The following is a 229,058-nucleotide window of genomic DNA, read 5'->3' on the forward strand; positions in this document are numbered from 1 at the left end:
CCGGACCACCTCGTCGCCGCCATGCAGGCGGCGGCCGCGATGGCCGCCTCCGACCTCGACCTCGAGCTGATGGAGCTCGTCGAGCGCTCGACCGAGCTGGCCGGGGCCCGCGGCTCGACGTCGTACACGCTGCGCTTCGTGCACGGCGACACCGACCTGCTGCTGAGGATCGCCGTCGACAACGGCCGGTCCCGCGTCGACGGCTGGATCGTGCCGGCCGAACCCATGACGATCCGCGCGCTGCCCGGCGAGGAGCCTGTCACGCACGAGGCGGTCGTGAGCGACTCGGGACGGTTCGCGCTCACCGACCTGCCGGTCGGGCTGATGCGTCTGCGGCTGGAGCCGCACGACGGCTCACGCCCGGCCTTCGCCACCCCCACCTTCGAGATCTGAGGACCCGTGACCGACTCCCCCGAGAAGAAGCCCCGTCCCGAGCGTCCTGCGCGCAAGCCGCTCGACCGCGACCCCCGTCCGCCCCACCCCTCGGCCATCGCGCCGGCCCAGGGGCGCCTCCTCGACCCGGCCACCGCGCTCATGGTCGACGGCGTCGTCCCGCGACCGACGGTGTACGTCGGGGCCCGGCTGCTGGTGTCGAAGGCCGTCGACCTCGAGGCCGCGGTCACCGTGCTGCGCTACGTCGCCGAGCCCCTCGGCTGGAGCGTCGTGCCGGAGGAGGAGGACCCGCGCACGGTCAACCTGAAGTTCGGCTACATCCCGCTCAAGCTCGGCGTCGCCTCCAACCGCGCCACGATCGCGCCGGACGCCTGGACGCTGCTGCAGCAGACCCGGGCGCAGTTCGGGGTCCGGTCGGTGACCGGGGTCAGCCTCGACCACCTGGTCGTGCCGGCCATCGAGGCCAACCCGTTGCACGACGGCCACCCGCTGCACGACGGCCACCCCTTGCACGACGGCCACCCGCTGCACGACGGGCACCCGGCCGACGACGCCCGGGGGTCGAAGGCGATCGCGACCTACTTCCAGCCCGGGTACGGCGGGCGCCAGCCGGTCGCCTTCGTCGGCGCGGCCCCGGCCCGGCGCCACGCCGATGAGATCGAGGGTCGCCGCCCGGTGGTCGCGATCCTCGACACGGGGTGCGGCGACCACCCGTGGCTCGACGGCTTCGTGGACACCCAGGTCGCGCTCGACGGGGTCCCCGTGGGCTACTCCGACACGACCTCGATCTCGCCCGAGGACGACGGCGACCAGTCGGGTCCGCTGGACGGGTCGATCGACCCGATCTCGGGGCACGGCACGTTCATCGCCGGCCTGATCCGCCAGCGGTGCCCGGACGCCGACCTGGTGGCGTGGCGGGTGATGCCCTCCGACGGTCCGATCGTCGAGTCCGACCTCGTCGCGACGCTCGCCCAGATCGCGGAGCTCGCCCGTCGCCACCGCGCCGGCGAGCCCGGGGGCCACCCGATCGACGTGCTCAGCCTCTCGATGGGCTACTACCACGAGACGCCGGAGGACGTGCTCTTCGACCCGACGATGTACTCCATCCTCGAGGAGATGAGCCGCAACGGCGTCGTCATCGTGGCCTCGGCGGGCAACGACGCGACGAGCCGCCCGTCCTTCCCGGCGGCCTTCTGCCGCTGGTCCGACGACGGCGGGCCGATCCCGTTCGACCCCTCGATCGCACCCATCGTCTCGGTCGGCGCGCTCAACCCCAACCGCACGGACGCGCTCTTCAGCAACGCCGGACCCTGGGTGCGTGCGTACGTCCCCGGTGCGGCCGTCGTGAGCACGATGCCGGCGTTCCGCGGCGGCTACGAGCCGGTCGCCCGCAGCAGCGCCTTCGGCCGGGTCCGTGAGGCGATCGACCCCGACGACTTCCGCGGCGGGTTCGCCGTGTGGAGCGGTACGTCGTTCAGCGCACCGATCATGGCGGGCGACGTCGCCGCGGCGATGGTCGGCACGCTGGAGCCGCTCGCGGCCCCGGTCGACGGACCCACTGCGGTCACCACGGCCTGGAACGCAGTGTCCGCGTGCACGGGAATCACGTCATCATGAGGCGGTGACCTCTCCCCAGGACCTGCACGCGCGGGGGGTGCATGCCGCCTACCGCGGGCGTCACCGTGAGGCCCGGAGGCTGCTCGAGCGCGCTCGAGCCGAGCTCGGGACCGAGGATCGGCAGCGGACGGACCTCGACGCGCAGATCGCGACGAGCCTGGCGTACGTGCTGTCCGAGACCGGGGAGCACGATGCGGCGATGGTCCTGTGTCGCGCGGCCCTGGCCGACACGGCGATCGAGGACCGCACCCGCGGCAAGCTGCACTCCCAGCTCGGGCTCCTGCACATGCTGCGCGGCGAGTCCGCGATCGCGATGACGGAGTTCGACCAGGCGCTGGCGATGCTGGACGAGCCGGGCGTGACCGCGCGGGTGCACCTCAACCGCGGCAACGTCCACCTGCAACGTCGGCACCTGCCGGCGGCGACGTCCGACTTCCGGCACTCCTTCGCGGCCTACCGCGAGGCCGGTGACGAGTACGGCGCGGCGAAGGCGCTGCACAACCTGGGCTACACCCGGTTCCTCGCCGGTGACCTGGTGGCGGCGCTGCGCGACCTCGCCAGCGCCTACCCGACGGTCGCGGCCGAGGGTCCGGTGATGACGGCGATGGTCGAGCAGGACCGCGCGGAGGTGCTGATGGCCGCCGGCCTCCACGACGAGGGTGCGGCTGCGCTCGCCGCGGCTGCGCACGCCTACGGGCGCCGCCGGCTCTACCAGCGTCGCGGCGAGGCCGAGCTCGCCCTCGCTCGCAGCCTCGTGCTCCGGGACCCTGGACGGGCCGGTGCCGCGGCTCGCGACGCCGCACGACGCTTCCGGCGTACCGGCGCCGATGCCTGGCAGGTCCGCGCGGACGCCACGCTCCTCAGCGCCCAGGTGGAGTCGGGCGGGACCGGTCCGGCCCTGGCCCGTCGCGGAGCGGAGCTCGGTGACGAGCTCGCCGCCCAGGGCCTGCGCTGGGAGGCCGTGCTGGCGCGGATGGACGCCACCCGCGTGCGGATCCGACGCGGACAGCTCGACGATGCGGCCGCCGGGCTGCGCGCGATCGGCTCCGTGCGCACCGCGCCGATCGGCGTCCGCCTGCTCGACCGCGACCTCCGCGCCGAGCTCTCCGCCGCGTCGGGGCGCCGTGCCGACGCGCTCAAGCACCTGCGCGTGGGGCTGAGCGACCTGCACGCCTGGCAGAGCTCGTTCGGCTCGCTCGACCTGCAGACCGGCGTGGCCGGGCACGGCACCCGTCTCGGCGTCCGCGGGCTCGCGCTGGCCGTCGACTCGCGGCGACCGGAGGTGCTCCTCGAGTGGTCCGAGCGCGCCCGGATGCTCGCGAGCCGGGTGCAGCCGGTGCGCCCGCCCGAGGACGAGCAGATCGCGGGCGACCTCGCCGAGCTGCGCGAGATGGCCGCCGACCCGACGCGCAGCGACCCGGCCCGCGAGGCGGAGCTGCGCCAGCGGGTGCGCGAGCGCGCCTGGCAGCACCGGGGCTCGGGCGAGGTCGCCGACCCGGTCACGCTGGACGAGCTGCGGTCCGCGCTGGACCCGGGCACCGCCCTGGTGGCGTACGTCGTGACCGCGTCCGCCGTCGTCGCCCTGGTCGTCACGGCTGACGGCACGACGTGGGTCGACCTCGGTCACCGCGAGGAGCTCGACCGACTCATCGGCGGGCTGCTGCCCGACCTCGACATGGCGGCCACCGACCTCCCGGACGCGATGGGCGCGTTCGTCCGCACGGAGCTCGCCCAGCGGCTCGACACCCTGGCGTCGCTGCTGGTGGCCCCGGTCCTCGACGCGGTCGGCGACCGCCGGGTGGTGCTGACGCCCTCCGGCGTGCTGTCCGGGATCCCGTGGACGCTGCTGCACGGGTACGTCGGTCGCCCGCTGACCGTCGCCCAGTCCGCGACCGCCTGGCTCGCCCGTCGTACGACGCCGCTGCGCACCGCGAGCGCCGGGTTCGTCGCCGGACCGCGGGTGGCGCGCGCCGAGGACGAGGTCGTCGCCGCCGCGAAGGAGTGGCCGACGGCGCGGGTGCTCCGCGGCGACGAGGCCACGGCCGCCGCCGTCTCCGCGCTCGCCGACGCCGTCGACGTCCTCCACGTCGCCGCGCACGGCCGGCACAGTGCCGAGAACGCGATGTTCGCCGGTGTGCAGCTCGTCGACGGCCCGTGGTTCGGCTACGACATCGACCGGCTCGGCCAGGTGCCGGACGTCGTGCTGCTCTCCGCCTGCGAGGTCGGCCGGTCGACGGTGCGCTCCGGCGAGGAGCTGATCGGGATGACGACGGCCTGGCTGCACGCGGGCGCACGCTGTGTCATCGCCTCGCCTGCTGCGATCAACGACCAGGCGGCGTACGGCGTCCTCCTCGCCGTGCACGAGCGGCTGGCCGCCGGGCTGGACCCGGCCGCGGCGCTGGCCGAGGCCGTCGAGGCGGTCCCGGCCGGGAGCGCCCCGGTCCCGCTGGTCTGCTTCGGCTAGTCACCCGGACTGGCCCGAACGGGTATCTGGTCCCTGGGGTGCTGCTCCTCATCCGTGTCAGGGAGAGACCGCTCGAACTCCGAGGAGCACGGCATGTCCGTCATGACTTCACCGACCCGCACCACTCCCGTCCACGTGATCCAGGACCCGCAGCCGGGCCAGCACGTGGTCGTGCCGGCCGGCGCGCGGCTGGCGGTGCGCTTCCGCCGTCGCGGGCTCGGCCTCAGCCGCTGGCAGGTCGTCGACCGGCCCGGCAACCTCCTGCCGCTGGAGGAGGGGCCGCACGGCTTCCTCTTCCTGGTCTTCGACGCCGACGCGACCGAGGACCAGCCGCTGCGCCTGATCCGGCGCCGGGTCGACCGCTCGGGACCGGGCGAGGTGCGCGACCTGACCGTCCGGGTCAGCTGACCTCGGCCGCGGCCGGACGTGGCCCGGGGGCGTCCGGCCGGCGGGGCCGACGGGCGAAGACCCAGGCCCGCATGGCCACGAAGCGCAGGATCGTCACGACCAGGTTCGCCACCGTCAGGACCGCGACCTCCACGCCGCGGCTCGGGGAGCCGCTCGCGTGCAGCAGCCACAGCGAGCCGGACGTCACGCCCAGGCCGATCGCGAAGACGATCAGCCCGCGCAGCTGGTGGCCCCAGGCTCCCTCCCGGCCCCGGACCCCGAACGTCAGCCGCCGGTTCACCGCAGTGTTGGCCACGGCGGTCAGCAGCAGGGCCAGCAGGTTCGCCGTGAACGACGAGACCCGGGTGCTGAGCAGCAGGAAGAGGACCGCGTACGCGATCGTCGACGCGACGCCCACCAGCGCGAACATCGCCACCTGCAGCCCGAGCCGGCCGCCGCCCGCGTCGGCCGACGCACGGCCGAGCCGCTCGGCGACGTCGGAGACCGGCAGGCGACCGGAGACCAGGCCGCGGCCGACCCGGACGATGCCGCGGACGTCGGCCAGCGCCGTACGCACGATGTCGACGGAGCTGTCGGGGTCGTCGACCCAGTCGACGGGCACCTCGTGGATCCGGAGCCCGGCGCGCTCGGCGAGCACCAGGAGCTCGGTGTCGAAGAACCACGCGTTGTCCTCGACCAGGGGCAGCACCTCGCGCGCGACGTCGCCGCGGATCGCCTTGAACCCGCACTGGGCGTCGGAGAAGTGCGCGCGGAGGGTGCCGCGCAGGAGCAGGTTGTAGCCGCGCGAGATCAGCTCCCGCTTGGGTCCGCGCTCGACCCTCGAGCCGCGCCCCAGCCGGGTGCCGATCGCCAGGTCGGAGTGCCCGCTGATCAGTGGCGCCACCAGCGGGAGCAGGGCGTTGAGGTCGGTGGACAGGTCGACGTCCATGTAGACGAGGACGGCGGAGTCCGAGCCGCTCCACACCCGCTTGAGCGCTCGCCCGCGACCCTTCTCGGCGAGGTGCACGACGCGCACGTCGTCGTACGCGTGGGCGAGGCGTCGCGCGATGACGGCGGTGCCGTCGGTGCTGGCGTTGTCGGCGATCGTCACCCGGAAGGTCCACGGCAGGGTCGTGAGGTAGCGGCGGACCCGCAGCACCGAGGCCGCCAGGTCGCGCTCCTCGTTGAAGACCGGGATCACCACGTCGAGCGTCGTGGTCGCGGTGTCCGCTCCGGCCCCCGGCGCCTCCCACGGCTGCGCGGCCGTCACGACGCCGTCCCCGTGGTGAGGTCGTAGACGGTGACGCCGTCGACCGTGGTGGCCGTGAAGTTGTCGGCGACCCAGGCGGCGATCTCGCTGCTGCTGTTGCTGCCGCCCATCGACTGGCCGAAGCCGGTGCCGCTGCCGAGGAAGTAGTGGATCTCCCCGTCCGCGACGTACTGCTGGAACTGCGCCAGCGTCGGGCTCGGGTCCGAGCCGTTGAAGCCGCCGATGGCCATCACCGGCTCCTCGGTCGCGAGCTGGTAGCCGGAGGCGTTGTTGGAGCCGACCGCCGCCGCGACCCAGGTGTAGTCGGACGCGTTCGCCTCGAGCAGGGCCGTCAGCGCGGCCCCCGGCTCGCTGCCGTTGAGCAGGCCGCCGGCGCCGCCGCCGGTCTGCCCACCGGTCTGGCCTCCGGTCTGGCCACCGGGGCCGCCCTGCATCTGTCCCTGCGTCTGGCCCTGCTGCATCTGGGGCGGCGCCTGGCCGCCACCGGGGCGCCCGCCGCCGCCGGGTCCACCACCGGGGCCACCGAACCCGCTGCCCGACACGGTCGGCCCTGCGGTCGGGATCGAGCCGGTGTGCGCGGTGGCCGCGGTCTGCACGGCGTACGCCGTCGGTCCGGCCAGCGAGGCGATGATCGCGACCGACGCCGCGACGACGGCGAGCCGGCGGGGCAGCCAGCGGAGCCCGAAGAGTGCGGCGGTGGCGAGCACGCCGACCGCCAGCACCACCCAGCGCAGCCACGGCACGAAGTCGGCGCTGCGGCCGAGCAGGAAGAACGCGGTCACCGTGGTGATCGCGACCGCGACGGCCGCGACCGGCCCGGCCTCCCACGAGCGTCGGTGCTGCCAGAGCAGGTGGGCGCCGATGCCGACGAGCGCGGCGAGGGCCGGCGCGAGGGCGACCGTGTAGTACGCGTGGAAGATCCCGGCCATGAAGCTGAAGGTCAGCCCGGTCACCAGCAGCCAGCCGCCCCAGAGGATCAGCGCGGCGCGCACCCGGTCGGTGCGCGGCCGTCGTGCGGTGAACCAGAAGCCGGCCACCATCAGCACGAGTGCAGCCGGGATCAGCCAGGCGACCTGGCCGCCGATCTCACTGGTGAAGAGGCGGCCGATGCCGGTCTCGCCCCACATCGAGCCGCCCGTGCCGCCGGCGCCGCCGCCGACCGACCCGGTCTCGTCGCCGTTGAGCCGGCCGAGGCCGTTGTAGCCCAGCGTCAGCTCGAGGATCGAGTTGTCCTGCGAGCCGCCGATGTAGGGGCCGCTCGCGGCCGGCCAGAGCTCGACGATCGCGATCCACCAGCCGGCAGCGGCGATCATCGAGCCGAAGGCGACGAGCAGGTGCCCGATCCGCTTGAGCACCTTCGGCTGGCCGGCGACCAGGTAGACCAGGGCGAACGCCGGCAGCACCAGGAAGACCTGGAGCATCTTCGTCAGGAAGCCGAGCCCGACCAGCGCGCCGGCCAGCGCCATCCACCGCACCGGGTGGCGCACACCGTCCTCGACGGCGCGGAGCACGGCGTACGCCGCCGCGACCATGAGCAGCACGAGCATCGCGTCGGGGTTGTTGAACCGGAACATCAGCACCGCCACCGGCGTCAGCGCGAGGGCCGCGCCGGCCAGCAGGCCGGCCCACGCCGCTCCCGTCGTACGACGCACGGTCGCCGTCAGCAACCACACGGCGAGCACGCCCTCGATCGCCTGGGGCACCAGGATCGACCACGAGGACAGGCCGAAGACCTTCACCGACAGCGCCATCGGCCAGAGCGAGAGCGGCGTCTTGTCGACGGTGATCGAGTTCGACGCGTCGGAGGATCCGAAGAAGAACGCCTTCCACGACTCCGAGCCGGCCTGGACGGCCGCCGAGTAGAAGCTGTTCGCCCAGCCGGACGAGCTCAGCCCCCACAGGTAGAGCACGGCGGTGCCGAGCAGCAGCACGGCCAGGGCCGGTCGGTAGTGGTCGCGGCGCGGGCGCGGCGGCGGTGGGGCCGGCGGGGCGGCGGTGTCGGGCGGCGTGAGTGTGGCGGTCATGGCCTCCACGGTGGAGCGCCGCCTTGGCCGGACGCCGTGCCTTGTCTGTGAGCCCTCTGTGAGGCCGGGTGGGGCTAGAGGCCGCGCTCGCGCAGCCAGTCGGCGTCGGCCGTGTGCTCGCTGGCACCGCCCGGCGTCTCCAGCACCACCGGCGCACCCGCGTCGCGGACGACGGCGGCGAGCAGGTCGGGGTCGACCTTGCCCGCGCCGAGGTTGGCGTGCCGGTCGGCACCCGAGTCGAACTCGTCGCGGCTGTCGTTGCAGTGCACCAGGTCGATCCGGCCGGTGATCTTGAGGACGTCGTCGACCACGGTCTCCAGCGAGTTGCCGCCCGCGTGCGCGTGGCAGGTGTCGAGGCAGAAGCCGACCAGGTCGGCCTGCTCGGTGGGCGCGATCGCGTCCCAGACCCGGCCGATCCGCTCGAGGTAGCGCGTCATCGCGTTGTCGCCGCCGGCGGTGTTCTCGATCAGCAGCGGCAGCTTGAGGTCGGTCGCCTCGATCGCCTTGCGCCAGTTGTCGAACCCCTTCTCGGGGTCGTCGTCCTTGTTGACGTGGCCGCCGTGCACGATCAGCCCGCGCGCACCGATCGACGCCGCCGCGTCGACGTGCTGCTGGAGCAGCTTGCGGCTCGGGATCCGGATCCGGTTGTTGGTCGTGGCGACGTTGACGATGTACGGCGCGTGCACGTAGAGCCCGATCCCCGCAGCCTCGGCGTCGGCCTTGAGGCCCTCCGCGCCCCCTGCGTACTGGAACTCCGGGCCTTTGTAGTCCTGCGGGTCGCCGAGGAAGAACTGCACGTGCGGGGCGTTGCGGGCCTGCGCCTCGGCGATCGGGTCGGCCTGGTCGACGTGGGCTCCGATGGCGGTCGCGGTCATGGCACCCAGCCTAGGAGGCGGCGCCGACGGCGCAGCCGGGCACGTCCTCGAGGCGGTACCAGACCGGCAGCCCGCGCTCCTCGGCGATGCGCACGTCCTGGTCGGCGCCCGTCGACCCGCCCGGCAGGCGGAGCACGCCGTCGCAGTGCCGGAGCAGCCGCTCGGCGGTCGGGTACATCACCTGCTCGGCGAGCGGGTCGGTGACACCGGTGGCGCCGGCACTGCTGAGCACCGGGAGCGCGACCCACTCGCCGATCATCGGCAGGTGGCCGGCCCGGAAGAGCGGCCAGGCCGCGGTCTCGAGGGCGGTCAGGTTGGCGGCCATCAGGTCGGGGTCGTCGCCGGTCCCGGAGCGGTAGGGGCCGGCGATCAGGATCATCAGGGGCGTGGTCATGGCTCCGACAATAACGTGCAGAAACGTGCAAAAACAAGAACAGTCGTGCAAACCGGCTAGGGTGGACGCGTGCTCGCCGCCCAGCGCAAGGACCTGATCCTGACGACCCTCCGCGACCAGGGACGGGTCGTCGCGAAGGACCTCGCCGCCGAGCTCGACCTCTCCGAGGACACCATCCGGCGCGACCTGCGCGAGCTCGCCGCCGAGGGTCACCTGCACCGCGTGCACGGTGGCGCCCTCCCGGCCTCGCCGGCCGTCGCGGACTTCACCGCGCGCACGACGATCGGCACCGGCGCCAAGGCCGAGGTGGCGCGGACGGCGGCCGCGCTGGTCCGCCCCGGCCAGACGGTCGCGATCGACGGCGGCACGACGGCGCGCGAGCTGGCCCGGGCGCTGCCCGCCGACCTGCGTGCGACGGTCGTGACCCACAGCCCGACGGTCGCCGTCGAGCTCGCCGTCCACCCGACGGTCGAGGTGATCATCGTCGGCGGCCGGCTCTTCAAGCACTCGGTCGTGGCCGCGGGCGCGCTCGCCCACGAGGCGATCGGCCGGGTCAGCGTCGACGCGTTCTTCCTGGGGGTGACCGGCATCCACCCGGCGGCCGGCCTCACCACGGGCGACGCCGACGAGGCCGCGATCAAGCGGGCCTGGACCGAGCGCGCGGCAGAGACGTACGTCCTGGGCAGCGGCGAGAAGATCGGCGCCGCCTCCGCGTTCGAGGTCGTGCCGCTCGCGGCGGTCACCGCCGTCCTCACCGACGCCGCCGCGCCCGCCCGGGGGGTCGCGGAGCTGCGCGCGGCGGGCGTGCGGGTGCTCGGCGTCAGCTGAGCGGGGCTCAGCCGAGCATCAGCCAGCAGGCAACCCCGCAGGCCGCCAGGACGACGAGCGAGACCGCGATGACCGCCGTCGGCCACCGCGGACCGGCCACGGCCGGCGGCGGGCCGAGCCGGTCGGGGACCACGGGCCAGGGGCCGTCGGGAGGCAGGTCGAGGCGCCGCAGCCGCTCGAGTGCGGCGGCGGCGCTCGGCGGTCGCAGGAGGGGATCGTGGTCGACCAGCGCCTCGAGGAGCGGGCGGAGCGGGCCCTCGGGCACCATCGGCGCGCGTCCGGGTCGCGGCGGCCGCCCGGTGAGCAGCTGGGTGGCGACCACCCCCGCTGCGTACAGGTCCTGCCGTGGGTCCGGTGCCGCACCGGCCGCCTGCTCGGGGGCCATGTAGCCGTCGGTGCCGACCGCCGCCGGGCCCCGGGTGAGCCGGACGTCCGCGACCGGCACCGCGACGCCGAAGTCGCCCAGTCGCAGGAACGGCGCGCTGCCGTCCGCGTCGCTCGGCTCGAGCAGCAGGTTGGCCGGCTTCACGTCCCGGTGGACCACCTCGGCGGCATGGACCGCGGCGAGCGCCTGCAGGAGCTGGTCGAGCAGCACCCCGACGTAGACGCCGGCAGCGGCCCGGTCTCCTCCAGCAGGTCGTCGACGGAGCCGCCCCGGACCAGGTCCATGCCGAACACGACCCGGTGGTCGTCGGCCGCCCATCCCGACGGCGTCAGGACGTGCGGGTGGCGGATCCGGAGCGACTGCTCGCGCACGAACCGCAGCAGCGTCGCGCTGTCGTGGGCGCCGAGGACCTTGGCGGCGACGAGCTCGTCCGTCCGCAGGTCGCGAGCCCGCCAGACCGAGCCCATGCCACCGGTGCCGACCTGGTCGAGGAGGACGTAGCGGCCGGCGATCGGGGTGGTGGGAGGCGCGGACATCGCCCGGTTCCTACCCCGTCGTACGCCGTTTATGGGCGCACGTCCGAGCGCTGTTAGCCTAGGGCGTTCTCTGCGTCGACCATCCGGGTCGCGCCGGGACACCAACGCATTTCCCTCCTGCCACGGAGAGTCCGTGGCCGCCCTAGCCCATAGGAGGTGGAGAACGACATGCGTGCTTACGAGGTGATGGTCATTCTTGACCCGAGCATCGAGGAGCGGACCGTCGAAGGTTCGCTCGACAAGTACCTCAACGTGATCCGCAAGGACGGCGGCTCTGTCGAGTCCGTCGACGTGTGGGGACGCCGCCGGCTGGCCTACGAGGTCAAGAAGAACGCCGAGGGCATCTACGCCGTCATCACGCTGAACGCCGAGCCGGCCACGGTCAAGGAGTTCGACCGCCAGCTCACCCTCAACGAGTCGATCCTCCGCACGAAGGTCATGCGTCCCGACGCTCACTGAGCGCCGGACCCCCTTCCTGTGGACGACCACTTCCCAGCGTCGGTGCCAACGGCAACGATGGGCGGACGTGGTCGGACGACTCTGATCAGAACCAACGCTTAGGGAGCATCCATGGCAGGCGAGACCGTCATCACGGTGGTCGGCAACCTCGTCGACGACCCGGAGCTGCGCTTCACCCCCTCGGGTGCGGCCGTGGCGAACTTCCGGATCGCATCGACGCCGCGCACGTTCGACCGCCAGACCAACGAGTGGAAGGACGGCGACGCGCTGTTCCTCTCCTGCTCGGTGTGGCGGCAGGCGGCGGAGAACGTCGCCGAGTCCCTGCAGCGCGGCATGCGTGTCGTCGTGCAGGGTCGCCTGAAGCAGCGCAGCTACGAGACCCGTGAGGGCGAGAAGCGCACTGTCGTGGAGCTCGAGGTCGACGAGGTCGGCCCGTCGCTCGCCTTCGCCACCGCCAAGGTCACCCGCGCCTCCCGCTCCGGCGGCGGCGGGGGCTACTCCGGCGGCGGCCAGGGCGGCCAGGGTGGCGGCCAGTCCCGTCCCCAGCAGTCCGGCGGCAACGACCCGTGGGCCACCCCGGCTCCGCAGGGCGGCGGCGGGGGCGGTCAGTCCGCTCCGGCCGGTGACCCGTGGGGTGCGCCCGGCGCGGGCTCCGACGAGCCCCCGTTCTGAGCGCCCGTCGGCTCGCGAAGCGAGGCGACGACCCGGGCGCCAGGTTGAGGAGCCGCACGACTGAGCGAAGCGAAGTCGTGGCTGGCGTCTCGAAACCCGGTTCTGGTCCCAGCAAGATCAATCAATCCGTTCACCCTCAACCATTCCGGCTGAACCCACTCGTGGGGCCGGGCTTCTAGAAAGGGAGCACCACAATGGCCAAGGCAGTGATTCGCAAGCCCAAGAAGAAGGTTTGCCAGTTCTGCAAGGAGAAGGCGACCGGCGTCGACTACAAGGACGCCACGCTGCTCCGCAAGTTCATCTCCGACCGCGGCAAGATCCGCGCGCGTCGGGTCACCGGCAACTGCGTCCAGCACCAGCGGGACGTCGCGATCGCGGTCAAGAACGCCCGTGAGGTCGCACTGCTGCCCTACACGTCCACCGGTCGCTGAAGGGAGCTGACGACATGAAGCTCATCCTGACCCAGGAGGTCACCGGTCTCGGTGCCCCCGGCGACGTCGTCGAGGTGAAGGACGGCTACGGCCGCAACTACCTCGTCCCCCGCGGCCTGGCGCTGCGGTGGACCCGCGGCGGCGAGAAGCAGATCGAGTCGATCAAGGCTGCGCGCTCCTCGCGCGCCGTCCGCGACCTCGGCCACGCCGAGGAGATCAAGACCAAGCTCGAGGCCCAGTCCGTCAGCGTGAAGGTGCGCGCCGGTGCTGGTGGTCGTCTCTTCGGTGCCGTCACCGTGGGCGAGATCGCCGACGCTCTCTCCGAGACGTCCGGCGAGAAGGTCGACAAGCGCACGATCGTGGTCACCAACCCGATCAAGGCGCTGGGCAACCACGAGGTCGCCGTGAAGCTGCACGATGGCGTGTCCGCCACCGTCGCGCTGAACGTCATCCCCGCCTGACCCAGCTCAGTCGCTCAGCAGGGCCGTTCCTCCTTCGGGAGGGGCGGCCCTGCTGCATGTCCGGCCCGGGCCGTCAGGCCCCGGTCACCATCCACGCGTCACCCCGGGCACGGCGCACCAGCACGACGAGCCGGGCGCCCATGAAGACCGCCGAGAAGGCGATCCAGATCGCGACCAGCCCGGCGTCGTACGCCGCGAGGAGCAGCACCACCGGCGCGTAGGCGACCAGCGTGACCAGACCCGCGCGGGCAAGGTAGCGGCCGTCGCCGGCACCGATCAGCACCCCGTCGAGGACGAACACGACGCCCGCGACCGGCTGGCCGAGCGCGGCCACGAGCAGCACCGGGACCAGCAGGTCCTGCACGTCCTGGTCGCCGGTGAAGAGCCGCCCGACCACCGGGCTGACCAGGGCGAGCAGGACGCCGGTCGCGACGCCGCTCACCACGCCCCACGCCACCATCCGCCGGGTCAGCTCGCGGGTGCCGGCCACGTCGCCGGCCCCGAGCGCGCGGCCGGTGATCGCCTGCGCGGCGATCGCGATCGCGTCCAGCACGAAGGCCAGGAAGGTCCACAGCGTCATCGCCAGCTGGTGGGCCGCCAGGTCCACCTCCTGGTCGCGCGCGTTGACGGCGGCCAGCGTGACGGCGTACGTCGTCAGCAGCAGCGCCGCGCGCAGGGTCAGGGTGCGGATCACGAGCGGGACGCCGGCGCGACCGGCCGCGCGGATCCCCGGGAGGTCGGGTCGCAGCGACGCGCCGTGTCGTCGCGCGGCCCGGACGACGACCACGACGAACGCCGCCGCGCTCGCCGCCTGGGCCAGCACGGAGCCGAGTGCCGAGCCGGCGATGCCGAGGCCGACCGGGTAGACCAGCACGAGGTTGAGCACGATGTTGAGCGCGTTGCCCGCGACCGCGACGACCAGCGGGGTGCGGGTGTCCTGGAGACCGCGCAGCACTCCGGTCGCGGCCAGCATCAGCAGCAGTGGCACCGCGCCGAGGAAGGCGATCCGCAGGTAGGTCGCGGCCGTGTCCGCGACCTCCTCGGAGGCACCGAAGAGGTGCACGAGCGGGTCGGCGAGCACGACCCCGGCGACGGTGACGAGCGCACCGATGGCGACCGCCAGCCACAGCCCGTCGACGCCCTGGGTGAGGGCGCCCCTCAGGTCGCCGGCCCCGAGGCGGCGGGCCACGCTCCCCGTCGTGCCGTAGGCCAGGAAGACGCACACGCCGACGACCGTCTGGAGCACGGCGGCCGCGATGCCCAGGCCGGCGAGGGAGGCGGTGCCGAGGTGGCCGACGATGGCGGCGTCCGCGAGCAGGAAGAGCGGCTCGGAGACCAGCGCCAGGAAGGCCGGGAACGCCAGCCGCAGGATCTCGCGGTCCCGCGTCGCCCCGGCACCGATCGTCGACGGTCTAGTCACAGTAAGGGCCGTCCTCCGTCCATGGTCCGTACGAGACTAGTTCTCAACACCTGTGGATGAACTCGGGATAACCCGGTACCGGACGCTATGTCGACTTATGGGCAGGTAACACCCAGGTGACGTGTCCATGAACCAAGACGACCCGCGGACTATTTTCCATGCACAGCTGTGCATGAGCATCTTCGCAGGTCAGACAGCCTATCCAGGGTGCTCGCCGGCTTTCGTCCACAGGTCGCTCCCCAGGTTGGTGCACACCCCGCGGCGTGTCGTCCACGAGGTCACCCCGGTTATCCCCAGGCCCTGTGGATAGGCCACTGTCGCGGACCCGCCGCATGCCCGTAGCGTCGCGCGACGACGGGCCGCCTGGAGATGTCGGACGCCCCGTCTACCATCGAATGCATGTTCGATGTCGCAGGCGATCTAGGGGACTGAGCGTACAGATGAGCATCGCCGAGCAGGACTCCCGAGGGATGGCGGAGCCGCCGATGGACGACTGGGGCGACGGCCCGGCGTCGTACGCCCCGGGGGAGCGGCCCACCACCCCCGGCGACCGCACCCCGCCCCAGGACATGGCGGCCGAGCAGTCCGTGCTCGGCGCGATGCTGATCTCCAAGGACGCGATCGCCGACGTCACCGAGGTGATCCGCGGCGCCGACTTCTACCGGCCCTCCCACGAGGTCGTCCACGACGCGATCATCGACCTCTACGGCCGCGGCGAGCCGGTCGACATGGTCACCGTCGCCGCCGAGCTCCAGCGCCGCGGCGAGCTGCAGCGGATCGGCGGCGCGCCGTACCTCCACACGCTCTCGGCCAACGTCCCGATCGCGGCCAACGCCGGCTACTACGCCGAGATCGTCCGCGAGAAGGCGATGCTGCGCAAGCTCGTCGACGCGGGCACCAAGATCGTCCAGATCGGCTACGCCGGCGAGGGCCAGGTCGACGACATCGTCGACCAGGCGCAGGCCGAGGTCTACAAGATCACCGACAAGCGCGCGACCGAGGACTTCGCGCCGCTGAGCGACATCATGGACGGCGTCCTCGACGAGATCGAGGCGATCTCCAACCGCGAGGCGGGCCTGTACGGCGTACCCACCGGCTTCGCCGACCTCGACGACCTGACCAACGGTCTGCACTCCGGCCAGATGATCATCGTCGCGGCGCGACCGGCGATGGGTAAGTCGACGCTGGCGCTCGACCTGTGTCGCGCGGCGTCGATCCACAACAACCTCAGCAGCGTCTTCTTCAGCCTCGAGATGACGCGCTCCGAGATCACCATGCGGCTGCTGTCGGCCGAGGCGAAGGTGCCGCTCAACCACATCCGCAACGGCAACATGAACGACGACGACTGGGCCAAGCTGGCCCGCAAGATGGGCGAGGTGTCGTCGGCGCCGATGTTCATCGACGACTCGCCCAACATGACGATGATGGAGATCCGGGCCAAGGCCCGGCGGCTCAAGCAGCGCCACGACCTCAAGCTGATCGTGATCGACTACATGCAGCTGATGAGCTCGGGCAAGAAGGTCGAGTCCCGTCAGCTCGAGGTCTCGGAGTTCTCCCGGCAGATCAAGCTGCTCGCCAAGGAGCTCGAGCTCCCGATCATCGCGCTCTCCCAGCTCAACCGTGGTCCCGAGCAGCGCGGCGACAAGCGTCCGATGATGAGCGACCTGCGTGAGTCCGGCTCGCTGGAGCAGGACGCCGACATGGTGATCCTGCTGCACCGCGACGACGTCTACGAGAAGGAGTCGACCCGCCCCGGCGAGGCCGACCTCATCGTCGCCAAGCACCGCAACGGCCCCACCCGCGACATCACCGTGGCCTTCCAGGGCCACTACTCCCGCTTCGTCGACATGGCCCACTGACCTGTTGTCGACGCCGCCGTCGCCGCTGTGCGCAGGCAGTCACCTCACAGGTCGGAGAGCTCGTCGTCGGCCCAGTCGGCGTTGCGGTTGCGGGCGCGGCTCGCGTCCACCAGGCGGGCGATCACCTCGGCGATGAGGAAGAGGACCAGCATCGGGAAGGCCAGGAAGCACATGGAGAACGGGTCGGTGGATGGTGTGGCGACCGCGGCGAAGAGGAAGGTGCCGAAGACGATCCAGGCGCGGTAGCGGCCGAGGGCGCGCCCCGAGACGACCCCGATGAGGTTCAGCATGATGACGAAGAGGGGGATCTCGAAGGCCACCCCGAAGACGAGCAGCATCCGGGTCAGGAACGAGAAGTAGTCCCCGAACTCCACCAGGTTCTGCAGTCCGTCCGGGGTGAAGCCGATCAGCACCTCGAGGCCCTTGGGGAGCACGTAGTAGCCGGTCGTCACGCCGGCCATGAAGAGCGTGCCGGCAATGGCGCCGAAGACGCGGGACCAACGACGTTCCTGGGACTTCAGGCCCGGCACGATGAACGCCCAGACCTGGTGCAGCCAGTAGGGGCTCGACACCACGATCGCGGCCACGCCGCACAGCTTGAGCTGCAGCATCAGTGGGCCGGTGGCGCCGGCGACGTACGCCGTCGTCTGGGTGTCGGCGCCGAGCGTGACCCGGGCCTGGTTGTAGGGGCGCAGCACCAGGTCGAGGAGCTGGTCGTAGAAGAACAGCGTGCAGCCGAACGCCACGATCAGGCACAGGGCGGACCGGATCAACCGCGCGCGCAGCTCACTGAGGTGGTCGCCCAGGGCCATCCGCCCGTCCTCGCCGATGGGTCGGCGAGGACGGGTGCTGAGGAGGCCCAGCGTGCTCGTGACGGACACGACGCCGCCTCAGCGAACGTTGCGCGCGTGCAGGTCGACCACGTCGACCGGCTCCGCCGGGACCGGCGCGCCAGGCTGGGCGGTCGGCTGGGTGGCGGTCGGCTGGGGGGCGGTCGGGAGGGGGTCGGGCTCGTCGTCGTCCAGCAGGCCCTTGGTCTCTGCCTTGAAGATCCGCAGCGCGCGGCCGCTGCCGCGAGCGAGCTCGGGCAGCTTCGCAGCGCCGAAGAGCAGCAGGATCACGGCCAGCATGATCAGGAGCTCGGGGCCGCCGAGGCCGCCGATGGCGAACGGGTACATGGTTCCTCTTCTCTCGCGGGTCGGGCCCGCGGTGGGTGCAGCGATGGGTGAAGACGTCAGGTCGCCTCGTCGTACGTCGGATGCGTGGCCGACGCTGCTGAGCCGTCCGAGTCGTCCGAGTCGTCGTCGGCCCAGCTCTCCTTGACGTCGCGAACATCGTCGTGATCGTCCTCGAATGCGGCGGTGACGTGCTTGCGGACGATCGAGCGCGGGTCGAGGTCGCGCAGCTCGAGGTCGGAGTAGTCGGGGCCTAGCTGGGTGCGGAGCTCGTCTCGAGCGCCGTCGGCCAGGTCCTTCACGCGCCGCAGGAGGCCGGCGGACTGCCGGGCCAGGTCCGGCAGCTTGTCGGGACCGAAGAAGAGCACGCCGACGAACGCGAGCACTGCCAGCTCGGGCAGTCCGATTCCGAACATGATCGTGTCCTCTCACAGGTAGGTGGTGCGGTGGATCCGTTCCGCCCGGGACCGGCGGATCGCCGGCCCCGGACGGTCGGGCCTAGTGCGCGCGCTGGCGCACGGGTTGCCGGTGCAACGGGCGCACCAGCATGAACACGAGTCGGGCGTAGACCAGGACGAGCACCACGCCCCCGATGAATTGCTGCCAGGGCATGCCAGGCCTACTTCTGGCCGCCGCTGACGGAGATCGCGCCGTTGACGCCTCGCGGGTAGAACCCGCCGCGATCCACCTTCTTCGGGTTGAGGTAGACCACGTTCAGCACCTGGTCGGCGGAGCGACCGAAGGCGATGCTGTTCTTGTCGGTCGGCACGAGGTTCGCGCTCCCGCCCTTGCCGCGCGGGCCCTGGTCACGGTTGCTCTTCCCGTCGAGGGAGTCGCGTGCGTCGCTGATCTTGTTGGCAGCGCCCCGCAGCCCCATGTCGTAGAGCGAGTCCCGAACGATGCCGGCGTGGTAGGCCTCCACGGCGAGGATGCCGGCCGCAGCGCCCAGGTAGGTCTTGTTGTTGATCAACGGCGCGGCACCCTTGTACGCCGTCACGCCGACGTCCTCGAAGATGAACGCCGCGAGCAGGAAGTTCGCCGAGTTCTCGAACGGGTCGAAGCTCTGCCCCTTGCCGATCAGGCCCGCGGCCTGGGCCGCGGCGGTGAAGCTGTGCTTGAGATCGATCTGCGGACGAGCGACCTTGGCACCGCCGAGCGCCGAACGCAGGAACTTCACGTGGGCCACCTCGTCGTGTGCGATCTCGGTGGCGATGCGGCGGATCTTGCGGTTCTCGAAGTGGACCTTGCGGCCGCCGATGACGCCGCCGTGGCGCCCCTTGCCGGAGGTCAGGCTGCCGTCCAGTCCGTGGCCGAACGCGGCGTGGGAGTAGAACTCCGCCTCGAGGTACTCGAGGTTGAGGGCGAAGTTCAGGATCGCGCCGTCGCTGGGCGCGGCCGCCGAGGCCGGGCTGATGCCCAGACCGGTGAGCGCGGTGCCTCCGACGGCGCCGAGGCCGGCCACGCCGGCCGACTTCAGGAACAGGCGCCGGTCGGTCTCGTTCTCGGCGCTTCGGTTGATCATGTCTCGAACAACGGTCTTTCCGAACATGTCATCTCCATGATGTGGGTTCTGGGGACCGCGTCGCGGCTTCTCGAAACGCTGGAAGGTCCCATGACAATGTCGAGCGATTGAAAGTCGCGCACCTCCCGAATGTGCATTCCGAGGGAGCGGCAAGGTAAATTCGGCCACAATCCCCAACTGACGGCGGGCGGCTGGCAGGGCGTCAATCCCTGTCAACCACGGGCCTGAGCCGATATCGACGATACGCAGTTCGTGTCAAATGGAAAGAGTTTCGAACCTGAGAAAACATTTATCTGACAATCCGATCCGGCGGTCGCTCCGAATAACAATCGGCGTCTTCTCTTCCTTTTTGACGGCCCTTGCAATTGCAGGGCAATTCATTCATGGTGACAAAGTCGAATTGAATGGACGCCTTGATAAGGACCCGTCACGATGTACCAGGAACGCCGTCGTCTCGTCGCACGGGTCCGCTCGCCCAGCCCGCTCCCACTGCTCGGGCCGGCCTTCGTCACAGCCATCGCGTACGTCGATCCCGGGAACTTCGCGACCAACCTGGCGGCCGGCTCGACCTACGGCTACCTGCTCGTGTGGGTCGTGGTCGTCAGCAACCTGATGGCCATGCTGATCCAGTACCTGTCAGCGAAGACCGGGATCGCAACCGGGCTCAGCCTGCCGGCGCTGTGCCGTCAGCAGCTGCCCCGACGGGTGGTCCGGGGGCTGTGGGTCCAAGCGGAGCTGGTCGCGATCGCGACCGACCTGGCCGAGGTGGTCGGCGGAGCGATCGCCCTCCAGCTGCTGTTCGGGCTCCCGCTGGTGGTCGGCGGCACGATCACAGCGCTCGTGGCGTTCGCGCTGCTCGGGCTCAAGTCCCACGGACACCGGCCCTTCGAAGCAGCGATCACCGGGCTGCTCGGGGTGATCCTGGTCGGCTTCGTGTACGACCTGGTGCTCGGAAGTCCGGATGCCGCGGCAGTCGCCGGGGGACTGACTCCGAGATTCGACGGTGCGGAGTCGGTGCTGCTGGCCGCCGGGATGCTGGGCGCAACCGTGATGCCGCACGCGATCTACCTGCACAGCAGCCTGACGTCCGGACGCTACGTGACCCGCACCGAACGTCAGCGGCGGACGCTGCTCCGAGGTCAGCGCATCGACGTCGTGTCCGCCATGGCGATCGCGGGTCTGATGAACCTGGCACTGCTCCTGATCGCGGCCAGCGCGCTCCAGGGCACCGGCATCACCACGATCGAGGGCGCGTACGAGGCACTCGGCCTGAATCTCGGGGACGCGACGGCACTGATCTTCGCCATCGGCCTGCTGGCCTCCGGGTTCGCGGCCTCCAGCGTCGGCACCCTGTCCGGGCAGGTGGTGATGGAGGGGTTCCTGCGTCGCCGGATCCCGCTGACCCTGCGCCGGCTCGCATCTCTCGCCCCGGCCCTGGTGATCCTGGCCGTCGGCGTGGACCCCACGCAGGCGCTGGTGCTCTCCCAGGTGGTGCTGTCCTTCGGGATCCCGTTCGCCCTGGTCCCGCTGATCCTCTTCACCCGCCGCGCCGACCTGATGGGCGGCCTGGTCAACAGGCGGGCGACGACCGCCGCCGCGAGCGCTGTGGCCGGCGTCATCATCGCTCTCAACGGTGCCCTGATCGTCCTGACCTTCTGACCCACCCGCGGGCACCGCGAGCAGGACGGCCGACGTACGTCAGCGGACGGTCGAGACCGACGCCAACCGGTCACGGACGGCCTGCTCGGCCCGCTCGTAGACGTCCTTGCGCCCGAGGAGCGAGCGCAGGTTGGCGGAGTCGAGGTAGGCGTCGAGGTCGAAGGCGAGCTGGGTCGGGTCGACCTCCGCCCTGATGTCGCCCGCCTCCTGGGCGCCGGCGATGGACTCCGCGATCAGGCCGAGCCACTCCTCGTCGATGACGGCGAGCGCGTCCCGAACGGCACCGGGGCGGGCGGCGTACTCGTGGGAGGCGCGGGCGAAGAAGCAGCCGCCGGGGAACCGCCGGTCGCTGGAGTAGGTGAGCCAGGCGTCGAGCTGCGCACGCAGCCGACCCATGCCCGGAGGCGTCGCCAGGGTCGGCTCGATGACGGTGTGCACGAAGATCGCGCGGGCGGCCCGGATGGTGGCGAGCTGCAGCCCCTCCTTGGTGCCGAAGTGCGCGATCAGCCCGCTCTTGCTGATCTCGAGGTCGGCGGCCAGCCGCCCGATCGAGAGCCCGTCGAGCCCCTCCACCGAGGCGAGGTCGACGGCGCGCGCGAGCACGACGCGTCGGGTGCGGTCTCCCCGCCGGACGCGGCCGTCGGTGGCGGGCTCGTCGGTCAGCTGCTCGGTCATCGGCGCCAGCCTAGTTCCAGGAAAGGGATTGACGGGACGATCTAATAGTACGATCGTTCGTATTGTCAGGTTACCTCAACGGAGAGGTCCGTCATGGGCAGCACCCTCACCACCCGACCGGCGGGACCAGGCGACCGCCACCTCCTGACCGGCCTGCTGGGCGCGTTGTCGCACGACTCGGCGTACCTCCGCTTCCAGACCGGCATCGGCCCCGGTCCGTGGCCGGCCATGGTCGACGCGCTCCTCCCCGAAGGCCTGCGCGGCGGTGCCGTGCTCGGCTTCGTCGAGGGTGAGCTGGTCGCGCACGGGGTGTGGGTGCGGGTCGGTTACCGGTCCGCGGCGGAGATCGGCCTCGTGGTGGCGGACGCCCATCAGGGACGGGGGATCGGGACCCGGGTGGCGTCCGCCCTGATGGACGACCTGACCGCCCACGGCGTCGAGCAGGTGGAGGTGTTCGCGAGCGCCACCAACACCGCCGTGATCCGGATGGTCGCCCGGCAGGCGCCCGACGCCGTCCGCGAGCGCGACGGCGCCACCGTCACCTACACCTTCCCCGCCCGCCGGGCTCCGCACGAGGTCCGCACGGTCGCCTGAGCCCGATCTCTGCCACTCTGGTCCGGTGACCGAGATCGAGGTCCGTCCGTACGACGTCGCCGACCGCGACGAGCTCGTCGACGTGGTCTTCGAGGCAGCAGCCGAGGGGGCGCCCGGCTCGGAGGTCTGGGGACACTCGGCCTCGCTGGCCGAGATCTACCTGACGCCGTACCTCGACCTCGAGCCCGCGTCGACCTTCGTCGTGCTGGCGGACGGCCACCCGGCGGGCTACCTCGCCGGGTGCGTCGACGACGCGGCGTTCCCTAGCGAGGAGGAGCGGACCGCGGCGGCGATCAGGAAGTACGCGCTGTGGCGGCAGGCGGGTCCGCGGCGGTTCTTCCTGCGCGCGAAGTACGACGGCGTGGTGTGCCGAGCACGCCGGATCCCGGTCGCGGGCGGCTTCGACGATCCGCGCTGGCCCAGCCACCTGCACCTCGACCTGATGCCGGTCGCGCGGGGGACCGGCGCCGCGGCGCGCCTGATGGAGCTGTGGTTCGAGCGGCTCGAGGAGGTGGGCTCGCCGGGGTGCTACCTCCAGACGGCCTACGAGAACACCCGGGCGATCGCGTTCTTCGAGCGCGCCGGCTTCCGGCGGTACGGCGACCACCCGGTCGTGCCGGGGTCGCGCTTCGAGGGGCGGCGGATGCACGAGCAGGCGATGGTGCGCGATGTCTGAGCCGGCCCCGCGGTGGTGGTGGCCGGTCAGCGTGGCCGTGGCCGGCGTGCTCGGCTGTGCGGTCGGCGGGCTGGTCGTGGTGGCGTCGCAGGACGACCAGGTGGAGAGCTTCTGCCCGGCGACCGAGGTGGCGCGCGACGTGCTCCCCTCGGTGGTGACGATCGCGGTCACCGCGCCCGACGGCGGCGGCAACGGCACCGGAGCCCTCGTCCAGGCCGGCGGCTACATCCTCACCAACGAGCACGTCATCTCGGCCGCGGTCGACGGCGGCGCCCGGATGACGGTGCACTACAGCGACGGCACCACGTCGCCGGCCACGGTCGTCGGCGCGGACTTCACGACGGACCTTGCGGTGATCAAGGCTGACGACGGCGCCAGCGGTCGCCCGCTGCTGCCGGCCGGGGACTCCGACGCCGTACGGGTCGGGCAGCCGGTCGTCGCCCTCGGCGCCCCGCTCGGGCTCTCGAACACCGTGACCGCCGGCATCGTCAGCGCGCTGGGCCGCTACGTGCCGATCCCCGCCGACACCGGCCGGGTCGCCCACCTGCTCGACGCGATCCAGACCGACGCGTCGATCAACCCTGGCAACAGCGGCGGGCCGCTGGTCGACTGCACCGGCGCCCAGGTCGGGGTGAACTCGGCGATCTCGACCGTGCCCAACGCCCAGGGTGTCGGCGGTGGCGGCAGCGTCGGACTCGGCTTCGCGATCCCGATGAGCGTCGCCGGCCCGATCGCCGACCAGCTCATCGAGAACGGTCGGGTCGCCCATCCCGTGCTGGGCCTGGCCGCACGGTCACTGGGCGACGACCCGACGCAGCCGGCGACCGGGCTGGAGGTGACGGCGGTCGTGCCGGGCGGTCCGGCGGAGGCGGCCGGTCTCGCGGTGGGCGACGTGATCACCGAGCTCGACGGCCAGGCGGCCGACAACACCGAGCAGCTGGTGCTGCTCAGCCTGCGCCACGACGCCGGCGACACGGTGACGATCGGCTACCTGCGTGACGGCAGCGACCGGACCACGGACCTCACGCTGGCGGCGCCGCGCTGACCTGCCGCGCCCGCCACTCATCGGCGAGCAGTGCGTACGTCATCCCGTCGAGCCAGCCCCTGCTGCGGTGCAGCGAGTCCTGCACGGCGTACTCCTCGCGGCGCATGCCGAGCCGCTCCATCAGCCGCCAGGACGGCGCGTTGTCGGCGAAGCAGAGCGCCTTGACCCGGCGTACGCCGAGGTCCTCGAACGCGATCCGCAGCACCTCGCCCGCTGCTTCGGTCGCCAGCCCCTGGCCCTCCCGGGCGGGGTCGAGCACCCAGCCGATCTCGGCGACCGAGCCCTTGGCCTGCTCGGCCACGTCGCTCTGCGCCCAGGCGTCGACGACGTGGAGGTAGAGGTCGCCGATGACCTCGCCGTCGAGCTCCATGACGAGCGTCGTGGAGAGGCGGAGCGGCTCGGCCATCATCTCGGCGAACCGGTCGTGGTCGCTGAAGTCGTGGCCCAGCCACTCGAACACGGACGGGATCCGGCGCACCCGCCACAGCGCGTCGACGTCGTCCGTCGTCGCCGGTCGGATCGCGAGCCGCTCGGTGCGCACCGGCCAGCTGACGGCGCTGAGGTCCTGGGGGTCAGGGGAGTCCTGCGTCATGCGGTCAGTCTCGCGCCTCGGAGGCCACCCGCGTGACTCGATTACGGTGGGCAGATGCGGCTGCCGCGTCCCCGACCCCTCGTCGCCCTCGGCGTGGCGCTGGTCGTGGGTCTTGCGCTCGTGGCCGGCGTTGCCTGGGCGACGCACGACGGGAGCGACGGCTACGACCACGTCCTGCAGAGGTACGGCGAGGAGGGCGGCGAGGCCAACCGCTACGTCAACCTGCCCGACGGCGACGCCCAGCTGGCCTTCGGATCGCCCGACGGTCACCGGCTCGTCGTGCAGTGGCGCGACCCCGACGGCCACGGCTGGACCGCACCGGAGACGCTCTACGACAACCGTCGACTCACGGCGGTCGACAGCGTCATCCGGTACGCCGCCGGCACGGTCGCGATCGTCGAGACCTACACGCCCGACACCTCGGACGAGGACGACTCCCACGACGTCGACGTGGTGATGGTCTGCCGTGACCGCACCTGCACCCCCGGCCGGACCGCGAGTGGCTATGCCTTCAACGAGCCGCAGCTGAGCGCCGACGGCGGCGTCGTCTACCTCGGTCAGACCCGGCGGGCCGCCCTGGTCTGGACCCGCGACGACGGGTTCGACGCGTGGCCCTGGTCGGGCCTCCCGGACGCGGACCGCTCCGCGACGTCCGAGACGCTGCTCTCCCCGGACGGCTCGATCCGGGTGGTGACCGGGACCCCGTCGCGCGGCGCCTGCACCTATGCCCTGCGCGAGAGTGCGCCGGGCGACGCCGACCTCGTCGAGGTCGCCCGGACCACGGAGCCCGCGCCGGTCGACGACTGCGGCACCTACCTCGGCAGCTTCAGCGCCGACTGGGTGAGTGTCCACCCGGACGACCCGCGCGGCGCGGCCTTCTGGTTCGTCCGGGACGGCGACGACTGGTCGACCACGCGCACCGATCCCAGCGGCCTGGTCGCCCTCCACGTGCCTCGCGGCGGCTGCTGCGACCTCGGGATCGCCGGCTTCGTCCACTGGAACGACGTCGCCTTCGGCTCGCCCGACGGCCACCGGATCAGCGTGCAGACCCACTTCCAGCGCGAGGAGTCGTGGGAGCCGCAACAGCTCCTCGACGGCGCCCCGGCGGGCTACCGCTGCACCTGGATCGACGGCCACGAGGTCGACGGCGGCTACGCGCTGCTGCTCACCTGCCACTCCGGCCCGTACGACCGGCACGACATCTTCCGGGGCGACGCCTACGGGCTCGCCGTCACGACGGACCTCCGGCACTGGGAGTCGACGTTCGTCACCGACGTACGCCGGGACCCGGTGATCGACGAGGACGGGGTGACCATCGTCGGCTCGCCCCGGACGCACTGGTCGCCGGCGTCCGGGTTCAGCGCGCGACGTACACCTTCCGCAGCCTCTCGGTGACGGTCCAGGTGGTGCGCTCGCCGGCGCGCAGGCGTACGGCGACGCCGGGCGCGAGGTCGACCACCTCGCCGTCCTCGAACTCCACCGTCCCGCGCCCGGCGAGCACCACGAAGACCTCGTCGGCCTCGGTGTCGTGGTCGACGCCCGGCTCCATGCCCCACAGGCCGACCTCGGCGTCACCGAGCGTCGTGAGCGGGGCGAGGTCGTGCGCGAGCACGTCGGGGGACAGCAGCCGGTCGCTCATGAGTCGAATCCCAGTCCTACGGCGTCGAGGGTCTTCAGGAAGAGGTTGCGGCGTCCCTCCCGGTGGTCGGCGCGGTCCAGCGACCAGCGGGTCGCATTGATGCCGAGCGCCGCGAACGGCTCGGGCGGGAACGGCAGCGGCGTGCGGCGCACCATCTCCAGCCGGGTGCGCTCCGTCGTCAGCCCCGACAGCCGGTCCAGCATCACCTCGGCGGCGAACCGGGTCGCGCCCACGCCGAGCCCGGTGAAGCCCGCGGCGTACGACACCCGTCCGCGCGACGCCAGGCCGTGGAAGGCGACGAACTGCGTCGACGTGTCGATGGCGCCGGCCCAGCGGTGGCTGAAAGAAATGCCCTCCAGCTGCGGGAAGGCCGCGAGGAAGTGCGAGGCGAGCGACGTGAACGTCGCCGGGCGCTCCTCGTACGACGCGCGCACCCGCCGGCCCGCGTGGTAGACGGCGTCGTACCCGCCCCACAGGATCCGGTTGTCGGCGGTCAGTCGGGAGTAGTGGAACTGGTTGGCCAGGTCGCCGAGGCCCTGCCGGTGCGACCAGCCGATCGAGGCCAGCTGGGCGTCGGACAGCGGCTCGGTCATCAGGACGTAGTCGTAGACCGGCACGGTCATCAACCGTGCCCGTCGCAGCAGCGACGGGAAGACGTTGGTCGCGAGCGCCACCCGGTCGGCGGTCACGGAGCCGCTGGTCGTCGCGACTACGACGGGTCCGCGGGTCGGTGCATCGAGGCCGGTGACCCGGGTCTGCTCGTGGATCTCGACCCCCAGGTCGACTGCGACCCGGGCCAGCTCGCGGGCCAGCCGGGCCGGGTGCACCAGCGCGCAGGTGTCCCGCTCCCACTCCCCGGCGAGGAAGAGCGGGCTGTCGATCTCGGCGCGCACCGCCTCGCGGTCGAGCGCGTGCGGGCCGAGCCACTCGACCTGGTGGGGCTCGACGGCGACGGAGAGGGATCCGGTGCGCTCGTACTGGCAGTCGATGCCGAGGTCGCGCACGTCGGCCTCGAAGGCGTCCAGGTTGGCCGCGCCGAGCCGCTCCAGCTCGTCGTACTCGTCGGGCCAGCGGGACCGGCCGTTCTCCTCGCCGTGCGTCAGGCTCGCCTCGCAGAAGCCGCCGTTGCGCCCGGAGGCGGCCCAGCCGATCGTGCTCGCCTCGAGCAGCACGACGCGGGCGCCGGGGTTGCGGCGCTTCGCGAGCACCGCGGTCCACAGCCCGCAGTAGCCGCCGCCGACGACCACGAGGTCGGCGTCGGTCGCGCCGGCGAGGGCGTCGTACGTCGTGCCCGGCGCGTCCTCGAGCCAGAAGACGGAGTGCTGCGAGCCTGCGAGCGCCGCCTCGACGACGGCGCTCGCCGGCGCGTGCCTCTCGTAGGCGGTCTGCCTAGCCGGCATGCACGTCGCCGGCCTTGAGCGCCTCGTCGAGGATCGCCAGGCCTTCGCGCGCCTCGTCGTCGCTCATCGTGCACGGCGGCACCACGTGGATGCGGTTGGTGTTGGAGAAGGGCAGCAGCCCGGCGGACTTGCAGGCGGCGACCACGTCGTTGACGCCGGCCGGCGGGAGCATCGCCCGGCTGTCCTGGGCGGTGACCAGGTCGAGCGCCCAGAACGCACCCACGCCGCGCACCTCGCCGACGCACGCGTGCCGCTCGGCGATCTCGGCCAGGCCCGGGCCGAAGATCTCGCGGCCCAGGCGGTCGGCGTTCTCGACGATGCCCTCGTCGCGCATCGTGTGGATCGTGGCGACCGCGGCCGCGCAGGCGAGCGGGTGGCCGGAGTAGGTGAGCCCGCCGGGGTACGGCGTGTGGTCGAACGTCGCCGCGATCTCGTCGCTGATGATCACGCCACCGAGCGGGACGTAGCCCGAGTTCACGCCCTTCGCGAAGGTGATCAGGTCGGGGCGGACGTCGTACCGGTCCAGCGCGAGCCAGGTGCCGGCGCGACCGAAGCCGGCCATCACCTCGTCGAGGATGAGCTTGATGCCGTGCTCGTCGCAGAGCGCGCGCACGCCGGCGAGGTAGCCCGGCGGCGGCGCGAAGATCCCGGCGGTGCCGGGGATCGTCTCGAGCAGGATCGCGGCGATCGTCTGCGGTCCCTCGGCCTCGAGGGTGCGGCGCAGGTGGGCGAGCGCGCGCTCGCACTCCTCCTCCTCGGTCGTCGCGTGGAACTCCGAGCGGTAGAGGAACGGCCCGAAGAAGTGCACGGCCCCGGCGGTCGCCGTGTCGTTGGCGAAGCGGCGCGGGTCGCCGGTCAGGTTGATCGCGGTCTGGGTGCCGCCGTGGTAGCTGCGGTAGGCCGTCAGCACCTTGAACCGGCCGGTCTGCAGCCGCGCCATCCGGACGGCGTGCTCGTTGGCGTCGGCGCCGCCGTTGGTGAAGAACACCTTGGTGAAGCCGTCCGGCGCGATCTCGCTGATCAGCTCCGCGGCCTGGGCGCGCTGCTCGTTGGCGAACGCCGGCGCGATCGTGCACAGCCGGTCGGCCTGCTCCTTGATCGCGGCGACCACGCGCGGGTGCTGGTGGCCGATGTTGGTGAAGACCAGCTGGCTGGAGAAGTCGAGGTAGCGGCGGTCCTCGTCGTCCCAGACGTAGGACCCGCGGGCCGCGGTGATCACCATCGGGGTGATCTCGGCCTGCGCGGACCAGGAGTGGAAGACGTGCTTGCGGTCCAGCTCGTACGCGGTGCTCATCGTCGTACTCCCTTGCTCAGTGGTTCGCTCAGTGGTTCTTGGGGAAGGCCAGCTCGAGGCCGCCGGCGGTCGCGGGGTCGGGCCACCGCGTCGTGACCACCTTGCCCCGGGTGAAGAAGTGCACACCCTCGGTGCCGTGGGCGTGGGTGTCGCCGAAGAGCGAGGCCTTCCAGCCGCCGAAGGAGTAGTAGGCCATCGGCACCGGGATCGGCACGTTGACGCCGATCATGCCGACCTGGACGTCCTGCTCGAAGGCCCGCGCGGCGCCGCCGTTGCTGGTGAAGATCGCGGTGCCGTTGCCGTACCTGTTGGCGTTCACCAGGTCGAGCGCCTCCTGGTAGGTGTCCGCGCGGACGACCGACAGCACCGGGCCGAAGATCTCGTCGGTGTAGACGCTCATCGTCGGGGTGACGTGGTCGAAGAGGGTCGGGCCGAGCCAGAAGCCGTCGGCGGCACCCTGCGCCTCGACGTTCCGACCGTCGACGACCAGGGTCGCGCCCTCGGCCTCGCCGGCGTCGACGTACGACGCGACCTTGTCGCGGTGCACCTTCGTGACCAGCGGGCCCATGTCAGTGTCCTGGGCGCCGTCGCCGATCTGGAGCGTGTTCGTGCGCTCGACGATCTTCTGGACGAGGGTGTCGCCGGTGTCGCCGACGGCGACCACGACGCTGATCGCCATGCAGCGCTCGCCGGCCGAGCCGTAGCCCGCGCTGACCGCGGCGTCCGCGGCCAGGTCGAGGTCGGCGTCGGGCAGCACGACCATGTGGTTCTTGGCGCCGCCGAGGGCCTGGACCCGCTTGCCGGCGCGGCTGGCGCGCTCGTAGACGTACTCGGCGATGGGGGTCGAGCCGACGAAGCTGATGGAGGCGACGTCCGGGTGGTCCAGGAGGCCGTCGACGGCGACCTTGTCGCCCTGGAGGACGGTGAAGACGCCGTCGGGCAGGCCGGCCTCGCGCCAGAGCTCCGCCATCCAGATCGCGGCGGACGGGTCCTTCTCGCTGGGCTTCAGGACGACGGCGTTGCCGGCGGCGATCGCGATCGGGAAGAACCACATCGGGACCATCGCCGGGAAGTTGAAGGGGCTGATGATGCCCACGACGCCGAGCGGCTGGCGGATGCTCTTCACGTCGACGCCGGTCGAGACCTGCGGGGAGTTGCCGCCCTTGAGCAGGTGCGGGATGCCGCACGCGAACTCGACGACCTCCTGGCCCCGGGCGACCTCGCCGAGGGCGTCGGAGTGCACCTTGCCGTGCTCGGCGGTGATGATCGCGGCCAGCTCCTCCTTGCGGGAGTTGAGCAGCTCGCGGAACCGGAAGACGACCTGCGTGCGCGCGCTGACGGACGTCGCTGCCCAGTCGATCGACGCCTTCTTGGCGGAGGCGACCGCGGCCTCGATCTCCTCCGGGCCGGCGAAGGCGACCTGCGCGGTCACCTGCCCGGTGGCCGGGTTGGTCACGTCTCCGACCCGGCCCCCGTGATCGGGGTGGGTGCTGCCGGGGTGGGCCTTGCCGTCGATCCAGTGCGCGATGGTGGTCATGGTCCTCATCGTCGCGCCGGGCCCGCCGGACTGCGAGGGACATAGCGTCGCCACCTGGCGCGCCCGGGCGACAGACCGTCAGGCGTCACTCGCGCAGCAGGGTGCGCACCGCCTTGCGATCCGTCTTGCCGACCGACGTCAGCGGTACGGCGTCGACGACAACCACCTCGCGGGGGTACTTGTACTTCGCGAGGCGGGCGCGGGCGAACTCGACCAGCTCCTCGGGGGTCACGGCCGGGTCGGACACCGACACGACCGCGACGACCTCCTCGCCGCTCTTCTCGTCGGGCCGGCCGACGACCGCGGCGGCGGTGACCATCGGGTGGGCGAGCAGCACGTCCTCGACGTCGCGCGGGTAGACGTTGAAGCCGCCGCGGATGATGAGGTCCTTGACCCGGTCGACGACGTAGAGGAACCCGTCCTCGTCGAGGTGGCCGACGTCGCCGGTGTGCAGCCAGCCGTCCACGATGGTCGACGCGGTCTGCTCCGGGTCCTGCCAGTAGCCCATCATCACGCCCGGTCCGGCGATGCAGATCTCGCCGTCCTCGCCGGTGGCGACCGGCTCCCCGAGCGGGTCGAGGATGGCCAGCCGGACGTGCGGTGCCGGCCGGCCGACGCTCCCGGGCCGGTTGGCGTCGACCGTCGAGGCGGTCGCGATCGCGGTGCTCTCGGTGAGGCCGTAGCCCTCGAGGATCGTCACCCCGAAGGCCCGCTCGACCTTCTCGCGCAGGCTGGGGAGCAGGGGCGCGCCGCCCGAGCCGAAGGACACCAGCGAGCCCAGGTCGTAGTCGGCGTACGGGAGGTCGAGCAGCATCTGCATCATCGACGGCACGACGGGGCTGCTCTCCAGCCGGTGCTCCTGCACCAGCTGGAGCCAGCCCTGGGGGTCGAACCAGCGCTGCATCACCGACACGTGCTGCTGGTCGGCGTGCAGCCCGGCCACCAGCACGTTGAGGCCGAAGGCGTGCGAGAGCGGCAGCGGCAGCAGCGAGCGGGTGGTGCCCATCGTGCGGGCGACGTCGCTCATGCCGCGGCCCGCGTGCCACAGCCCGTGGTGGCTGAGCATCACGCCCTTGGCCCGGCCGGTGGTGCCGCCGGTGTAGAGCAGCGCCGCCAGGTCGTCGTCGTCGCGGGCCACGATCTCGCCCGGCTCGTGCTCCTCGAGCGAGGCGAACGTGATGGCGTCGACCCCCTCCGGCACGTCGCCGGCGACCACGAGCCGGAGGTCGAGTCCCTCGGCGGAGCCGACGACCATCGGCACCAGCTCGGGGCTGACGATCGCGACCTTCGCGCCGGAGTCCTCCAGGATGTGGCGCAGCTCGGGCGGCGTCTGCAGGAAGATCACCGGCGTCACGACCGCGCCCGCGCGCCAGATCGCGTGGTAGGCGACGAACACCTCGGAGGTGTTCATCGTCAGGACGATGACCCGGTCGCCGGGGTCGACTCCGAGCGACGCCAGCCCGGTGGCCATCCGACGGGCGCGGGAGAGGATCTCGCCGGAGGTGTGCCAGGTGCCCTCGAAGAGCAGCTGGTCGTAGTCGCCGAGTCGCTCGAGCGCCTGCTCCGCGAGCAGGGCCAGGTGGTGCTCGCCGTGCCCACTCATGCCGACACCTGCGCGACCGCGAGCCGGGCGACCTCGTCGTAGGCGTCGACGTCGTCGCCGAGCAGGAAGCGGTCCACCTTGGCCCGTCGCCAGAAGAGGTGGGCGTCGTGCTCCCAGGTGAAGCCGATCCCGCCGTGCACCTGCACCAGCGTCTCCGCGGCCTGCTCGAGCGTGGTCGCCGAGGCCGCCTTCGCCGCCGCCGCCGCGAGCGGCAGCTCGTCGGGCGCTTGGTCGGCCGCCCACGCGGCCCACCACACGAGCGAGCGCAGCTGCTCGACCTGCACGTAGACGTCGACCAGGGAGTGCTTCACCGCCTGGTAGGAGCCGATCGCGCGGCCGAAGGCCAGGCGCTGCTGGGCGTACTCGACCCCGATCTCGAGCGCGCGGCTCGCGGCGCCGAGACCCTCGGCGGCCAGCACGACGCGGCCCACCCGCTCGGCGTGCTGCCAGCGGGACCGGGCGTCCGCGGCGACGACCTGCAGGTCGTTGGTGTCGAGCTCGACGTTGCCGAGTCCGCGGGTCGGGTCGATCGCGTCGCGGACCGTGGCCCGACCCGCCGCGAGCACGACGTCGTCGCCGCGCAGGGCGAGGAACCGCTCGGCGCCGGCCGCGTCGAGCGTCGGGCCGCCGTCGACGACGGCGAGCGACAACGAGCCGTCCGCGAGGGCGGCGAGGCGGTCGCCGTCGCCCGCGAACAGCACGGCCGCCCGGGCGTAGGTCACCAGCGACGGCCCGGCGAGCACCCGTCCGGCCTGCTCGGCCACCACGGCGAGGTCGAGCACCGACCCGCCTCCGCCGCCGGCGTCCTCGGGCACGGTGATCGTCGCGAACCCGCTCTCGACGAGTGCCGCCCGCCCGGGGCGCACGGGTGCGCCGTCGTCCAGCGCCGCCCGGGCGTCGCCGGGTGCGGCGGCGCCGGAGAGGAAGTCGCGGGCCGCGGCCGCGAGGTCGCGCTGCTCGTCGTCGAGGTCGAAGTTCATGCCAGGCTCTCCTTGAACGTCACGCCCTTGTCGGCCCGCGGCTCGGCCGGGAGGCCGAGCACCCGCTCGCCGATGATGTTGCGGAGCACCTCGTTGGTGCCGCCCGCGATGGCCATGCCCGGCAGCACCGCCTGCAGCTCCTGCCAGCCGCTCGAGCCGTCGGCGGTGGCGGCGTACGCCGCGTCGTCGCCCAGCACGCGTACGGCGAGGTCCGCGAGGTCGCGGGCGACCTGGGTGCCGGAGAGCTTGCCGGCCGACGCCTCGGGCCCGGGCATCTCGCCCTTGCTGATCTGGGAGAGCAGCCGGTAGCCCGTGTAGCGGTTGGCGAGCGCGCCGACGTACGACCGGCCGAGCTGCTGGCGGGCCAGGGCCTGCCGCCCCTCGGGCAGGGCGTCCAGGTGCGCGGCGACGTGCTCGATCACGGAGGCGGCGCTGGCGCCGATCTCGGTGCCGCCGCCGCCGAGGGAGAGCCGCTCGCTCATCAGCGTGGTCAGCGCGACCCGCCAGCCGTCGCCGACGTCGCCGAGTCGCTCGCTGTCCGGCACCACGACGTCGTCGAAGAAGACCTCGTTGAAGTCGGCGCTGCCGCTCATCTGCCGCAGCGGTCGCACGGTCACGCCCGGCGCCTTCATGTCCACGACGAACATCGTGAGCCCGCGGTGCTTGGCGACGTCGGGGTCCGTGCGGGTGAGCAGGATGCCGTAGTCGGCGACGTGCGCCAGGGTCGTCCACACCTTCTGCCCGCTGATCCGCCAGCTGCCGTCCTCGGTGCGCACGGCCTTCGTGCGCAGCGCGGCGAGGTCGCTGCCCGAGGCCGGCTCGCTGAAGAGCTGGCACCACACGTCCTCGGCACGCAGCAGCCGCTGCAGGTAGCGGGCCCGCTGGTCCTCGCTGCCGTGGTGGATCACGGTCGGTCCGCACATGCCGATGCCGATCAGGTTGATCAGGCCCGGCACCCCGGCGCGCGCCATCTCCTGGTCGACGATCGCCTGCTGCATCGGGGTGCCGCCCCGGCCGCCCGCCTCGGTCGGCCAGGTGACGCCGACCAGGCCGCCGTCGTACAGCAGCGCCTGGCGCCTGCGGGCGACCTGGTCGTCGAGCTCGCGGCGCCCGGTGCGCTCGCCGAGCTCGCTGCGGTGCTCCTGGAGGAACGCCCGCACCTGGCTGCGCCAGGCGGCCTCGTCCGGGGTGTCGTCGAAGTCCATGGGTGCCTCTCGGGCTAGTCGCGGACGAGGTCGATCGGCTGCCCGTCCTTGGGGAAGGGGAGCGAGTGGTTGTCGAGCGGCGCGACGTACGCCGGGTCGACGGTCCAGTGGTAGCCCCGCAGGAGCCGGTGCATGATCGCCTTGATCTCGGCGCCGGCGAAGTAGAGGCCGATGCACTTGTGGACGCCGCCGCCGAACGGCGACCACGCGAACCGGTGCGACTTGTCCTCGCGGCGCTCGGGGGAGAAGCGGTCCGGGTCCCACTCGGTGGGGTTGGTCCAGTAGTCCTCGAGCAGGTGCGAGAGCTGGATGCCGACCACGACGTCCTTGTCGGCCGGGATCCGCACGCCCTGGACGACGGTCTCCTTCACCGTCTTGCGCACGACGACCGGCACGGGCGCGCGCAGCCGCAGCGCCTCCTTCATCACCAGGTCGATCGAGGGCAGCGCCTCGAGCTCGGCCAGGGTCGGCTCGGGGCCGATCGCGAGCGACTCCCGGCGGCAGCGCTCCTGCCACTCCGGGTGCTGGCCGAGGTACTGCAGGATCGTCGACGTCGTGATGGTCGAGGTGTCGTGCGCGGCCATCATCAGGAAGATCATGTGGTTGACGACGTCGTCGTCGGTGAACCGCTCGCCGTCGTCGGTCTCGATGTGGCAGAGCACCGAGAAGATGTCGTCGGTGCGGGTCGCCCGGCGCGCCGGCAGGTAGCCGCGCAGGAAGTCCTCGAGCACCCGGCGGCCGCGGTAGGCGCGACCCCAGCGCGTGTGCGGCACGTCGGCGCGGATGATGCCGGCGGCGGCCTGGACGCAGGCGATGAAGGCGCGGTTGACCTGCTCCATCTCCTCGCGGCTCGTGGACTCCGCGCCGCCCATGAAGATGTCGGCGGCGATGTCGAGCGTCAGCTGCTTCAGCCGCCAGTACGCCTGGAACTCCGGATCGGTGTCCCAGTCGGCCATCCCCGCCTCGATCGCGGGGTGCATGCGCGCGGCGTACGCCTCCAGCCGGTCGCGGGTGAAGGCCTCCTGCATGATCCGCCGGTGCACGTGGTGCTCGTCGAAGTCGATGAGCATCAGGCCGCCGCCGAAGAACGGGCCGACCAGGCGCGTCCACGCCGGCTGGTTGGCGAATGCCTTGTCCTTGTTGACGAGCGCGGCCTCGACGGCGTCCGGCCCGAGCAGCATCACCGCCTCGTTGTTGAGCGCCTTGAACGGCGCGACCGGGCCGTAGGTCTCGTACTGGTGGCGCATCATCGCGACCGGGTCGCGCGCGTACTCGAAGATCCGGCCGAGGAGGGGCAGACCCCGGTCCTCGCGGTGCTGTCGAGGGATCTCCAGCAGCGGAGTGGTCATGGTCACACCCTGAATCAGGCAGGATGCCCTGTCAACCTTCTGTGAGACGCTGCTGCCATGGCCGTCCAGTCAGGTGTCTACCGCGGTGTGAGCGCCGAGGAGCGCGCCGCCGAGCGGCGGACCCGGCTGCTGGAGGCGACGCTCGCGGTGTGGGCCGACCCCGAGGTGAGCACGACGATGACGAACGTCTGCGGCCGGGCCGGGCTGTCCGAGCGCTACTTCTACGAGAGCTTCGCGAACCTGGACGCCGCCCTGACCGCCGTGCTCGACGAGGTCGCGACCGAGATCGAGACGACCACCCACCAGGCCGCCGAGGACGCCGGGACGGAGCCGGCCGCCCGCGCGGTCGCCTCGGTCAGCGCGTTCGTGCAGCTGCTGGTCGACGACCCGCGCAAGGGCCGGGTCGCGATCGTCGAGGCGGCCGCGATGCCGGCGCTGCGGCCACGGCGTACCGAGCTGATGCGGCACTTCGCGCACCGTACGGCGGAGGCGGCGGGCGAGCTGGACCTCGCGCCGCGCAGCGGCGCCGAGGACGAGCTGGCCGGGCTGCTCTTCATCGGCGGGGTCGCCGAGCTGGTCACCGCCTGGCTCGACGGCGCGGTCGACGCGACGCCCGACGAGCTGGTCGCGATCGCCGCCCGGAGCTTCCTCGGCCTCTACCACTGACGCGACGCATCGTCGGCGTACGCCGTCAGCGGGCGACGCACCGTCGTACCCTCGTCGCATGGCCGTCACCGTCCGCGAGGCGCTCGCGCTGCCCGTGCTGGCGGCGGGCGACCCGGTGGTGCTCGGCGGCGAGGCGGGGCTCGACACGCAGCTGCGCTGGGTGCACGTCTCCGAGGTCAGGGACGTCGGGGCCGTGCTGTCCGGCCACGAGCTGGTGCTCACGACCGGCCTGGGCATGGCCGCCTCCGCCGAGGCGGCCGCCGACTTCGTCGCGCAGCTCGTCGAGGTCGGCGCCGCCGGCCTGGTGGTCGAGCTCAGCGCGGCGTACCCCTCCGTGCCGGAGTCCGCGCTGCGCCGCGCCCGCGCGGCCGGGCTGCCGGTGGTGGTGCTCAACCGCAAGGTCCGCTTCGTCGAGGTCACCGAGCAGGTGCACCGCGCGATCGTGGCCGAGCAGTTCGAGGAGGTGCGCTTCGCGGGCGAGGTGCACCAGACCTTCACCGAGCTCGGGCTGGCCCGGGCGCCGATGGAGCGCCTGGTCGAGGCGGCCGCCGACCTGGCCGGCGACTCGGTCGTGCTCGAGGACCTGTCCCGACGAGTGCTCGTGGCGGCTCCGCGGGGCGAGCCGGTGGACCGGCTGCTCACCGACTGGGAGCGGCGCTCGCGGCTCACGCCGTTCCCGCACGGGACCGAGGTCGGCGGGCCCGAGGGCTGGCTGACGACTCCCGTCGGGATCCAGGGCGGGGCCTGGGGCCGGCTGGTCCTGACGGTCCCGCACGACCGCGCCCGCGCCCGGCTGGTGACCGAGCGGGCCGCCCAGGCGCTCGAGCTCGGCCGGATGATCGAGCGCGACGAGACCTCGATCCAGCTGCGGGTGCACGGCGGCTTCCTGCTCGACCTGCTCGACGGCCGGCTCGGCACCGAGGCCGCCGCGGCGGCGCGCCTGCGCACGCTCGGCGTGCCCGAATCCGCGGCGTACGTCGGCGCAGTTGCGAGGCTGCGCTCCGAGGCGCCGGTCGAGCGGCTCGTCGCCGCCCTCACCGGGGTGCCGGGGCTCGTCGGCGTGCTCGACGCGGTCCACGTCGGGCTGCTGGTCCCCGCCGACACCGACCTGGACGCCGCGGCCCGCGCGCTGACCGGGATCGAGCCGGACGCCGTCCTGGCCGCCGGGCACCCGGTCGCCGGCGTGCTCGCGGCGGCGACGTCGCTGCGCTCGGCCCGGGTGGTGTCCGACGTCGCGAGCACGCTGCCGGCGTACGACGGCTGTGTGCGGCAGAGCGACATCCGGCTGCCCGGGCTGCTGATGTCGCTGCGCGAGGACGCGCGGCTCCAGGAGTTCGCGGAGGCCGAGCTCGGTCGGCTGCTCGAGCACGAGGCGCGGCACGGGTCCGGCCTGGTCGACCTGCTCCGGCAGTTCCTCGCGGTCGGGGGCAACAAGGCCGAGCTGGCGCGGGCCGCGCACCGCAACCGCACCTCGCTCTACCCGGCCCTGCGCCGGCTCGAGGAGCTGGTCGGCCACCCGCTCGACGACCCGGCGTCCCGGCTCTCGCTCGGGGTGGCGCTGCTCGCCTACGACCAGGGCCGACGGCTGTGACGCCCGCGACCTACTCGGACGCGACCGCCATGGTGGCGCCGAGGCCGATCATCATCACGCCGCCGGCGACGCCGAGCTTGTCGAGGCGCTGCGGGCGACGGGCGAACCAGTCGCGGGCCCGGCTCGCCGCGAGCGCCCACACCGAGTCGGAGGCCACGCACATCGCACCGAAGACCAGGCCGAGCAGGGCGAGCTGGGCGCCCGTGTGGCCGGCCGGCTCGTTGACGAACTGCGGCAGGAAGGCCACGAAGAAGACGATCGTCTTCGGGTTGGTCAGGCCGACGGTGAAGCCGATCCGCAGCGACCGGAGGGCGGAGATCCGCGCCAACTCCAGGTGGTCGACCGCGTCGAGCGCGGCGCGGGCGTCGGCGCGGTGCCGGATCGCCTGGATGCCCAGCCACACGACGTACGCCGCGCCGGCGATCTTCAGCACGACGTAGGCCTCGGCGCTCGCGGCGACCACGGCACCGAGCCCGACGGCCACGAGGAAGACCTGGGTGGTGATGCCGAGGGCGTTGCCGAGCACCGAGAGCAGGGCGTCGCGCCGGCCCACGGTGAGGGCACGGCCGATCGTGAAGAGCAGGCTCGGGCCCGGGACCTGGATGAAGAGGGCGCTGGCCACCACGAAGGCGAGCCACTGGCTGGTCGTCGGCACGGGTCCATTGTGCGGGGTCGTGACATCGCTGTGCACGGTGTTTGCAGACCGGGAAGAATGGCCCCATGGGCGCCGGACACTCGCACGGGTCGCACCGCGCGGGTCGAGACGTCGAGCTCGAGGTCCCGCGCGGACCACGGTTGCTTCTCCTCGGTGCCCTGGCGCTCGCCGGGATCGCAGCGATCGTCGGCCTCCTGGTGCTGTGGCCCGACGGGGACCGGGTCGACCAGCTGGCGGAGGACGCCTCGTTCGCCGCCCCCGGGGTCACCTTCCCGACCGCCACCGTGGAGTCGATCGCCGCCCCGTGCGCGGCGGACCAGATCGGCTCGGACAGCGCCTGCGGCACGATCGAGGTCGTCGTCGACCACGGTGCGGGGCGCGGCGACCGGGCGACCGTCCAGGTGTCGCCGCAGGTCGTCGACTCGGGCCTGTCGCCGGGTGACCAGGTGCGGCTCCAGCGCGTCCCGGGCGCCGCGGGCGCGGACGCGGCGTACTCCTACTTCGGCACCGAGCGCACCCGCCCGCTCCTGGTCCTGCTGGCGGTGTTCGTCGGCCTGGTGCTCCTGGTCGCCCGCTGGCGCGGGCTCTTCGCGCTGGTCGGGCTGGCGTTCACCGGCGTCGTCATCTGGCGCTTCGTGCTGCCGGCACTGCTCACCGGCGCCTCCGGCGTGGCCGTCGGGCTGACGGCCGCGGCGCTGATCATGTTCGTCGTCCTCTACACGACCCACGGGTTCTCGCTGCGCACGAGCGCGGCGCTGGCCGGCACCCTCGCCGGGATCCTCGTCACGGCCGGCGTCGGCGTCCTGGCCACGGGCGCCACCCGGCTGACGGGCATCGCGGACGAGCAGGCCGGCATCCTCTCCGCGCTGGTCGGGGACCTCAGCTTCCACGAGCTCTTCGCGTGCGCGGCCCTGATCGCCGGGCTCGGCGTGCTCAACGACGTCACCATCACGCAGTCCTCCGCGGTCTGGGAGATCCGGGCGGCGTCGCCTGCCATGAGCCGCGCCCGGCTCTTCGCCAGCGGCATGCGGATCGGCCGCGACCACATCGCCTCCACGATCTACACGATCGTCTTCGCGTACGCCGGCACCGCGCTCGCGGTGTTGCTCATCCTCCGGCTCTACGGCCTGCCGTGGGACGTGCTGCTCACGACCGAGGACATCACCGAGGAGATCGTCCGGACCCTCGCCGGCGCCATCGGCCTGGTGCTGGCGGTCCCGCTGACGACGGCGATCGCGACGCTGGTGGTCGCGACGGCCCATCCGAGTGAGGCCTTGTCGGACTAAGCATGGCTTATGCTGACAAGCATGAGCCTGACGGAGCGGGAACGGGAGATCGTCGCGCTGCTGCGCCGCGACCCCCTGATCGGGTCGGCCGCGCTGGCCCGTGAGCTCGGGACGACGCGGGCCGCCGTCAACGTGCACCTCTCCAACCTCGGCAAGAAGGGCGTCATCCTCGGCCGGGGCTACGTGCTCAGCGAGCAGCGGTCCGTCGTCGTGGTCGGTGGCGCCAACATGGACGTGAAGGCGCGCAGCCGCCGCGGCGTCGTACCCGCGACCAGCAACCCCGGCACGGCGGCGATGTCGGCCGGCGGCGTGGGACGCAACATCGCGGAGAACCTGGCCCGCCTCGGCACCCGAACCCACCTGGTCGCGGCGATCGGCGCCGACGGCCTGGGCGACCAGGTGCTCGCCGCCACCTCCGGCGCCGGGGTCCACGTCGAGCAGGTACGCCGCTCCGCGCGGGCGACCGGCACCTACACGGCCGTGCTCGACGCCGAAGGCGAGCTCGTCGTCGCCGTCGCCGACATGGCCGCGACCGACGAGCTGTCGCCCGAGCACGTCAACGCGGCGCGCGACCTGATCGCGTCCGCGGCGCTGGTCGTCCTCGACGGCAACCTGGCCACCGAGACGCTCGCCTTCGCGCTCGACCTGGCCGGCGCCGCGGGCGTGCGCGTGGTCCTCGAGCCGGTCAGCGTCCCGAAGGCGGCCGCCCTCGCGCACCTGGTCGACGCCGGCCGGCCGATCCACGCCGTCACCCCCAACCGAGACGAGCTGGCCGCCCTCACCGACCTGCCCACGCGCACCGCCCGCCAGGTCGAGAAGGCCGCCCGCGCGCTGCACGACCGGGGCGTCGAGCTGGTCTGGGTGCGCCTCGGCGCCGGCGGCTCGCTGCTCAGCTCGGCGTCCGGCACGCAGGCCCTGGACGCCGTACCCGCCGACGTCGTCGACGTCACCGGCGCGGGCGACGCGATGCTCGCCGCCTTCTGCCACGCCCTGCTCGACGGGGCCGAGCCCGCGGACGCCGCGGCGTACGGCCACGCCGCGGCCGCGCTCACGATCGCCAGCCCCCACACCGTCCGTCCCGACCTCACCGACCGTCTCGTCAGGAGCACCTCAGCATGAGCACCCCGCACCCCGCCCTCCACCTCGCGCCCGAGGTCGCCGAGGCACTCGCCGACGGCCGGCCGGTCGTCGCGCTGGAGAGCACGATCATCAGCCACGGCATGCCCTACCCGCAGAACGTCGCCATGGCGACCGAGGTCGAGGGCATCGTCCGCGAGCACGGCGCGGTGCCGGCCACCATCGCGATCCTCGACGGCCGCCTCTGCGTCGGCCTCTCGGCTGAGGAGCTCGAGCTCCTGGCCAGCGACGGCAACGTCACCAAGGTCAGCGTCCGCGACCTCCCGTACGTCGTCGCGCGCGGCCAGCACGGCGCGACGACCGTGGCCGCGACCATGCGCCTGGCCGCGATGGCCGGCATCCGGGTGTTCGTGACCGGCGGGCTCGGCGGCGTGCACCGCGGCGCCCAGCAGACCTTCGACGTCAGCGCCGACCTCACCGAGCTCGGCCAGACCTCGGTCGCGGTGGTCTCCGCGGGCGTGAAGTCGATCCTCGACATCGGCCTGACCCTCGAGACCCTGGAGACGCTGGGCGTCCCGGTGCTCGGGTTCGGCAGCGACGAGTTCCCGTCGTTCTACTCGCGCTCCAGCGGCCACGCCGCACCGATGCGCGTCGACACCGCCGCCGAGGTCGCCGCGGTGATGCGCGCCAAGTGGGACCTCGGCCTCGACGGCGGCATCGTGATCGCGAACCCGATCCCGGTCGAGGACGAGATCCCGGCCGAGGAGATCGGCGCGATCATCGAGCAGGCGCTCGCCGACATGGACGCCCTCGGCATCCACGGCAAGGACGCGACGCCGTACCTCCTCGGCCGCATCGTCGAGATCACCGGCGGCACCTCGCTGACCGCCAACATCGCCCTCGTGCGGCACAACGCCCGCCTCGGCGCGGCGATCGCGGGAGCGTACGCCGGCCAGTAGCCCGCCGTCGGGACTTCGCGCGACCCTTCCGGGGAGGTCACCGACCGTTCATCCGCCGCGGTCAGCGTGAAGGACATGCGAGTCGCGATCGTGACCGAGTCCTTCCTGCCTCAGGTGAACGGCGTCTCCAACACGGTGCGGCACGTCGTCGACGAGCTCGTCGACTCCCACCACGAGGTGCTGGTCGTCGCCCCCGGACCCGGGCCGGGCCACTACCAGGGGGTGCCGGTCGTGCGGGTCCGCTCGGTCGGCATGCCCGGCTACCGGTCCTTCCCGATCGGGCTGCCCGACGCCGCCGTGGGACACAGCCTCGACCGTTTCGGTCCCGACCTGGTGCACCTCGCGTCGCCGATCGCGCTCGGCGTGGTCGGGCTGCGCGCCGCGCGCCGGCTCGGGGTCCCGACGGTCGCGGTCTACCAGACCGACATCGCTGGCTTCGCACGCCAGTACGGGCTCCGCGCCGACCTGGTGGTCGACCGCTGGGTCGGTCGGTTGCACCGCCGCGTGGACCGCACCCTGGTGCCGTCGACCGCCTCGAAGGAGCAGCTCGCGGCCATGGGCGTCCGCGACCTGCACCTGTGGCGCCGCGGGATCAACCTGGACCTCTTCGACCCGAGCCGCCGCAGCCGGTCCCTGCACCAGCGGTGGACCGACGGCTCACGCCTCGCGGTCGGGTACGTCGGGCGTCTGGCCCACGAGAAGCAGATCCACCGGCTCGCGGTGGTCGCGAACCTCCCCGGCGTCCAGCTCGTCGTGATCGGCGACGGCCCAGCGCGCGAGGAGCTCCAGCGTCAGCTCCCGGGCGCCGTCTTCACGGGGATGCTGCGCGGTGACGACCTGGCGGCGGCGTACGCCTCGCTCGACGTCTTCGTGCACACCGGCGACCACGAGACCTTCTGCCAGACGGTCCAGGAGGCCCAGGCCAGCGGGGTCCCGGTCGTCGCACCGGCTGCCGGCGGGCCGATCGACCTGGTCGACCACGGCCGCACCGGCCTGCTCTTCGACCCGACCGACCTCGGCTCGCTGCGCAGCAGCATCGCGACCCTGCTGGCCTCACCGGGGATGCGCCACGACCTGGCCGACCGGGCCCGCGCGTCGGTGGCCGGCCGGACCTGGTCGGGCGTCGTCGGCGAGCTGGTCGACGAGCACTACCGCGCGGTGCTGGCCGGCACTGCGGCCGCGGCCTGAGCGACCGATGCGGATCGCCCAGCTCGCGAACTTCGTCGGTCCCACCTCCGGAGGCATGAAGCACGCCGTCGACGCCCTGGGTTCCGGGTACGTCGCGGCGGGTGCCGACCGGCTCCTGGTGATCCCCGGCTCGCGCGACGCCCGCGTCAGCACCGAGCTCGGCGACGTGGTCCAGCTGCGGGCCCCGCGCGTCGGCGGCGGCTACCGCCTGCTCGTGGAGCCGTGGCGGGTGATCGAGGCGCTCGAGGAGTTCGGCCCCACCTCGGTCGAGGTCTCGGACAAGACGACGCTGCTGCCGGTGGCCGGCTGGGCACGGCGCAACGGTGTGCGCTCGGTGCTCTTCTCGCACGAGCGCCTCGACGCCATGCTCGCGCTGCGCACCCGGCGTACGACGACCTCCGTCGTCTCGATCGGTGCGCTCAACCGCATCCTGGTGCGTCGCTTCGACGCGATCGTGGTGACGTCGCGCTACGCCTTGGGCGAGTTCGCGACCCCGGCCACCCGGGTCGGCACGCCGATCCACCGGGTGCCGCTGGGCGTGGACACCCGGACCTTCCACCCGGCCGGGCCGGCGCACGACCCGGACGTGCTGCGCCTCGTGCACCTCGGCCGGCTCTCGCGCGAGAAGAGCCCGCACCTCGCGGTCGCGACCGCGGTCGAGCTGCACCGGCGCGGCGTACCCCTCCGCATGGACGTGTACGGCGACGGCCCGCACCGCGGCGAGCTCGAGCAGCTCGCCGGGAGCGCTCCGGTCTTCTTCCACGGCCACGTCGCGAGCCGCGAGCACCTGGCGGCGCGCGTCGCCCGGGCCGACGTCGCCCTCTCGGTGTGCCCGGCCGAGACGTTCGGGCTCGCCGTGCTGGAGGCGCTGGCCTCCGGAACCCCGGTCGTCACGGCCGACGCCGGTGGCGCGCGCGAGCTGGTCGACGAGTCGAGCGGCGACTGGGCGGCGCCGAACGCGTCCGCCCTCGCCGACGCGGTGCTGCGGGTCGCGGACCGGCCGCGGGCGCTGACCCGCGCGGGCGCCCGGCTCCGGGCCGAGCGGTTCCCGTGGTCACGGACGGTCGAGGAGATGCTGGCGATTCACGCGGCCAGCGACGACCTCGACCGCCGGGCGTGCCCGGCCTGAGTCAACCGCAGCCGGATCGCGGTCATCACGACCAGGATCGCGACCACCAGGATCTCGGTGGGCGCACCGCGCAGGCTGGAGTCGAGCGGCGCCACGATCCCGAGCAGCAGGGCCGCGTCCCGGAGCGCCTCGTCGCCGGGTCGGCCCCAGCGGTACGACGCGAGGAACGGCAGCGCCCACAAGAGGTACCAGCCGTGCACGGCCGGGCTGAGCAGCACCACGGCGAGGGTGAGCAGCGCCATCGTGCGGACGACGTCGGACCGGTCGCCGGTGCGGCCGCGCAGGGCGATCCACACGGCGAAGCCCACGGCGACCAGGAGGCCGAGCGTCCGCACGACGCTCAGGGCGTGGTCCTCCACCGGACCGATCCCGGCGATCCGGCCGAACCGGCCGAGCTCGGCGCCGACCTGGGTGCTGATCGAGAGCGGGGTGCGGACGATGCCGGGGGTGTTGAGCGCATGGATCCACCCGATGCCGACGCCGATCAGCGCGCCCGTCCCCACCAGCACGCCGACCGCGACGGCGCCGACGGAGGTCAGCCGGCGCAGCCGCGGCATCGTCGCCGCCATCGCCGGGAGTGACACCAGGGCGACCCCGATGGCGACCACGCCGCCGGGCAGCTTCACGGCGGCCGCGGCGCCGGCGAGGGCGGCCCCGATCACCCACGGCCGGTCGAACGCGACGGCGACCGCCGCCGCCATCAGGCCGGCCATCACCAGGTCGTTGTGCACGCCGCCGATCCCGTGCACGACCGTGAGCGGGCAGGCCAGCACCAGGGCCGACGCACGCGCCACGTCCTGACCGGTGCGGGCCGCCAGCTTGGGCACCGCCCACGCGAGCAGCAGCAGCCCGAGCACGCCCAGCAGCCGGTAGCCGATCACCATCAGCCACGGGTTGTCGGAGACCCCGGCGACCATCGAGCCCCAGGCCAGCGGCACCGGTCCGTACGGCGTCGGCGTGTTCATCCAGAGCGGGTCGACGCCCTCGCGGATCTGGCCGTCGAAGATGCTCGGCGTCCAGATGTAGGGCGACAGCCCGATGTGCGTCAGCGCGCCCTGGGCGGCGTAGCTCCAGCCGTCCCGGCTGAACATCGGCGGCGCGAGCAGCAGCGGCACGCTCCAGGCGGCGGTCGCGCGGTGGACGAGGCGCAGGCGCAGCGGCGTCGGGACGCCGTGGTCCGGGTTGATCTCCGCGAGCAGGCGCAGCCACGCGGACCCGAGCATCGCCAGCCCGCCGACGACGACCACCAGGCCGATCATCCGGCCGGCCTGCGACTCGCGCAGCGTCTCGAGCAGCGGCGCGGTCGCGACCGGGCTCGACCACGGGAGCACCTGGGTGACCAGCCCGCCGAGCAGGACGAGAGTCGAGCCGAGGGCTCCCCGAAGGATCACGGAGCACACCGTAGGAAGGGCGCCGTCCCGGGACCTGACGTCCGGTTGAACGACTCGCCAAGACTGCGTGTCGACCTCCCCCGGGCGTACACCCGCTGCTCACCCGGCGTCCCACCGCGCGTGACCGCCCGGTCCGCTGACGCTGTTGCCGTAGGGGCATGGACCTCCGCTGGCGCCGTGTCCTCGGCTCGTTCGCGGCCGGAGTCGTCCTCGCCCTGGTCGGCGTCGTCGCCGCGGTGACGACGCTCAAGGCGCAGGCGAGGATCGCCCGCCGCGTGATCGGCAAGCCGCTCGGCGAGGAGGCGCTCGCCGCCGACCGCGTCTACAAGAAGAAGTACGGCGACCCGATCGACCTCGTGCTGCTCGGCGACTCCATCGCCGCAGGGCTCGGCGCCGACGACCCGCGCAACACCCTCGGTGGTGAGCTGGCCCGGCGGCTCACGAAGGCGACCCGGCGCGCGGTCCGCCTGCACACCGCCGCCGTCGTCGGTGCCGAGAGCTCCGACCTCGCCGACCAGCTCGCGTCCCTGCCGCCGGCGTACGTCCCGCACGTCGCGGTGATCGTGGTCGGCGGCAACGACATCACCCACCGGGTCCGCCTCGCCGAGTCGCGCCGGCACCTCGCCGACGCGGTCCGCACCCTGCGCGAGGAGGGCACCGGGGTCGTCGTCGGCACCTGCCCGGACCTCGGCGCGCTCCAGCCGCTGCCGCAGCCGCTGCGCTCCCTCGGGGCGCGGGCCTCGCGGCAGCTCGCCGCCGTCCAGCGCGACGCCACGACCGAGCTCGGCGGCCACGCCGTGTCGCTCGCGGACGTCGTCGGGCCCTTCTTCATCACCCAGCCCGACGAGATGTTCGCCCTGGACCGCTTCCACCCCTCCGGCGCGGGCTACCGCCGCACCGCCAAGGCGATGCTGCCCAGCGTGCTCGCCGCGCTCGGCTACTCGCGGGGGTACGCCGACGCCGTGCCCTTCGGGCACCACCCGCCGCTGGCGTCCCGAGAAGAGCCGGAGAAAAGCCGCAACCCGACGCAACCGACCTGCCGGCCCGGGCGTAGACCCCTCGCAACCGGATCCGTCGCGCGAAGCCTGAGGCACCTCAGTATTCGTCGAGCACGGCGTATCTGACCGCGATATCGGGACTCCTCCTGATGTCTGGGCAGCACCTCATCGGGGAGCGTGAACTGCCTCAGCACCCGTCAGCATCCACGAGAAGGCAGTCATGAACCCCCTCAGCGTCAACCCCGCGATCGTCCTCGACCACGCCCTGCGCACCGGCCCCGACGCCACCGTGCCGCGTCGCCGTCGTCCCCGGCGGACCGGCCGGGCCGTGCACGCAGCGCGGAGCGCCCGGGCGGCCCTGGAGCGCGCCGGACTCTGACGCGCTGGACAAATTCCAGGATTTGTCTCACGATGCGCCGGTGCACCGCGCGACGTACCGACCCGGCTCGGCCGCTACCTGGGCCAGCCCATGGCAGATGTACGCCGACCTGCGCGACCGCGACCCGGTCCACCACGTCGAGCGCTCCGACGGTCGTGACTACTACGTCCTGAGCCGGCACGCCGACGTGCTGGCCGCCGTGGTCGACACGACGACGTACTCCTCGGCCCAGGGCCTCACCGTCGAGTACGACGAGCTCGAGACCATCGGCCTCGCGGGCAACCCGCCCCTGGTGATGATGGACCCGCCCGACCACACGGCGTTCCGCAAGCTGGTCGCCCGCGGCTTCACGCCGCGTCAGGTCGCCACCCTCGAGCCGCAGGTGCGCGCGTTCGTCGTCGAGCGGGTCGAGCGGCTCCGCGCGGCCGGCGGGGGCGACGTCGTCGAGACGCTCTTCAAGCCGCTGCCGAGCATGGTGGTCGCGCACTACCTCGGGGTCCCCGAGGGTGAGCGGGACCGGTTCGACGCCTGGACGGACGCGATCGTCTCGGCGAGCTCGGTGGGGGCGATCGGGGCCGCCGCCGGCGCGGTCACCGAGATGATGGGCTACTTCGCCGAGCTCGTGGAGCGACGCCGCGCCGAGCCCGGTGACGACACCGTCTCCCACCTCGTGGCCGCCGGCGTGGCCGGCGATGGCACCCGTGACGACGCCGGGATCCTCTCGATCCTGAGCTACGTCTTCACCGTCGTGACCGGCGGCAACGACACGACCACCGGACTGCTCGGCGGCGCGGTCCAGCTCCTCGAGACCGACCGCGACCAGCGCCGGCTGCTGGTCGAGGACCCCGCGCTCGTGCCCGACGCGGTCGAGGAGCTGCTCCGGCTGACCTCGCCGGTCCAGTGCCTGGCCCGCACCGCCACCCGCGACGTCGAGGTCGGCAGCACCGTGATCCCGGCCGGGCGCCGGGTGCTGCTCCTGTACGGCGCCGCCAACCGCGACCCGCGCCGCTACGGTCCGGACGCCGACCTCCTCGACGTACGCCGGCGACCGGGCCAGCTGCTCACGTTCAGCCAGGGCAGCCACCACTGCCTCGGCGCCGCGGCCGCGCGGTTGCAGGCGCGGGTGGCGCTGGGCGAGCTGCTCGCGCGGTGCCCGGACTTCGAGGTGGACCTCGACGGCGTCGTGTGGGCGCCCGGCCCCTACGTACGCCGCCCGACGGAGGTCCCGCTCCGCGTCGTAGGGTGAACCGGACATGAAGATCGACCAGGCGGAGCGCATCCTCGACGCGGCCGCCGAGCTCTTCGCCGACCACGGCGTGAACGCGGTCGGCATGGGCGAGATCGCCCGCGCGGCAGGCTGCTCGCGGGCCACGGTCTACCGGTACTTCGAGGACCGGCACGCCCTCCACCTCGCCTTCGTCCGCCGCGAGGCGCGCCGGATCGGCATCCGGGTCTCGGTCGAGACCGCGCCGCTGCGCGACCCTGCCGACCGGCTGACCGCCGCCCTGCTCACGGCGGTGCGCCTGGTCCGGGAGGCACCGGCGCTGCTGGCCTGGTTCGGCTCGGCCGACGTCGGCACCACGGCGGCGCTCGCCCAGTCGGACGAGGTGATCGAGAGCCTCGGCTTCCGCGCGGTCGGCGACCACGACACCGCCCGCTGGATCGTGCGCGTGATCGTCTCGCTGCTCATCGTGCCGGGCCGAGACGACGACGAGGAGTGGGCGCTCGTGCAGCGCTTCGTCGTGCCCACCGTGCTCGGCAGGCGGTGATCCATCCGACGATCCCGCAGGGGATGCGGCAGGCTGCACCCATGCACTTCGTCGGAGTCGACCTCGCGTGGGGCGATCGCCAGCCCACCGGGCTCGCGGTCCTCGACGAGGATGCCCACCTGCTGCACGTCTCCGCCGTGCAGACCAACGCCGAGATCGAGGCGACGCTGGCGCCGTACGTCGAGGGGCCGTGCCTGGTCGCGATCGACGCCCCGCTGATCGTGGTCAACCCGACCGGGTCGCGACCGGCGGAGCAGCAGCTGAGCCGCGACTTCCGCCGGTTCGAGGCCGGCACGCACCCGTCCAACACGGGCAAGCCGGAGTTCAAGGACGGCACCCGCGGTGCCAGGGTCTGCAAGCTGCTGGGCCTCGACATGGACCCGCGGTCGGGTCGCAAGCGACGTGCGATCGAGGTCTACCCGCACCCTGCGACGGTGGTGCTGTTCGGGCTCGGCAAGACGCTGAAGTACAAGGCGAAGCCGGGCCGCAGCCTCGATCTCCTGCGCTCCGAGCTGCTCACCCTGATGGACCACGTCGAGCGGATCGTCGTCACCAACCGTGCCTGGTCCGACCTGCGTGCCCGGGTCGAGGCCGCGACCCGCAAGGTCGACCTGCGCCACGTCGAGGACCAGGTCGACGCCGTGGTCTGCGCGTACGTCGCGCTCTTCGCCGAGCGGTGGCCGGAGCGGACCACGACGTACGGCGACCTCGAACGCGGCTACATCGTCACGCCGACCCTGCCGGACGCGCACGCCACGGTGCGGGCCGCCGTCGACGAGTACGCCCGCCAGTACCCCGCCCGCGTCGAGGCCGCCCACGAGTACGTCGCGCTGGTGACCGAGATCCTCGACGAGGCCGGTATCAACTACCTGACCGTCACCGGCCGGGCGAAGTCCGTCGAGTCGTTCGCGGCCAAGGCCGGCCGCACCGACGACGGGCTGCCCGTCTACACCGACCCGCTCCGCGACATCACCGACCAGGTCGGCATCCGTGTCATCACCTACGTCCGCAGCGACGTCGCCGCCGTCGCCGAGGTGCTCGGGTCGCAGCTGACCGTGATCGACGACCGCGACCTCGGCCAGGAGACCGCCAGCGAGGGGCGGTTCGGCTACGCCAGCCGGCACCTCCAGGTGTCGCGCAACGGCGGGCCGACCGCGCAGGTGCAGGTGCGCACGGTGCTCCAGCACGCGTGGGCCGAGTTCGAGCACGACATCCGCTACAAGGGCACCGTGCCCGAGGAGCACGCCCGCGACTTCGACCGCCGCTTCACCCTCGCCGCCGGGCTCCTCGAGCTCGCCGACCAGGAGTTCACGACCATCCGCGACCGGCTGCGCGGCGGCTCGGTCGGCGAGCCCGAGATCGACGCCGAGGGGATCACGCCGCGCGAGCTGGCGGCGTACCTCGCCGGGCAGTACCCCGACGCCGAGTGGTCGCGCACCGACCACTACGCCTGGATCGCCGGCCTGCTGCCCGAGCTCGGGATCAGCACGCTGGCGGCGCTCGGCGAGGTGCTCGCCGACGTCGACGCGGAGCAGGTCACTGCCCGGATGGACTACCGGTACCCGCCCGGCGCCGTACGCCGTCTCGACGACGCCATCCTCGCCGCCTTCGGCGACACCTACGTCGACCTGCCGGGCAACGCCCACCGACAGCCCCTGCTCCGGGCGCGGCTGGAGCGGATGCGGGGATGAGCGAGCAGGCAGCACCCGGGGGCGGTCGGCTCCCCGTCTCCGCCTACGTGTTCGCGTGGCTCTGCCTCGCGGCGCAGCTCCCGGGCCTCGCCACGCGCGGGCTGAGCGACAGTGACGGGGTCTGGGTGGTGCTGTCGATGGTGCTGAGCGCGCTGATCGTCGGCTGGTTCGCCGCCGGCGTCCTGCGCGGTCGCACCGTCCGGCTCGTCCTCGTCTGGATACTCCTCGGCCTCGGCGCACTCTTCACCGCGATCGGGATCGTCGCCGACCTCGAGCACGTCGGCGGCTGGGACCTGCTCCTGCTGCTCGTCACGATCGGGCAGGTCGGCGCGCTGGTGGCGTTCTGCTCCACGGACTACTTCCGCTGGCAGCGGTCGCAACCGGCGGACGCCGGACCCGAGATAAGCACGCTCGTGGCCATCGCCGTGGTGGTCGGTCTCCTCGGCGGGATGACCGCGGCGGCCGACGGCACCGGCACGCCGACGCAGTTGCGCGTGGGGCTCTGACCTCAGGGCCGGTACGGCGGCGCGACGCCCCAGCCCCACCGCGGGACGGGGGCGTGCTCGACCACGTCGGCGCCGGGCTGCGAGTTCTCTTGGGCGAGCCGGGTGCCCCACTCCAGGTAGCCCACGAGGGCGGCCCGGAACTCCGGGTCGGCCGGCAGCCCGGCGTCGTCGGCTGCGAGGCTCATCGTCGAGGCGAACCGGTGCCGCTGCTCGGCGGTGATCCCGAGGTTGCGGTGGTGGGCCAGCATCCGCTCGTAGCCGCCCAGCTCGTCGGTGTACGTCGTCGGCCCGCCGAACACCTCGGACCACCACGCGGCCACGTGGGCGCGGTGCTCCTCGGAGACGCCGCCGGGGAAGAACGGGCTGAGCAGCGCGTCTGCCTCGACCCGGTCGTAGAAGCAGTCGATCAGCCGGCGCAGGGCCTCCCCGCCGCCGGCCCACTCGAAGAGGGTGGGGTCGTCGCTCACGCCTCGACGCTACCGTCGGAGGCATGACTCCAGCCGACCTCCTCATCGACTTCTTCGAGCGGATCCGCGAGAACGGCGTGGCCGCCGTCGACGGGCTCACCGACGAGCAGCTCGCCCACCGGGTTGCCCCCGACGCCAACTCGATCGCCTGGCTGATCTGGCACACGGCCCGGGTGCAGGACGCGCAGATCGCGCACGCCGCCGGCACCGAGGAGGTGTGGTTCACCCAGGGCTGGGTGGACCGGTTCGGGCTCGACATCGACCCCAGCGACCACGGCTACGGCCACAGCAGCGAGCAGGTCGGCAAGGTGCGGGCACCGGCCGACCTGCTGGCCGACTACCTGCAGGCCACGCACGAGGCGACGGTCGCCTACCTGCGCACCGTCACCGACGCCGACCTCGACGAGATCATCGACCGGCACTGGGACCCGCCCGTCACGCGGGGTGTCCGGCTGGTCAGCATCGCCGACGACGACGCCCAGCACGTCGGCCAGGCTGCGTACCTCCGCGGGCTGCTCTGACGCCTGTCCGCTGCGGGTCCGCACTCTCGGTGGTTGAGGAAGGTGCGCTAGCGAGCCGAGCAGGGCCGATGTGCGCGGCTTGCGGGTCCGCACGGGTTGGTCGCCGACAGGCTGGCTACGCCGGGTACGACGGGCTTCGGGTGACGGCTGCTTCCCGGCCGGCGGGTCCGCCCGAAAATAGTTCGAACCGAGCTTCGAGATTACTCGAACATATCTTCGAATCGTGGTAAGATCGAGCATGGCTCGACGCACCCTCACCCAGGACCCGCAGCTGCGGGATCTGTTGGCGCGTGCGTCCGAGCAGACGATGGTCGCGCGGATGGCCGAGGCCGCCCGGTTCGAGCTCGCTGCCGCGTGGGCCGAGGCGCACCCGGCGCCGGTCGAGGACGCGGTGGTCGACGAGCTCGGCGACCTGATCATGTTCGGTGACCAGCCGATCACCCTGGCCGGCGAGGGCGCACCCGGGATGTCGGAGTTCGCGGTCGCGGAGTTCGCCGCCGCAGTGGGCATGACTGCCTACCAGGGCCGCAACTTCCTCGGTGCCGCCCTCGAGGCCAAGTACCGGCTCCCGCAGATCTGGGCCAAGACCATGGCCGGGCAGGTCCCGGTGTGGAAGGTCCGCCGGGTCACCGACCGCACCCACCGCCTCAACCCGACCGCCGCCGCCCACGTGGACCGGCAGCTGGCCCCGGTGCTGGCGTCGTGCTCGTGGGCGAAGGTCGAGTCGGAGGTCGAGACCGCCGCCGCCGTGGCCGACCCCGAGCACGCCGAAGGCGAACGCCTCGACTGCTCCGCCCAGGCACACCTCGACATCGCGTTGACCGACGNAGGTCGAGACCGCCGCCGCCGTGGCCGACCCCGAGCACGCCGAAGGCGAACGCCTCGACTGCTCCGCCCAGGCACACCTCGACATCGCGTTGACCGACACCCGCCTCAACCGGGGCCTCGTGCCCGTCACCGGGCTGCTGGAGTACACCGACGCCCTCGCCCTCGAGGCACAGATCAAGGCCGGCGCCCACGCCCTCCTGACCGAGCACCCCGAGCTGGACCTCGACACCCGGCGTGCCATGGCCGCCGGACAGCTCGGCGGCGATACTGCTGCGCCGCGCGAGGTCGTCATCTACGCCCACCACCAGCCGACCGAGGCCCACGGCATCGTCGGCGTCGAGGGCGGCCACGTCCCGTACGCCACCATCGACCAACTGGTCGAGTGGTGCACCACCCGGGGCACCCGGGTGTCGATCCGGCCCGTCCTCGACCTGTCCGAAGAGATCACCACCGACGCCTACGCGCCCACGCAGCGGCAGCGGGAGCAGGCGATCCTGCTGACCCCGACCTGTGTGTTCCCGCACTGCAGCAAGGACGCCCGGGGCTGCGACCTCGACCACATCACCCCCTACGCGAGCGGCGGGAAGACCACGTCGTGGAACCTCGCCCCGTTGTGCCGCACCACCGCGTCAAGACCTTCAGCACCTGGACCTACCACCGCACCAGCCGCACCAGCTTCATCTGGACCAGCCCCAAGGGCCGGGTCCACCCCGTCGACCTCACCGACGTCACCACCGAACACCGACGACGAACCCACTGACCCCGCACCCCGCCGGCACCGTCGGCGGGGCCATTGCCATGCATGCCGATGAGCGGTCGGGCGCAGTCAGGCCGGAGCCCCGCCGGCGAACCAGTCCACGAGCTCACCGGCGAACGCTTCGGGTTGTGAGTAGTTGGCGTCCAGGCCGAAGTGACCCTCAAGTTCGGCGCGGAGGAACAACGCGATCTCCGCTGGGTCCGAGCCGCCCGCGAGTCGTTCGAGGAGAGGGGCGTAGAGACAGGAGTACTCGTCGTCCGGCCCGCCTAAGTCAGGGCGCACACCGATCGGGTCCCACTCGTTCAACATGCGCTGGAGCCCTCGCACGTCATGGGCGGCTGCCAGGTGATCCAAGATGCGCTGAACCGTTGGACCGTGAACGCTGTCGGTCGCCTCAAGGTCCATCGTCTGCGCCGCTGCCGACAAGCCTCGCCACACGTCACCGGGGGCGCGTTGTGCGTGGGCCACATCAACCAACGCATCGAGGGCGAGTCCGAGTTCGTTGTGATCGAGGAAGTCCTCGTAGAGACCGAGCTCATCGTCATCGCGGTTGGTGAGCTGGCCGCGAGCCGTTGCGAGTTGCTCTCGCACTACGGCCCAGGTCTCCGGAATCTGCTCCGCCACGGTGACATCTTCTACGAACCGAGCCGGTTCGGCCCTCGACACAGCGACCGCTCATGCCGGCGACGGTGCGCGGTGATGCCAATGAGCGCGCACGACCGCACGACCGCGCGACGGACCGTGCTCAGAGGCGAGGCGTCCGGATCTGCGCAAACAGGGCGCGGCAACCGATCCAGCCGGTTCTTCCCCGACCCGGGCCCCAACGGTCGACCCGAGCGGACCCGCAACCCGACCGGCTACTGGAAATCGCCTCCGCAGCCACCGACCACGGTGACCACGTTTCCCGGTAGTCGCGTCACAGCGGCGACCACGACGGACCGTGTCGCTGCGCTCACCCTCGCCGGTCGACCCCAGCCGACGCCGACGGCACGACGCAGCCCGCCGTCACGGGCGCGCCCTCACAGCACGGCCGGATGTAGCCGCACCGGTCGCACCGGGAGTGGGAGGTCTCCCACCGCATCGTCGCGCCGCAGCCGTCGCACTCCATCCCGTCCATGGACGGGATCCTGCCACCGGCGACCTACGCGGAGGCGGAGGCGCGCGTCGCCTGCTCGAGCAGCTCGCGCAGGCCGGCGGCGTCGACCTCGGGGCCGTACGCCGGCTGGTCGCGGTCGAAGCGCCAGCCCTCCGCGAGTGGGCCGGCGTCGACGACGTCGTACCCGATCTCGTCGGTCAGCGCGGCGACCGTCGCCTTCGCGCCCTCGTCGTCGCCGGCAAGGGGGAGTGCGCGGCGGCCGTCGGTGCCGGCCGGCTTGCCCTGGGTCAGGAGGTGCGTCGACTGGATGGCGTTGAAGAGCTTCACGACGTACGACGTCGGCAGGTGCGACTGGAGCACCTCGCTGGGCGTCGTGCGGCCCTCGTCGATGTCGACGGCGTGGCCGTCGCGCTCCCAGTAGTAGTTGTTGGTGTCGATGACGACCTTGCCCGCGAGCGGCTCGACCGGCACGGAGCCGACGGCCAGGAACGGGATCGAGACGACGACCAGCTCACCGGCCTCGGCGGCCTCCGCGGCGGTCGCGGCGCGCGCGGTGCCGCCGATCTCCTCGACCAGGTCGGCGAGCGTCTCCGGCCCGCGCGAGTTGCTGATGACGACGTCGTGACCCTGCGCCGCGAACAGCTTCGCGAGGGTGCCGCCGATGTTGCCGCTGCCGATGATGCCGATGGTGGTCATGCAGGGTTCAACCACAGCGGAGATCGCCGTGTTCCGCGACCTACCAGGGAGTGGGCTCGAAGTCCTTGAGGAAGTGTCCGTAGAGGTCCTCGCCGGCCTCGCCGCGGACGATCGGGTCGTAGACCCGCGCGGCGCCGTCGACCAGGTCGAGGGGTGCGTGCCAGCCCTCGCCGGCGATCCGCAGCTTCTCCTGGTGCGGCCGCTCGTCGGTGATCCAGCCGGTGTCGACGGCGTTCATCAGGATCTGGTCGGACTCGAACATCTCGCCGGCGCTGGTCCGCGTCAGCATGTTGAGCGACGCCTTGGCCATGTTGGTGTGCGGGTGCCCCGCGCCCTTGTAGCGCCGGCCGCCGAACTGACCCTCCATCGCCGACACGTTGACGACGTACGTACGCCGCGCCGTCGACGCGCGCAGCGACGCGCGCAGCCGTGAGATCAGCAGGAACGGCGCGGTCGCGTTGCAGAGCTGCACCTCCAGCAGCTCCAGCGGGTCGACCTCGTCGACGGTCTGCGTCCAGGAGTTCGTCGTCTGCAGGTCCGGCAGCAGGCCACCTGCGTCGACGGCGGTGCCGGCGAGATGGGCCTCGAGCGACGCGTTCCCGGCCTTCAGTGCGAGGGCCGTGATCGAGGCCGGGGTGTGCGCGGGCGTCTCGTGGTGGGCGACCGCGTGCTGCTGCAGCGTCCCGGCGATCGCGGCCGGGTGGGCGTCGCTGATCCGGTCGAAGCTGACGATCTCGGGCAGCGCTGCGCCGGTCGGCAGCGGCATCAGCTCGGCCTCGACGAGCGGTGCGTACGACCCCGGCGTCCGGCGCACCGTCTGGCAGGCGTTGTTGATCAGGATGTCGAGCGGACCGTCGGCGGCGACCTCGTCGGCGAGCGAGATCACCTGGGTCGGGTCGCGCAGGTCGATGCCCACGATCTTCAGCCGGTCGATCCAGTCGGCGCTGTCCTCGAGCGCCGAGAAGCGGCGTACGGCGTCGTGCGGGAAGCGCGTGGTGATGGTCGTGTGGGCGCCGTCGCGGAGCAGTCGCAGCGCGATGTACATGCCGATCTTGGCGCGGCCGCCGGTGAGCAGCGCGCGGCGCCCGGTGAGGTCGGTGCCCTGGCCGCGCTTGGCGTGCGACATGGCCGCGCAGCTGGGGCAGAGGTAGTGGTAGAACGCGTCGACGAGCGTGTAGTCGTTCTTGCAGATGTAGCAGCCGCGCGGGTTGATCAGCTCGCCCGCGAACGCGCCGGGCGCGGTCGAGACCAGCGGGATGCCGAGCGTCTCGTCGTCGATCCGCATGGGCGAGCCGGTCGCCGTCGCCTCGGTGACCGCGCGGTCGTGGGCCAGCTCGGCCTGCCGCTTGCGGGTGCGCCGCTCGGCCTTGAGCGCCTTGTACATGTGCGAGGCCGCGTGCTTGACGGTCCGGATGTCCGGGTGGTCCTCGGGGAGCCGGTGCAGCTCGTTGAGCACCTTCACCGCGATGGCGAGCTCGTCGGGGTCGATGCCCTGGAGGAGCGTGGGGTCTGCCGGCTCGTTCTGCTGCTGCACCGGAGGATTCTAGGTCCGCCGGGTCCGTCCGGCCGCTTCGGCGATCACCTGCCCGCCGCCATCACCCAGATGGGCGGTGACACAGGACAGGTCGTCTGCCGAGGGTGGGTACCTCACGCCACCAGGGAGGCACCCCCATGCGCAGGACCCGCACCGTCGCCGCGACCGCGGCGCTCGCACTCGCCGCCACCACGGCCGTACTCATCCCGGCCGCCGACGCGGCCGCGCCCAAGCCGAAGGTGCTCGCCAAGCACCTCGTCAGCCCGCTGACAGCGGCGATCGACGACGACGGCACGGCGTACGTCACCCAGAACTTCGCCGGGCAGCTCGTGAAGGTGCGGCCCGGGAAGAAGCCGAAGGTCGTCTACGCGGGCAAGAACGGCAACGAGGTCGGCGGCGTCTCGGTCTTCCACGGCAAGCTCGTCTTCACCGAGACCGCCAGCGACGACAACGGGCCGATCAAGTCCTGGGTCAAGTGGATCACGCCGAAGGGCAAGGTGCGCACGCTCGCCAACGTCCGCGCCTACGAGAACAAGAAGAACCCCGACAAGTCGGTCGCGTACGGCGTCCGCGGCATCTCCGACGAGTGCGCCGCCCAGTGGCCGACCGAGCAGTTCGGGCCGCCGACGTACACCGGGGTCCCCGACTCGCACCCCTACGCCACGCTGCAGACCGACGAGGGCACGGTGTTCGTGGCCGACGCCGGCATGAACGCCGTCCTCGCGATCTCGCCGCGCGGTCGGATCCGCACGCTGGCCGTGCTGCCGGCGGTGCCGGTCGAGATCACCGCCGAGCTCGCGGGCGGGATGGGGCTGCCGGACTGCGTCGTCGGCGAGACCTACTACGGCGAGCCCGTGCCGACCGACGTCGCGCTCGGCGGCGACGGCAGGCTCTACGTGACCACGGAGGGCGGTGGGCTCGGTGAGCAGATGCCGCTCGGCTCCGTCTACTCGGTCACGCTCCGCACCGGCAAGGTCGCCAAGGTCGCCGGCGGGCTGTTCGCACCGGTCGGGATCGCCATCGCCCCGAGCGGCACCATGTTCGTGTCCGAGCTCTTCGGCGGCAGGATCGTGAGGATCAAGCGGGGCTCCGCCAAGGTCCGCACGTTCGCGAAGGTGAACATGCCCGCCGCGGTGGAGTGGACCTCCCGTGGTCTCTACGCCACGACCGACGTGCTGGTGGGACCGTCCGAGGAGAGCCCGAGCACGCCGCCGGGCGGCAAGCTGGTCAGGTTCCGCTGACCAGGCCGGGGCGGGTGATCCGGTAGCGGACGAACGACGGCACCGCGACCGCCGCGAGGATCGTGCCGATCACGACCAGGACCCCGCCCCCGGCCGCGGCCGCCGCCGTACCGACCATCGCGGCGCTGGCGCCGTGCACGACGTCGGCGATCCGCGGACCGCCCGCGACCACGACGATGAAGATGCCCTGCAGTCGCCCGCGCACCGAGTCGTCGGCCGCGCTCTGGAGCATGCTGGTGCGGAACGCCGCCGACGCCATGTCGGCGGCGCCGCCGATGACCAGCATCAGCAGGGCGACGGTGAGCGCGGCGGTCTGCCAGTGCCCGGCGAGAGCGACCGCGAGCCCGAAGCCGACCATCGCGAAGCCCCAGACCAGGATGCAGATGATCACCGCCCGGCCCTGGGCGTCGACGCGCGAGACCCAGCCCGAGAAGACCCCGCCGATCACCGCGCCCGCCGGGATCGCGGCGAAGAGCAGCGCGAAGACCAGGCCGCCCTCGTCCGGGCCGCCGAACGAGACGTGCGCGATCTCCGGGAAGAGCGCGCGCGGCATGCCGAAGACCATCGCGATCAGGTCGACGACGAAGGACATCATCAGCACGGGGTGGCCGCGCAGGTAGGTGAAGCCCTCGATCACCGAGCGCAGCCCCGGGGTGCCCTTCGCGGCGTCCTCGACCGGCAGCCGCGGCAGTCGTACGACGGCGCTCAGCGTCGCGAAGAGCGTGATCGTGTCGATCAGGTAGAGCCACTGGAAGCCAAGCACCGGGATCAGCACGCCCGCCACCAGCGGGCCGCCGATCGCGCCCGCCTGGAAGATCGTCATGTTCAGCGAGTTGGCGGCCGGCAGCAGCTCGGGCGTCAGGAGCTTGGGCAGGATGGCGCTGCGGGTCGGCTGGTTGACCGCGAAGAACGCCTGCTGCACCGAGAAGAGGCAGAGCAGCAGCCACACGTTCGCGTTGCCGGCGACGGCCTGGAGCCAGAACAGCGCGCTGGTGCCGATCAGGCCGCTGGTCGTGATGATCAGCATCGTGCGCCGGTCGAAGACATCGGCCAGCGCGCCGCCCCACAGACCGAAGACCACGAGCGGCACCAGGCCGAACAGCCCCGTGAGGCCGACGTACGCCGAGGAGCCGGTGTCGGCGTAGATCTGGGCCGGCACCGCGACGACCGTCAGCTGGGCGCCGACGACCGTGATGATGTTGGCGAGCCAGAGCCGGCGGAAGTGCTCGTTGCTCAGCGGTCGGGTGTCGGCCACCAAGCCCCGGAGTCTGCGCACGATCCCCGAACCTAGCCCCGCTGCCGGATGTTCCCGGCAGCGGTAGCGTCGGGACATGACGAAGCCCACGGTCGAGTCGGTCTGGGACTACCCCCGGCCACCGCGGGTCGAGCCGAGCACCGAGCTGGTCGAGGTCGAGCTCGGCGGCCGCGTCGTCGCCAGCACGCGTACGTCGTGGCGGGTCCTCGAGACCAGCCACCCGCCGACGTACTACCTGCCGCGGGCGGCGTTCGCGCCGGGCGCGCTGCGGCCCGCCACCGGCCGGTCGTGGTGCGAGTGGAAGGGCCAGGCCGGCTACTTCGACCTGGTCGCGGACGACGTGGTGGCGTCGCGCGCGGCCTGGACCTACGAGCTCCCGTCACCCGGCTTCGAGGTGCTCGCCGGCGCCGTTGCGGTGATGCCGGGCCTGGTCGATCGGTGCACCGTCGACGGCGAGGTCGTCCAGCCGCAGGCCGGCGGCTTCTACGGTGGGTGGATCACGAGTCGCGTCGTCGGGCCGTTCAAGGGCGGCCCCGGCACCACCGGCTGGTGAGCGATGACTCTGGCAACGGCAGGAGGTCGGTACTGACATGACTGAGCAGAAGGTGCAGGGCCCGGCGTCGTACTTCCCGTCGATCGAGAAGAAGTACGGCCGTCCGATCGAGGAGTGGCAGGCGGTCGTGCGGTCCGCGCCGGGGTACGGCGCCGGCGCGAAGCACATGGACCTCGTGGCGGTGCTCAAGGACGAGCACGGCATGGGGCACGGCCACGCCAACGCCGTGGTCGCCTACACGCTGGCGCAGGACAAGACGTGAGGCTTCGGCTCGAGCTCGAGGCGACCGGTGGGAACACCGCGGGCTTCCGGATCCCCGACGAGGTCGTCGAGCAGCTCGGCGCCGGTCGGCGGCCCCCGGTCGTCGCCTCCGTCGGCGAGCACACGTGGCGCTCGTCGATCGCCCGGATGGGCGACGCCTTCTGGCTCGGGGTGAGCAAGGAGAACCGCGACCTGGCCGGCGTCGAGGCGGGGCAGGTGCTCGACCTCGAGGTCACCGTCGACGACGCCCCGCGCACCGTCGAGCCGCCGGCCGAGCTCGCCGCCGCCCTGGAGTCCGACCCGACCCTCGCCGCCGCCTGGGCGAGGCTCGCGCCCAGTCACCAGAAGGAGTGGGCGCGTTCCATCGAGGACGCCAAGAAGCCCGAGACCCGGGCGGCTCGTGTCGGGAAGGCGATCACCGCGCTGCGCGGCTGATCGACGTACCGAACCCGAGTGAGGAGTCCTGGCGCGAGGTGTGGCAGATTCCGGCTCGGGTATCTGGAATGCTGAGGAGCAGGACCGCCGAAGGAGTCGCATGAAGCGAGCCACCGCCGCAGACGTCGCGCGAGCGGCCGGCGTCTCGCGGACCACGGTGAGCTACGTCCTGAACGACACCCCTCATCAGCAGATCCCGGATGCCACCCGTCGCCGGGTGCTCGAGGCCGCGGAGCGGCTGAGCTACAACCCGTCGGCGGCGGCCCGCGCCCTGGTCCGCGGCCGCAGCGACGTCATCCTGTTCGTCTTCCCGGCGGAGGTGACGCTCGAGGACTGGGGACGCCGGGTGCTCAGCCAGCTGTCCCGACGCTTCGCGCAGGAGGGATTCACGCTCCTCGCCCACACCGGTCGCTTCGGCCGCGAGCGCATCGACGACGTCTGGCGCACGATCGTGCCCGCGGCGGTCCTGTGCATCTCGATCGAGCCGGAGCAGGTCCAGGCCATGCGCGCCGCCGGGGTTCCGCTCGTGCTGCCGCTGTACGGCGGCGGCGACGACCTCCAGGCACTGGCGATGGACAGCGAGCGGGCGGTCGTCGCCCTGCAGCTGCAGACCCTGCTGGACGCCGGTCACCAGCGCATCGCGTCCGCCTCCCTCGACTCCAGGCACCGGCTGGCCACGGCGGCGCGGCAGCTGCTGGTGCCCGAGGTAGCGGCCTCGCTCGGCATCGAGGAGCCGCCGCAGTACGTGTTCCCCGACGACCCGGGGGCCGCGGCGAGCCAGCTGCGCGACCTGGTGTCCTCCGGCTACACCGGCGTCTGCGCGGTCAACGACCACGTCGCCGGGATCGTGCTCGCCGGTGCGCGGGCGGCCGGGCTCGCGGTGCCCGACCAGGTCGCCGTCATCGGGTCCGGTGACCAGGAGCTGTCCGCGCTGACGCAGCCCGCCCTGACGACGGTCGTCAGCGACGCGGAACGGCTGGCGGAGGCACTGGTCGAGATCGTCACCCGGCGGATCAACCAGCTCCCGCCACCCGGGGAGCTGCCTGCCCCCGGGGTCTCGCTGATCCGGCGCGGCTCGGTCTGACCCGGGCCTCTACGACGCGACCGGGTCGAGCTCCTCGGCGTCCTCCGCGTCCTTCGCGACGTCCCCGGTCACCCGGTGCCGGCGGCGCCGGACCACCAGGACGGTCGCGATCAACGCGATCGCTGCGGCCAGCGCGATCAGCGAGAGCCAGGGGACCCGCCACACGCTCTTCTCCATCGTCACGGCCTCGGCGCCGTCGGCGGTGACGGTCACCTCGACGCGCACGCGACCGATCAGGCTGCCCCAGCGCAGGCCGTGGACGCTGTCCTCGACGGCGATCCGTGGACTGCCCGGCAACAGCTCGGCGAACTCGTGCTCGGGCAAGCCGATCGTCCTGGTGCGCGTGGTGACCTTGCCGCCGGACGTCGGGGAGAGTCGTACGTTCCCCGCGTTGCCGACCCGGTAGGTCACGATCGCCGTGCTGGACCCGAGGAACCGGGAGAGGAGACCGCCGCGCAGGTGGAGCTCGAGGTCGGTCAGCGACAGCTCGGGGCGACGTACACCGGCGACGTTCGCGTACAGCCGCACGCCCACTCCGGCGCGTACGCCGACGTCCACGCCGGAGACCTTCTGGCCGTGTCGCACCCGGGTCTCCCGCGCGACGACACCGCCGGCCGTGTCGCCGGGGGTCACTGTCGCGGGCACCCGCACGACGATCGGGATCGTGACCGCCCGTCCGGACGCCACGGTGACCTTCGTGATGGGCAACGTGATCCAGGTGCCGACGCCCCGGGTCCTCTGGTGGAACGCCGTGAACGCGAAGCCCCCGTCGGCGGCGATGTTGTAGGCGTCGGCGGCGTAGAGCTGCACGCTGACGGCCCGTCGGGACGAGTTCGTCAGGGTGACCGAGTCGCAGATCACCGTCCCGGCGGTGACGTTGTACTGGAGCCAGTCACGCTGCTGGGTGGTGCTGGGCCCCGGCTGGAGCAGCCAGCCGAACTGCGTCGTACCGCCCGTGGCACGGGTGGACGTGAGCTTCGGCCTGGGGCACGTCGGCGTCGGCGCGGTCGCCGTGGCCGCCGCGCTCGTCGGAGCGGTCTCCGCAGCGGTCGCGGACTCGGACGGTCCGCTGCGGGAGAGCGACGACATGCCCGAGATCAGCACCAGGCCGATCGCCAGCACCGCGACCCGTGTGGACGACCTTCTCGTGACCCCGACCATGTCCATCCCCCTCTGCGTGTCCTTAGGTCCGTCCCTGCACCGTCTTGAGCGGAGTGCCCGGCGGGACGGCATGATCGCCGTCCCGCCGGGTGGTGCTTGTCCTGCGCTCGTCCCGAGGTCAGCCCAGGACGAGGTCGAGCGTGGCGCTGTAGACGCCGTTGTTGACGTACGACGGCACGATCAGGCTGAGCGCGGCGTCTGCCTGCCAGGTGCCGCCACCACCGCCGAGGCCGGCGATGGCGAGCGTCCTTGCCGTCGACTTCGACAGCGCTGCCGGCGCTCCTGCGGCCACGTCACCGACCAGACCGTCGGTCGGGTCGGCCAGGGACACCCCGGGAGTCCACGACAGGTTGCTCGCCGGGATCCGGTTGTGCGAGTTGGGCTCGACGCCCGTCGCGTGGGTGTTGCCGTTCTCGTTGCCCGGGGTGGCGTTGATGAAGTCACCCGCGAGCTGACCGGTGAGGGTCCACCCGGGGTTGGTGCCACGGGTGTCGGTGACGGTGACCGTGTTCAGGTTGCCCGACCTGGTCTGCTGGTGGCCGTTCAGGACGGTGTTGCCCATGCTGACCGTCGAGGCGCTCTGAGCGTCACCCAGACCGCTGCCCGGCGACACCTGGGTGGTGATCGTCTGGTGCAGCGTCGGGATTGACGAGATGTTCAGCGCCGCGGTCGCCGTCAGGCCGGAGCCGGTCTGGGTGACGACCACGTCGTTCGAGCCGAGCGCGTCGGTCGCGGTGTGCACCGTGATCGAGCCGGTGAGGTGGCCGGCGGCGTTGACCGTGGCCGTGCCGGTGGACGTGCCGTTGGTCAGGGCGAGCGTGGCAGCGCCGCCCGGCGCCCAGTTGTCACCCACGATGCTGACCACGGTGCCGTCCTGCGCGGTGGCCGGGGTGGCGGTCGCGGTCGGCCCGGCGACGGTGAAGGTCGCGGTTGCCGCCAGGGCCTGGGTCCCACCGAGTGCTGCCGGTGCGTTGCCGTTGTAGGGCGTGCCGTTCGGCTGCACCAGCGTGAGCGTGTGCGGACCAGCCGCGAGGTTGTTTGGCAGGGTCACGGTGCCGCTGGGGACACCACCCGGCGCGAGAGCACCGGTGGTGGCGTTGAGGGTCGCCGGCGAGGTCGAGACAGCGCTCGAGTTGAGAGGCGTCGTTCCGTCGAGCAGGACGGTAGGAGCCGTGGAACCGGTGATCGGCATGCCCCAGAAGTGCGAGCCGCCGAGGGTCACCGTGCCGCCGGCCTGCGAGTTCGTCGCCGTCAGCGTGGGTGCCTGGCTCGGGCTCTGGTTGCCGAACTGGATCTGGACGACCGAGTACTGCTCCTGGGTGGCAGCGTTCGCCACTGCGGCGACGGCCGCCAGACCGGCGTCCGCGACGCTCTGGTTGATCTGGCCACCGGACACGCCGAAGCTGGCGAACGGCGCAGCGAGGGAGTAGTTCGCGAGGGTGAAGTTCGCACCTGCGCCGCCCGTGAACGAGCCGAGGACCGCGCCGGGGATGTTGGCGAAGGCCTGCGCTTGGGCAGGCGGCACCAGGCCGGCCGCGCCGCTCGCCTGGGCGATGGCCGAGAACGGGGTGGTGGTCGCCGGGGTGAAGGTGAGGACGTCGCCCACGGCGGCGTTCTTGATGAAGTACGTGCCCTGGCCGTCGATGGGGATGACGACGCTCGCGGGGTTGTTGCTCGCGACCGTCACGTTGATCCCTTGGAGTGCGTCCGCCGGCGACGTCGCGGCCACCATGACCGCCGGTGTCGTCAGGGATACGGCGGCGATGGCCGCCAGCGTCCTTCTCTGTGGAAGATGCATGGGAAGTGTTGCCTCTCTTGGAAGTTGATCGTGCTGGAGAGCGACCGCATGCGATGCGGGGGGTACACGCGGCCTCCTCGGTCCGGGGCCTCACCTCCTGGGAGCACGCCTTGCGTGGTTGCCGGGCCGCGCCCCGCCGTCCACGCACACGCATCACTGAGGCGTGTCAGTGACGCGCGTCACTCTGGCGTTGTGCCCGAAGCCCGGACAAACCCGAAATCGGGTATCCGTCCACGTCCACGGCCCGGCCATGGGCGGCGCTCCCGACGGCCGGAGGGCAGGCGAGAGGGCCCGTTCGTCGGGGGGTAGCGAACGGGCCCTCTCGGGTCTGCGGTGTCAGCGCTTCTTCGGCGCCGTCACCTTCTTGGTCGGGGCGGACGTCGCCGTCGCGGAGCGGTAGCCGGTCTTGCCGACCGAGACCCGACAGCTCAGCCGGTGCCGTGCATCGGCCTTCACGACCTTGTACCTCGCCTTGGCGGCCTTCTTGATCGCCTTGCCGTCCCTCAGCCACTGGAAGGTGGTCGTCGTGGGCGCCGGGGACCAGGACCCGGGCTTGCAGGTCAGTGTCTTCCCGACCTTCGCCGTCCCGACCACCTTCGGCTTCGCGGTGCTCGTGAGGACGAGTGGTGCCGAGGTGTCCAGCGTGGTAGATCCGAGCGACGGGAAGGGAGCGCCCACCGCCGCGCACGAGCCGCCCGTCGGCTGGATCGTGCCGGCGGGGCCCATGTCCGCGGTGCCCCAGCCGAGGGTGAGGTTGAGTGATCCCTGCACCGAGAGCGCCAGGCCGCTGGCCGCCTGGTTCGACGAGAGCGAGACGGCCACGGTGTCACCGCTCGCGCCCGCGACAGTGGCACCGCTGAAGGTCACGCCGGTGAAGGTGAAGCTGATCGGATCGGCGGTCTTGGTGCCCGCGTCGTAGTTCGTGATCGGCACGCTGGGCTTCGCGCCGAGGTTGGGGGTGGTCAACGTGCCGGTGGTGTGGGTCGCGTCCAGCGCGAACCTGCCGCCGGCGAACCCGACGGCGTTCGAGCCGGCCATGGCCACGAAGCCGCCGACCACCGTGCCCGGGACGGTGACCGTGAGATCACCGGTCACGGCGTAGGCCCCGCCCGAAGCCGGGGCTGTCGACGGGGGCGTCGCCACGACGCTCAGGTCGAACGGTGCGTCCGGGGTGCCGGCCGGCGTCCCCGGAGGGTTCGTGCAGGTGATCGACCCGCTGGAGGTGCCGGCCGAGGCCGGAGTGGCGGAGAGCGCGAGCAGCGCGGGGGTCGTGACGGACAGGGCGGCGAGCACCGCCGCCGTCCTCGTGAGTCGACGATGCATGGGGGTGGCCTCTCTGACGACGTCAGGTACGCGCGTCACTGAGTCGGATCAGTGACGCGTGTCACTGTGCTGGCCGCGCGTGCGGCCGGACAAACCCGAAGTTGGGTATGGCGGCGTCGCCCGCGGGGCGTCGCTCACGTCCGGCTCTACTCGATGCCGGCGGTCCGGTCGAGGTGCTGGAGCAGGTCGTGCGCGGCGAGCTCCACCTTCTTGTGCCGCCACTCGGCGGCTCGGTAGACGCACGCGATCAGCCCGGAGCGGTGCACGCGGCGCAGGTCACCGTAGACGAACGCGTGCCGGGCCTTGGTCTCGTCGTTCGCACCCTCGGTGAGGCCGAGGTGCCAGGCGGCGTACTCGTCCCACGAGTGCCGCTCGAGGTAGGCGTTCTGCGCCTCGGCGTCCGGCTGCACGTCGCCCCAGTCACTGTCGAGGACGTACTGCCTCTTGTCGATCAGCGCACGGCAGTGGGCGACGGCGTCGGGGTTGACCGCGTACGTCGCCATCGGCGTCAGCTCATCAACAGCCGGGCGTAGTCCGGCCACCAGGTGCCGGAGGGCGGGCCGCCGCTGCAGTTGGCCCCGTCGCCGTCCGACTCCCCGGGGTTCTTGACCCACAGGTTGCCGTCGAAGGCGCCCTTGAACACCAGTTGGGGCTTCGCGCCGAGCCTGGCCGCCTGGGGGTTGCACACGTCGCCGTTCGCCGGGCCGTTGCGACCGGCGCCGTTGCGGCCGGTGTCGATCACGTAGTGACTGCCCTTGACGCCGACCTTCCGCAACTGCCCGATCAGGCCCTTGGCGTAGACCTGCTCGTCGACCGTCGCTCGGGTGTTGGCGACGTTCGTGCTGAAGCCGCGGGTGTACCGGATGCCGGCCTTCTTCAGCAGCGGCGCCATGTGCTCGGGCGTCTGCCAGCCGGAGTGCCCGGCGTCGAGGTAGACCCAGGCGCCGGCCTTGGTCAGCTTCTTCGCCGCGAACGCGAGCAGACCGAGCCGGTTACCGACGCCGGTGCACGCCGGGTTGCCGATGAAGGGAATCGCATCCGGCTCGAGGATGACGATCGGCTTCGAGCTGCCGATGCCGGCCGCGAGCTTGGTGACCCAGCGCCGGTAGTAGCCGTCGGTGATCTGGTCGTCCTGCGACGAGTACATCCCGCAGTCGCGGTCGGGGATGTTGTAGACCGTGAGGAGCGGTGTCTTGTGCGCCTTGGCGGCCCGCTTGACGTAGCCGGCGGTCGCCCGCTTCGCGGCACCCGGTGAGTGGTAGTAGTCCGTGATCCACAACGGCTGCGCGCGCTTGCCGATCGGGCGGAACTCCGCACCGGCCTGCGCCGCCTTCATCAACGGGTCGACGAACAGCCCACGGGTCTTGCGGGGGTCCTTCTTCGCCGCCGGCTTGGCCTTCTCGACGACGTGCCGGCCGCCGGCGACCCGGACCTGTCCCTCGACGGGCGCGCCGAGCCCCACGACGGCGATGGCGAGGGCCAGCACCGGCACGAGGGCGCGCAGAGTCCGAGGGAGCACCACCTCAGGGTACGGGCTGATCGTCCTCACGGGGGCCGAAGATGCAGAGGTCGTCGAGCTGGTCGGCCGACAGCGGCAGGCCCCAGGACTGCATCTGGGTGCGGGAGCGGCGCGAGAAGAGCGCGCGGAACAGCTCGTAGTCGTCGAGGTCCTCCGGCACGCCCGCCGTACCGAACTTCATCGGGGCGACCGCCGCCAGCACCGGCGCCCACATCGGCTCCGGCAGCACGCCGAGCCCGAGCGCCTCGTGCAGGTCGGCGTGGTGCACGGCCACGTCCCACACGATCGCCGGTCGGGGGTTGTCGACGGTCGACGCGGCGACCGCGTCGAGGTTGGCCCGCATCTCCCCGGTGAGCTCGTCGACCGGCCGACCCCGTCGCGGCGCAACGTGGGCCTCCGTCCACGCGGGACCGGGCGCGCCGTCCATCCGCCCGGCGATCGCGTCGGCCGGGCCGCCGGCCAGGTGCGCGAGCACCTCGTGGACCGTCCAGTCGGGCGACGCCGGCACCGTGGTCGTGAGTGCTGCGTCGTCCAGGTCGCCCGCCAGCCGGGAGACGGCATCGACGTTCGCGCGGTAGAGGTCACCCCAGTCGGTCATGCCCGTCACCGTAGGCAGATCAGGAGAAGTTGAGGAAGGGTGTCGTACCGACGACTTCACGTTCGTAGTACTGGTGACGGGCCCGCTGGGGGCCCACCCCGGAGGAGAGACCCATGACGCAGTACCTGTTGTCCGTGAACGGCTCCGACACCGACATCGACATGTCCCCGGAGGAGATGCAGCCCATCTTCGACGCGGTCGACCGGTTCAACGAGAAGCTCCAGGCCGCCGGTGCCTGGGTGTTCGCCGGTGGCCTGGCCCCGATCGAGGCGACCACGACCGTCGACGGACGGTCCGACGAGCCGGTCGTCACCGACGGGCCGTTCGCCGAGTCCAAGGAGTGGATCGGCGGCTTCTGGATCATCGAGGCGGCCGACCTCGACGCGGCTCTCGCCTGGGCGGCCGAGGGGTCCAAGGCCTGCGCCGGACGCGTCGAGGTGCGCCCGTTCCAGGACGCTCCCGCCTGACCGTGGGCGGGCCTGACGGGACCGACGCGCTCGGCGCGGTCGAACGGATCTACCGCGACGAGTACGGCCGCGTCGTCGCGTCCCTGGTCCGGCGCTTCGGTGACATCGACATCGCCGAGGACGCCGCTGCCGAGGCGCTGCTCGTGGCGCTGGAGCGGTGGCCGGTCGACGGCGTACCGCCGAACCCGGGCGGCTGGCTGACGACGACCGCCGGCAACCGCGCCATCGACAAGATCCGACGGGAGTCGCACCGCGACGCCAAGCACCAGGCGGCACTCATGACGTACGACGACACCCCCCACGAGCCGACCGGGCTCGTGGAGGACGACCGGCTGCGGCTGATCTTCACCTGCTGCCACCCGGCCCTCGCCCCGGACGCCCGGGTCGCCCTGACGCTCCGGCTGCTGGGCGGTCTCACCGTGCCGGAGATCGCCCAGGCCTTCCTGGTGTCGGAGACCACGATGGCGCAACGGATCACGCGGGCGAAGCGGAAGATCAAGGACGCCCACATCCCCTTCCGCGTCCCGGCGGCTGCGGACCTGCCGGCCCGGCTCGGCGCGGTGCTCGCCGTCGTCTACCTGGTCTTCAACGAGGGCTACCTCTCGTCGTCGCCGGACGCCGACCCGGTGCGCGAGGACCTGACGACGGAGGCGATCCGGCTCGCCCGGATCCTGCGGGGGCTGCTGCCCGACGAGCCGGAGGTCGCGGGCCTGCTGGCGCTGATGCTGCTCACCGAGGCGCGCCGGTCGGTCCGGGTCGCCGGCGGCGAGCTGGTCCCGCTGCACGAGCAGGACCGCGGCGGCTGGGACCGGGCGCTGATCACCGAGGGCCACGGCCTGGTGCGCGAGTGTCTCGCTCGCAACCGACCAGGCCAGTACCAGCTGCTCGCCGCCATCAACGCCGTGCACACCGACGCCCCGATCGCCTCGGCCACCGACTGGTCGCAGATCGCGACGCTCTACGGCCAGCTGTACGCCGTCGCGCCGAGCCCGATCGTCGCCCTCAACCGCGCGGTGGCGACCGCCGAGCTCGACGGCCCCGAGCTCGCGCTCTCCGAGGTCGACCGGTTGCAGCTCACGACGTACCACGCCTGGCACGCGACGCGCGCCGACCTGCTGCGCCGCCTCGGTCGCAGCGCGGACGCGCGGGCGGCGTACGACGCGGCGATCGCAGCGACCGAGAACGCCGCCGAGCGGGCCTACCTCTCCCGTCGGCGTGGCAGTCTGGCGCCATGACGCTGTCGCCCCTCGCGCTGCCCGCCGCCGCCGACGCCCAGGACTGGGCGCAGACCCGAGCCCGCGACGGGCTGGCCGCCGCCCGTGGACTGGTCGACGACCTCCGGACGACGCCGCCGGAGACGACGCTCGACCTGCTGCGGCAGTGGGACGAGATCTCCCGGGAGCTGAGCAACGTGGCCGCGCTGGCCTCGCTGTTCGCCAACGTGCACCCGGCCGAGGAGGTGCGCACGACCTGCGAGCAGGGCGAGGTCGAGGTGGACCGGTTCGTCACCGAGCTGCGCCAGGACCGGGCGCTCTACGAGATCTTCGCGGCCGCCGACCCGACTGGCCTCGACGCCAGCGCCGCGCGGCTCCTCGAGAAGACGCTCGACGACTTCCGCCGGGCCGGCGTCGACCTCGACGACGCGACCCGCGCGCGCCTGGCGGAGATCAACGAGCGGCTGACCGAGGTCGGTCAGGAGTTCGGCCGCACCATCCGCGACGACGTCCGGACCGTGCGGGTCACCCCCGACCGCCTCGCCGGGCTGCCCCAGGACTGGCTCGACGAGCACCCCGTCGACGACGACGGCCTGGTGGCGGTCACGTCCGACTATCCGGACTCGCTCCCGGCGCGGATGTTCGTGCACGACGCCGACGTCCGTCGCCAGGTCACGGTCGCGTTCCTCGAGCGCGGCTGGCCGGCCAACGGGCCGCTGCTCGACGAGATGTTCGCGCTCCGCCAGGAGCTGGCGACGCTGGTCGGCTACGCCGACTGGGCGTCGTACGACGCCGACGTGAAGATGATCAAGAAGGGCCCGGCGATCCCCGAGTTCATCGACCGGATCGCGGAGGCCGCCGCGGAGCCGATGCGGCGCGACCTCGAGCTGCTGCTCGAGCGCTACCGGCGCGACGTGCCCGGCGCGGAGGCGATCGACACCGCCGACTCGATCTACTACGAGGAGCTCGTGCGCCAGGAGCGGCACGACGTCGACTCGCAGCGGGTGCGCACCTACTTCGACTTCACCAAGGTCCAGCAGGGCCTGCTCGACGTGACCGCTCGGCTCTTCGGCGTCACCTACGAGCCCGTGTCCGACGCGGTCCTCTGGCACGACGAGGTGGCGGCGTACGACGTCCGCTTCGACGGAGGGCGGATCGGGCGGATCTACCTCGACCTGCACCCGCGTGACGGGAAGTACAAGCACGCCGCGCAGTTCACCCTCGTCGACGGGCTCGCCGACCGACAGCTCGCCGAGGGCGTCCTGGTCTGCAACTTCTCCCGCGGCCTGATGGAGCACGACCACGTCGTGACCCTCTTCCACGAGTTCGGGCACCTGCTGCACCACGTGCTCGCCGGGTCGGGGGAGTGGACCCGCTTCGCCGGCGTCGCCACCGAGTGGGACTTCGTCGAGGCGCCGAGCCAGATGCTCGAGGAGTGGGCCTGGGACGCCGACGTGCTCCGGACCTTCGCCACCGACGCCTCCGGCGAGCCGATCCCGGCCGACCTGGTCGAGCGGATGCGTGCGGCCGACGACTTCGGCAAGGGCTACCAGGCCCGCACCCAGATGTTCTACGCCGCGATGTCGTACTGGTTCCACACCGACCGGCCCGCCGACCTCACCGCCGCGATGCGCGAGCTCCAGGCCCGCTACTCGCCCTTCGCCTACATCGACGGCACCCACATGTTCGCCAGCTTCGGTCACCTCGGCGGCTACTCCTCGGCGTACTACACCTACATGTGGTCCCTGGTCATCGCGAAGGACCTCTTCTCGGCCTTCGACCCCGACGACCTCTTCGCCCCCGACGTGGCCGCCCGCTACCGCGATCGCGTGCTCGCCCCCGGCGGCACCTCCGATGCCGCGGACCTGGTCGCCGACTTCCTCGGCCGGCCGTACACCTTCGACGCGTACGCCGCCTGGCTGGCCCGGTAGGTGTCTGAAACGAGTTGTGTCGCCACCACTGTCGGCGTACAGTCACGATATATCGCGTAACAGTTGCGATACTCAGACATTCGAAAGGAGTCCTGTCATGGGACACAAGGGATTCAACCGACAGTGGGCGCAGTACGCCGAGGGCGAGCGCCGTCAGCACGGAGGCCGCCGAGGCGGCGGCTGGGGCGGCGGCGGACCGTGGGGCGGGATGGGGCCGGGCAGCTTCGGTCGCCCCGGACACCCCGGCCCGCCGCCGTGGGTCGCCGGCCTCTTCGGCCTCGCCCAGGGCGAGCGTCAGCGCGGGCCGCGGGTCCGTCGCGGTGACGTCCGCTCCGCCATCCTCGACGTCGTGCGCACCGCGCAGTGGAACGAGGAGGAGATCAACGGCTACCAGGTGATCCAGCAGATCACCGAGAAGAGCAAGGGCGCCTGGCGCCCGAGCCCCGGGTCGGTCTACCCGACCATCTCGCAGCTCGAGGACGAGGGCCTCGTCGAGACCGACGACTCCCGCGGCCGGCGCAGCCTGCGGCTCACCGCCGCCGGGCAGGAGTACGTCACCGAGCACGCCGACGAGCTCGCCGCCGTGTGGGCGCCGTTCGAGCAGGACCCGGCGACCGAGGGTGACGCCTTCGCGGGCCTCAAGCCGGAGATCGGCCAGGTCATGGGCGCGGTCTGGCAGATCGTCACGACCGGCAGCGACCAGCAGCGGGCGGCCGCCGCAGAGATCCTCGCCGACACCCGGCGCCGCCTCTACGGCCTGCTCGCCGACGGCGACGTCGCGGAGGACGACACCGAGGACGACACCGAGGAGCAGCAGTCCGATGAGTGACGAGCAGCTGCGCATCGGCGACGCCGAGCGCGAGCTCGCGGCGACGGCCCTGGGCGAGCACTTCGCCCAGGGCCGGATCACCGCCGACGAGCACGCCGAGCGGCTGGAGCAGGTCTGGGCGGCTCGCACCCGCGCCGAGCTCCAACCGGTCTTCCGGGACCTCCCCGGCCCCGCGCGTACGCCGGAGCGCTCACCCCGAGCGTTCCGTCCCGGACGCTTCCCGCGTCCGCTCTTCGTGGTGCTGGCCGTGCTCGGGGTGCTCACCGTGCTCACGCACGTGCCGTTCCTGCTGCTCGGCGTGCTGGCCGTGGTCTTTGTCGTGTCGCGGCGGCGCCACCGCTTCGCCGGGCACGGCCGGGGCGGCTACTGGTCCAGCTGACGGGGGGTGTTCGGACGACACCGAGTGGGTAGGGGCTCTCGAGTGGTGACGAGCGTCACCACGACCTATCTCGGAGGTGTCCATGTCCGACGCGCCCGCACCCAGCGGCTCGTCCTCCTCGAGCCGTTGGGCTCTCGTCTACGTCCTGCTCGTCCCCGCGGTGGTCCTGCCGCTGTGGGTCGGGCTCTACGACCGCGAGGACCCGACCTTCCTCGGCTTCCCCTTCTACTACTGGTTCCAGTTCGCGCTGATCCTGCTGGCCGTCGCGCTCACCCTCCCGGCGTACCTGATCGCCAGGGAGGCCGACCGCCGCGACCGCGTGCGCCACGGACTGCCGCCCGAGCCCGACGGCACCGGCACCGACCGCAAGGCCGGTGACGAGCGGTGATCGACAACGTCAACGGCGTCGTCTTCGGCGTCTTCATCTTCCTGTTCCTGCTCGTCACCGTGCTCGGCTTCGCCGCGGCACGCTGGCGCCGCGCCGACCTCGACAGCCTCGACGAGTGGGGCCTCGGCGGTCGCGGCTTCGGCACCTTCATCGCCTGGTTCCTCATCGGCGGCGACATCTACACGGCGTACACCTTCATCGCCGTGCCGGCGACGCTGTACGCCGGCTCCGCGGTCGGCTTCTTCGCGGTGCCGTACACGATCGTGGTCTACCCGCTGATCTTCCTCTTCCTGCCCCGGCTCTGGTCGGTCAGCCACCGGCACGGCTACGTGACACCGGCCGACTTCGTGCAGGGTCGCTACGACAGTCGGGGTCTCGCCCTGGTGATCGCGCTGACCGGCATCCTCGCGACGATGCCCTACATCGCGCTCCAGCTCGTCGGCATGCAGGTCGTCCTCCAGGTCATGGGCATCGGGACCGACACCGGCAGCTGGTTCGTGAAGGACCTGCCGCTCTTCATCGCGTTCGTGGTCCTCGCGGCCTACACCTACTCCAGCGGGCTGCGGGCCCCGGCGCTGATCGCGTTCGTCAAGGACACGCTCATCTACATCGTGATCCTGGTGGCGGTCTTCTACATCCCGTCGCAGATCGGCGGCTGGGACCACATCTTCCAGACCGTGACGGACGGGTTCAACGAGTCGAACGCCACCAACGCCGACGCCATCGCGGCTGGCCAGGCGGCCCCGAAGGCGACCATGCCGCCGCAGCCGCTGCAGTGGGCCTACGCCTCGCTCGCGCTCGGGTCCGCGCTGGCGCTGTTCATGTACCCGCACTCGGTGACCGGTGTGCTATCGACCCGCAGCCGCTCGGTGATCCGCCGCAACGCGGCGCTGCTGCCGGCGTACTCCTTCCTGCTCGGGCTGCTCGCCCTCCTCGGCTTCGTCGCGATCGCGGCGGGTGTCAAGGTCGACAACCCGCAGCAGTCGGTGCCGCAGCTCTTCGAGGACCAGTTCAGCCCGTGGTTCGCTGGGGTCGCGTTCGCGGCCATCGTCATCGGCGCGCTGGTGCCGGCGGCGATCATGTCGATCGCGGCGGCGAACCTGTGGACGCGCAACGTCTACCGGGCCTTCATCAACCGCAGCGCAACGCCCAAGCAGGAGGCGACGCAGAGCAAGCTGGTGTCGCTGCTGGTGAAGTTCGGCGCGCTGGTCTTCGTGCTCGCGCTGTCGAAGGACTTCGCGATCAACCTCCAGCTGCTCGGCGGGGTCTGGATCCTGCAGACGCTGCCCGCGATCGTGATCGGGCTCTACACGCGGTGGATGCACCGGTGGGCGCTCTTCGCGGGCTGGGCGGCCGGCATGGCCTACGGCACCTGGCTCGCGTACGGCGTGAAGTCGCCCGTGCAGGACCACTTCGGTGGCCCGCTGGTGAACTTCCCCGGCACGGAGACGAAGGTCTACATCGCGGTCGTCGCCGTGCTCGTCAACCTGCTCGTCTCCGTCGTCCTCACCGTCGTGCTGCGTGCGATGAAGGTCGACGAGGGGGTCGACCAGACGCGTCCGCAGGACTTCCACGCCGACGCCGGCGACCCGGGTGTCGAGGACGAGCTCTCCCCCGAGACCCCGGTGCACGCCTAGTAGTGGGTAGCGGCGGGGTAGTCCCTGACGATTCGGCCCTCCCGGGGTCTCCGGAAGGGCGAGAACGTCAGGGACTACCCCAGCGGGTCAGGTCAGCAGCCGATCCACGAACGCGCTGCTGAACACCCGCGCCGGGTCGAGGATGTCGAGCATCGCCCGCGCCGAGTCCCAGTTGTCGTTGAGTGGGTAGCCGGTGCGGAAGGTGTTCGGGACCATGGTGTCGACGACCGGCCCCGAGGTCCAGGCGCCGGACGACGTGTAGCCCCAGCCCTTCGACCACTCGGGGCGTACGTCGGCGTACGACGCATAGTTGCTGTAGATCCACTGCTCCATCTCGGCGTAGAACACGTCGGAGTACGGCGTGCCCGGCAGCGTGAGGATGTCCAGCCAGACCGCGCAGTCCCACTCGGGGTGGTCGGGGCGCGGACGCAGCGCGGACATCTGCGGCGACCGGGTCGCGCCGACGTCGCCCGGCTTGTCGACGCCGGTGACCCGGATCTCGACCGGGCCGTTCATCGGGAACCGACCTTGGTTGCGGTAGTCGTCCAGCCGCGTCGAGTAGCGCGTCGTGAACTCCTGGATCACCCGCTGCACGTCCGCGCGCTTGCAGAGGATGGCGTAGCCGTTGGCGGTCACCCGCAGCGTCGAGGGCCGCACGTAGAGGAGCAGGTTCTTCGACCAGCCCCAGATGTCGTAGGTGAACGTCGTGACGAGTCCGGCGGCGACGATGTTGTAGTTGAGCGGGCCGAAGTCGGTGACCGCGCCCGGGTTGCCGCCGACGATCGCGGCCGACAGGTCGAAGATCGACTGCGGCAGGCTGTCGCTGAACGTGTAGTTGTAGGGGCTGGTCACCTGGCGCGACAGCAGCGGCTTGCTGGGAGCCACGCTCCACACCTTCAGCCACGGCTTCGGGGTGAACGGGAACCAGATGGCCTCGACCCGGCCCGCCGACCTGAGGTAGCTGTCGAACGTCTTGCCGCCCGATCCCGCCGGCGCGAACAGCTCCGTCGCCGGCACGTCGAACCAGCTCTGGCAGCGCAGCCGCTGGTTGGCGCCGGCCTGCAGCACCACCTCGGTGATGAACGACCGGCCGACGTGCGCCATCAGCGCGCCGGCCTCGACGTCGTTGCGGTCGTAGGTCTTCAGCACGTACGACGAGGTCGCGGCGTTCCACACCACCGCGGTGATCTGCTGGACCAGGTTGCTGATCGAGCCGTACGTGTGGCCGGCGGGCTTGACCTCGCCGGTCTTCGGGATCGCCGTGCCGTGGCCATCGATGGCGAGCACGCCGCCGACGGTCAGGTCGCCCGGTGCCGGGGAGGCGGTGATGCCCAGGCCGGCGTTCTCCAGCGCGGTCATCATCGCGAGCATCGTGGCGCCGGTCTGCACCCGGACCCGGGACGTGGCGGTGTCGACCGAGATCGCGGTCAGCTTCGTCTTGGTGTCGACGAGCACGACGTTGGCGGCGTCGCTGCCGTCGGCGGCCAGCGACAGCGGCGACCAGTTGTGGGAGCTGCCCTTCGCGCGCAGGCGCCAGCCCTTCGACCGCGCCCAGTTCGCCAGCGTGACGACGTCGGCCGGCGCGTTCGGCGTGCACGTCCAGACGCCGTCGACGGCGATCGCGCCCGACCAGTTCTTGTAGGCCTGCTGGAAGAGCGGGATGCCGGCGGGGAAGCCCGGCGGGGTCGGCAGCGCGGCCTGCGCGGCCGGGATCTGCTCGAAGGGGACCCAGGCGGCGACTCCGGCGGCCGCGGCTCCCTGCATCAGTCGGCGTCTCGTGATCATGCTGTCGTGCTCCCTCACCCTGGATCCCACATCCCGGTGTGACGTCCGTCACTGTAACGAGTTCTAGTTTTCGCCCGCACTGGTCATTTCGGGCCAGTCCGCGCCTGACCCGACCGGTAGCCTCTCCGCCGTGACCTCCCCGGACTCGACGCAGCCCTCGTTCGACCTCGGCCAGGACCACCTCGACCTCCGCGACTGGGTGCACCAGTTCGCCGCGGACGTCGTCCGCCCCGCCGCCTCGGAGTGGGACGAGAAGGAGGAGTTCCCCTGGCCCGTCCTCGAGGAGGCGGCCAAGGCGGGTCTCTACTCGGTCGACTTCATCGTCGCCCAGGCGGTCGACGAGACGGGCCTCGGCTTCCCCATCACGATGGAGGAGCTGTTCTGGGGCGACGCCGGCATCGGGCTCTCGATCGTGGGCACGTCGCTCGCGGCCGCCGGCGTACGCGCGAACGGCACCGACGAGCAGGTGGCCGAGTGGGTGCCGCAGATGTTCGGCACCCCGGGTGACCTCAAGCTCGGCGCCTTCTGCTCCTCCGAGCCCGACGCCGGCTCCGACGTCGGCGCGATGCGCACCCGCGCGACGTACGACGAGGCCACCGACGAGTGGGTGCTCACGGGCACCAAGACCTGGGCGACCAACGGCGGCATCGCCGACGTGCACGTCGTGACCGCGGTCGTCGACCCCGACCTGCGCACCCGCGGCCAGGCCAGCTTCGTGGTGCCGCCCGGCACGAAGGGGCTCAGCCAGGGGCAGAAGTTCCACAAGCACGGCATCCGCGCCTCGCACACGGCCGAGGTCGTCCTCGACGACGTGCGCGTCCCGGGCCGCTGCCTCCTGGGTGGCAAGGAGAAGCTCGACGCCCGCCTCGCCCGCGCCCGGGACGGCAGCGGTGCGCGCGGCAACGCGTCGATGGCGACCTTCGAGCGCACCCGGCCCGCCGTCGGCGCCCAGGCGATCGGCATCGCACGCGCGGCGTACGAGGTGGCGCTCGACTACGCGAAGACCCGCGAGCAGTTCGGCAAGCCGATCATCGAGAACCAGGCCATCGCCTTCAAGCTCGCCGACATGGCCACCTCGATCGAGGCGTCCCGGCTGCTGGTGTGGCGCGCGGCCTGGATGGCGCGACAGGGCAAGAAGTTCGAGAAGGCCGAGGGCTCGATGTCCAAGCTGTTCGCCGGCGAGACGGCGGTCAAGGTGACCACCGAGGCGATGCAGATCCTCGGCGGCAACGGCTTCACCCGCGAGTACCCCGTCGAGCGGTTCTCCCGCGACGCCAAGATCTACACGATCTTCGAGGGCACGTCCGAGATCCAGCGGCTCGTGATCGCCCGCTCGATCTCGGGGGCGCCCATCCGGTGAGCCGCTTCCGCGGCTCGATCGCCGGTGTCGGCACGACGAGCGGGGTCCGCGTCGTCGTCGGGCGGTGGGACACGTCGCCGTACGGCGCGTTCGCGGACGTCATGGTCGAGACCGCCGACGGTCACCGGGTGCTGCTCGCGCCGACCCAGGAGGTGGCCGACTTCGTCGCGTCGACGTACACCTTCGACGAGGTGCGCGTGGAGCCAATCACTGTCAACGGCTGGCTTCTGAGCTCGCCGTCGTTGTCGATCGAGCTCGAGGTCGGCGGCCGCACCGGGCTCGGGCGACTGTTGCGGCTGGTGCCGCAGCGCGTCGCCGAGAGCCCCGCCTGGTGCGCGGTCACCGACCCTGTCGCCCGCGTCGTGATGCCCGGGGTGCGCACCCGAGGGACGGCGGGCAACGGCAGGCGGGAGTGGTACGGCGCGACCGACGTGCACCAGGTCGTCGCGGTGCGAGGCGCCTTCGACGGCGCGAACCTCGGCGGGCTCACGGCGGTCGAGCCGCCACCGCAGTTCGGGTTCTCCTCGACCCCGCGACGGCCGTCGGTCACCGCGGTCGTGACGACCGTGACTGGCTGAGGCGGTTACGCGACGCCCGGCACGATGCGCAGGTCGCGGACGGCGCCACCGTCGAGCGCGGCCAGTGCCTCCTGGTACGCCGGGCTGTCGTGCGCGGCGCGGGCCTGGTCGACGGAGTCGAACTCGATGAGCACGGTCCGGCTCACCTCGCCCGCCTCGTAGGTCTGCTCCGGCAGTCCGCGTGCCACGAACGTGCCCCCGGCGCCGGTGAGGGCGGGGCCGGCCAGCTCGGCGTACGCCGCGAGCTTGGCCTCGTCGTGGATCTCCTTGTAGATGCTGATCCAGTAGGCGGTCATGGGGCCATCGTGCCGGACGGCTACCCGCGCACGGCCGGCAGGACCGTCTCGCAGACCGCGCGCAGGCTGGCCCACGACGGCTCGGCCGGCAGCCCGCCGCAGGCAGGGTGGCTGGTGACCAGCCGGACCTCGCCCACGCGGCAGCGGTCGACGAGGTCGTCGGCGGTGAAGACGGCGTACACGCCGGCCGACCGCATCTCCTCGACGCTGCGCGAGTGGTCGACGACGTAGGAGCTGGCCTCGCCGTGCCACTCCTGGTACGCCGTCGCGTCGGCGAGCAGGTGCCGGCCGTAGCGCTCCCAGAACTCGTCGGGTCGCTCCGCGACGAAGACGTTGGCCGGCCCGCCGTCAGGCGCCTGGAGCACGAAGCCGGGCTCCCGACCGGCCGCCCGGGCGGTCTCCTCGTAGATCGCCTTCAGCTCCGCGGATCCGTGCTGGGGCTGGAAGTTGAGCCCCAGGCGGGCGGCCCGACGCGCTGCTGCCGGGGAGCCGCCGCCGTAGAAGAGGAACGGGTGCGGCTGCGAGTACGGCGCGGGCGTGGTGGTGCCGTCGCGCCAGGCGTCCAGCACCGCCGTGATCCGCTCCTCCACCTCCGCGCCGCGCTCCGACCAGGTCCGCCCGTAGAGCTCGTACTCCACCGGGCGGTAGCCGAGGCCGAACGTGTAGGCCACCCGGCCCTTGCTCAGGTGGTCGAGCACGGCGATGTCCTCGGCCAGCCGGACCGGCTCGTAGAGGTTCACCAGCAGCGCCGAGACGGTGATCGGCACGCGCGAGGTGACCGCCGCGAACGCCGAGGCCACCAGCAGCGGGCTCGGCAGGTAGCCGTCGTCCGCGGCGTGGTGCTCGGAGACCATCAGGGCGTCCATGCCGTGGGCGTCGACGTACGCCGCCTGCTCGACCGCCCGGGCGAAGATCTCCTGGCGGGTGGCCGGGTCGGCGCCCGGGGCGCGGAAGTCGTAGCGGGTGGCGAACTGGGTGCGCGGCATGGCGCCAGCCTCCCAGACCGAGTGGAACTTGTTCTAGTTCCGGGACGACTCCTCAGGCGCGGTGGCGTGCCGCCGATCGAGGACCTGTCCGAGACGGATCTCGGGCCTCGACGCAGCACACCTCCTGGGGGACACGGATGTCCACGACCGGCTCTGCCCTGCTCGCTCGGCTCCGGCCGAAGGAGAAGCCGAAGCCGAAGAAGCACCGGCCGAAGAAGCACCGGCCCAAGAAGCACCGGCCGAAGAAGCACCCGAAGCCCAAACCCAAGCCCAAGCCGAAGCCGAAGCCGAAGCCGAAGCCGAAGCCGAAGCCGAAGCCCCCGACCCCGGCCGTCTCCTACGCCCCGGGCAGCTATCCCCGGACGCCGATCCTCGAGCCGCAGGCACGCCACCTCGCGAACCGCTTCAGCTACGGGATCACGCCGGCCCTCGCGCAGGAGGTGCGCGCGGCAGGCGGGCACCTGGCCTGGTTCGACACCCAGCTCGCGACGGCGTACGACGGCAGTGCCGACAACCTGTGCGACTGGTGGCCCGACCTGCACCGGGACGCCGCGGACCTCTACCAGCGCAGCGCGACCGGCGTCCGTGGCGGCTGGGAGGTGGGCAGCGACTACGGCCGCCGCGCCATGCTGCGGCGCATCACCTCGCCCCGCCAGGTCCTGGAGGTGATGACGGAGTTCTGGGAGAACCACTTCCACGTGCCGGCCGCCGCCGACAACAACTACGCCTTCCGCGCGCCGTACGGCGAGGTGATCCGCGCCGGCGCTCTCGGCCGCTTCGACGACCTGCTCCGGGCGGCGGTCCTGCACCCGGCGATGCTGTTCTTCCTGGGCGCGGGCTCGTCGACGAAGACCAAGCCCAACGAGAACCTCGGGCGCGAGCTCCTCGAGCTGCACACCGTCGGCATCGGCAATTACGGCGAGGACGACGTGAAGGCGTCCGCCCGGATCCTCACCGGCTACAAGGTCGACTCCTACAAGACCTGGGCGGTGACCTACGAGACCTCGTGGCACTGGACCGGCCCCGTGCAGGTGATGGGCTTCTCGGACCCGAACGCCGGCGCCGACGGGCGGGCGACGACCCAGCGCTACCTCACCTACCTCGCCCACCACCCGGCTACCGCGAACCGGATCGCGACCAAGCTCGCCCGTGCCTTCGTGAGCGACACGCCGCCACCGGCGCTGGTCGCAGCCCTGGCCCAGGTCTACCTGGACAACGACACCGCGATCGCCCCGGTGCTGCGGGCGCTGGTGCGCTCTGCCGAGTTCGCCGCGGCCGTCGACGCGAAGCTGCGGGACCCCGACGAGGACGTCGCGGCGACGTACCGCCTGCTCGGCGTCCGGGTCGCGCCGCCGACGACGTCGGAGTCCGCCGGCAACGCGATCTACTGGCAGGTCGGCGCGCTCGGACTCTCGCCGTTCGCGTGGCCGCGACCGGACGGCCAGCCCGTCGACAACGCGTCGTGGGCCTCGCCGACGCGGGTGATCGCGTCGATGTCGCTGCACTGGTCGATGGCCGGTGGCTGGTGGCCCAAGAAGGACGTCACCTTCCGGGCGCCGGCGTCGTGGCGCCCGCAGGCGGAGGCGCTGGCGTTCCGGGACCTGGTGGACCACCTGTCGCGCCTCCTGCAGCACCGTCCGTCGACGGCGCGGCTGCTGCAGGCGTGCTGCGAGGCGGCCGAGCTGAGCCCGACGGCGATGGTCGGCGCGTCCAGCGACCTCTACGACTGGCGGTGGCCGCGGCTGGCCGCGGTCTTCCTCGACAGCCCCGACTTCTACACGCGATGACCGGCCAGGAGAACGCTCCGATGACGACCTCACCCCTCCCGTCCGCCGACTGCGGCTGCCCCGAGTCGCCGCGGCTCGCCGCCTCCCGCCGGGGCGTGCTCCGTGGTGCCGCCCTCGCCGGCGCCACGATGGCCTTCGGCTCGACGATGGTCACGCTCGACGCCCGCCGCGACCCCGCAGGAGCCGCGGCGCCGGCGCGCTCGGTGATCGTGCTGCTGTCGTTGCGCGGCGCCGCCGACGGGCTCTCGCTCGTCGTGCCGCACCGCGAGACCGCCTACTACGCGGCCCGCCCGGGCATCGCCGTACCGGCCGCCTCGCTGCTCGCGGCCGACGCGACCTTCGGGCTGCACCCGTCGCTCGCACCGCTGCTGCCGCTGTGGAACGCCGGCAGGCTGGCGGCGATCCACGCCACCGGCCTCCCGGTCGCCAACCGGTCGCACTTCTCCGCGATGGAGGAGATCGAGGACGCCGACCCGGGCTCCGCGGCCCGCATCGGCTGGTTGAACCGGCTGGTGGGCGCGGCGACGTCCGACTCCAGCCTCGAGGCGCTCGCGGTCGGCAACGGCCTGCCGGCCTCGATGCTCGGCCCGGAGCCCGTCATGTCGTTCCGCTCGCTCGAGACCGCCGCCATCGGCGGGGACGATCAGTGGGACCCCAAGAAGACGCGATCGCGCTCGCTGCACACCCTGTGGGGCTCGTCGGACTCGGCCCTGGGCGTCGCGGCGCGTACGGCGCTGAACGCCGTCGTCAGCCTCGACCCGGCCAAGGCGCAGGCCGACCACGTGTCGTCGTACCCCGACAGCGACCTGGGGCGTGCGCTGTCCGCGATCGCCCGCACGCTGCGCGCCGACCTCGGCGTGTCCGCGGTGACGGTCGACAGCGGCAACTGGGACATGCACGTCGGCCTCGGCAAGCCGACGTCGGGCTGGCTGCAGCGCAACGGCTCCGACCTCGCGTCCGGGATCGCGGCGTTCTTCGCCGACCTCGGCGCGATGGGCGACCGCGTCACGCTGGTGACCCTCAGCGAGTTCGGCCGGCGGGTGCAGGAGAACGGCACCGGCGGTCTCGACCACGGCTGGGGCAACGTGATGTTCGCAGCGGGGGCGGGCGTGAAGGGCGGTCGCTACTACGGCCGGTGGCCGGGCCTGCAGAACACCCTCGACGCCGACGTGTCGGTGACGACCGACTTCCGCAGCGTGCTCGCGGAGGTCGTGCGGACCCGGACCCCGGCGAGCGTGGCCACGGTGTTCCCCGGGTTCGCGCCCGAGACGCTGGGGTTCATGACGGGTCTCTGACCGAAATGGGGTAGCGCGCCTCGGTGCCGCCCACTCCCGGCCGCACCCTGTCGATCCTGGCGTCAGGGTGAGGGAACGGGGGGTTCCGATGCCGTCAGAGCGCGATCGCGCGATTGACCCAGGTCTGCGTCACGTGCATGCCGACCTTCTCGTAGAGACCGAGCGCGCCGGTGCGGGAGTCGGTGTTGAGGCCCGACGTCGTGGCGCCGTGCTCCCGGGCCACCGCGAAGGCGTCGACCAGCATCGCCTGGGCGATGCCCTGGCCGCGCTGGTCCTTGCGGGTGGCGAGCCGGTCGATGTAGCCCTCGGTGCCGTAGGGGTAGACGGTGGTCGCGCCGACGGCCTCGCCGTCGGCGTCGACGACCAGGCGGAGGTTCCACGACTCGAAGCCCGGGCGCTGCACGGTGCGCGCGAGGAAGTCGTCGAAGGGCTCGCGCTCGCGGACCGACCACTCGAGGAAGGCGTCCTCGAGCACGGTCCAGCACGCCGCGTAGTCGTCGGGGGTCGCCTCGCGGATCGAGTAGCCGGGCGGCAGCGCGCGCTCGGGCACGGTGGTGCCCTCGGGCAGCTGGAGCACCCAGCTCTCCCAGCGCACCCGGTAGCCCAGCGCCTCGAGCAGGCGGTCGCCCGCGGAGCCGCGGGGCACGGGCATGCCGACCTCGCTCGCCCCGGCAGCGCGGGCGCGATCCTGCATCCAGGCCGCGAGTGCCGTCCCGATGCCTCGGCCCCGGTGGTCGGGATGCACGGCGGCGTCGCCGCGGTCGGCACCCATGTGCTCGGCGTACGCGACCAGGCGGTCGCCGTCGAAGACACCGAGCGTGCCGGCGCTCACGTCGTACGACGGCCGCTGCCAGTCGCTGATGATGTCGGCCTCCTCGATGGCGACCTCACCGGTGTCGTGGAGCTCCTGGGCCGCCATCACCTCGACGACGGCGGCGGAGTCGGACATCACGAGTGGACGGCCGCTCAGGCCGTCCGGCAGGGCGATCTCGTCAGACATGCAGGCCAGTGTCGCGGAACCCGTCCAGTCACGTCCGCCGAATTACGGCGACTCCTCAGACGCCTGTCGCTCCCGCCGATCGGAGAGGTGTTCGACACGGATATCGATCACAAAGGACACGGACGTCCGAGATGACTACTGAGCAGATTGCCGACGCGCCCACGCGCCGCCGCGCCCTCCGCATCGCGGGTGGTGCCGCCGCCGCGGGCACCCTCGTCGCGACCGGCACGGCGCTGCCCGCCGAGGCCGCGAAGAAGGTCTCCTACCGCCCGGGCCGCTACCCCCGCACGCCCGTGCTGCGCGAGCCGGCCCGCCACCTCGTCAACCGCTTCAGCTACGGCATCACGCCGCAGCTCGCCGCCGAGGTCCGTGCGGCCGGTGGCCACCTCGCCTGGTTCGACCAGCAGCTGGCCACGGCGTACGACGGCAGCGCGGACGACCTCTGCGAGTGGTGGCCCGACCTCCACCGGGAGTCGCTCGACCTCTGGAACCGCACCAGCGGCGGCGTCCGCGGCGGCTGGGAGGTGATGTGGGACTACGGCAACCGCGTGATGATGCGACGGATGGTCTCGCCGCGCCAGGTGCTCGAGGTGATGACCGAGTTCTGGGAGAACCACTTCCACGTGGCGACGAACGCCGACAACATCTTCGTCTACCGCATCTCGTACGGCGACGTGATCCGCCAGCACGCGCTCGGGAGGTTCGAGGACCTGCTCAAGGGCGCCTCGACCCACCCCGCGATGCTGATGTTCCTCGGCAACGCCGGCTCCACGAAGGCGCACCCGAACGAGAACCAGGGCCGCGAGCTCCTGGAGCTGCACACGGTCGGCCTCGGCAACTACACCGAGGAGGACGTCAAGAACTCCGCCCGGATCCTGACCGGCCACCGCGCCGACCTCTACCGGACCTGGGACGCCTACTACTCGGCCAAGGACCACTGGACCGGCCCGGTGCAGGTGATGGGGTTCTCCCACCCGAACGCCGACGAGGACGGCCGGGCCGTCACCGACGCCTACCTCTCCTACCTGGCCCACCACCCCGCGACCGCGCGCCGGATCGCGACCAAGCTGGTGAAGGCCTTCGTCAGTGACACCGTGCCCGCCTCCCTCGTGGACCGGCTGGCCGCCGTCTACCTGGCCCACGACACCGCGGTCGCGCCGGTCCTCCAGGCCCTGGTCCGCTCGCCGGAGTTCAAGTCCGCCGTGGACAAGAAGGTGCGCGACGGCGACGAGGACGTGCTCGCGACGTACCGGCTGCTGGGCGTCGGGGTGCGCAAGCCGAAGAGCGACGCCTCGGCCGCCAACCAGGTCTACTGGCAGACGGCGTCGCTGGGGCTGGCGCCGCTCACCTGGCCACGCCCGGACGGGCAGCCCGTCGACAACGCCTCGTGGTCCTCACCGACCCGGGCGCTCGCCTCGATGACGTTCCACTGGGACATGATCAACGGCTGGTGGCCGGGTGATGCGGTCTCGTTCCCGCGTCCGCGGTCGTGGCTTCCCGACAGCCGGCGCAGCGCGCGGCCGATGCTCTTCCGCGACCTGGTCGACCACCTCTCGCGGCGGCTGCTCCAGCGGCCCTCGACGGCGGCCCTGCTGAAGGCCTGCTGCCAGGCGGCCGGCGTCCGACCGGACGCGCCGATCCGTCGCAGTGCCGAGCTCTTCGAGGACGCCTGGCCGCGGGTCGTCGCGACCGTCCTCGACAGCCCGACCTTCTACCAGCGCTGACCCCAGAACCGGATCAGGAGACCCATCATGAGCGCCCTGCCCACTGAGCCCCTCTGCGACTGCCGGCCCGCGACCAGCGACCTGACCGGCCCCGTCCTCACCCCGTCCCGCCGCTCGCTGCTGCGCGGTGCGGCACTCGCCGGCGCGACGACGATGTTCGGCTCCGCTGCCGTCACCATCGGACCGACGCTGGCCGCCGCCGCGACCCGGCGTACGCCGACCAACGCCGTCGTGGTCGTCTCGCTGCGGGGCGCCGCGGACGGGCTGTCCCTGGTGGTGCCGCACGGCGACCCCGTCTACTACCAGGCGCGGCCGGGCATCGGCATCAAGCGCGAGGCCCTGGTCGCCCAGGACGACTTCTTCGGCATGCACCCGGCGATGGCGCCGCTGCTGCCGCTGTGGAGCGCGGGCAAGCTTGCCGCGATCCACGCGACCGGGCTGCCCGCGCCGAACCGCTCCCACTTCGCCGCGATGGAGGAGCTCGAGGACGCCGACCCGGGCTCGACCAGCCGCGTCGGCTGGCTCAACCGCCTCGTCGGCAGCGACGACGTCAGCTCGACCTTGCAGGGTCTCGTCGTCGGCCCGAGCATCCCGACCTCGATGGTGGGACCCGAGCCGGTCATGTCGTTCGCATCGCTCGACACCGCCCGCGTCGCCGGCAGCGACCGGGGCAGCGACCCGAACGGACGGCGGATGAGGGCGCTGCGGACCCAGTGGTCGCGCAGTCGCAGCCCGATGGGCAACGGCTTCCGCGAGGCCCTCGACGCGGTCGTCGACCTCGACCCCGCCCGCGCCGAGCGGGCCCGGCCGAAGCTCTACCCGGAGGGCGACCTCGGCGAGGCGCTGTCGGCGGTCGCGCGGACGCTGCGGGCGAACGTGGGCGTCTCGGCGGTCACGGTCGACAGCGGCAGCTGGGACATGCACGTCGGCCTCGGTGCCGCCGGCGGCGGCTGGATGCAGCGCAACGCCGGCGACCTGGCCGCCGCGATCGCCGCGTTCTTCGCCGACCTCGGCTCGGTCGGTGACCGGGTCACCCTGGTGACGATCAGCGAGTTCGGCCGGCGGGTGCAGGAGAACGCCAACGGCGGGCTCGACCACGGCTGGGGCAACGTGATGCTGGCCGCCGGCGCCGGCGTGAAGGGCGGTCGTTACTACGGGACCTGGCCGGGGCTCACCAACGCCCTGGACTCCGACGTCTCGGTCACGACCGACTACCGCAGCGTCCTCGCCGAGGTCGTCGCCGCCCAGACCACGGCCTCGACGGCGGACGTCTTCCCCGGCTTCCAGCGCGAGCGCGTGGGGTTCATGGTCGGCCAGTAGGACCCGCGGACACGACGAAGGCCCGCCCCCTCGAGAGGGGAGCGGGCCTGCGTCGTACGCCGGGACGATGCCCGGAGGAGGCTCAGGCCTCCTGCGAGTTCTGGATCGCGGAGATGTCGAACTCGAGCTTGATCTTCTCGGAGACGAGGACGCCGCCGGTCTCGAGCGCGGCGTTCCAGGTCAGGCCCCAGTCCTTGCGGTTGATGCTGGTGCCACCCTCGAAGCCGATGCGCAGGTTGCCGAACGGGTCGCGCGCCGAGCCGGTGGGCTCGAAGGTGATCGTGACCGACTTGGACTCGCCCTTGATGACGAGGTCGCCGGTGATGACCCAGTCGTCGCCGTCGCGCTCGACCTTGGTCGAGGAGAAGGTGATCTCCTTGTTGTTGTCGGCGTCGAAGAAGTCGGCCGACTTGAGGTGGCCGTCGCGGTCGGCGACACCGGTGTCGACGCTCGCGGTCTGGATGGTCAGGTTGACCTTCGAGTTGCCCGGGGTGGCGGCGTCGACGTGCGCGGTGCCGGAGAACTCGGTGAAGTGACCGCGGACGGTGGTCACCATCGCGTGGCGGGTGCTGAAGCCGAGGCGCGTGTGCGTCGGGTCGATCGTGTAGTCGCCGGACATGTCCTCGACGGCGGTGGTGGGGGCGTCGAACTGCTCGGCGGCCTGGCGGTTGAAGAACGACATCGTGACTCCTGAAGAACGGTGGGTTTGGTTGAACCTTTGATCACCCTAACCGGACCGTGGTCCGATTCATTCCCTGTTCCCGAACTTTCTCCGGACATGCATCGACCCCGCCCGGAGGAGCTCCGGACGGGGTCGAGCGAGTGTGGGGTCAGGCGGCGTGCGTCGCGTGGGTCGGCGCTGTCGCAGCATCGATCCAGTGCGCCTCGACGCGGGTGCGGCCCTGGTTGTCAGTCACCGGCACCCAGACCTGCACGAGGCCGTTGGCCATCTTGTTGTGGTTCATGGGACACCTTTCGTTCACCTTCTGTTCACCAAAGGTACCGCACCCCCACCCACGGTGTCACTTCTTCCCGAAATTCGCTCGCGTTCCCCCACTGGGACGCCCGTGGAGGGCGTCAACCGGGGGTGAGCGCTCCATCGGTGCCTGGAGTGCCGGGTGTGACTGGACGCGTTCCTGGATCAATCGCGTCTCGCCTACCTCAATTGGGTGGTTCTTGCCCGCCAGCGGGCAGAAAGTTGCGTTTGGGGCCCGCGGCACGCACGATCGACCCATGTCCACGCTGCACCGCCCGACGGCCGACCCGGAGCTGGTCGCTCGCATCGCCACCAGCACGGGGCTGTCGCCCGCCGAGGCGGCGCGGGTCGTGGAGGACGTCGTCGCCTTCCACACCGAGCCCGTCGAGGACTACGTACGCCGCCGGCACGCCCAGCTGAAGACCTACGGCGCGAAGAACCCCGAGATCTTCGCCCGCATCGCCGAGGAGCTGGCCGCCCGCGTGGTGGCCGCTCCCGAGCTCACCGAGCGCCAGCTCCGGCGCCTGGTCTACGGATAGAAGGAATCACCATGTGCGGAATCGTCGGCTACGTCGGCACCCAGCAGGCATCCCCGTTGCTCCTCGAGGGACTGACCCGGCTCGAGCACCGCGGCTACGACTCGGCGGGCCTCGCCCTCCTCGGCAGCACCGGGATCAAGGTGGAGAAGCGCGCCGGCCGGGTGCGCGACCTCGCTGACGGCCTGCCCAAGCGGTTCGCCGGCAAGGTCGGCATCGGGCACACGCGATGGGCCACCCACGGCCCGGCCAACGACGTGAACGCCCACCCGCACACGGACGCCAAGGGCCTGGTCGCCGTCGTGCACAACGGCATCATCGACAACGCCGCCGCGCTGCGGCACCGGCTGGCCGACGAGGGCGTCGACCTGGTCAGCGACACCGACACCGAGGTGCTGGCCCACCTGGTCGCTCTCTCGGAGGCGCCGACGCTCGAGGGTAAGGTCGTCGAGGCCCTCGCCCAGGTCGAGGGCACCTACGGCCTCGCCGTCGTGCACGCCGACTTCGCCGACCGCCTGGTCGTCGCCCGCAACGGCAGCCCGCTCCTGATCGGCGTCGGCGAGAAGGAGATGTACGTCGCCTCCGACCTCGCCGCGATCGTGCGCCACACGACGACCGTCGCCCACCTGGCCGACGGCGAGATCGCCACGGTGACCGCCGGCGGGTTCACGACGTACGGCGGGGACCTGCGCCCGATCGCTCGCACCGCGGAGACCGTGGACGTGGACCCGGCCGCCTACGAGGCCGGCGACCACGAGTCCTTCATGCACAAGGAGATGCTCGAGCAGCCCGCAGCAGCGGAGCGGGTGCTGGGCGGCCGGCTCGACGAGCGCTTCGGCACTGCCCACCTCGGTGGGCTGAACATGGACGCCCGGGAGACCCGCGCGATCCGCCGGGTCAAGATCCTCGGCTGCGGCTCGGCCTACTACGTCGGCCAGATGGGTGCCGCGCTGGTCGAGGAGCTCGCCCGGATCCCCGCCGACGCCGAGGCGGCGAGCGAGTTCCGCTACCGCGACCCGGTGATCGAGCCGGACACGCTGTACGTCGCGGTCAGCCAGTCCGGGGAGACGATCGACACGCTGCTCGCCGTCCAGGAGATCCGGCGCAAGGGCGGCCGGGTGATCGGGCTGGTCAACGTCGTGGGCAGCGCGATCGCCCGCGAGTGCGAGGGCGGCATCTACCTGCACGCCGGGCCGGAGGTCGCCGTCGCGTCGACCAAGGCGCTGACCAACATGTTCCTGGGCTTCGCGCTGCTGGCCCTGCAGCTCGGCCGGGTGCGTGACCTCTCCATCGCCGATGGCCGGCGGCTGATCAACGGCCTGTACCGGATCCCCCAGCAGATCCAGGAGATCCTCGACCGAGAGGACGACATCGCAGCCGTCGCCGGCCAGCTCGCCGCCGCCGAGAGCCTCTTCTTCGTGGGCCGGGTGCGCGGCTTCCCGGTGGCGCGCGAAGGGGCTCAGAAGTTCAAGGAGATCTCCTACCGGCACGCCGAGGCCTACCAGACCTCCGAGCTCAAGCACGGTCCGCTCGCGCTGGTCTCCGAGCAGGTGCCGACCGTCGCGATCGTGCCCGACGACGAGCTGACGGACCGCAACGTCGGCGCGCTGCACGAGATCGCGGCCCGTCGAGGACCGCTGGTCGTCGTCACCCACGAGGGCGTCGACCTCGGTGACGTCGACGCCAGCCCGAATTTCTGGGGTCGCATCGACGTGCCCCGCAACGAGCGCGAGCTCGACCCGGTGCTGCTCGTCGTACCCCTGCAGCTGCTGGCCTTCCACGCCGCCCTGCAGCTCGGCCACGACATCGACAAGCCCCGCAACCTGGCGAAGTCCGTGACCGTGGAGTAGCCCGGCGAGGACGGGGTGACCCAGCCCACCGCGACGACGAAGGTGGCGTGCGTGAGCGAAAGCACTACCGTTGACGGGTGAGCAACGACGAGAGCGACAACACTTCGACACCTGAGGTGACGTTCGCCGACCTCGGGCTCAGCGACAAGGTCCTGAAGGCGCTGGCCGACGTCGGCTACGAGAAGCCGTCGGCGATCCAGGCCGCGACCATCCCGCCGCTGCTCGCCGGGCGCGACGTCGTCGGCCTCGCGCAGACCGGCACGGGCAAGACCGCGGCGTTCGCGCTGCCGATCCTGTCGCGCCTCGACCTGTCGCAGAAGACGCCGCAGGCGCTCGTGCTCGCCCCGACCCGTGAGCTCGCGCTCCAGGTCTGCGAGGCGTTCGAGAAGTACGCCGCGCACAGCAAGGGCGTCCACGTCCTGCCGGTCTACGGCGGCCAGGCGTACGGCGTCCAGCTCAGCGCGCTGCGGCGTGGCGTGCACGTCGTCGTCGGCACCCCGGGCCGGATCATGGACCACCTGGAGAAGGGCACGCTCGACCTGAGCGAGCTGCGCTTCCTGGTGCTCGACGAGGCCGACGAGATGCTCAACATGGGCTTCGCCGAGGACGTCGAGACGATCCTCGCCGACACCCCCGACGACAAGAACGTCGCGCTCTTCTCCGCGACGATGCCGGCGCAGATCCGTCGGATCTCCAAGCAGTACCTGAACGACCCGGTAGAGATCACGGTCAAGAACAAGACCGCGACGGCGCCGAACATCACCCAGCGCTACCTGATTGTCTCCTACCCCCAGAAGATCGACGCCCTCACGCGCATCCTCGAGGTCGAGAACTTCGAGGGCATGATCGTCTTCGTCCGCACCAAGAGCGAGACCGAGCTGCTGGCCGAGAAGCTGCGCGCCCGTGGCTTCTCCGCAGCCGCGATCAACGGTGACGTCGCCCAGGCCCAGCGCGAGCGCACGGTCAACCAGCTGAAGTCGGGCAAGCTCGACATCCTGGTCGCCACCGACGTCGCCGCCCGCGGCCTGGACGTCGAGCGGATCAGCCACGTCGTCAACTACGACATCCCCACCGACACCGAGTCGTACGTCCACCGCATCGGTCGCACCGGCCGGGCCGGCCGCAGCGGCGACGCGATCTCGTTCGTGACGCCGCGGGAGCGCTACCTGCTCAAGCACATCGAGAAGGCCACCCGCCAGCCGCTCGCCCAGATGCAGCTGCCGACCGCCGACGACGTCAACGCCACCCGGCTGTCGCGCTTCGACGACCAGATCACCGCGGCACTGGAGCAGACGACCCGCATCGACCGGTTCCGCGACATCATCCAGCACTACGTGCGCGAGCACGACGTGCCGGAGGCCGACGTCGCCGCCGCGCTCGCCGTCGTCGCGCAGGGTGACACCCCGCTCCTGATCGACCCCGCCGCCGACGCCCGCCAGCAGCAGCGCGACGAGCGGCCCGCGCGCACCGACCGCCCCGACCGGGGCGGCCGCCCCGAGCGCGGCGAGCGCCGGCCGCGTGGCCGCAGCGACGTCCCGATGGCGACGTACCGCATCGCCGTCGGCAAGCGCCACAAGGTCGAGCCGCGCCAGATCGTCGGCGCGATCGCCAACGAGGGTGGGCTGTCGCGCCAGGACTTCGGGCACATCGACATCCGCGGCGACCACTCGCTGGTCGAGCTGCCGGCCGACCTGCCCGGCGGCGCCTGGGACAAGCTCAAGGGCACCCGGATCTCCGGGAAGCTCATCGAGCTGACCCCGGACAGCAGCGGCCCGTCGTCCAACGCGGGTCCGCGCAAGCCGCGCCACAAGAACTGACCTCTCGGGGGGCAGACGCGGGCGACGGCCCGGGTCTACTGTGACCGCGGTCACACCGACTGGCGGGTGACTCGGTCTCTCGGAGGTCCCATGTCGGTCCGCAGTCGCCTGACCCGTGCGTTCGTCGCCCTCGCGGCGGTTCTGTCCGTCCCCACCGTCCTCGCGGCGCCGGCCCACGCCGCCGCGCCGGCGTACGTCGCGCTCGGCGACTCGTACTCGTCCGGCGTCGGCACCCGCAGCTACATCGACGACGGCACGTCCTGCCAGCGCAGCAACCTGGCCTACCCGAAGCTGGTCGCCAACCAGAAGGGCTACGCCCTGAACTTCAAGGCGTGCTCCGGGGCGAAGATCCCGGACGTCAACGGCCAGCTCAGCGCGCTGTCGACGGGCACGGCGTACGTCACCGTGTCGGTGGGCGGCAACGACGCCGGCTTCTCGGGCGTGCTGACCGAGTGCGCGAAGCCCGGGTGGGCGAGCAACTGCGACGGCCGGATCAACACGGCGCAGACCTACATCAACAACACGCTGCCCGGCGCGCTGGCGACGTTGTACGCCTCGATCCGGAGCAAGGCCCCGAACGCGAAGGTGGTCGTGGTCGGCTACCCGCGCGTCTTCAACGGCGAGGACTGCAACGCGGCGACGTTCTTCTCCCCGGCGGAGGAGACCCGGCTGAACCAGACGGCGGACCTGCTCAACGGCAAGCTCGCGGCGGCCGCGTCGGCGAAGGGCTTCGCCTTCGCCAACCCGACGAGCCGCTTCGTCGGGCACGCGGTCTGCGACAGCCCCGAGTGGCTGAACGGGCTGTCGAACCCGATCAGCGACAGCTACCACCCCAACAAGACCGGGCACGCGTCCGGCTACCTGCCGCTGGTCGCGGGGCTGCTCGTCTGAGCCTGCGCACCCAGGGTCGGGTCGGTGCGGGCTGGTAGAACCGACGCGTGCGCCCTCTCGTCTCGATCGCCGCCCTCGTCCTCTTCGCCGGAGCCCTCGCGGGCTGCGACGCCAAGGACAAGGTCACCGGGCCTGACCCCGACAAGGCGGCCGACGCCCTCGCCGCGGCACTCGCGACCGGTGACTTCGCGGACGTCGCGTTCACCGACGACCAGACCCCGACGGCGGTCGGCGCCGACTACGCGGAGGTCGTCGACGGTCTGGGCGACCTCACGCCGACGGTCACGGCGGGCGGCGTGGAGGAGGACGGCGACTCCGCGACCGCCACGCTCGCCTGGGTGTGGCCGGTGGGCGGCGACGAGTGGAGCTACACGACCGACGTCACGATGACCAAGTTCGACGACGAGTGGCAGGTGCCTTGGTCGCGCGCGCTGGTCGAGCCCAGCCTGCGCAAGGCCACGGTCCTCGACGCCACCCCGATCGCGGGTCGTCGCGGCGACATCGTCGGCAACCGCGGCACCGCCCTGGTCACCGACCGCGACGTCGTCCGCTTCGGCATCGACCGCGGCAAGGTGTCGGCCGCCCGCGCGGGTGCGTCGGCGCGAGCGTTCGCTCAGCTGGTCGGCATCGACCCCACGGCGTACGCGAAGCGCGTGGAGGCGTCCGGCCCGAAGGCGTTCGTCGAGGCGATCACGCTGCGCAAGGACGACGTCCCGCTCGACGTCGCGCAGCGCTACTTCCGCATCAAGGGCGGCGTCGGGATCCCGGGGCAGCTGCCGCTCGCACCGAGCCGCGACTTCGCCCTGCCGATCCTCGGCACGGTCGGTGACGTGACCGCCGAGATGATCAAGGACCACCCCGACCGCTACGAGGTCGGCGACCTGGCCGGGCTGTCCGGGCTCCAGGCGCGGTACGACGAGCAGCTGCAGGGCGTCGACGGCGAGGTCGTCCACGCGGTCGGCTCCGACGGGATGGAGCGCGAGCTCTACCGGGTGGACCCGCAGCAGGGGCGGCCTCTCCAGATCACCCTCGACCTCCAGCGCCAGACCGCCGCCGAGGCGGCGCTCGCCGGGGTCGGCCCGGCCGCGGCGCTGGTCGCCGTACGACCGTCCGACGGCGCGATCCTGGCCGCTGCCAACGGCGCGGGCACCGACGGCTACAACGTCGCGACCTACGGGCAGGCGGCGCCGGGCTCCACCTTCAAGACGGTCAGCAGCCTGGCGCTGCTGCGCGCCGGCCTGAAGCCGGGCACCGTCGTGCCCTGCACGAGCCGGATCGTGGTGGACGGCAAGCCGTTCGAGAACTACGACGACTACCCGAGCAGCGCGCTCGGCAACATCCCGCTCAGCACCGCCGTCGCCAACTCGTGCAACACGGCCTTCATCTCGCAGGCGGGCAAGGTGTCCGACGGCTCGCTGGCCGGCGCGGCGGCGTCGCTGGGGCTGGGCGTCGACCACGACCTGGGGTTCCCGGCGTACTTCGGCCAGGTGCCGGCGCCGAAGTCGGAGACCGAGGCCGCCGCCGACCTGATCGGCCAGGGTGGCGTGCTCGCCTCACCCATGGCGATGGCGACGGTGATGGCCTCGATCGAGTCCGGGAAGACCGTGGTGCCCCGCCTCGTGAAGTCGGTCGACGTGTCCGTCCCGGACGACGTCGAGCCGCTCACCGCCGGGGAGGCCACGGCGCTGCAGCAGATGCTGCGCGGGGTGGTGACGTCCGGCAGCGGGCGCGGCCTGCTCGACGTGCCCGGCCCGCCGGTGATCGCGAAGACCGGCACGGCGGAGTTCGAGCGCAACGGCAAGACCCTCACGCACGCGTGGATGGTGGCCGCCCAGGGCGACCTCGCCGTCGCGGTCTACGTCGACGAGGGCTCGTCCGGCTCCGGCACCGCCGGCCCGATCCTGGAGCAGTTTCTGCGGGCGGGGCGGTAGGCGGCGAGGTGGCGGCATGCGGGTTTTGGCGGTCAGCCGGTGAAACCTGCAGACACGCCGTACCGCTCCGTCGATCCGGTGACCTGTCAGCCGAGACCCGTACGACGCGCCGTGCCTCGCCCGCGTGTCGTGCGGGTTCTGGCTGACGGGTGTGCGGCTTTTGGCGGTCAGCCGGTGAAACCCGCAGACACGCTCACCCCCGCGCCGGGACGCCGCGGGCCACGTCCTCCGGCATCGGCTCGTAGTGCGCGAAGGTGCGGGTGAAGACGCCGGCGCCGTGGGTGGAGGCGCGCAGGTCGACGGCGTAGCGGACCAGCTCGGTCTGCGGCACCTCGGCCAGCACCTGGGTGCGGTCGCCGACCTTGTCGGTGCCGAGGAGGCGGCCGCGCCGCGAGGACAGGTCGCTCATCACGGCGCCGACGAGCTCGTCGGGGACCAGCACGGTGACGGTGTCGAAGGGCTCCAGCATGGTCACGGTGGTCGCCGCCGCGGCCTCGCGCAGGGCGAGGGCCCCGGCGGTCTGGAAGGCCATGTCGGAGGAGTCGACGCTGTGCGCCTTGCCCTCGGTGAGGGTGACGCGTACGTCGACCACCGGGTGCCCGAGCCGGACCCCGCGCTCCATCTGGGCGCGGACGCCCTTCTCGACGCTGGGGATGAACTGCCGCGGCACCGAGCCGCCGACGACCTTGTCGACGAACTCGAAGCCGGCACCCTCGGCCAGCGGCTCGACCTCGAGGTGGCACACGGCGTACTGCCCGTGCCCGCCGGACTGCTTGACGTGGCGGCCCAGCCCGGCGGCCCGGCCGGAGAAGGTCTCGCGCAGCGACACCACGAACGGCACCTCGTCGACGTGGACGCCGTACCGCTCGGTGAGCCTCTCGAGGGTGACCTCCGCGTGCGACTCGCCCATGCACCACAGCACCAGCTGGTGGGTCTCGGCGTTGTTGTCGATGCGCAGCGACGGGTCCTCGGCGGCGAGCCGGCCCAGCGCCTGGGAGAGCTTGTCCTCGTCGGCCTTGCTGTGCGCGACGATCGCCACCGGCAGCAGCGGCTCGGGTATCGACCACGGGCGGAGCACGCGCGGCTCCTCCACGTCGGAGAGCGTGTCGCCGGTCTCGGCCCGGGTCAGCCGGCCGATCGCGCAGATGTCGCCGGCGACGACCCGCTCGGTCGGCGCCTGCTGCCGTCCGAAGACGTGGGCGAGCGCGCCGATCTTCTCGTCCTCGTCGTGGTCGGGGTGGCCGGCCGCGTCCCCGAAGAACGCCGCGAAGTGACCGGAGACGTGGACCGACTGGTCCGCGACCAGGGTGCCCGAGAAGACCCGCACCAGGCTGAGCCGGCCGACGTACGGGTCGCTCGTCGTCTTGACCACCTCGGCCACCAGCGGCCCCTCGGGGTCGCCGGAGATCGCGGCCGCGTCGGCCCCGGAGGGCAGGAACACGTCGGGGGAGGGGTGCTCGGCGGGCGACGGGAACCCACGGACGGCGAGGTCGAGCAGCTCGGTGCAGCCGACCCCGGTCAGCGAGCACACGGGTACGACGGGGAAGAACGTCGCCCGGGCCACGGCCCGCTCGAGGTCCTCGAGCAGCACCTTCTCGTCGATCTCCTCGCCGCCGACGTAGCGATCCATCAGGGTCTCGTCCTCGGACTCCTCGATCACCGCCTCGATGAGCTCGCCGCGCAGGTCGTCGTGCGCGCCGGAGGAAGCGGGTGCCAGCAGCCCCGTCAGCCCGACCACGGCGTCCCCGTCGCGGACGGGGACGAAGAGCGGCATCACCCGGTCGCCGAAGGCCGCGCGAGCCTGGGCGAGCACGCCGTCGTAGTCGGCGCGGGCCTGGTCGAGCTTGGTGACCACCACCGCCCGAGGCATGCCGACGCTCGCGCACTCGCGCCACAGCGCCCGGGTGCCGTCGTCGATCCCCTCGTTGGCGGCGACCACGAAGAGCGCGCAGTCGGCGGCCCGGAGCCCGGCGCGCAGCTCGCCGACGAAGTCGGCGTACCCGGGGGTGTCGATCAGGTTGACCTTGGTGCCCTCGCGGACGAGCGGGGCGACGGCGAGCGAGATCGTGCGACCGTGGGCGTGCTCGGCCTCCTCGTAGTCGCACACGGTGGTGCCGTCGCGTACCGAGCCGGCGCGGGAGGTGGCACCCGAGGCGGCGAGCAGGGTCTCGGCCAGCGTGGTCTTCCCGGACCCGGCGGGGCCCACCAGCACCACGTTCCTGATCCGGTCCGGGCTGCTCGCCCCCAGATCTTGGCCGGACGCTCTCCGGTTCCTGTCGGCCATCGCCGTACCTCCCGCCGTGCCCTGTGCAGGGTCGTCCTCGACCCCCTGGTCCGAGAGAACTCCTCCGCCCGCGCGGGCGCAAGGGGCTGTCGGGCACGGATTCGGTCGATTAGCCTGGAGGTTCCATGTCTCGGGTTATGGGCCGTCTCGGCCTGCTCTCGGAGGTGCAGGACCTCCTGGCGCAGGGGCAGTCCGTCGCGCTCCACGGACCCACCGGCATCGGCAAGAGCGCCCTGCTCGACGCGCTCGAGGAGCAGCGCCGCGAGCGGCCGGACGCCCTGGTGCTGCGGGCCAACGGCGCCGTCGCCGAGCACGGACTGCCGTACGCCGCGCTGCAGGACCTCGTCGACCAGCTGCCGGTCGAGCTCGGCGGGTCGCTGCCGGGACTGGTCGCCATTCATGACACAGCGGTCGAGGAGGACCGGCTGCGGACGGTGCTCTGCACCTCGTTCCGGTCCCTGCTGGAGCAGGCGTCCCGCACCCGGACCGTGCTGATCCTGCTCGACGACGTGCAGTGGCTGGACCCCCAGTCGGCGTGCGTCATCGGCTACGGGCGCCGCCGGCTGACCGAGCGGGTGAGCGTGGTCGCCACGATCGGCCCCGCGCGCGATCCACGCGCCGACGGCGACGTCGACCTCTCGGACCTGCACCACCTCGACGTCCCGCCGCTCGACGCGGCCGCGATGATCGAGCTGCTCGGCGCCCACGGCGTGCCGCCGCACGTCGCGCAGCGGCTGCACGTCGAGTCGGGCGGCCTGCCGTCGCTGGCGCTCGCGCTCGGGGGCGCGGCCCGTGAGCAGCCGGTGCTGCTCGGGCGACCGACGCCGATGCCGGCGAGCCTGGAGCGGGTGCTGCGGGACCGCTTCCTCGCGCAGGACGCGGGCGTGCAGGAGACCGTCGCCCTGGCCGCGCTGCTGCACCGCCCGACCGTGCGCCAGCTCGAGCGCGCCGGCCGGGTCGAGGTCGACCAGCACCTGCGCGCCGCGGCCGAGGCGGGTCTGCTGACCCGGTCGGGCGACGCCGTGCGCTTCACCCCCTCCGAGCTGGGTCGCGTCGTGACCGAGACGATCCCCGCCGTACGCCGCACGGAGTGGCACCGGGCCCTCGCCGACGTCGCCCCCAGCCCGGCCGAGCGGATCCGGCACCGCGCGCTGGCCGACCCGCGACCCGACGCCGCGACGGCTCGCGAGCTGGCCCTGGTCGCCCGCGAGTCGGCGAGCGCCGGCAACCGCTCGATCGCCACCGAGCTCTACCTGCTCGCGGCCGACCGCGCACCCGCCGAGCTCGGCACCGAGCGCGTCGAGTGGCTCGCGACCGCGGTCGAGACGGGCGCGCCGGGCAACCACGTCGAGCTCGTGCACCGCGCGCTGGACGACTTCCTCGAGCTGCCGGCCGAGCCCGCGCAGACCGTGCGCGTGCGCCTGGCGCTGCCGGAGCTCGCCGGGTCCGGCCTGGCCGCGATGGACGAGGTGCTGGCCGCCGCCCTGACCGACGCCGGCGAGGACGACCGCCTGGTCGCGCTGGTCCTGCTGCAGCGTTCCCGGGTCGCGCTGATGGAGTCGCGGCCCGACGAGGCGGGGCGGCTCGCCGAGCGGGCCGCCGGCCTGTTCCACCGCGCCGGTGACCCGATCGCGGAGGCGTCCGCCCGGACCACGCTCGCGGTGGCGACCCGCTGGACGGGCTCGGGCCTGCACGACCACCACCTCGCCGACGCGCTGGCGCTGGTGCCCGCGAGCGAGCCCGCGCAGCCCGGGCTGACCCACACCTCGCCCGCCTACATCGCGGCCAGGTTCGCGCTCTACGACGATCGGCTCGACGAGGCCTGGGCGGCCAACCTCTCGATGCTCGCCCAGGTCGAGCGCGGCGCCGGGATGGACCAGGTGCACGTGCTGCGCTGCCTGGTCGAGGTCGGCGTCCGGCTCGGGCGCTGCCGCGAGGCGATGGCGTACGCCGCGCGTGCCACCCAGGTCGCCGAGGAGTTCGGTCTCGACCCGCACACGGGGTGGTTCATCGGCGCGCTCGCCGAGCTCGCCGGCGGGGACCTCGAGACCGGACGCACCCTGGCCGAGCAGGGCGCGGTCGCGGCGCAGGAGCGCGGCGACACCCGCTACCTGCAGCGCCACCTGCTGCTCCTCGGGCAGGCCCAGCTCCGCGCCGGCGATGCCGGGTCCGCGCGGGCCACGCTGCTGCGGATCCGGGACATCGAGGAGGCGCACGGCATCAGCGACCCGACCGTCAACCGGTGGCAGCCCGAGCTCGTCTCCGCGCTGGTCGCGCTCGGCGCGGTCGACCAGGCGGCCGGCGTGCTGGCCTCGGCACGCCACGCCATCGACGGCCGGACCGGCACCGACGGTGTCGGCGCGCAGCTGGACCGGGCGGAGGCCGAGGTGCTCTGTGCGACAGGCGACCTGGACGGCGCGGTGCACCTGCTCGACCGGGCCGCCAAGGTCTGTGCCGACGTCGGCATGCAGATCGAGCTCGGTCGCACCCTGCTGGCCCGCGCCCACGTCGAGCGCCGGGCCCGCCGGGCGGCCGCGGCGCGGAGCACCCTGGAGGAGGCCGAGGCGGTCTTCGACGCGCTGCACGCCCAGCCCTGGCTGGCCCAGGTCCGCGCCGAGCTCGCGCCGTGCCCGGTCGAGGGGGCGAGCGACCCGATGCTCGGACGGCTCACCGACACCGAGGCGCGGATCGCGCAGCTGGTGAGCCAGGGAGCCAGCAACCGCCAGATCGCCGAGCGTCAGCACCTCTCGGTCAAGACGGTCGAGGCGGCGCTGACCCGCATCTACCGCAAGCTCGACGTGCGCTCCCGCACCCAGCTCGCGACGCTGCTCGTCCCGGCACCCACCGAGTAACGCCGGCTCGACGAGGGTTTTCCCGCTACCGGTACCCCGGTGGGGTTCCTAGCGTTCGATCTCGACGTCCTCGGACACCCCGGCGACGCCGAACTCCCCACCCCCACACCCTTCGAGGGAGATCCATCGATGAGTACCAGAACGCTGCTCGGAGCGGCTCTGGCGGTCACGGTCTCGGGCGCACTCGCCCTGGGCCTGCAGGCACCGTCGTCCTCCGACCCCGGCACCCACTCCCACCAGCCCGCCACCAAGGGCCACACCGCGGTGCCGGACCGCGTGGCGCGCAGCGCCGCCCGGTCGTACGTCGGCGACCACCGGTCCGCCTTCAAGACCAGCCCCCACGACACCTTCCGGCAGGCCGGCACCACGAAGGGCACGGCCGGGACGCAGTACGTCGCGTACGACCGCACCTACCGCGGGCTCCCCGTCATCGGCGGTGACTTCGTGCTCGCGGTCGACCCGTCCGGCAAGGTCACCGGCCGCAGCGCGACCCAGCCGCAGGTGATCCGGCTGCGCTCGACCCGCCCGACGGTCCCGGCCGCCACCGCCCGTCGTACGGCGATGCGCCAGGTCGGCCACGTCCAGCGCGCGTCGAAGCCGCAGCTCGTGGTCCTCGCCAAGGGCCGCCCGACGCTGGCCTGGCAGACGCTGGTCGTCGGCACCACGAAGCACCGGCCGACCCGGCTGACCGTCCTCACCAACGCCCGCAACAACAAGGTGCTGAGCAGCTGGGACCGCGTCGTCGACGGCAGCGGCGCCGGCTACTACTACCCCGGCGTCACGATCGGCACGTCGCTGAGCGGCTCGACCTACCGGATGTCCGACTCGACCCGCTCCGGCGTCTCGTGCGCCAACCAGGCGGGCACGATCTACACCGGCCCGGACGACGCCTGGGGCAACGGCTCCGGCACCAACCTCGAGACCGGCTGCGTCGACGTGCTCTACAGCGTCGACAAGGAGGTCGACATGCTGTCGGCCTGGCTCGGTCGCAGCGGCGTCAAGGGCAACGGCACGAGCTACCCGGCCCGGGTCGGCCTCAACGACGTCAACGCCTACTTCGACGGCACGAAGACCAACTTCGGTCACAGCCAGGACGGCGCCCGCCAGCTCACCGCGATCGACATCGTCGCGCACGAGAACGGGCACGGCGTCTTCGAGACCACGCCCGGCGGCTCGACCGGTGACAACGAGACCGGTGGCATGAACGAGGCGACCGGCGACATCTTCGGTGCGCTCACCGAGGCGTACGCCAACAACCCGAACGACCCGGCTGACTTCACGGTCGGCGAGGAGGCGGACCTGGTCGGCGACGGCCCGATCCGCTACATGTACAACCCGAGCATCGTGGGCGACCCGAACTGCTGGTCGTCGAGCATCAAGAACGCCGAGGTGCACGCGGCCGCGGGCCCGCTCAACCACTGGTTCTACCTGCTCTCCCAGGGCTCGGCCGCCTCGCCGGCCTCGCCGACCTGCAACGGGTCGAGCGTGACGGGCGTCGGCATCCAGACCGCCGGCAAGATCTACTACAACGCGATGCTGCTGAAGACGACGTACTGGACGCACGGCAAGGCCCGCGTCGCGACGCTGACCGCGGCGAAGAACCTGTACGGCAGCACCGACTGCACGACGTTCAACCGGGTGAAGGCCGCCTGGGACGCCGTCTCGGTGCCGGCCCAGTCCGGCGAGCCGACCTGCGGGACGAGCGGCGGCGGTGGCACCTGCACCAAGGTCACGGCCACGGGTACGGCGTCGTCGGGCACGTCGACGTACAAGCCGTCCTCGACGGGCGTCACCGTGACGACCGCCGGCACCATCAACGGCTGCCTCACCGGCCCGAGCGGGGTCGACCTCGACCTGTACCTGCAGAAGAAGAGCGGGTCGTCGTGGGTCGACGTGGCAGCCAGTGAGGGCTCGACCGCGACCGAGAGCATCACCTACGCGGCCGCGGCGGGCACCTACCGCTGGGACGTCTACGCCTACTCGGGCTCCGGCGCGTTCACGCTGAAGTACGACACCCCGTAACACCCTCGGGAACGAAGCCGGGGCCCCAGCGCACGCGCTGGGGCCCCGGTCCTTCGTGGCTCACCGGTCTGACGCGAGGGGGTGCGTCAGATCGGGCCCTCCAAAGGCGAGCCCCTCGCTGCATGGGGTCAGCAAGGGGCTCTTGCCGACATCAAGGTGCTCCCTCCGAGTCGACATCCCCATGGTGTCACGGGACCGGTGAGGGTGTCAGCGGTTTGCCAGAAGGACCTGGGGCACGGCTCCCAAGACGTCGGCCTGCTGCGCGCCGCCCAGATCGCACGCTGGCTGCGTTGCCGGCGCTCGGAAGGCGCCCAGCCTGCCTTCGCTTCGGCGCCTTGCCATCGCACGACCTGGACGGCGCTCGCGACGGCCACGCTTGGGAGACGTGCCCCTGGGGTGCGAGGCTGGCCACATGAACGGACTCGACCTTCTCGGCCCCGACCAGCGGGGCCTCTACATCGGCGGCACCTGGCGCGAGGCGGAGGGCGGCGAGCGGCTCGACGTGATCGACCCCGCGGACGGCTCGGTGCTCACCGACGTCGCGAACGGCTCGGTCAACGACGCCGTGGACGCCCTCGACGCAGCGGTGGCCGCCCAGCGCACCTGGGCCACCACCCCGCCCCGCGAGCGCGGGGAGATCCTGCGCACCGCCTTCGGGCTGATCACCGACCGTGCCGACGAGTTCGCGCACCTGATGAGCCTCGAGATGGGCAAGACGGTCGCCGAGGCCCGGGGTGAGGTCGGATACGGCGCCGAGTTCTTCCGGTGGTACGCCGAGGAGGCGGTCCGCATCCACGGCCGCTGGATGCAGGCGCCCGCCGGTGGCAGCCGGCTGCTCACCATCAAGAAGCCGGTCGGCCCCTGCCTCTTCATCACCCCCTGGAACTTCCCGCTCGCGATGGGCACCCGCAAGATCGGCCCGGCGATCGCCGCCGGCTGCACGATGGTGGTCAAGCCGGCCAGCCAGACGCCGCTGACCATGCTGGCGCTGGCCGGGGTGCTCGCCGAGGCGGGCCTGCCCGACGGTGTCCTCAACGTCGTGACGACCAGCCGGCACAGCGAGTTCAGCGAGGCGCTCCAGTCCGACGACCGGCTGCGCAAGGTCAGCTTCACCGGCTCGACTGGGGTCGGGAAGATCCTGGTCCGGCAGTCGGCCGACCAGCTGCAGCGGCTGAGCATGGAGCTCGGGGGCAACGCGCCGTTCATCGTCTTCGAGGACGCCGACGTCGACGCCGCCGTGGACGGCGCGATGATCGCCAAGATGCGCAACATGGGCGAGGCGTGCACCGCCGCGAACGGGTTCCTGGTGCACCGCTCGGTGGCGCAGGAGTTCGCGGAGAAGCTCGGCGAGCGGATGGGCGGGCTCACGGTCGGTCGCGGGCAGGACGCCGGTGTCGACGTCGGTCCGCTGATCGACGAGAAGGCCGTCGAGAGCGTCACCCAGCTCGTCACCGACGCGATCCACGACGGCGCCACGGTCGTGACTGGCGGCCAGACGCCCGAGGGCCCCGGCTACTTCTACCCGCCGACCGTGCTGCTCGACGTGCCCGTCGACTCCGAGATCAACGTGCAGGAGATCTTCGGGCCGGTCGCGCCGATCAGCATCTTCGAGTCCGAGGACGAGGCGATCCGCCAGGCCAACGACACGGAGTACGGGCTCGCGTCGTACGTCTACACGCGCGACCTGGCCCGCACCATCCGGGTGGCCGAGTCCCTGGACTTCGGCATGATCGGCATCAACTCCGGCCTCATCTCCAACCCGGCGGCGCCGTTCGGCGGGGTCAAGGCGAGCGGGTTCGGCCGGGAGGGCGGGTTCGAGGGCATCGAGGAGTACCTGGAGACGACGTACGTCGCGCTGCCGGCCGGCTGAGCCGAGGACGGGCTTGACTTGAAGTTCGCTTGAACTTGTCGGATGGGCGCATGCATGCGATCCGACAGCACGAGACAGGCCCGCCCGACGTCCTCGTCCTCGAGGAGCTCCCCGACCTGGAGCCAGCGACCGGACAGGTCCGGATCGCCGTGGAGGCGAGCGGGGTGCACCTGCTGGACACCTCGCTCCGGCGCGGCGAGCCCGGTCCGTTCCCCCTGCCAGACCTGCCGACGATCCCGGGCCGCGAGGTCGCCGGTGTGGTCGACCGGGTCGGACCGGAGGTCGACGCGACCTGGCTCGGCGCGCGCGTGGTCGCCCACCTCGGGCCGGTCCCGGGCGGGTACGCCGAGCAGGCCGCCACCGGCGTCGAGCAGCTGTTCCGGGTCCCGGCCGGGGTCGGGTTCCCGGACGCGGTCGCCGCGGTCGGCACCGGGCGCACCGCGCTCGGCGTCGTCGAGCTCGAGCCGGCGACGCCCGATGACGTCGTCCTGGTGCTATCGGCCGCGGGTGGGCTGGGCTGGCTGCTGGTCCAGGACGCCCTCGCGCGCGGCGCCACGGTGGTCGCCGCGGCCGGCAGTCCCGCACGCGCGGCCCGGCTCGCGGCCCTCGCCCCGCACCAGGTCGTCGACTACGGGGAGGACGGCTGGGCGGACCGGGTCGACGGCGTGACGCTCGTCTACGACGGGGTCGGAGGAGCAGTGGGTCGGGCGTCACTCGAGCTGCTGCGTCCCGGCGGGCGGCTGGTGATGTTCGGCTTCTCCGCGGGGGAGCCGACCCGGCTCGACACCGGCGACCTGCTCCGCCGCTCGATCACCGCCGGGTGGAGCCTCGGCCCCCGGATGGCCGCGCTGCCGGGCGGGATCCCGGGCCTGGCGGGCCGGGCGCTCGACCGGGTCGCCGCCGGCGGGTGGCGGCCGCTGGTCACGACGTACCCCCTGGCCGACGCGGCGCGGGCGCACGGCGACCTCGAGGGCCGCCGGGCGCTGGGCAAGGTCGTCCTCACCTCCGCGCGATGAAATCGGTGGGCGGTGTCGGTCCCAGCAGACAGACTGAGGAGCAGGAGGGCCGATGACCGACACCGACGTCGACCGCGCAGGCACCCGGCTGCCGCGGGCGCTGACGCCGTTCCGGCACCCGGCCTACCGGCGGCTCGCCGTCGCGCTGGTGCTCGCGACCTTCGCCGGCGGCGTGTGGGTGGTCGGCCTGGTGTGGGAGGTCATCCGGCTCGACGGCGGACCCGCCCAGCTCTCGCTGGTCTCGACAGCCGGTGCGGTCGGCGTGCTGCTGCCGGCGCTGCTCGGCGGGGTGGTCGCCGACCGGGTGCCGCAGAAGGTGATCCTGCTCGGCGTCGCGACCACCGAGTTCGCCTGCATGGGCGTGGTCGCGACCCTGTCCCTGACCGACCTCGCGCAGCTCTGGCAGCTGGCCGTCGTGGGGTTCGTGATCGGCGCCGCGATGGCGTTCTACTACCCGGCGTACTCCGCCTGGCTCCCGGCGCTGGTGCCGGAGGAGGACCTGCTCGCGGTCAACGGCTTCGAGGGCATGATCCGTCCGACCATCGGCCAGGCGATCGGCCCGGCCGTCGCCGGCGTCGTGGTCGGCGCGGCGTCGCCCGGTGCGGCCCTCACGGTCGCGGCCCTGTGCTCCCTCGCCGGCCTGGCCGCGCTCACGATGGTGCCGCTGACCCCGGTGCGCCGCGAGGCCGGGAGCGACCCGACCTCGGTGCTCAGTGACCTGCGGGAGGGGTTCGCCTACATGGTGCGGACGCCGTGGCTGCTGGCCACGCTGCTCTTCGCCTCCCTCCTGGTCTTCCTGATCATGGGTCCGCTCGAGGTGCTGCTGCCGTTCCTGATCAAGGACAAGCTCGGGGGCGGTCCGGGTGACCACGCGCTGGTGCTCGCGGCCTTCGGCATCGGCGGCGCCGTCGGCTCGCTGACCGTCGCCTCGCTGCGGATGCCACGTCGCTACCTCACCTGGATGAACCTGATGTGGGGCCTGGGCTGCCTGCCCTTCGTGGTGATGGGCGTGGCGACGGCGATCTGGCAGCTGGTGGTCGCCGCGTTCGTGCTCGGGGCGTTCTTCTCGGCGCCGATGGTGATCTGGGGAACGCTGCTCCAGCGCCGGGTCCCCTCGCACCTGCTGGGCCGGGTCTCATCCCTCGACTTCTTCGTGTCGGTGAGCCTGATGCCGGTCTCGATGGCCGTCGCCGGCCCGGTGTCCGAGGCGATCGGGCTGCGCACGACCTTCCTGATCGCCGGCACGCTGCCCGCGGTCGCCGCCGCCGTCGCGATCGTGGCCGCCAAGCTGCCGCAGGACGAGGTAGCCCATCCGCTCTAAGTTTTGAACACGTTCAAATCAGGGCTACAGTCGGCGTCATGCGCATCGTCATCCCTGGAGGCACGGGTCAGGTCGGCGGCATCCTGCGACGGCGGTACGCCGCGGCCGGGCACGACGTCGTCGTCCTCAGCCGTCATCCGGAGACGCTCGAGCCCGGCGTCCGGCACCGGTCCTGGGACGGGCGCACGGTCGGCGACTGGGCCGAGGAGCTGGACGGTGCCGACCTCGTCGTCAACCTCGCGGGCCGCACGGTGAGCTGCCGCTACACCGACGAGCACTTGCGCCAGATGATGGACTCGCGCGTCGACTCGACCCGTGCGGTGGGGCAAGCCCTCGAGCTGGCCGCTCGCCCGCCGGCGGTCTGGCTGCAGATGAGCACGGCGACGATCTACGCCGACCGGCGCGATGCGCCCCACGACGAGGCCACCGGCATCATCGGGGGACACGAGCCGCACGTCCCGGCGTACTGGGAGTTCAGCGTGCGGATCGCCCGGGAGTGGGAGGCGGCGCAGCAGGAGGCCACCCTGCCGCACACCCGCCGGGTGGCCCTGCGTGCCGCGATGGTGATGAGCCCGGATCGTGGCGGCGTCTTCGACTACCTGTCCTGGATGGCGCGGCTCGGGCTCGGGGGACCGGTCGCGGGCGGCGGGCAGTATGTGTCGTGGATCCACGGCGACGACTTCTGCCGTGCCGTCGACCTGCTGGCCGAGCGCAGCGACCTCGAGGGCCCGGTGAACCTCGCTGCGCCCGATCCGCTGCCGCAGCGCGAGCTGATGCGCGAGCTGCGCGGGGCCTGGGGCGGGCGCCCAGGACTGCCCGCCACGCGCGCCATGGCCGAGATCGGTGCCTGGGTGCTGCGCACCGACACCGAGCTGCTGCTCAAGAGCCGCCGGGTGGTGCCCGGCAGGCTGCTGGACGCCGGGTTCGCGTTCGAGCACCCGACCTGGGCGGGTGCGGCCGCCGACCTGGTCGCAGGCGTCCGGGAGCGACGCCGCCCCTAGGAGAGCCCGGCCAGCACCTCTTCGTTGTGCCGGTGCCCGACGGTCTCGTAGCCGACCACCGTCACCCACGGCGTCAGCGCGACGACCAGCAGCGACCAGGTCAGCGACGCACCCGACGCCACCAGCACGACCCCGGCCGCCAGCACGACCGTCGAGATGAGGAACAGCACGACGTGGAAGGGGTCGAAGGTGCGGGTGAGCAGGGCGTAGAGCACGAGGAGCAGGCCGACGTAGACCGCGAGCGGCACCGCGAACGCCAGCACGGTCTCGGTGTCGTCGAGCTTGGAGTGCTCCTGGAGCCGGTACGCCGCGGCGTGCAGCCCGGCGCCGACGGCGACGAGCGCGCCGAAGACCGCGATGTGCCCGTAGCCCCAGGCGAAGGACCGCTCCCGGTGGGCGTGCAGGAGGTCGCCGCTCGGCAGCACGAAGTAGGTCCACCACATCCCGAACGTGACGCCGACGCCGGCGATCCCGAGGACCGCGACGTCGACCGTCCAGCCCTTCTCGTCGATGATCGCGGACAGCGTGGCGACGGTGCCGATCAGCCCCTCGCCGAGGGCGATGATGACCAGCAGGCCGTACCGCTCGGCGATGTGGTGGGGGTGCCACGGCGTGCCGACCAGCACCTTCTCCGCGACCAGCGGCCCGATGGCCTCGATGAGGATCAGCAGCACGATCAGGGCGAAGGTCACCGGGATCGACGTCGGTGCGATCGCGAGCGCGATCCAGCCCGCCTGGCTGATGAGCAGCGTGATGATGAAGGTCCGGCAGACCGTCGTCCGCTCCGGGTCCTGCCGCGAGGCGCGCCACCACTGGAAGACCATCGGCACTCGCATCACGACGTACCCGAGCACCATGACGCTGTTGTCCACGTGGTCGCCCTCGTGCAGCGAGTCGAACATCTGGGGCAGGCCGAGCGCCAGGACCAGCACGCCGACCATCTGCACCATGGTGGTCAGCCGGTAGATCCAGTCGTCCGTGTCGTACGCCGAGGCGAACCAGGAGAAGTTGATCCAGGCCCAGCTCACGGCGAAGATCGCGAACGCGAAGCCGAGGACCCCCTCGGCGACGTACCCCTCGGCGAGGAAGTGCGCGAGCTCGCTCGCCGCGGCGCCGAAGGCGATCACGAACGTGAGGTCGAAGAGCAGCTCGAGGGGAGTCGCGGCGCGACCCGTCTCGTGGGGGTCTCGACCCGCCATCCGTACGACGGTGTGGGTCATCCGCTCCGGCATGCGGGCAGCCTAGAAGACGCTGTCAGGTGGCGTCAGGTGCCGTCAGACGCCGGGACCGAGCGCGGAGGAGAGTGCGCCGCGGGAGTGGATGCCGAGCTTGCGGTAGACGTGCGACAGGTGCCACTCGACCGCCTTGACGGTGACGACGAGCTGGTCGGCGATCTCGCGGTTGGTCAGCCCGGTGGCGGCCAGGCGGGCGACGCGCTGCTCGGCCGCGGTCAGCGACGCCAGCGTCTCGCCGAGCACCGGCTGCGGGTCCTCGCCCATCCGGCCGAGGAGTCGTCGGACCCGGCCGAGGAGCGGCCAGAGGTTCTCGTTGCCGGCGTACGTCTCCGCGCCGCGGAGCAGCGCCAGCCCCTCGGCGGCGTCGCCCGGACCGCCACCGAGCAGGAGGAGGCCCGCGAGGTCGGTCTCGATCTGGGCCTTCAGCCGCGCGGCCTCCACGCCGTCGAGCTCGTCGAGGGCCTGGCGCAGCAGCGAGCCCCGGTCGGTGTGCGCGTCGACGGTCGCGAGGGTGCGCAGGCCGAGCGCGATCGGGTACGGCGCGCCGGTCTTGCCGGCCAGGGTGAGGTGGTCGCGGGCGAGCGCGGTCCCCTCGACGCGATGGCCGAGCCGTACGGCGGCGAGGGCCGCCGCCGTGCGCCACGGGATCAGGTCCGGGATGTCCGTGGTGGCGTCGAGCAGGCGCGGGATCCGCGTGAAGTGTGCCGCCGCGAGGTCGATCTCGTTGACGGCCGCACACAGCTCGCCGCGACCGTAGTGGGCGGTCGCCCCGGCGAGGCCGGGGCGTTCGAGGTAGAGGCCGAGCCGCTCGCCGACGGCGCGGGCCTCGGCCAGCTCGCCCCGCGCGAGCCGGCAGTCGAGGGTGGTCGAGAGCAGCGCAGCGCGCTGCGTGTCGTCGAGCTCGCCCTCGGCGGCCTCACCCGCTTGGGTGAGGTACTGGAGCGCAGCGCCGATGGCGCCCGCCCGCGAGTTGAGGAGCCCGCGGTCCAGCAACTCGCGGGCATCGACGATCGCACCACGCTTGGCGACGTCAGAGCCGGAGCTGACCTGGGGGGACGGCATGGTGCTGAGCGTAGGAACAGGCGCTCATCGGCGAGGGGAAACGCAGGAAACTTTGCGCAGGACCAGTCAGGCCCGACCCAGGAAGGCCAGCAGCCGGACGTCGGCGGGCGCCTCGTCGGGGACCATCAGGGCGGGTGCGAACCGGATCCCGCGGTCGGCCTCGGACACTGTCAGGTGGGCGACGGCGAGCAGGGCGAGGGCCAGGTCTGAGGGGATGGGCACGGGCTCGGTCGCCCGCCCCACGTCCCACCCGTGGACGGTGATCTCGAGGGCGGCGGTGGCCACCAGGACCGCGCTGGTGAGGTCCAGGCCGCCGACGAGCACGTCGCCGGGGGCCGGCCGGCTCCAGACCCCGAGCAGCGCACACGCCTTCTCCTCGATGGCCGCGATCCGGCCCTCGGTCGTGTGGGTCAGGTGGACCTCGACGCGGCCCCCGGCCGCCTCGGTGAACGCGTCGAGCGAGTCCTCCATGTGCACGAGCAGGTCGTCCAGCCGCCAGCCGGCGCACGGCGTCGCGCGGTCGAGCACACCGCCCCGGACGCCGCCGAGACGGGCCCGGGTGTAGTCGAGCGCCCGGCCGAGCAGCTCGACCGAGGCGGGGAGGGTCGTCGTCACGACGTGCCGGACACCGTGTAGTCGGCGGGCAGTCGGGCCGGCAGCCCGAAGGTGTCGAAGAGCGAGAGGTCGAAGAACGCCGTCACGTGCCGGACCTGGTCGCCGTCGAGGTCGAGGACCTGGAGCTGGAACGGCGTGAAGTCGCCCTGCGGCGTCCGCATGTAGAGGCCGTACGCCGGCTGGCCGTTGGCGGTCGTCGCGATCATCGGCATGTCGCGGGCGCCGCCGGGGCACTCGTTGCCGATCAGCCAGCCGATGTTGGCGCGGCCGCGGTACCAGCTCGTGAACGGCGGCATGTCCCACGTCGCCTCGGCGGTCAGCATCCCGACGATCGAGTCGACGTCCTTGCGCCAGAACGCGTCGACGTACCGCTCGAGCAGCTGCTGCTGCGCGGCGGTCAGGTCGGGCTCGACGGTGTCGGCGGTCAGGCCGCGCTCCGCGAGCTGGGCGTGCGCGCGCTGGAGGGCGGAGTTGACCGCGGCGGTCGAGGTGTCGAGCGCCTCGGCGACCTCCGCGGCCGACCAGCGCAGCACGTCGCGCAGGATCAGCACCGCCCGCTGCCGGGCCGGGAGGTGCTGGAGGGCGGCCACGAACGCGAGTCGGATGGTGTCGCGCTCGGCCACCTGCACCGCGGCGTCCGGCACCGGCTCGAGCCAGGTGACCTCGTGGTCGAGCTCGAGCGCGTCGCCGGCGATCGCGTCCGGGGTGCCCAGCCCGGCGGGCAGCGGTCGCCGCGGCCGGTTCTCGAGGTTGGTCAGGCAGACGTTGGTGGCGATCCGGTAGAGCCAGGTGCGCACCGAGGAGCGGCCCTCGAAGCTGGCGGAGGCCCGCCAGGCGCGCAGGAACGTCTCCTGCACGAGGTCCTCCGCCTCGTGCACGGACCCGGACATCCGGTAGCAGTGCGCGAGCAGCTCGCGCTGGTAGCGCTGCGTCAGCGTCGGGAAGTCGTCGAGCTCGGTGGTGGGTTCGAGTGTCGCCATGACCGGTCCAGTCTGCATGGCACTACCGACCGGCGTCGACCGCCAAACTCATCGCTCGCTCCGCGGCGGGTACGGCGAGCGCCCGGTCGGCGGGGATCAGGCCGACCCGGGTGCGCCGGTCGAGCAGGTCGTCGACGTCCGCCGCGCCCTCGTGGGTGACCCCGAAGATCAGCTCGGCCAGCGTCACCGGGACCCCCTCGGCGATCGGCGCCAGGAGCTCGTCGTCACCGAGCCCGCTGACGGCGCGGGCGTTGTCGAGGACCAGCCGGGCGTCGGTGCCGAAGCGGCGCACCAGACGGGCCGGCTCCTCGAGCTCGGCGAGCCGCGGTCGCGGCGCCGCCCCGAGCAGCGGGAGCTCCGCGGTGCGGCACGGCCCGGCCCGCAGGCCGGCGTGGGTGACCGCGGCGTCGACCGCGTCCTCGGCCATCCGCCGGTACGTCGTGAGCTTGCCGCCGACGATCGTGATCACGCCGGTGGCGCTGGTGAGCACGGCGTGCCGGCGCGACAGGTCGGACGTCGTGCCGGATCCGTCGCCGGACGACAGCAGCGGCCGGAGCCCGGCGTACGCCCCGATGACGTCGCTGCGGTGCAGCGGCCGCTCGAACGCCGCGGACGCAACGTCGAGCAGGAAGCCGATCTCGGGCTCGGACGGCTCGGGCACGTCGGGGATGTCGCCGTCGACGGGCTCGTCGGTGAGGCCGATGTAGATCGTGCCGTCCGGCTGGGGCAGCACGTTGATGAACCGGCCGGTCGTGCCCGGGATCGGTGCGAAGACCGAGGTCCGCAGGCCGGGGATGCTCGACCCGCGCAGGACCAGGTGGGTGCCGCGGCTGGGGCGCAGGGTGACCTCGGGGACCAGGTCGCCCGCCCACACGCCGGCGGCGTTGATGACCGTCCGCGCGGTCACGGTTCTGGTGGTCCCCGTCAGCTCGTCGCGGAGCTCGACCTGGGTGCCCGAGGCGCTGAGGACGCGGGCGCGGGTGCGCACGTGGGCGCCGTACGACGCAGCGGTGCGCGCGACGTTGGTGACCAGTCGTGCATCGTCCTCGAGCTGGCCGTCCCAGGTCACCATCGCGCCGCGGAGCCCGGCGGTCCGGAGCGGGGCGAGCTGCAGCGCCTCGACCGCGGAGATGCGTCGTGGCCGCGGGAGGGTCGAGGAGGAGGTGCCGGCCGCGCGTCGCAGCACGTCGCCCCCGAGCAGCCCGGCCCCGGTCAGCACCGCGATGCGCCGGGTCGTGACCGAGCCGAGCGGGATCACCATCGACAGGGCGTGGGTGAGGTGCGGCGCGGTGACGTCCATCAGGATGCCGCGCTCGACGGCGCTCTCGTGGGCCACGCCGAACTGGAGCTTCGCCAGGTAGCGCAGGCCGCCGTGGACCAGCTTGGAGGACCAGCGCGACGTACCGAACGCGAGGTCGTGGGCGTCCACCGCGAGCACGGACAGGCCGCGGGTGACGGCGTCGAGGGCGACGCCGACGCCGGTGATGCCGAGCCCGATGACCACGACGTCCACGTCGGTGGGGGCGCCCGCCAGGCCGGGGGTGATCCGGGTGGCGGTCATGGCAGCAGTCCTCGGGTCAGCGCTCGCCGGAGCTCGGAGTCGAGGTCGTCGAGCGAGACCACGTCGTCGACCATCGTGTGGGCGGACAGCACGAACCCGTGGGCGGCCAGCAGCATCGCGCGGGCCATCAGCTCGGGGTTGCCGTCACGCACGTCGCCGGCGGCCTGCGCGTCGCGCAGCGCGGCGACGGTGAGCTCGAGGATCGCCTCCTGCGAGCGGCCGCGCCGGGAGAAGAGGTAGGGGAGGATCAGCTCCGGGTCCAGGTCGACGATGCGGATGAAGAGCTCGTTCTCGCGCAGCCGCCGCACGGTGCCGACGATGTCGCCGACCAGCCGCTCGACGGTCGGGGTGTCCGGACCGTTCGTGGTCTGGGCGTCGGCGAGGGCGTCGGCCACGACCGTGCCCCACTCGCGGGTCATCAGGTCCGAGAGGAGCTGGGGCATGTCGGCCCAGGTCCGGTAGATCGTCATCCGGGAGACGCCGGCGCGACGCGCGACCTCGGTGAGCGTCGTACGCCGCCACCCGACGTCGAGGATGCAGTCGCGGGCGGCGTCGAGGTAGAGGCTCTCCCGATCGTCCGGCCCTGGTTCGGTGTTGTGACGAAGTGACGTCATGTGTCACAGTGTAACGCATGGCGTCCCACCCGAGCACCGAGATGCACCCGTCCCGCTGGGGAGACCCGGCCCGCGCCCAGGCGCTGCCGGCCGAGACCCGTGGCCTGGTCGAGATGGTCTTCGGCCTCGACGACCGACCGGCCGTGCGCGAGGCGCCCCTGGCCCCGCCGGCGATCGACCCCGTCGTGCTGGCCGCCCTCGTCGCCCTGCTGGGCGCGGAGCAGGTGCGCACCGACGACGACACCCGTCGGCTCCGCACCCGCGGCAAGTCGACGCCCGACCTGGTCAAGGCCCGGACCGGCGACCTCACTGACGCGCCGGACGCCGTCGTCCGGCCCGGCACCCACGACGAGGTCGCCGCCGTTCTCGCCCTCGCAGTCGAGCACCACCTCGCGGTGGTGCCCTTCGGCGGCGGTACGTCGGTCACCGGTGGCCTCGTCGCCGCCCGCGACGGGTTCACCGGCGTGCTGAGCCTCGACCTGGTGCGGATGAAGCGACTCGTCTCGGTGGACCACCTCTCCATGACCGCGACCCTCGAGCCCGGCCTGCGCGGCCCCGAGGCGGAGGCACTGCTCGCGGCCGAGGGCGTGACGCTCGGCCACTACCCGCAGTCGTGGGAGTACGCCTCCATCGGCGGCTTCGCCGCGACCCGCTCCAGCGGCCAGTCGAGTGCCGGCTACGGCCGCTTCGACGCGCTCGTCGTCGGGCTCACCGTCGCCACCCCGCGTGGCCGGGTCGACCTGGGCAGTGCGCCGGCCAACGCGGCCGGCCCCGACCTGCGCCAGCTGTTCCTCGGCTCCGAGGGCGCCTTCGGCGTGATCACCGCCGTCACCGTCCGGGTCCGTGCCCTGCCCGAGGTCAAGGTCTACGAGGGCTGGCGCTGGACGTCGTTCGCCGAGGGTGCCGCGGCCATGCGCACCCTCGCCCAGGCCGGCCTGCTGCCCACCGTGATCCGCCTCTCCGACGAGGCCGAGACCGCGATCAACCTGGCCGACCCGGGCGCGATCGGTGGCGAGGGCGCCGCCGGGTGCCTGATGATCACCGGCTTCGAGGGCACGCCCGACGCGGTCGCGGCCAAGCGTGCAGCCGTGACCACGGTGCTGGCCGGGCTCGGGGGCGACCCGGTCGGTGAGGCGGCCGGCGAGAAGTGGTCGCACGGACGCTTCGACGCGCCGTACCTCCGCGACTCGATGCTGGACGCCGGCGTGCTCGTCGAGACCCTGGAGACCGCGACGTTCTGGTCCAACGTGGACCGGCTGTACGCCGACGTGAAGGCCGCGCTGAGCGCCGCGCTGGGCGACCCGTCGATCGTGCTCTGCCACATCTCGCACGTGTACGAGACGGGGTGCTCGCTCTACTTCACCGTCGCCGCGAAGGAGGCCGAGGACCCGCTGCCCCAGTGGGCCCGGGCCAAGGTCGCCGCCAGCGACGCGATGATCGCCGCGGGGGCGACGATCACCCACCACCACGCGGTGGGCACCGACCACAAGCCGTGGCTGGCGCAGGAGATCGGGCCGCTGGGCGTCTCGGTGCTGCGCGCGGTCAAGGCGGACCTCGACCCCACCGGCATCCTCAACCCGGGGGTGCTGATCCCGTGAGCTCCTTGGAGAACGGCAGAGCCTTCAGCTTCCTGGTCAACCCGACCTCCGGCGGCGGGGCCGCCCCCGGTGCCGTCGTGCCGGTCGCCCGCGCGCTCCGCGAGGCCGGGGCGGTCGTCGACGTCACGTACTCACCCGGGCCCCAGGCCATGGCGCGCCTGGTCGACGAGGCCGTCGACCGCGGCGACGTCGTCGTGTCGGTCGGCGGCGACGGCATGCTCTCCTCCCTCGCCGGGCTGGTCGCCGGCCGCGGCGCGACCTTCGGGGTGGTCCCTGCCGGCCGGGGCAACGACTTCGCCCGCATGCTCGGGGTGCCCGAGGACCCTGAGGAGCAGGCCCGGATGCTGCTCGAGGCCGACGTACGCCGGATCGACCTGCTGTCCGTCACCGGCCTGGGCGAGCGGCGGATGGTCGCCGGGTCGGTCTACGCCGGCGTCGACGCCCGCGCCGCCGAGATCGTCGACCGGGCCACCTGGCTGCCGCGCTCGCTCCAGTACCCCTACGCCGCGCTGCGCGCCCTGGCGAGCTACCGTCCCGGCCACTACCGGGTCGTGGTCGACGGCGAGGCGCGGGAGTACGACGCCGCGACGGTCGTGGTCGCGAACTCGGCCTACTACGGCAAGGGCATGCAGATCGCCCCGCCCGCCTCCGTCGAGGACGGCGTCCTCGACGTGGTCGTGATCGAGGCCGCCTCGCGGCTGGCCCTGATGCGCTCGCTGCCGAAGGTGTACGACGGCGCGCACGTCGACCTCGACGAGGTGACGGTGCTGTCGGGCCGGCGCGTCGAGATCACCGGCAGTGCCCGGAAGCCGATCCCCGTCGGCGGAGACGGGGAGCCGCTCGGCCCCCTGCCCGCCCTGGGCTCCGCGCCCGCCGTGGTCGAGGTCAGCCCCGGAGCGCTGGGGATCATCTGCTGAAGGACCACACCAGCAGATCGGTCGGCACCGCGGCGGTGACCGCGTGCTCGCGCTCGTCGCGCATCCGGAAGGCGTCGCCCTCCGAGAGCGGCTCGGCCATCGAGGAGCGGACGAGAGCGCCGCTGGCGACGTAGACGTGCAGGAGCGGCTCGTCCGGCAGGGTGACCGTGTCGCCCGCTGCCAACCGCGCGACCCGGAAGGTCGCGTCGCCGATCCGGGCGACCTCGGTCAGCTCGCCGGGGACCGGGTCGACGGGCGTGACGGCGTACGCCGGCTCGACGCCGAGGACGTCGGGGGTCAGCCAGGCCTGGACGAACCGGGTCGGGCCGTCGGGTCCGGCGACCTCCGCGTGGGTGACGCCGGAGCCGGCGGAGAGCACCTGCACCTCGCCGGGCCGGACGACGCCCGTGTGCCCCTCCGAGTCGGAGTGCTGCAGCGCGCCGGTGAGCACCCAGGTCACGATGTCGACGTCGCGGTGCGGGTGGTCCTCGAAGCCGCGCCCGGGCCCGAGCAGGTGGTCGTCGTGGCAGACCAGCCGGCCGAAGCCGACGTTGTCGGGGTCGTAGTGCGGCCCGAACGAGAACGAGTGTCGGGTGATATGTCCCTCACCCCGGGTGAGGAAGCGAGCCGTTCCACGGCGGATCTCGACGCTCACAGGCATCATTGTGCCCGTGCCCGACCCACGCCCGACCTCGGGTCTTCCTCAGCTCCCACCCGGCTTCCGATTCGGGACCAGCACCGCGTCGTACCAGATCGAGGGCGCTGCGACCGAGGACGGCAAGGGCCCCAGCATCTGGGACACGTTCAGTGCTCAGCCGGGCCGGATCCTGGACGGTTCGACGGGCGCCGTCGCGTGCGACCACTTCCACCGGTACGCCGAGGACGTGGCCCTGATGAAGCGTCTCGGCGTCGGCGGCTACCGGCTGTCGGTGTCGTGGCCGCGCGTCCAGCCGACCGGCTCCGGGCCGGCGAACGCGAAGGGCCTGGCCTTCTACGACCGGCTGATCGACGAGCTGCTGGCCAACGACGTGCAGCCCATGGTGACGCTCTACCACTGGGACCTGCCGCAGGCGCTCGAGGACGACGGCGGCTGGCTCAACCGCGCGACGGTCGACCGGTTCGCCGAGTACGCCGCGATCCTCGGCGAGAGGTTCGCGGACCGGGTGGAGCACTGGATTCCGGTCAACGAGCCCAACGTCGTGATGATGATGGGCTACGCGACCGGCATGCACGCGCCGGGTCGTGAGCTGATGTTCGACTCGATGCCGGTGGCCCACCACCTGCTGCTCGGCCACGGTCGCGCGGCGATGGCGCTGCGCGCCGCCGGGGCGACGAGCATCGGGTGCGCCAACAACCACGCCCCCATGTGGCCGGCCAGCGACGACGCGGCCGACGTGGGCGCGACCAAGCTCTTCGACGCCCTGTGGAACGGCATGTTCAGCGAGCCGATGCTGCTCGGCCGCTACCCGGCCGACCTGGCCCCGCTCTTCGAGGACATCGTCCGCGAGGGCGACATGGCGACGATCCGGCAGCCCCTCGACTTCTACGGCGTCAACTACTACAACCCGTTCAAGATCGGCGCCGCCGGCGAGGACTCGGAGATGCCCTTCGAGTTCCGCGAGCTGCTCGGCTATCCGGTCACCGACTTCGGGTGGCCGATCGTGCCCGACGCGCTGCGCGAGTGGCTGATCCTGCTCCGGGCCCGCTTCCGGGCCGCGCTGCCCCCGATCTACATCACCGAGTCCGGCTGCGCCTACAACATGGGGCCCGACGAGGCCGGGGTCGTCGACGACCAGCAGCGCATCGACTACCTGGACGCCCACCTGCGCGCGGTCGCGACCGCGGTGCAGCGCGGCGTCGACGTACGCGGCTACTACACGTGGTCGCTGATGGACAACTTCGAGTGGTCCGAGGGATTCACCCAGCGCTTCGGCCTCGTGCACGTCGACTACGACACGTTGAAGCGCACGCCGAAGCGGTCGTTCGACTGGTTCGCCGAGATGATCGCGGCGCAGACGAAGTCGTTGGGCTGAGGCCCCACCGACCGGTCAGTCGAGCGGCTCGTCGACCGCGTCGAAGGCGCGGGAGAGGTAGGGCGCCATCAGCGTCGCGTACTCCTCGGAGATGTGCGCGAAGTCGCGGTAGACGATGACCCGGCCGATCACGGCGTAGCAGAGCGCGTCGTCGCAGAACTGGTCCGTCATCGTGATCAGGCGCACGCCGGGCCCGGCGGTGGCGACCGCGTCGGCCTGGACGTCGGGGACCAGCGCGTCGTCGCGGGGGCTCGCGCAGGCCTCCGGGTCGTCGAGGTGCGCGGCGACGCAGTTGGGCGAGTTCTTGCTGCCCTTGGTCTCGGGGACGTCGTGGATCACCACGACCTGCTTGCCCGCGTCGACGAGTCGCTGCCACACCGCGTGGAAGCCGTCGGTCGCCGGGTCGGCGAAGTCGGTGTCCGGCCCCTGGTCCCACTGGTAGGTCGAGGAGTCGGCGGACACGAAGACGGTGTCGATGTCGGGGTCGGCGAGGATCCGGCGCTCGACCTCGTCGTTGCCGTCGCGGCACAGCTCGTAGCGGTGCTCGGGCCAGTCCTTGCGGACGGCGGTGGCGTCGGTCAACGGGCAGCCGGACCGGGTGAAGGTGCGCACCCGCCAGCCGCGGTCGCGGCCGATCCGGTCGAACGTCGGGAACCAGTGCGTCGAGTGCGAGTCGCCCGCCACCGCGATGGTGCGCTTCGGGTCCTCGGTGGTGCCGAGGTCGCAGGTGTGCACGGGAACGACGGTCGGCATCGACATGCAGTCGGGGAACGCGAGCACGTCGTTCTGCTCGACCACGGCGGCGGGGTCCTGGACCGGGTCGCCCTCGCCGCCGACAGTCCCGCACGACGATCGGTTGCGCGGGTCGAGCGTCGAGGGCCCGATGCACGGGGCGTCGCCGGCCAGCGCCTGCTCGACGACCTGGTCGCTGGCCGCCTGCGCCGCCGCCACGTCCCGGTTGAGATCGACTTGGAGCAGCCCGGCCCCGGCGACCACCACGACCATCCCGGCCGCACCCAGCGCGTAGGCGCGCCACGGGACGTCCGAGAGCGCGCGGTGCGTGCGCACCGGGTCCTCGACCCAGCGGGTGCAGGCCCACGAGACGACCACCGTGGCCACGAAGATCCCGACCTTGTCGCGGGTGCGCAGGTCGACACCGGTGATGAAGGGCAGCACGACGATCAGCGGCCAGTGCCACAGGTACATGGCGTACGAGATGTCGCCGATGAAGGTCGCGGGTCGCCACGCCAGCGGGCGGGAGACGGCGGTCGGTGCGGTGCTGGTGCCGGCCACGATCACCGCCGCCGTGCCGAGCACGGGCACGGCCGCGATCCAGCCGGGGAAGGCCGTGGCGTCGGAGAGCGCGAAGCCGGCCCACACGACGGCCGCCAGGCCGGCCCAGCCCAGCAGCACCCGGAGCGGCTCCCGCTGCCGGAGCCACGGGTCGGCCGAGGCGCCGAGCAGGCCGACCAGCGCGCCGATGCCGAACTCCCAGGCGCGGGTCGGGGTCACGAAGTAGGCGCGCGCGGTGTCGTGGGAGGTGATGACGACGGAGTACGCGAAGGACGCCAGCACGACCGCGCCGAACCCGCCGGTGAGCACCGGCCGGAGCGCGCCGCCGCGACGGCGTACGAACAGGAGGGCGGCGACGACGAGGAGCGGCCAGACCAGGTAGAACTGCTCCTCCACCGAGAGCGACCAGTAGTGCTGCACGAGCGTCGGCTCGTTGCCGATCGCGGAGTAGTCGACGGCCTCGGCGGCCAGCGCCCAGTTCTCCACGTAGAGCGCGCTGGCGCCGATCTGGCGCAGGGTCTGGTCCCACATCGACTGGGGCACCCACACCCAGGTCAGCACCAGGCTGACGGCGAGCACCAGCAGCGAGGCGGGCAGCAGCCGCCGGATCCGGCGTCCCCAGAACCGCACCAGCGAGAGCTGCGAGGTGGAGTCGGCCTCGCGGAAGAGGTGGGAGGTGATCAGGAAGCCCGAGAGCACGAAGAAGACGTCGACCCCGACGTAGCCGCCCGGGACCCGGTTGGGGTAGAGGTGGTAGGCGATCACCAGCAGGACGGCGACCGCGCGCAGCCCCTGGATCTCCGGCCGGAACCCGCGCCGGACCGTGTTCTCGCTGTTCATCGCGCCGGGAACACTACCCGCGCGGCGTCCCCTGCCCGCCATCGTCGAGCGCCGCCCGCAGCCCCTCGACGACGCGCTCCAGACGCTCGGGACTGGTCGCGAGGTTGAGGCGCACGTGCCCGGTCAGCCCCGGCTGGTAGTCCTGCCCGGGCGCCAGCCGGACGCCGTGAGCGAGCGCGGCCTCGGCCGGGTCGTCGACGCCGTAGGCCCGCAGGTCGAGCCAGGCGAGGTACGTCGCCTCGAGCGGTCGCATCCGGGCCTTCGGCAGCCGGTCGGCGAGCAGCTCGGCGAGCAGGGTGCGCTGCTGGGTCAGGCGCTCGACCAGCGCCGCGAGCCAGTCGTCGCAGTCGCGCCAGGCGACGGTGCCCGCGACGATGCCCAGGCTGGACCAGGTGTTCTGGGCGGGGATCGGCGCGGCTGCCAGCCGGGCGCGGTCGGCCGGGTCGAGCACGACCAGCTGCGCGCCGTGGGTGGCCGGCATGTTGAACGCCTTCGACGGGCTGGTGACCAGGACCGCGCGGTCGTCGAGGCTGAGGTACGGCGTGAACGTCCGCTCCTCTGCACCGAGCGGGGCCAGCACCAGCGGCGCGTGGATCTCGTCGGTGATCACCCGGGCGTCGTACTCGCGGGCGAGCGCCGCCAGCCCGGCGAGCTCGGCCCGGGACGGCACGTGGCCGAGCGGGTTGTGCGGGTTGCAGAGCAGCAGCGTGCGGGCGCCCCGGGCGAACGCCCGGGAGACGGCGCACAGGTCGAGGCTCGCGTCGTCGGACTCGGGGTCGAGCTCGATCGGCACCACCTCGCGGCCGGTGACCTCGACCGCGTGCCGGAACGGCGGGTAGCAGGGCATCGGCACCACGACCGGCCCCGGCGGGCAGAGCACCTCGAGCGCCAGGCGAATGCCGCTGACCACGCCGCCGGTCGCGACCGAGGCCTCGGCCGGGACGTCCCAGCCCCAGTGCCGCGCGGCGAAGCCCGAGAACGCCGCGCCGAGGTCGTCGCCGTGCGGCGGGTAGCCCAGCGCGCCCCGTCGTACGGCGTCGACGAGCGCCTCGGTGATCGGCTCGGCCTGGGCGTAGTCCATCTCGGCGACCCACGCGGGCACCACGTCCGGCAGCTCCCACTTGAGCGGCAGCGCGGCCCGGGCCTCGGCGTCGGTGAGATCGCGGATCACCGTCGCAACCTACCGTTGAGCCATGCGGGCTCTGGCGGCGTGTGGGGTGGTGGCGGTGCTGCTGCTGTCGGGGTGCACCGATGACGAGCCGCCCCGCAGCCAGCCCGAGCCGAGCCCGCCGCCCTGGGTCACCGAGACGAGGCCCGCCGAGCGGCCACCGAGGACGACGCTCACGATCGTCGGCGACATCATGCTCGGGCGCGGCGTGACCGGGCGTACGGCGTTGGCGCCGATGGCCGAGCGGCTCGCCGCCGCCGACATCACGGTCGGCAATCTCGAGAGCACGCTCGCGCGGCTCGGACCGCCGCAGCAGGACCCGGTCACGGACTCGTTCTCCGCGCTGCCGTCCGTGCGCGCCGAGCTGCGGGCTGCCGGCTTCGACGCGCTCAGCCTCGCCAACAACCACACCGGCGACTTCGGTGACGCGTCGCTGGTCCGCACGGTCGACCTGCTCCGCGCCGGCGGGCTCGCGACGTTCGGTGCCGGCCGCGACCTGGCGCAGGCACGGCAGCCGGCGGTGGTGGAGCGGCACGGGATCCGCTTCGGGTTCCTGGGCTTCAACGCGATCGGGGAGACGCCCGAGGCGGGGCCGGGTCGACCGGGCGCGGTGTCGGTGAGCATGCCGCCGCGCACGGGCCCGCTGGACCGCGCCGAGCTCGACCGCGTGCTGGCCGACGTACGCCGCCTGCGCGCTGAGGTCGATGTCGTGGTGGTGATGCCGCACTGGGGCACGCAGTACACCCACCGTCCCGAGCCGGTCCAGCGCCAGGTCGCCCGCGAGCTCGTGACCGCGGGTGCCGACCTCGTCGTCGGCGGCCACCCGCACTGGGTGCAGGGCGCCGAGCGGATCGGGGACGCTCTGGTCGTCCACTCGCTGGGCAACTTCGTCTTCGACATGGACTTCATGCCGGAGACGATGGAAGGCCTCGTGCTCGAGGCGACCTTCCGCGGGGACCGGCTGGCGAAGGTCGAGTTCGTGCCCTACCGGATGGGCGCCGACTTCGCGCCGCGCGTCGTGGCGCGGGCCGACGCGGCGAGCATCCTGCGGCCGTTCCGCTCGTTCAGCTCCGCAGCGCTCCCCTGATCCAGGTGGTGAGGAGCCTGCCGACCCGGCCGAGCTGGGCGCGCTCCACGACGGCCGGGACGTCCTGCGCCGAGTGGTAGCCGGCGTACGGCGTGCTCCCGACCCGGGCTGCCAGGAAGCCCGCGTCGGCGAACGATTCGTGGTCGCTCGCGGAGTCGTGCTCGACGACGGTCGGGACGTCGATCTCGTCGGCGACGGCGGCGAGCCGGTCGCGCAGCGCGGCCGGGGTGCCCGCGACCGAGGAGAGCGGGACGATGCTGCCGACGCCGACCCGGTCCAGCGCGACCATGGCACGCAGGTTGATCCCCTCCTCGCCGAGGCGCGCGACGTACGCCTTCGACCCGAAGTGGTGCAGGTCGCCCGGCCCGCGCGGCTCCTCGCCGCCGAACGCGACCAGCACCGCCTGCGGATGGCCGTCGAGCACCCGCGCGAGCTCGAGCAGCACGGCGACGCCGGAGGCGTTGTCCTCGGCGCCCGGCGCGACGGCGACGGTGTCGAGGTGGGCGCCGACGACGACGTACGGCGCCGTCGGGTCGAAGCCCGGACCGGTGGCCACCAGGTTGGCCGATCGGCCGGCCCCGGCCGGGACCCCCCACGAGTCGCCTGCGGGGACCCGGAACGACTGACGGCGCACGGCGTAGCCCTGTGCGGTGAACCGTTCCTCGACGTACGCGGCCGCCTCGCGGAACGCCGGCCCGGTCGCGAGGCGGGGGCCGATCTCGCCGGCCAGGTGACGGACCGTGCGCATCGCCCGGTCCTGGTCGAACTCGGGCGGCGGTCGCGGAGCGGGCGTCGCCGTGGGGGTGGTCGTCGACGGCGCCGGGGTTGTCGTCTCGGGCGCGGGCGGGTCGGCGCTCGGCTCGTTGGTGCAGCCGGTCGTGAGGAGGACAGCCGCGAGCGCGGCCGCGACGATCCGCATACGCTCGATCGTATGGACAGCTCCTGGCGGATGGCGATCACCGCCACCCGGCACTGCCTGACCGGCTGCGCCATCGGCGAGGTGCTGGGCATGGTGCTGGCGACCTGGTGGGGATGGCACAACGCCGGCAGCATCGCCCTCTCGATCGTGCTGGCCTTCTTCTTCGGCTACCTGCTGACGTTCAACGGCCAGCGTCGCGCCGGCGTCGACGTGCGCAACGCCGTACGGCTCGCGCTCGCGGCCGACACCGTCTCGATCCTGGTGATGGAGATCGTGGACAACGGGTTCATGCTCGCCATCCCCGGAGCCCTCGACGCGACGCTGTCGGACGCGCTGTTCTGGGTGTCGCTCGCGGCCGGTCTGGCCGTCGCCTTCGTCGTCACGGTCCCCGTCAACCACTGGATGATCGGGCGTGGGCTGGGTCACGCGGTGGTCCACCAGATGCACGACGAGCACCACCACCCCTGAGCGCGGCTCTACGCTTCTCCCATGCGTGTACGACGTTCCCTGGCCGCCGTGGCCGTCCTGCCCCTCGTCCTCGTCGCCGCCGCGTGCGCCCCGGAGTCCGACGGTGAGTCCACCGCCAGCGATCCGGCCGCCTCGGACAGCGCCAGCGCGGACGCCTGCGCCACCGACGCGCTCGCCCTGAAGACGCCCGGCCAGCTGACGATCGGCACCGACTCCCCGGCGTACGAGCCCTGGTTCGTCGACAACGACCCGGCCAACGGCAAGGGCTACGAGTCGGCGGTCGCGTTCGCGGTGGCGGAGCAGCTGGGCTTCAGCAAGGACCAGGTGAAGTGGGTGACGGTCCCCTTCAACAAGTCCTACGCCCCGGGCCCGAAGGACTTCGACTTCGACATCAACCAGATCTCGATCACCCCGGAGCGGGCGAAGGTCGTCGACTTCTCCGACGGCTACTACTCGGCCGCGCAGGCGGTCATCGCCCTCGAGGGCACCAAGGGCGCGGAGGCCACCAGCCTCGACGACCTCAAGGACCTGCGCCTCGGCGCCCAGACCGGCACGACGTCGCTGACCGCGATCCGCGACGTGATCAAGCCCGACGCCGACCCGGCCGTCTTCGACGACACCAACGCCGCGAAGCAGGCGCTCCAGAACGACCAGGTCGACGCGATCCTCGCCGACCTGCCGACCGCCTTCTACATCTCGGCGGTGGAGATCCCGAAGAGCACGATCGTCGGCCAGTTCCAGCCGGAGACCGGGCAGCAGGAGGAGTTCGGCATGCTCTTCGAGAAGGGCAGCGAGCTCACCCCCTGCGTCAACCAGGCCCTGGCCGCGCTGCGTGAGGACGGCACGATCGACCAGCTCGAGCAGCAGTGGCTCTCCGACGTCGTGGACGTTCCCGTCCTCCAGTGAGCGAGTGGTCACCGAGCCCGCACGAGCTCGAGCGGAGGAGGGTCAGGCGCCGGCTGCGCAGCAGGTCGCAGCTCGTCGCGTCGGCGATGACGGTCGTCGTCATCGGCGGCCTGGTCCTCGGACTGGTCAGCTCGCCGGGCTGGCCGACCATGCAGCAGACGTTCTTCGACCCGCACCACGCGAAGGAGGTCTTCCCGGACCTCCTGGACGCGATCTGGCTCAACATCAAGATGTTCCTGATCGCCGAGGTGTGCATCCTCGTCGTGGCGATGCTGCTGGCGATGGCGCGGGTCAGCCGATCGCCCTGGCTGACTCCGCTGCGCCTGCTCGCCGTCCTCTACACCGACATCGTCCGCGGCATCCCGACCATCCTCCTCGTCGTGCTGCTGGCGTTCGGCGTCCCGAGCCTGCAGCTCCAGGGCGTCACCAACAGCCCCTTCGTGTGGGCGACGGTCGCGCTCGTCATCTCCTACAGCGCGTACGTCGCCGAGGTGTTCCGGTCGGGCATCGAGTCCGTGCACCCGTCGCAGTGGGCGAGCGCCCAGGCGCTCGGCCTCTCCCGCGGCCAGACGCTGCGGCACGTCGTCGTCCCGCAGGGAGTGCGCCGCGTCGTACCCCCGCTGCTCAACGACTTCGTCTCCCTGCAGAAGGACACCGCCCTCGCGTCGTCGGCCGGCGTCTTCGAGGCGGTCTTCGTGGCACGTGACTACACGAACTACAACTTCAACTACACGCCGTACGTCGTCGTCGCCTGCTTCTTCATCGTGATGACCGTGCCGCTCGCGCGGCTGTGCGACTGGCTGACCGCGCGGATGCGCCGGCGCGAGCTGGCGGGTGCGCTGTGAGCGCCCTGCTGTCGGTCGCCGGCCTGCGCAAGTCCTACGGCGACCGCGTCGTCCTGGACGACGTGTCGCTGTCGATCGAGAAGCACGACGTCATCTGCCTGATCGGCGCCTCGGGCTCCGGCAAGTCGACGCTGCTGCGCTGCCTCAACCTGCTCGAGGACATCGACGACGGCGTCATCACCTTCGAGGGCCGCGAGATCTCCGACCCGCGCGTCGACGCCCGTGCGGTGCGGTCGCGGCTCGGGATGGTCTTCCAGGCCTACAACCTCTTCCCGCACCTGTCCGTGCTCGACAACTGCACGCTCGCGCCGCGGAAGGTGCACGGCGTACGTCGCGCCGACGCCGAGGCGCGGGCGCGGGAGCTGCTCGAGAAGTTCGGCCTCGCCGACCACGCCGGCAAGCACCCCGACCGGCTCTCGGGCGGCCAGCAGCAGCGGGCCGCGCTGGTCCGCGCGCTCTGCACGAGCCCGACCCTGCTCCTGCTGGACGAGATCACCGCTGCCCTGGACCCCGAGCTGGTCGGCGAGGTCCTCGAGATCGTGCGCGCGGAGGCCGAGGCGGGCATGACGATGGTGATCGCCACCCACGAGATGGCCTTCGCCCGCGACGTCGCCACGTCCGTCTGCTTCCTCGATCGCGGCCGGATCCTCGAGCAGGGCCCGCCGTCCGAGATCTTCTCCGCGCCCCGCGAGGAACGGACCCGGGAGTTCCTGCGCCGGGTGCTGCCGGGCAGCGGTGAGTAGGCAACCTTTCTCGACCCGATCCCGAGGCGAAACGGTTGCTAGCCCACCGCTCCCCGGGGTGCCGAGCGGTGAATGCGATCCCGCCGCGGACCGACGGCCGTCGACACGGACCGGAAGAGGAATGGCCAGTCACGGTCGAACCGGGGCGGCGGACCGTCGTACCCGGCTGCGAGCAACGTGCGGAACACCTCGCCCACCAGCGTCTTCGGCCGGGCGATCCGCTCCTTGGTGACCTGGACGTAGCGGACGTCGGCAGCGCGCATCAGGGCGTAGCGGTCGAGGTCGGAGCTGTACTGGGAGCGGTCCACCTGGTGCTGGCTGCCCTCGTACTCCACCACGGTCCGCCACTCCCGGTAGACCAGGTCTCCGATCACCTCGACGTTCTCGCCCACGTCGATCGCGACGTTGACCTCAGGTGGGGCGAGTCCGGCGAAGGTGAGGAGCGGCCGGAGCTCGCTCTCCATCAGCGATCGCGACCGGCCGTCGAGGTGGTCGAGCATCCAGACAGCCTCGTCGGCGCCGTGCCGCCACAGGCCCGAGAGGGCCAGGGTGCGGATCTCGTCGATCGTCGTGTGGCCGTGCCGGAGCAGCCAGTCTCCGACCTTGATGGCGTCCAGGACGCGGCTGTGGGCGCAGTAGGAGAGGTACGCCGCGGCGACCGTCACGCCGACGGTGTCGGTCGGGGGCAGCTGCTTGGTGCGGTGCAGGAACACGCCGTCGAGGTCCAGGTGCAGGTCACCCTGGACGACGAACCGCAACGGGCGACGCGGCCCGAAGTCGAGGCCGAGCTGCTGGAGCCTGGTGATGCCGGTGAGGTGGGCGGAGGTCGGCAGCGCGAGGCGCGCGGCGGCGATCCAATCCTCCTCGCTCATCTCGTGGTCGGCGGTGCGCCACACGCCCTGGTGGAGTCGCACGAACCGTCGTCCCTGGAGCATCCGCGAGGTCACGCCGGCGTGGCGGGCGTCGGCTCGGGTGAAGGGACCGTCTCGGAGTCCGGAGGGGATCTGGTGCATGCATGGAGTGCAGGCGAATACCACGGTCCGCGCGCCGGGTGGCGGCGACGCTGTGGAGAAGCCGGCTGGGCGGGATCACTGTGGACGCCTGGTGGGCGCGGGCAGCGGTGAGCAGGCAACCGTTTCGGCGACGGACGCCGGACGAGAAGGTTGCTAGCTCACCGCCGCCCCGCGCCGCCCCGCGACGCCGACCAGCCCGTGACCGTGACACCACTTCTGTCATGATGCGGGACATGACGTACGAGCTGGGGCAGGGCACCGGGCCGCTCAAGGGCGTGAAGGTCGTGGAGATCGCGGGCATCGGGCCGGGGCCGCACGCGTGCATGATCCTGGCCGACCTCGGGGCCGACGTGATCCGCGTCGAGCGACCGGGCGGTCAGGCGCTGGCGGGCGGCGCGACGATGCTGCTCAACCGCGGCCGCCCGAGCGTCGCCCTCAACCTCAAGGACCCGGCAGCCGTGGCAACGGTGCTCGAGCTCGTGAAGGAGGCCGACGTCGTCATCGAGGGCATGCGGCCGGGCGTGACCGAGCGCCTCGGCCTCGGCCCCGACGACTGCCTGGCTGTCAACCCCCGGGTCGTCTACGGCCGGATGACCGGCTGGGGCCAGGACGGGCCGCTGGCGCAGGCCGCCGGCCACGACATGAACTACATCGCCATCACCGGCGCGCTGCACATGATGGGCCAGGACAAGAGCCGTCCGCACTTCCCGAGCAACCTGGTCGGCGACTTCGGCGGCGGCTCGACGTACCTCGTCATCGGCATCCTCGCCGCCCTCCTCGAGGCGAAGGTCAGTGGCCAGGGGCAGGTCATCGACGCCGCCATCGTCGACGGCACCGCCCACCTCAACGCGATGTCCGCGGCGTTCCTCGCCAGCGGCGGCTACCGCGAGGAGCGCGCCGCCAACCTGCTCGACGGCGGCGTCCCCTTCTACGACATCTACGAGACCTCGGACGGCAAGCACCTGAGCGTCGGGTCGCTCGAGCCGCAGTTCTTCGACACCCTCGTCACCCTCCTCGGCGTCAAGGACACCTGCCCGGGCCAGGGCGAGCCGCAGCGGTACGACGAGATGCGCGCGATCTTCACCGACACGTTCAAGAGCAGGACGCAGGCCGAGTGGGTCGAGCTGTTCGAGGGGACCGACGCGTGCGTCGCCGGCATCATCCCCTTCACCGAGGCGGTGCAGCACCCGCACCTCGTGGCCCGCGGCACGTTCGTCGAGAAGGACGGGATGACCCAGCCGGTGCCGGCACCCCGCTTCTCCCGGACCGAGCCGACCCTGACGCTGCCACCGAGCAAGGCGGCCGGCGAGCACACCCGTGAGGCGCTGACCGCCTGGGGGATCGCCGACGTCGACTCCCTGATCGAGAGCGGCGTCGCCGTCCAGACGTGAAGCCCTTCCTCTTCATCGGCACCCGCGCCGAGGACGCGGCGGCGGACAGCGAGTACGCCGCGGTGCTCCGCTGCTCGGGTCTCGACGAGCGCGACGTACGCCGGGTGCGCCTCGAGCGCGACGAGCTCGGCCCCGTCGACCTCGACGACTGGTCCGGCGTGATCCTCGGCGGTGGGCCCTACAACAAGAGCGACCCCGAGGAGACCAAGAGCCCGGCCCAGCGTCGCGCCGAGGCCGAGCTGCACGCGCTGGCGACACGGGCGGTCGCGGCGGACACGCCGTTCCTCGGCGCCTGCTACGGCATCGGGGTGCTCGGGACCCTCCGCGGCGGCGTCGTCGACCGCACGTACGGCGAGCCCATCTCCGCCCGCGAGATCACCCTGACCGACGCGGGGAGGGAGGACCCGCTGCTGGGCGCGATGCCGCCGACGTTCCAGGCCTTCCTCGGCCACAAGGAGGCCGTCACCGTGCTGCCCGAGGGCGCGGTGCTGCTGGCCTCCAGCGCCGAGTGCCCCGTGCACGCCTTCCGGATCGGGCGCAACGTCTACGCCACGCAGTTCCACCCCGAGCTCGACATCGACGGACTGGTCCTGCGCATCGACATCTACCGCCACCACGGGTACTTCGACCCGCCCGAGGAGGCCGAGGCCGTGATGGCGATGGCCCGGGCCAGCCACGTCGAGCACCCGACCCGGCTGCTGTCCCGGTTCGTCGAGCTCTATGCCTGTTGACAGATATTCAGTAGAGTCGCGGGCATGACCGAGCACCCCGTCGAGCATGTCGACGTCCTGATCATCGGCGCCGGGCTGTCCGGCATCGGAGCCGCGTGCCAGCTGCGCGAGCGCCAGCCCGGGCGGTCCGTCGCCGTGCTCGAGAGCCGCGAGGTCAGCGGCGGGACGTGGGACCTCTTCCGCTACCCCGGCATCCGCTCCGACTCCGACATGTACACGTTCGGCTACCGCTGGCGCCCGTGGCGCAACGAGCGCGCGCTCGCCGACGGCGACGCCATCCTCGACTACCTCCGCCAGGTCGCGAGCGAGTACGGCGTGGACCGGCTGATCCGCTACCGCCACCGGGTGGTCGGGGCGAGCTGGGACTCCGCCGCGGCGCTGTGGACCGTGCGCGCCGAGACGCCCGACGGCGAGGTCAACCTGACCGCGAGCTTCCTGTGGAACTGCGGCGGCTACTACGACTACGAGCAGGGCTACACGCCCGAGTTCCCGGGTGTCGAGGAGTTCGCGGGGCAGGTGATCCACCCCCAGCACTGGCCCGAGGACCTCGACTACGCGGGCAGGAAGGTCGTCGTGATCGGATCGGGTGCGACCGCCGTGACGCTGGTGCCGGCGATGGTCGCGGGCGGCGCGGGCCACGTGACGATGCTGCAGCGCTCGCCGACGTACATCGTGTCGATCCCCGGTCGCGACCCGCTGGCCGCCCGGTTGGCCCGGCTGCCCGAGAGGCTGCGCTACCCCGTGCTGCGGTGGAAGAACATCCTCGTCTCGGTCGGCCTCTACCAGCTCAGCCGCAAACGGCCGGACGCGCTGCGGGGCTTCGTCCGCAAGAACACGATCAAGCAGCTGCCGCCCGAGATCGACGTCGACGTGCACTTCAAGCCGACGTACGACCCGTGGGACCAGCGCCTGTGCCTGGTGCCCGACGGCGACCTCTTCCGGGCGTTCCGCAAGGGCCAGGCCACCGTCGTCACCGACACCATCGAGACGTTCACCGAGAAGGGCATCCGGCTCACCTCGGGGGAGGAGCTCGCGGCCGACATCATCGTGACCGCGACCGGGCTGAAGCTGCTCGCCCTCAACGCGCCGATGGAGGTGGACGGCCGACCCGTGAAGCTCCCGGAGACCATGGCCTACAAGGCGATGATGCTCAGTGGCATCCCGAACTTCGCGTTCACCATCGGCTACACCAACGCGTCGTGGACGCTCAAGGCCGACCTGGTGTCGGACTACGTCTGCCGGCTGCTCGACCACCTCGACCGCAACGGGCTGCGGGTGGCCACGCCGCGACCGGACCCGACCGTCGGCGAGCGGCCGCTGATGGACTTCTCGGCCGGCTACGTGCTGCGCGCGCTCGACGAGCTGCCCAAGCAGGGCGACCGGTCGCCGTGGCAGCTCAAGCAGAACTACCTCACCGACGTCCGCAGGATCCGGCGCGACGACATCGACGACGGCGTCCTGACGTTTGCCTGACCTCCCGAGCGGCTACCTGGCGGGTACCACTACCGAGGAGGCAGAGATGGGTCTGAAGGACAAGGCTGAGAACAAGGTCGAGGACCTCAAGGGCCAGGGCAAGGAGTCGGCGGGCAAGGCCACCGGCAACGAGCAGCTCGAGGCCGAGGGCAAGGCCGACCAGGGTTCGGCGAAGGTCAAGGACGCCGGCGAGAAGGTCAAGGACGCCGCCCACGACCTCAAGGACGGCCTGACGAAGTAAGCAACGGCACACAGTGCCGATGCAGGTCTGACGGGCTGCACCGTCTACGCTTGTGGAAGCAGCCCGTTCAGTCTTGCCTCGGGCTTCGGCCGGTCCCTTCGAGGACCGAGCCCCTCACCTCGTGAGGCAGCTTCTCCGCTCCCGCCCATCGGCGGGTTCAGCTTGGCGAGACACGCCAACAGTGAGTGATCTTCTCTTGTCTAACGCAGTGTCTGCTGCGGGCTTCACCGACCTCGGTGTCCCCGCCTCCCTTGCCACCGTCCTCGCGGACCTCGGCATCACCTCCCCGACTCCCATCCAGGCCGCCACGCTGCCCGACTCGCTCGCGGGTCGCGACGTGCTCGGCCGCGGCCGCACCGGCTCCGGCAAGACGTACGCGTTCCTGCTGCCGCTGGTCGCCCGCCTCTCGGCGTCCGGTCGTACGGCGCAGTCGCGCAAGCCGCGCGCGCTGATCATGGCCCCGACGCGCGAGCTCGTGAACCAGATCAACGAGGCCCTCAAGCCGCTGGCCCGGACCGCCGGCCTCAGCACCCAGACCGTCTTCGGCGGAGTGGGCCAGAACCCGCAGGTCCAGGGCCTGCGCAAGGGCATCGACATCGTCCTCGCCTGCCCCGGCCGGCTGGAGGACCTGATGGGCCAGGGTCACGTCGACCTGAGCCAGGTCGAGATCACGATCCTGGACGAGGCCGACCACATGGCCGACCTCGGCTTCCTGCCCGGCGTGCGCCGGATCATGGACCAGACGCCCCGCTCCGGGCAGCGCCTGCTCTTCTCGGCCACGCTCGACAAGGCGATCGACGTCCTGGTCAAGCGCTTCCTGCAGAACCCGGTCACCCACCAGGCCGACTCGGCGCAGTCGCCGGTCGCGACGATGGACCACCACGTCCTGCACCTGGCCCGCGAGCACCGCGTCTCCGTGCTCACCGACCTGGTCAGCGCTCCTGGCCGCACGGTCGTCTTCACCCGCACCAAGCACGGTGCGAAGGCCCTGACCCGCCAGCTCAACAGCAACGGCGTCCCCACGGTCGAGCTGCACGGCAACCTCAGCCAGAACGCCCGCACCCGCAACATGGAGGCCTTCCACTCCGGCAAGGCCACCACCCTGGTCGCGACCGACATCGCGGCGCGCGGCATCCACGTCGACGACGTCTCGCTGGTCGTGCACGCCGACCCGCCGGTCGAGCACAAGGCCTACCTGCACCGCTCGGGCCGTACGGCGCGCGCCGGTGCCAAGGGCACCGTCATCACGCTGATGACCGACGAGCAGGTGCGCGACGTCCGCGACCTGACGCGGGCGGCCGGCATCAAGCCGACCACCACCAAGATCAACGGCGCGGGCCACCCGCTGCTGGCCGAGCTCGCCCCGGGCGAGCGCTCGCGTCCCGGCGGCCTCGTCGTCGAGACGCCGGCCGACGGCGGCAACCGCTCCGGCGGCGGCGGTGGCGGCGGACGACGCGGCGGCGGTGGCGGCGGCGGTCGTCGCTCCGGCGGCGGCGGACGCTCGGGCGGCCAGAGCCGCTCCGGCGGCCAGCCCAAGGCCGGCGGCCAGCGCAAGGCCGGCGGTCAGTCGAAGTCGTCGGGCTCCGGCCGGTCCGGTGGCGGTGCGGGTCGCACCTACACCACCTCGACGCCGTCCGCCGGTGGCGGCCAGTCCCGCCACAGCGCCTCGTCGTTCAGCTCCGGCCGGCGCTGATCGTGGCCGTACGACGGGGGACAGCAGCGACGCTGCTGTTCCTCGTCGTCGGCACCGCGCTGCTGGGGATCTCGTTCCGCATCGAGCCCGGCAGCGACTGGTTCTACCCGGCCGCCCTCGCGCTCGCCGCGACCTGGGTGGTCGGCGCCTTCGCCAGCGGCCCGGTGCCGCTGGGGGAGCGGGCGGTCCTCCGCCCCCTGCTGGCGGGCGCCGCCCTCGCCGGGGTGTTCGTGCTCGGCGCCCTGGTCGTGCGCCACCTGCCGGTGCTCGACGACCAGGTCTCCGCGGTGACGGCGTACGCCGACCGCGGCTCCGGCCTGCTGATCGTCGCCGTCACGCTCGTGACCGGCGCGGGCGAGGAGCTGTTCTTCCGCGGCGCGATCTACGACGCGATGCCGCAGCGCCCGGTCGTCCTCAGCACCACTGTCTACGCCCTCGTGACCGTGGCGACCCTCAACGTCGCGCTGGTCTTCGCCGCCGCCCTGCTCGGCCTCGTCGTCGGCACGCTGCGGCAGTGGTCGGGTGGCGTGCTCGCACCTGCGATCACCCACGTCACCTGGTCGCTGGTGATGCTGCTCGCCCTACCGGCTCTCTTCTAGCGCGCGGCGCACGGCCTCGGCGTACGTCATCGGCATGCCGGGCACCACGTCGCGGATCCTGTCGTCGGTCACGACGACCTCGGTGCCCATCGAGTCGATCAGGTTGCGCCCGGTCGTGGTGTCGACGTCGGTGACGAAGGAGATCCAGTACGACGACAGCTTCGGCGTCAGCACCGGAACCGTCAGGACCGGCACGCGGCGGCCGTTGATGACCTCCGCGGCCTGCTGGAGCATCTCGACGTAGGTCAGCTGGTCGGGGCCGCCGATCTCGAAGACCCGGTCGTAGGCCTCCTCGACCCCGACGACGCCGGCGAGGTAGCGCACCACGTCGTGGAGCGCGATCGGCTGGGTGAGCGTGCTGGCCCACTTCGGCACCACCATCGCCGGCAGGTTCTTCACGAGCTGGCGCGTCATCTCCCACGAGATGCCGCCGGCGCCGACGACGATCGCGGCGCGCAGCACGGTGACGGGCACGCCGCTCTCGCCGAGCAGCCGCTCGACCTCGCGCCGCGAGCGCAGGTGCGGGGACAGGTCGTCCCCGTCCCTCCCGAGCCCGCCGAGGTAGACGATCTGGCTCACGCCGCAGGCGGACGCCGCGAGCCCGAAGGCGCGGGCGGCGGCCGCGTCCTTGCGCTCGAAGTCGTCGTCGTCGAGCGAGTGCACCAGGTAGACGGCGACGTCGACGCCCGACAGCGCGTCGGAGAGCCCGCCGGGGTCGGTGACGTCGCCCTCGACCGCCTCGCCCGGCCCGTCGTACGTCTCGGGGTGGCGGGTCATCGCGCGCACCTCGTGCCCGGCGTCGAGGAGGGCGGGCACCAGCTTGCTGCCGATGAACCCGGTCGCGCCGGTCACGAGGACGGTGGTGGTCACGTCGGACGCGTACCCAGCCGCGCGCCGGATGATGTGGTCACGTCAGCGCGCCCTGCGGGCGATGTCCTCGCGGCGGGTCTCGTCCATGGCGGCCTCGTAGGCCGAGACCAGGCTCGCGATCGACAGCGGCTTGAGGCGCTCCACGACGCCACGCAGCGTGTCGGCGGAGGCGCCGGCCTCGCGGTAGACCGGCCAGACCATGGTGCGGAAGAGCTCGTTGAGCTGCTTGGCGAGCTGGCGGCCGTGCTCGGCGTACACCTCGGCGGCGGCGAGTGCCGCCTCGACCGGGAAGCCCAGGTCGAGCAGGCCGACGCCGACCGACAGCTGGGAGACCGCGACCTCGTAGCGGCCGCGGCGCGTGGGGAAGACGATGCCGAGCGCCGAGAGCGTGGTCAGGTCGTCGTCGGTCAACGTGCGTCCGGCGCGGGTGTCGAGCTCCGCGCGGGACATCTCGACCGGGAGGTCGGCCTGCCACGGCGCGAGCATCGTGCGGTGCAGCGCGATGTCCTCCGGCGTCGCGTCGGCGGGGATGCGCGCGACGTACTTCTCGATGGCCGACAGCGTGAAGCCGTGGGCCTGGAGCTCCTGGACCAACTCGAGGCGGGCGACGTGGTCGGGGCTGTAGTAGCCGGAGCGGCCGCGCCGGATCGGCGGCGGCACCAGGCCCTTGGTCGTGTAGAAGCGGATGTTGCGGACGCTCATGCCGACCCGGCTGGTCAGCTCCTCGAGCGTCAGCAGCTCGCGCAGTGACTCGGCCCTGGGATCGGCGTTGTCGTCCATGACTCTCCTCGTCGTGTGCCCCATGGTCGCGGATGCCCGTGACCTCTGCCACATGACCCGCCGCCTTGACGTTGACAGTAATAGTGTCACAATCGAGCGAACAGGCTCGTATTGGCACAGTCCCCATCACTGAGTAGGACGTCATGGCTGAAGCATTCGTGTACGACCACATCCGGACGCCGCGCGGCAAGGGCAAGGCCGCAGGCTCGCTGCACGAGGTGAAGCCGGTCGACCTGATCGTCGGCCTCCTCGACGAGATCAAGGTCCGCAACCCCACCCTCGACCCGGCCGCCGTCGACGACGTCGTGCTCGGCGTCGTCTCGCCGGTGAGCGAGCAGGGCGGCGACATCGCCAAGACTGCAGCCCTCAAGGCCGGCTACCCCGAGACCGTCGCCGGCGTGCAGCTCAACCGCTTCTGCGCCTCCGGCCTCGAGGCCGTCAACCAGGCCGCGTCGCGCGTCCGCGGCGGCTTCGAGGACCTGATCCTCGCCGGTGGCGTCGAGTCGATGAGCCGGGTGCCGATGGGCTCCGACGGCGGCGCCTGGGCGGCCGACCCGGCCACCGCGCTGGCCACCGGCTTCGTGCCCCAGGGCATCGGCGCCGACCTGATCGCGACCATCGAGGGCTGGAGCCGCGACGACGTCGACGCGTACGCCGCCGAGTCGCACCACCGCGCCGCCAAGGCGTGGGCCAACGGCTACTTCAGCAACGCGGTCGTCCCGGTCCGCGACCTCAACGGCCTGACCGTCCTCGACCACGACGAGACGATCCGCCCCGACACCAGCCCCGAGGGGCTGGCCGGCCTGAAGCCGAGCTTCGCCGGCATCGGCGCGGACGCGGGCTTCGACGACGTCGCGCTCGAGAAGTACCACTGGGTCGAGCGCATCAACCACGTCCACCACGCCGGCAACTCGTCGGGCATCGTGGACGGCGCGGCCCTGATGGCGATCGGCTCCGAGGAGGTCGGGACCCGGCTCGGGCTGACCCCGCGGGCCCGCATCATCGCCACCGCGGTCTCCGGCGCCGACCCGACGATCATGCTGACCGGCCCCGCGCCGGCCGCCCGCAAGGCGCTCGCCAAGGCGGGTCTCGAGGTCGGCGACATCGACCTCTTCGAGATCAACGAGGCGTTCGCCGCCGTCGCCATGCGCTTCATGCGCGACCTGGACATCAGCCACGAGATCACCAACGTCAACGGTGGCGCCATCGCGATGGGCCACCCGCTCGGTGCGACCGGCGCGATGATCCTCGGCACCCTGGTCGACGAGCTCCAGCGGCGCGACCAGCGCCGCGGCCTCGCCACGCTCTGCGTCGGCGGCGGCATGGGCATCGCGACCATCGTCGAGCTCGTCTGACCCTCTCCGATCCTCAGAACAGGACCTCCATGAGCACCAGCACCACCGAGCCCAGCACCGACAAGACCAGTGCCGTCCACTACGACAAGGACGCCGACGGCATCGTCACCCTGACCCTCGACGACCCGACGGCCAGCGCCAACACGATGAACGACCTCTACCTCGAGTCGATGGCGGCCGCCGTGCAGCGGCTGTACGACGAGGCCGACAGCGTCACCGGCGTCGTGATCGCCAGCGCGAAGAAGACCTTCTTCGCCGGCGGCAACCTCAAGAACATGGTCCAGGCGACCAAGGACGACGCCGCGTCGGTGTTCTCCATGGGCGAGGCCGTGAAGGCCGGGCTGCGCCGGCTCGAGCTGTTCCCGAAGCCGGTCGTCTCCGCGATCAACGGCGCCGCCCTCGGCGGTGGCTTCGAGATCTGCCTGGCCACCAACCACCGGATCGCCGTCGACGACGACAAGGTCCTCATCGGCCTGCCCGAGTCGACGCTGGGCCTGCTGCCCGGCGGCGGTGGCGTGACGCGCGTCGTACGCCTGCTCGGCCTGCAGCAGGGCCTGATGGACGTGCTGCTGCCGGGCACCCAGTTCAAGCCCAGTGCCGCGAAGGAGAAGGGCCTCGTCGACGAGCTCGTCGCGACCCGTGAGGAGCTGGTCCCGGCCGCCAAGGCGTGGATCAAGGCCAACCTCGAGGAGTCGCAGAACCCCTGGGACAAGCCCGGCTACAAGATGCCCGGCGGCAACCCGAAGTCCCCGGCGATCGCGTCGTTCCTGCCCGCCTTCCCGGCCCTGCTGCGCAAGCAGACCAAGGGCGCCGTCTACAAGGCGCCGCGCGCCATCCTGTCGGCCGCCGTCGAGGGCGCGTCGGTCGACTTCGACACCGCGTCGCGGATCGAGTCGCGCTACCTGACCAACCTGATCGTCAACCAGTCCTCGAAGAACATGATCCAGGCGTTCTTCTTCGACCTGCAGGCGATCAACGCCGGCAAGCTCCGCCCGCAGGGGATCGAGCCCTACAAGGCCGTCAAGGTCGGCGTCCTCGGCGCCGGCATGATGGGCGCCGGCATCGCCTACTCCTGTGCCCGCGCGGGCATGGAGGTCGTGCTCAAGGACGTCAGCGCCGAGGGTGCCGCCAAGGGCAAGGCCTACTCCGAGGGCCTCAACGCCAAGGCGGTCTCCCGGGGCAAGCTCACCGAGGAGAAGTCCCAGGAGCTGCTCGACCGCATCACCCCGACCGCGGACCCGGCCGACCTCGCCGGCTGCGACCTGGTGATCGAGGCCGTCTTCGAGGACCCCGCGCTCAAGCAGCAGGTCTTCGCCGAGATCGCGCCGTACGTCAACAAGGACGCGCTGCTCTGCAGCAACACCTCGACGCTGCCGATCACCGAGCTCGCGACCGGCGTGGAGCGCCCCGCCGACTTCATCGGGCTGCACTTCTTCTCGCCGGTCGACAAGATGCCGCTCGTCGAGATCATCAAGGGCAAGGAGACGTCCGACGTCGCCCTGGCCAAGGCGTACGACGTGGTGCAGCAGATCCGCAAGACGCCGATCGTCGTCAACGACAGCCGTGGCTTCTACACCTCGCGGGTCATCGGCACGATGGTCAACGAGGGCCTGGCGATGCTCGCCGAGGGCGTGCACCCGGTCAGCATCGAGCGGGCCGCCACCCAGGACGGCTACCCGGTCGGGCCGCTCCAGCTCAGCGACGAGCTCAACATGGAGCTGATGGCCAAGATCGGCAAGGCGAGCAAGGACGCCGTCGAGCGCGACGGCGGCACCTACACGCCGCACCCGGGGGAGGCCGTCGTCGCGAAGATGATCGAGCTCGGCCGTCCGTCGCGGCTCAAGGGCGCCGGCTTCTACGACTACGCGGACGGCAAGCGCACGGGCGTCTGGCCGGGCCTGGCCGCCGAGTTCCCGGTCGCCGCCGACCCGCTGCCGTTCGTCGACCTCAAGGAGCGGCTGCTCTTCGCCGAGGCCGTCGAGACCGCGAAGTGCTTCGAGGAGGGCGTGATCGAGTCGGCCGCCGCGGCCAACATCGGCTCGATCATGGGCATCGGCTTCCCCCCGATGACCGGTGGCGCTGCGCAGTACATGCAGGGCTACGAGAACGCGGCCGGTCAGGTCGGCCTCGGTGCCTTCGTCGCCCGGGCCGACGAGCTGGCCGACGCGTACGGCGAGCGCTTCCGCCCGACGTCGTACCTGCGCGAGCTGGCCGCCTCCGGCGGCTCGTTCCCCGCCTAGCCCGCTGTGGGGGTCCTGCTCCTGGTCCGGCACGGTCAGGCGTCGTTCGGCACCGACGACTACGACGTGCTGTCCGCGACCGGCTGGGAGCAGGGCCGCCTGCTGGGCGCGTGGTGGCGCGATCGGGGCGTGGCCCCCGACGCGGTCGTGCGTGGCGGCATGCGCCGGCACCGCGAGACCACCGAAGCCCTGGGGCTGGCGGACGCCGAGGTCGACGCCGGCTGGGACGAGTTCGACCACCTGTCGGTGGTCGCGTCCTACCCCGACCTCCCGCCGGGCGAGCTGGACCGTCGTGAGTTCCAGCGGGTCTTCGAGCTCGCGACGGCGCGATGGACCGCCGGGGCGCACGACGCCGAGTACGCCGAGCCCTGGCCGGCGTTCCGCGGCCGGGTCACCCGGTCGTTCGACGCGGCGCGCTCCCTCGCCGGATCCGGCCGCACGGTCGCGGCCGTCACCTCGGGCGGCGTCATCGCCGCCCTGTGCGCGGGCCTCGTCGACCCGGACGCCGACGCGACGACCTTCGCCCGGTTGTGGGGCCGCTTCAACACGGTCCTCGTGAATTCCTCGGTCACCCGGGTCGTCGTCGGCTCCACGGGAGCCCGCCTCCTCACCTTCAACGAGCACGCCCATCTGGGTGAAGGTTCGATCACCTACCGCTGAGCCCCTTGACTAGACCAACATCGTGACCTTGGGTGGGTCGGTGAAGTTCTCTGGGTGGGCACCGGTCAGTCGTTCACGCTCGCGTCGCCGCTTCATCGGCGTCGCCTCGACCGGGGCGGTGCTGGCCGCGCTGCTCGCCGGCGTCCCTGCGTCCGCCGCCTCGGCGGCGGACGGGGGTGACGACACCCCGGCGCCCACGCTCGGCGCCGGTCGCTACATCGTGATGCTGCGTGCACCCTCTGCCGCTGCCGCGAACACGGGCTCGTTCGACGCCCGGTCGGCCCGCGTGACGTCGTACCGCGCGCAGCTGCGCCAGAGCCACACCACCGTCGCGCGACAGTACGGCGCGAAGCCGGTCGCCGACTTCACGGCGGCGTCCAACGGGTTCGTCGCAGACCTCAGCGGAGAGCAGGCTGCGCAGCTGTCGGCCGATCAGCGGGTCCTGCTCGTCGAGAAGTCGCAGACGCTGAAGCCGGACACCTGGCACAGCCCGAAGTTCCTCGGCCTCACCGGCAAGAACGGTGCTTGGACCCGCCACGGCGGGCAGGCGAAGGCCGGTGCCGGGATCGTCGTCGGCGACCTCGACTCGGGCATCTGGCCGGAGTCGAAGTCGTTCGCGGGCGCCCGGCTGACGTCCAAGGCGAAGACTCCCTGGGACATCTCACGCCGGGGCGCCAGGACCCGGATGGAGAAGGCCGACGGCGGCGTGTTCCGCGGTGAGTGCGTGATCGCCGAGAAGTGGAACAAGGGCGACTGCAACACCAAGATCATCAGCGCGCGCTACTACGGCGACAGCTTCTTCCAGACCGTCCCGAAGGCGGACCTCGCGTCGACCGACCAGGTCTCGGCGCGTGACGGTGGTGGGCACGGCACCCACACCGCCAGCACCGCGGCCGGCGACCCCGTTGCCAACGTCTCGACCGAGGGCCGCAAGTTCGGCGCGGTCAGTGGAATGGCGCCAGCGGCGCGACTCGCCGTCTACAAGGTCTGCTGGGAGGCGAAGAACCCCGACGACAGCGGCTGCAACAACATCGACTCCGTGGCGGCCATCGACCAGGCCGTGCTGGACGGCGTCGACCTCCTCAACTTCTCCGTCGGCGGCGGCGCCAGTCCGACCCTGGACTCGGTCGAGCTCGCGTTCGAGGGCGCAGCGGAGGCGGGCATCTTCGTCTCCGCCTCGGCCGGCAACAGCGGCCCGGGTGCGTCCACGCTCGACCACCCCGCACCGTGGCTGACCACGGTCGCGGCGTCCACGCACGTGAACTTCGAGAACACGATCCTGCTCGGCAACGGCAAGAAGCTCGTCGGCGCCTCGATCTCCTCGACGCCTGTGAAGAAGACCCGGATCGTCGACTCGGCGAAGGCCGCGGCGGCCGGATCGGCCCCCGGCGACTCCGACATCTGCGCCCCCGACTCGCTCGACAAGTCGAAGGTGCGCGGCAAGATCGTCGTGTGCCAGCGCGGTGTCGTCGACCGGGTCGCGAAGAGCGCGGAGGTGAAGCGTGCCGGTGGCAAGGCGATGATCCTGGTCAACCCGTCGGAGAACAGCCTCGACGCCGACTTCCACGCCGTGCCGACGATCCACATCGCCGACCGTCCGCAGGGCGTGCTGCTGAACAGGTACCTCGCCCAGGCGAAGGGCAAGGCGACCGCGGCGTTCCTGCTGGGCAACCAGACCAAGAAGAAGACCCCGCTGCCCCAGGTGGCCGGCTTCTCCTCGCGCGGCCCGACGCTGGTCTCCGAGGGCGACCTGCTGAAGCCCGACATCTCCGCCCCCGGCGTGAGCGTGCTCGCCGCAGTGGCGCCGCCGTCGAACTCGCACCGGAAGTACGACCTCTACTCGGGCACCTCGATGGCCGCACCGCACATCACCGGCCTCGCCGCCTTCATCCAGGGGGTGCACCCGACGTGGACCCCTATGGAGATCAAGTCGGCCATGATGACGACCGCAGTGCCGACGAAGACTGCGTCCGGCAAGCCGTCGCGCGACGCGCTGGCGCAGGGCGCGGGCCAGGTGACGCCGAAGCGGTTCTTCGACCCGGGCCTCTTCGTCACCTCCGACGCCAACCAGTGGCGGGGGTTCCTGACCCAGCAGGGCATCAACACCGGCGTACCCGCCGTGCAGCCGAAGAACATCAACGTGCCGTCGATGGCCGACGGCGCGGTGACCTCCACGACCACGTTCCACCGCACGTTCCGCGCGACGCGGCCAGGCGTGTGGACGATCAAGTCGGACGTACCCGGCTTCAAGCTGAAGACGGGTCCTGGCAAGGTGCGCGCCGACCGGCGCGGTGACCTGGTCGACGTGCGGTTCGTCTTCACGCGGACCGACGCGAAGCTCGGGCGCTACGCGCAGGGGGCGGTCACGCTCACCGGTCCCACGTCCGTGCGGCTGCCGGTCGCCCTCAAGCCGGTCTCCGTCGCGGCTCCGGTCGCGGTGTCCGGCACGGGCACCACCGGCTCGACGCGGGTCGCGCTGAAGGCCGGCTTCACCGGCGACCTGAGCGTGACCGCGCGCGGGCTCGCGAAGTCGAACACCGTCGCGGACTCGGTCGAGCCCGGCCAGAACGACCTGCAGTGCGTCACGGTCACGCCCAACACGTCGCTGGCGAAGTTCCAGGTGGACGTGCAGGACAACACCGCGGACCTCGACCTCGAGGTGCTGCAGGCCACGGCCTGCGACCTGGACTCGGCCGTGGCGTCGGCAGGTGTGTCCGGGACGGCCTCGGGCGACGAGGCCGTCACCCTGCGCAATCCCGAGCCGGGGACCTACATCGCGGTGGTCTCCGGGTTCTCGGCCGGGACGTCGGGGAGCCCGATGGCCTACGACTTCGACTTCTGGGACGTCGATCCGAGTGCCACCGCCGGTGGCCTCACCGTCGCCCCGAACCCGGTCCCCGTCCGGAAGAACACGTCGACCTCGGTCAACGTGTCCTGGTCCGGGCTCGCGGCGGCGTCGAAGTACCTCGGGTTCCTGACCTACCCGAACTCGACCGACTACACGACGGTGTCCGTCACGACGCCGTAGCCAGCGACCGGCCCGCATCGATCGGATCCGCCCGTCGGGCGAGTACATACGTGGTATACATACCCGGTATCTACTCGCCGACGGGGGCGGGTGCGGACGGTGTGGAGGCGCGGATGTCGGTCAAGCAGGCACTGCTGGCGTTGCTCGAGGAGGGGCCGCGCTACGGCTACCAGCTCCGGGCCCAGTTCGAGCAGCGGACGGGCTCGACGTGGCCGCTCAACGTCGGGCAGGTCTACACGACCCTGACGCGGCTCGAGCGGGACGGGCTGGTCGTCGGCGCCGGTGCGGACGACGAGGGTCACGTCGTCTACCGGATCACCGACGACGGACGGGACGCGGTCGCGGCGTGGTTCACGACCCCGGTCGAGCGCACCCAGCCGCCGCGCGACGAGCTCGCCATCAAGCTGGCCCTCGCGGTGACGGTGCCCGGGGTCGACGTCGGCGCCGTGATCCAGCAGCAGCGCTCGGCCACGATGAGCGCGCTGCAGGACTACACCCGGCTGAAGCGCCAAGCGGAGGGCGGCGAGCTCTCCTGGAGCCTGGTCCTCGACTCGCTGGTCTTCGCGGCCGAGGCCGAGATCCGCTGGCTCGACCACTGCGAGGCACGGCTCCGGCGAGCCCAGATCGAGCGGCCGGAGACGCTGCTCGACGAGATCCTGACCGAAGAGGCGGACGAGGAGGCCCGCCGATGAACGCACCGACCAGCGCCGTGCTGCGGATGGACGCAGTCACTCGAGTGCACGGCGAGGGTGCGACGGAGGTCCACGCCCTGCGGTCGGTGTCCTTCGGCGTCCACCCGGGCGAGCTCGTCGCCGTGATGGGCCCGTCCGGCTCCGGCAAGTCGACCCTGCTGACCCTGGCCGGCGGCCTGGACAGCCCGACCTCGGGCACGGTCAGCGTCGAGGGCACCGACCTCGAGGGGCTCGGCGCCGCGGGCCGGGCGCGGATGCGGCGTACGTCGATCGGCTACGTCTTCCAGGACTTCAACCTGATCCCCGCCCTCAATGCGATCGAGAACGTCGCGCTGCCGCTCGAGCTCGACGGCGTTCGCACCCGGACGGCGAGGGCGGCCGCGCGCGCGGCGCTCGACGAGGTCGGCATCGGCGACCTGGCCACCCGCTTCCCCGACCACATGTCCGGCGGCCAGCAGCAGCGGGTCGCGATCGCCCGGGCGGTGGTCGGCGACCGGCGGCTGATCCTGGCCGACGAGCCGACCGGAGCGCTCGACAGCGACACCGGCGAGAGCATCCTGCGGCTGCTGCGCGCCCGGTGCGATGCCGGTGCCGCGGGCGTCCTGGTCACCCACGAGGCGCGGCACGCGGCCTGGGCCGATCGGGTCGTGTTCCTGAGGGACGGCGTCGTGGTCGACGAGACCGGCGCCGACTCGGCCGAGGTGCTGATCGACTCGGGCACGCCGCGATGAGCCGTGGCACCTCCTGGCGACTGGCCCTGCGCCTCGCCAGGCGAGACGCGCTGCGCAACCGCGGGCGCTCGATCCTGGTCCTGGTGATGATCGCCCTGCCGGTGCTCGCCGTGACGGCCGCCGACGTGGTCATCCAGACCCAGGACGTCACCGGGGTCGAGTCGCTGGACCGACGGCTGGGGTCGGCCGACGCTCTCGTCACCGTCGAGGCCCAGGGGTCGCCGGTGGTCCAGTTCTTCGACCCGTACGACGGGTCCGGGACGGTCGGCGACCAGGGCACTGGCCGACCGCCGACGGCCGAGCAGGTCTCGGCCGCCCTCGGCGGCGCGCGGCTCGTCGAGACGCACCTCGGTGCCGTGAACGTCCGCACCGACGACGGCGTCGCCATCGTCGACGGCACCGAGGTCGACCTGCGCGACCCCCTCAGCCGTGGCCTCTTCGACCTGACCGCGGGGCGGTGGCCGACCGGGCCCGGCGAGGTCGTCGTCAACCAGGCCCTGCTCGACCAGGGCTACGCCCGCGGCGACGTCCTCGGCCTGACGGACGACGGCGCTCCGGCGCCGACGATCGTCGGGGTGGCCGAGTCGGCCGAGTCGCGGACCTACCCCGTCGTGGCGGGCCCGATCGGCTCCCTCGGCATCGCCGACCGGGAGGGCGACGCCGGACAGCCGTCGTGGCTGGCCGGCGGCGGCCCGGTCTCGTGGGACCAGGTGCGGACCGCCAACGCCCTCGGCGCGACCGTGCTCTCCCGCGCCGTCGTCACCGACCCGCCGCCGACGTCCGAGCTGCCCGACGAGATGCAGGGCTGGGGCGGCAGCAGCGACGACCAGATGGTGGCCGTGATCGTGCTGGTCGTCGTGATGGCGCTGCTGGAGGTGGTGCTGCTGGCCGGCCCGGCGTTCGCCGTCACCGCGCGGCGCCAGTCGCGCACGCTCGCCCTGATGGCCGCGACCGGCGGCACGCCTGCCCAGAGCCGCCGCGTCGTCATCGGCGGCGGCATGGTGCTCGGGACGGTGGCCGCGCTCGCCGGGGTCGTGCTCGGCATCGGCGCCGCGCGCCTGCTGCTCCCCGTGCTCCAGCACTGGTCGAACACCTGGTTCGGCCCGTTCGACGTGCCGTGGCTGCACCTGCTCGGGATCGCCCTCTTCGGTCTCCTCAGCGCAGTGCTCGCCGCCGTCGTGCCGGCCTGGATCGCGTCGCGCCAGGACGTGGTCGCGGTGCTGGCCGGTCGCCGGGCCGACAAGCGCCCGTCCCTGCGCTCGCCGATCCTCGGCGTCGTCCTGCTCGGCATCGGCATCGCCGGGTCGGCGTACGGCGCGACCTCGAGCTCGAGCGGCGAGTTCGCGATCGCGGGCTCGGCCGTGGTCGCGGTGATCGGGATGATCTTCCTGGTGCCGATCGTCGTGGTCGGCGTCGCGCGGCTGGCCGGTCGGCTGCCGCTGTCGCCGCGGTACGCCGCGCGGGACGCGGCCCGCCACCGAACGCGCACCGTGCCCGCCGTCGCGGCGGTCGCGGCCACCGTGGCCGGCGTGGTCGCCCTGGGCATCGCCGTCACCAGCGACGAGGCGCAGAACCGGGAGACCTATCGCGCGGAGCTGCCGGACGGCATGGGCTCGGTCAGCGCGTACGCCGACGAGGCCCCGGTCGACTGGACGCAGCTGCGCGCGGCCGTGGCGGGCAAGCTGCCCGATGCGCAGCTCACGCCGGTGCGGGGGATCATCGAGAGCAGCACGCCGGACGGCCCGTCGTACTGGCTCGACATCAAGGCCGCGGGGGTCGAGGAGCCGGATCGGCTGCTGGACAGCTACGGGAGCTCGTGGGGCGCCTCGACCCTGGTGGGGGAGTCGGCGATGACGAACCTGCCGATCGACGTCCCGGAGGGGGTGCGGCAGGAGGCGCTGCGGATGCTGCAGTCCGGCGGGGTCGTGGCCTTCACCGACCAGGGGGTGCAGGCGGACGAGCTCCGGCTCGAGCTGCACCGCTGGGAGGCCGACTCCGAGGACGAGTCGGTCGAGCGGCTGTCGGTGCCGGCGCTGATGGTGCCGGTGGCTCTCGGCAACGCCGGGCCGCAGGCGATCCTCTCGACCCAGGCGGCCAAACGGCTCGGGGCGCCCGTCGGCGTGTCCGGGCTGCTGGTGTCGGGACCGATCACGCGGGCCCAGGAGTCCGCGGTGAGCGAGGCGCTGACCGCGACGGACACGAGCTCCTCGTTCTACGTCGAACGCGGCTACCAGGCGGACAACGAGACCGTGATCATCCAGCTGGTGCTCGCCGCGCTGGGGGGCGTGCTGATGCTCGGCGGCACGTTGACCGCAACCTTCCTCGCGCTGTCGGACGCGCGGCCCGACCTCGCCACCCTCGCGGCCGTCGGCGCCTCGCCGCGACGACGGCGCTGGGTCGCGGCGTCGTACGCCCTGGTCATCGGCTTCGTCGGCGCGGTGCTCGGGGCGGCGGTGGGCTTCATCCCGGGCATCGCGGTCACCTACCCGCTGACCAACGGCTACTCGGAGGCGACGGCGGGCCACTACCTGGACGTGCCGTGGCTGATGATCCTCGGCCTCGTCGTCGCGCTGCCCCTCCTGACCGCCCTGATCGTCGGCCTCACCGCCCGGTCGCGACTGCCCCTGGTGTCGCGTCTCGACTGAGCCCGGTGGGGTAGTCCCTGACGATCCGGTCCTCGATCGGGTGTCGGGAGGACCATTCCGTCAGGGACTACCCAAAAAAGGCAGGCTTGACTGTTTGTTAGTGCCTCGACCATGCTGGGCGGGTGACGACGGCGGCGGGTGCGACGCGGGTGCCCCAGGAGGAGCGCACCCGGTTGATGCGGGCCCGCCTGCTGGAGGCCACCGTCGACTGCCTGGTCGAGCGCGGGTTCGCGGGTACGTCGACCACGCTGGTCTCGGAGCGGGCCGGGGTCAGCCGGGGTGCCCAGCTGCACCACTTCCCGACCAAGAACGACCTCGTCGTCGCCGCGGTCGAGCACCTGACCGAGAAGCGGGCCACCGAGCTCGCCGCCGCGGCCGAGGGACTCCCCGTCGGACCCCGGCACACCCGGGCGGTGCTGCAGGTGCTGGCCGACCACTTCGCGAGCCCGGTCTTCGCCGCGGCCCTCGAGCTCTGGGTCGCCGCCCGTACCGACGAGACGCTGCTCGCGGCCGTCGCGCCGTTCGAGCAGCGGGTCGGGCGGGACACCCACCGGCTGGCCGTCGACCTGCTCGGCGTCGACGAGTCGGTGCCGGGCAACCGCGAGCTGGTCCAGGCGACCCTCGACCTGGTGCGCGGCCTCGGCCTCGCCAACACGATCACCGACGACACCCGGCGCCGCGGTCGCATCCTCGACCGCTGGGCCGACGTACTGGAGAAGGAGCTGTCATGACGCTGCTCGACGACCTGCTCGGTGACCTGAAGATGGAGAGCGACCAGCTCTTGGCCGCCGTCTCCGGGCTCGACACCGACGGGTGGGAGACACCCACCCCCGCGGCCGGCTGGACGGTCGCGACCCAGGTTGCCCACCTGCTCTGGACCGACGAGGTCGCCGTTCTCGCCGCCCGCGCCCACACGCCCGAGGGCAAGGACGCCTGGGACGCCCTGGTGCTCGAGGCCATCGCCGACCCGACCGGGTACGTCGACCAGCAGGCCCTCGAGGTCGCCCGGCTGTCGCCCGAGGCGCTGCTCGCGCGCTGGGGCAAGGCGCGCGAGGCGCTGCCGGCCGCGCTGCGCGCCGTGCCCGACGGGCAGAGGATGCCGTGGTTCGGCCCGCCGATGTCGCCGACCTCGATGGCGACCGCACGGTTCATGGAGACCTGGGCGCACGCGCTCGACGTGTACGCCGCCCTGGGCGTCGAGCCCGAGCGGAGCGACCGGGTCCGGCACGTCGCCCACCTCGGCGTACGCACCCGCGACTTCGCGTTCTCCGTCCACGAGCTGCCGCCGCCGGCCGACGAGTTCCGCATCGACCTGGTCTCGCCGTCCGGCGAGCAGTGGACGTGGGGTCCCGAGGACGCGGCCCAGACCGTCACCGGCTCCGCCTGGGACTTCTGCCTGCTCGTCACGCAGCGCGTCCACCGCGACGACACCGACCTGGTGGCGAGTGGCCCGGACGCCGAGCGGTGGCTGACGATCGCGCAGGCGTTCGCCGGGCCCGCGGGCGCGGGGCGGGAGGAGCGCGCGTGAGGATCGGCAACTGCTCCGGCTTCTACGGCGACCGGCTGGCCGCGATGCGGCAGATGCTGGAGGGAGGTCGACTCGACTACCTGACCGGCGACTACCTGGCCGAGCTGACCATGCTGATCCTCGGCCGGGACACCATGAAGGACCCGTCGCTGGGCTACGCGAAGACGTTCGTCCGTCAGGTCGAGGACTGCCTCGGCCTCGCGCTGGAGAGCGGCGTCAGGATCGTCAGCAACGCCGGTGGTCTCAACCCCGCCGGCCTGGCCGACCGCCTCCGCGAGGTCGCGGCGGGCCTCGGTCTCGATCCCGCGATCGCGCACGTCGAGGGCGACGACGTCCGGTCGCTCGGCCTGCGCGAGGGCGCGCTGACCGCCAACGCCTACCTCGGCGGCTTCGGCATCGCCGCCGCCCTGACGGCCGGCGCCGACATCGTCGTCACCGGTCGGGTCACCGACGCGTCCCTGGTCGTCGGCCCGGCCGTCGCGCACCACGGCTGGACGCCCACGTCGTACGACGAGCTGGCCGGCGCCGTGGTCGCCGGGCACGTGCTCGAGTGCGGCACCCAGGCGACGGGCGGCAACTTCTCGGGCTTCAAGACGCTGCCGCACGATGGCACGCCGTTGGGCTTCCCGCTCGCCGAGATCGCGGCCGACGGCTCGTGCGTGATCACCAAGCACGACGGCACGGGTGGCGCGGTCACCGTCGACACGGTCACCGCCCAGCTGCTCTACGAGATCCAGTCGACGCGCTACCTCAACCCCGACGTCACCACGCTCCTCGACACCGTCGAGCTGCGCGAGGTCGGACGCGACCGCGTCGAGATCTCCGGGGTCCGGGGCGAGGCGCCGCCCGAGCGGCTCAAGGTCTGCGTCAACGAGCTCGGCGGCTTCCGGAACACCGTCGAGCTCGTGCTGACCGGCCTGGACATCGACGCCAAGGCCGACTGGGTGCGGGAGCAGCTGACCCCGTCGCTGACGGCGAGCGAGGTCAGCTGGACCCGCACCGCGCTGCCGCCGGCCGACGCCGACACGGAGGAGGGCGCCTCCTGCCTGCTCCGCTGCACGGTCAAGGACGCGGCTCCCGACCCGGTCGGCCGTGGTTTCACCGCCGCGGCCGTCGAGCTCGCGCTCGCGTCGTACCCCGGCTTCACGATGACGGCCCCACCCGCCGCCCCGACGCCGTACGGCGTCTACCGCGCGGAGTACGTCGACCGCTCGGCGGTCACCCACACGGTCGTGCACGCCGACGGCCGTCGCGAGGTGGTCGCCGACCCGACCGACTTCGCCGAGACCGACCCGCGGCAGGGGCTGCGCCCGTCGCCGTACCCGGCCCCCGTCGACTCGCTGACCCGGCGCGCGCCGCTCGGCACCTTCGTCCACGCGCGCTCCGGCGACAAGGGCGGTGACGCCAACCTCGGGCTGTGGGTGGTGCACGACGGCTCGGAGAAGTACGCCGACCGCGTCACCTGGCTGACCAAGCTGATCACGCCGCGCAAGGTGCGCGAGCTGGTGCCCGAGGCGGCCGACCTCGACGTCGAGGTCCACGTGCTGCCCAACCTCGGCGGCGTCAACGTGCTGATCCGCGGGCTGCTCGGCGACGGCGTCGCCGCGTCGACCCGCTTCGACCCCCAGGCCAAGGGCCTCGGGGAGTGGGTGCGCTCGCGCAGCGTGCACATCCAGGAAGGACTGATCGGATGAGTGGTTTCGAGACAGGCGCCAGCGCGCCTTCCTCAACCACCGAGTTGAGGCAGCTGGGCGCCGAGTTCGTCCGCCGCGAGGTCGCGCCGCACCTGCAGGAGTGGGAGGACGCCGGCGAGATCCCGCGCGAGCTGCACCTCGCGGCCGCGAAGCAGGGTCTGCTCGGCATCTCGTTCCCCGAGGACGTCGGCGGTGAGGGCGGCGACGTCCTCGACACGGTCGACCTGCAGGAGGGGATGTTCGAGGCCGGTGCGTCCAGCGGCTTCATGGCCGCGCTGTTCACCGGCGGCATCGCGCTGCCGCACATCGCGGCGTCGGGGAGCGCCGACCTGGTCGACCGCTTCGTCCGCCCGACGCTGGCCGGCGAGAAGATCGGGGCCCTCGGCATCACCGAGCCCGGCGGCGGCTCCGACGTCGGAGGCATCACCACCACTGCGGTCCGGGACGGCGACCACTTCGTCGTCAACGGCGCCAAGACCTTCATCACGTCGGGTGTCCGCGCCGACTTCGTGACGACCGCGGTCCGCACCGGTGGCCCGGGTGCGGGCGGCGTCAGCCTCCTCGTCGTCGAGAAGGGCACGCCCGGCTTCACCGTCGACCGCGGCCTGCGCAAGATGGGCTGGCACTGCTCCGACACCGCCGAGCTGTCGTACGTCGACGTGCGGGTGCCGGTCGCCAACCTCGTCGGCGAGGAGGGCTCGGGCTTCCTGCAGATCGCGGCCCAGTTCGTGGTCGAGCGGCTGGCCCTGGCCGTGCACGCCTACGGCATCGCCGCCCGCTCGCTCGAGCTGACGGCGACGTACTGCCGCGACCGCGAGACCTTCGGCAAGCCGTTGATCAGCAGGCAGGTGGTGCGCCACCAGCTCGTCGAGATGCGCCGGCAGGTCGAGGTCGCCCGCACCTACACGCGCGACGTCGCGCGGCGTCATGCGGCCGGCGAGCAGGTCATCGCCGAGGCCTGCCTCGCGAAGCAGACCGCGGTGGACTGCGCGACGTACGTGTGCGACCAGGCCGTCCAGCTGCACGGCGGGACGGGATACATGCACGGGACCGAGGTGGAGCGGCACTACCGCGACGCCCGGATCCTGCCGATCGGAGGAGGGGCCAGCGAAGTGCTGACCGATCTCGCCGCGAAGCTCCTGGGGTACGCCTCATGAGCAATCGCGAAGCAATGCTCGAGAAGCTCGTCGACCTGGACGCCGAGCACGCCAAGGCCGTCGCGGGCGGGGGTGAGCGGTCCGTCGACCGCCACCACGGGCGCGGCAAGCTGCTGCCCCGCGAGCGCATCGAGCTGCTCGTCGACGAGGGCTCGGCGTTCCTGGAGCTGTCGCCGCTGGCCGGCTGGGGCTCGGACTTCGCGGTCGGCGCCAGCGTCGTGACCGGCATCGGCGTCATCGAGGGCGTCGAGTGCATGATCACCGCCAACGACCCGACGGTGAAGGGCGGCGCGTCGAACCCGTGGACCGTGAAGAAGATCTTCCGGGCCTCGCAGATCGCCGAGGAGAACGGGCTGCCGACGGTCTCGCTCGTCGAGTCCGGCGGCGCCGACCTGCCGACCCAGAAGGAGATCTTCATCCCGGGCGGCAAGCTCTTCCGTGACATCACGCGGGCCAGTGCCCGCAAGGAGCCGACGATCGCGCTGGTCTTCGGCAACTCGACGGCCGGCGGCGCCTACGTGCCCGGCATGTCCGACTACACGGTGATGGTCCGCGAGCAGGCCAAGGTCTTCCTCGGCGGCCCGCCGCTGGTGAAGATGGCCACCGGTGAGGAGTCCGACGACGAGTCGCTCGGCGGCGCCGAGATGCACGCGCGTACGTCGGGTCTCGCCGACTACCTCGCCGAGGACGAGCACGACGCCATCCGGATCGGCCGACGGATCGTCGCGCGCCTCAACTGGCGCAAGGGTGGTGTCGAGGCTCGCTCCGCTCGCGCCTCAACCACCGAGTACGCCGAGCCGGACGTGGACCCCGAGGGCCTGCTCGACCTGATCCCCACCGACCTCAAGGAGCCGTTCGACCCGCGCGAGGTGATCCGGCGGATCTGCGACGGCGTCTCGGAGACGAACGGCGCTGTGTTCGACGAGTTCAAGCCGCTCTACGGACCCTCGCTGGTGACCGGCTGGGCCAGGCTGCACGGCCGGCCGATCGGCATCCTCGCCAACGCGCAGGGCGTGCTCTTCTCGCAGGAGGCGCAGAAGGCGACGCAGTTCGTGCAGCTCGCCAACCAGACCGACACCCCGCTGCTCTTCCTGCACAACACCACCGGCTACATGGTCGGCAAGGAGTACGAGCAGGGCGGCATCATCAAGCACGGCGCGATGATGATCAACGCGATCAGCAACTCCACGGTCCCGCACCTCAGCGTGATCATGGGCGCGTCGTACGGCGCCGGCAACTACGGCATGAACGGCCGCGCCTTCGACCCGCGCTTCCTCTTCACCTGGCCGTCCGCGAAGTCCGCGGTGATGGGCCCGGCCCAGCTCGCCGGCGTGCTCGAGATCGTCGCCCAGCAGTCGGCCGAGTCGAAGGGCCAGCCCTTCGACGCCGAGGGGTTCAAGGCGATCAAGGAGGTCGTCGAGGCGCAGATCGAGGAGCAGTCGATGCCGCAGTTCCTCTCCGGGATGCTGTACGACGACGGCGTCATCGACCCGCGCGACACCCGCACCATCCTGGCCATCTGCCTGTCCGTCATCGAGAACAAGCCGATTGTCGGCACCGACCGATTCGGGGTGTTCCGTCCGTGATCACGAGACTGCTGGTCGCCAACCGCGCCGAGATCGCGAGCCGGGTCTTCCGGACCTGCCGCGCACTCGGCATCGAGACCGTGGCGATCCACTCCGACGCCGACGCGGCGCTGCCCTACGTGCGCGAGGCCGACGCCGCGGTACGCCTGCCGGGGAACGCACCTGCCGAGACCTACCTGCGCATCGACCTCGTGCTCGACGCCGCTCGTCGCGCGGGCGCCGACGCGATCCACCCGGGCTACGGCTTCCTCTCCGAGAACGCCGAGTTCGCGCGGGCCGTCATCGACGCCGGGCTGGTCTGGGTCGGGCCGGCCCCCGAGTCGATCGACGCGATGGGCTCGAAGATCGAGGCCAAGCGGATCATGCGCGAGGCCGGCGTACCCACGCTGGAGGCGCCGGCCGAGCCGACCGAGGCCGACCTGCCTCTGCTCGTGAAGGCGTCGGCCGGCGGCGGTGGCCGCGGCATGCGCGTCGTGCGCCGGATCGAGGACCTCGCCACCGAGATCGCCACGGCCGAGGCCGAGGCGCTGTCGGCGTTCGGCGACGGCACCGTCTTCGTCGAGCCGTACGTCGAGCGCGGTCGCCACGTCGAGGTCCAGGTCGTCGGGACCACCGTCTACGGCGAGCGCGACTGCTCGCTGCAGCGTCGCCACCAGAAGGTGGTCGAGGAATCACCCGCGCCCGGCCTGAGCGACGAGGTGCGCGCCGCGCTGCACGACGCTGCCCGCAAGGCCGCCGAGGCCGTGGACTACCGCGGCGCCGGCACGGTCGAGTTCCTCTACGACCCCGCCACCGAGCGGTTCTTCTTCCTGGAGATGAACACCCGCCTCCAGGTCGAGCACCCGGTCACCGAGCTGGTGCACGGGGTCGACCTGGTGGCAGCGCAGATCGCGGTCGCCGAGGGCGGTTTTGAGGCTCGCTCCGCTGGCACCTCGACCACCGCGGACGGGCACGCGATCGAGGTGCGGCTGTACGCCGAGGACCCGGCCGCCGACTACCAGCCGCAGAGCGGGACCCTGACGACCTTCGAGATCCCTCTCGAGGCGGGCGTCCGCGTGGATGCCGGCTTCGAGTCGGGCAGCGAGGTGTCGACGCACTACGACGCCATGCTGGCCAAGGTCGTCGCCCACGCGCCGACCCGGGAGGCCGCGGCACGCAAGCTGGCGGGCGCCCTGTCGCGGGCGAAGATCCACGGATTGGTCACCAACCGCGACCTGCTGGTCTCCATCCTGCGCGACGGGCGGTTCCTGCGGGGCGACGTGTCGACCGACTTCCTCGGGGGTTCCGAGACAGGCGCTAGCGCGCCTTCCTCAACCACCGAGGGGGCGGCCGTGGCGGCAGCGATCGCGCTCGCCGAGCGGGCCAAGGAGCGCCGTACCGTGCAACGCGGCGTCCCGGTCGCCTGGCGCAACGTGGTCTCCCAGCCGCAGCGCACGGAGTTCGAGGGCGACGTCGTCGTCGAGTGGCTCGGGGCCTACGCCGTGGATGGCCACACGGTGGTGTCGGCGGCGCCGGATCAGGTGACGCTGGAGACGGACGGCGTGCGCACGACGTACGCGATCGCTGTCAACGGCGGGGATGTGGACGTCGACAGTGCCCACGGGCACGTCCGGCTGACGCTGGTGCCGCGGTTCGTCGACCCCGCCGACGCGGTGGCGAGCGGCAGCCTGCTGGCACCGATGCCCGGCACCGTGGTCCGGGTCGCGGTCGAGGCAGGCCAGGCGGTGAGCGCCGGCGACCCGGTGCTCGTCCTGGAGGCCATGAAGATGCAGCACACCGTGAGTGCGCCGTACGCCGGCGTCGTCTCGGAGATCAACGTGAAGCCCGGGGCGCAGGTCGCTGCCGGGGAGGTCCTGGCCGTAGTCGAGCAGAGTGTCGAGGAGACAGAGTGAGCAACAACTTCAGCGAGTCCGAGGAGCGGCAGGAGCTGCGCAAGGCCGTGGCCCGGCTGGCCGGCAAGTACGGCCGTGAGTGGTTCACCGAGAAGGCCCGCGCCGGCGAGAAGACCACCGAGCTGTGGCTGGAGATCGGCAAGAACGGCTACCTCGGCATCAACATCCCCGAGGAGTACGGCGGTGGTGGCGGCGGCATCGGCGACATCGCGGCCGTCTGCGAGGAGCTCGCCGCCCAGGGCTGCCCGCTGCTGCTCATGGTCGTCAGCCCGGCGATCTGCGGCACGATCATCAGCAAGTACGGCACCGAGGAGCAGAAGCAGCGGTGGCTGCCGGGCATCTGCGACGGCACCGCGACGATGGCCTTCGCGATCACCGAGCCCGACGCCGGGACCAACACCCACAACATCACCACGACCGCGCGCCGCGACGGCGACGAGTGGGTGCTCAACGGCCGCAAGATCTACATCTCCGGCGTCGACGAGGCCGACAACGTGCTGGTCGTCGCGCGGGCGGAGGACGCCAGGACCGGCAAGGTGAAGCCGGTGCTCTTCGTGGTGCCGACCGACGCCGCGGGCTTCGAGTTCAAGCACATCCCGATGGAGATCGTCAGCCCCGAGCTGCAGTTCCAGGTCTTCATCGACGACGTCCGGCTCCCGTCGGACGCGATCGTCGGCGACGAGGACGGCGGCCTCGCGCAGCTCTTCTCGGGGCTCAACCCCGAGCGGATCATGGCCGCGTCGTTCTCGACCGGCCTGGCCCGCTACGCGCTCGGCAAGGCCACGTCGTACGCCAAGGAGCGGGTCGTCTTCAAGGACGCGATCGGCTCCCACCAGGCCGTCGCGCACCCGCTCGCCCAGGTGCACATCGAGACCGAGATGGCTCGCCTGATGACGCAGAAGGCGGCCGCCCTCTTCGACGCCGGCGACGAGTTCGGTGCCGGCGAGGCGGCCAACATGGCCAAGTACGCCGCCGCCGAGGCCGCATGCAACGCGGCCGACGCGGCGGTCCAGACCCACGGCGGCAACGGCATCACGCAGGAGTACGGCGTCGCCGGGCTGCTCGTCGCCACGCGCGCCGGCCGGATCGCCCCGGTCAGCCGGGAGATGATCCTCAACTTCGTGGCGATGCACTCGCTGGGGCTGCCCAAGTCGTACTGACCGGACAGCCCCGGCGAGCCGGGCTCAGGAGTCCCAGATCGCGGCCACCCACTCGGGGTGGTCGATGAACGGGTTCCGGTTGTGCTGGTACGTCGTGTAGATGACGTCGTTGCGCTGCCGTTCCCGGGCATCGGGCGGGTCGGCCTGGTTCCACGCCTTCAGGACCGAGAGCCGGCCGAGGAACGCGGTCGACCCGTTGACGGTGTCGTTGACCTCCAGGTTCGCGAAGCCGTCGCCGCCCTCGTAGCGGACCGCCATGTAGAACGCCATCCGGGCGACGTCGCCCTTCACGGCGTCACGGGGCTCGAACGAGTCGGAGTCGCTCGCGCAGCCGGTGCACTGCGCCACCACGGACCCGCCGGTGTCGAAGTCCTTGTTGCTGCGGGTGCCGTTGACGGTGACGTCCTCCGGGCGGAGGTGGTGCAGGTCCGTGCCGGGACCGGCGGACGTGCCGAAGTCGCCGTGGCTCTGCGGCCAGACGTGCTCACGGTTCCAGTCGTCGACACCGCCGCCGTTCGACGACTTCGGGACCGACCGGCCGGAGTAGAACTCGATCACGTTGCTGCTGTTGGCCGGATCGGCGTCGGTGACCTTCAGGGCGTCCCACACGCCGGCGTACGAGAGCTTCGTCTGGTCGTCGATGATGCCGTGCAGGGCCGTGCGCAGGGCTGAGCCGGTCTTGCCGACGGCCGGGGCGTAGTAGGTGCCGTCGTACGGGCCGGTCGTCGCGGTGGCCGTCGGCGTCGGCGTGGGGGTGGGTGTCGGCGTGGTGGCGGAGGCGAGCGCGAACGCCGTCGTCCCGGTCATGCCGGGGTGCGAGAAGTACGCACCCAGGGCGCCGGTGACGTCGATGCGGGTGCCGAGCAGGCCGGGGTTCGACTTCAGCCCCCAGGCCGCGCGGAACGCCGACGGGATCTGGACGTAGAGCATGTTCGCGGTGCCGGTCTGGCCCGCCGAGTCCGCGATCGCCAGCGCGTAGTCGTTGGGGTAGTTGCTGGTGACGACGGTGCTGGTGGCCGTCGGCTGGCCGACGACGTAGCCGCGGACGGTCTGGGTGCCGCTGTTGGACGAGATCGCCGAGGCGACGGTGATCGGTGTCGCGGCGCCGGCAGGCGAGGGTCGCAGCACGAACAGCATCGCCGCGACGACGGCCAGCACCGCGGCGGCGACACCAGCGACGGCGATCGGGCCGGGTCTGTGCTGTCCGGGTGAGCGGCGCCTGGGTGAGGGGTGGGCAGGGCGAAGGGTCCCGAGAGTGGAGGCCATGCCGGACATCCTGCGGTCCCGAGGTTGCGGTGCGGTAGCGCTCCGGTGACCGTCTTGCGCGGATCGAACATGTGTTCGATCATGGTGGGGTGATCCTGCACGCCGACCTCGACTCGTTCTTCGCCTCGGTCGAGCAGCGCGACGACCCGCGGCTGCAGGGGCGTCCGGTGATCGTCGGTGGCGGCGTGGTGCTGGCCGCGAGCTACGAGGCCAAGGCCTACGGCGTGAAGTCGGCCATGGGCGGGCGCCAGGCCCGGCGACTGTGCCCGGACGCTCTCGTGGTGCCGCCGCGCTTCACGGCGTACGTGGAGGCGAGCAAGCAGGTGTTCGCGATCTTCGATGACACGACGCCGCTGGTGGAGGGGGTCTCGATCGACGAGGCGTTCCTCGACGTCGGTGGGCTGCGCCGGCTGGTCGGCGACCCGGAGACGATCGGGGCGTCGCTGCGTGCGCGGGTCCGCGACGAGGTCGGGCTGCCGATCTCGGTGGGGATCGCCCGCACCAAGTACCTCGCCAAGGTCGCGAGCGCCGTCTCGAAGCCGGACGGGCTGCTGCGGGTCCCTCCGGAGTCGGAGCAGGAGTTCCTGCACCCGCTGCCGGTCGAACGGCTCTGGGGGGTCGGCGCGATCACGGCCACCAAGCTGCATGCCGAGGGCATCCGCACCATCGGCCAGCTCGCCGCGCGCGAGGAGCGCGAGCTGTCGAGCACGGTCGGCAAGGCCGCCGGGCGGCACCTCTGGGCGCTGGCCAACCTGCTCGATCCCCGACCCGTCGAGGTCGGCCGCCGGCGGCGGTCGATCGGCTCGCAGTGCGCGATCGGCCGGCCCGGCAAGCGCAAGAGTCGGCCCGAGCTCGAGGCCCTCCTGGCCGGGCTCGTCGACCGGGTCGCCCGACGGCTGCGCGCCGGCGAGCGGATCGGGCAGACCTTCACGCTCCGGCTGCGCTTCGACGACTTCGGCCGGGCCACAAGGTCGGCGACGCTGGCCCACTCGTCGGCCGCGACCGCGACGTGGCTCGAGACGGGCCGTCGCCTGCTCGACGCCGCCTGGCCGCTGATCGACGACCGCGGGTGCACGCTGCTCGGGGTGACGATCTCGGGCCTGGTCGACAGCCGGTCCCAGCAGCTCGAGCTGCTTCTCTTCCCCGACGCCGTGCAGGAGTCCGGCCTCGACGCGGCGCTCGACCGGGTGCGCGGCCGCTTCGGCTCCGCGTCCGTCACCCGCGCGGCGCTGGTGGGGAGTCGCACCGGGCTGGAGATGCCCACCCTGCCCGATCCCGGACCGGCCACCCACCGTCCGACCCCACGTCTACGCTGACCGCCATGTCCAACCCGATCGAGCAGCACGCCCCTGAGGCCGCGGCCGCGATGGCTGCCGTCCGCGCCGCGCGCACCGCCCTGGACATCGACCTCGACGACCCGCGTGTGGAGAACTTCGCCGACCAGTTCGGGGTCGACGTGTCCGTCATCGACGACGACCTGCGGCGCCGCTTCCTCGAGGCGACCGGGCCGACGGCGTTCGAGGTCACCCAGGCGATCTACGTCGACGACTACTGGCCGCGCATCGCGATCGTCTCCGGCGAGGTCCTCGACGGCGGCACCTGGTCCGGTGGCGGGCTGCACGACCCCACCGAGCTCTGGCCGCTGCTCGAGGAGTTCATGCGTCAGGTGGCGCGGCTCGACACCCTCGACCCGGTGGTCACCGAGCTGGTGCGGCTGCGCGGCGCGCGGCAGCACGAGTGCCGGATCTGCCGGTCCCGCCGTTCGGTGGCCGCGCTCGAGGCCGGCGCCGACGAGGCGACGTTCGAGGCCGTCGACGACTACGCCCGCAGCGACCTCCCGGCGGCGACCAAGGCGGCGCTCGCCCTGACGGACGCGATGATCTGGACGCCGTACGCCGTGCCGACGCAGGTCGTCGAGGACGCGCAGAGACACCTGGCGCCCGAGCAGGTGGTCGAGGTGGTGCTCGACGTCGCGCGCAACGCGGCCAACAAGATCGCCGTCGCGCTGGGGGCCGATGCGGCGGCCGTGACCGAGGGCGTCGAGCTGTTCAGGACCGACGCCGAGGGCAACCTGACGGTGGTGCCGCCCGGACCTCGGTAGCGTGTGCGGGTGGGCAAGGTCATCGACGGCGCCGACCGCGCCCAGCAGCGCTGGTCGGTACTCGGCTATCCCGTCGCGGTGATCTACAAGTACTTCGACGATCAGGGCAACTACCTCGCCGCGATCATCACCTACTACGCGTTCATCGCGATCTTCCCGCTGCTGCTGCTCGGCTCCTCGGTGCTCGGCTTCTTCCTCGAGGGCAACCCGGACCTCCAGAAGGACCTGCTCGACTCGGCGCTCGCCCAGTTCCCGATCATCGGCGACCAGCTGGGCCGGCCCGAGGGCCTCCAGGGGTCGGTGACCGTCGTCGTCATCGGTGGTCTGGTCGCTCTGTACGGCGCGATGGGGCTCGGGCAGGCGCTCCAGAACGCGCTCAACATCGCCTGGTCGGTGCCGCGCAACAGCCGGCCCAACCCGATCCTGCTGCGGCTGAAGAGCCTCTTCCTGCTGCTCACCGCGGGTCTCGCCGTGCTCACGATCTCGGTGCTCTCGACGCTGGCAGCCAACACCGAGGTGCTCGGCGAGACGGTGTCGTCGTACAAGTGGCCGATCACGCTGCTCACCGTCGTGGTCAACACCGTCGTGCTCACCGCCCTCTTCCGGGTCGGAGCCGCGCGCAGCCACAACATCTGGCGGGGCTCCATCCCGGGCGCGGTCACGGCCTCACTGCTGTGGATCGGGCTGCAGAAGATCGGCACCGTCTACGTCACCAACGTCATCGGCGAGACGGTCGGGATGAACCAGACCTTCGCGTTGGTCCTCGGTCTGATCGGCCTGATCTGGCTGACCGCGGCCCTCGGCGTGCTCGGCATCGAGGTCAACGTCGTCCTCGAGCGTCGGCTCTGGCCGCGGGCCCTGCTGACGCCGTTCACCGACAACGTGGAGCTCACCGAGGCCGACCGGCGCGCCTACATCGGGTACGCGAGAGCCCAGCGCCACAAGGGGTTCGAGACCGTCGAGGTGACCTTCACCGACACCCAGAAGCTGCGCATCGTCCAGGCGGAGCCGGACGACGACGCCGATCACGCGTCGTAGTGCACGAGGTGCGGCCACGCGGTCGACCAGGTGCCGACCGGGCCGTCGCAGACCCAGATCCCGGCCCCGACCTCCTCGTTGTCGGCGTCGGCGGAGTTGTGGAGCCGGTCCTTCAGGTCGCAGCCCTCGAACGCGCCCTCGGGTGATCCCTGCAGCACCAGCACGACGGGGAGCGCCTCGTCAGGTGGCGGCCCCCAGTTGCGGTAGCCGTTGTGGCCGCTGGAGACGGGCAGCCCGACGTCGTACCAGGACATCGCCCCGGCCTCGCCGTAGTTGCTCGTGAAGATCACCGCGTGCGCGCGCTGCTCGGGTGGCAGGTCGTCGACCACGGCACGGACCTGGTCGGTGTAGTCGGGCCACCCGATGGTGTCGAGCTGGTCGTCGTTCATGTCCACCCACACCGAGCCCGCGAAGGTCGAGGCCGGCACGACCGGCACGACCGCCGGGTAGGCGACGACCGCCGACGCGACCAGGACGGCGCCGGCGATCGTGACCCGGCGGGCGGACCAGCGCTCGGCCAGGTCCGTGCACCCTGCGGCGATGAGCGGGGGGATCAGGCCGGCGAGGTAGTAGCCCTTGCCGCCGGTGACGAGGAAGACGGCCAGCACGACGAGGAAGGCGATCGCCAGCGGCCGGACCCGGACCCAGTCGGGCCGGCGCAGCAGCCGCACCAGGCCGAACACCCACAGCACGCCGATGACCGGGCTGAACATCACCAGCGCCTGCGCCACCAGGCCGATCCGCCCGCCGAGGCCGCCGTACTCGTCCGCGATGTCGGCAGAGAGGTCGAAGACCGGCCAGTCGTGCTGTGCCTGCCAGACCAGGTTGGGCACCCACATCGCCAGCGCGATGAGCCCGGCGATCCACGGCCACGGCGTGCGCAGCACGGGCCGGGTCTCGCGGAGCAGAGCGACGCCGACCAGGACGCCGAGCAGGCAGAAGACGACGGCGTGCTTGTTGTTGAGCCCGATGCCCGCGATGACTCCTGCGAGCACCCACAGCCGGGGCCGGTCGTCGACCAGGGCCTGCGCGACGACGGTCAGGACGGCGGTCCAGAAGAGGAGGTCGAAGGTCGCCGTGGACAGCAGGTGCCCCAGCCCGGGGACCAGGGCCGAGAAGCCGACCGTGACGGCCGTCAGCACCTGTCCCGCGCGACCGGCGCCGAGCAGCCGTGCCAGCTGCACCGAGAGCAGCACGACGCCCGCTGCGGCAAGGACGCTCGGCAGGCGCAGCACCACCAGGTTCGACGGTGCGACCAGGTCGGCGAGCCGGGCGAGCAGCGGCGTGAGTGCCGGCTGGTCCGGATAGCCCCACGCGAGGTGCCGACCGGCGACCACGAAGTAGAGCTCGTCGCGGTGCGGGCCGTAGCGCGACGCGAGCAGCACCAGCGCGACGGCCTGCAGCACGACGACCGCAGCGACCTCGCGGGCGGCGTACGGCGCGCGGCTCACGCGACCATGGTGAACCTCAGTCGACGAGTCTGTCCCGCAGTTGTGCCACGAGGGCGTCGTCGAGGCCGAGTCCGTCGCGCAGGTAGCCGTCGACCGATCCGTACAGCTCGTCGACCGCGTCGTACGCCGTCTGGAGGTAGGACTCCTCGACCAGCATCGTCGGCTCGTAGACGGCCTTCTTCTCCGCGCCGAGGTGCTCGGCGACGAGGGCGAGGTACTTGGTGCGCGTCGCCGAGGAGAAGGTGTTGGTGAGCAGGTAGTCCTCGAGGATCGTGGCGCGGTCGACCCCGGCGATCTCGAGCAGCAGCGCGGCCGCCCAGCCGGTGCGGTCCTTGCCGGCCGTGCAGTGGAAGAGCTGCGGCAGGGGTCCCGTGGCGAGGTCGGTCAGGAGTTCGGCGTACGACGCCCGCGCCTCGGGGGCGCGCACGAACACGTCGTACACCTCCCGCATCACGCGGACCGCGGCCTCGGCGTCGTCGAGCCCGGAGATCATCTCCATCGGGATGCCGGAGACCTCGACGTGGTGCCACTCGGCGCCGGGCACGTCGACGTCGGGGTGCGCCTCGATCTCCATCTGGCCGCGGAGGTCGTGGATCCGGGTGATGCCGAGGTCGGCCAGCGAGCCGGCGTCGGCGTCGGTCAGCTGGAGCTCGTTGGAGCGGTAGAAGACGCCGCGCCGGACGTGACCGCCGTCCGCCGTCGGGTAGCCCTCGCCGGTGCCGGCCACGTCGCGGAAGTTGTCGGCGGACGCCAGCCGGACCAGCTCGCGTGGGGTGGTCGTGTCGCTCACGAGCGCAGCATAGGGCTGGTGCGGAAACGTCCGGCTTGCCGGGATGTGAACGGCGCAGGTCACCTACCGCAGCGGCACGAACCGGTAGCGGCCGTGCCTGCTGACCCGCACCTCCCCGGCGGTGCGCTCGATCAGCAGCATCTCGCCGGCCACCGGCAGCACCATCCGCGCCTCGTCATCCAGCTGGGCCACCAGCTCCGTCGGGAGGGTCTCAGCCTCCGCGGAGACGAGGATCCGGTCGTACGGCGCGTGCTCGACGTCCCCGAGCTCGCCGGGCGTCGCCTGCCGGATCGCTGCCCACGGCCAGTCGCCCCCGGCCAGGTTGGCGCGGCCGAACATCACCAGCTCCGGCTCGAGCTCGAGGCCCCTGACGCTGCCCGTCGGGCCGGTGAGGTGGGCGAGCAGCCCGGTCGTCCAGCCCGACCCGGAGCCGACGTCGAGCACCCGGTCGCCGGGCCGGACCTCGAGCAGCCGCAGCATCGCCTCGACCGTGCGCGGCTGGGAGTTCGTCTGCCCGTGACCGATGGGGATCGGCCCGTCGTACCCCGATCGACGCCGCTCCCGGACCGGCAGGAACCACTCCCGCGGCACCGCCGCGAACGCGTCCGTGACCCGGTCGCCGTCCATCCACCCGAGTGTTCCACCTCCGTGTCCCACCCGGATCTTCTGCGCAAAACGTGCGCAGCGGCCACCGGCATCCGCCACACTCAGCGCCGTGATCAAGCTCGAGGGACTTTTCGGGATCGTCGTCTTCGCGCTCTGGGTGTTCTGCCTGGTCGATGCGATCGGCGCCCCCGCCGACCGGATCCGCAACCTGCCCAAGGTCGGCTGGATCCTGCTCATCCTCTTCTTCCCCCTGATCGGCTCGGTCGCCTGGCTCGTCGCCGGCCGCCCCGACAACGCCGGTGCCCGCCGCTCGGCGTACGAGCGCCAGCAGCCGGGCTTCCCGGAGTACGACCGCCCCGGCCGCGCCGCCGCCGTCGACCCCGAGAAGGACGCGGAGTTCCTGCGCGGCGTGCGCGAGCGGGCCGAGGCGCAGCGCAAGGCGTACGACGAGCAGAAGAAGCGCGAGCGCGAGGCCGACGGCACGTCCGACTGAGCTCAGCGCCGCGGTTCGTGGTGGTTGCTGCTGGTGACGCGACTATCGGGATACGTGGTCACCGTGGTCGGTGGTTGCGGGGGCGATTTCCACTAGCCGGTCGGCCTGGCGGTCTGCTCGGGTCGACCGTTGGGGCCCGGGTGGCATGGCAACCGCCCCGCCGATCGCCCGGGAACATCTGATCTACCCGGTGCACCAGATCTTCCCGGCTGTGCTCGGCGCCGCGGAGCGTCGTGGTTGCCGCTGGTGACGCGACTGCCGGGATACGTGGTCACCGTGGTCGGTGGTTGCGGGGGCGATTTCCAGCAGCCGGTCGGCCTGCGAGTCCGCTCGGGTCGACCGTGGTGGCCCGGGTGGCATGAGAATGGCCCCGCCAGCGATGCCGGCGGGGTGGGGGTCAGCAGGTTCGTCGCCGGTGTTCGTCGGTGAGGTCGACGGGGTGGACCCGGCCCTTGGGGGAGGTCCAGACGAAGCTGGTGCGGGAGGTGCGCTGGTAGGTCCAGGTACTGAAGGTCTTGACGCGGTGGTGGAACCGGCACAACGGCGCGAGATTCCACGACGTGGTCTTCCCGCCCTGGGCGTACGGGGTGATGTGGTCGAGGTCGCAGCCCCGGGCGTCCTTGCTGCAGTGCGGGAACACGCACCTCGGGGTCAGCAGGATCGCCTGCTCCCGCTGCCGGGCAGTCGGCGCGTAGGCGTCGGTGGCACCTCGGGGTCAGCAGGATCGCCTGCTCCCGCTGCCGGGCAGTCGGCGCGTAGGCGTCGGTGCTGATCTCTTCGGAGAGGTCCAGGACGGGCCGGATCGACACCCGGGTGCCGGCCTGGGTGCACCACTCGACCAGCTGGTCGATGGTGGCGTACGGGACGTGGCCGCCCTCGACGCCGACGATGCCGTGGGCCTCGGTCGGCTGGTGGTGGGCGTAGACCACGACTTCCCGGGTGCTCTCTCCTCCGAGGTGTCCGGCGGCCATCGCGCGGCGGGTGTCGAGGTCCAGCTCGGGGTGCTCGGTCAGGAGGGCGTGGGCGCCGGCTTTGATCTGTGCGTCGAGGGCCGAGGTGTCCGGCGGCCATCGCGCGGCGGGTGTCGAGGTCCAGCTCGGGGTGCTCGGTCAGGAGGGCGTGGGCGCCGGCTTTGATCTGTGCGTCGAGGGCCATCGCGTCGGTGTACTCCAGGAGCCCGGTGATGGGGACGAGGCCCCGGTTGAGACGTGCGTCGGTCAACGCGATGTCGAGGTGGGCCTGGGCGGAGCAGTCGAGCCGTTCGCCTTCGGCGTGCTCGGGGTCGGCCACGGCGGCGGTCTCGACCTCTGCCTCGACCTTGACCCATGAGCAGGTCGCGAGGACGGGTGCCAACTGCCGGTCCACGTGGGCGGCGGCGGTGGGGTTGAGGCGGTGGGTGCGGTCGGTGACCCGGCGGACCTTCCACACCGGGACCTGCCCGGCCATGGTCTTCGCCCAGATCTGCGGGAGCCGGTACTTCGCCTCGAGCGCGGCACCGAGGAAGTTGCGGCCCTGGTAGGCAGACATGCCGACGGCGGCGGCGAACTCCGCGACCGCGAACTCGCTCATCCCCGGTGCGCCTTCGCCGGCCAGGGTGATCGGCTGGTCGCCGAACATGACCAGGTCGCCGAGCTCGTCGACCACCGCGTCCTCGACCGGCGCAGGATGGGCCTCGGCCCAGGTGGCGGCGAGCTCGAACTTCCGGGCCGCCGCCAGTCGCTCGGCGAGGTCGGCTTCAGACGCGCTCGCCAGCAGATCCCGCAGCTGCGGGTCCTGGGTCCGGGTGCGTCGAGCCACGCTCGATCCTACCATGATTCGAAGATATGTTCGAGCATGTCTCGAGGTTGTTTCGAACCAATTCGGGCGGACCCGCAGCCCGGGAAGCGAGCGCAACCCACCGCCGTCCTCACCCGGCGTAGCCAGCCTGTCGGCGGCCGACCCGAGCCGGACCGCAGGCAGCGCTCACGAACGCTTCGGCGGCAGCGGGACGAACATGGAGGTGCGGGCGGCGTACTCGGGGTAGCCGGGGCGCTGCATCATGGTCCGCTCGAGGAGGCGGGCGCCGGTGATCCAGACGAGCCAGACCGTCATCGCGACGGGAGCGAGCAGCGCGACCAGCCCGGGCAGCCAGCCGGAGGCCAGGCCGCCGGCGAGCCAGATGCCCCACCAGACGCAGGCGTCGCCGAAGTAGTTCGGGTGCCGCGACCAGGACCAGAGGCCGCGGTTCAGGACAGGGCCACGGTCGGGGTCGCGCTTGTACGCCGCGAGCTGGGCGTCGCCGACGGTCTCGAAGACGACGCCGAGGAGCCAGACGGCGACGCCGACCCAGACGACCCACGACCAGGAGAGCCCGGCGACGGCGGCGGCCTGGAGGGGGAGCGAGACGAGCCAGACGGCGGCGCCCTGGACGAGGAACACGCGTCGGACGGCGACCCCCATCCCGACCTCGGGCAGGGGTCCGCCGAGGACGGCGAGGTAGCGCGGGTCCTCGCCGTGGCTGCGGGAGCGGGTGAAGATGTGCGAGGAGAGCCGCCCGGCCCAGACCCCGACCAGCGCGACGAGCAGCCAGCTCTGCCAGGTGCCGGAGGAGAGGGCGCAGACGAGCGCGACGACCAGCAGGGCGATGCCCCAGGCGGTGTCGACCACCGACACCCGTCCGGCGCGGGCGGCGACCACGGCCGTCAGGGTCATCACCAGCGCCGCCGCGGCCAGCGAGAGACCGGCGACGACCAGGACGTCAGGCACGGGCGCGCTCGAGCAGCACCTGCTCCACGTCCAGGTAGCCCGACGCGAAGCCGGCCCGCGAGTAGCAGAGGTAGAAGTGCCACATCCGCAGGAACGTCTCGTCGAAGCCGAGCCGGCGCACCGCGTCGGCGTGCTCGAGGAAGGTGTCGTCCCACCGGCGCAGCGTCTCGGCGTAGTCCTGGCCGAACGCCATCCGGTCGCTCACCCGCAGCGACGTGTGCTCGCGGGTGACCTCGTCGATCGCCTGCGCGGACGGCAGGAAGCCGCCCGGGAAGATGTACTTGTTGATCCAGGTGAAGCTGCCCCGGGTCGCGAGCATCCGGTCGTGCGGCATCAGGATCGCCTGGATCGCCGCCCGACCGCCCGGCGCGAGCAGCGAGTCGATCGTGGCGAAGTACGTCGGCCAGTACTCGGCCCCGACCGCCTCGATCATCTCGACGCTGAGCACGGCGTCGTACTCACCGTCGACGTCGCGGTAGTCGCACAGGTCGACCTGCACCCGCTCGGTGAGGCCGGCGGCCTCGATGCGCTCGCGGGCCAGCGACTGCTGCTCCGAGGAGAGCGTCACGGAGCGCACGCTCGCACCGCGAGCGGCGGCGCGGATCGCGAGCTCGCCCCAGCCGGTGCCGATCTCGAGCACCCGGGTGCCCTCGCCGACCCGGGCGACGTCGAGCAGTCGGTCGATCTTGCGCAGCTGGGCCTCGCGGAGGTCGCCGTCGGGGGCGCCGTCGAACCAGGCCGACGAGTAGCTCAGCGACTCGTCGAGGAAGGTCCGGAAGAGGTCGTTCGAGAGGTCGTAGTGGTGCGCGATCAGCTCGCGGGTCTGGTCCTTCGTCGTGCGGTGCGCCCGGGGCATCCGGTGCTGCACGAGCGCGCGCAGGCGCTGGAGCGGCCGGGGGACGAGGTCGGCGACGTCGGCGGCGAGCACGGTCAGGAACGGCGTGAGGTCCTCGGCGTCCCAGGCCCCGGTGAGGTAGCCCTCGCCGAATCCGATCAGGCCGTCGCGGCCCAGGCGCTCGAAGAACTCGTCGGGCCGGCGCACGGTCATCTCCGGGCCACCGAGGCCGAGCGTCTCCCCGTCCAGGTGCACGGTCACGGGGAGCCGGCGGATGGCGGAGAAGAAGAGGCGACGGGCGACGGCCGCGGAGATCGCGGTCCGCGGCCCACCGGGTACGGCGTCGAGGCCGGGCCAGGCGCCGGGGGTGGGTCGGGTCGGGGTGAGTGTCACCGGACTCCCTCCTGGTGGTGGTCGGGTCGGGGGCGGATCGGGAGCCGGCGGAGCCAGAGCGCGATCCCGTGCAGGCGGATGAGCAGTGCGCCCCGGAGCGCGGCCGGGGCCGCTCGGAGCGCCTCCCTCCGTGAGTGCTCAGCGGTGCGGTGCCCCGTCAGCGAGGCGCTGAACCTCGCCCCGTCGTCGGTGGTCAGGTTCACGCTGATGACCAGCTGGTCGCCGGGCACCGGCACGGCCAGCTCGTAGGTGCCGTCGGTGCCGTGGAACGGCGAGACGTACATCTGCTTCGGCGTCGTGGCACGGCCCTGCGCGTCCGGGTGGACGAGGTAGGCGTGCCGGTCGCCGTACGTGTTGTGCACCTCGACCACGACGCACGGCGACGCGGACTCGGGCGTCACCCAGAAGACGCTGATCGGGTTGAAGCAGAAGCCGAACGCGCGCGGCTGCGCGGCCATCAGCACCCGTCCGGTGCCGAGCTCGACGTCGTGGCGGCGCAGGAAGTCGGCCAGGTTGTCGCGGATCGACCGGTCCGGGTCGCCGAGGTGGTCGCGGGCCTCGAAGCTGCCGAGGACCGGGCTCAGGACTCCGTGGTCGGGCAGCGCGTCGAGGTCGACCAGCCAGGTGTGGGAGCGGTGCGTGAACGACCGCTTCCACGGCGTACGGCGGGTGTGCCGGATCGTCGTCGCGTAGAGACCGGTCGAGGCGGGCGGCTGGGGCTCCCCCCATCTGAGCCCCAGCCGCTCGGCGGCGGCCAGGCCCGAGCGGGCGCCGTCCTCGTGGAAGCCCCAGCCGTGGTACGCACCGGCGAAGGCCACCCGCGTGGTGTCGATCTCGCCCAGGCGGGCCTGGGCGGCGACCGAGTCCGGGGTGTAGAGCGGGTGCTCGTACTCCATCCGGTCGATGACGGTCGACGGGTCGACGAGGTCCTCGCCGCCGAGCGTCACCAGGTAGTGGGTGTCGGTGGGCAGCCGCTGGAGCCGGGTCAGGTCGTAGGTGACGGTGACGCTGCCCGGACGATTGGCGGTGGCGTCGACGGGACGCCGGAAGTTCCACGACGCGCGGGCGCGCTCGGCTCGCGGCAGCACCGACGTGTCGGTGTGCAGGAGCGCGACGTTGGGCGAGTAGGGGAGCGCGCCGAGGACCTCGCGCTGAGCGGTGGTCGGCTCGGCCAGGATCGCCAGCGCGTGGCTGGGGTGCGTCGCGACCACCACGCCGTCGTACGTCGCGACGTCGCCGTTGCCGTCGGTGACCTCGACCCCGGCGGAAGTCTCCAGGACGGAGGTGACCTTGGTGCCGGTGCGGACCTCGGCGATCGCGGCGCCGACCCGCTCGACGTACGTCCGCGAGCCGCCGGTCACGGTGCGCCACTCCGGCGAGCCGAAGACGCCGAGCATCCCGTGGTGGTCGAGGAACGTGAAGAGGTAGCGGGCCGGGTAGTCCAGCGCGACCGCCGGGTCGCACGACCACACCGACGCGACCAGGGGCTCCATGAAGTGCCGCTGGAAGTACGGCGAGAAGCCGCCGTCGTCGAGGAAGGAGCGCAGCGTCTGGTCGGCGCCCTCGGTGCCCATCAGGCGCCGGGCCCGCCGGTGGAAGCGCGGCACCTCGGTGAGCATCCGCAGGTACGCCGGGCGGCCGAGGTTGCGTCGCGTCGGGAAGAGGCCGCGCAGCCCGAGCGCGCCCGCCCACTCCAGTCCGGTGGCGTCGTCGCGGGTCGAGAGCGACATCTCCGAGGGTTGGGTGGCGACCCCGAGCTCGCGGAAGAGCCGCAGCAGCGTGGGGTAGGTGCGCTGGTTGTGGACGATGAAGCCGGTGTCGATGGCGAGTCCGTCGGCACCGTCGTCGACCAGGTGCGTGTCCGCGTGCCCGCCGAGCCGGTCGTCGGCCTCGTAGAGGGTGACCGACGCCGTGCGGGACGCGACGTACGCAGCCGTCAGCCCGGCGACGCCGGAGCCGACGACGGCGATCCGTCGGGGGTCGGTCATGCCTTGTCCCCGAAGTCGAACAGTGCGATCGGCTCCGTGGTCGGGGACGTCGAACCGCCCTCGGGCTCGACGGTGATGCCGGCGCCGGTGGCGGTCGCCGCGTCGCCCTTGAGCAGCACGGTCTGGTCCGCCTTCACGGGCATCAGGCCGGCGGAGACCATCCCCTCGCCAGGCTGGTCCAGCCAGAGCTGGTAGACCTTGCCCGCCGGCGGGGGCGGCATCTTCTCGGTGACGATGACCGCCTCACCGAGCGAGTCGGAGTGCGTGACGGTGGCCTTGGCCCCGCCCGGGAAGTCGAGCGAGGTGCTGCGGGCGTCCGCCGCCGTGAGCACGGCGTCGGTGACCGACGGCGTCTCGGAGGTGGAGTCCTGCCAGGGCTCCTGCCACACGACCGTCGCGCCGGCGCCGAGGACCACGACCGCGGCGGCCGCGGCGAGGAGCCGGGCGCCCCGTCCGTGGCGACGGTGCGGAGCCGAGGCCGCGGGTGCCGCGGTGGGGGCCTCGGGCGGCAGCGGTCGGACCGTCGCGATGTCCGCGAGCACCCGGTCGCGCAGGGCGGCCGGCGGCTGGGTGGACGTCGTCTCGGCGAGCAGGCCCGCGGCCTCGCGGAGGCTGGTGACCTCGTCCTGGCACTCGTCGCACCCGGCGAGGTGCCGCTCGAAGGCGACCCGCTCGAGGTCGTCGAGCGCGTCGACCGCGTAGGCGCCGACGAGGGCGTGGATGTCGTTCGGCGTGGTCATGAGCCGACCCCCAGTGCGTCGCGGAGACGGATCAGGCCGTCTCGTATCCGTGTCTTGGCGGTGCCGACCGGCAGCTCGAGCATGGTCGCCACCTCCGTGTGCGTGTAGCCACCGAAGTAGGCGAGGCCGATGGCCTCGCGCTGCACCTCGGTGAGGGTCTGCAAGGCCCCGCGGACGCGGTGGGCCTCGAGGGACACCTGGACCGCCTCGGCGGTGGTGTCGTGGTCGATCGGCTGGTTGCTCTGGTGGTACGTCGTGTCGCGGCGGGTCGCCGCCTCGGCGGACCGGACCCGGTCCACCGCCTTGCGGTGCGTGATCGTCAGGATCCAGGCGAACGGGCTGCCCTTGTCCGGGTCGTAGCGACCCGCGGTGCGCCAGATCTCCAGGAACGCCTCCTGGGTGACCTCCTCGGCCTGCGCCGGGTCGCGGACGACCCGCAGGGCGAGCCCGAAGACCCGCGCGGAGGTGGCGTCGTACAGGACGGCGAACGCTGACTCGTCGGCCCGGCCGGCCCGTCGCAGCAGGTCGGCGAGGTCGGGTGGGGAGTCCGCAGGGGAGCCGGGCTCCGGCACCCCGTCGTCAGACGGGGTGCCGGAGCTCACCGGTCGGAGGTGATCCATGACGTAGATCCTTGCCGATGGCCCTGTATCAGCTCATCGACGGCGGCATCAGCACCGAGTCGATGAGGTAGACGGTGGCGTTGGCGGTGGGCACGTTGCCGCAGACGACGACGGCCTTGCTGGCACCGACGGTGAAGTCCTCGCCGGAGCCGTCGACCTTCAGGTCCTCGCCCTCGAGGGTCTTGTGGGTGCCCGCGACGTCCTCGGGGGAGAGCTGGCCCGGGACCACGTGGTAGGTCAGGACCTTGGTCAGCGTGGCCTTGTCGGCGAGCAGGCCGTCGAGGTCCTTCTTCGGGACCTTCGCGAACGCGTCGTCGGTCGGCGCGAACACCGTGATGTCCTCGGTGGAGTTGAGGGTGTCGGCGAGACCGGCGGCGCCGACCGCGGCGACCAGGGTCTTGAGCGCCGGGTTGGCGCTGGCGGCCGTGGCGACCGGCTCGGTGGCCATGCCGTTGAAGGAGCCGGCACCGTCGGCGGGGACCGCGGAGCAGCCGGCCCCGAAGGTCTGCGCGGCGGCGTCGGCGGCCGCCGAGGACGTGTCGTCGGACGGCGACTGGCTCGTCGAGGGCGAGTCGCTCGTCGTGTCGGAGGCGGAGCCCTCGGAGTCGGAGCCACCGCAGGCGGCGAAGGTGAAGGTCGCGGTGAGCGCCAGGGCGGCGAGCCCGGTCGTACGGCGGAGGGAGCGGTTCATGGTGTTGCCTTCCGTTGAGGTCGGTACATGCGGTGTTCGGACCTGCGACCACGACGGATTGCCCGGGGCGCAGAAAAAGTCGGGAAGTTTCAGGAGACGATGACGACGACTTCCTGGATGCCGCTCGAGCCGTCCGGGAAGGGCGTGGCCCGCTCGGCGACCTGCGGGTCGCCGTCGCCGCTCACGGCGCGGCTCGAGAGCGTGTGCTGGCCGGACTCGGCGGTCCACGGGAGGTACCACTGGCGCCAGTAGTCGTTGCCCGCCGACTTGCCGAGCCGCGCCTCCTGCCACTCGCCGTCGTCGACGCGCACCTCGACCTTGTCGATCCCGCCCTGGTGCTGCGCCCAGGCGATGCCGCCGATGACGGTGCGGCCGGGGTCGATGGTCGCCAGCGGCTTGGGGGTGTCCACCCGGCTGGAGATCTTGATGGGGGCGTCGGTGGCCCAGTCGCGCTTGGTCCAGTACGCCTCCTGGTCGGCGTACGTCGTCAGCGTCATCCGGGTGATCCACTTGCAGGCGCTCACGAAGCCGTAGAGGCCGGGCACCACCATCCGTGCCGGGAAGCCGTGCTCGATCCGCAGCGACTCGCCGTTCATGCCGACGGCGATCATCGCGTCGCGACCGTCGGTCGCGATGTCGAGCGGGGTGCTGATCGTCATGCCGTCGACGTCGGTGCTGAGGATCTGGTCGGCCCGGGTGCCGTCGATGCCGGCCTGCGCGAGCAGGGCGGTCAGGGGCACGCCGAGCCAGCGGGCGCCCCCGACGTACCTCCCGCCGACCTCGTTGGAGACGCAGGTGAGGGTGATGTCGCGCTCGATCAGGTCCATCGCCAGCAGGTCGTCGAGGGTGAAGGTGACCTCCTGGTCCACGTCGCCGTCGATGGTCAGCGTCCAGCCGTCGGCGTCGACGATCGGCAGCGTCAGCCGGGTGTCGACGCGGTAGAAGTCGTCGAGCGGCGTGCGGAAGTCGGTGATCCCGGGGACCCGCCGGTCGAGCCCGGTCGGGAAGGCCGGCGCCGGGTCGGAGGGGTCGGGGAGGGCGATCTGCGTGACGCGGGTCCGGTACGACGTGATCCAGCGACCGGCGCCGCCCATCACCGCCCCGGCGACGGCCAGGGTGCCGGTCGCGACCAGCACGCCGCGCCGGCTCGGACCGGTGCCCGTCGCCGGCGTCTCGCGAGCTCCGTGGGGCTGGGCCGCCCGGCACAGCCACCAGAGCGCCGCGACGCCGACGACCCCGGCCACCAGGCTCGGAAGCAGGTCGGTGACGGACGAGCCCGGCCGGTGCAGCGCGGCACCGGCCGGGATCGCGACCAGGACGACCAGCAGGGCGGCGCCGTACCTGAAGCGGCGCCGCGCGAGCAGGCCGGCGACGGCGGCGAGCACCAGCACGCCGAGGAGCACGGAGCCGACGAGGATCGTCTTGTCGTGGGTGCCGAACTGCTGGATCGCCCACTCCTTGAGCGGGGTCGGCGTCAGGTCGATGACCTGCGAGCCGACCGCCAGGACCGGGGACGAGGCGGGCTCGGTCAGCGCCGCGACCAGGTGCCCGGCGGCCACGCCCACGAGCGTGGCTAGGACGCCGAAGCCGGCCCAGGACAAGGCATGGAGCAGACGGTTCCTCATGGGGGGTGTTCGGAGCCGCGCGCTCCTCGGATGTGCGGCTGCGGCAGGATGGTCGTATGCCCGAGCTCGTGCACTACTCCACGGCCGACGCGGTCGCGACGATCACCCTCGACTCCCCGCACAACCGCAACGCGCTGTCCCGACAGCTCGTGTCGGAGCTCTTCGCCGGCCTCGAGCGCGCTGCGGACGACGCCGACGTGAAGGTCGTGCTGATCACCTCGTCGGGCCGGGTCTTCTGCTCCGGCGCCGACCTCTCCGAGGCAGCCTCGGAGGGCATGGACGAGGGGACCCGCAAGATCGTGGCGCTCCAGCGCCTGATCGTGTCGATGGACAAGCCGGTCGTGACCCGCCTCGGCGGCGCCGTCCGGGCCGGCGGCATCGGCATCGTCGCCGCCTCCGACATCGTCCTCGCGGCCGAGGACGCCACCTTCGCGCTCACCGAGGTCAAGCTCGGGCTCGCGGCCGCGATCATCTCGCTCACCGTGCACGCCCGGATGAGCCCCCGTGCGGCCGCGCTGACCACGCTCGGCGGCGAGGTCTTCACCGGCACCGAGGCGGCGTCGTACGGCCTGGTGACCCGTGCGGTCCCGGCCGACGACCTCGACGCCGAGGTCGCGAAGGTCTGCGCCTCGCTCGCCACGGGCGCACCCCAGGGCCTGCGGGAGTCGAAGCGCATCCTCAACCGCGACCTGCTCGCCCGCATCGACGCCCACGGCGACGAGATGGCCGAGCTGTCCTCGCGCCTCTTCGCCTCCGACGAGGCCCGCGAGGCGATGACGGCGTTCCTGTCCCGGAAGAAGTAGACGGCAGGTAGGCTTGTCGACTCGCTGAACGGGTTGAGGGGACAGGCGTGTCGGAAGAGCTGGTCGAGCGGGAGATCGCGGCCGAGCAGGAGTTCGTGGACCGGGTCTACCGCCAGCTGGAGGTGTCCGCCCGGGCGGCCCAGGAGCTCGCCAAGGAGGGCCACAGCCGCGGGCGGCTGGGCCACGAGGGTGGGCTGGTCGAGCGGGACGCGATGGTGTTCCAGGCGGCGCGTCGCATCGCCCAGCTCGACGCTGCCCACGAGGGCCTCGTCTTCGGCCGGCTCGACATGCTCCCGGAGCTCGACCCGGCCCCGCGCTACATCGGCCGGATCGGGCTGCGCGACGACGACCGCGACTCGCTGCTGATCGACTGGCGGGCCCCGGCGGCCGCCGTCTTCTACCAGGCCACCGCCGCCGAGCCCCAGCGCGTCGTACGCCGGCGCGTGCTGCGTGCCGCCGGCCGCGACGTTGTCGGCGTCGAGGACGAGCTGCTCGACGCCGAGGTCGAGACCGACCTCCCGATCATCGGCGAGGGCGCGCTGATGGCGCAGCTGTCCCGAGCCCGCGACCGGTCCATGCACTCGATCGTCGCCACCATCCAGGCCGAGCAGGACAAGGCGATCCGCGCACCCGGTCGCGGCGTGGTCTCGATCTCCGGCGGTCCCGGCACCGGCAAGACAGTGGTGGCGCTGCACCGCGCGGCCTACCTCCTCTACACCGACCGCCGTCGCTACGAGACCGGCGGCGTGCTCGTCGTCGGCCCCAGCGGCGTCTTCATGCGCTACATCGAGCGGGTGCTGCCGAGCCTCGGCGAGACCGCCGTCGCGCTGCGCTCCCTCGGCGAGGTCGTGGACGGCGTGCGCGCCACCCGCCACGACGAGCCCGCGGTCGCCGACGTGAAGGGCTCGGCGGCCATGGCCGAGCTGATGCGTCGTACGGCGCGGCAGCAGGCGCCCGGCAGCCCGAACGAGTTCCGGATCTTCTGGCGCGACGACACGATCGTGCTCACCCGCGGCCAGCTGGGGACGATCCGACGCAGCCTGATGTCGCAGGGCCGGCGCAACCGCCAGCTGCCTCGCGTCGTGGGCACGCTGCTCGACGCGATGTGGCGGCAGGTGCGAGGCGAGCGCGGTCGCGACCGTGGCCGCGAGGCGTTCGACGACGACATGACCTCCGACCAGTCCTTCCTCGACTTCGCCGCCGCGTGGTGGCCGCCGCTGGACGCCGCCGACGTGTTCGGCTGGTTGCGTGACCCCGAGTTCCTGACCCGCGTCGCCGACGGCGTCCTCGGGCCCGAGGAGCAGCGACTGCTCGCGAAGTCGTGGGCCAACGTCGGATCGGAGAGCGCGCAGGACTTCTCCGTCGAGGACATTCCGCTGCTCGACGAGCTCCGCTACGCGATCGGCGACGTCCCCGTGCGCACCGACGACGAGGCCGCCCTCGGCGACACGGGGCTGCTCGACGGCGGCATCGACATGCAGGAGCTCTTCACCGCCGCCGACCGTGAGTTCGCGCCGACCGGTCGCGCCTGGGCGCCGCCCACCCACCGGATCGAGGACGACTCCTTCGCCCACGTGCTCATCGACGAGGCCCAGGACCTGACCCCGATGCAGTGGCGGATGGTCGGCCGCCGGGGTCGTTCCGCGTCCTGGACGATCGTCGGCGACCCGGCCCAGTCGTCGTGGCCGGTCCCTGCCGAGTCGGCCGCCGCCCGGGCCGCGGCGCTCGAGGGCAAGGAGCTCCACGAGTTCCACCTCTCGACCAACTACCGCAACTCCGCCGAGATCTACGCCCACGCCGCGGCGTACGCCGAGCGGGTCGGTCTCGACGTCGACCTGCCGACGGCGGTCCGCTCGACCGGCGTCGACCCCGTCGTCCGCACCGGAGTCGTCGAGCTGGAGGCCGCGACCCGTGAGGCGGTCTCCGCGATCGCCGAGCAGGTCGCGGGCACGGTCGGCATCGTGGTGCCGGCCGCCCGGCGCTCCGAGGTGAACGCGTGGCTGGCCTCCTGGCCGGAGCACGCCGCCGACGCGGCCGGCGCCCGAGCGGCCGTCGACTCGACCGTGACGCCGTCCGGCGAGGACCGGATCGTGGTGCTGACCGGCCTCGACACCAAGGGCCTGGAGTTCGACGGCATCGTCGTCGTACGCCCGCAGGAGATCGAGGACGAGTCGGCGACCGGCCGGGCGACCCTGTACGTCGTGCTCACCCGCGCCACGCAGCTGCTGACGACGCTGGGGTGATCCCGGCAGGGGCGCGATACCATGCCAGACGGCGGTCGATTTCTGCTCCGCCATGCCGTCATTTTCGGGGGACTACATATGAGCTTGCGATCGAGTGTTCTTCGCGACGAACGGGGGTCAGCGCTGTTCGCCACTGCCTGGCTGCGTCGCGCGGTCCTCGCCGCGATGGACTTCGTCTGCTGGGGGCTCGCCCTCGGCGTCATCCTCGGCGTCCGACTGGACTTCACCATCACCCAGGTGGAGTGGACGTCGGTCGTGCGCTACGGGCTCACGGCGGGCGTCCTGATGATCGTGCTCGGCTACGTCACGAAGTTCTACCGTGGCCGCTTCCTGGTCGGCTCGTTCGACGAGGCGCTCGGCCTGGCGCTGCACGTCGGCGCGGTCGCCGTCCTGACGCTCATGATCTCCCAGGCGTTCTTCCCCGGTCTGCCGCGCAGCATCCCGATCCTGGTGCCGCCGCTGGCGCTGCTGCTCTCGGCCGCGGGCCGCTACCTCTTCCGCGTCCTGCGTGAGCGGATGGCGGGCGCGCCGCTGCCCGTCGGCCAGATGCACAACGCGATCATCTACGGCGCCGGCGATGCCGGCCGTCAGGTCGCCCGTCTCGTGCGCAACGACGCCGAGCTGTCCTTCCGGGTCGTCGGGTACGTCGACGACAACATCGGCAAGCGGCACCTGCGCATCCACGGCGTCCCGGTCCTCGGCACCGGGGAGTCCCTGATCAGCATCGCTCTCGAGCAGGACGCGACCGCGGTCATCCTGGCGGTCCCGGGCGCGGACTCCGCTCTCATCGGCCGCGTGCAGGAGATGGCCCACGACGCCGACCTGGAGTTCTTCGTGCTGCCGCGGGTGAGCGAGCTCATCGGCGGGCGCGTCGCCGCGACCGACATCCGGCGCGCGGAGATCGGTGACGTCCTCGGCCGGCACCAGGTCTCGACCGACCTGAGCTCGATCGCGGGCTACCTGACCGGCAAGCGGGTGCTCATCACCGGCGCCGGTGGCTCCATCGGTGCCGAGCTCGCCCGCCAGGTCCACAACTTCGGTCCGGCCAGCCTCGTCATGCTGGACCGCGACGAGTCCGCCCTGCACTCCGTCCAGCTGGCCATCTACGGGCACGGCCTGCTCGACGGCCCGGACACGGTGCTGGCCGACATCCGCGAGCTGCCGACCCTGCGCCGGGTGTTCGCCGAGCACCGTCCCGAGATCGTCTTCCACGCGGCGGCGCTCAAGCACCTGCCGATGCTGGAGCGGTTCCCCGACGAGGGCTGGAAGACCAACGTGCTGGGCACGCTCAACCTGCTCCGGGTCGCCGCCGAGTACGACATCGAGCACTTCGTGAACATCTCGACCGACAAGGCGGCGGACGCCACGTCGGTCCTCGGCGCGACCAAGCGGGCCGCGGAGCAGCTCACCGCGTGGCAGGCCGAGCAGACCGGCCGGCCCTACATCAGCGTCCGGTTCGGCAACGTCCTGGGCTCGCGCGGGTCGATGCTGCACACGTTCAACGCCCAGATCGAGGCCGGCGGGCCGGTCACGGTGACCCACCCCGACGTCACGCGCTACTTCATGACGATCCCCGAGGCCTGCGAGCTCGTCGTCCAGGCGGGCGCGATCGGCCGCGAGGGTGAGGTGATGGTGCTCGAGATGGGCAAGCCGGTGAAGATCCTCGACGTCGCCCACCGGATGATCGGTCTCTCGGGCGCCCGCGGCGTCGGTGTCGTGTTCACCGGCCTGCGGACTGGCGAGAAGCTGCACGAGGCCCTCTTCAGCGAGGAGGAGCACGCGCGCCCGACGGACCACCCGATGATCCGTGCGGTGTCCGTGCCGGCGCTGGACCCGGCCGACCTCAGCGACCTGAGAGTCTGATAAAAGGTCCGTACGACCGCCTCCGGGCGACGTTGACGATGCCGTCGCGGTGGGTCACGTCTGGCACCATGGGCGGGTGAAGACCGCTCCTGGATGCCGCGAGGCGCGAGTCTGACATGGCGGTGCACCGGGACGAGAGGCGACGAGCCTCTCGTCGTCAGAAGATCGCGGTCGCGGTCGGGTTCGTCGTCGCCGCCCTCATCGTGCTGATCTTCCCGCTCGTGCGGGTGGCCATCGCGGCCCAGGAGGCGAGCGACGACCTCAGCGCCGCGGGCGACGCGGCCCAGGCCGGTGACGAGGACGCCGTCCGCGACGCCGTCGCGCGGGCGCGCGGCCACGTCGACAAGGCGCAGGAGGGCTCCCAGGGGATCATCCCGGATCTCTGGGGCCGGACGCCCGTCCTCGGCCAGTCTGTCGCGGACGTACGGCACCTGATCGCGGCGCTCGACGACGTCACGTCGGTCGCCGAGATGGGCGCCGACCTCTACCCGTCGGTGGCCGGCGACCGCGCCACGCTGTTCCACGACAAGAAGGTCGACCGCGACACCCTGGCCGAGGTCGTCTCGGGCGCCCGCAAGTCCACCCCGTTGCTGGAGGCGGCGGCGGACGAGATCGGCCAGGTGCGCGGGACCGCGATGTTCGGCGGGGTCATCACGTCGCGGCGCGACGATGCCTCCAAGCAGCTGACGCCCCTGATCGACGGCCTCACCCAGGCCCAGCCGCTGCTCGACTCGCTGCCCGCCTTCCTGGGCTTCGAAGGCCCCCGTTCCTACCTCGTGGCCATCCAGAACCCCGCTGAGCTCCGCTACTCCGGTGGCGCGACGCTCGCCTTCGCCCGCATGACGTGGCGCGACGGCACGCTGGACCTCCAGGACGCCGCCCCGCTGGTCCAGGACGACCGGCTGCGCGTCCCGCTGACGTGGCCGAGGGTCAAGGGCAACCCGTTCCACCGACCCAACACCTACCTCGCGAACTCCACCTTCGCCCCGTCCTGGTCGGTCGCCGGACCCGAGCTGCTCCGGGCGTGGCGCAGCGCCACCGACGAGACGTACGACGGGGTGCTCGCCGTCGACGTGGTCGCCGTCGCCAAGGTCCTCGCCGCGAGCGGGCCCACGACGGTGCCGGGCGTCGGGGTCGTGGACGGGGCCGACCTGACCAAGACGCTGATCGGCTCCTACGACGACTACTACCCCGACCCCACGGTCCAGGACCAGTCCTCCTCGAGCATCGTCTCGGCCGTCCTGACCCAGGTCTTCGCCGGTGGCAACGAGCTCGCGAAGGCCCAGGCGCTGATGAGCGCGGGTGCGGGGCGGCACCTCTCCCTGTTCGTGAAGGACCCGGACGTCCAGGCCGCCTTCGGCAGCCTGGACATGGACGGCAACCTCTCGCAGCCGGTCGGCGACTACCTCGGGGTCTTCACGCAGAGCCTGCGTGCGGCCAAGGTCGACTACTACCAGCGCCGCCACGTCGCCCTCGATGTCGCCCTCGACCCCGACGGGTTCTCGCGGGACCGGTTGAACGTGCTCATCGACAACGACACGCCGCCGTACGCCGTCCCCGGCGACGACCCGCACGAGGGCTACTTCACGCGGTGGTCGACCCTGGCCGCGTCGGCGTTCCTGCCGGGGAAGGCGAAGGTCCGGAACTTCTCGGTGGGCGGCCAGGAGTGGGACGGCCGCGTCGGCACGTTCTACGACCACTCCTACCTCGCCCAGGGGACCGTTGTCCCGCCCGACAAGTCCACCCACCTGCGCGCCTCCTACCGCGTGCCGGGAGCAGTCACGAAGGGCGCCGACGGCCAGCTCGTCTACCGGCTGTCGGTGGACCCGCAGGGCACGGTGCTGCCCGAGTCCCTCGCGGTGACGGTGCACATCCCCGAGGGGTTCCGGTCGACGTACCTCCCGCCGGGGTGGACCGTGCAGGGCTCGACGCTGAAGATCGAGGTCGCCGCGCTCGAGGCGAGCGAGCACTGGACGATCGTGCTGGCTCCGGCCTAGCGCTCGACGATCGCGACCGGGCTCTCGTCCACCGGGACGGAGTCACCCTTGCTCACCGAGCGACGCTCGCCGTCGAGGTCGAGGACGGCGGTGGCCCCGGCGCCGGCGCGCACCCCGTCCACGTCGCCCACGCTCCAGACGACCCGCAGGGAGTCCTTCGCGCGCCGTACGACACAGGTGTAGACGCCGTCGGCGCGCTGGCATTGCGGGCCCGCCGATCCGGCCATCCAGTCGTGGACGGTGGCGAAGGCGTCCCCGGCGGCCGTGGGCTCGCCGTCGCTGACCATCGTCACCGCCAGGGTCGGGGAGCCGAACCAGCCCAGCCAGTAGACGCGGTCGATCCCCATGGCGGCCTGCAGCAGGTAGGTGCGTGCCACCACGGCCGCCTGCTCGGCGTCCGAGTAGGGCGTGGCCTCGGCGGTGCCGCCACTGGGCACGCCGTAGTTGATCTCGTTGGTCCACACCGGGAGGCGGACGTCGTGCTCGGCGAGGATGCTCCGCGCCTGGCACACCAGGGCGAGCGCGTCCTCGGGGGTGCCGTCCTCCATCGGGAAGGGGTCGATCGCCGCGACGTCCACGCTGTCGGCGACCGGCTTCCCGTCCACCTCGGCGCCCCAGTACTGATCCATCCAGTCCCGTTGGGAGGACAGGCGCAGGGTCGTCGCGGGCGCCACGACGAGCGCGTCCGGCTCACGGTCGTGGATGATCGTGCCGGCCGTGACGGTCAGCTCGGCCATCTGCTCCGGCGTGCCGGACCAGTTGCCGGTGATGTTGGGCTCCGGCCAGATCTGGTAGTCCAGCTGCGTGCCGTAGCGCTCCACGACGGCGGTGACCCACGCCCGCCAGGCCTCCGTGTCCGGCATCGTGGTCGCGGCAGAGGCAGCCCCCGGGTCCGCCGCGTGGAACGCTGGCGTGAACCCCAGGACCACCATCGGCCGGGCGTCCCGGTCCTCGGAGGTCTCGACGATCTGGTCGAGGCGCGAGAAGTCGTACTGGCCGGGCGCCGTCTCCACCTGGTTCCAGTAGACCTGGGACGTCGTCAGGTTGACCGCTCCGACCGGCGCGTCCGGGAAGTCGCTGCCGATCGGCGACGACACGTGCATCCCCCAGTACGCCGGGGCGAGGTCCCCCTGCGGAGGCTTGGGCGCGCACGACGCGACCGGTCGGGGGGCGGACGACCCCGTGTCGTCCCGCAGGACCCACCAGGTCGCCCCGCCGGCGGCGAGGGCGAGGACGACGACCGCGGCCGTCACGACACGCACGTTCAACAGCTACTCCCAAGAATCGTCTGCGCGGACAGCCCCCCACGCTACGTGCTGCTCAGGCCAGGTCCCGCCAGGCGTCCTGCCCGTACGGCGCCTGCCAGCGTGTCTCGAGCCAGCCCGGCTCCTGCCGCTGGCCGAACCACATCATGTCCAGGCGGCGCGCGATGCCCGCAGCCCGGCCGGACCAGCGCGCGACGCGGTAGCCGGAGCCCACCACCGTGCGGGCCAACGGCTCGGGCAGGTGGACGGGCTCACGTCCGCCGAGCAGTCGCACGAGCCCGGCCGTGGTCAGCCCCTCCCACGGCTGGAGCACGACGGGAGGCGGCTGCTCGCTGCAGGTCGCGACGTACGCGATCGCGTCCGCGACGTTGGCCACCAGCACCTGGGGGGTCGGTCGCTCGCCGTCCCCGGCGACCGTCGCGAGAGGTGAGCCGAGCGCGCGTGCCAGGGTGCGGGTGACGGCCCGACCGTGGCCGTGGACCGACGTCGGCCGGAAGCAGACGGTGGCGCCTCCCCGCTCCTGGACCAGCGCCTCGCCCCACGCCTTCGCGGCGGAGTAGGGGCTGAACGGGCTCGTCCCGAGCGACTCGTCGAGGACCTCGCGCCGTCCCTGGACCGCCGCCGAGCTCACGTGGACCAGTCGCGCGGCGGGTGGCGCCGCCCGCGCGACGACTCCCGGAAGCAGCGCGTCGGCGCCCACCAGGGCGTCGTCCCCGCCGGCCGTGGCCGTGGCGAGGCCGGCGGCGTTGACCACGACCGAGCAGCCTGCGAGGGCGGACCTGAGCGACTCCACCTCGCGCTCGAGGCCAGGGGCTGCCAGCTGGGTGCTCAGCTCGGCTGCTCCTCGCGCGCTGCTCGACAGCCGCGGGCTCGGGACCCGTCGTACCTCCACGCCCCGGTGCTCGAGGGCCTCGACCACGGCCGAGCCGACGAACCCGCTCGCTCCCAGCACCGCCACGCTCGGCACCGTCGTCACCGGTGCCTGCTCCGGGCGGCGGCGAGGAGCATCCGCTCCAGGTGCTCGGCGCCTGCGGCGGAGCCGAGCTCGCGCTCGTACGCCGCGCGTCCGCGCGCCCCCATCTCCTGCCTCTCCGGGAGGGGAAGGTCGACCAGGGTCCGCATGCCGGCCGCCAGCTCCTGCGCGTCCTCGGGGGCAACGGTCACGCCGCAGCGCACCCGCTCGACCAGCGCCGCCGCATCTCCGGCGACCGAGCAGAGCACGGGGCTCGCGCACGCCATCGAGGCCTGCACCTTGCTCGGGATCGTGCCTCGGAAGAGCTCCAGGTCGCGCAGGCTCACCAGCTGCGCCACCGAGGCCGCCATCAGCCCGGGCATGTCCGCCATCGGGCGCGGTCCGAGGAACCGGACCCGGTCGCTCACCCCGAGCCGGGCGGCGAGCTCCTCGAGGCCGGGCCGGGCGACGCCGTCGCCGACGATCGCGAGGCCGATGTCCGGGCGGTTGCCGAGCAGCGCGACAGCTCGGACCGCGTGCTCCAGCGCCTGCACCTCGCCGACGCCGCCAGCGTACATGATCCACGAGCGGTCCGGCGCGAGCGCGGGGTCGACCACGGGCGGCGCGGGCCGGAAGACCGTCTCGTCGACCCAGTTGGGGATCGACTCCGGGGACACCCGGGGGCCGCGCTCCGCGATCGTCCGAGCCATGGTCGGGCTGATCGCGGCGATGCCCTCCGCTCGCCCGTAGAGCCGGGTGAGGAAGGCGGTGATGCCACGCTCCGCCGCGTCGGACGCGCGACGGTTGCCGATGAACCCGCTCGCCGTCACCGTCTCGGGCCACAGGTCCTGGACGTAGAGCACGTAGGGCACCCCCGCGGTCGCCCGGAGCGCCATCGCCGCGGCGCCGACCGTCGCCGGCGTCAGGTAGACCAGGCAGACGTCGACGTGGCGGAGCCAGCCGACCTGCAGCGTCGCCGAGGCGGCGAACGACGTCAGGCTGGCCGCGCGGCGCAGGGCGTTGTCGTCGTGGCTCGGGACGTCCGGCACCCGGAGCAGCTGCACCCCGTCGCGCACCTCGTGGCGACGCGGCGCCATGCGGTAGCCGGAGTGCACCCGACCCTGGGGATAGCTCGGGAAGCCGGTGAGCACCTGCACGTCGTGCCCACGGGCCGTCAGGGCGCGCGCGATCGCGGTGGGATGGGCGGCCGAGCCGGTCTCGGGCTCGTACCACTGGGAGATCATCCCGATCCTCACGAGGCCACCCTGTCGGCCGGGTCGGCCGGCACCGGCCGCACCAGCCTCGGCGAGGCCAGGTAGGCCAGCACCACCAGCGCCGCGAGCAGCGCCGCGACGAGCGGCTGGTCGTCGTACAGGCCGGCGGCGAGCAGGCAGACGGCGGCGGCGAGGGCAGCACTCCACGCGGCGGCCGCCCAGGCCGGCCAGCCCCCGAGCACCAGCCGCTGGTAGACGTGGCCGCGGTGCGCCTGGGTCAGGGACTGGCCCGCCCTGGCCCGCTTCAGGATCACCCACCCGGTGTCCGCGAGGTAGATGAGCGTCGGCGCGACGACCAGGGCGACCGGCGCACCCGAGGCCCACGCGAAGGCGAGGGCGGTGCTGACCAAGCCGCCGATGCCGTAGCTGCCGACGTCTCCGAGGAAGATCCGCGACGCCAGGTTCCACGGCAGGAACCCCAGCGCGGCACCTGCCAGCGCGCACCCCAGGACGACCAACGAACCCTCGTCGTACTCGTGGCCCAGCCAGAGCAGCCAGCCGCCGCAGACAACCGTGTTGAGGGCGGAGATGCCGTTGACGCCGTCCATGAAGTTGAAGGCGTTCACGTAGGCCACCACGGCGACCGTCGCCACGAGGACGAAGACCGGGGCCCACACCTCGGCGCCCGCGGACTGGTGCTCGATCACCAGGGCGGTCGCCAGCGCGACGGCTCCCTGGGCGGCCAGCCGGAACGCGGCAGGGAGCGAGCGGACGTCGTCGGCGAGGCCCACCGAGCCGAGCACGACGGCAGCGGTCAGCGCAGCGACGGCGCCGTCCGGCAGCGCCTCGCCCGCGGCCAGCACCGCCAGCAGGACGGCCAGCAGCAGGGCGAGCCCACCGCCGCGGGGCGTGTGGCTGCTGTGCAGCGAGCGGTCGTTGGGGACGTCAGTGACACCCAGCCGGCGCAGCACCGGCACCAGCAGGCCGGTCAGCACCACGGATGCCGCCAGCGAGACCCAGAACGCCGTCACGAACCGGTCCCGACCAGCTTCCGGAACTCAGGGAGCCCCGTCAGAAGCTCCACCACCTGGGTGACGTCCAGGCGGTCGGTGTTGTGGGAGTGGTAGTCGTCGACGTGGGTCTCGGTCGGGTCGCCCTGGTCGAAGTACTCGCCGTAGTTGAGGTCGCGGGCGTCGACCGCCACGCGGTAGTAGTCGCCCTGGTCCTCGGCGCGCGCGAGCTCCTCGCGGGTCGCGAGCGTCTCGAAGAGCTTCTCGCCGTGCCGGGTGCCGATCACCTTGAGGTCCGCCTCGCGGCCCATCGCCTCGGCGACGGCTCGGGCGAGGTCCCCGATCGTGCTGGCCGGAGCCTTGCGGATGAAGAGGTCGCCGGGCCGTGCGTGCTCGAAGGCGTGCTCGACCAGCTCGACCGCCTCGTCGAGGGACATCAGGAACCGGGTCATCGAGGGGTCGGTGAGCGTCAGCGGGTTCCCGTCGCGGACCTGCTGCACGAACAGCGGGATCACCGATCCGCGCGACATCATCACGTTGCCGTAGCGGACCGTGGACACGGTGGTCCGGGCGGTCGGGTTGTTGCGTGCGAACGCCTGCGCGACCTTCTCCATCAGGGCCTTGCTCATCCCCATGGCGTTGACGGGGTACGCCGCCTTGTCGGTGCCCAGGCAGACGACGCTCTGGACGCCGTTGGCGTCGGCGGCCTCGATGACGTTGGCGCTCCCGAGGATGTTGGTCCGCACCGCCTCCAGCGGGAAGAACTCGCAGCTCGGCACCTGCTTGAGCGCCGCCGCGTGGAAGACGAAGTCGACCCCGCGGGTCGCCCGCCGCACGCTGTCCTCGTCGCGCACGTCGCCGATGTAGAAGCGGACACGCGAGTCGTTGAGGGCCTGGCGCAGCTCGTGCTGCTTGAGCTCGTCACGACTGAAGATCCGGACCTCGCGCACCGCCGTGTCCAGCAGCTTGCGGACCATCGTGGAGCCGAACGAACCGGTGCCCCCGGTCACGAGCACCGTCGACTGGTCAGTGTGCATGGGGTGTGAGTCGCCTTCCCGGATCGAACAGTCGCTCAGTCTAGGGAGCGACTGTCGGTGGCCGCCAGACGGCACCTACTTGCGCGAGGCCACCATGACGGGCCGGTAGTCGACCTTGATCACTCGCGAGCCTCGCAGCTTGGCCTTGGCACCCGCCTGGTTCTCGAGCCGCAGGCTGGAGGCCACCGTCGTGACCTTGATGCGACCCTTGGCGGCCCAGTAGATCCGGCGGACGTCGTGCTTGCCCTTGGTGGCCGTGCACGTCCACAGGCCGCGCTTGGCCTTGCAGCCCCGGAAGTTGGTGCCGTTGAGCCAGTTGCGGACCGTCGTGTAGGACTTCGCGACCGGCGTCGCGGCACCGCTCTTGGTCGTCATGTTGACCGACAGCTCGGGGCTGACGGACCACGCCAGCCAGTAGGTCCGCTGCATCCCGGCCGCGGCGCTCAGGGCGAAGGTCCGGACCACGAAGGACTGCTGCTTGGCCATGGGGTAGCGCACGCCGGTGGCCGCGTGACCGCCACGGACGCCGTAGTTGATCTCGTTGTTCCAGATCGGGGTGCGGACGCCGATCTTGGCGAGCGACTTCTTGATGGAGGTCATGATCGCGAACGAGTCCTCGGGCGTGCCCTTCTGCTCCGGGAAGGGGTCGATCGCGATGGCGTTGATGTACGAGTGGATCCGCTTGCCGCCGACCTTCTGCTTGAAGAAGGAGAGGGTCCAGGCGCGCTGCCCGGGCGTCCGCAGCGCCACGGCCGGGGAGACCACGATCGCTCCCTTGCCGGCGTACTGGTGGATCGCGGTCGCGGCGGTGGCGGTCAGCTGCGCCATCTGGGCGACGGTGCCCTGCCAGTTCTGCGTGACGTTGGGCTCGGGCCAGATCTGGTAGTCGAGCTGGGTGCCGTAGCGCTGGGCGACCTGCGTGACGTAGTTCTTCCACGCCGTCAGGTCAGGCACCGAGGTGCGGTAGTCCGCCGAGCTCGGGGTCGGGGAGTAGAACTGCGGGGTCTGCCCCAGCACGATCATCGGCCGGGCGCCGGCTGCGCGCGCGGCGGCGACCTGGTTGTCGAGGTGGGTCCAGTTGTAGACCCCGGCGCTCGTCTCGATCGCGGGCCAGTACGTCGAGGACGTCGTGAAGTTCGCAGCGCCCACGGTGACGCTCGGCTTCTTCGTCCAGTCGTTGTGGTGCATGCCCCAGAAGGTGGGCTTGATCGTCTGCGACTGCGCGGCGGGAGCCAGCGCGAAGCTCGACAGCACCAGGGCCGGCGTCAGCAGCACCGCCATCAGTGCAGTGCGTGCAGTCGCCCGAGAACGAGACAGAGACATGTACTTCCCCCATAGATGACAGCGCCTGTGGCGTCCAGAACGGAGCCGAGGCTAACACTGGGGTGAGCTCGGAGCCGCTTTCGGCAGGCCGCCGCCGGGTCGGGCGCCGTCACCTCGCCTGCCGACCGGTGCTGCCGACCGGTAGCATCCCTGCGTCGGTGGAGGGTGATGCTGCAGGGGAACCTCGTGTCTCGAGCGCCCGACGCCTGGAAGGAACACGCGTGAGGATCGCGATCACTGGTGCCTCCGGATTCCTCGGGTGGCACACGGCCAGCCGGCTGCACGCCCTGAGCGGCGTGGATGCCGTCCGCATCGGACGGCAGGAGTACGCCGACCCGCAACGGCTCGCCGCGGCCCTCGCCGAGGTGGACGTCGTGCTGCACCTGGCCGGTGTGAACCGCGCCGGCAGCGACGACGAGGTCGAGCGCGGCAACGTCGCGCTCGCCGACGGCCTGGCGGATGCCCTGGCGCACGTCGGACGGCCGGTGGACGTCGTCTACGCGAACTCCGTGCAGGCCGACCTGGACAACGCGTACGGGCGGGGCAAGGCCGCCGCGGCGACCGTGCTCGATCGCACCGTGCGGGCGGCCGGTGGGCACTTCGCCGACCTCCTGCTCCCGAACCTGTTCGGCGAGCACGGCAGACCGGCGTACAACTCGTTCGTGGCGACGTTCGCCCACGAGGTGGCCGCCGGGCGTCGACCGAGCGTCACCGGCGACCGGGAGATCCCGCTGCTGCACGCCCAGGACGCCGCCCGGGAGATCCACGACTCGATCGGACGGACCGAGCGCCGGACGGTCGAGGGCGAGCCGCGGAGCATCGGCGAGGTGCTGACCCTGCTGGAGCAGGCGCACGACCTGTACGCGACCCGCGGGGAGATCCCGCCGCTGCCCGGCCGCTTCGAGGTGAACCTCTTCAACACCTACCGTGCGGCGGCCTTCCCCGACATGTGGCCGCTCTCGCCGCAGGTGCACGCGGACGACCGCGGCTCGCTCTTCGAGACGGTGCGTGCGCACGGCGGCACCGGGCAGGCGTTCGTCTCGACCACCCGGCCCGGGCAGATGCGAGGAGACCACTACCACCTGCACAAGGTGGAGCGGTTCTTCGTGGTGCGCGGCGAGGCGGAGATCAACCTGCGGCGCCTGCTGCACGACGACGTCGTGACGTTCCGGCTGAGCGGCGAGCAGCCGTCGTTCGTCGACATGCCCACGATGTGGGTGCACAACATCCGCAACGTGGGCAGCAGCGAGCTCGTCACGATGTTCTGGGCCGACCAGCTGCTCGACCTCGACAACCCCGACCAGTACCCGGAGAAGGTGGTCCTGCCGTGAAGGTGATGACGATCGTCGGCACCCGCCCCGAGATCATCCGGCTGGCCCGGGTCATCGCGAGGCTGGACGCGACCGCAGGGATCGACCACGTCCTCGTCCACACCGGGCAGAACTACGACCGGCAGCTGAACGAGGTCTTCTTCGACGACCTCGGGCTGCGGGCTCCCGACCACTACCTCGGGGTGGACACGTCCAGCCTGGGCTCCGTCCTCGGCGGCGTGCTGATCGGCACGGAGCGGGTGCTCCTGGAGGAGCGGCCGGACGCCGTCCTGGTGCTGGGTGACACGAACTCGTGCCTCGCGACCGTGATGGCCAAGCGGATGCGGATCCCGACGTACCACATGGAGGCCGGCAACCGGTGCTTCGACGAGAACGTCCCGGAGGAGACCAACCGCCGGCTCGTCGACCACGTCGCCGACTTCAACCTCGCCTACACCGAGCACGCGCGCCGCAACCTGCTGGCCGAGGGCCTGCATCCTCGGCGCGTGATCGTGACGGGCTCGCCGATGCGCGAGGTCCTCGAGGGCGTCAGGGACCGGATCGAGGCCTCGGACGTCCTCGAGCGGCTCGGTCTCGAGGCCGGGGGCTACTTCCTGGTGAGCGCCCACCGCGAGGAGAACGTCGACAGCCCGGAGCGGCTGACCGCCCTGCTGGCGTGCCTCGACCGCGTGCACCGGGTCCACGACCTGCCGATCGTCGTCTCGACCCACCCCCGGACGCGCAAGCGGCTGGAGGCGCTGGGGCAGGAGGTCGAGGGTGACGTGCGGTGGTTGGAGCCGTTCGGCTTCCACGACTACAACCATCTCCAGCTGCGTGCCGCGTGCGTGCTGTCGGACTCCGGGACCATCGCGGAGGAGGCGTCCATCCTCGGGTTCCCGGCCGTCACCCTGCGCGACTCGATCGAGCGGCCCGAGGCACTCGACACCGGGTCGATCATGATGACCGGCCTGGACCCCGACGACGTGGAGCGGGCGGTCCGCGTCGCCCTCGACGACGGCCCCGTCACCAGCTCGATGCCCGCCGGCTACGAGATCGACGACACCAGCAACCGGGTCGTCCGGTTCATCCTGTCGACCGCTGGGCGCCACCACGCGTGGGCCGGGATCCGCCGCGACCCCGCAGCCCGTCCCTGACGCCGGCGGCGATCGCTCGCAGCTTCGCGATCCGCTCCCGCTCGAGCAGCACGATCTTGAGCGGACCCCAGGCGAGTGCCGCCGCCTGGCGCACCGACCACCGGAGGGCGCCGCGCAGCGTGCCGGCGCGGGCGAGGAGCAGGAAGTTGCGGTACTTGTAGTACTGCCGGTCGGCCGAGTGGTGGCTGGCGCGCACCCCGACTCCCGCGACGCTGTGGGTGCGGGTGGCGCCGAGGGAGTGGAGCAGGACCGCCGCCGGCTCGACGGCCACCCGCCAGCCGGCGGCCCGCAGGCGCAGGCACAGGTCCCAGTCGACGTAGTCGATGAAGAGGTCCGCCCGGAAGCCGCCGACCGCTCGCAGCGCGCCGGTCCGGCACAGCGACCCCGAGGTGATGACGCCCATGACGTCGTACGCCGACGGTGCCTGCGGGTCGCCCTGCAGCACGTCGGCCGTCAGCTCGTCCCGCACGACCGGGCCGATCACCGCGACCTCCGGGTCGGCGACGGCCGTGCTGCCGGCCAGCCGAGGCACGAAGTCGTCGGGCAGCCGGCTGTCCTGGTCCAGGGTGAGCAGCCACTCCTCGTCCGTCGCTGCGTCGAGCAGGGCCGCCAGCGCTCCTGAGACCCCCGTGTTGCTCCCGAGCCGCACGACCTCGGCGCCTGCCTCCTCGCAGGCCACCAGCACCTCCGCCCCGGTGTCCGAGCCGTTGTCGATCACCCGGACCCGGCAGCCCTGGGCGAGCACGGAGGCGCACAGCGAGACCAGGGACTCCGGCGGGTTGTAGGAGACGACGCCGACGCTGGGGAGCACGTGGCCGAGGGTAGTGCTTGCGGCGGGGCGACCCCTGGCCGGAGGGCGGCGGCGCCGCCACCATTAGGATGCTGCGAATGGGCACGGGGGGCAGTGGATCGAGCGAACCGCTCCGGATCTCGGTCTGCCTCGCGACGTACAATGGCGCCGCACACATCCGCGAGCAGGTCGACTCGATCCTCGCTGACCTCGGTCCCCATGACGAGGTGGTGGTGGTCGACGACGCATCTCGAGACGAGACCGTCGCCCTGCTCGAGGGCCTGGCGGATCCACGGTTGCGCGTCGTCCGCTCCGGGCACAACCAGGGTCACGTCAAGACGTTCGAACGCGCGATCGGCGAAGCATCGGGGGAGATCATCATGCTCAGCGACCAGGACGACGTGTGGCCTCGGGGCCGCACCGAGACTCTGGCGACCGCGCTGGCCGACGCCGACCTGGCGGCCGGCAACTACGCGATCCTGGGTGACGAGCAGTCGGGTCCGGTGCCACCGCTCACGCCGGCGATGGACGGCCACGGGCTCGGCAACGTCGTCGGACTGATGCTCGGTCGACGTCAGTACTACGGCTCGTGCATGGCCTTCCGCAGTGACCTCCGCTCGGTGCTGCTGCCGTTCCCGCGCGCCGTCGAGGCGCACGACCACTGGCTGGCGCTGGTCGGGAACGTCGCCGGCACGACGCGACACCCCGCTGGTCCGGTGACCCTGCGCCGGGTGCACGGAGCCAACCTGAGCCCGATCCGGCGCCGTCGCATCGGCAGGGTGGCGCAGACCCGGGTCCGACTCGTCGCCCTCACCGGCATCGCCGCAGCTCGGGCCCTGCGAGCACGCCGGGGGCACCGTGCCTGAGCGCCTGCGCACCCTCGACTTCTGGACCAGCCTGCTGCTGGTCGTCGCCGTCTTCGTGGCGATCTTCGACCCGGTCGGCGTCGTCCTGCCGTACGTGAAGTACAGCGCCGTCCTCCTGTTCGCGCTGCTCAGCCTGGTCGCGGGCTGGCGCACCGGCTTCGTCGCGCTGCGCCAGTTCGACGCGGTCAAGCTCGGGCTGTACGTGGCGGTCTTCGCGGTGGTGCTGCCGGTCTACGCGACCGGCGTGCACTTCGTCCGCGGTGACTACGTCGGCGGTCCGTGGACGATGTACGCCGGGACGTTCATCTTCCTCGTGCTCCTCGTCGGCGGCGCGGCCGTCAGCGGCTCGCCCCGTCGGGTGGAGATGGCGGTCGTCATCACCCTCACGGCCCTGTCGCTCTTCGTCTGGATCATGCCGATCGGCGACCTGTTCTACGCCAGGGACGACGTCAACAACTTCGGGTTCGTGCACCAGATCTGGTCCTACCAGTTCCGCGAGTACGGCTCCGTCCAGCTTCCCTACCTCTACTACTACACCTCGCCGATGCTGGTGCTGGTCGCCTCCTACTGGGGCTACCGGGCGCTCAGGACCAAGAAGCGCTCGATCGAGTTCGTGCTGGCCTGCGTGAGCCTGGCCGCCCTGTTCTTCTCCGGCACCCGCGCGGACATGATCGTCGCGATCCTGCTGGCCGCCTTCTTCCTCTGGCAGATCAGCCGACCCGTCTTCGCCGTCGTGATCCCCGCGATGATGGTCCTGGCCTTCATGGGCCGGCAGACGCTGGGACAGATCGTCGCCGTCCACCCGGGCGAGGGCGAGGGGAGCGGCAGCGGCAGCGGCCTCAGCACCGGCGTCCCCGATGCGTCGACGCTCACCGCTCAGTCGAACGCCCGGAAGATCGACTACCTCCACGCGTACGCCGACATGTTCAGCCACCCGTTCAGCCTGATCTTCGGCTACGGCACGGGATCCTGCGTGCCCAGCCCGGCGCTCGGCGCGTGCCAGGCGGTGACGGAGCTGACGTACCTGGACACGATCCGCCTCTTCGGCCTCCTCGGCGCCCTGATCTACGCGGCACTGTTCCTCTACCCGCTGTGGCGGCACCTGCGGCGCAGCCACTACCTGTTCACCGGCTGGCTGGCCTACCTCGTCATCGCCGCCGTGAACCCCTACATCTTCTCCACGAACGGCATGACCGTCCTCGCGGCGGTGCTGCTCGCCGCCATGCGGATCCCGGCCCGGAAGGAACCCCCGTGGACGTTGCGGGAGGCGCGCGCGGAGCTGTGGTCCGGTGCTGCGCCGGCCGTTGAGGACGACGCCCGGGCGCCCGAGGTACGACGGGACGAGCGCCCGGCACGACGCAGCTGAGCAGCGTCCCGACCCCGGGGGGTCACGAGGGGGTCTGCGAGGATGCTGGCATGCGTGTCCTGATCGTCGCGACCTACTTCCCGCCCGTGAACTCCACGGGTGCGCGGAGGGTGACGGCCTTCGCTCGCAACCTCGCGGCGCGGGGTCACGACGTCGTGGTCGTCACGCCGACGAAGAGGCCGGCCCACGGGGCGCTGACGGAGCCTCTCCCGCAAGGCGTGCGGATCCTCGAGCTGCCGCGACCGACCGAGATCTCGCCGACACGCACCGAGACTCCTGCGGTCCCGTCTCGTCGGGGCGTCCTCGGGAGCCTGCGCGGCCGAGCAGCGCAGCTCGCGCTGAGGCTGTGCGGCCAGCTGCTCGACCGTGACCTGATCTTCGTCAGGGACCTGCTCCGCGACCCGCGGGCGCAAGAAGAGACGCAGCGGGCGGACGTGATGATGTCCACCTCGCCGCCGTGGATCACCCATCTCGGTGCACGGCTCCTGGCCAGGCGGTGGGGCACGCCGTGGGTCGCCGACTACCGCGACCAGTTCAGCAACGGCAACCTCGCCCAGGGCACCTGGCTCTCCCGCAGGCTGGAGGTCGTGCTCGACCGGTGGCTCGTGCGCCACAGCCAGGCCACGGTCACGGTCTCGCGTGCCATGCAGGACTACTACGCGCGGTGGAGCCCGGACACCCACCTGATCTACAACGGCTTCGAGCCGGCCCGGGTGCAGCAGGCCGTGGAGTGGGTCGCCACCCAGCCGCCGCGCTCCGGCGAGCTCGTCGTCCGCTACGTCGGGACCTACGTGGACTTCCTGCCGCCGCACGAGTTCCTGCGGGCGCTGCAGCTGCTGAAGGCCGACACCCCGGTCCGCTTCGAGATCATCGGCGCCCACTCCGAGGCGCTCGTGGAGCACGTGCGCGCGGCCACGCCGGACCTGCTCGACGTCGTGGTCAGCCGGCCGAAGGTGGACGCCGACGAGGCGCTCCGCCTGATGGCCGAGGCGGACTGCCTGGTCGTGCTCGAGACCTGGCAGCGGTCCAAGGACAGTCAGCGCGGGGTCGCGACCACCAAGCTGTTCGAGTACCTCGCCGTACGCCGGCCGACGGTCATCGCGGCCTCTCCGGACATCGAGGCGGCGCGGATCGCGCGCGACGCCGGCCTCCTGGTCTGCGTGTCGACCGATCCGGAGGAGCTCTGCCGCGGCCTGCGTGCGGTGGCGGCCGGCAGCCTCGCGCTGACGCCCGATACCGATGTCATCAACGGGTTCTCGCGGGAGGGACAGTCGGTGCAGCTGGAGACGATCCTCGAGGCCGTCGTCGGCAGCCGCCGCACCGTGGTGGAGCTGGAGCGCCGATGAAGCTGCTCAGCGTGGTCGGTGCCAGACCGCAGTTCGTGAAGCTGGCCCCGATCTCCGAGGCCGCCCTCGCCGCCGGCGTGGACCACACCATCGTGCACACCGGCCAGCACTACGACGCGGCGATGTCGGACAGCTTCTTCGAGACGCTGTCCATCCCCTCCCCGGACGTCAACCTGCGGATCGGGTCCGGCCCGCACGGCGTGCAGACGGGCGCCATGCTGGCCGCCCTCGAGCCGGTGCTGGCCGAGCGGCAGCCAGACTGGGTCCTCGTCTACGGCGACACCAACTCGACCCTCGCGGCCGCCGTGTGCGCGGCCAAGCTGCAGCTGCCCCTGGCACACCTGGAGGCCGGGCTCCGCTCCTTCAACCGGGCGATGCCCGAGGAGCACAACCGCGTCCTGACCGACCACTGCGCGGACCTGCTCCTGGCGCCGACGCCGCTGGCCAGGCAGCACCTCGAGCGCGAGGGGCTGGGGGAGCGCACGGTCGTCGTGGGCGACGTGATGACCGACGTCTGCCTGCGGGTGCGCGACCGGGTGGTCGACGACCCGGCCATGGTCCCGTTCGACGTGGCCGCACCCTTTCGCGTGTCCACGATCCACCGGGCGGAGAACACCGACGACCCCGCGCGCCTGGACCGCATCGTCACGAGCCTGCAGGGCCTGCCGCAGCGGGTCGTGCTCGTCGCGCACCCCCGGCTCGTGGCACGCGCGGAGCAGCACGGCATCACCCTCGAGGGCGGTGCGATCGAGCTGGCCGCTCCGATGGCGTACCCGCAGCTGATCGCCGCCGTCCTCCGCAGCGAGGGCGTGGTCACCGACTCCGGCGGCCTCCAGAAGGAGGCCTACCTCCTCGGCAGGCCGTGCACCACCCTGCGCACCGAGACCGAGTGGGAGGAGACGCTGACGGACGGGTGGAACGTCCTCGCCGAGCCCGCCGACCTGGCCGCCAAGGTGGGCCGCCCGGTGCCCACGGGTCCGCGTCCCCCGCACTACGGCGCCGGCGATGCCGCGCACCGGGTGATCGCCGAGCTCGTACGTCGTGCCGGGGCCTGAGTCGATGGGGGACCGAGGGCGACGTCTCACCGCGCTGACGGCCGCCGTGGTCGTCACCGTGCTGCTGACGGCAGCATCGTGCGGCGACGATGCTCCCCAGCCGGCGGCCGCCGAACCGCAGTCGGCCACGACCCCGTCCGCGAAGCCCACGCCGGTGAAGGACGCGTACCTCTGGTTCGCCGACGTCGACACGGCGGCCGAGCCGAACGTCGTGATGATCCACGGCGTGCCCTGGGTGCGCTACACCCACCTGAAGAAGCCGCAGGCGAACCCCGTCACGGTGACCCAGTGGGGGCTCGAGCAGCACGCCAAGGGACACAACAGGCTGGCGATCCGGGCGGCCAGGTGGCTGGTCTCGCGACAGCGCTCGGACGGCACCTGGGCCTACAGGTTCGACAACCCGCTCGACTGGGCCGGCACCAGCGTCAGCGCCCCGTGGGTCTCGGGCATGGCGCAGGGCCAGGCGCTGTCGCTGCTCGAGCGCGTCTGGCGCATCACCGGCAACGACGTCTTCCGCCGTGCGGGACACCGGGCGCTGGCCTCGTTCTCGGTCTCCGTCAAGAAGGGTGGCGTGCTGCGGGTGTGGCGCGGTCACCCCTTCTACGAGGAGTACCCCACCACCGAGCGTCCGACCCTGGTGCTCAACGGGTTCCTCTTCGCGCTGATCGGCCTGCACGAGTTCGCCGCGAAGACCGGCGACCGTGAGGCCGAGCGCCTGTGGCGTCGCGGGGAGGCGTCTGCCGCCGCCGTGCTCAGGCTCTACGACATGGGCGGTGGCGCGAGCTCCTACGGTCTCGCGCACCTCGCCGGCGGCCCCGCGCCGGTGCCGGTCGCCGACGTGTACCCGTACATCCACGTCGTGCTCACCCGGGTGATGTACAAGATCACCGGTCGGCAGGTCTACCGCGCGATGTCCCAGCGCTGGAAGGCCGCGCTGCCGTAGGTCACCTCGACGACGGGTGGGGTGCGGTCAGAGCCACTGGTGGTAGGTGGCCGAGAACGAGAGGCCCCGGAACCCGAGCTTGGTGTGCAGGTTGAACGACTTCAGGTTGCGCAGGCTGAGGCCGGAGTCGACGATCTCGCTGGACGCGCCGACATGGTCCATGGCGCCCTCGAAGAGGGCCACGCCGTGGCCGCTGGCGCGGCTCTCGACGCCGAGCACGCCCATCCGCCACTTCGTGATCCGGACGCCGACCTGCTCGCGGTGGTCCTCGATCCGGTAGATGAAGAAGCCGTGCGCGACGCCGTCCAGATCCAGCACGATGGTGGTCCACGCGGGCGACTCCAGGCTGGACTCGACCCATCGCCGGTACATCTCGTCGACCTTCGCCTTGGGGAATCCCGGGTCGGCGTAGAACCGGTGGGTCAGGAACGCGTCGACGGTCATGTCGACGAGCAGCGGCGTCTCGTCCGGTCGCGGTGCTCGGATCTCGTATCCGGGGGGCAGCGAGAACTGCTTGGTGCGCAGGTCCACCGCGTTCGTCAGGGTGGTCTCGATGTAGCGGAACCCCCGGCTCTCGACGGCGTGGATCACGGCCAGGTCCAACGTCTCGACCCTGGTGCAGACGAAGCGGACCCGCTCGGCTGCGCACCAACCTCGGAACTCGTCGAGCAACGCGCCCGCGATCTCCTCGCGCACGTCGTCGGACCCGCCGACCACGTGCAGGGCGTCGATGGAGACGTAGTCGATCCCCCAGAAGTCGGTGTCCCACTCGGACCGTGCCGCCACGAGCACGCCGACCAGGCTCGACGGGTCGTCGGTCGCCGTCGCGTAGAAGACCACGGACGAGGGTCGGCTGAGCAGGCCGAGGAGAGCGTCACGCTCGATCGCTCGCGCACCGGCTCGCGGGAGCGACCAGTCCGCGCAGTAGCGGCCCCACACGTGATCGTCGAACAGTCGCGCGACCTCGTCCCGCGTCGGAGGCGTGGCGGGCGAGCCCGCAGCCACGTCGAACGTCCTAGAGCTCATATCCCACTCTCACCCTGTTGCGCGGACACCGTGTCGGTCGACTGCCTCAAGCACTGGTGGGCAGCGCGTCGATCAGGTCGACGAGCCGCTCGGAGCTCGCGGACCTGGAGCAGTTCTGCTGCACCCATGCCGTTCCGCGGTCCGCCTGGGACTGCATGCCCTGCCGATCGTCGAGCACGCCCTTGAGGCGGTCGTAGATCCGCCAGTACGGCGTCACCACCCACGCCGCCTCGGCGCCCTCGGGCAGCGAGGGCTCGATGGCCGGGTCCGCGGAGGTGAGGAGGACCGTGTTGGCGGCCATCGCCTCGACGCCGAAGACACCGGGGACGAACGAGTAGAACTCGTTGAGGACGATGTGCGCCCGCTCGAGCAGTGCGATGACCTCGGCGTTGGGTCGCTGGGTCAGCTCGACGTACTCGAACTCGTGGCCGTCCGCGCGCAGCGCCTTGATCGCGGCGTGCACCAGGGGCGTCCCCTTGATGATCGGCGACGAGGGGGCGTGCACGATCAACGGCGGCCCGGAGAGGTCGGCCCACTTGTCGGGGCGCCGGCCGATCAGCTCGTCGGGGTAGAAGTAGAGGCACGGCTCGGTCGGGCGCTCGAGGTAGGACATCTGGTCGACCGGTGCGTTGAAGATGAGGTCGGCGTTGCGGTCGGCGGCGGACGCCAACGCGCGCCGGTGACGCTCCGCTGCGTCCGAGGCGGTGCCGGGCGCCACCTGGGACTGGTAGGTCGTGATGACGTCCATGTCGTGTGCCTCGCCGAAGGCGTTGAGCAGGGCCTGGGAGCGGATCTCCGAGCCGGCGAAGTAGCAGACCACCGTCCGGCCGATCGAGCGCAGGAAGCTCAGCTCCCGCTCCCGCCCGTCCAGGGCGGACACCAGGAAGCCCTGTCCCCCGATGTAGATGAAGGTCTGGTGGCGCGCCGCCAGCCGGCCCAGCACCCACGGCCCGGCGACGAGCCGGCGCAGCTTGCGTCCCACGCTCCACCGACCCGCGACGTCGAGCTGGATGTCGTACTGGTGGTCGTAGAACGGGTGGCGGGCGAGGTTGACCGTCACCGCGCCGGGGAGCGAGGCCCCCACCGACTTCAGCAGCCCTGCGACCTCAGCCATCCCGACGACGTGGCCGTCGACCTCGCGGGCTCGGTGCGCACGGCGGTGCACCTGGTAGCTGACGCGCAGCACCGCGCGCTGGGCCGCCGCGACACCGGCGAGGAGCACTCCCGAGGAAGAGCGCTCAGTCACGGACGACCTCGTGCGGCACCGTGTACTTCATGTAGAAGCTCCACGGTACGAGGTCCGCCTTGGCCATCAGGTAGAAGAAGGGCCGCATCCGCTCGAAGGTCTTCTTGTACGTGGGGAAGTCGTCGTAGTACGCCTTCGGGAGGGTCATCAGCCGCTCGAAGTCGGCGTCACTGAGGGACAGCCGCTTCTTGAAGTAGTCCAGGAGCCCCTCCTCCAGGAGGGGAGGCTCCGACATCAGTCGCTGGCCCTCCTCGCGCGTCATCCGACCGTCGCGGATGTGGGCGGAGTACCCGACGATCCGGAAGTCCGACTTCCACCGGCGCGGCGCGAAGTAGCTGTGGTAGAACGCGGCGGTCCGGTTCTCCAGGTGGTGCCCGCCGTACCACGTCCAGCCGTACTCCTCGGTGAGCAGCTTCATCGCTGCTTCCTTGTCGTACTCGAGGTGGTACAGCGGTCGCACGGACTTGACGCGGTTGACGAGCATCCAGCGCAGCTGCCGGTGCAGCCACAGGTTGGGGAAGCTCTTCGCGCTCCGGGTGCCGTACTTCTTGTGGACGCTCTTGATGTAGCGCGCATCCATGTAGACCAGCCCCATCGGAGCCGACCCCTCCGTGCGGAAGGAGTGTCCGTCGATGCGGTACTTCACCTTGAACTTGGCGGCGGCGATCCCCATGGTCGCGGCCAGCCCGATGTCCGTCGGGCAGTCGATGTCACGCACGCCCGCCTTCAGGAACGACAGGTAGAGGTCGTCGAACTCGTTGGCGTTGACGACCTCCGTGAACAGGTCGATGCCCAGCTTCGTCGTGACCTTGTGGATGTTCTCCGTGGCCGTGCGGGTGTTCCACGTGTTGTCGAAGTGGACGGCGAGCAACCGGAGCCCGTAGTGCTGGGACATGAGGTGCATCAGGTACGACGAGTCGCACCCGCCGGAGACCCCGATCACGGCGTCGTACTTGCGGCCCTTGCCGTCCTCCTTCATCTGCGCGACGAGCTCGTCGAGGTGCCGCTGGCCGCGCTCGTCGTTGGGGTAGCGCTCCTCCATGTCGTCGATCTGGTGGCAGTAGTTGCACACGCCCGCCTCGTCGAACGAGATGTTCGGGATGGTCGAGTCGTAGATGCAGCGGCTGCACACCTGCAGGTCGTCGGTCACGGGAGGAAATCTTTCAGCTGGGAGACACTCGGGAAGTTCACCAGGACGCCCATACCACGGGCCTGGAACACGGCAAGGCTACCTACCGCGACTGCTGAGGCGTGCCCCTCCCTCACCACCTGGCCGATGTCCTCGAGGCTGCCGGCGCCTCCCATGGCGATGACCGGACAGCGCATGCGCTCGGCGACCAGTGAGACCAGGTCGACGTCGAAGCCGCCCCAGGTGCCCTCGCGGTCGATGTTGTTGACCAGGACCTCACCCACCTTGAGGTCGGCCAGCTGATCGAGCACCGCTCCGAGCGGTCGACCGACCTTGCGGGTCCCGCGATGGGTGTAGACGGTGTAGGCCCCGCCGAAGCGCGCCTTCCGCACGTCGATCGTCGCGACGACGCTCTGCGAGCCGTAGCGGGCAACGGCCTCCGAGACGACGCTCGGCTGCTCGAAGAGCAGGGAGCTGACCGACACCTTCTCGACGCCGGAGTAGAAGAGCCGCTCGAAGTCACTGATGGTGCGCACGCCTCCGCCGTAGCAGATCGGCATGAAGCACTCCGACACGATGCTCTCGACGAGCTCGAACTGCACCGGGTGCCGGTTCATGGTCGCGCCGACGTCCAGCAGGACGAGCTCGTCGACCTCCATCTCGTTGAAGATGCGGGCCGTGTTGATGGGGTCGCCGATGTAGCGACTGCCCTTGAACTTCTCGGTCTTCACCAACCCCCTGTCGAGGAGCAGCAGGGCAGGCATCACGCGGGTCCTGAGCACGGGTCACACACCCAGGAACTGGCTGAGTAGGTGCATGCCGAAGCGGTGGCTCTTCTCGGGGTGGAACTGCACGCCCCAGACGTTGTCCCGGCGCACACCGCACGCGAAGTCGTAGCCGTAGTGCGCCTGCATGATGGTGTGCTCCGATGCGATGTCAGCGGCGTGATAGCTGTGCGCGAAGTAGAACCGGCGCTCGGCGTCATCTCCCGGCGAGAGCTCGTTGGGCTGCGCATCGGTGACCACGTTCCAGCCCATGTGGGGGATGCGGGGCGTCTCGCCGGGCACGCCCGCGAAGTCGAAGTGCGCCACCCGGCCCGGGATCAGGCCCAGTCCGGGGAGATCCCCTTCCTCGGACTTCTCCAGCAGCAGCTGCATGCCGAGACAGACACCGAGCACGGGCCTGCGTTCGACGGTCGCCACGTGGACCAGCGCCTCACGCCACCCGGCCTGCTCGAGCCGGGCTGCCGCGTGGTCCCAGTGCCCCACTCCCGGAAGCATCACCTTCGTCGCCCCCGCCAGCTCGTCGACGCTCGACGCGACCGAGGGGCGCGCGTGGAGGAGACGCAGCATGTTGAGGATCGACCCGATGTTGCCGACTCCGAGGTCGACGACGGTCACCGCTCTGGAGTCGTCGGTCGACGACTCCCTGTCCATCCCTGGCTGCGACAACGACACGACCTCCTCGCCGAACGACCGAGTATATGTACTGACCTGCCCGTCACCGGCTTCTGCCCGGCCCTGCAGGGTGGTCACTCATCGCCGGTCGGTGGCGACGGCTCCTCGCGCCGTAGGGCGGACCCGAGGCCGGTCCTCAGCTCGCGGAGCGGCGCCATGCCGGAGGCCATCAGGCCGAGGACGAAGACCACCAGCAGCCCCAGCTTCGCCGCATCCTTCGGCAGCTCGGCGAGTCCGCTGTCGTCGAGCGCGTACGCCGCCCCGCTGACGGCGAGGAAGATCCCGACCCCGCGCGCCAGCGCCGGGAAGTCGAGCGGGACGGGGTAGTGGCGCTGGCTCGCGACCGCCCAGAGGACGAAGAACACCAGCGCCGCGGACAGGCTCGCCACGGCGGCACCCAGGGCGCCCAGGACGGGGATCAGGGCGAAGTTCGCGGCGAGGGTGACGCAGGCTGCGGCGACGGTCACGGCGAGCTGCTGACCCGTCTTCATGGCGAGCGCCATGCCCGGGAAGAAGATGTAGAGCTGGTTGACCGTCATGGCGAGAGCGAGCACGGGCACCAGGTGCGCCGCCTCGGCGTACACGGGCGGGGCGAGCAGCGCCACCAGGGGCTCGGCCGCGAGGTGGAGCGACAGGCAGACGCCGAGGAGGACGGCGAGCGCCCACCGGAAGATCTTGGCCAGGCTCGCCGGGGTCTGCGGCTCCGTGTAGTGGGCGAAGATCAGCGGCATGACGGCCATCTGGAGGCCGGCCACGAAGATGGTGATGACCGACGCCAAGCGCGCGGCGACGCCGAAGACGCCGACGTCGTGCAGCGAGGTGAGGATCGTCAGCGCGATCCGGTCGAAGTAGAGCGTGAGCGTCACCGACAGGCTGGCCGGGACCAGTGGCCACGAGTACGCCAGCATGCGGCGGAGCAGCGACCCGCTCAGGACCCAGCGGACGCTGTGCCGCGCCATCACGACGGCAACGAGGGAGAAGAGCGCGCCGCTCGCCGCCTGGCCCACGAGGACGCCGAACACGCCGCGCTCGAGCCCGAGCGCGATCCACGCCGCGACGCCGATCGTCGTCACGGCGTAGCACGTGGTCAGGATCGTGTACGTCGTGCTCTTGAGCTCCCAGCGGAACTGGCTCAGGAACATGCCGGCCAGGGCGTTCATCGACATCGAGACGATGCCGATCCGCGTGACGTCGGTGAGGTCGCTGCTGCCCAGGACGTGCTCGGCGATCCACGGGGCGGCCGGCATGGTGACGGCCACGAACACGCCGTACACCAGCAGCGAGAACAGCCAGGTGGTGCCGGTGAGCCGTCGCTGCTCCTCCGGCGACACGTCCACGCGCAGCCGGACCATGCCCTGGAGGACCTCGAGGCAGATCACGACGTTGACCATCGGACCCAGGGTCGTGATCAGGTCGAGGACGCCGTAGTCGCTGGGGGCGAAGGCGTGGGTGTAGATCGGCAGCAGGAGGAAGCCGAGGCCCTTGGTCAGGATCGTCGGAAGCATGTAGACCGCCGAGTGCCTGATCATCGACCGGACGACGGTGCCGCCGGGGGCGGCATCCGTCGAGGGGGGCACGGTGCTCGGTGCCTCCGGAGCGGTCTCGGGCGTCGGCTGCTGCCGACCTGCCTGGTTCACCGTGAGCGGGACTCTCGGACGGACTCGCTCAGGGCCTGGGCGATCCGGTCGAGGTCGCCGTCGGTCAGGAAGGTGTGGAGCGGCAGCGTCAGGGCCTGGCGGTGCGCCTGCGTGGCGTTCGGGAACTGCTCGGCCCGGGTGCCGTAGGTGGACGCGAAGAAGGGCTGCAGGTGCATGCCGTAGGTGCCGAGGGTCGTCTCGATCTCGCGACGTGCCATGGCGTCGATGACGGCGTCCCGGTCGACGGCGGGATCCAGCGTGACGACGTAGGACTGGTAGGTGTGCGTCAGCCCCTCCGGCACCCGGGGCGGCTCGACGTCCGGAACCGTCTCGAGCCGGGCCGTCAGCTGGTCGGCCAGGCGGCGCCGGTCCCGCAGGATGTCGTCGAGGCGACCCATCTGGACGACGCCGATCGCCGACAGGACGTCGCTCAGCCGGTAGTTGAAGCCGGCGTCCACGAAGGACAGGTAGCGCTCACCGCGGACGCTGCCGTGGGTGCGGAGCACGGCGGCCCGGGCGGCCAGCTCGGCGTCGGAGGTGGTGATCATGCCGCCCTCGCCCGTGGTGATCACCTTGCGTGGGTGGAAGGAGAAGACTCCGGCGTCGCCCAGGGCGCCGACGGCGCGGCCGCGGTACGTCGCGCCGAGAGCGCACGCCGCGTCCTCCAGGACGGGGACCCCGGCGGAGCGGGCCACCTCGCAGATCGGGTCCATGTCGGCACAGAGGCCGAAGGCGTGGACGGGCATGATCGCCTTCGTGCGCGGGGTGATCGCGTCCGCGCAGGCGCCGGGCAGCAGGTTGAACGTCGCGGCGTCGATGTCCGCGAAGACGGGGACCGCCCCGAGCTGGACCACGACGTTCGCCGTGGCCGGGAAGCTGAACGCCGGCAGGACGACCTCGTCGCCCGCCCCGACGCCCATGGCCTTCAGCGCCAGGTGCAGGCCGGTCGTGGCGGAGCTGGTCGCGAAGGCGTGGTCGGTGCCGACACGGCCCTTGACCAGCTCCTCGAACCTGACGGTCACCGGGCCCTGGGTGAGGTTGCCGGTGCCGAGCACGGCGGCGATCGCGTCGACCTCCTCCTGCCCGGTGACCGGGATGGCCAGCCTCATGACAGGAGGGCCCGGTAGTACTCCACCGTCTCCTTGAGGCTCTGGTCGCTCACCGGCTCGATGGTGATGCCCACCAGGTCCTGGAGCTTGCGCGGGTCCGCGATATGCCTCCGGACGTCGCCCGGCCGGGGGTCGGTGTGGACGATCGGGTGGTCGGGAGCATCGAGCAGGAGGAGCAGCCGCCGCACCAGGTCGTTCATCGACGTCTCCACCCCGGACGCGAGGTTCAGCACCTGGCGGTGGGCGCGCGGCTCGTCGTACACCTTCACGACTGCGTCGGCGGTGTGGGGCGCGAAGATGATGTCGCGCGTCTGCTCGCCGTCGCCGTAGATCTCGATCGGCTCCCCGCTCAGCACCTTGCGGACCACGATCGGGATGATGCCCGCGTAGCTGCCGAGGTTCTGCCGAGGGCCGACGTTGTTGAAGGGCCGCAGGACCGTCGCGTCGATGCCGAACGTCTCCACGTAGGAGTGGATGATGTGGTCGCCGGCGGACTTGCTGGCGGCGTACGGCGTGATCGCGTCGTGCGGGTGGTCCTCGTCCATGGGGGAGTACCGGGCGGAGCCGTAGGCCTCCGAGCTGGAGATGTGGACGAGCCGCTCGATCATCTCGCGGCGGGCGATCTCGCAGAACGTCGTGACGATGCCGACGTTGGTCGTGACCGTCCAGCTCGGGTAGTCGAGGGACGTGGGCAGCGGGACCACGGCGAAGTCGAAGACGACCTCGACGTCGTGGGTGGTGACGACGTCCTGCATGGCGGCGAGGTCGGCCGCGTCCAGGCGGATCACCTCGATGTCGGGCCGCACCTCCAGGGCGTCCTGCAGGTTGCGCATCGAGCCCAGGAAGAAGTTGTCGACCACCGTCACCCGCGACGGCTCTTCACGGATCAGCCGATCCACGAAGTGGCTGCCGATGAAGCCGGCGCCTCCGGTCACGAGGACGGACTTGTCAGTCAGGTTCATCAGGCTTCTCCGTGTGCTTGTACTAGGTCCGGCGTCGGCGCGTCTCCGCGCGGTCGGCCGCTGCTCGGGCAGTGGGTCGGCGTCATGTCGTCGAGACCCCCAGCTGGATGAACGTGGTGCCGCTCCAGCGGCTGGGATCGAGGACCCGCCGGCCGTCGACGACCACCCGGACCCCGGGGAACCCGGCGGAGTCGAGGTCGGCGTACGCCCGGTGGTCGGCCTGGACCACGACGGCGTCCACCGGGGACTGGCCGTCCCAGGGGTCCAGGCCCAGCTTGCGGAGCTCGTCGGCCGAGAAGAGCGGGTCCTGGACCAGGGGGACGGCGCCGCGCTTGATGAGGGCGTCGACCGTGTCGAAGACCCCGGAGACCGCCGTCTCCTTCACCCCGCCGCGGTACGCCGCGCCCAGCACGACGACGCGCGCGTCGGTCAGGTCGCCGTACGCCTGGGCGAGGAGGCCGATCGTGTGCTCGGGCATCGTCGCGTTGAACTCGCGTGCGGTCCGGACGATCGAGGCGTCCGGGTCGGTGGAGAGGTAGAGCCTCGGGTAGACGGGGATGCAGTGCCCGCCCACGGCGATGCCGGGCCGGTGGATGTGGCTGTAGGGCTGGCTGTTGGCGGCCTCGATGACGCGGTGGATGTCGATCCCCGCACTCTCCGCGAACACGGCGAACTGGTTCGCGAGGCCGATGTTCACGTCGCGGTAGGTCGTCTCGGCCAGCTTGGCGAGCTCGGCGGCCTCGGGAGCGCCCAGGTCCCACACGCCGTTGGCGCGGGCCAGGTCGGACCGCTCGTCGAACTCCAGGACGGACTCGTAGAAGTCGCGGGCGACCCGGGCACCCTCCTCGCCGAGGGCGCCGATCAGCTTGGGGTACTTGCGCAGGTCGGCGAAGACGCGCCCGGTGAGCACCCGCTCGGGCGAGTAGACGAGGTGGAAGTCGCGACCTTGCACGAGCCCGCTGCCGGTCTCGAGAGCGGGCAGCCACCGGGTCCGGGTGGTCCCGACCGGCAACGTGGTCTCGTAGATGACCAGGGTGTCCGAGGTCAGGTGGCGGCCGATGTCGCTCGTCGCCGAGTCCATCGCCACGAAGTTGGGTCGGCCCTCGCCGTCCACGAGGAGCGGGACCACGACCACGACGGCGTCCGCCTCCGGGATCGCCGCGGCGTAGTCGGTGGTGGCGACCAGTGCGCCCGTCGGGACCAAGCGGGCCAGGTGCTCGGCCAGGTGCGCCTCGCCGGGGAAGGGCTCCTGCCCCGCGTTGATGAGTGCGACGACGTCGGCGTTCACGTCGACGCCGACGACCTGGTGGCCGCGGTCGGCGTACTGGGCAGCGAGCGGCAGGCCGATCTTGCCCATGCCGATGACGGCGATCCTCATGCCAGCACCTCGCTGACCTCGACCGTGCGTCCCTCCTGCGCGGAGCGGAGGCAGGCGTCGGCGACGGCGACGGTGCGGAGGCCCTCGCGCATCGTCACGACCTTGTCGGACACGCCCAGCACGGCGTCGCGGAAGTGCTCGTGCTGCACCCGCAGCGGCTCCGGCTTCGGGATCGCGAACCGGGTGCTGTTGCCCTCGGTGACGCCGCGGAACGTCGCGACCTGGTCCCACTCGGTGCGGATCAGGCCGTTCTCGTGGAAGGTGAGGTCGCCGGTGAGGGTGTCGGCGACGAATGCGCCCCGCTCACCGGTCACCACGGTCACCCGCTCCTTGAGCGGGGAGAGCCAGTTGACGAGGTGGCTGACGACGGTGCCGTCCTCCATCTGGGCGGTGACCGAGATCAGGTCCTCGTGCATGCGGCCGGACTTGTGGGCGCTGTGGGCCGAGACGCTGCGGTACTGCGAGCGGATCACCCAGGCGGTCAGGTCGATGTCGTGGGTGGCCAGGTCCTTCACGACCCCCACGTCGGCGATGCGGTGGGGGAACGGGCCCTGCCGGCGGGTCGCGACCTGGTAGATCTCGCCGAGGTCGCCGTGGTCCAGACGCTCCCGCAGCGCGAGCAGCGCGGGGTTGCAGCGCTCGATGTGACCGACGGCGTTGACCAGCCCGGCACCCTCGAAGGCGTCGACGAGCTGCTGGGACTCGTGGGCGTCGGTGGCGAGGGGCTTCTCGATCAGGGTCGGGATCCCGGCCGCGGCGAGCTCGAGGCCGGCGCTCAGGTGGAAGCCCGTGGGCGTGGCCACGACGGCCATGTCGATGCCGCGCTCGACCATCTCGGTCACCGTGTCGACGACCGGGGTGGCACCGGCGGCCCGGTGCGGGTCACCGGCGGGGTCGGCGATCGCGACCAGTCGGGCCCCGTCGAGCGAGGACAGGACGCGGGCGTGGTTGCGCCCCATCATCCCGATCCCGACCAGGCCGACGCGCAGGGTCTCGCTCATCAGCTGCCCGCCTTCGCCAGCGCGTTGACGGCCGTCACGATGCGGTCCAGGTCGTCGTCGCTCAGGGACGGGTGCACCGGGAGCGACAGGCACTCCCGGGCCGCGGCCTCGGTCGCCGGAAGGTCGACCGCCGCCTGGAACGGGGCGAGGCGGTGGTTCGGGACGGGGTAGAACATGCCCGAGCCGACGGCGTACTCGTCCTTGAGGGCCGCCGCGAAGCGGTCCCGGTCCTCGGCCACCCGCACGGTGTACTGGTGGTAGACGTGCACGGCGCCGTCGGTCACCGGAGGTGTCGTCACGCCGTCCAGGCGGGCGGAGAGGTACGCCGCGTTCGACCGGCGCCGGTCGGTCCAGGCATCGACCTTCGTGAGCTGCACCCGGCCGATGGCCGCGTGGATGTCCGTCATCCGGTTGTTGAGGCCGACGACCTCGTTCTCGTACTGGCGCTGCATGCCCTGGTTCCGGTAGAGCCGCATCAGTCGCTCGAGCTCCGGGTCCGCCACCGACACCATGCCGCCCTCGCCGGAGGTCATGTTCTTGGTCGGGTAGAGGGAGAACATCGCGAAGTCGCCGAACGCACCGACGGGCGTCCCGTCGAGCGAGGCGCCGTGCGCCTGCGCGGCGTCCTCGAAGATGCGCAGCCCGTGGGCCTCGGCGACGCGGCGCAGGCCGTGCATGTCGGCGGGGTGGCCGTAGAGGTGCACCGGCATGATCGCGACGGTGCGCGGGGTGATGGCGGCCTCGACGCTGGCGGGGTCGAGGCAGAAGCTGTCGGGGTCGATGTCGGCGAAGACGGGGGTCGCGCCGGTCAGTGCCACCGAGTTGGCGGTCGCCGCGAAGGTGAAGGACGGGACGATGACCTCGTCGCCGGCCTTGACGCCCGCAGCGAGCAGCCCGAGGTGCAGGCCCGAGGTCCCCGAGTTCACCGCGACGCAGGCGCGCCCCAGACCGAAGTGCTCCGCGAACTCCTGCTCGAAGGCCGCGACCTCCGGCCCCTGCGCGAGCATGCCGCTGCGCATGACGCGATCCACGGCGGCGCGCTCCTCGTCACCGATGATCGGCTTCGCGGGCGGGATGAAGTCACTCATGGTCATCAACCTTCCTGGACGGTCAGCCGACTGTCGGACACGCGGTACTTCTCCTGCGTGTCGGGACAGGTCAGCAGCCCCGTGCCGTCGTCCTCGAGCCGCCGTCCGGTGCGGCCGACCCAGCCGATCTGTCGCGCCGGCACCCCGGCGACGAGCGCGTGGTCGGGCACGTCCTTCGTCACGACCGAACCGGCCGCGACGAGCGCCCAGGCGCCGATGCGGACCGGGGCGACGCACACGGATCGCGCACCGATCGAGGCGCCGTCACCGATGACGACGCCGACCGGCTCCCAGTCGGCGGCCGACTTGACGGACCCGTCCGGGTTGACCGCGCGGGGGTAGGTGTCGTTGGTGAGCACGACGGCCGGGCCGATGAAGACGCCGTCGCCGAGCTCGGCGGGCTCGTAGACCAGCGCGTAGTTCTGGACCTTGCAGCTGTCGCCCATGCGGACGCCGGTGCCGATGTAGGCGCCCCGGCCGATGACGCAGTCCCGTCCCAGGCTCGCGCCCTCCCGCACCTGAGCCAGGTGCCAGACGGACGACCCGTCACCGATGACCGCACCCTGGTCGACGTCGGCCGACCCGAGAATCTTCACTGGCATGCGAGCACTTTCCACGTGTCTGGTCGGCGCGCAATCAGCCGAGATGGTATCGAAGAGGTCGTCTTCGGATGCACGTGCCGCTTCACAGGGTCGTGAGGCTACTCGATGCAGGTCGCGCGGCCGAAAGGCGGGCGCGCCCGCGCGTGGGACAGACGTGTTCCGTCGAACCGGTTGCCGTCCCCGGGGACGGGGGCGAGGATGCGGCCGTGAACCGCGCCCGAGCAGTCATCCTTGCCCTCGCCGTCGCCCTGGCGCTCGGCACCCTGTCTCCCTCGACCGCTGACGCGGGCACCGCCGACCGTCCGGCACCCCGCGCGCAGTCCGGGCTCTCCCGGCTGCACGCCACGACGGGGGCTCGTCCCGGGATCTTCGACGAGCACGGCGCCCGGGTGCTGCTCAGCTCGGTCAACGTGATCGGCCTCGGCGAGTACTACCAGGCCAACCCCGACTTCGTCCCCACCGTCCCGCTGCGGCGTGCGGACTTCGCGGCGATCGCCCGGCGCGGCTTCAACTCCGTCCGGTTGGTGCTGAGCTGGTCCGCGCTCGAGCCCACCCCGGGCGCGTACGACGAGGCGTACGTCGCGAAGATCAAGAAGGCCGTACGGCGAGCCGCGGCGTACGGCCTCTACGTGGTGCTCGACATGCACCAGGACGCCTGGGGCATCGCGGTCGACACCCGCGACGGCGAGGTCTGCCCCACCGGGACCCACCCCGCCGTCGGCTGGGACGGCGCTCCGGAGTGGGCGACGATCACCGACGGTGCGACGACCTGCCGCAACGGCGAGCGCGAGACCGCACCGGCCGTCATGCACGCCTGGGACCACTTCTACGCCGACACCGACGGCATCCAGACCCACCTGGTGCGCACCTGGCAGCGGCTGGCCCGCGACTTCGCGACGAGCCCGACGGTCGCCGGCTACGACCTGCTCAACGAGCCGGGCTTCGGCACGAGGGCCGGCGCCGACGTCGGCGGGCTGGGCCGGTTCTACGGCCGGACGATCGCGGCGATCCGGAAGGCCGAGCGGCGGGCCGGCGGCTTCGACCACATCGTGTTCTTCGAGCCGGGGGTGCTCTGGTCGGCGCTCGGCTCGACGGAGACTCCCCGGCGCTTCACCCGGGACCCCAACATCGTCTTCGCGCCGCACATCTACGCCGAGGGCATCTCCTACAACAGCATCGAGAGCGGCTTCGCCTCGGCGGCCGCCACCGCGGCGCGGTACGGCGTCACCGTGTGGGTCGGCGAGTGGGGCTTCTTCTCCAGCGACCCCGAGGACGACGCGGACAAGCTCGACCGCTACACCGACGCCCTCGACCAGTACGGGTGGGGCGGCGCCTGGTGGGTGTGGAAGCAGGCGTGCGGCAACCCGCACGTCATCAACAGCCCGGGCGGCATGCCGAACCCGATCTCGCAGAGCCTGGTCCGCTACACCTGCCCGGACGAGACCGCGCACGCGCCCGCGCCGGCGTACGCCGAGCCACTGTCCCGGCCGCTGCCGCGGGCCGTCCCGGGCCGGATCACGAAGCTGAGGTCCGACGGGCGTCGCGGGACGCTGGTGCTCGCCGGCGCGTACACCGCCACCGCCGACCGGTGCGCGCTGCGGGTCTTCGTGCCGAAGGCGTGGGCGGGCAAGCGGGTCCGCGTGCAGGGGATCGACCGACTCCGTCGCCACCGTCAGCACGGCAACGTCGTGCTGAGCGGGTGCGTCCAGGATCGGTTCCGCCTGCGCCTGGGGTGACGCGACGCAACTAGAGTCGGACCATGACGACCACGACCTCTGCCCGGGAAGCCATCGCGGCCATCCAGGGGCACGAGGCGTGGGCGATCATCCGACGCTCCACCCGGGCCGGGGACCGGCCGACGGTCGGTGTCGTCGGCGGCCGGCGCAGCGTCGTGGAGTCGATCCTCGACATCCCCCTCGCCGAGGGCGTGCCCCAGGCGGGCCACATCGCCGACCGGCTGGTCGCCATCCCGTTCCGCCAGGTCCAGGAGCGCGGCTTCGCGGCCCACGACGACGGCACGCCGCTCGTCGTCGTCGACGTGGAGACCGAGCTCGAGTTCTCCGTCGCCGAGGTCGTCGACGCGATCGACGACACCGGCCTGGAGTTCTCCGACCGGGGGGGCTTCGAGACCGGCGACGAGGAGTACGGCAAGCTCGTCGAGTCGATCATCCACGACGAGATCGGGCAGGGCGAGGGCGCCAACCTGGTGATCGGCCGCCACTACCGCGCGGCCGTCTCCGACTGGGGCGCCGACAAGGCGCTCACCGTCTTCAAGCGGCTGCTCGAGCGCGAGCGCGGCTCGTACTGGACCTACGTCTTCTTCACCGGCGACCGCTTCCTCATCGGCGCGAGCCCCGAGCGGCACGTGTCGATCCACGGCGGCGACGTCCGGATGAACCCGATCAGCGGCACCTTCCGGCTGCCCCGCGACCCGGGCCCGGGCCTCAAGGGCGAGCTCCTCGACTTCCTCGCCGACGAGAAGGAGGTCTTCGAGCTCTTCATGGTGGTCGACGAGGAGCTCAAGATGATGTGCGACATCTGCAACGAGGGCGGCCAGGTGCTCGGCCCGTTCCTCAAGCCGATGAGCCGCCTCGTGCACACGGAGTACCTCCTCGCCGGGCGCACCGCGCGCGACCCCCGCGAGGTGCTGCGCGACACCATGTACGCCGCCACGGTGACCGGATCGCCGGTCGAGAACGCGTGTCGCCTCATCAAGGAGTACGAGTCGGTGGGCCGCGGCTACTACGGGGCCGCGCTCGCGATCCTCGGTCGCGACGAGGAGGGCGGCCCGGTCGTCGACAGCCCGATCGTGATCCGCACCGCCGACGTCGGCCTCGACGGCCGGCTGACGGTCACCGCCGGCGCGACCCTGGTGCGCGACTCGGACCCGGCGTACGAGGTGGCGGAGACGCACGCGAAGGCCGGCGGCATCCTCAGCGCGTTCGGGCTGGTGCCGCCCGCTCCCACGCCCAGCGTCGACGTCGCCGAGCTGGTCAACGACGAGGACGTGCTGCTCGCCCTCAACGCGCGCAACCGCCGGCTCTCGAGCTTCTGGCTGACCGACCAGGGCGGGGCCGCGCCGGACGCGCGGCTGGCCGGGAAGTCGGTCGTCATCCTCGACGGCGAGGACGACTTCGTGAACATGCTGCGCCACGTGCTCGGCGTCTTCGGGATGACCAGCGAGGTGGTGCGCCACGAGGAGTACGCCGCCGGCGTGCTCGACGGCTACGACCTGGTGATCGTCGGTCCCGGTCCGGGCGACCCGCGCGACGGCGACGACCCGAAGATGGCGCACCTCCGTGCAGCGGTGGCCGAGCTGATGGCCGCCGAGCGACCGTTCCTGGCGGTCTGCCTCGGCCACCAGGCCCTCTGCCACCACCTCGGCATCCCGCTCGCCTACAAGGACATCGTCTTCCAGGGCACGCAGTCGCCGGTGAGCATCGACGGCCGCACCGAGCGGGTCGGGTTCTACAACACCTTCGTCGGGCGCCTCGGGGCCGAGGGGGCGCCGGAGGGCGTCGAGGCGGAGGCCGACCCCCAGACCGGTGACATCCACCTGGTGCGCGGCCCGCACTACCGCGGCATCCAGTTCCACGCCGAGTCGATCCTGACCGAGCACGGCTTCGACCTGCTGCACACGCTGGTGCGCGACCTTCTGGTCGAACCCCGCGACAACCCGTCAGCAGGGCGGTAGTCTTCGCCGTACGGCGTGCCGTTCATGGGCCCGGTGAAGACTGCCCCCCAGCTTCATCGGGCCCTCCGTACGTCCTCAGTAGGTTGAGCCCGTGACCGCCCCGGAGCTCGACGTGGTCGTGGTCGACCACCACGACTCCTACACCTGGAACCTCGTGCACCTGGTGGCCTCGGTGACGGGGGTGCTGCCGACCGTCGTCCAGCACGACGAGGTGTCCGCCGACGAGGTGCTGGCGTTCAGCCACGTGGTGCTCTCGCCCGGGCCGGGGCACCCTGCGGACCCGGCCGACTTCGCGGTCGGGGACGAGGTGCTGCGCCGTGCGGCACGACCGGTGCTCGGGGTCTGCCTCGGCATGCAGGGCCTGGTGACGACGTACGGCGGCGAGGTCGGACGGATCGAGCCGGCGCACGGCGAGGTGGCGGCGGTCGAGCACGACGGCCGAGGCGTCTTCGCCGGCCTGCCGTCGCCGCTGACCGCGGTGCGCTACCACTCGCTCGCCGCGCTGGTCGTGCCCGACTGCCTCGAGGTGTCCGCGACCGTCGGTGACGTGGTCATGGGCGTGCGGCACCGCGACCTCCCGTTGGAGGGGGTCCAGTTCCACCCGGAGTCGATCCTCTCGGAGCACGGCGCCCGCCTGGTCGCCAACTTCCTGGGGCCGGCATGAGCTCGCCGGTCGAGGCGTTCCGCTCCGTCGCCGCGGCGCACGAGCGCTGCTTCTGGCTCGACGGCGGCGGCGCGCGGGAGTGGTCCGGCCGCCGCTCGCTCGTCGGCTGGCTCGAGCCCGACGACGTCTCCCTGACGTACGACGCGGCCACCCGCCTCGTGACCCGGCACGCCGGCGGCCGGGCGGAGGTCGTCGGGCACGACGTGTTCGCCGTGCTGGAGGCCGAGCTCGGGTCCGGGTCGTCGTCCGACCAGTGGTTCGGCTACCTCGGCTACGCCTGCCGGCCCGACCTGCCCGCCTCGGTGGGATCGGGCCTGCCGGACGCCGTGTGGATGCGACCGAGCCACGTGCGGCTCTTCGACCACGAGACGTCGGAGGTTTCGAGACAGGCGCCAGAGCGCCTTCCTCAACCACCGACGTCGCCTCCCCCCACCTACGCCGCCGCCTTCGAGCGGGTCCAGGAGCAGCTGCGCGCGGGCAACACCTACGAGGTGAACCTGACCTTCCGGGCGGAGGTGGCGAGCGACCTCGACCCGGTGACGGCGTACCTGCGGCTGCGCGAGCTCAACCCCGCGCCGTACGCCGGGTTCGTGCAGCACGACGTGCCGGGGGCGCGGGCCTGGCTGCTCAGCTCCAGCCCGGAGCGCTACGCGCTGGTCGGCGCCGACCGCAGCCTGGAGACCAAGCCGATCAAGGGCACCACCCCGCGCGGCGACACTCCCGACGAGGACGAGCGGCAGCGCGTCCGGCTCGCGACCGACCCGAAGATGCGGGCCGAGAACCTGATGATCGTCGACCTGCTCCGCAACGACCTCTCCCTGGTCTGCGAGCCGGGCACGGTCGAGGTGCCGACCCTCATGGAGGTCGAGACCTACGAGTCCGTGCACCAGCTGGTCAGCACGGTGCGCGGCCGGCTGCGCCCGGAGGTCACCACCGTGCAGGCGCTGCGCGCGCTCTTCCCCGCCGGATCGATGACCGGTGCGCCCAAGCTGCGCACCATGCAGGTCGTCGAGGACGTCGAGGAGACCCCGCGCGGCCCGTACGCCGGGGCGTTCGGCTGGATCAGCGCCGACGGCCGGGCCGACCTCGGGGTGGTGATCCGCAGCCTGATGACGGCGGGCGACGGCCGCTACCTGCTCGGCACCGGCGGCGGCATCACCGTGCGCTCGGACGTGGGCGAGGAGTGGGCCGAGGCGCAGTGGAAGGCGGACCGGCTGCGGCGCGTGTTCGACACCTCCTCGCCCGGGCGTCATGACGCCGCAACACGACGGGTCTAACCTCGAAGGCATGGAGAACCCGCACGTCATCGTGCTCTTCGGCGCCACGGGAGACCTGTCGCGTCGCAAGCTGCTGCCCGGCATGCTGCGGCTGTGGGAGGCCGGCCTGCTCGACGACTCCCGGATCGTCGGCACCTCGCTCGAGGACATCGACACCGAGACCTTCGTCAAGATCGCCCGTACGTCGTGCGACGAGTTCGGCCACCGCGCGGTGTCGGAGGAGCGATGGGCGCCGTTCGCGGAGCTGCTGCGCTACGTCCCGCAGTCGGCCGGCCCGGAAGCGCTCGCCGCCGCGGTCCGCGAGGCCGAGCAGGAGGTCAGCGAGCCCGGTCGCGAGGTCAACTTCCTGCACTACCTGAGCGTCCCGCCCAAGGCGGCCCTCGACGTGGTCCGCCAGCTCGACGAGGCGCACCTGGTCGAGCGCTCCCGGATCATCATGGAGAAGCCGTTCGGCACCGACCTGAAGTCGGCGAGGAAGCTCAACGCCCGCCTGCACCAGGTCTTCGACGAGAGCCAGATCTTCCGGATCGACCACTTCCTCGGCAAGGAGGCGGCGCAGAACATCCTGGCGTTCCGCTTCGCCAACGGCCTCTTCGAGCCGATCTGGAACCGCAACTTCATCGACCACGTGCAGATCGACGTGCCCGAGACGCTGGGCCTCGAGGACCGCACCAAGTTCTACGAGACCACCGGCGCGTACCGCGACATGGTCGTCACCCACCTGATGCAGGTGCTCGCCTTCATGGCGATGGAGCCGCCGACGTCGCTGGCGCCGGGACCGATCAGCGACGAGAAGCTCAAGGTCTTCCGCTCGATGCGGCCGCTCGAGCCGCACAACGTCGTCCGCGGTCAGTACAGCGGCTACCGGCAGCACCACGACACCGCCGACGACTCCGACACCGAGACCTTCGTCGCGCTCAAGGTCGAGATCGACAACTGGCGCTGGGCCGGGGTGCCGTTCTTCCTGCGCACCGGCAAGAAGCTCGCGGAGGGCGCGCGGATCATCTCGATCGCGTTCAAGGAGCCGCCGCTGACGATGTTCCCGTCCGGGTCGAACGCCGGCACCCAGGGGCCCGACCACCTCACCTTCGACCTGGCCGACCAGTCGAAGATGTCCCTGTCGTTCTACGGCAAGCGCCCCGGGCCGGGCATGAAGCTCGAGAAGCTCTCGATGCAGTTCGCGACCCACGACACCAGCTCGTCGGCCGCGGTGCTCGAGGCGTACGAGCGGCTCATCCACGACGCGATCCGCGGCGACCACACGCTGTTCACGACCGCCGACGGCATCGAGACGCTGTGGGAGAAGTCGACGCCGCTGATCGAGAACCCGCCGCCGGTGCGGGCCTACTCGCCCGGCAGCTGGGGCCCCAACGCGATCCACCAGCTGATCGCGCCGCACGCGTGGCGGCTGCCCTTCGAGCGCTCCTGGCGCGACCCGAACGCGACCGGCGTCTAGTCACACCCGGGTCGCGCGCCGCTCGCCGTCGTCGGAGTACTCGACGCCGCCCATGTCGACGGTGCGCTGCGCGTTGGCCAGGGCCGCGACCGTGACCGTGCCCAGGGCGCCGGCGCGGTCGAACACCGCGGTCGTGCCCGACGCGATGCCGTCCTGCTCGACCCGGTCGGTCGCGAGCAGCCCGATCTCGACGCCGACCGGCGTACGCGCCAGGGTCAGCGCGATGTCGGTGTTGATGTACTCCACCCCGTTCGTGCCCCAGTTGGTCACCATGCTGGCGCCGTCGGCGGCGGACGCGACGGCCTGGAACGGCGAGAGCGGCTCGTCCGGCACGACCGGGATCGCGCTGCTCCAGGATGCCTTCCGGTCGCCGTTCTGGTGCTCTGTGAAGTTCTGCGACCACGGCGACGAGGACCGCAGGAAGGGCACCCGCGGCTCGTCGGTCTCGGGTGCGACGTCGAGCGGCGGCGGCGTCGGCCGCTCGTCGGGCTGCCAGACCTCGCCGGGAGCCGTGGCCGACGGCTTCAGGAACGTCGCCGACGCCCGGGCCACCCGGACCTCGCCCTGGGTCAGGGTCACGTCGACGAGGCAGATCCGGGAGCCCTCCCGGACCACGGTCGTCTCGAACGTGCACGGCTGCATCCGCGCCGCCTTGAAGAGGTCCACCACCCACCGGGCCGGCCGGAGGTCGGTGCGTCCGGTCGCGGCCAGGCACTGCTCGGCCGCCCGGGCCAGCGCCCCGCTCACGGCCACGCCGTGCAGCTGGTCGTCGCTCCACATGCTGCACGCGAGCGGCGTCGGGACGAGGTCGTCCCCGTCGTGGGTGAAGAAGGAGATCTCGTCGGTCACCGGCCCATTCTCGGGATAGTCCCTGACGTTTTCGCCCTCTTCCGGTGTGAGATCGGACCAAATCGTCAGGGACTACCCCTGCGGCGTGGTGGGTGCCTTCGCGGCGAGGGTGGCGAGGAGGGCCTTCGTGCCGGCGACGACCTGGTCCTCGTCGTACGGCGCGACCTGGGCGGCGTTGACGCTCTGCACGAGGCCCTCGGTCTGGACGAAGCCGGTGACCAGGACGCCGCTCTTCTCCGCCCGCACGACCAGGCGCGCCGCGTCGGCGCCGGCGACGTCGATCGGCTCCAGCTGCGCACCGGAGGCCCCCATCGCGTCGAGGGCCGCGTCGAGGCCGCCGTCGAACCACAGGTAGTTCACGTCGTACGCCGGTCCGCCCGTGCGCGCCGGGGTGAACGTGCAGCGCGGGGAGGTCAGCGTGCCGTCCAGCTCCTTCACGCCGGAGCCGACCAGGCGTCCGACCGAGGCCGCGGTGAGGTCGTCGCACGGGCTCCAGGCGACGTTCGCCGCCGCGGACTCCGCCGCGCTCGGTGTGCCGGAGCCGTCGGAGGAGGAGCAGCCCGCGAGGCCGCCGAGCGCGAGCGCGAGGGCGGCCAGGGCGGCGGCCCTCACGCCGGCGTCCAGGTCGGCACCGGAGCGGACGCGCCGGGCAGCCACAGCACGAGGCGGGCGCCGCCGCCCGGGGCGTCGTCCGCGGTGACGGTGCCCGAGTGCCGCTCGGCGACCTGGCGGACGATGGAGAGGCCGAGGCCGGAGCCGGACATGCCGCGCGACTCCTGGGAGCGGTAGAAGCGGTCGAAGACGTGCGGCCGGTCGGCGGGCGCGATGCCGGGTCCCTGGTCGTCGACCGTGAGCGTGCCGTCGGCGAGACGCACGGTGACCGTGCCGTCCTCGGGGCTCCACTTGGCGGCGTTGTCGAGCAGGTTGGTCACCGCGCGCTCCAGGCCGGCGCCCTCGCCGATGACGTACCAGGGAGCCAGCTCCACGTCGAAGGAGAGACCGGGCGCGCGGCGGCGCACCCGCGCGACCACCCGGTCGACGAGCTCGGGCAGGTCGACGGGCTCCACCACGTGGGTGAGCGGCTCGTCGCGCGCCAGCTCGACCAGGTCGCCGATCAGCGTGGTGAGCTCCTCGATCTGGGCGTGCACGTCCTCGAGCAGCTCGGCGCGGGCCGCCGGCGGCAGCCCGACGCCCTCGGCGTCGACCTGGCTGAGCAGGTCGAGGTTGGTGCGCAGCGAGGTGAGGGGCGTCCGCAGCTCGTGACCGGCGTCGGCGACCAGCTGGCGCTGACGGTCGCGGGACGCGGCGAGTGCGAGGAGCATCTGGTTGAACGCCGTGGCCAGGCGGGCCAGCTCGTCGTCGCCCTCCACCGGCAGCGGCCGCAGGTCCTCGGTCCGGGCGATGTGCTCGGCGGCGTCGGTGAGGCGGCGTACGGGGCGCAGGCCGTTGCGGGCCACACCCCAGCCGGCGATGCCGGCGCCGATGACGCCGGCGAGGCCGAAGAGCCCCATCACGACACCGAGCTTGCGGAGCACCGACTCCTGCGAGTCCAGCGACTGCACGATGATCATGGTCCGGCCCTCGCCGCGGTCCATCGCCACCACGCGGAAGCGGCCGCCCTTGCTGCCCGTGATGGTGCGCACCGACTTGCTGGTGGTGCCGTTGGCCACGTCGAGCTCGGGGTCGCCGAGCCGGACCGCCGAGAGGCCGAGGTCGGAGACCCCGCCCAGGACGGCGCTCGACGTGATGCAGACCGCGGCCGAGCTGGAGGCGCCGAGGTAGCCGTCCGGCATCCGCACCCCCGGCTCGCACAAGGCGGTCGAGGCGCTCTGTGCGCGGTGCACGAGGTCGTCGTCGAGGGTGGCCTGCAGCTGCATCCGCACGGTGACGTAGGCGCCGAGGGCCATCAGCGCGACCGTCGCGCCTGCGGCCAAGGTCGTGAGGATGGTGACCCGGGAGGCGAGCGACCTGCGGTAGTGCCAGCGGCCGTCCACGCCCGAGGAGGGGAGAACGGTCACGATTCCTTCAGGACGTAGCCGACACCGCGCACGGTGTGGATCAGCCGGGCCTCGCCCTCGGCCTCGGTCTTGCGGCGCAGGTAGCCGACGTAGACCTCGAGCGAGTTGGCGGTCGTCGGGAAGTCGTAGCCCCAGACCTCCTCGAGGATGAAGGAGCGCTCGAGCACCCGGCGCGGCCGGCGCAGGAACATCTCCAGGAGCGTGAACTCGGTGCGCGTCAGCTCGATCTGCCGCTCGCCGCGCTTCACCTCGCGGGTGGCGATGTCCATCGTGAGGTCGGAGAAGCCGATGGTCTCGTCGAGGTCGTCCTCGCGGGGTACGGCGCGGCGCAGCAGCGCCCGCAGCCGCGCGAGCAGCTCCTGCAGCGCGAACGGCTTCGTCAGGTAGTCGTCGGCCCCGGCGTCCAGGCCCTCGACCCGGTCGCCGACGGCGTCGCGTGCGGTGAGCACCAGGATCGGCAGGTCGTTGCCCGCCTTGCGCAGCGCCTTGGTCGCCTCGAGGCCGTCGAGGCGCGGCATCATCACGTCCATCACGACCACGTCGGGGTCGGTCGCGGCGATGCCGGCGAGCGCCTCGGCCCCGTCGGAGGCGAGCGAGACGTCGTACCCGTTGAACTCGAGCGAGCGCCGCAGCGACTCACGGACGGCCTTGTCGTCGTCGACGACGAGGACGCGGGGCTTGGTGACGGGGGTGCTGCTCACGAGATCACTCTGCCAGCCGTGTCTGAGCCGGCACTGAGAACGGACAGCTCAGACATAGGTGGACGCGGCCTGGGCGGCGCGGGCGGCGTACCCGCCGCCGAAGTGGCAGGCGTGCACCAGCAGCGGGAAGATCTGGTGCAGCGCGGCGCGGTCCTGCCAGCCGTCGGCGAGCGGCGCGACCTCGTCGTAGGCGTCGAGGACGCGCGGCAGGTGGGGCAGCCCGAAGAGCGCGAGCATCGCCAGGTCGACCTCGCGGTGCCCGCCGTACGCCGCCGGGTCGATCAGCCAGACCCGGCCGTCGAGCCCCCACAGCACGTTGCCGTTCCAGAGGTCGCCGTGCAGGCGGGCCGGTGGCTCGTCGGGCACCAGGTCGGGCAGCCGCGCGACGACGGCCTCGATGGTGGCGGCGTCGCGGTCGTCGACGGCGCCGCGGTCGCGGGCGAGCTTGAGGTAGGGCAGCACCCGGCGTACGGCGTAGAACTCGGCCCAGGTCTCGGTCGGCCGGTTGGGCAGCGGCAGCCTGCCGATGTAGCCGTCGCGCTCGAGGCCGAACCGGTCGGCGCCCGCCGCGTGCGTCGCCGCGAGCTCGCGCCCGAACGCGGCGGCGGCGTCGACCGACTGCTTGCCGGGCTCGATCCAGCGGATGATCAGGCACTCGTGGTCGGCGCCGAGGACCTCGGGCACCTGCGCGCCACCCGCGGCGGCGGGCTGCCCCAGCCACCGCAGCCCCTCGGCCTCGTCGGTGAAGAAGTCCTCCGGGGCGTGGGGGAGCGTCTTCATCAGCGCCGTGGTGCCGTCGCTGAGCCGCAGCCGGGTCGAGGTCGCGATGTCGCCACCGGCCACCGGAGCGGTCGCGATCACCGGCGTCCCGAGGAGCTCCTCGGCACGTCGCGCGACCAGCGGCTGGCGGGTCACGACACCCAGGGCCGTTCGTGGAGCAGCGCGTCGACGATCGCGGACGCCGTCCGTTCGACCATCGTGAGCACCTCCTCGAAGCCGTCGTCCCCACCGTAGTACGGGTCGGGTACGTCGCTCCCCCCTTTGGCGGTAGAGCCCGTGGGGTCGAAGTCGCGGAACTTGCGCACCCGGTCGGTCCGACCGCCGACGTCGGCGAGGTTGTCGTCGTCCATGACGAGCACGAGGTCGACCTCCGCGGCGGGGTCGTACTGGCGAGCGCGGTGGCGCGTCGCGTCGTACCCGGCTGCGGTCAGCGCGGCCGCAGCACGGCGATCCATCGGCGCCCCGACGTGCCAGCCGCCGGTGCCCGAGCTCGACACCTCGACCAGGTCGGCGAGCCCGGCGTCGGCCAGCCGCTCCTCGAGGACGACGTGCGCCGTCGGCGAGCGGCAGATGTTGCCCAGGCAGACGAGCTCGATCCGGTACCGGTCCGGGGAGCGCGCGCCGGGCAGCACCCGTCAGTAGTCCTGGACGACGGCCGCCTGCGGCTTGCCGAAGATCAGCTGCACGATCCAGGTCACGATGGTGATGACCAGGGCGCCGCCGATCGTCGTCCAGAACCCGTCGACGGTGAAGTCGACGCCGAACAGGCCGACCAGCCACTCCGCGAAGCTGAGCATCAGCGCGTTGGTCAGTAGCAGGAAGAGACCGAGCGTCACGATGATGAACGGGATCGACAGGAAGTTGATGATCGGGCGCACGAACGAGTTGATGATGCCGACGACCAGCGCCACGAAGAGCAGCGGCCACAGCTTGTCGGACCAGTCCTGCGACGCGGTGTCGGCCGCGGTGCCGAAGTAGATGCCGTCGAAGATCGCGGCCGCCGCGGCGACGGCGATGGCGTTGGTGGCGAGCCACCCGAAGAACCTGAGGAATCCCACGCCCACACCCTAGAGGTTGAGCGCGTCGATGATGGACGTCTCCGCGTCGGCGAGGTGCTTCTCGAGGAAGGTCGAGGCGCCCTCGACGTCGCCGCGCTCGAGCAGCATCACCAGCGCCGTGTGGCTGTCGGCCTGGTCGTGGGCGTTGCGGCGGATCCGGTCGACCTGGGCGAGCGCGAGCTTGAGCTCGACCATCAGGCTCTCGGCCATCGCGACCAGCCTCGGCGAGTCGGTCAGGCCGACCAGGGAGACGTGGAAGGCCAGGTGCCGCTCGTTGAGCTCCTGGTACGACGCCCCGGAGCGCACCGCGCTCGTGTAGCGGACCAGGGAGCTGCGCACGGCGTCGCGCAGCTCCTCCGACGCGCTCGGCCAGCGGCGTACGCCGGCGCCCTCCAGCACCCAGCGGGCGCGGCAGACGTCGCGCACCGAGTCGGCGGCCGGCGCCGAGACGCTCACGCCCCGGTTGGGCTCGCGGGTGGCGAGGCCCTCGGCGACCAGTACCGCGAGCGCCTCGCGGACCGTCGGGCGCGAGACGCCCAGGGACGCCGCGAGTGCCACCTCGCGCAGCGCCGTGCCCGACTCCAGCTCGCCGTCGAAGATCGCCCGGCGCAGCTCGTCGGCGACCCGGTCCACCGTCGAGGCGAGCTCGAGGTGGAGGGAGCTGAAGGGCTCGGGCTCGGCGGTGGACATGGGGACATTGTGCTCTACACTCGCCATGTCAGATTGTCAGACAATCATGCAATCTCGCCACGGGGTCTGCGAAGGGGTGTTCATGGAGCTGTCCTGGGGTCGTGACTACGTCATGGTCGAGCCGACGCACTTCCGCGTCGAGTACGTCATCAACCCGTTCATGGACCCCTCCGACCAGCCCGATCCCGAGCTGGCGATGGCCCAGTGGCGCACCCTGGTCGAGACCATCGAGCGCCTCGGCGGCACCGTCGAGGCGCTCCCGCAGCGCGCGGACGCCCCCGACATGGTCTACGCGATGAACCTCGGCCTGGTGCTCCAGCGCGAGGACCGCGACGGGCACGTGTCGGGGCACGTCGTGATGTCCCACATGCGCTACCCGCAGCGGCGGATGGAGACCGAGTCGGCGCAGCCCTGGTTCGCCGAGCACGGCTTCGCGACGTCGTACGTCGGGCGCGAGGGCGTCGGCGCGCACCTGGAGGCCGGCGACGCGTTCGCGTTCGGCGACGCGCTGGTCGTGGGCTATGGCCCGCGCACCGAGGAGCTCGCCCTCAAGCACCTGGCGACCGACCTCGGCATCCGGGTCCGCGGCCTGCGGATCACCCACCCCGGGATGTACCACCTCGACCTGGCCTTCTGCCCGCTCGACGACCGTCGCGCGCTGGTCTGCCCGGCCGCGCTGGACGAGGCGTCCGCCGCCGCGCTGCTCGCGATGGTGCCCGAGCCGCTGGTGCTCACCGAGGAGGAGGCGCTGACGACGTTCTGCGCCAACTCGATCGTGATCCCCCAGGAATCAGGTGGAGCGACCGTCGTGATGCCCGCCTGCCCCGACCGGGTGCGCACCCAGCTCGAGGAGTGGGGCTTCGAGGTCGTGCTCCTCGACCTCTCCGAGTTCCACAAGGGCGGCGGCTCGATCCGCTGCCTCACCAACCCCGTCGACGTCCGGATCGGCCGGGACCTGCCCGCCGTCCCCGGCGGCGAGGTCGTGCTCCCGCCGGTCCAGGGCTGACAGACCGGCGACACGCCGACGGGTTTCACCGGCTGGCCGCCGAGACCCGCACGGCACGCCGTGAGCGATCGGCGGGTCCTGCGGGTTCTGGTCGACAGGTTCGGGGCGGAGGCGGTCGACCGGGTCCGCGGCGGTCCAGGTCGGCTCGGCGGTCCAGCTCAGCTCGCCGACACGGGCTCCCGGTCGCGCGACCGCGAGAAGCGGCGGTTGGCGGCGTACAGCACCAGGGCGACGGCCCAGGACAGCAGGCTCAGCAGCAGCTGGGAGCGGGTGTCGTCCTTGATCGCCATCTGCACGAGGATCGCGAGGATGCCCGCGATCGCGGCGATGGTGAGCACGGGGTAGGCCCACATCTTCACCACCAGCTCCTCCGCGGGCGTCTGGCGACGCAGCACCAGCTCGCTGATCGCGATGAGCAGGTAGACGAAGAGGATCACGGCGCCCGACGAGTTGAGCAGGAAGAGGAAGACGGTGTCGGGGGAGACGTAGGCGGCGATCACGCACAGGAAGCCGACCACGGTCGACGTCAGGATCGCCGCCGCCGGGACGCCGCGCGAGCTGATCCGGGTCAGGGCCCGCGGCGCCTCGCCGCGGTCCGCGAGCACGAACACCATCCGCGACGCCGTGTAGAGCCCCGAGTTGAGGCACGACAGCACCGCCGTGAGGACGACGGCGTTCATGATGTCGTCGGCGTGCGGGATCCCCATCTGCGTGAACGCGGCGACGTACGGCGAGTCGCCGAGCTCGTTGTCGTCCCACGGGACGATCAGCACGAGCAGGATCATCGAGCCGACGAAGAACGTCGCGACGCGGAGGATCACGGACTGCGTCGCGCGGGCGACGGCCCGCTCGGGGTCGTCGGACTCGGCCGCGGCCACGGTGGCGATCTCGGCGCCGACCATCGAGAAGACGACCACGACGATGCTGGAGAAGATCGCCCCGACGCCCATCGGGAAGAAGCCGCCGTGGCTGGTCATCAGGCTGACGTCGAAGTCCTTGTCGGGCCAGAAGCCGACGACGTACAGGGTGCCGAGGACGAGGAACGCGATGATCGCCAGCACCTTGATGCCGGCGAACCAGTACTCGAACTCGCCGTACGAGCGCACCGAGGTCAGGTTGGTCGCGGTCATCAGCACCATCAGGCCGAGCGAGACCAGCCACAGCGGGAGGTCGATCCAGTAGCGCACGATCTCGGCGCCGGCGACCGCCTCGAAGCCGACGACGATGACCCAGAAGTACCAGTAGAGCCAGGCCGTCGAGAAGCCCGCCCAGCCACCGAGGGCGGTGCGGGCGTACTCCGAGAACGACCCGGTCGTGGGGTTGGCCGTGGCCATCTCCCCGAGCATCCGCATCACCAGGATGATGAGCACGCCCGTGATCGCGTACGACAGGAACGCCGACGGGCCGGTCTGGGTGATCACCGCGCCGGAGCCGACGAACAGCCCGGCGCCGATCACCCCGCCGATCGCGATCATCGTCAGGTGGCGCTGCTTGAGGCCGCGCTGGAGGGTGGGTGCGTCGGGCTCGGTGGTCGTGCTCATCACCGAGCCGTGCCCGGAATCCTCCCGGGCCACACCTCGGGGCGGGGGTCGGGCGGGGTCAGGTCGTCGGTGCCCAGTTGCCGTGGAAGCCGGCGGGCACGCGGCCCGGGAGGTGCACGGCGGCGACGTCCTCGAGGGTCTCGGCATCGAGCAGGACGAGATCGCTGCGACCGGTGCCGGCGTCGAAGACGTAGCCCATCAGGATCCCGTCGTCCTCGGCCGCGTCCGGCGCGGAGGGCACGAAGCAGAACTCGCTGACCTCGCGGCCCGCGCCGAGGCGGCGCTCGGTGGTGGTACCGGAGACGACGTCGTGCTTGAGCACGGTGTCGCCGGTGCGTACGCCGGCGGCCGCCACCCCCGCGGCGTACCCGAAGCGGTGCCGACGGCCCGTGAGCCGCTCGTCGTAGCGCGGGAACTCCTGGCTGTGCTCGTCGAAGCGGTGCTCGCGCACCTTGCCGGCGACGGTGTCGATCGTGAAGCGGGTGAGGTAGGCCGGGCCCTCGTTGGGGCCGGTGAAGTCGGTGGCGAACATCCGGTCGTGGCGCACCACGTCGATGACGACGTCGTCGCCCTCCTCGTAGGCGTTCAGCGTGTGGAAGACGTAGCAGGGGTCGATCTCGAACCAGCGCACGTCGGCGCTGGTGCCCTCGCGCGGCAGCAGGCCGATCCGGGCCGGGTAGTCGGCGTCCCACGAGTACGGGAGTGTTCGTGCGGCGCCGCCGCGCAGGGTCGTGTCGATCTGACGGTCGGTCACCGGTCGGGGCGGCTCGCCCGCGACCATGCCGAGGTCGAAGGTGACCGGGAGGTCGTAGACGACGAGGTAGTGCTCGGTCAACGCGCAGTCGTGGATCATCGGGCTGCCCGTCACCTCGATCTCGGTCTGCTGCCGCACGCGCCCGTCGGTGCCGACGACGGAGTAGTCGACGAGGTTGCCGCGCGCCCAGTTGTAGGAGACCGCGTGCAGCTCGCCGGTCGCCGGGTCCTCGTGGGGGTGCGCCGAGTAGCCGCCGGTCACGGTGCCGAGGTCGCAGGGCCCGACGGTGTCGAGGTCGTGGGTGAGCTCGTACGGCTTGCCGCCGGCCTCGACGATCGCGAGCGTGCGACCGGCGTGCTCGAGCACGTTGGTGTTGGGCGGGAAGTCGTCGCCCTGCGCGCGGACGTAGCGGTTGCGGTACCACCGCGCGTGCCCGTCCTCGAGGCGCACGCCGTGCACCATGCCCTCGCCGAGGAACCAGTGGTAGCCCTCGCCGGGGTCGGTCGCGGGGTTCGGGCCGATCCGCAGGTAGCGGCCGTCGAGGTGGTCGGGGACGGAGCCGGTGACCTCGAGGTCGAAGGCCGTGAGCTCCTCGTGCACAGGTGCGAACGTGTCCTGCAGGTAGCGGTTCATCTCGGCGCCTCCATAACGCTGTTATCCCGAGACCATAACGCCGTTATGGCAGGCTGGCAACGTGTCCACGGAGCCGAGCGAGACCGACGTACGACGTCGCCTGATCGAGGTCGCGGCCGACATCCTGAGCGAGGACGGTCCGGCGGCGCTGAGCGCGCGCCGCCTCGCCCGCGACGCCGGGACGTCGACGATGGCCGTCTACACGCACTTCGGCGGGATGCCGGGCCTGGTCCGGGCGGTCGTGGCCGAGGGGTTCGCGCGGCTCTACGCCCGGGTGGCGGAGGTCGAGCGGACCGACGACCCGCTGGCGGACCTGGTGGCGTCGTCGGTGGCCTACCGGGCGCACGCCCTCGCCGACCCGCACCTCTACCTGGTCATGTTCGGGTCGGCGTCCCTGGGCGAGTACCGCCTGACCCAGGCGGAGCTCGAGGTCGGCCTCGCGGCCTTCGACCAGCTGGTCGCGGTCGTGCAGCGGGTCATGGACGTCGGCGCGATCCGGCCGGGCGACGCGGCGGCCGTGGCCGGCCAGTTCTGGGCGGCCCTGCACGGCTACGTGATGATCGAGCTCAGCGGACTGAGCCACGTGGTCGAGGATCCCGAGGCCCAGATCCTGCAGCCGTTGCTGGCCAACCTGCTGACCGCGCTGGGCCCCTGAGTCAGGGGCAGCCGGCGGGGATCCGGAAGGTCGTGCCGGTGCTGCCCCGGTCCGGCCCGCTCAGCGTGACGACGGCCTTGCGGTAGGTCCGCAGGCCCTTGCCCTCACCGTGCGTGCAGACGACCGGCTTGCTCAGCGTCACGGTCGCTGTACGACGCTTCGGCGGCGAGCAGGAAGCGCAGTCGCTGACGTAGACGCCCTCGGCGACGGTCGTGGCGCTGCCCCAGTCGTCCCAGGCCAGCTTCTTCAGGTAGGGACCGGCATTCGCGGACAGGTAGATCGTCCTCGGCTTCGCGTAGCCGTGCGCGTACATGTTGAAGAGGACGGTCCTCGGGGTGTCCGAGGTCGCCGGAGCCGAGGCGGCGGTCAGGCCCGAGAAGGCGAGAGCGAGCGCGGTCAGGAGCACCGCAACGGTTCGGCGAGAGGTCATGGCCGGAGCGTAGGGCTCGCGCTGACCCTCGCGGGACGGCTTGCGGCAACCTAGTGGGTAGCCTCGGCGACGTGTTTCCGGTCGGCGGCGTGGGGGTGATGCTGCTGCTCGTCGCGGTGTCCGGCCTGCTCTGCGTCCTGCTGGCTCTGGCCCTCCGGCGACGGCTCGGCTGGCTGTCGGCGCTGGCGATCGCCGGGTTCCTGTGGTCGATCGCGATCATCGGGTCGATCACCCTGATCCCGGCCAACGGCGCCCCCGGCGTCGTCTACGCGGAGGGGCGGCTCACCACCTGCTCGTGGGACATCGGTGGGCCGGCGCCGGACGGGTTCTGGATCTTCTCGGGTGGTCAGCGACTGCTGAACACGGTCGTCTTCGTCCCGGCCGGCGTGCTGCTCGTGCTCGCCTGCGCCCGCTGGCGGATCGCCTGGGTCCTGGTGCCGCTGGGCCTCGTCGGCCTGGCGGGCTACTCCATCGGCATCGAGGCCACCCAGCTCGCGTTGGCCCGCATCGACCGTGCCTGCGACGTCACCGACGTCATCGACAACGTCACCGGCGCCGTGCTCGGCGTCGCCCTCGGCATCGTGCTCGCACTCCTGCTGCGCCCCTGGCGTCACCGCCGACGGGCCTGACTATGGTGCTCGGATGAGCACTCCGCAGCCGCGCGCGACCGTGGCGGAGATCCCGCCGTACGTCGCAGGCAAGCCGCCGACGGTCCGACCCGGGATGACGTCGTACAAGCTGTCCTCCAACGAGAACCCCTACCCGCCGCTGCCCGGCGTCGTCGAGGCCGTGCAGGCGGGGGTCGCGGCGATGAACCGCTATCCCGACATGGGGAGCGCCGGGCTGAACGCCGCGCTCGCCGAGACCTTCGACGTGCCGGCCGAGCACCTGTCGGTCGCCACCGGGTCGGTGGGGCTGATCTACCAGCTGGTGCAGGCGTTCTGCGATCCCGGCGACGAGGTCGTCTTCGCGTGGCGCTCCTTCGAGGCCTACCCGATCGCGATCACCGCGGCAGCCGCGACGTCGGTGCAGGTGCCGGTGCTCGCCGACGGTCGGCACGACCTCGACGCGATGGCGGCCGCGATCACCGACCGCACCAAGGTCGTGCTGGTCTGCACGCCCAACAACCCGACCGGCCCGGCCGTCACCCAGGCCGAGCTCGACGCCTTCCTCGCCCGGGTGCCGTCGCACGTCCTGGTCGTCGTCGACGAGGCCTACCTCGAGTTCGTCCGGATGGACGACGCCGTCGACGGCATCGCGACCTACCGCCGCCACGACAACGTCGTGCTCACCCGCACCTTCTCCAAGGCGTACGGGCTCGCCGGCTTCCGGGTCGGGTACGCCGTCGCGCCCGCGCCGATCGCGGCGGCGCTGCGCGCGGTGTCGCTGCCGTTCGGCGTCTCGACGATCGCCCAGGCGGCGGCGGTGGCGTCCCTCGAGCGGCGTGCCGAGCTGCTCGAGCGGGTCGACGCCCTGGTGGCCGAGCGGGACCGGGTCGTGGCCGGGCTGCGCGAGGTCGGCTGGGACGTGCCCGAGCCGCAGGGCAACTTCGTGTGGTTCGAGCTCGGTGAGCGCACAGGCGACTTCGCGGCCGCCGCCGACGAGGCCGGCATCACCGTGCGGCCGTTCGCCGGCGAGGGCTGCCGGGTGTCGATCGGGGAGCCCGAGGCCAACGACCGGCTGGTGTCCGTCGCTGCCGGCTTCACCCGCTGACGGCAGCGGGCTCGAGCGCTCGTGACGGGCGCCGGTCGAGCTCGCGCCAGTGCGGGTCGACCGCCGGCAGCATCGTGACGACGAAGTAGGCGACGCCGACCGCCAGGAGGGCGGGCGTGAGCCCGACGCCGGAGACGAGCAGGCCGCCGAGCACGCCGCCGAAGGGGATCAGCGCGAAGCACATCGCGGTGGTCAGCGCGGAGACCCGGCCGGTGAGGTCGGTGGGGATCCGCTCGAAGATCACCGCCCCGAGGATCGGGTTGATGAAGCCGGCCGCGAAGCCGGCGACGGCACAGGTGCCGACCACGAGCCACACGGGTGAGTCGAGCGCCATCACCACGAAGCGGGGTGCGCCCGCGAGGAGGAACGCCACGAGGTACGTCGTACGCCGGGGCATCCGGGCGCCCCAGGCGGACGCGCAGAGCGCACCGACCGCGGCACTGCCGCCGAAGAACGCGAAGAGGAGGGCGACGCCGCTGGCGCTGCCCACGACCTCCTTGGACCACACCGGCACCAGGACGGTGATGTAGGCGGCGTCGAGGAGGTTGGTCAGCGCGACCATCACGGTGATGCCGAGCAGCACCCGGTCGCCCCGGAGGAAGTCCCAGCCCGCGCGGAGCCGGGCGCCGTACGACGCCGGGTCGTCCTCCTCGTCGCTCCCGACCTTGCGGAGCGTGCGTGTCGTGGCGGCCAGGACCGCGGCCGACGCGCCGAAGGACAGGGCGTCGACGAGCAGCGCATCGGCGGCCCCGATCGCCGCGACCAGCCCGGCGGCCCCGGCCGCACCGAGGAGGCCGGCGGTGCGCTCGACGGTCGAGTGCAGGCCGGTCGCCCGCTCCATCGGCACGTCGGCGGCGGCCACGACCGCCGGGGTCAGGGCGGCCTTGGCGGCGTCGCCCGGCCCGCGGAGCGCGCCCGCGAGGGCGACCAGCACGAGCAGCACGGGGAAGGTCAGCATCCCGGCCTCGTGCAGGAGCGGGATCGCGCCGACCGCGGCCACGGAGGCCACGTCGCACGCGATGCTCACCCGGCGCGCGCCGACCCGGTCGATCACCGGACCGCTGAGCACCTTGAGCACGACCAGGGGCAGCATCTCGGCGAGCGCCACGAGACCGGTCCTCGTCGGGCTGCCCGTCGTGGTCAGCACGAACCACGGCAGCGCGATCATCGACACCCGGGTGCCGGTGAGCGAGATCGCCTCGGCGGTCAGCCAGCCGTAGAGCGGGCGGCGCGAGCTCACTGCTCCGCCTCGCCCGCGCCGACCTTGCCCGGATAGGGGAACGCGTTCAGCTGGAGCACGTACGGCGCGGCCTCGTCGTCGTCCTCCTCGTCGATCTCCTTCATCGCCTCGACGAGCTGCGCGATGA

209 protein-coding genes (2 of these 209 only partly in view) are annotated in these 229,058 nt (G+C 72.1%); 110 read left to right on the forward strand and 99 right to left on the reverse strand.

The features are described 5' to 3' along the window. From ASC77_RS16585 to ASC77_RS16600, 4 genes are all read left to right on the forward strand, one after another. Positions 1-393: the 3' portion of a hypothetical protein gene (locus tag ASC77_RS16585; RefSeq protein ID WP_056155361.1), read on the forward strand. 69 nt of this gene lie to the left of the window's left edge; the window shows 393 of its 462 coding nt (coding positions 70-462); its start codon lies beyond the left edge, outside the window; the stop codon is at positions 391-393. A gap of 6 nt (positions 394-399) precedes the next feature. Beyond that, positions 400-2,010, forward strand: a complete 1,611-nt coding sequence (locus tag ASC77_RS16590; protein ID WP_056155364.1) for a S8 family peptidase — start codon at positions 400-402, stop codon at positions 2,008-2,010. A gap of 4 nt (positions 2,011-2,014) precedes the next feature. Further along, on the forward strand, positions 2,015-4,474 hold the full coding sequence (locus ASC77_RS16595; RefSeq protein WP_156391138.1) for a CHAT domain-containing protein: 2,460 nt from the start codon (positions 2,015-2,017) through the stop codon (positions 4,472-4,474). Positions 4,475-4,567: 93 nt separating this feature from the next. Further along, entirely contained in the window at positions 4,568-4,882 is a 315-nt protein-coding gene (locus ASC77_RS16600) for a hypothetical protein (RefSeq protein ID WP_156391139.1), read from the forward strand. On the opposite strand, the gene ASC77_RS16605 is transcribed toward ASC77_RS16600, so the two are convergent. The 4 genes from ASC77_RS16605 to ASC77_RS16620 form a co-directional block, all read right to left on the reverse strand. Further along, positions 4,875-6,131, reverse strand: a complete 1,257-nt coding sequence (locus ASC77_RS16605; protein WP_056155371.1) for a bifunctional glycosyltransferase family 2/GtrA family protein — start codon at positions 6,129-6,131, stop codon at positions 4,875-4,877. The genes ASC77_RS16600 and ASC77_RS16605 overlap by 8 nt on opposite strands. After that, positions 6,128-8,155, reverse strand: a complete 2,028-nt coding sequence (locus ASC77_RS16610) for an ArnT family glycosyltransferase (RefSeq protein WP_056155374.1) — start codon at positions 8,153-8,155, stop codon at positions 6,128-6,130. The genes ASC77_RS16605 and ASC77_RS16610 overlap by 4 nt, the downstream gene beginning before the upstream one ends. Positions 8,156-8,229: 74 nt before the next feature. Beyond that, the gene (locus tag ASC77_RS16615; RefSeq protein WP_056155376.1) at positions 8,230-9,030 is read right to left on the reverse strand and encodes a deoxyribonuclease IV; all 801 of its coding nucleotides are present in this window, start codon (positions 9,028-9,030) and stop codon (positions 8,230-8,232) included. Between the two features lie 10 nt (positions 9,031-9,040). After that, positions 9,041-9,424, reverse strand: coding sequence for a DUF4406 domain-containing protein (locus tag ASC77_RS16620; RefSeq protein ID WP_200945013.1), 384 nt, complete (start codon positions 9,422-9,424; stop codon positions 9,041-9,043). A 69-nt stretch (positions 9,425-9,493) separates the two neighbouring features. Here ASC77_RS16620 and ASC77_RS16625 point away from each other — a divergent pair, with 69 nt between their 5' ends. Next, positions 9,494-10,252: a DeoR/GlpR family DNA-binding transcription regulator gene (locus tag ASC77_RS16625; RefSeq protein WP_056155379.1), complete on the forward strand. Its 759-nt coding sequence runs from the start codon at positions 9,494-9,496 to the stop codon at positions 10,250-10,252. A 7-nt stretch (positions 10,253-10,259) separates the two neighbouring features. On the opposite strand, the gene ASC77_RS27510 is transcribed toward ASC77_RS16625, so the two are convergent. Then, positions 10,260-10,847, reverse strand: coding sequence for a protein kinase domain-containing protein (locus ASC77_RS27510; RefSeq protein WP_056155382.1), 588 nt, complete (start codon positions 10,845-10,847; stop codon positions 10,260-10,262). Next, the gene (locus ASC77_RS27515) at positions 10,778-11,173 is read right to left on the reverse strand and encodes a protein kinase domain-containing protein (RefSeq protein ID WP_056155385.1); all 396 of its coding nucleotides are present in this window, start codon (positions 11,171-11,173) and stop codon (positions 10,778-10,780) included. Before ASC77_RS27515 ends, ASC77_RS27510 begins: the two co-directional genes overlap by 70 nt. A gap of 168 nt (positions 11,174-11,341) precedes the next feature. On the opposite strand from ASC77_RS27515, the gene rpsF reads away from it, so the two are divergent. The 4 genes from rpsF to rplI all read left to right on the forward strand — a co-directional run bounded on the left by rpsF (position 11,342) and on the right by rplI (position 13,196). Then, the gene (gene rpsF, locus ASC77_RS16640; protein WP_028643766.1) at positions 11,342-11,632 is read left to right on the forward strand and encodes a 30S ribosomal protein S6; all 291 of its coding nucleotides are present in this window, start codon (positions 11,342-11,344) and stop codon (positions 11,630-11,632) included. 111 nt (positions 11,633-11,743) lie between these two features. Then, positions 11,744-12,304: a single-stranded DNA-binding protein gene (locus ASC77_RS16645; protein WP_056155389.1), complete on the forward strand. Its 561-nt coding sequence runs from the start codon at positions 11,744-11,746 to the stop codon at positions 12,302-12,304. A gap of 194 nt (positions 12,305-12,498) precedes the next feature. After that, positions 12,499-12,735 carry a 30S ribosomal protein S18 gene (rpsR, locus tag ASC77_RS16650; protein WP_008355445.1) on the forward strand — a complete coding sequence of 79 codons (237 nt, stop codon included), beginning with the start codon at positions 12,499-12,501 and terminating at the stop codon, positions 12,733-12,735. 14 nt (positions 12,736-12,749) lie between these two features. Further along, the gene (rplI, locus tag ASC77_RS16655) at positions 12,750-13,196 is read left to right on the forward strand and encodes a 50S ribosomal protein L9 (RefSeq protein WP_056155392.1); all 447 of its coding nucleotides are present in this window, start codon (positions 12,750-12,752) and stop codon (positions 13,194-13,196) included. A 73-nt stretch (positions 13,197-13,269) separates the two neighbouring features. Here rplI and ASC77_RS16660 read toward each other — a convergent pair whose 3' ends face one another. Then, entirely contained in the window at positions 13,270-14,616 is a 1,347-nt protein-coding gene (locus ASC77_RS16660) for an MATE family efflux transporter (protein ID WP_056155396.1), read from the reverse strand. A gap of 485 nt (positions 14,617-15,101) precedes the next feature. On the opposite strand from ASC77_RS16660, the gene dnaB reads away from it, so the two are divergent. Next, positions 15,102-16,475 carry a replicative DNA helicase gene (dnaB, locus tag ASC77_RS16665; RefSeq protein ID WP_056156552.1) on the forward strand — a complete coding sequence of 458 codons (1,374 nt, stop codon included), beginning with the start codon at positions 15,102-15,104 and terminating at the stop codon, positions 16,473-16,475. Between the two features lie 44 nt (positions 16,476-16,519). On the opposite strand, the gene tatC is transcribed toward dnaB, so the two are convergent. The 4 genes from tatC to ASC77_RS16685 all read right to left on the reverse strand — a co-directional run bounded on the left by tatC (position 16,520) and on the right by ASC77_RS16685 (position 19,172). Next, the gene (gene tatC / locus ASC77_RS16670; RefSeq protein WP_056155399.1) at positions 16,520-17,356 is read right to left on the reverse strand and encodes a twin-arginine translocase subunit TatC; all 837 of its coding nucleotides are present in this window, start codon (positions 17,354-17,356) and stop codon (positions 16,520-16,522) included. Between the two features lie 9 nt (positions 17,357-17,365). After that, positions 17,366-17,653: a Sec-independent protein translocase subunit TatA gene (locus tag ASC77_RS27790; protein ID WP_056155402.1), complete on the reverse strand. Its 288-nt coding sequence runs from the start codon at positions 17,651-17,653 to the stop codon at positions 17,366-17,368. A gap of 56 nt (positions 17,654-17,709) precedes the next feature. Beyond that, a complete protein-coding gene (locus ASC77_RS16680; RefSeq protein WP_056155404.1) occupies positions 17,710-18,066 on the reverse strand; it encodes a sec-independent translocase in 357 nt (118 codons plus the stop codon). A 203-nt stretch (positions 18,067-18,269) separates the two neighbouring features. Then, positions 18,270-19,172: a ferritin-like domain-containing protein gene (locus ASC77_RS16685; protein ID WP_235547723.1), complete on the reverse strand. Its 903-nt coding sequence runs from the start codon at positions 19,170-19,172 to the stop codon at positions 18,270-18,272. Positions 19,173-19,604: 432 nt separating this feature from the next. Here ASC77_RS16685 and ASC77_RS16690 point away from each other — a divergent pair, with 432 nt between their 5' ends. Next, entirely contained in the window at positions 19,605-20,831 is a 1,227-nt protein-coding gene (locus tag ASC77_RS16690) for an Nramp family divalent metal transporter (RefSeq protein WP_056155410.1), read from the forward strand. A 39-nt stretch (positions 20,832-20,870) separates the two neighbouring features. Here ASC77_RS16690 and ASC77_RS16695 read toward each other — a convergent pair whose 3' ends face one another. Continuing rightward, entirely contained in the window at positions 20,871-21,506 is a 636-nt protein-coding gene (locus ASC77_RS16695; RefSeq protein ID WP_056155412.1) for a TetR/AcrR family transcriptional regulator, read from the reverse strand. 93 nt (positions 21,507-21,599) lie between these two features. On the opposite strand from ASC77_RS16695, the gene ASC77_RS16700 reads away from it, so the two are divergent. Genes ASC77_RS16700 through ASC77_RS16710 form a run of 3 tightly spaced genes read left to right on the forward strand, consistent with a single transcriptional unit; the run spans position 21,600 to position 23,821 of the window. Next, a complete protein-coding gene (locus ASC77_RS16700) occupies positions 21,600-22,100 on the forward strand; it encodes a GNAT family N-acetyltransferase (protein WP_056155417.1) in 501 nt (166 codons plus the stop codon). Positions 22,101-22,125: 25 nt separating this feature from the next. Beyond that, entirely contained in the window at positions 22,126-22,776 is a 651-nt protein-coding gene (locus tag ASC77_RS16705) for a GNAT family N-acetyltransferase (protein ID WP_235547724.1), read from the forward strand. After that, the gene (locus ASC77_RS16710; RefSeq protein WP_056155419.1) at positions 22,769-23,821 is read left to right on the forward strand and encodes a S1C family serine protease; all 1,053 of its coding nucleotides are present in this window, start codon (positions 22,769-22,771) and stop codon (positions 23,819-23,821) included. The genes ASC77_RS16705 and ASC77_RS16710 overlap by 8 nt, the downstream gene beginning before the upstream one ends. On the opposite strand, the gene ASC77_RS16715 is transcribed toward ASC77_RS16710, so the two are convergent. Next, on the reverse strand, positions 23,799-24,413 hold the full coding sequence (locus ASC77_RS16715; protein ID WP_056155422.1) for a GNAT family N-acetyltransferase: 615 nt from the start codon (positions 24,411-24,413) through the stop codon (positions 23,799-23,801). The genes ASC77_RS16710 and ASC77_RS16715 overlap by 23 nt on opposite strands. Positions 24,414-24,467: 54 nt before the next feature. On the opposite strand from ASC77_RS16715, the gene ASC77_RS16720 reads away from it, so the two are divergent. Next, entirely contained in the window at positions 24,468-25,808 is a 1,341-nt protein-coding gene (locus tag ASC77_RS16720) for a hypothetical protein (RefSeq protein ID WP_056155425.1), read from the forward strand. On the opposite strand, the gene ASC77_RS16725 is transcribed toward ASC77_RS16720, so the two are convergent. The 8 genes from ASC77_RS16725 to ASC77_RS16760 all read right to left on the reverse strand — a co-directional run bounded on the left by ASC77_RS16725 (position 25,771) and on the right by ASC77_RS16760 (position 35,420). Next, a complete protein-coding gene (locus tag ASC77_RS16725; protein ID WP_056155428.1) occupies positions 25,771-26,052 on the reverse strand; it encodes a cupin domain-containing protein in 282 nt (93 codons plus the stop codon). The two genes, ASC77_RS16720 and ASC77_RS16725, sit on opposite strands and share 38 nt — an antisense overlap. Further along, positions 26,049-27,452, reverse strand: coding sequence for an NAD(P)/FAD-dependent oxidoreductase (locus tag ASC77_RS16730; protein WP_056155431.1), 1,404 nt, complete (start codon positions 27,450-27,452; stop codon positions 26,049-26,051). Before ASC77_RS16730 ends, ASC77_RS16725 begins: the two co-directional genes overlap by 4 nt. After that, positions 27,442-28,872 (reverse strand): aspartate aminotransferase family protein, encoded by a 1,431-nt coding sequence (locus tag ASC77_RS16735; RefSeq protein ID WP_268788426.1) that lies wholly within the window; start codon positions 28,870-28,872, stop codon positions 27,442-27,444. Before ASC77_RS16735 ends, ASC77_RS16730 begins: the two co-directional genes overlap by 11 nt. Continuing rightward, complete coding sequence (locus ASC77_RS16740; protein WP_414813190.1) at positions 28,775-30,292, reverse strand: CoA-acylating methylmalonate-semialdehyde dehydrogenase; 1,518 nt, start codon at positions 30,290-30,292, stop codon at positions 28,775-28,777. Before ASC77_RS16740 ends, ASC77_RS16735 begins: the two co-directional genes overlap by 98 nt. A 76-nt stretch (positions 30,293-30,368) precedes the next feature. Beyond that, complete coding sequence (locus ASC77_RS16745; protein ID WP_056155441.1) at positions 30,369-31,886, reverse strand: class I adenylate-forming enzyme family protein; 1,518 nt, start codon at positions 31,884-31,886, stop codon at positions 30,369-30,371. After that, positions 31,883-32,866, reverse strand: a complete 984-nt coding sequence (locus ASC77_RS16750) for an acyl-CoA dehydrogenase family protein (RefSeq protein WP_056155446.1) — start codon at positions 32,864-32,866, stop codon at positions 31,883-31,885. The genes ASC77_RS16745 and ASC77_RS16750 overlap by 4 nt, the downstream gene beginning before the upstream one ends. Then, positions 32,863-34,071: an acyl-CoA dehydrogenase family protein gene (locus tag ASC77_RS16755; RefSeq protein ID WP_056155448.1), complete on the reverse strand. Its 1,209-nt coding sequence runs from the start codon at positions 34,069-34,071 to the stop codon at positions 32,863-32,865. The genes ASC77_RS16750 and ASC77_RS16755 overlap by 4 nt, the downstream gene beginning before the upstream one ends. 14 nt (positions 34,072-34,085) lie before the next feature. Continuing rightward, positions 34,086-35,420, reverse strand: coding sequence for a cytochrome P450 (locus tag ASC77_RS16760; protein WP_056155453.1), 1,335 nt, complete (start codon positions 35,418-35,420; stop codon positions 34,086-34,088). A 57-nt stretch (positions 35,421-35,477) separates the two neighbouring features. On the opposite strand from ASC77_RS16760, the gene ASC77_RS16765 reads away from it, so the two are divergent. Next, positions 35,478-36,086, forward strand: coding sequence for a TetR/AcrR family transcriptional regulator (locus tag ASC77_RS16765; protein ID WP_056155456.1), 609 nt, complete (start codon positions 35,478-35,480; stop codon positions 36,084-36,086). A 58-nt stretch (positions 36,087-36,144) separates the two neighbouring features. Continuing rightward, positions 36,145-37,677 (forward strand): PucR family transcriptional regulator, encoded by a 1,533-nt coding sequence (locus tag ASC77_RS16770; protein WP_056155458.1) that lies wholly within the window; start codon positions 36,145-36,147, stop codon positions 37,675-37,677. 10 nt (positions 37,678-37,687) lie between these two features. Here ASC77_RS16770 and ASC77_RS16775 read toward each other — a convergent pair whose 3' ends face one another. Further along, a complete protein-coding gene (locus ASC77_RS16775) occupies positions 37,688-38,332 on the reverse strand; it encodes a LysE family translocator (protein ID WP_056155461.1) in 645 nt (214 codons plus the stop codon). 65 nt (positions 38,333-38,397) lie between these two features. On the opposite strand from ASC77_RS16775, the gene ASC77_RS16780 reads away from it, so the two are divergent. From ASC77_RS16780 to ASC77_RS16800, 5 genes are all read left to right on the forward strand, one after another. Further along, a complete protein-coding gene (locus ASC77_RS16780) occupies positions 38,398-39,618 on the forward strand; it encodes a YibE/F family protein (protein WP_082574838.1) in 1,221 nt (406 codons plus the stop codon). Positions 39,619-39,639: 21 nt separating this feature from the next. Next, entirely contained in the window at positions 39,640-40,737 is a 1,098-nt protein-coding gene (locus ASC77_RS16785) for a carbohydrate kinase (RefSeq protein WP_056155463.1), read from the forward strand. Further along, complete coding sequence (locus ASC77_RS16790; protein WP_056155466.1) at positions 40,734-41,654, forward strand: pseudouridine-5'-phosphate glycosidase; 921 nt, start codon at positions 40,734-40,736, stop codon at positions 41,652-41,654. The genes ASC77_RS16785 and ASC77_RS16790 overlap by 4 nt, the downstream gene beginning before the upstream one ends. A gap of 75 nt (positions 41,655-41,729) precedes the next feature. Continuing rightward, positions 41,730-42,842, forward strand: coding sequence for a glycosyltransferase family 4 protein (locus ASC77_RS16795; RefSeq protein ID WP_056155469.1), 1,113 nt, complete (start codon positions 41,730-41,732; stop codon positions 42,840-42,842). 7 nt (positions 42,843-42,849) lie between these two features. Next, the gene (locus tag ASC77_RS16800) at positions 42,850-43,971 is read left to right on the forward strand and encodes a glycosyltransferase (RefSeq protein ID WP_056155473.1); all 1,122 of its coding nucleotides are present in this window, start codon (positions 42,850-42,852) and stop codon (positions 43,969-43,971) included. On the opposite strand, the gene mptB is transcribed toward ASC77_RS16800, so the two are convergent. Then, entirely contained in the window at positions 43,926-45,362 is a 1,437-nt protein-coding gene (mptB, locus tag ASC77_RS26745) for a polyprenol phosphomannose-dependent alpha 1,6 mannosyltransferase MptB (protein WP_056155476.1), read from the reverse strand. The genes ASC77_RS16800 and mptB overlap by 46 nt on opposite strands. A gap of 158 nt (positions 45,363-45,520) precedes the next feature. Here mptB and ASC77_RS16810 point away from each other — a divergent pair, with 158 nt between their 5' ends. The 6 genes from ASC77_RS16810 (at position 45,521) to ASC77_RS16830 (ending at position 50,705) form a co-directional block, all read left to right on the forward strand. Beyond that, entirely contained in the window at positions 45,521-46,486 is a 966-nt protein-coding gene (locus ASC77_RS16810; protein WP_082574840.1) for an SGNH/GDSL hydrolase family protein, read from the forward strand. Positions 46,487-46,580: 94 nt separating this feature from the next. Beyond that, on the forward strand, positions 46,581-46,739 hold the full coding sequence (locus tag ASC77_RS26750) for a hypothetical protein (protein ID WP_156391141.1): 159 nt from the start codon (positions 46,581-46,583) through the stop codon (positions 46,737-46,739). Between the two features lie 40 nt (positions 46,740-46,779). Continuing rightward, complete coding sequence (locus tag ASC77_RS16815) at positions 46,780-47,985, forward strand: cytochrome P450 (protein WP_235547725.1); 1,206 nt, start codon at positions 46,780-46,782, stop codon at positions 47,983-47,985. A gap of 7 nt (positions 47,986-47,992) precedes the next feature. Next, complete coding sequence (locus ASC77_RS16820) at positions 47,993-48,508, forward strand: TetR/AcrR family transcriptional regulator (RefSeq protein WP_056155481.1); 516 nt, start codon at positions 47,993-47,995, stop codon at positions 48,506-48,508. Positions 48,509-48,549: 41 nt separating this feature from the next. Then, positions 48,550-50,199, forward strand: coding sequence for a DUF429 domain-containing protein (locus ASC77_RS16825; RefSeq protein ID WP_082574841.1), 1,650 nt, complete (start codon positions 48,550-48,552; stop codon positions 50,197-50,199). Next, positions 50,196-50,705 (forward strand): hypothetical protein, encoded by a 510-nt coding sequence (locus ASC77_RS16830; RefSeq protein WP_056155486.1) that lies wholly within the window; start codon positions 50,196-50,198, stop codon positions 50,703-50,705. The genes ASC77_RS16825 and ASC77_RS16830 overlap by 4 nt, the downstream gene beginning before the upstream one ends. Before the next feature lie 2 nt (positions 50,706-50,707). Here ASC77_RS16830 and ASC77_RS16835 read toward each other — a convergent pair whose 3' ends face one another. Next, complete coding sequence (locus tag ASC77_RS16835) at positions 50,708-51,172, reverse strand: group II truncated hemoglobin (RefSeq protein WP_056155489.1); 465 nt, start codon at positions 51,170-51,172, stop codon at positions 50,708-50,710. A 23-nt stretch (positions 51,173-51,195) separates the two neighbouring features. Here ASC77_RS16835 and ASC77_RS16840 point away from each other — a divergent pair, with 23 nt between their 5' ends. Further along, positions 51,196-51,693, forward strand: coding sequence for a mycothiol transferase (locus ASC77_RS16840; RefSeq protein WP_056155492.1), 498 nt, complete (start codon positions 51,196-51,198; stop codon positions 51,691-51,693). A 1,654-nt stretch (positions 51,694-53,347) separates the two neighbouring features. On the opposite strand, the gene ASC77_RS27280 is transcribed toward ASC77_RS16840, so the two are convergent. From ASC77_RS27280 to ASC77_RS16865, 3 genes are all read right to left on the reverse strand, one after another. Next, positions 53,348-53,902 carry a hypothetical protein gene (locus ASC77_RS27280; protein ID WP_200945014.1) on the reverse strand — a complete coding sequence of 185 codons (555 nt, stop codon included), beginning with the start codon at positions 53,900-53,902 and terminating at the stop codon, positions 53,348-53,350. A 517-nt stretch (positions 53,903-54,419) separates the two neighbouring features. Continuing rightward, positions 54,420-55,070, reverse strand: coding sequence for an NADPH-dependent F420 reductase (locus ASC77_RS16860; RefSeq protein WP_056155502.1), 651 nt, complete (start codon positions 55,068-55,070; stop codon positions 54,420-54,422). A gap of 40 nt (positions 55,071-55,110) precedes the next feature. Further along, the gene (locus ASC77_RS16865) at positions 55,111-56,604 is read right to left on the reverse strand and encodes an SDR family NAD(P)-dependent oxidoreductase (protein ID WP_200945015.1); all 1,494 of its coding nucleotides are present in this window, start codon (positions 56,602-56,604) and stop codon (positions 55,111-55,113) included. A 137-nt stretch (positions 56,605-56,741) separates the two neighbouring features. Here ASC77_RS16865 and ASC77_RS16870 point away from each other — a divergent pair, with 137 nt between their 5' ends. Then, positions 56,742-57,845: a ScyD/ScyE family protein gene (locus ASC77_RS16870; RefSeq protein ID WP_056155504.1), complete on the forward strand. Its 1,104-nt coding sequence runs from the start codon at positions 56,742-56,744 to the stop codon at positions 57,843-57,845. On the opposite strand, the gene ASC77_RS16875 is transcribed toward ASC77_RS16870, so the two are convergent. Next, positions 57,832-59,121 carry an MFS transporter gene (locus ASC77_RS16875; protein WP_056155507.1) on the reverse strand — a complete coding sequence of 430 codons (1,290 nt, stop codon included), beginning with the start codon at positions 59,119-59,121 and terminating at the stop codon, positions 57,832-57,834. The genes ASC77_RS16870 and ASC77_RS16875 overlap by 14 nt on opposite strands. 55 nt (positions 59,122-59,176) lie before the next feature. Between ASC77_RS16875 and ASC77_RS16880 the strand changes: the two genes are divergently transcribed. The 4 genes from ASC77_RS16880 (at position 59,177) to ASC77_RS16895 (ending at position 61,433) form a co-directional block, all read left to right on the forward strand. Continuing rightward, on the forward strand, positions 59,177-59,653 hold the full coding sequence (locus ASC77_RS16880; RefSeq protein ID WP_056155510.1) for a DUF427 domain-containing protein: 477 nt from the start codon (positions 59,177-59,179) through the stop codon (positions 59,651-59,653). Positions 59,654-59,690: 37 nt separating this feature from the next. After that, positions 59,691-59,915 (forward strand): DUF4287 domain-containing protein, encoded by a 225-nt coding sequence (locus ASC77_RS16885; RefSeq protein ID WP_056155512.1) that lies wholly within the window; start codon positions 59,691-59,693, stop codon positions 59,913-59,915. Continuing rightward, positions 59,912-60,349 (forward strand): YdeI/OmpD-associated family protein, encoded by a 438-nt coding sequence (locus ASC77_RS16890; protein WP_056155515.1) that lies wholly within the window; start codon positions 59,912-59,914, stop codon positions 60,347-60,349. Before ASC77_RS16885 ends, ASC77_RS16890 begins: the two co-directional genes overlap by 4 nt. Before the next feature lie 100 nt (positions 60,350-60,449). Further along, entirely contained in the window at positions 60,450-61,433 is a 984-nt protein-coding gene (locus ASC77_RS16895; RefSeq protein ID WP_056155517.1) for a LacI family DNA-binding transcriptional regulator, read from the forward strand. A gap of 9 nt (positions 61,434-61,442) precedes the next feature. Here the strand turns inward: ASC77_RS16895 and ASC77_RS16900 are convergent, their stop codons facing one another. From ASC77_RS16900 to ASC77_RS16925, 6 genes are all read right to left on the reverse strand, one after another. After that, positions 61,443-62,594: a hypothetical protein gene (locus ASC77_RS16900; RefSeq protein WP_156391143.1), complete on the reverse strand. Its 1,152-nt coding sequence runs from the start codon at positions 62,592-62,594 to the stop codon at positions 61,443-61,445. Positions 62,595-62,712: 118 nt separating this feature from the next. Continuing rightward, the gene (locus tag ASC77_RS16905) at positions 62,713-64,392 is read right to left on the reverse strand and encodes a hypothetical protein (protein ID WP_156391144.1); all 1,680 of its coding nucleotides are present in this window, start codon (positions 64,390-64,392) and stop codon (positions 62,713-62,715) included. 336 nt (positions 64,393-64,728) lie between these two features. Next, complete coding sequence (locus ASC77_RS16910; protein ID WP_156391145.1) at positions 64,729-65,715, reverse strand: hypothetical protein; 987 nt, start codon at positions 65,713-65,715, stop codon at positions 64,729-64,731. A gap of 146 nt (positions 65,716-65,861) precedes the next feature. Further along, positions 65,862-66,218, reverse strand: a complete 357-nt coding sequence (locus ASC77_RS16915; RefSeq protein WP_056155531.1) for a hypothetical protein — start codon at positions 66,216-66,218, stop codon at positions 65,862-65,864. A gap of 5 nt (positions 66,219-66,223) precedes the next feature. After that, positions 66,224-67,234 carry a glycoside hydrolase family 6 protein gene (locus ASC77_RS16920; RefSeq protein ID WP_156391146.1) on the reverse strand — a complete coding sequence of 337 codons (1,011 nt, stop codon included), beginning with the start codon at positions 67,232-67,234 and terminating at the stop codon, positions 66,224-66,226. A gap of 4 nt (positions 67,235-67,238) precedes the next feature. Continuing rightward, a complete protein-coding gene (locus tag ASC77_RS16925) occupies positions 67,239-67,832 on the reverse strand; it encodes a maleylpyruvate isomerase N-terminal domain-containing protein (protein WP_056156565.1) in 594 nt (197 codons plus the stop codon). A gap of 113 nt (positions 67,833-67,945) precedes the next feature. Between ASC77_RS16925 and ASC77_RS16930 the strand changes: the two genes are divergently transcribed. The 7 genes from ASC77_RS16930 (at position 67,946) to mctP (ending at position 74,677) form a co-directional block, all read left to right on the forward strand. Further along, complete coding sequence (locus tag ASC77_RS16930) at positions 67,946-68,299, forward strand: YciI family protein (RefSeq protein WP_056155537.1); 354 nt, start codon at positions 67,946-67,948, stop codon at positions 68,297-68,299. A gap of 2 nt (positions 68,300-68,301) precedes the next feature. Beyond that, positions 68,302-69,534 carry an RNA polymerase sigma factor gene (locus ASC77_RS16935; RefSeq protein ID WP_056155539.1) on the forward strand — a complete coding sequence of 411 codons (1,233 nt, stop codon included), beginning with the start codon at positions 68,302-68,304 and terminating at the stop codon, positions 69,532-69,534. After that, positions 69,531-71,444 (forward strand): M3 family metallopeptidase, encoded by a 1,914-nt coding sequence (locus tag ASC77_RS16940; protein ID WP_056155543.1) that lies wholly within the window; start codon positions 69,531-69,533, stop codon positions 71,442-71,444. Before ASC77_RS16935 ends, ASC77_RS16940 begins: the two co-directional genes overlap by 4 nt. A gap of 97 nt (positions 71,445-71,541) precedes the next feature. Beyond that, entirely contained in the window at positions 71,542-72,273 is a 732-nt protein-coding gene (locus ASC77_RS16945; RefSeq protein ID WP_056155546.1) for a PadR family transcriptional regulator, read from the forward strand. After that, positions 72,266-72,652 (forward strand): DUF1707 domain-containing protein, encoded by a 387-nt coding sequence (locus ASC77_RS16950; RefSeq protein ID WP_056155549.1) that lies wholly within the window; start codon positions 72,266-72,268, stop codon positions 72,650-72,652. The genes ASC77_RS16945 and ASC77_RS16950 overlap by 8 nt, the downstream gene beginning before the upstream one ends. A gap of 82 nt (positions 72,653-72,734) precedes the next feature. Then, positions 72,735-73,040, forward strand: coding sequence for a DUF3311 domain-containing protein (locus tag ASC77_RS16955; RefSeq protein WP_056155553.1), 306 nt, complete (start codon positions 72,735-72,737; stop codon positions 73,038-73,040). Continuing rightward, the gene (gene mctP, locus ASC77_RS16960) at positions 73,037-74,677 is read left to right on the forward strand and encodes a monocarboxylate uptake permease MctP (protein WP_056155556.1); all 1,641 of its coding nucleotides are present in this window, start codon (positions 73,037-73,039) and stop codon (positions 74,675-74,677) included. The genes ASC77_RS16955 and mctP overlap by 4 nt, the downstream gene beginning before the upstream one ends. A gap of 87 nt (positions 74,678-74,764) precedes the next feature. Here the strand turns inward: mctP and ASC77_RS16965 are convergent, their stop codons facing one another. Beyond that, on the reverse strand, positions 74,765-76,462 hold the full coding sequence (locus ASC77_RS16965; protein ID WP_056155559.1) for a cholesterol oxidase substrate-binding domain-containing protein: 1,698 nt from the start codon (positions 76,460-76,462) through the stop codon (positions 74,765-74,767). 130 nt (positions 76,463-76,592) lie between these two features. On the opposite strand from ASC77_RS16965, the gene ASC77_RS16970 reads away from it, so the two are divergent. Then, the gene (locus ASC77_RS16970; RefSeq protein WP_056155562.1) at positions 76,593-77,822 is read left to right on the forward strand and encodes an acyl-CoA dehydrogenase family protein; all 1,230 of its coding nucleotides are present in this window, start codon (positions 76,593-76,595) and stop codon (positions 77,820-77,822) included. Beyond that, complete coding sequence (locus ASC77_RS16975; RefSeq protein WP_056155565.1) at positions 77,819-78,400, forward strand: hypothetical protein; 582 nt, start codon at positions 77,819-77,821, stop codon at positions 78,398-78,400. Before ASC77_RS16970 ends, ASC77_RS16975 begins: the two co-directional genes overlap by 4 nt. 5 nt (positions 78,401-78,405) lie before the next feature. On the opposite strand, the gene ASC77_RS16980 is transcribed toward ASC77_RS16975, so the two are convergent. Both ASC77_RS16980 and ASC77_RS16985 read right to left on the reverse strand, forming a co-directional pair. Further along, entirely contained in the window at positions 78,406-78,696 is a 291-nt protein-coding gene (locus ASC77_RS16980) for a DUF1330 domain-containing protein (protein WP_056155567.1), read from the reverse strand. Positions 78,697-78,716: 20 nt separating this feature from the next. Continuing rightward, positions 78,717-79,682, reverse strand: coding sequence for an LLM class flavin-dependent oxidoreductase (locus ASC77_RS16985; protein WP_056155571.1), 966 nt, complete (start codon positions 79,680-79,682; stop codon positions 78,717-78,719). 137 nt (positions 79,683-79,819) lie between these two features. On the opposite strand from ASC77_RS16985, the gene ASC77_RS16990 reads away from it, so the two are divergent. Together ASC77_RS16990 and ASC77_RS16995 are read left to right on the forward strand one after the other, a co-directional pair. Further along, complete coding sequence (locus ASC77_RS16990; RefSeq protein ID WP_056155573.1) at positions 79,820-81,469, forward strand: DUF1800 domain-containing protein; 1,650 nt, start codon at positions 79,820-79,822, stop codon at positions 81,467-81,469. A 20-nt stretch (positions 81,470-81,489) separates the two neighbouring features. Next, positions 81,490-82,764, forward strand: coding sequence for a DUF1501 domain-containing protein (locus ASC77_RS16995; RefSeq protein WP_082574955.1), 1,275 nt, complete (start codon positions 81,490-81,492; stop codon positions 82,762-82,764). A 94-nt stretch (positions 82,765-82,858) separates the two neighbouring features. Here the strand turns inward: ASC77_RS16995 and ASC77_RS17000 are convergent, their stop codons facing one another. Next, positions 82,859-83,764, reverse strand: coding sequence for a GNAT family N-acetyltransferase (locus ASC77_RS17000; protein WP_056155577.1), 906 nt, complete (start codon positions 83,762-83,764; stop codon positions 82,859-82,861). Between the two features lie 131 nt (positions 83,765-83,895). On the opposite strand from ASC77_RS17000, the gene ASC77_RS17005 reads away from it, so the two are divergent. Together ASC77_RS17005 and ASC77_RS17010 are read left to right on the forward strand one after the other, a co-directional pair. Beyond that, a complete protein-coding gene (locus ASC77_RS17005) occupies positions 83,896-85,488 on the forward strand; it encodes a DUF1800 domain-containing protein (RefSeq protein ID WP_056155580.1) in 1,593 nt (530 codons plus the stop codon). A 27-nt stretch (positions 85,489-85,515) separates the two neighbouring features. Then, positions 85,516-86,808, forward strand: coding sequence for a DUF1501 domain-containing protein (locus tag ASC77_RS17010; RefSeq protein ID WP_056155583.1), 1,293 nt, complete (start codon positions 85,516-85,518; stop codon positions 86,806-86,808). Between the two features lie 82 nt (positions 86,809-86,890). Here ASC77_RS17010 and ASC77_RS17015 read toward each other — a convergent pair whose 3' ends face one another. Both ASC77_RS17015 and ASC77_RS27730 read right to left on the reverse strand, forming a co-directional pair. Further along, positions 86,891-87,490 carry a YceI family protein gene (locus ASC77_RS17015; protein ID WP_056155586.1) on the reverse strand — a complete coding sequence of 200 codons (600 nt, stop codon included), beginning with the start codon at positions 87,488-87,490 and terminating at the stop codon, positions 86,891-86,893. A 148-nt stretch (positions 87,491-87,638) separates the two neighbouring features. After that, positions 87,639-87,773 (reverse strand): hypothetical protein, encoded by a 135-nt coding sequence (locus ASC77_RS27730; protein ID WP_268788427.1) that lies wholly within the window; start codon positions 87,771-87,773, stop codon positions 87,639-87,641. A 268-nt stretch (positions 87,774-88,041) separates the two neighbouring features. Between ASC77_RS27730 and ASC77_RS17020 the strand changes: the two genes are divergently transcribed. The 5 genes from ASC77_RS17020 (at position 88,042) to ASC77_RS17040 (ending at position 94,809) form a co-directional block, all read left to right on the forward strand. After that, entirely contained in the window at positions 88,042-88,323 is a 282-nt protein-coding gene (locus ASC77_RS17020) for a hypothetical protein (RefSeq protein WP_056155590.1), read from the forward strand. 11 nt (positions 88,324-88,334) lie between these two features. Continuing rightward, positions 88,335-90,170 carry a glutamine--fructose-6-phosphate transaminase (isomerizing) gene (gene glmS, locus ASC77_RS17025; RefSeq protein ID WP_056155593.1) on the forward strand — a complete coding sequence of 612 codons (1,836 nt, stop codon included), beginning with the start codon at positions 88,335-88,337 and terminating at the stop codon, positions 90,168-90,170. A gap of 77 nt (positions 90,171-90,247) precedes the next feature. Then, a complete protein-coding gene (locus ASC77_RS17030) occupies positions 90,248-91,987 on the forward strand; it encodes a DEAD/DEAH box helicase (protein WP_056155595.1) in 1,740 nt (579 codons plus the stop codon). Positions 91,988-92,077: 90 nt separating this feature from the next. Further along, the gene (locus ASC77_RS17035) at positions 92,078-92,878 is read left to right on the forward strand and encodes an SGNH/GDSL hydrolase family protein (RefSeq protein ID WP_056155598.1); all 801 of its coding nucleotides are present in this window, start codon (positions 92,078-92,080) and stop codon (positions 92,876-92,878) included. A 47-nt stretch (positions 92,879-92,925) separates the two neighbouring features. Continuing rightward, the gene (locus ASC77_RS17040; RefSeq protein ID WP_056155601.1) at positions 92,926-94,809 is read left to right on the forward strand and encodes a penicillin-binding transpeptidase domain-containing protein; all 1,884 of its coding nucleotides are present in this window, start codon (positions 92,926-92,928) and stop codon (positions 94,807-94,809) included. A gap of 193 nt (positions 94,810-95,002) precedes the next feature. Here ASC77_RS17040 and ASC77_RS17045 read toward each other — a convergent pair whose 3' ends face one another. Continuing rightward, a complete protein-coding gene (locus ASC77_RS17045) occupies positions 95,003-97,093 on the reverse strand; it encodes an elongation factor G-like protein EF-G2 (RefSeq protein ID WP_056155604.1) in 2,091 nt (696 codons plus the stop codon). A gap of 125 nt (positions 97,094-97,218) precedes the next feature. Between ASC77_RS17045 and ASC77_RS17050 the strand changes: the two genes are divergently transcribed. From ASC77_RS17050 to ASC77_RS17075, 6 genes are all read left to right on the forward strand, one after another. Next, a complete protein-coding gene (locus tag ASC77_RS17050; RefSeq protein WP_082574847.1) occupies positions 97,219-99,945 on the forward strand; it encodes a helix-turn-helix transcriptional regulator in 2,727 nt (908 codons plus the stop codon). 129 nt (positions 99,946-100,074) lie between these two features. After that, positions 100,075-101,967 (forward strand): M4 family metallopeptidase, encoded by a 1,893-nt coding sequence (locus ASC77_RS17055; RefSeq protein ID WP_056155610.1) that lies wholly within the window; start codon positions 100,075-100,077, stop codon positions 101,965-101,967. A 412-nt stretch (positions 101,968-102,379) separates the two neighbouring features. Beyond that, positions 102,380-103,837, forward strand: a complete 1,458-nt coding sequence (locus tag ASC77_RS17060; protein ID WP_056155613.1) for an NAD-dependent succinate-semialdehyde dehydrogenase — start codon at positions 102,380-102,382, stop codon at positions 103,835-103,837. A 50-nt stretch (positions 103,838-103,887) separates the two neighbouring features. Continuing rightward, positions 103,888-104,853 (forward strand): zinc-binding dehydrogenase, encoded by a 966-nt coding sequence (locus tag ASC77_RS17065; protein ID WP_056155616.1) that lies wholly within the window; start codon positions 103,888-103,890, stop codon positions 104,851-104,853. Positions 104,854-104,905: 52 nt separating this feature from the next. Beyond that, a complete protein-coding gene (locus ASC77_RS17070) occupies positions 104,906-106,174 on the forward strand; it encodes an MFS transporter (RefSeq protein ID WP_056155619.1) in 1,269 nt (422 codons plus the stop codon). Positions 106,175-106,212: 38 nt separating this feature from the next. Continuing rightward, positions 106,213-107,175 (forward strand): epimerase, encoded by a 963-nt coding sequence (locus tag ASC77_RS17075; protein ID WP_056155622.1) that lies wholly within the window; start codon positions 106,213-106,215, stop codon positions 107,173-107,175. Here ASC77_RS17075 and ASC77_RS17080 read toward each other — a convergent pair. The 6 genes from ASC77_RS17080 to ASC77_RS17105 form a co-directional block, all read right to left on the reverse strand. Further along, entirely contained in the window at positions 107,172-108,407 is a 1,236-nt protein-coding gene (locus ASC77_RS17080) for a low temperature requirement protein A (protein WP_056155626.1), read from the reverse strand. The two genes, ASC77_RS17075 and ASC77_RS17080, sit on opposite strands and share 4 nt — an antisense overlap. 42 nt (positions 108,408-108,449) lie before the next feature. Then, complete coding sequence (locus ASC77_RS17085; protein ID WP_056155629.1) at positions 108,450-109,472, reverse strand: helix-turn-helix domain-containing protein; 1,023 nt, start codon at positions 109,470-109,472, stop codon at positions 108,450-108,452. A gap of 66 nt (positions 109,473-109,538) precedes the next feature. After that, positions 109,539-110,087, reverse strand: coding sequence for a TIGR03086 family metal-binding protein (locus tag ASC77_RS17090; RefSeq protein WP_056155632.1), 549 nt, complete (start codon positions 110,085-110,087; stop codon positions 109,539-109,541). Then, positions 110,084-111,067, reverse strand: coding sequence for a sigma-70 family RNA polymerase sigma factor (locus tag ASC77_RS17095; RefSeq protein WP_056155637.1), 984 nt, complete (start codon positions 111,065-111,067; stop codon positions 110,084-110,086). Before ASC77_RS17095 ends, ASC77_RS17090 begins: the two co-directional genes overlap by 4 nt. 22 nt (positions 111,068-111,089) lie before the next feature. Then, positions 111,090-112,628 carry a glycerol-3-phosphate dehydrogenase/oxidase gene (locus tag ASC77_RS17100; protein ID WP_056155639.1) on the reverse strand — a complete coding sequence of 513 codons (1,539 nt, stop codon included), beginning with the start codon at positions 112,626-112,628 and terminating at the stop codon, positions 111,090-111,092. Next, positions 112,625-113,242 carry a TetR/AcrR family transcriptional regulator gene (locus ASC77_RS17105; RefSeq protein ID WP_056155642.1) on the reverse strand — a complete coding sequence of 206 codons (618 nt, stop codon included), beginning with the start codon at positions 113,240-113,242 and terminating at the stop codon, positions 112,625-112,627. Before ASC77_RS17105 ends, ASC77_RS17100 begins: the two co-directional genes overlap by 4 nt. A 17-nt stretch (positions 113,243-113,259) precedes the next feature. Here ASC77_RS17105 and ASC77_RS17110 point away from each other — a divergent pair, with 17 nt between their 5' ends. Further along, on the forward strand, positions 113,260-114,840 hold the full coding sequence (locus ASC77_RS17110) for an FAD-binding oxidoreductase (RefSeq protein ID WP_056155645.1): 1,581 nt from the start codon (positions 113,260-113,262) through the stop codon (positions 114,838-114,840). Further along, positions 114,837-115,757 (forward strand): diacylglycerol/lipid kinase family protein, encoded by a 921-nt coding sequence (locus ASC77_RS17115; protein WP_056155647.1) that lies wholly within the window; start codon positions 114,837-114,839, stop codon positions 115,755-115,757. The genes ASC77_RS17110 and ASC77_RS17115 overlap by 4 nt, the downstream gene beginning before the upstream one ends. Here ASC77_RS17115 and ASC77_RS17120 read toward each other — a convergent pair. Further along, the gene (locus ASC77_RS17120; protein ID WP_056155650.1) at positions 115,747-116,412 is read right to left on the reverse strand and encodes a pirin family protein; all 666 of its coding nucleotides are present in this window, start codon (positions 116,410-116,412) and stop codon (positions 115,747-115,749) included. The two genes, ASC77_RS17115 and ASC77_RS17120, sit on opposite strands and share 11 nt — an antisense overlap. Before the next feature lie 16 nt (positions 116,413-116,428). Here ASC77_RS17120 and ASC77_RS17125 point away from each other — a divergent pair, with 16 nt between their 5' ends. Beyond that, on the forward strand, positions 116,429-117,790 hold the full coding sequence (locus ASC77_RS17125; protein ID WP_056155652.1) for a GH1 family beta-glucosidase: 1,362 nt from the start codon (positions 116,429-116,431) through the stop codon (positions 117,788-117,790). 15 nt (positions 117,791-117,805) lie between these two features. Here the strand turns inward: ASC77_RS17125 and ASC77_RS17130 are convergent, their stop codons facing one another. Then, a complete protein-coding gene (locus ASC77_RS17130; protein WP_056155655.1) occupies positions 117,806-119,923 on the reverse strand; it encodes an acyltransferase family protein in 2,118 nt (705 codons plus the stop codon). Positions 119,924-119,936: 13 nt separating this feature from the next. Next, positions 119,937-121,094, reverse strand: coding sequence for a MalY/PatB family protein (locus tag ASC77_RS17135; RefSeq protein ID WP_056155657.1), 1,158 nt, complete (start codon positions 121,092-121,094; stop codon positions 119,937-119,939). A gap of 22 nt (positions 121,095-121,116) precedes the next feature. On the opposite strand from ASC77_RS17135, the gene ASC77_RS17140 reads away from it, so the two are divergent. Then, on the forward strand, positions 121,117-122,178 hold the full coding sequence (locus tag ASC77_RS17140) for a CapA family protein (RefSeq protein WP_082574851.1): 1,062 nt from the start codon (positions 121,117-121,119) through the stop codon (positions 122,176-122,178). Here ASC77_RS17140 and ASC77_RS17145 read toward each other — a convergent pair. Continuing rightward, positions 122,156-123,097, reverse strand: a complete 942-nt coding sequence (locus ASC77_RS17145) for a M28 family metallopeptidase (RefSeq protein WP_082574853.1) — start codon at positions 123,095-123,097, stop codon at positions 122,156-122,158. The genes ASC77_RS17140 and ASC77_RS17145 overlap by 23 nt on opposite strands. Before the next feature lie 12 nt (positions 123,098-123,109). Here ASC77_RS17145 and ASC77_RS17150 point away from each other — a divergent pair, with 12 nt between their 5' ends. The 4 genes from ASC77_RS17150 to ASC77_RS17165 are packed head-to-tail and all read left to right on the forward strand — an operon-like array spanning position 123,110 to position 126,059. Further along, on the forward strand, positions 123,110-123,565 hold the full coding sequence (locus tag ASC77_RS17150) for a DUF4396 domain-containing protein (protein ID WP_056155662.1): 456 nt from the start codon (positions 123,110-123,112) through the stop codon (positions 123,563-123,565). Positions 123,566-123,586: 21 nt separating this feature from the next. Continuing rightward, positions 123,587-124,471, forward strand: a complete 885-nt coding sequence (locus ASC77_RS17155) for an ABC transporter substrate-binding protein (RefSeq protein ID WP_056155667.1) — start codon at positions 123,587-123,589, stop codon at positions 124,469-124,471. Beyond that, entirely contained in the window at positions 124,468-125,316 is an 849-nt protein-coding gene (locus ASC77_RS17160; RefSeq protein WP_235547762.1) for an amino acid ABC transporter permease, read from the forward strand. The genes ASC77_RS17155 and ASC77_RS17160 overlap by 4 nt, the downstream gene beginning before the upstream one ends. Next, positions 125,313-126,059, forward strand: a complete 747-nt coding sequence (locus ASC77_RS17165; RefSeq protein ID WP_056155673.1) for an amino acid ABC transporter ATP-binding protein — start codon at positions 125,313-125,315, stop codon at positions 126,057-126,059. The genes ASC77_RS17160 and ASC77_RS17165 overlap by 4 nt, the downstream gene beginning before the upstream one ends. A gap of 38 nt (positions 126,060-126,097) precedes the next feature. Here ASC77_RS17165 and ASC77_RS17170 read toward each other — a convergent pair whose 3' ends face one another. Beyond that, on the reverse strand, positions 126,098-127,072 hold the full coding sequence (locus ASC77_RS17170) for a hypothetical protein (RefSeq protein ID WP_056155676.1): 975 nt from the start codon (positions 127,070-127,072) through the stop codon (positions 126,098-126,100). A gap of 233 nt (positions 127,073-127,305) precedes the next feature. Here ASC77_RS17170 and ASC77_RS17175 point away from each other — a divergent pair, with 233 nt between their 5' ends. From ASC77_RS17175 to ASC77_RS17200, 6 genes are all read left to right on the forward strand, one after another. Next, a complete protein-coding gene (locus tag ASC77_RS17175) occupies positions 127,306-128,463 on the forward strand; it encodes a CaiB/BaiF CoA transferase family protein (RefSeq protein ID WP_056155679.1) in 1,158 nt (385 codons plus the stop codon). Beyond that, complete coding sequence (locus tag ASC77_RS17180) at positions 128,460-129,194, forward strand: glutamine amidotransferase (protein WP_056155682.1); 735 nt, start codon at positions 128,460-128,462, stop codon at positions 129,192-129,194. The genes ASC77_RS17175 and ASC77_RS17180 overlap by 4 nt, the downstream gene beginning before the upstream one ends. A 24-nt stretch (positions 129,195-129,218) precedes the next feature. After that, complete coding sequence (locus ASC77_RS17185; RefSeq protein WP_056155687.1) at positions 129,219-130,667, forward strand: flavin-containing monooxygenase; 1,449 nt, start codon at positions 129,219-129,221, stop codon at positions 130,665-130,667. 46 nt (positions 130,668-130,713) lie between these two features. Beyond that, positions 130,714-130,908, forward strand: coding sequence for a CsbD family protein (locus ASC77_RS17190; protein ID WP_056155692.1), 195 nt, complete (start codon positions 130,714-130,716; stop codon positions 130,906-130,908). A gap of 208 nt (positions 130,909-131,116) precedes the next feature. Further along, complete coding sequence (locus ASC77_RS17195; RefSeq protein WP_235547764.1) at positions 131,117-132,601, forward strand: DEAD/DEAH box helicase; 1,485 nt, start codon at positions 131,117-131,119, stop codon at positions 132,599-132,601. A gap of 2 nt (positions 132,602-132,603) precedes the next feature. Beyond that, a complete protein-coding gene (locus ASC77_RS17200; protein WP_056155697.1) occupies positions 132,604-133,200 on the forward strand; it encodes a CPBP family intramembrane glutamic endopeptidase in 597 nt (198 codons plus the stop codon). Here the strand turns inward: ASC77_RS17200 and ASC77_RS17205 are convergent. Continuing rightward, positions 133,183-134,070: an NAD(P)H-binding protein gene (locus ASC77_RS17205; protein WP_056155700.1), complete on the reverse strand. Its 888-nt coding sequence runs from the start codon at positions 134,068-134,070 to the stop codon at positions 133,183-133,185. The genes ASC77_RS17200 and ASC77_RS17205 overlap by 18 nt on opposite strands. A 42-nt stretch (positions 134,071-134,112) precedes the next feature. Further along, positions 134,113-134,850, reverse strand: coding sequence for a MerR family transcriptional regulator (locus ASC77_RS17210; protein ID WP_056155704.1), 738 nt, complete (start codon positions 134,848-134,850; stop codon positions 134,113-134,115). Between the two features lie 143 nt (positions 134,851-134,993). Between ASC77_RS17210 and ASC77_RS17215 the strand changes: the two genes are divergently transcribed. The 14 genes from ASC77_RS17215 to ASC77_RS17280 all read left to right on the forward strand — a co-directional run bounded on the left by ASC77_RS17215 (position 134,994) and on the right by ASC77_RS17280 (position 155,218). Beyond that, entirely contained in the window at positions 134,994-136,205 is a 1,212-nt protein-coding gene (locus ASC77_RS17215; protein ID WP_056155708.1) for an acetyl-CoA C-acetyltransferase, read from the forward strand. Between the two features lie 29 nt (positions 136,206-136,234). Next, entirely contained in the window at positions 136,235-138,445 is a 2,211-nt protein-coding gene (locus tag ASC77_RS17220) for a 3-hydroxyacyl-CoA dehydrogenase NAD-binding domain-containing protein (protein WP_056155711.1), read from the forward strand. Positions 138,446-138,451: 6 nt separating this feature from the next. Further along, complete coding sequence (locus ASC77_RS17225) at positions 138,452-139,105, forward strand: histidine phosphatase family protein (protein WP_056155714.1); 654 nt, start codon at positions 138,452-138,454, stop codon at positions 139,103-139,105. A gap of 40 nt (positions 139,106-139,145) precedes the next feature. Further along, positions 139,146-142,133: a S8 family serine peptidase gene (locus ASC77_RS17230; RefSeq protein ID WP_156391147.1), complete on the forward strand. Its 2,988-nt coding sequence runs from the start codon at positions 139,146-139,148 to the stop codon at positions 142,131-142,133. A 113-nt stretch (positions 142,134-142,246) separates the two neighbouring features. Next, the gene (locus ASC77_RS17235) at positions 142,247-142,825 is read left to right on the forward strand and encodes a PadR family transcriptional regulator (protein ID WP_056155720.1); all 579 of its coding nucleotides are present in this window, start codon (positions 142,247-142,249) and stop codon (positions 142,823-142,825) included. Beyond that, complete coding sequence (locus ASC77_RS17240) at positions 142,822-143,556, forward strand: ABC transporter ATP-binding protein (RefSeq protein ID WP_056155722.1); 735 nt, start codon at positions 142,822-142,824, stop codon at positions 143,554-143,556. The genes ASC77_RS17235 and ASC77_RS17240 overlap by 4 nt, the downstream gene beginning before the upstream one ends. Next, positions 143,553-146,201 carry an ABC transporter permease gene (locus tag ASC77_RS17245; RefSeq protein ID WP_056155724.1) on the forward strand — a complete coding sequence of 883 codons (2,649 nt, stop codon included), beginning with the start codon at positions 143,553-143,555 and terminating at the stop codon, positions 146,199-146,201. Before ASC77_RS17240 ends, ASC77_RS17245 begins: the two co-directional genes overlap by 4 nt. Positions 146,202-146,323: 122 nt before the next feature. Next, positions 146,324-146,932 (forward strand): TetR/AcrR family transcriptional regulator, encoded by a 609-nt coding sequence (locus ASC77_RS17250; protein WP_235547766.1) that lies wholly within the window; start codon positions 146,324-146,326, stop codon positions 146,930-146,932. Continuing rightward, on the forward strand, positions 146,929-147,729 hold the full coding sequence (locus ASC77_RS17255) for a TIGR03084 family metal-binding protein (protein ID WP_056156571.1): 801 nt from the start codon (positions 146,929-146,931) through the stop codon (positions 147,727-147,729). Before ASC77_RS17250 ends, ASC77_RS17255 begins: the two co-directional genes overlap by 4 nt. Next, on the forward strand, positions 147,726-149,423 hold the full coding sequence (locus ASC77_RS17260) for an acyclic terpene utilization AtuA family protein (RefSeq protein ID WP_235547768.1): 1,698 nt from the start codon (positions 147,726-147,728) through the stop codon (positions 149,421-149,423). The genes ASC77_RS17255 and ASC77_RS17260 overlap by 4 nt, the downstream gene beginning before the upstream one ends. Beyond that, positions 149,420-150,580, forward strand: coding sequence for an acyl-CoA dehydrogenase family protein (locus tag ASC77_RS17265; protein WP_056155730.1), 1,161 nt, complete (start codon positions 149,420-149,422; stop codon positions 150,578-150,580). Before ASC77_RS17260 ends, ASC77_RS17265 begins: the two co-directional genes overlap by 4 nt. Next, a complete protein-coding gene (locus ASC77_RS17270) occupies positions 150,577-152,166 on the forward strand; it encodes an acyl-CoA carboxylase subunit beta (protein ID WP_056155733.1) in 1,590 nt (529 codons plus the stop codon). The genes ASC77_RS17265 and ASC77_RS17270 overlap by 4 nt, the downstream gene beginning before the upstream one ends. Beyond that, positions 152,163-154,058: an acetyl/propionyl/methylcrotonyl-CoA carboxylase subunit alpha gene (locus tag ASC77_RS17275; protein WP_056155736.1), complete on the forward strand. Its 1,896-nt coding sequence runs from the start codon at positions 152,163-152,165 to the stop codon at positions 154,056-154,058. The genes ASC77_RS17270 and ASC77_RS17275 overlap by 4 nt, the downstream gene beginning before the upstream one ends. Beyond that, the gene (locus tag ASC77_RS17280) at positions 154,055-155,218 is read left to right on the forward strand and encodes an acyl-CoA dehydrogenase family protein (RefSeq protein WP_056155738.1); all 1,164 of its coding nucleotides are present in this window, start codon (positions 154,055-154,057) and stop codon (positions 155,216-155,218) included. The genes ASC77_RS17275 and ASC77_RS17280 overlap by 4 nt, the downstream gene beginning before the upstream one ends. Positions 155,219-155,242: 24 nt before the next feature. On the opposite strand, the gene ASC77_RS17285 is transcribed toward ASC77_RS17280, so the two are convergent. Further along, the gene (locus ASC77_RS17285) at positions 155,243-156,484 is read right to left on the reverse strand and encodes an endonuclease (RefSeq protein ID WP_082574857.1); all 1,242 of its coding nucleotides are present in this window, start codon (positions 156,482-156,484) and stop codon (positions 155,243-155,245) included. A gap of 89 nt (positions 156,485-156,573) precedes the next feature. Here ASC77_RS17285 and dinB point away from each other — a divergent pair, with 89 nt between their 5' ends. From dinB to ASC77_RS17300, 3 genes are read left to right on the forward strand one after another with little or no spacing between them, the layout of a single operon-like run. Next, positions 156,574-157,800, forward strand: a complete 1,227-nt coding sequence (gene dinB, locus ASC77_RS17290; protein ID WP_082574859.1) for a DNA polymerase IV — start codon at positions 156,574-156,576, stop codon at positions 157,798-157,800. Between the two features lie 5 nt (positions 157,801-157,805). After that, positions 157,806-158,585 carry a hypothetical protein gene (locus tag ASC77_RS17295; RefSeq protein ID WP_056155744.1) on the forward strand — a complete coding sequence of 260 codons (780 nt, stop codon included), beginning with the start codon at positions 157,806-157,808 and terminating at the stop codon, positions 158,583-158,585. A gap of 9 nt (positions 158,586-158,594) precedes the next feature. Continuing rightward, a complete protein-coding gene (locus ASC77_RS17300) occupies positions 158,595-159,623 on the forward strand; it encodes a YihY/virulence factor BrkB family protein (protein ID WP_056155747.1) in 1,029 nt (342 codons plus the stop codon). On the opposite strand, the gene ASC77_RS17305 is transcribed toward ASC77_RS17300, so the two are convergent. From ASC77_RS17305 to ASC77_RS17315, 3 genes are all read right to left on the reverse strand, one after another. After that, positions 159,611-161,074: an ArnT family glycosyltransferase gene (locus ASC77_RS17305; RefSeq protein WP_056155751.1), complete on the reverse strand. Its 1,464-nt coding sequence runs from the start codon at positions 161,072-161,074 to the stop codon at positions 159,611-159,613. The genes ASC77_RS17300 and ASC77_RS17305 overlap by 13 nt on opposite strands. Before the next feature lie 16 nt (positions 161,075-161,090). After that, a complete protein-coding gene (locus ASC77_RS17310; protein ID WP_056155754.1) occupies positions 161,091-161,864 on the reverse strand; it encodes a tyrosine-protein phosphatase in 774 nt (257 codons plus the stop codon). A 63-nt stretch (positions 161,865-161,927) separates the two neighbouring features. Next, a complete protein-coding gene (locus ASC77_RS17315; RefSeq protein ID WP_056155757.1) occupies positions 161,928-162,491 on the reverse strand; it encodes a protein-L-isoaspartate O-methyltransferase family protein in 564 nt (187 codons plus the stop codon). Between the two features lie 88 nt (positions 162,492-162,579). Between ASC77_RS17315 and ASC77_RS17320 the strand changes: the two genes are divergently transcribed. Next, entirely contained in the window at positions 162,580-162,963 is a 384-nt protein-coding gene (locus ASC77_RS17320) for a PLD nuclease N-terminal domain-containing protein (RefSeq protein WP_056155759.1), read from the forward strand. Between the two features lie 397 nt (positions 162,964-163,360). On the opposite strand, the gene ASC77_RS17325 is transcribed toward ASC77_RS17320, so the two are convergent. The 9 genes from ASC77_RS17325 to ASC77_RS17365 all read right to left on the reverse strand — a co-directional run bounded on the left by ASC77_RS17325 (position 163,361) and on the right by ASC77_RS17365 (position 172,534). Further along, the gene (locus tag ASC77_RS17325; protein WP_056155762.1) at positions 163,361-163,603 is read right to left on the reverse strand and encodes an HNH endonuclease signature motif containing protein; all 243 of its coding nucleotides are present in this window, start codon (positions 163,601-163,603) and stop codon (positions 163,361-163,363) included. 11 nt (positions 163,604-163,614) lie between these two features. Continuing rightward, positions 163,615-164,760: a hypothetical protein gene (locus tag ASC77_RS26760; RefSeq protein WP_156391150.1), complete on the reverse strand. Its 1,146-nt coding sequence runs from the start codon at positions 164,758-164,760 to the stop codon at positions 163,615-163,617. A 165-nt stretch (positions 164,761-164,925) separates the two neighbouring features. Beyond that, the gene (locus ASC77_RS17335; RefSeq protein ID WP_056155767.1) at positions 164,926-165,708 is read right to left on the reverse strand and encodes a DUF1295 domain-containing protein; all 783 of its coding nucleotides are present in this window, start codon (positions 165,706-165,708) and stop codon (positions 164,926-164,928) included. Further along, complete coding sequence (locus tag ASC77_RS17340) at positions 165,701-166,936, reverse strand: class I SAM-dependent methyltransferase (protein ID WP_056155770.1); 1,236 nt, start codon at positions 166,934-166,936, stop codon at positions 165,701-165,703. The genes ASC77_RS17335 and ASC77_RS17340 overlap by 8 nt, the downstream gene beginning before the upstream one ends. Further along, entirely contained in the window at positions 166,933-168,924 is a 1,992-nt protein-coding gene (locus ASC77_RS17345) for an FAD-dependent oxidoreductase (protein ID WP_056155774.1), read from the reverse strand. The genes ASC77_RS17340 and ASC77_RS17345 overlap by 4 nt, the downstream gene beginning before the upstream one ends. Beyond that, positions 168,921-169,664 carry an anti-sigma factor domain-containing protein gene (locus ASC77_RS17350; protein WP_056155777.1) on the reverse strand — a complete coding sequence of 248 codons (744 nt, stop codon included), beginning with the start codon at positions 169,662-169,664 and terminating at the stop codon, positions 168,921-168,923. Before ASC77_RS17350 ends, ASC77_RS17345 begins: the two co-directional genes overlap by 4 nt. Then, entirely contained in the window at positions 169,661-170,284 is a 624-nt protein-coding gene (locus ASC77_RS17355; protein WP_056155781.1) for a sigma-70 family RNA polymerase sigma factor, read from the reverse strand. The genes ASC77_RS17350 and ASC77_RS17355 overlap by 4 nt, the downstream gene beginning before the upstream one ends. A 28-nt stretch (positions 170,285-170,312) precedes the next feature. Next, on the reverse strand, positions 170,313-170,975 hold the full coding sequence (locus ASC77_RS17360) for a fasciclin domain-containing protein (protein ID WP_056155783.1): 663 nt from the start codon (positions 170,973-170,975) through the stop codon (positions 170,313-170,315). An 89-nt stretch (positions 170,976-171,064) separates the two neighbouring features. Beyond that, entirely contained in the window at positions 171,065-172,534 is a 1,470-nt protein-coding gene (locus ASC77_RS17365; RefSeq protein WP_235547770.1) for a molybdopterin-dependent oxidoreductase, read from the reverse strand. A 122-nt stretch (positions 172,535-172,656) separates the two neighbouring features. On the opposite strand from ASC77_RS17365, the gene ASC77_RS17370 reads away from it, so the two are divergent. The 4 genes from ASC77_RS17370 (at position 172,657) to ASC77_RS17385 (ending at position 179,506) form a co-directional block, all read left to right on the forward strand. Then, positions 172,657-173,403: an enoyl-CoA hydratase family protein gene (locus ASC77_RS17370; RefSeq protein ID WP_056155789.1), complete on the forward strand. Its 747-nt coding sequence runs from the start codon at positions 172,657-172,659 to the stop codon at positions 173,401-173,403. A 47-nt stretch (positions 173,404-173,450) separates the two neighbouring features. Then, positions 173,451-175,646, forward strand: a complete 2,196-nt coding sequence (locus ASC77_RS17375; protein ID WP_056155793.1) for a HelD family protein — start codon at positions 173,451-173,453, stop codon at positions 175,644-175,646. Between the two features lie 165 nt (positions 175,647-175,811). Further along, a complete protein-coding gene (locus ASC77_RS17380) occupies positions 175,812-177,509 on the forward strand; it encodes a nucleoside-diphosphate sugar epimerase/dehydratase (RefSeq protein WP_056155796.1) in 1,698 nt (565 codons plus the stop codon). A gap of 116 nt (positions 177,510-177,625) precedes the next feature. Then, on the forward strand, positions 177,626-179,506 hold the full coding sequence (locus ASC77_RS17385; protein ID WP_056155799.1) for a DUF4012 domain-containing protein: 1,881 nt from the start codon (positions 177,626-177,628) through the stop codon (positions 179,504-179,506). Here the strand turns inward: ASC77_RS17385 and ASC77_RS17390 are convergent. From ASC77_RS17390 to ASC77_RS17415, 6 genes are all read right to left on the reverse strand, one after another. Continuing rightward, positions 179,503-180,768 carry a hypothetical protein gene (locus tag ASC77_RS17390; protein WP_056155802.1) on the reverse strand — a complete coding sequence of 422 codons (1,266 nt, stop codon included), beginning with the start codon at positions 180,766-180,768 and terminating at the stop codon, positions 179,503-179,505. The genes ASC77_RS17385 and ASC77_RS17390 overlap by 4 nt on opposite strands. A 58-nt stretch (positions 180,769-180,826) precedes the next feature. Then, entirely contained in the window at positions 180,827-181,747 is a 921-nt protein-coding gene (locus ASC77_RS17395) for an NAD-dependent epimerase/dehydratase family protein (protein WP_056155805.1), read from the reverse strand. Beyond that, entirely contained in the window at positions 181,744-182,979 is a 1,236-nt protein-coding gene (locus tag ASC77_RS17400; protein ID WP_056155807.1) for a glycosyltransferase family 4 protein, read from the reverse strand. Before ASC77_RS17400 ends, ASC77_RS17395 begins: the two co-directional genes overlap by 4 nt. Next, positions 182,976-183,968, reverse strand: coding sequence for a hypothetical protein (locus tag ASC77_RS17405; RefSeq protein WP_056155810.1), 993 nt, complete (start codon positions 183,966-183,968; stop codon positions 182,976-182,978). The genes ASC77_RS17400 and ASC77_RS17405 overlap by 4 nt, the downstream gene beginning before the upstream one ends. Further along, on the reverse strand, positions 183,965-184,984 hold the full coding sequence (locus tag ASC77_RS17410) for a polysaccharide biosynthesis protein (protein ID WP_056155813.1): 1,020 nt from the start codon (positions 184,982-184,984) through the stop codon (positions 183,965-183,967). The genes ASC77_RS17405 and ASC77_RS17410 overlap by 4 nt, the downstream gene beginning before the upstream one ends. A 75-nt stretch (positions 184,985-185,059) precedes the next feature. Further along, positions 185,060-186,265, reverse strand: a complete 1,206-nt coding sequence (locus ASC77_RS17415; RefSeq protein WP_056155816.1) for a hypothetical protein — start codon at positions 186,263-186,265, stop codon at positions 185,060-185,062. Positions 186,266-186,528: 263 nt separating this feature from the next. On the opposite strand from ASC77_RS17415, the gene ASC77_RS17420 reads away from it, so the two are divergent. Together ASC77_RS17420 and wecB (ASC77_RS17425) are read left to right on the forward strand one after the other, a co-directional pair. Beyond that, complete coding sequence (locus tag ASC77_RS17420) at positions 186,529-187,638, forward strand: NAD-dependent epimerase/dehydratase family protein (protein ID WP_056155819.1); 1,110 nt, start codon at positions 186,529-186,531, stop codon at positions 187,636-187,638. Positions 187,639-187,643: 5 nt separating this feature from the next. Beyond that, on the forward strand, positions 187,644-188,771 hold the full coding sequence (gene wecB / locus ASC77_RS17425) for a non-hydrolyzing UDP-N-acetylglucosamine 2-epimerase (protein WP_056156574.1): 1,128 nt from the start codon (positions 187,644-187,646) through the stop codon (positions 188,769-188,771). Here the strand turns inward: wecB (ASC77_RS17425) and ASC77_RS17430 are convergent. Next, positions 188,701-189,582 (reverse strand): glycosyltransferase, encoded by an 882-nt coding sequence (locus tag ASC77_RS17430; RefSeq protein WP_056155822.1) that lies wholly within the window; start codon positions 189,580-189,582, stop codon positions 188,701-188,703. The two genes, wecB (ASC77_RS17425) and ASC77_RS17430, sit on opposite strands and share 71 nt — an antisense overlap. Positions 189,583-189,659: 77 nt before the next feature. Here ASC77_RS17430 and ASC77_RS17435 point away from each other — a divergent pair, with 77 nt between their 5' ends. Genes ASC77_RS17435 through ASC77_RS17455 form a run of 5 tightly spaced genes read left to right on the forward strand, consistent with a single transcriptional unit; the run spans position 189,660 to position 195,137 of the window. Continuing rightward, on the forward strand, positions 189,660-190,427 hold the full coding sequence (locus ASC77_RS17435) for a glycosyltransferase (protein ID WP_056155825.1): 768 nt from the start codon (positions 189,660-189,662) through the stop codon (positions 190,425-190,427). Continuing rightward, positions 190,420-191,793, forward strand: a complete 1,374-nt coding sequence (locus tag ASC77_RS17440; RefSeq protein ID WP_056155828.1) for a hypothetical protein — start codon at positions 190,420-190,422, stop codon at positions 191,791-191,793. The genes ASC77_RS17435 and ASC77_RS17440 overlap by 8 nt, the downstream gene beginning before the upstream one ends. 50 nt (positions 191,794-191,843) lie before the next feature. Beyond that, positions 191,844-193,139 (forward strand): glycosyltransferase family 4 protein, encoded by a 1,296-nt coding sequence (locus tag ASC77_RS17445; protein ID WP_056155831.1) that lies wholly within the window; start codon positions 191,844-191,846, stop codon positions 193,137-193,139. Next, positions 193,136-194,194 carry a non-hydrolyzing UDP-N-acetylglucosamine 2-epimerase gene (wecB, locus tag ASC77_RS17450; RefSeq protein ID WP_056155833.1) on the forward strand — a complete coding sequence of 353 codons (1,059 nt, stop codon included), beginning with the start codon at positions 193,136-193,138 and terminating at the stop codon, positions 194,192-194,194. Before ASC77_RS17445 ends, wecB (ASC77_RS17450) begins: the two co-directional genes overlap by 4 nt. A gap of 4 nt (positions 194,195-194,198) precedes the next feature. After that, on the forward strand, positions 194,199-195,137 hold the full coding sequence (locus ASC77_RS17455; RefSeq protein ID WP_056155836.1) for a D-glucuronyl C5-epimerase family protein: 939 nt from the start codon (positions 194,199-194,201) through the stop codon (positions 195,135-195,137). Between the two features lie 27 nt (positions 195,138-195,164). Here ASC77_RS17455 and ASC77_RS17460 read toward each other — a convergent pair whose 3' ends face one another. The 12 genes from ASC77_RS17460 to ASC77_RS17515 all read right to left on the reverse strand — a co-directional run bounded on the left by ASC77_RS17460 (position 195,165) and on the right by ASC77_RS17515 (position 207,772). Next, entirely contained in the window at positions 195,165-196,163 is a 999-nt protein-coding gene (locus ASC77_RS17460) for a hypothetical protein (protein ID WP_156391152.1), read from the reverse strand. Positions 196,164-196,209: 46 nt separating this feature from the next. Next, positions 196,210-197,409, reverse strand: coding sequence for a glycosyltransferase (locus tag ASC77_RS17465; protein ID WP_156391153.1), 1,200 nt, complete (start codon positions 197,407-197,409; stop codon positions 196,210-196,212). Continuing rightward, positions 197,402-198,559, reverse strand: coding sequence for an N-acetyl sugar amidotransferase (locus ASC77_RS17470; protein WP_056155844.1), 1,158 nt, complete (start codon positions 198,557-198,559; stop codon positions 197,402-197,404). Before ASC77_RS17470 ends, ASC77_RS17465 begins: the two co-directional genes overlap by 8 nt. After that, positions 198,556-199,302, reverse strand: a complete 747-nt coding sequence (locus ASC77_RS17475; protein ID WP_200945017.1) for a HisA/HisF-related TIM barrel protein — start codon at positions 199,300-199,302, stop codon at positions 198,556-198,558. Before ASC77_RS17475 ends, ASC77_RS17470 begins: the two co-directional genes overlap by 4 nt. A 21-nt stretch (positions 199,303-199,323) precedes the next feature. After that, on the reverse strand, positions 199,324-200,073 hold the full coding sequence (hisH, locus tag ASC77_RS17480; RefSeq protein WP_056155848.1) for an imidazole glycerol phosphate synthase subunit HisH: 750 nt from the start codon (positions 200,071-200,073) through the stop codon (positions 199,324-199,326). Beyond that, positions 200,070-201,572, reverse strand: a complete 1,503-nt coding sequence (locus ASC77_RS17485; protein ID WP_156391154.1) for a lipopolysaccharide biosynthesis protein — start codon at positions 201,570-201,572, stop codon at positions 200,070-200,072. The genes hisH and ASC77_RS17485 overlap by 4 nt, the downstream gene beginning before the upstream one ends. A 56-nt stretch (positions 201,573-201,628) precedes the next feature. Beyond that, positions 201,629-202,741, reverse strand: coding sequence for a DegT/DnrJ/EryC1/StrS family aminotransferase (locus ASC77_RS17490; protein ID WP_056155857.1), 1,113 nt, complete (start codon positions 202,739-202,741; stop codon positions 201,629-201,631). Continuing rightward, complete coding sequence (locus ASC77_RS17495; RefSeq protein ID WP_056155860.1) at positions 202,738-203,703, reverse strand: dTDP-glucose 4,6-dehydratase; 966 nt, start codon at positions 203,701-203,703, stop codon at positions 202,738-202,740. Before ASC77_RS17495 ends, ASC77_RS17490 begins: the two co-directional genes overlap by 4 nt. Before the next feature lie 82 nt (positions 203,704-203,785). Next, complete coding sequence (locus tag ASC77_RS17500; RefSeq protein WP_056155862.1) at positions 203,786-205,081, reverse strand: nucleotide sugar dehydrogenase; 1,296 nt, start codon at positions 205,079-205,081, stop codon at positions 203,786-203,788. Continuing rightward, positions 205,078-206,082: a Gfo/Idh/MocA family protein gene (locus ASC77_RS17505; RefSeq protein ID WP_056155864.1), complete on the reverse strand. Its 1,005-nt coding sequence runs from the start codon at positions 206,080-206,082 to the stop codon at positions 205,078-205,080. The genes ASC77_RS17500 and ASC77_RS17505 overlap by 4 nt, the downstream gene beginning before the upstream one ends. Beyond that, positions 206,082-207,176 (reverse strand): DegT/DnrJ/EryC1/StrS family aminotransferase, encoded by a 1,095-nt coding sequence (locus ASC77_RS17510; protein ID WP_200945018.1) that lies wholly within the window; start codon positions 207,174-207,176, stop codon positions 206,082-206,084. The genes ASC77_RS17505 and ASC77_RS17510 overlap by 1 nt, the downstream gene beginning before the upstream one ends. Continuing rightward, the gene (locus ASC77_RS17515) at positions 207,176-207,772 is read right to left on the reverse strand and encodes an acyltransferase (protein ID WP_056155867.1); all 597 of its coding nucleotides are present in this window, start codon (positions 207,770-207,772) and stop codon (positions 207,176-207,178) included. Before ASC77_RS17515 ends, ASC77_RS17510 begins: the two co-directional genes overlap by 1 nt. 206 nt (positions 207,773-207,978) lie before the next feature. Between ASC77_RS17515 and ASC77_RS17520 the strand changes: the two genes are divergently transcribed. The 5 genes from ASC77_RS17520 to zwf all read left to right on the forward strand — a co-directional run bounded on the left by ASC77_RS17520 (position 207,979) and on the right by zwf (position 214,863). Further along, positions 207,979-209,508: a glycoside hydrolase family 5 protein gene (locus ASC77_RS17520; RefSeq protein WP_056155871.1), complete on the forward strand. Its 1,530-nt coding sequence runs from the start codon at positions 207,979-207,981 to the stop codon at positions 209,506-209,508. Positions 209,509-209,531: 23 nt separating this feature from the next. Then, on the forward strand, positions 209,532-211,466 hold the full coding sequence (locus ASC77_RS17525; RefSeq protein WP_056155874.1) for an anthranilate synthase family protein: 1,935 nt from the start codon (positions 209,532-209,534) through the stop codon (positions 211,464-211,466). 91 nt (positions 211,467-211,557) lie between these two features. Next, positions 211,558-212,130 carry an anthranilate synthase component II gene (locus ASC77_RS17530; RefSeq protein WP_056155876.1) on the forward strand — a complete coding sequence of 191 codons (573 nt, stop codon included), beginning with the start codon at positions 211,558-211,560 and terminating at the stop codon, positions 212,128-212,130. Further along, positions 212,127-213,407: an anthranilate synthase component I family protein gene (locus ASC77_RS17535; protein ID WP_056155880.1), complete on the forward strand. Its 1,281-nt coding sequence runs from the start codon at positions 212,127-212,129 to the stop codon at positions 213,405-213,407. Before ASC77_RS17530 ends, ASC77_RS17535 begins: the two co-directional genes overlap by 4 nt. Before the next feature lie 10 nt (positions 213,408-213,417). Continuing rightward, positions 213,418-214,863 carry a glucose-6-phosphate dehydrogenase gene (gene zwf, locus ASC77_RS17540; RefSeq protein WP_056155884.1) on the forward strand — a complete coding sequence of 482 codons (1,446 nt, stop codon included), beginning with the start codon at positions 213,418-213,420 and terminating at the stop codon, positions 214,861-214,863. On the opposite strand, the gene ASC77_RS17545 is transcribed toward zwf, so the two are convergent. From ASC77_RS17545 to ASC77_RS17580, 8 genes are all read right to left on the reverse strand, one after another. Continuing rightward, the gene (locus ASC77_RS17545) at positions 214,864-215,712 is read right to left on the reverse strand and encodes a thioesterase family protein (protein ID WP_056155887.1); all 849 of its coding nucleotides are present in this window, start codon (positions 215,710-215,712) and stop codon (positions 214,864-214,866) included. Between the two features lie 72 nt (positions 215,713-215,784). After that, on the reverse strand, positions 215,785-216,369 hold the full coding sequence (locus tag ASC77_RS17550) for a DUF3558 family protein (protein ID WP_056155890.1): 585 nt from the start codon (positions 216,367-216,369) through the stop codon (positions 215,785-215,787). Beyond that, on the reverse strand, positions 216,321-217,730 hold the full coding sequence (locus ASC77_RS17555) for a sensor histidine kinase (RefSeq protein WP_056155892.1): 1,410 nt from the start codon (positions 217,728-217,730) through the stop codon (positions 216,321-216,323). The genes ASC77_RS17550 and ASC77_RS17555 overlap by 49 nt, the downstream gene beginning before the upstream one ends. Continuing rightward, positions 217,727-218,431 (reverse strand): response regulator transcription factor, encoded by a 705-nt coding sequence (locus ASC77_RS17560; RefSeq protein ID WP_056155894.1) that lies wholly within the window; start codon positions 218,429-218,431, stop codon positions 217,727-217,729. Before ASC77_RS17560 ends, ASC77_RS17555 begins: the two co-directional genes overlap by 4 nt. Before the next feature lie 48 nt (positions 218,432-218,479). Continuing rightward, positions 218,480-219,346 (reverse strand): fructosamine kinase family protein, encoded by an 867-nt coding sequence (locus ASC77_RS17565; protein WP_056155897.1) that lies wholly within the window; start codon positions 219,344-219,346, stop codon positions 218,480-218,482. After that, a complete protein-coding gene (locus ASC77_RS17570; RefSeq protein WP_056155900.1) occupies positions 219,343-219,843 on the reverse strand; it encodes a low molecular weight protein-tyrosine-phosphatase in 501 nt (166 codons plus the stop codon). Before ASC77_RS17570 ends, ASC77_RS17565 begins: the two co-directional genes overlap by 4 nt. A 3-nt stretch (positions 219,844-219,846) precedes the next feature. Then, positions 219,847-220,269 carry a phage holin family protein gene (locus tag ASC77_RS17575; RefSeq protein ID WP_056156578.1) on the reverse strand — a complete coding sequence of 141 codons (423 nt, stop codon included), beginning with the start codon at positions 220,267-220,269 and terminating at the stop codon, positions 219,847-219,849. Positions 220,270-220,278: 9 nt separating this feature from the next. Continuing rightward, entirely contained in the window at positions 220,279-220,959 is a 681-nt protein-coding gene (locus tag ASC77_RS17580) for a GntR family transcriptional regulator (protein WP_056155904.1), read from the reverse strand. 82 nt (positions 220,960-221,041) lie between these two features. On the opposite strand from ASC77_RS17580, the gene ASC77_RS17585 reads away from it, so the two are divergent. Then, positions 221,042-221,965: a dimethylarginine dimethylaminohydrolase family protein gene (locus ASC77_RS17585; protein WP_056156580.1), complete on the forward strand. Its 924-nt coding sequence runs from the start codon at positions 221,042-221,044 to the stop codon at positions 221,963-221,965. A gap of 158 nt (positions 221,966-222,123) precedes the next feature. Here the strand turns inward: ASC77_RS17585 and ASC77_RS17590 are convergent, their stop codons facing one another. Both ASC77_RS17590 and ASC77_RS17595 read right to left on the reverse strand, forming a co-directional pair. Beyond that, positions 222,124-223,506 (reverse strand): amino acid permease, encoded by a 1,383-nt coding sequence (locus tag ASC77_RS17590; protein WP_056155908.1) that lies wholly within the window; start codon positions 223,504-223,506, stop codon positions 222,124-222,126. A 58-nt stretch (positions 223,507-223,564) separates the two neighbouring features. Beyond that, complete coding sequence (locus tag ASC77_RS17595) at positions 223,565-224,893, reverse strand: carotenoid oxygenase family protein (protein WP_056155910.1); 1,329 nt, start codon at positions 224,891-224,893, stop codon at positions 223,565-223,567. A 61-nt stretch (positions 224,894-224,954) separates the two neighbouring features. Between ASC77_RS17595 and ASC77_RS17600 the strand changes: the two genes are divergently transcribed. Further along, positions 224,955-225,548 carry a TetR/AcrR family transcriptional regulator gene (locus ASC77_RS17600; protein ID WP_056155913.1) on the forward strand — a complete coding sequence of 198 codons (594 nt, stop codon included), beginning with the start codon at positions 224,955-224,957 and terminating at the stop codon, positions 225,546-225,548. Position 225,549: 1 nt separating this feature from the next. Here the strand turns inward: ASC77_RS17600 and ASC77_RS17605 are convergent, their stop codons facing one another. Continuing rightward, complete coding sequence (locus ASC77_RS17605; protein ID WP_156391155.1) at positions 225,550-225,978, reverse strand: hypothetical protein; 429 nt, start codon at positions 225,976-225,978, stop codon at positions 225,550-225,552. A 71-nt stretch (positions 225,979-226,049) separates the two neighbouring features. Here ASC77_RS17605 and ASC77_RS17610 point away from each other — a divergent pair, with 71 nt between their 5' ends. Beyond that, positions 226,050-226,607: a VanZ family protein gene (locus ASC77_RS17610; protein ID WP_156391156.1), complete on the forward strand. Its 558-nt coding sequence runs from the start codon at positions 226,050-226,052 to the stop codon at positions 226,605-226,607. A gap of 13 nt (positions 226,608-226,620) precedes the next feature. Then, the gene (hisC, locus tag ASC77_RS17615; RefSeq protein ID WP_056155922.1) at positions 226,621-227,691 is read left to right on the forward strand and encodes a histidinol-phosphate transaminase; all 1,071 of its coding nucleotides are present in this window, start codon (positions 226,621-226,623) and stop codon (positions 227,689-227,691) included. On the opposite strand, the gene ASC77_RS17620 is transcribed toward hisC, so the two are convergent. Further along, positions 227,681-228,931 (reverse strand): MFS transporter, encoded by a 1,251-nt coding sequence (locus ASC77_RS17620; RefSeq protein WP_056155925.1) that lies wholly within the window; start codon positions 228,929-228,931, stop codon positions 227,681-227,683. The two genes, hisC and ASC77_RS17620, sit on opposite strands and share 11 nt — an antisense overlap. Further along, on the reverse strand, positions 228,928-229,058 hold the end of the coding sequence (locus ASC77_RS17625; RefSeq protein WP_235547773.1) for a winged helix-turn-helix domain-containing protein. The gene runs 448 nt beyond the window's last position; the window shows 131 of its 579 coding nt (coding positions 449-579); the start codon falls outside the window, past its right edge — the gene reads right to left on this strand; the stop codon is at positions 228,928-228,930. The genes ASC77_RS17620 and ASC77_RS17625 overlap by 4 nt, the downstream gene beginning before the upstream one ends.

Source organism: Nocardioides sp. Root1257, assembly GCF_001425175.1.
GTDB lineage: Bacteria > Actinomycetota > Actinomycetes > Propionibacteriales > Nocardioidaceae > Nocardioides.

Bases quoted from the DNA above. Each gene is read 5' to 3' on its own strand.
- ASC77_RS17010 (WP_056155583.1), top strand. From the start codon at position 85,516: ATGAGCGCCCTGCCCACTGAGCCCCTCTGCGACTGCCGGCCCGCGACC.
- ASC77_RS17505 (WP_056155864.1), bottom strand. From the start codon at position 206,082: ATGAGCGAGACCCTGCGCGTCGGCCTGGTCGGGATCGGGATGATGGGG.
- ASC77_RS17075 (WP_056155622.1), top strand. From the start codon at position 106,213: ATGCGCATCGTCATCCCTGGAGGCACGGGTCAGGTCGGCGGCATCCTG.
- ASC77_RS17100 (WP_056155639.1), bottom strand. From the start codon at position 112,628: ATGACCGCCACCCGGATCACCCCCGGCCTGGCGGGCGCCCCCACCGAC.
- ASC77_RS17210 (WP_056155704.1), bottom strand. From the start codon at position 134,850: ATGGACGACAACGCCGATCCCAGGGCCGAGTCACTGCGCGAGCTGCTG.
- ASC77_RS17020 (WP_056155590.1), top strand. From the start codon at position 88,042: ATGTCCACGCTGCACCGCCCGACGGCCGACCCGGAGCTGGTCGCTCGC.
- ASC77_RS16930 (WP_056155537.1), top strand. From the start codon at position 67,946: ATGACGCAGTACCTGTTGTCCGTGAACGGCTCCGACACCGACATCGAC.
- ASC77_RS16770 (WP_056155458.1), top strand. From the start codon at position 36,145: ATGGCCGTCACCGTCCGCGAGGCGCTCGCGCTGCCCGTGCTGGCGGCG.
- ASC77_RS16800 (WP_056155473.1), top strand. From the start codon at position 42,850: ATGCGGATCGCCCAGCTCGCGAACTTCGTCGGTCCCACCTCCGGAGGC.
- ASC77_RS17050 (WP_082574847.1), top strand. From the start codon at position 97,219: ATGTCTCGGGTTATGGGCCGTCTCGGCCTGCTCTCGGAGGTGCAGGAC.
- ASC77_RS16925 (WP_056156565.1), bottom strand. From the start codon at position 67,832: ATGACCGACTGGGGTGACCTCTACCGCGCGAACGTCGATGCCGTCTCC.
- ASC77_RS17380 (WP_056155796.1), top strand. From the start codon at position 175,812: ATGGACTTCGTCTGCTGGGGGCTCGCCCTCGGCGTCATCCTCGGCGTC.
- ASC77_RS17285 (WP_082574857.1), bottom strand. From the start codon at position 156,484: ATGGCCTCCACTCTCGGGACCCTTCGCCCTGCCCACCCCTCACCCAGG.
- ASC77_RS17005 (WP_056155580.1), top strand. From the start codon at position 83,896: ATGACTACTGAGCAGATTGCCGACGCGCCCACGCGCCGCCGCGCCCTC.
- ASC77_RS16990 (WP_056155573.1), top strand. From the start codon at position 79,820: ATGTCCACGACCGGCTCTGCCCTGCTCGCTCGGCTCCGGCCGAAGGAG.
- ASC77_RS16750 (WP_056155446.1), bottom strand. From the start codon at position 32,866: ATGAACTTCGACCTCGACGACGAGCAGCGCGACCTCGCGGCCGCGGCC.
- dnaB (WP_056156552.1), top strand. From the start codon at position 15,102: ATGGACGACTGGGGCGACGGCCCGGCGTCGTACGCCCCGGGGGAGCGG.
- rplI (WP_056155392.1), top strand. From the start codon at position 12,750: ATGAAGCTCATCCTGACCCAGGAGGTCACCGGTCTCGGTGCCCCCGGC.
- ASC77_RS16680 (WP_056155404.1), bottom strand. From the start codon at position 18,066: ATGTTCGGAATCGGACTGCCCGAGCTGGCAGTGCTCGCGTTCGTCGGC.
- ASC77_RS16740 (WP_414813190.1), bottom strand. From the start codon at position 30,292: ATGAGGACCATGACCACCATCGCGCACTGGATCGACGGCAAGGCCCAC.
- ASC77_RS17475 (WP_200945017.1), bottom strand. From the start codon at position 199,302: ATGCCTGCCCTGCTGCTCCTCGACAGGGGGTTGGTGAAGACCGAGAAG.
- ASC77_RS17215 (WP_056155708.1), top strand. From the start codon at position 134,994: ATGGCTGAAGCATTCGTGTACGACCACATCCGGACGCCGCGCGGCAAG.
- ASC77_RS16690 (WP_056155410.1), top strand. From the start codon at position 19,605: ATGTACCAGGAACGCCGTCGTCTCGTCGCACGGGTCCGCTCGCCCAGC.
- ASC77_RS17235 (WP_056155720.1), top strand. From the start codon at position 142,247: ATGTCGGTCAAGCAGGCACTGCTGGCGTTGCTCGAGGAGGGGCCGCGC.
- ASC77_RS16600 (WP_156391139.1), top strand. From the start codon at position 4,568: ATGTCCGTCATGACTTCACCGACCCGCACCACTCCCGTCCACGTGATC.
- glmS (WP_056155593.1), top strand. From the start codon at position 88,335: ATGTGCGGAATCGTCGGCTACGTCGGCACCCAGCAGGCATCCCCGTTG.
- ASC77_RS17415 (WP_056155816.1), bottom strand. From the start codon at position 186,265: ATGGCGGTGCTGCTGACGCCGGCCCTGGTGCTGTCGAGCTTCGCGCTG.
- ASC77_RS16940 (WP_056155543.1), top strand. From the start codon at position 69,531: ATGACGCTGTCGCCCCTCGCGCTGCCCGCCGCCGCCGACGCCCAGGAC.
- ASC77_RS17185 (WP_056155687.1), top strand. From the start codon at position 129,219: ATGACCGAGCACCCCGTCGAGCATGTCGACGTCCTGATCATCGGCGCC.
- ASC77_RS17295 (WP_056155744.1), top strand. From the start codon at position 157,806: ATGTCCAACCCGATCGAGCAGCACGCCCCTGAGGCCGCGGCCGCGATG.
- ASC77_RS17345 (WP_056155774.1), bottom strand. From the start codon at position 168,924: ATGACCGACCCCCGACGGATCGCCGTCGTCGGCTCCGGCGTCGCCGGG.
- ASC77_RS16820 (WP_056155481.1), top strand. From the start codon at position 47,993: ATGAAGATCGACCAGGCGGAGCGCATCCTCGACGCGGCCGCCGAGCTC.
- ASC77_RS16695 (WP_056155412.1), bottom strand. From the start codon at position 21,506: ATGACCGAGCAGCTGACCGACGAGCCCGCCACCGACGGCCGCGTCCGG.
- ASC77_RS17270 (WP_056155733.1), top strand. From the start codon at position 150,577: ATGAGCAATCGCGAAGCAATGCTCGAGAAGCTCGTCGACCTGGACGCC.
- ASC77_RS16825 (WP_082574841.1), top strand. From the start codon at position 48,550: ATGCACTTCGTCGGAGTCGACCTCGCGTGGGGCGATCGCCAGCCCACC.
- ASC77_RS16785 (WP_056155463.1), top strand. From the start codon at position 39,640: ATGAGCCTGACGGAGCGGGAACGGGAGATCGTCGCGCTGCTGCGCCGC.
- ASC77_RS17105 (WP_056155642.1), bottom strand. From the start codon at position 113,242: ATGACGTCACTTCGTCACAACACCGAACCAGGGCCGGACGATCGGGAG.
- ASC77_RS17080 (WP_056155626.1), bottom strand. From the start codon at position 108,407: ATGCCGGAGCGGATGACCCACACCGTCGTACGGATGGCGGGTCGAGAC.
- ASC77_RS16905 (WP_156391144.1), bottom strand. From the start codon at position 64,392: ATGCATCTTCCACAGAGAAGGACGCTGGCGGCCATCGCCGCCGTATCC.
- ASC77_RS16985 (WP_056155571.1), bottom strand. From the start codon at position 79,682: ATGCCGCGCACCCAGTTCGCCACCCGCTACGACTTCCGCGCCCCGGGC.
- ASC77_RS17510 (WP_200945018.1), bottom strand. From the start codon at position 207,176: ATGACCATGAGTGACTTCATCCCGCCCGCGAAGCCGATCATCGGTGAC.
- ASC77_RS17350 (WP_056155777.1), bottom strand. From the start codon at position 169,664: ATGACCACGCCGAACGACATCCACGCCCTCGTCGGCGCCTACGCGGTC.
- ASC77_RS16765 (WP_056155456.1), top strand. From the start codon at position 35,478: ATGGCCGTCCAGTCAGGTGTCTACCGCGGTGTGAGCGCCGAGGAGCGC.
- ASC77_RS16810 (WP_082574840.1), top strand. From the start codon at position 45,521: ATGGACCTCCGCTGGCGCCGTGTCCTCGGCTCGTTCGCGGCCGGAGTC.
- ASC77_RS17140 (WP_082574851.1), top strand. From the start codon at position 121,117: ATGCGGGCTCTGGCGGCGTGTGGGGTGGTGGCGGTGCTGCTGCTGTCG.
- ASC77_RS17265 (WP_056155730.1), top strand. From the start codon at position 149,420: ATGAGTGGTTTCGAGACAGGCGCCAGCGCGCCTTCCTCAACCACCGAG.
- ASC77_RS16900 (WP_156391143.1), bottom strand. From the start codon at position 62,594: ATGGTCGGGGTCACGAGAAGGTCGTCCACACGGGTCGCGGTGCTGGCG.
- ASC77_RS16745 (WP_056155441.1), bottom strand. From the start codon at position 31,886: ATGAGTGGGCACGGCGAGCACCACCTGGCCCTGCTCGCGGAGCAGGCG.
- ASC77_RS16885 (WP_056155512.1), top strand. From the start codon at position 59,691: ATGACTGAGCAGAAGGTGCAGGGCCCGGCGTCGTACTTCCCGTCGATC.
- ASC77_RS17175 (WP_056155679.1), top strand. From the start codon at position 127,306: ATGACGTACGAGCTGGGGCAGGGCACCGGGCCGCTCAAGGGCGTGAAG.
- ASC77_RS17130 (WP_056155655.1), bottom strand. From the start codon at position 119,923: ATGAACAGCGAGAACACGGTCCGGCGCGGGTTCCGGCCGGAGATCCAG.
- ASC77_RS17190 (WP_056155692.1), top strand. From the start codon at position 130,714: ATGGGTCTGAAGGACAAGGCTGAGAACAAGGTCGAGGACCTCAAGGGC.
- rpsF (WP_028643766.1), top strand. From the start codon at position 11,342: ATGCGTGCTTACGAGGTGATGGTCATTCTTGACCCGAGCATCGAGGAG.
- ASC77_RS17245 (WP_056155724.1), top strand. From the start codon at position 143,553: ATGAGCCGTGGCACCTCCTGGCGACTGGCCCTGCGCCTCGCCAGGCGA.
- ASC77_RS16995 (WP_082574955.1), top strand. From the start codon at position 81,490: ATGACGACCTCACCCCTCCCGTCCGCCGACTGCGGCTGCCCCGAGTCG.
- ASC77_RS16620 (WP_200945013.1), bottom strand. From the start codon at position 9,424: ATGACCACGCCCCTGATGATCCTGATCGCCGGCCCCTACCGCTCCGGG.
- ASC77_RS27515 (WP_056155385.1), bottom strand. From the start codon at position 11,173: ATGTCCGCGCCTCCCACCACCCCGATCGCCGGCCGCTACGTCCTCCTC.
- ASC77_RS16780 (WP_082574838.1), top strand. From the start codon at position 38,398: ATGGGCGCCGGACACTCGCACGGGTCGCACCGCGCGGGTCGAGACGTC.
- ASC77_RS16790 (WP_056155466.1), top strand. From the start codon at position 40,734: ATGAGCACCCCGCACCCCGCCCTCCACCTCGCGCCCGAGGTCGCCGAG.
- ASC77_RS17035 (WP_056155598.1), top strand. From the start codon at position 92,078: ATGTCGGTCCGCAGTCGCCTGACCCGTGCGTTCGTCGCCCTCGCGGCG.
- ASC77_RS17255 (WP_056156571.1), top strand. From the start codon at position 146,929: ATGACGCTGCTCGACGACCTGCTCGGTGACCTGAAGATGGAGAGCGAC.
- ASC77_RS17145 (WP_082574853.1), bottom strand. From the start codon at position 123,097: ATGCGGATCGTCGCGGCCGCGCTCGCGGCTGTCCTCCTCACGACCGGC.
- ASC77_RS16965 (WP_056155559.1), bottom strand. From the start codon at position 76,462: ATGATCACGAGACGCCGACTGATGCAGGGAGCCGCGGCCGCCGGAGTC.
- ASC77_RS17015 (WP_056155586.1), bottom strand. From the start codon at position 87,490: ATGTCGTTCTTCAACCGCCAGGCCGCCGAGCAGTTCGACGCCCCCACC.
- ASC77_RS17435 (WP_056155825.1), top strand. From the start codon at position 189,660: ATGGGCACGGGGGGCAGTGGATCGAGCGAACCGCTCCGGATCTCGGTC.
- ASC77_RS17595 (WP_056155910.1), bottom strand. From the start codon at position 224,893: ATGAACCGCTACCTGCAGGACACGTTCGCACCTGTGCACGAGGAGCTC.
- ASC77_RS16685 (WP_235547723.1), bottom strand. From the start codon at position 19,172: ATGATCAACCGAAGCGCCGAGAACGAGACCGACCGGCGCCTGTTCCTG.
- ASC77_RS17500 (WP_056155862.1), bottom strand. From the start codon at position 205,081: ATGAGGATCGCCGTCATCGGCATGGGCAAGATCGGCCTGCCGCTCGCT.
- ASC77_RS17150 (WP_056155662.1), top strand. From the start codon at position 123,110: ATGGACAGCTCCTGGCGGATGGCGATCACCGCCACCCGGCACTGCCTG.
- ASC77_RS27730 (WP_268788427.1), bottom strand. From the start codon at position 87,773: ATGAACCACAACAAGATGGCCAACGGCCTCGTGCAGGTCTGGGTGCCG.
- ASC77_RS17460 (WP_156391152.1), bottom strand. From the start codon at position 196,163: ATGAGCTCTAGGACGTTCGACGTGGCTGCGGGCTCGCCCGCCACGCCT.
- ASC77_RS16895 (WP_056155517.1), top strand. From the start codon at position 60,450: ATGAAGCGAGCCACCGCCGCAGACGTCGCGCGAGCGGCCGGCGTCTCG.
- ASC77_RS17495 (WP_056155860.1), bottom strand. From the start codon at position 203,703: ATGAACCTGACTGACAAGTCCGTCCTCGTGACCGGAGGCGCCGGCTTC.
- ASC77_RS16710 (WP_056155419.1), top strand. From the start codon at position 22,769: ATGTCTGAGCCGGCCCCGCGGTGGTGGTGGCCGGTCAGCGTGGCCGTG.
- ASC77_RS16720 (WP_056155425.1), top strand. From the start codon at position 24,468: ATGCGGCTGCCGCGTCCCCGACCCCTCGTCGCCCTCGGCGTGGCGCTG.
- ASC77_RS16725 (WP_056155428.1), bottom strand. From the start codon at position 26,052: ATGAGCGACCGGCTGCTGTCCCCCGACGTGCTCGCGCACGACCTCGCC.
- ASC77_RS17315 (WP_056155757.1), bottom strand. From the start codon at position 162,491: ATGGACGGCGACCGGGTCACGGACGCGTTCGCGGCGGTGCCGCGGGAG.
- ASC77_RS17455 (WP_056155836.1), top strand. From the start codon at position 194,199: ATGGGGGACCGAGGGCGACGTCTCACCGCGCTGACGGCCGCCGTGGTC.
- ASC77_RS17580 (WP_056155904.1), bottom strand. From the start codon at position 220,959: ATGTCCACCGCCGAGCCCGAGCCCTTCAGCTCCCTCCACCTCGAGCTC.
- ASC77_RS16610 (WP_056155374.1), bottom strand. From the start codon at position 8,155: ATGACCGCCACACTCACGCCGCCCGACACCGCCGCCCCGCCGGCCCCA.
- ASC77_RS16910 (WP_156391145.1), bottom strand. From the start codon at position 65,715: ATGCATCGTCGACTCACGAGGACGGCGGCGGTGCTCGCCGCCCTGTCC.
- ASC77_RS17360 (WP_056155783.1), bottom strand. From the start codon at position 170,975: ATGAACCGCTCCCTCCGCCGTACGACCGGGCTCGCCGCCCTGGCGCTC.
- ASC77_RS17095 (WP_056155637.1), bottom strand. From the start codon at position 111,067: ATGGCGACACTCGAACCCACCACCGAGCTCGACGACTTCCCGACGCTG.
- ASC77_RS16915 (WP_056155531.1), bottom strand. From the start codon at position 66,218: ATGGCGACGTACGCGGTCAACCCCGACGCCGTCGCCCACTGCCGTGCG.
- ASC77_RS17445 (WP_056155831.1), top strand. From the start codon at position 191,844: ATGCGTGTCCTGATCGTCGCGACCTACTTCCCGCCCGTGAACTCCACG.
- ASC77_RS16840 (WP_056155492.1), top strand. From the start codon at position 51,196: ATGACTCCAGCCGACCTCCTCATCGACTTCTTCGAGCGGATCCGCGAG.
- wecB (WP_056156574.1), top strand. From the start codon at position 187,644: ATGACGATCGTCGGCACCCGCCCCGAGATCATCCGGCTGGCCCGGGTC.
- ASC77_RS16715 (WP_056155422.1), bottom strand. From the start codon at position 24,413: ATGACGCAGGACTCCCCTGACCCCCAGGACCTCAGCGCCGTCAGCTGG.
- ASC77_RS17045 (WP_056155604.1), bottom strand. From the start codon at position 97,093: ATGGCCGACAGGAACCGGAGAGCGTCCGGCCAAGATCTGGGGGCGAGC.
- ASC77_RS17055 (WP_056155610.1), top strand. From the start codon at position 100,075: ATGAGTACCAGAACGCTGCTCGGAGCGGCTCTGGCGGTCACGGTCTCG.
- ASC77_RS16880 (WP_056155510.1), top strand. From the start codon at position 59,177: ATGACGAAGCCCACGGTCGAGTCGGTCTGGGACTACCCCCGGCCACCG.
- ASC77_RS16760 (WP_056155453.1), bottom strand. From the start codon at position 35,420: ATGACCACTCCGCTGCTGGAGATCCCTCGACAGCACCGCGAGGACCGG.
- ASC77_RS17410 (WP_056155813.1), bottom strand. From the start codon at position 184,984: ATGCACACTGACCAGTCGACGGTGCTCGTGACCGGGGGCACCGGTTCG.
- ASC77_RS17085 (WP_056155629.1), bottom strand. From the start codon at position 109,472: ATGCCGTCCCCCCAGGTCAGCTCCGGCTCTGACGTCGCCAAGCGTGGT.
- ASC77_RS16645 (WP_056155389.1), top strand. From the start codon at position 11,744: ATGGCAGGCGAGACCGTCATCACGGTGGTCGGCAACCTCGTCGACGAC.
- ASC77_RS17490 (WP_056155857.1), bottom strand. From the start codon at position 202,741: ATGAGGCTGGCCATCCCGGTCACCGGGCAGGAGGAGGTCGACGCGATC.
- ASC77_RS17585 (WP_056156580.1), top strand. From the start codon at position 221,042: ATGGAGCTGTCCTGGGGTCGTGACTACGTCATGGTCGAGCCGACGCAC.
- ASC77_RS16955 (WP_056155553.1), top strand. From the start codon at position 72,735: ATGTCCGACGCGCCCGCACCCAGCGGCTCGTCCTCCTCGAGCCGTTGG.
- ASC77_RS17065 (WP_056155616.1), top strand. From the start codon at position 103,888: ATGCATGCGATCCGACAGCACGAGACAGGCCCGCCCGACGTCCTCGTC.
- ASC77_RS17070 (WP_056155619.1), top strand. From the start codon at position 104,906: ATGACCGACACCGACGTCGACCGCGCAGGCACCCGGCTGCCGCGGGCG.
- ASC77_RS27790 (WP_056155402.1), bottom strand. From the start codon at position 17,653: ATGTACCCGTTCGCCATCGGCGGCCTCGGCGGCCCCGAGCTCCTGATC.
- ASC77_RS16615 (WP_056155376.1), bottom strand. From the start codon at position 9,030: ATGACCGCGACCGCCATCGGAGCCCACGTCGACCAGGCCGACCCGATC.
- zwf (WP_056155884.1), top strand. From the start codon at position 213,418: ATGGAGAACCCGCACGTCATCGTGCTCTTCGGCGCCACGGGAGACCTG.
- ASC77_RS16755 (WP_056155448.1), bottom strand. From the start codon at position 34,071: ATGGACTTCGACGACACCCCGGACGAGGCCGCCTGGCGCAGCCAGGTG.
- ASC77_RS17000 (WP_056155577.1), bottom strand. From the start codon at position 83,764: ATGTCTGACGAGATCGCCCTGCCGGACGGCCTGAGCGGCCGTCCACTC.
- ASC77_RS16945 (WP_056155546.1), top strand. From the start codon at position 71,542: ATGGGACACAAGGGATTCAACCGACAGTGGGCGCAGTACGCCGAGGGC.
- ASC77_RS16950 (WP_056155549.1), top strand. From the start codon at position 72,266: ATGAGTGACGAGCAGCTGCGCATCGGCGACGCCGAGCGCGAGCTCGCG.
- ASC77_RS16860 (WP_056155502.1), bottom strand. From the start codon at position 55,070: ATGACCACCATCGGCATCATCGGCAGCGGCAACATCGGCGGCACCCTC.
- ASC77_RS17535 (WP_056155880.1), top strand. From the start codon at position 212,127: ATGAGCTCGCCGGTCGAGGCGTTCCGCTCCGTCGCCGCGGCGCACGAG.
- hisC (WP_056155922.1), top strand. From the start codon at position 226,621: ATGAGCACTCCGCAGCCGCGCGCGACCGTGGCGGAGATCCCGCCGTAC.
- ASC77_RS16730 (WP_056155431.1), bottom strand. From the start codon at position 27,452: ATGCCGGCTAGGCAGACCGCCTACGAGAGGCACGCGCCGGCGAGCGCC.
- ASC77_RS17155 (WP_056155667.1), top strand. From the start codon at position 123,587: ATGCGTGTACGACGTTCCCTGGCCGCCGTGGCCGTCCTGCCCCTCGTC.
- ASC77_RS16700 (WP_056155417.1), top strand. From the start codon at position 21,600: ATGGGCAGCACCCTCACCACCCGACCGGCGGGACCAGGCGACCGCCAC.
- ASC77_RS17170 (WP_056155676.1), bottom strand. From the start codon at position 127,072: ATGCACCAGATCCCCTCCGGACTCCGAGACGGTCCCTTCACCCGAGCC.
- ASC77_RS17240 (WP_056155722.1), top strand. From the start codon at position 142,822: ATGAACGCACCGACCAGCGCCGTGCTGCGGATGGACGCAGTCACTCGA.
- ASC77_RS17590 (WP_056155908.1), bottom strand. From the start codon at position 223,506: ATGAGCACGACCACCGAGCCCGACGCACCCACCCTCCAGCGCGGCCTC.
- ASC77_RS17370 (WP_056155789.1), top strand. From the start codon at position 172,657: ATGCCCGAGCTCGTGCACTACTCCACGGCCGACGCGGTCGCGACGATC.
- ASC77_RS16795 (WP_056155469.1), top strand. From the start codon at position 41,730: ATGCGAGTCGCGATCGTGACCGAGTCCTTCCTGCCTCAGGTGAACGGC.
- ASC77_RS17605 (WP_156391155.1), bottom strand. From the start codon at position 225,978: ATGACCTCTCGCCGAACCGTTGCGGTGCTCCTGACCGCGCTCGCTCTC.
- wecB (WP_056155833.1), top strand. From the start codon at position 193,136: ATGAAGCTGCTCAGCGTGGTCGGTGCCAGACCGCAGTTCGTGAAGCTG.
- ASC77_RS17385 (WP_056155799.1), top strand. From the start codon at position 177,626: ATGGCGGTGCACCGGGACGAGAGGCGACGAGCCTCTCGTCGTCAGAAG.
- ASC77_RS16980 (WP_056155567.1), bottom strand. From the start codon at position 78,696: ATGACCGCCTACTGGATCAGCATCTACAAGGAGATCCACGACGAGGCC.
- ASC77_RS16870 (WP_056155504.1), top strand. From the start codon at position 56,742: ATGCGCAGGACCCGCACCGTCGCCGCGACCGCGGCGCTCGCACTCGCC.
- ASC77_RS17355 (WP_056155781.1), bottom strand. From the start codon at position 170,284: ATGGATCACCTCCGACCGGTGAGCTCCGGCACCCCGTCTGACGACGGG.
- ASC77_RS17220 (WP_056155711.1), top strand. From the start codon at position 136,235: ATGAGCACCAGCACCACCGAGCCCAGCACCGACAAGACCAGTGCCGTC.
- ASC77_RS16830 (WP_056155486.1), top strand. From the start codon at position 50,196: ATGAGCGAGCAGGCAGCACCCGGGGGCGGTCGGCTCCCCGTCTCCGCC.
- ASC77_RS17110 (WP_056155645.1), top strand. From the start codon at position 113,260: ATGGCGTCCCACCCGAGCACCGAGATGCACCCGTCCCGCTGGGGAGAC.
- ASC77_RS17525 (WP_056155874.1), top strand. From the start codon at position 209,532: ATGACGACCACGACCTCTGCCCGGGAAGCCATCGCGGCCATCCAGGGG.
- rpsR (WP_008355445.1), top strand. From the start codon at position 12,499: ATGGCCAAGGCAGTGATTCGCAAGCCCAAGAAGAAGGTTTGCCAGTTC.
- ASC77_RS17515 (WP_056155867.1), bottom strand. From the start codon at position 207,772: ATGCCAGTGAAGATTCTCGGGTCGGCCGACGTCGACCAGGGTGCGGTC.
- ASC77_RS26750 (WP_156391141.1), top strand. From the start codon at position 46,581: ATGAACCCCCTCAGCGTCAACCCCGCGATCGTCCTCGACCACGCCCTG.
- ASC77_RS17060 (WP_056155613.1), top strand. From the start codon at position 102,380: ATGAACGGACTCGACCTTCTCGGCCCCGACCAGCGGGGCCTCTACATC.